This is a genomic window from Caulobacter ginsengisoli (genome assembly GCF_030814835.1).
Lineage (GTDB): Bacteria > Pseudomonadota > Alphaproteobacteria > Caulobacterales > Caulobacteraceae > Caulobacter > Caulobacter ginsengisoli.
The window spans coordinates 57,672-229,627 of record NZ_JAUSVS010000008.1 but is presented as its reverse complement, the minus strand read 5'-3'; the positions used below and the strand labels follow the sequence as shown (position 1 = coordinate 229,627).

Annotated in this window: 179 protein-coding genes, 2 tRNA genes and 1 riboswitch (1 of these 182 only partly in view); of the genes, 94 read left to right on the top strand and 87 right to left on the bottom strand. The window is 69.2% G+C overall.

Annotated elements, in window-relative coordinates; translation table 11 throughout:
* Window positions 1-109: 109 nt before the first annotated feature.
* Window positions 110-613, bottom strand: coding sequence for a pyridoxamine 5'-phosphate oxidase family protein (locus QO010_RS18600; RefSeq protein WP_307351652.1), 504 nt, complete (start codon window positions 611-613; stop codon window positions 110-112).
* 121 nt (window positions 614-734) lie between these two features.
* Between QO010_RS18600 and QO010_RS18595 the strand changes: the two genes are divergently transcribed.
* A complete protein-coding gene (locus QO010_RS18595) occupies window positions 735-1,151 on the top strand; it encodes a hypothetical protein (RefSeq protein ID WP_307351649.1) in 417 nt (138 codons plus the stop codon).
* Between the two features lie 14 nt (window positions 1,152-1,165).
* Here the strand turns inward: QO010_RS18595 and QO010_RS18590 are convergent, their stop codons facing one another.
* The 6 genes from QO010_RS18590 to QO010_RS18565 all read right to left on the bottom strand — a co-directional run bounded on the left by QO010_RS18590 (window position 1,166) and on the right by QO010_RS18565 (window position 7,329).
* Window positions 1,166-2,002, bottom strand: a complete 837-nt coding sequence (locus tag QO010_RS18590) for an SDR family NAD(P)-dependent oxidoreductase (RefSeq protein WP_307351648.1) — start codon at window positions 2,000-2,002, stop codon at window positions 1,166-1,168.
* A gap of 1 nt (window position 2,003) precedes the next feature.
* Window positions 2,004-3,140, bottom strand: a complete 1,137-nt coding sequence (locus QO010_RS18585; RefSeq protein ID WP_307351646.1) for an acyl-CoA dehydrogenase family protein — start codon at window positions 3,138-3,140, stop codon at window positions 2,004-2,006.
* Between the two features lies 1 nt (window position 3,141).
* Entirely contained in the window at window positions 3,142-3,768 is a 627-nt protein-coding gene (locus QO010_RS18580; protein ID WP_307351644.1) for a 2-hydroxychromene-2-carboxylate isomerase, read from the bottom strand.
* Window positions 3,765-4,976, bottom strand: a complete 1,212-nt coding sequence (locus tag QO010_RS18575; RefSeq protein ID WP_307351642.1) for an acyl-CoA dehydrogenase family protein — start codon at window positions 4,974-4,976, stop codon at window positions 3,765-3,767. The genes QO010_RS18580 and QO010_RS18575 overlap by 4 nt, the downstream gene beginning before the upstream one ends.
* 17 nt (window positions 4,977-4,993) lie before the next feature.
* On the bottom strand, window positions 4,994-6,202 hold the full coding sequence (locus tag QO010_RS18570) for an acyl-CoA dehydrogenase family protein (RefSeq protein ID WP_307351640.1): 1,209 nt from the start codon (window positions 6,200-6,202) through the stop codon (window positions 4,994-4,996).
* A gap of 92 nt (window positions 6,203-6,294) precedes the next feature.
* Window positions 6,295-7,329, bottom strand: coding sequence for a mechanosensitive ion channel family protein (locus QO010_RS18565; protein ID WP_307351638.1), 1,035 nt, complete (start codon window positions 7,327-7,329; stop codon window positions 6,295-6,297).
* A gap of 151 nt (window positions 7,330-7,480) precedes the next feature.
* Between QO010_RS18565 and QO010_RS18560 the strand changes: the two genes are divergently transcribed.
* Window positions 7,481-9,130: a phosphatidylglycerol lysyltransferase domain-containing protein gene (locus tag QO010_RS18560; RefSeq protein WP_307351637.1), complete on the top strand. Its 1,650-nt coding sequence runs from the start codon at window positions 7,481-7,483 to the stop codon at window positions 9,128-9,130.
* Between the two features lie 194 nt (window positions 9,131-9,324).
* On the opposite strand, the gene QO010_RS18555 is transcribed toward QO010_RS18560, so the two are convergent.
* Window positions 9,325-9,519, bottom strand: a complete 195-nt coding sequence (locus QO010_RS18555) for a hypothetical protein (RefSeq protein ID WP_307351635.1) — start codon at window positions 9,517-9,519, stop codon at window positions 9,325-9,327.
* Between the two features lie 226 nt (window positions 9,520-9,745).
* On the opposite strand from QO010_RS18555, the gene QO010_RS18550 reads away from it, so the two are divergent.
* From QO010_RS18550 to QO010_RS18535, 4 genes are all read left to right on the top strand, one after another.
* Window positions 9,746-12,772 (top strand): peptidoglycan-binding protein, encoded by a 3,027-nt coding sequence (locus tag QO010_RS18550; protein ID WP_307351633.1) that lies wholly within the window; start codon window positions 9,746-9,748, stop codon window positions 12,770-12,772.
* Between the two features lie 92 nt (window positions 12,773-12,864).
* Window positions 12,865-13,788: a sulfite exporter TauE/SafE family protein gene (locus QO010_RS18545; protein ID WP_307351631.1), complete on the top strand. Its 924-nt coding sequence runs from the start codon at window positions 12,865-12,867 to the stop codon at window positions 13,786-13,788.
* Entirely contained in the window at window positions 13,785-14,555 is a 771-nt protein-coding gene (locus QO010_RS18540) for a TIGR02186 family protein (protein WP_307351630.1), read from the top strand. The genes QO010_RS18545 and QO010_RS18540 overlap by 4 nt, the downstream gene beginning before the upstream one ends.
* A gap of 3 nt (window positions 14,556-14,558) precedes the next feature.
* Window positions 14,559-15,011 carry a DUF3429 domain-containing protein gene (locus QO010_RS18535; protein ID WP_307351629.1) on the top strand — a complete coding sequence of 151 codons (453 nt, stop codon included), beginning with the start codon at window positions 14,559-14,561 and terminating at the stop codon, window positions 15,009-15,011.
* A 217-nt stretch (window positions 15,012-15,228) separates the two neighbouring features.
* Here QO010_RS18535 and pdeM read toward each other — a convergent pair whose 3' ends face one another.
* Window positions 15,229-15,957, bottom strand: a complete 729-nt coding sequence (gene pdeM / locus QO010_RS18530) for a ligase-associated DNA damage response endonuclease PdeM (protein WP_307351627.1) — start codon at window positions 15,955-15,957, stop codon at window positions 15,229-15,231.
* Window positions 15,954-18,407, bottom strand: coding sequence for a ligase-associated DNA damage response DEXH box helicase (locus QO010_RS18525; protein WP_307351625.1), 2,454 nt, complete (start codon window positions 18,405-18,407; stop codon window positions 15,954-15,956). The genes pdeM and QO010_RS18525 overlap by 4 nt, the downstream gene beginning before the upstream one ends.
* 130 nt (window positions 18,408-18,537) lie before the next feature.
* Here QO010_RS18525 and QO010_RS18520 point away from each other — a divergent pair, with 130 nt between their 5' ends.
* From QO010_RS18520 to QO010_RS18510, 3 genes are all read left to right on the top strand, one after another.
* Window positions 18,538-19,005: a chemotaxis protein CheW gene (locus tag QO010_RS18520; protein WP_307351624.1), complete on the top strand. Its 468-nt coding sequence runs from the start codon at window positions 18,538-18,540 to the stop codon at window positions 19,003-19,005.
* A 226-nt stretch (window positions 19,006-19,231) separates the two neighbouring features.
* Window positions 19,232-20,758, top strand: coding sequence for a methyl-accepting chemotaxis protein (locus QO010_RS18515; protein WP_307351622.1), 1,527 nt, complete (start codon window positions 19,232-19,234; stop codon window positions 20,756-20,758).
* The gene (locus QO010_RS18510) at window positions 20,758-21,216 is read left to right on the top strand and encodes a chemotaxis protein CheW (RefSeq protein ID WP_307351621.1); all 459 of its coding nucleotides are present in this window, start codon (window positions 20,758-20,760) and stop codon (window positions 21,214-21,216) included. Before QO010_RS18515 ends, QO010_RS18510 begins: the two co-directional genes overlap by 1 nt.
* A 6-nt stretch (window positions 21,217-21,222) precedes the next feature.
* Here QO010_RS18510 and QO010_RS18505 read toward each other — a convergent pair whose 3' ends face one another.
* Window positions 21,223-21,999, bottom strand: a complete 777-nt coding sequence (locus QO010_RS18505; protein ID WP_307351619.1) for an SIMPL domain-containing protein — start codon at window positions 21,997-21,999, stop codon at window positions 21,223-21,225.
* Between the two features lie 116 nt (window positions 22,000-22,115).
* Between QO010_RS18505 and QO010_RS18500 the strand changes: the two genes are divergently transcribed.
* The 7 genes from QO010_RS18500 to QO010_RS18470 all read left to right on the top strand — a co-directional run bounded on the left by QO010_RS18500 (window position 22,116) and on the right by QO010_RS18470 (window position 28,693).
* On the top strand, window positions 22,116-22,397 hold the full coding sequence (locus QO010_RS18500) for a hypothetical protein (protein WP_307351617.1): 282 nt from the start codon (window positions 22,116-22,118) through the stop codon (window positions 22,395-22,397).
* 266 nt (window positions 22,398-22,663) lie between these two features.
* Window positions 22,664-24,073 carry a DUF6880 family protein gene (locus tag QO010_RS18495; protein WP_307351615.1) on the top strand — a complete coding sequence of 470 codons (1,410 nt, stop codon included), beginning with the start codon at window positions 22,664-22,666 and terminating at the stop codon, window positions 24,071-24,073.
* Window positions 24,074-24,116: 43 nt separating this feature from the next.
* Entirely contained in the window at window positions 24,117-26,927 is a 2,811-nt protein-coding gene (locus QO010_RS18490) for an ATP-dependent DNA helicase (protein WP_307351613.1), read from the top strand.
* 69 nt (window positions 26,928-26,996) lie between these two features.
* Window positions 26,997-27,227, top strand: coding sequence for a helix-turn-helix domain-containing protein (locus tag QO010_RS18485; protein WP_307351611.1), 231 nt, complete (start codon window positions 26,997-26,999; stop codon window positions 27,225-27,227).
* A 229-nt stretch (window positions 27,228-27,456) separates the two neighbouring features.
* The gene (locus QO010_RS18480; protein WP_307351608.1) at window positions 27,457-27,783 is read left to right on the top strand and encodes an ArsR/SmtB family transcription factor; all 327 of its coding nucleotides are present in this window, start codon (window positions 27,457-27,459) and stop codon (window positions 27,781-27,783) included.
* The gene (locus QO010_RS18475; RefSeq protein WP_307351607.1) at window positions 27,770-28,222 is read left to right on the top strand and encodes an SRPBCC domain-containing protein; all 453 of its coding nucleotides are present in this window, start codon (window positions 27,770-27,772) and stop codon (window positions 28,220-28,222) included. The genes QO010_RS18480 and QO010_RS18475 overlap by 14 nt, the downstream gene beginning before the upstream one ends.
* A gap of 27 nt (window positions 28,223-28,249) precedes the next feature.
* A complete protein-coding gene (locus QO010_RS18470) occupies window positions 28,250-28,693 on the top strand; it encodes an SRPBCC family protein (RefSeq protein ID WP_307351605.1) in 444 nt (147 codons plus the stop codon).
* Window positions 28,694-28,726: 33 nt separating this feature from the next.
* On the opposite strand, the gene QO010_RS18465 is transcribed toward QO010_RS18470, so the two are convergent.
* Window positions 28,727-29,932, bottom strand: a complete 1,206-nt coding sequence (locus QO010_RS18465; RefSeq protein ID WP_307351603.1) for an RtcB family protein — start codon at window positions 29,930-29,932, stop codon at window positions 28,727-28,729.
* 282 nt (window positions 29,933-30,214) lie between these two features.
* On the bottom strand, window positions 30,215-30,571 hold the full coding sequence (locus QO010_RS18460; RefSeq protein WP_307351601.1) for a hypothetical protein: 357 nt from the start codon (window positions 30,569-30,571) through the stop codon (window positions 30,215-30,217).
* An 83-nt stretch (window positions 30,572-30,654) separates the two neighbouring features.
* Between QO010_RS18460 and QO010_RS18455 the strand changes: the two genes are divergently transcribed.
* Window positions 30,655-31,230, top strand: coding sequence for a type II toxin-antitoxin system RatA family toxin (locus QO010_RS18455; RefSeq protein WP_307351599.1), 576 nt, complete (start codon window positions 30,655-30,657; stop codon window positions 31,228-31,230).
* A 46-nt stretch (window positions 31,231-31,276) separates the two neighbouring features.
* Here QO010_RS18455 and hisC read toward each other — a convergent pair whose 3' ends face one another.
* The 3 genes from hisC to QO010_RS18440 form a co-directional block, all read right to left on the bottom strand.
* A complete protein-coding gene (gene hisC, locus QO010_RS18450; protein WP_307351597.1) occupies window positions 31,277-32,386 on the bottom strand; it encodes a histidinol-phosphate transaminase in 1,110 nt (369 codons plus the stop codon).
* A gap of 48 nt (window positions 32,387-32,434) precedes the next feature.
* A complete protein-coding gene (locus QO010_RS18445; protein ID WP_307351595.1) occupies window positions 32,435-33,238 on the bottom strand; it encodes a chorismate mutase in 804 nt (267 codons plus the stop codon).
* An 86-nt stretch (window positions 33,239-33,324) separates the two neighbouring features.
* Window positions 33,325-34,278: a DUF2125 domain-containing protein gene (locus QO010_RS18440; protein WP_307351593.1), complete on the bottom strand. Its 954-nt coding sequence runs from the start codon at window positions 34,276-34,278 to the stop codon at window positions 33,325-33,327.
* 32 nt (window positions 34,279-34,310) lie between these two features.
* Between QO010_RS18440 and QO010_RS18435 the strand changes: the two genes are divergently transcribed.
* Window positions 34,311-34,859, top strand: a complete 549-nt coding sequence (locus tag QO010_RS18435; RefSeq protein ID WP_307351592.1) for a gamma-glutamylcyclotransferase — start codon at window positions 34,311-34,313, stop codon at window positions 34,857-34,859.
* Window positions 34,860-34,929: 70 nt separating this feature from the next.
* Entirely contained in the window at window positions 34,930-37,215 is a 2,286-nt protein-coding gene (locus QO010_RS18430) for an ATP-binding protein (protein WP_307351590.1), read from the top strand.
* 244 nt (window positions 37,216-37,459) lie between these two features.
* On the opposite strand, the gene QO010_RS18425 is transcribed toward QO010_RS18430, so the two are convergent.
* Together QO010_RS18425 and QO010_RS18420 are read right to left on the bottom strand one after the other, a co-directional pair.
* The gene (locus tag QO010_RS18425) at window positions 37,460-37,804 is read right to left on the bottom strand and encodes a GIY-YIG nuclease family protein (RefSeq protein WP_307351589.1); all 345 of its coding nucleotides are present in this window, start codon (window positions 37,802-37,804) and stop codon (window positions 37,460-37,462) included.
* Entirely contained in the window at window positions 37,804-38,355 is a 552-nt protein-coding gene (locus QO010_RS18420) for a DUF2239 family protein (protein ID WP_307351588.1), read from the bottom strand. The genes QO010_RS18425 and QO010_RS18420 overlap by 1 nt, the downstream gene beginning before the upstream one ends.
* Window positions 38,356-38,473: 118 nt before the next feature.
* Here QO010_RS18420 and QO010_RS18415 point away from each other — a divergent pair, with 118 nt between their 5' ends.
* Window positions 38,474-39,214, top strand: coding sequence for a dienelactone hydrolase family protein (locus tag QO010_RS18415; RefSeq protein WP_307351587.1), 741 nt, complete (start codon window positions 38,474-38,476; stop codon window positions 39,212-39,214).
* A gap of 169 nt (window positions 39,215-39,383) precedes the next feature.
* On the opposite strand, the gene QO010_RS18410 is transcribed toward QO010_RS18415, so the two are convergent.
* Together QO010_RS18410 and QO010_RS18405 are read right to left on the bottom strand one after the other, a co-directional pair.
* Window positions 39,384-40,076, bottom strand: a complete 693-nt coding sequence (locus QO010_RS18410) for a murein L,D-transpeptidase catalytic domain-containing protein (RefSeq protein WP_307351586.1) — start codon at window positions 40,074-40,076, stop codon at window positions 39,384-39,386.
* A 96-nt stretch (window positions 40,077-40,172) separates the two neighbouring features.
* On the bottom strand, window positions 40,173-40,880 hold the full coding sequence (locus QO010_RS18405; RefSeq protein ID WP_307351584.1) for a helix-turn-helix transcriptional regulator: 708 nt from the start codon (window positions 40,878-40,880) through the stop codon (window positions 40,173-40,175).
* A gap of 97 nt (window positions 40,881-40,977) precedes the next feature.
* On the opposite strand from QO010_RS18405, the gene QO010_RS18400 reads away from it, so the two are divergent.
* A complete protein-coding gene (locus QO010_RS18400) occupies window positions 40,978-41,715 on the top strand; it encodes a glutathione S-transferase family protein (RefSeq protein WP_307351582.1) in 738 nt (245 codons plus the stop codon).
* Window positions 41,716-41,778: 63 nt separating this feature from the next.
* Window positions 41,779-42,597, top strand: coding sequence for a hypothetical protein (locus tag QO010_RS18395; protein ID WP_307351580.1), 819 nt, complete (start codon window positions 41,779-41,781; stop codon window positions 42,595-42,597).
* Here the strand turns inward: QO010_RS18395 and QO010_RS18390 are convergent.
* From QO010_RS18390 to QO010_RS18380, 3 genes are read right to left on the bottom strand one after another with little or no spacing between them, the layout of a single operon-like run.
* Window positions 42,594-44,027: an efflux transporter outer membrane subunit gene (locus QO010_RS18390; protein ID WP_307351578.1), complete on the bottom strand. Its 1,434-nt coding sequence runs from the start codon at window positions 44,025-44,027 to the stop codon at window positions 42,594-42,596. The two genes, QO010_RS18395 and QO010_RS18390, sit on opposite strands and share 4 nt — an antisense overlap.
* Entirely contained in the window at window positions 44,011-45,537 is a 1,527-nt protein-coding gene (locus QO010_RS18385) for a DHA2 family efflux MFS transporter permease subunit (protein WP_307351575.1), read from the bottom strand. Before QO010_RS18385 ends, QO010_RS18390 begins: the two co-directional genes overlap by 17 nt.
* Entirely contained in the window at window positions 45,534-46,628 is a 1,095-nt protein-coding gene (locus tag QO010_RS18380) for an HlyD family secretion protein (RefSeq protein WP_307351573.1), read from the bottom strand. The genes QO010_RS18385 and QO010_RS18380 overlap by 4 nt, the downstream gene beginning before the upstream one ends.
* Window positions 46,629-46,752: 124 nt before the next feature.
* Here QO010_RS18380 and QO010_RS18375 point away from each other — a divergent pair, with 124 nt between their 5' ends.
* Genes QO010_RS18375 through QO010_RS18365 form a run of 3 tightly spaced genes read left to right on the top strand, consistent with a single transcriptional unit; the run spans window position 46,753 to window position 48,449 of the window.
* Window positions 46,753-47,709 carry a LysR family transcriptional regulator gene (locus QO010_RS18375; protein ID WP_307351572.1) on the top strand — a complete coding sequence of 319 codons (957 nt, stop codon included), beginning with the start codon at window positions 46,753-46,755 and terminating at the stop codon, window positions 47,707-47,709.
* A 42-nt stretch (window positions 47,710-47,751) separates the two neighbouring features.
* Window positions 47,752-48,117, top strand: a complete 366-nt coding sequence (locus QO010_RS18370) for a type II toxin-antitoxin system RelE/ParE family toxin (protein WP_307351571.1) — start codon at window positions 47,752-47,754, stop codon at window positions 48,115-48,117.
* Window positions 48,117-48,449: a helix-turn-helix domain-containing protein gene (locus QO010_RS18365; protein ID WP_307351569.1), complete on the top strand. Its 333-nt coding sequence runs from the start codon at window positions 48,117-48,119 to the stop codon at window positions 48,447-48,449. Before QO010_RS18370 ends, QO010_RS18365 begins: the two co-directional genes overlap by 1 nt.
* On the opposite strand, the gene QO010_RS18360 is transcribed toward QO010_RS18365, so the two are convergent.
* The 4 genes from QO010_RS18360 to QO010_RS18345 form a co-directional block, all read right to left on the bottom strand.
* Window positions 48,446-49,147, bottom strand: a complete 702-nt coding sequence (locus QO010_RS18360) for a lysophospholipid acyltransferase family protein (protein WP_307351567.1) — start codon at window positions 49,145-49,147, stop codon at window positions 48,446-48,448. The genes QO010_RS18365 and QO010_RS18360 overlap by 4 nt on opposite strands.
* On the bottom strand, window positions 49,144-49,782 hold the full coding sequence (locus QO010_RS18355) for a YdcF family protein (protein ID WP_307351565.1): 639 nt from the start codon (window positions 49,780-49,782) through the stop codon (window positions 49,144-49,146). The genes QO010_RS18360 and QO010_RS18355 overlap by 4 nt, the downstream gene beginning before the upstream one ends.
* Window positions 49,779-50,672 carry a cell division protein FtsX gene (locus tag QO010_RS18350; RefSeq protein WP_307351564.1) on the bottom strand — a complete coding sequence of 298 codons (894 nt, stop codon included), beginning with the start codon at window positions 50,670-50,672 and terminating at the stop codon, window positions 49,779-49,781. Before QO010_RS18350 ends, QO010_RS18355 begins: the two co-directional genes overlap by 4 nt.
* 232 nt (window positions 50,673-50,904) lie before the next feature.
* A complete protein-coding gene (locus QO010_RS18345) occupies window positions 50,905-51,642 on the bottom strand; it encodes a cell division ATP-binding protein FtsE (RefSeq protein ID WP_370873787.1) in 738 nt (245 codons plus the stop codon).
* Window positions 51,643-51,700: 58 nt separating this feature from the next.
* Between QO010_RS18345 and QO010_RS18340 the strand changes: the two genes are divergently transcribed.
* From QO010_RS18340 to QO010_RS18320, 5 genes are all read left to right on the top strand, one after another.
* Window positions 51,701-52,564: an MJ0042-type zinc finger domain-containing protein gene (locus tag QO010_RS18340; protein ID WP_370873786.1), complete on the top strand. Its 864-nt coding sequence runs from the start codon at window positions 51,701-51,703 to the stop codon at window positions 52,562-52,564.
* Complete coding sequence (locus QO010_RS18335) at window positions 52,565-53,098, top strand: phosphoribosyltransferase (RefSeq protein WP_307351559.1); 534 nt, start codon at window positions 52,565-52,567, stop codon at window positions 53,096-53,098.
* A 13-nt stretch (window positions 53,099-53,111) separates the two neighbouring features.
* Window positions 53,112-53,360, top strand: coding sequence for a hypothetical protein (locus QO010_RS18330; RefSeq protein WP_307351557.1), 249 nt, complete (start codon window positions 53,112-53,114; stop codon window positions 53,358-53,360).
* Between the two features lie 277 nt (window positions 53,361-53,637).
* Window positions 53,638-54,240: an SRPBCC family protein gene (locus QO010_RS18325; RefSeq protein WP_307351555.1), complete on the top strand. Its 603-nt coding sequence runs from the start codon at window positions 53,638-53,640 to the stop codon at window positions 54,238-54,240.
* A 171-nt stretch (window positions 54,241-54,411) separates the two neighbouring features.
* The gene (locus QO010_RS18320; RefSeq protein ID WP_307351553.1) at window positions 54,412-55,035 is read left to right on the top strand and encodes a TetR/AcrR family transcriptional regulator; all 624 of its coding nucleotides are present in this window, start codon (window positions 54,412-54,414) and stop codon (window positions 55,033-55,035) included.
* An 83-nt stretch (window positions 55,036-55,118) separates the two neighbouring features.
* Here QO010_RS18320 and QO010_RS18315 read toward each other — a convergent pair whose 3' ends face one another.
* The gene (locus QO010_RS18315) at window positions 55,119-55,403 is read right to left on the bottom strand and encodes a type II toxin-antitoxin system RelE/ParE family toxin (protein ID WP_307351551.1); all 285 of its coding nucleotides are present in this window, start codon (window positions 55,401-55,403) and stop codon (window positions 55,119-55,121) included.
* Window positions 55,400-55,582 carry a hypothetical protein gene (locus QO010_RS18310; protein WP_307351549.1) on the bottom strand — a complete coding sequence of 61 codons (183 nt, stop codon included), beginning with the start codon at window positions 55,580-55,582 and terminating at the stop codon, window positions 55,400-55,402. Before QO010_RS18310 ends, QO010_RS18315 begins: the two co-directional genes overlap by 4 nt.
* A 42-nt stretch (window positions 55,583-55,624) precedes the next feature.
* Between QO010_RS18310 and QO010_RS18305 the strand changes: the two genes are divergently transcribed.
* Both QO010_RS18305 and QO010_RS18300 read left to right on the top strand, forming a co-directional pair.
* The gene (locus QO010_RS18305) at window positions 55,625-56,449 is read left to right on the top strand and encodes an AraC family transcriptional regulator (RefSeq protein ID WP_307351548.1); all 825 of its coding nucleotides are present in this window, start codon (window positions 55,625-55,627) and stop codon (window positions 56,447-56,449) included.
* Between the two features lie 23 nt (window positions 56,450-56,472).
* Window positions 56,473-57,381, top strand: a complete 909-nt coding sequence (locus tag QO010_RS18300) for a CPBP family intramembrane glutamic endopeptidase (protein ID WP_307351546.1) — start codon at window positions 56,473-56,475, stop codon at window positions 57,379-57,381.
* On the opposite strand, the gene QO010_RS18295 is transcribed toward QO010_RS18300, so the two are convergent.
* The 4 genes from QO010_RS18295 to QO010_RS18280 form a co-directional block, all read right to left on the bottom strand.
* Window positions 57,373-57,666: a carboxypeptidase-like regulatory domain-containing protein gene (locus QO010_RS18295; protein WP_307351545.1), complete on the bottom strand. Its 294-nt coding sequence runs from the start codon at window positions 57,664-57,666 to the stop codon at window positions 57,373-57,375. The genes QO010_RS18300 and QO010_RS18295 overlap by 9 nt on opposite strands.
* Entirely contained in the window at window positions 57,666-59,030 is a 1,365-nt protein-coding gene (locus tag QO010_RS18290; RefSeq protein ID WP_307351543.1) for a flavin monoamine oxidase family protein, read from the bottom strand. The genes QO010_RS18295 and QO010_RS18290 overlap by 1 nt, the downstream gene beginning before the upstream one ends.
* Before the next feature lie 94 nt (window positions 59,031-59,124).
* Window positions 59,125-59,637 carry a GlcG/HbpS family heme-binding protein gene (locus tag QO010_RS18285; protein WP_307351541.1) on the bottom strand — a complete coding sequence of 171 codons (513 nt, stop codon included), beginning with the start codon at window positions 59,635-59,637 and terminating at the stop codon, window positions 59,125-59,127.
* Window positions 59,638-59,711: 74 nt separating this feature from the next.
* Window positions 59,712-59,975: an excalibur calcium-binding domain-containing protein gene (locus QO010_RS18280; protein WP_307351539.1), complete on the bottom strand. Its 264-nt coding sequence runs from the start codon at window positions 59,973-59,975 to the stop codon at window positions 59,712-59,714.
* 147 nt (window positions 59,976-60,122) lie between these two features.
* Here QO010_RS18280 and QO010_RS18275 point away from each other — a divergent pair, with 147 nt between their 5' ends.
* Window positions 60,123-60,977 (top strand): enoyl-CoA hydratase-related protein, encoded by an 855-nt coding sequence (locus QO010_RS18275; RefSeq protein WP_307351538.1) that lies wholly within the window; start codon window positions 60,123-60,125, stop codon window positions 60,975-60,977.
* On the opposite strand, the gene lysA is transcribed toward QO010_RS18275, so the two are convergent.
* From lysA to argH, 3 genes are read right to left on the bottom strand one after another with little or no spacing between them, the layout of a single operon-like run.
* Window positions 60,974-62,248, bottom strand: a complete 1,275-nt coding sequence (gene lysA, locus QO010_RS18270) for a diaminopimelate decarboxylase (protein WP_307351536.1) — start codon at window positions 62,246-62,248, stop codon at window positions 60,974-60,976. The genes QO010_RS18275 and lysA overlap by 4 nt on opposite strands.
* A 2-nt stretch (window positions 62,249-62,250) precedes the next feature.
* Window positions 62,251-62,499 (bottom strand): hypothetical protein, encoded by a 249-nt coding sequence (locus QO010_RS18265; RefSeq protein WP_307351534.1) that lies wholly within the window; start codon window positions 62,497-62,499, stop codon window positions 62,251-62,253.
* Entirely contained in the window at window positions 62,496-63,917 is a 1,422-nt protein-coding gene (gene argH / locus QO010_RS18260) for an argininosuccinate lyase (RefSeq protein ID WP_307351532.1), read from the bottom strand. The genes QO010_RS18265 and argH overlap by 4 nt, the downstream gene beginning before the upstream one ends.
* Here argH and QO010_RS18255 point away from each other — a divergent pair, their 5' ends adjacent.
* From QO010_RS18255 to QO010_RS18245, 3 genes are all read left to right on the top strand, one after another.
* Complete coding sequence (locus QO010_RS18255) at window positions 63,918-64,541, top strand: TlpA family protein disulfide reductase (RefSeq protein ID WP_307351530.1); 624 nt, start codon at window positions 63,918-63,920, stop codon at window positions 64,539-64,541.
* Between the two features lie 254 nt (window positions 64,542-64,795).
* The gene (locus QO010_RS18250; protein ID WP_307351529.1) at window positions 64,796-64,999 is read left to right on the top strand and encodes a cold-shock protein; all 204 of its coding nucleotides are present in this window, start codon (window positions 64,796-64,798) and stop codon (window positions 64,997-64,999) included.
* Between the two features lie 85 nt (window positions 65,000-65,084).
* Entirely contained in the window at window positions 65,085-65,801 is a 717-nt protein-coding gene (locus QO010_RS18245; RefSeq protein WP_307351528.1) for a GNAT family N-acetyltransferase, read from the top strand.
* On the opposite strand, the gene QO010_RS18240 is transcribed toward QO010_RS18245, so the two are convergent.
* Genes QO010_RS18240 through QO010_RS18230 form a run of 3 tightly spaced genes read right to left on the bottom strand, consistent with a single transcriptional unit; the run spans window position 65,783 to window position 68,183 of the window.
* Window positions 65,783-66,691, bottom strand: a complete 909-nt coding sequence (locus tag QO010_RS18240; protein WP_307351526.1) for a DMT family transporter — start codon at window positions 66,689-66,691, stop codon at window positions 65,783-65,785. The two genes, QO010_RS18245 and QO010_RS18240, sit on opposite strands and share 19 nt — an antisense overlap.
* A gap of 28 nt (window positions 66,692-66,719) precedes the next feature.
* Window positions 66,720-67,547, bottom strand: coding sequence for a tRNA glutamyl-Q(34) synthetase GluQRS (gene gluQRS, locus QO010_RS18235; RefSeq protein ID WP_307351657.1), 828 nt, complete (start codon window positions 67,545-67,547; stop codon window positions 66,720-66,722).
* A 6-nt stretch (window positions 67,548-67,553) separates the two neighbouring features.
* Window positions 67,554-68,183 carry a TetR/AcrR family transcriptional regulator gene (locus QO010_RS18230; protein ID WP_307351525.1) on the bottom strand — a complete coding sequence of 210 codons (630 nt, stop codon included), beginning with the start codon at window positions 68,181-68,183 and terminating at the stop codon, window positions 67,554-67,556.
* A gap of 470 nt (window positions 68,184-68,653) precedes the next feature.
* Here QO010_RS18230 and QO010_RS18225 point away from each other — a divergent pair, with 470 nt between their 5' ends.
* Both QO010_RS18225 and QO010_RS18220 read left to right on the top strand, forming a co-directional pair.
* A complete protein-coding gene (locus QO010_RS18225) occupies window positions 68,654-69,211 on the top strand; it encodes an HNH endonuclease (protein WP_307351523.1) in 558 nt (185 codons plus the stop codon).
* A gap of 65 nt (window positions 69,212-69,276) precedes the next feature.
* Window positions 69,277-69,621, top strand: coding sequence for a PilZ domain-containing protein (locus tag QO010_RS18220; protein ID WP_307351521.1), 345 nt, complete (start codon window positions 69,277-69,279; stop codon window positions 69,619-69,621).
* Between the two features lie 302 nt (window positions 69,622-69,923).
* Here QO010_RS18220 and QO010_RS18215 read toward each other — a convergent pair whose 3' ends face one another.
* The 4 genes from QO010_RS18215 to QO010_RS18200 form a co-directional block, all read right to left on the bottom strand.
* Window positions 69,924-70,484: a demethoxyubiquinone hydroxylase family protein gene (locus tag QO010_RS18215; protein ID WP_307351519.1), complete on the bottom strand. Its 561-nt coding sequence runs from the start codon at window positions 70,482-70,484 to the stop codon at window positions 69,924-69,926.
* Window positions 70,481-70,996, bottom strand: coding sequence for a disulfide bond formation protein B (locus QO010_RS18210; RefSeq protein ID WP_307351517.1), 516 nt, complete (start codon window positions 70,994-70,996; stop codon window positions 70,481-70,483). Before QO010_RS18210 ends, QO010_RS18215 begins: the two co-directional genes overlap by 4 nt.
* A gap of 13 nt (window positions 70,997-71,009) precedes the next feature.
* Entirely contained in the window at window positions 71,010-71,606 is a 597-nt protein-coding gene (locus QO010_RS18205) for a YqaA family protein (RefSeq protein ID WP_307351515.1), read from the bottom strand.
* A 64-nt stretch (window positions 71,607-71,670) separates the two neighbouring features.
* A complete protein-coding gene (locus QO010_RS18200) occupies window positions 71,671-73,278 on the bottom strand; it encodes a PAS domain-containing hybrid sensor histidine kinase/response regulator family protein (protein ID WP_307351513.1) in 1,608 nt (535 codons plus the stop codon).
* Window positions 73,279-73,407: 129 nt separating this feature from the next.
* Here QO010_RS18200 and QO010_RS18195 point away from each other — a divergent pair, with 129 nt between their 5' ends.
* Together QO010_RS18195 and QO010_RS18190 are read left to right on the top strand one after the other, a co-directional pair.
* Window positions 73,408-74,556, top strand: coding sequence for an aspartyl protease family protein (locus QO010_RS18195; protein ID WP_307351511.1), 1,149 nt, complete (start codon window positions 73,408-73,410; stop codon window positions 74,554-74,556).
* Between the two features lie 84 nt (window positions 74,557-74,640).
* Window positions 74,641-75,468: a thioesterase family protein gene (locus QO010_RS18190; RefSeq protein ID WP_307351509.1), complete on the top strand. Its 828-nt coding sequence runs from the start codon at window positions 74,641-74,643 to the stop codon at window positions 75,466-75,468.
* On the opposite strand, the gene QO010_RS18185 is transcribed toward QO010_RS18190, so the two are convergent.
* From QO010_RS18185 to QO010_RS18175, 3 genes are all read right to left on the bottom strand, one after another.
* On the bottom strand, window positions 75,465-76,391 hold the full coding sequence (locus QO010_RS18185; protein WP_307351508.1) for a lysylphosphatidylglycerol synthase transmembrane domain-containing protein: 927 nt from the start codon (window positions 76,389-76,391) through the stop codon (window positions 75,465-75,467). The genes QO010_RS18190 and QO010_RS18185 overlap by 4 nt on opposite strands.
* Window positions 76,392-76,512: 121 nt before the next feature.
* Complete coding sequence (locus QO010_RS18180) at window positions 76,513-77,019, bottom strand: DUF2846 domain-containing protein (RefSeq protein WP_307351505.1); 507 nt, start codon at window positions 77,017-77,019, stop codon at window positions 76,513-76,515.
* Between the two features lie 23 nt (window positions 77,020-77,042).
* Window positions 77,043-77,708 carry a hypothetical protein gene (locus QO010_RS18175; protein ID WP_307351504.1) on the bottom strand — a complete coding sequence of 222 codons (666 nt, stop codon included), beginning with the start codon at window positions 77,706-77,708 and terminating at the stop codon, window positions 77,043-77,045.
* Window positions 77,709-77,866: 158 nt separating this feature from the next.
* Between QO010_RS18175 and hppD the strand changes: the two genes are divergently transcribed.
* The 7 genes from hppD to QO010_RS18140 all read left to right on the top strand — a co-directional run bounded on the left by hppD (window position 77,867) and on the right by QO010_RS18140 (window position 88,822).
* On the top strand, window positions 77,867-78,967 hold the full coding sequence (gene hppD, locus QO010_RS18170; RefSeq protein WP_307351501.1) for a 4-hydroxyphenylpyruvate dioxygenase: 1,101 nt from the start codon (window positions 77,867-77,869) through the stop codon (window positions 78,965-78,967).
* Window positions 78,968-79,098: 131 nt separating this feature from the next.
* Window positions 79,099-84,765: an ELWxxDGT repeat protein gene (locus QO010_RS18165; protein WP_307351499.1), complete on the top strand. Its 5,667-nt coding sequence runs from the start codon at window positions 79,099-79,101 to the stop codon at window positions 84,763-84,765.
* Window positions 84,766-84,836: 71 nt separating this feature from the next.
* Complete coding sequence (locus QO010_RS18160; RefSeq protein WP_307351497.1) at window positions 84,837-85,910, top strand: isoaspartyl peptidase/L-asparaginase family protein; 1,074 nt, start codon at window positions 84,837-84,839, stop codon at window positions 85,908-85,910.
* A 2-nt stretch (window positions 85,911-85,912) separates the two neighbouring features.
* A complete protein-coding gene (locus QO010_RS18155) occupies window positions 85,913-87,046 on the top strand; it encodes a homogentisate 1,2-dioxygenase (protein ID WP_307351495.1) in 1,134 nt (377 codons plus the stop codon).
* On the top strand, window positions 87,043-87,315 hold the full coding sequence (locus tag QO010_RS18150) for a hypothetical protein (RefSeq protein WP_370873785.1): 273 nt from the start codon (window positions 87,043-87,045) through the stop codon (window positions 87,313-87,315). The genes QO010_RS18155 and QO010_RS18150 overlap by 4 nt, the downstream gene beginning before the upstream one ends.
* Entirely contained in the window at window positions 87,315-88,328 is a 1,014-nt protein-coding gene (locus QO010_RS18145) for a fumarylacetoacetate hydrolase family protein (RefSeq protein ID WP_307351493.1), read from the top strand. Before QO010_RS18150 ends, QO010_RS18145 begins: the two co-directional genes overlap by 1 nt.
* Before the next feature lie 14 nt (window positions 88,329-88,342).
* Complete coding sequence (locus QO010_RS18140) at window positions 88,343-88,822, top strand: MarR family winged helix-turn-helix transcriptional regulator (RefSeq protein ID WP_307351491.1); 480 nt, start codon at window positions 88,343-88,345, stop codon at window positions 88,820-88,822.
* Between the two features lie 18 nt (window positions 88,823-88,840).
* On the opposite strand, the gene QO010_RS18135 is transcribed toward QO010_RS18140, so the two are convergent.
* From QO010_RS18135 to QO010_RS18125, 3 genes are all read right to left on the bottom strand, one after another.
* Entirely contained in the window at window positions 88,841-89,167 is a 327-nt protein-coding gene (locus QO010_RS18135) for a nuclear transport factor 2 family protein (RefSeq protein ID WP_307351490.1), read from the bottom strand.
* 202 nt (window positions 89,168-89,369) lie between these two features.
* Window positions 89,370-89,843, bottom strand: coding sequence for a Cys-tRNA(Pro) deacylase (gene ybaK, locus QO010_RS18130; RefSeq protein WP_307351488.1), 474 nt, complete (start codon window positions 89,841-89,843; stop codon window positions 89,370-89,372).
* Between the two features lie 7 nt (window positions 89,844-89,850).
* Complete coding sequence (locus QO010_RS18125) at window positions 89,851-90,843, bottom strand: fatty acid desaturase (protein WP_307351486.1); 993 nt, start codon at window positions 90,841-90,843, stop codon at window positions 89,851-89,853.
* 251 nt (window positions 90,844-91,094) lie between these two features.
* Here QO010_RS18125 and QO010_RS18120 point away from each other — a divergent pair, with 251 nt between their 5' ends.
* Entirely contained in the window at window positions 91,095-91,823 is a 729-nt protein-coding gene (locus QO010_RS18120; RefSeq protein ID WP_307351484.1) for a DUF1223 domain-containing protein, read from the top strand.
* A gap of 101 nt (window positions 91,824-91,924) precedes the next feature.
* Here QO010_RS18120 and QO010_RS18115 read toward each other — a convergent pair whose 3' ends face one another.
* Window positions 91,925-92,371 carry a YdeI/OmpD-associated family protein gene (locus tag QO010_RS18115; RefSeq protein ID WP_307351482.1) on the bottom strand — a complete coding sequence of 149 codons (447 nt, stop codon included), beginning with the start codon at window positions 92,369-92,371 and terminating at the stop codon, window positions 91,925-91,927.
* A 109-nt stretch (window positions 92,372-92,480) separates the two neighbouring features.
* Here QO010_RS18115 and QO010_RS18110 point away from each other — a divergent pair, with 109 nt between their 5' ends.
* From QO010_RS18110 to hsdR, 5 genes are all read left to right on the top strand, one after another.
* Window positions 92,481-93,128 carry a CAP domain-containing protein gene (locus QO010_RS18110; protein ID WP_307351480.1) on the top strand — a complete coding sequence of 216 codons (648 nt, stop codon included), beginning with the start codon at window positions 92,481-92,483 and terminating at the stop codon, window positions 93,126-93,128.
* Between the two features lie 64 nt (window positions 93,129-93,192).
* Window positions 93,193-93,277, top strand: a tRNA-Leu gene (locus tag QO010_RS18105).
* A gap of 171 nt (window positions 93,278-93,448) precedes the next feature.
* Entirely contained in the window at window positions 93,449-95,167 is a 1,719-nt protein-coding gene (locus QO010_RS18100; RefSeq protein ID WP_307351479.1) for a class I SAM-dependent DNA methyltransferase, read from the top strand.
* A 2-nt stretch (window positions 95,168-95,169) separates the two neighbouring features.
* On the top strand, window positions 95,170-96,342 hold the full coding sequence (locus tag QO010_RS18095) for a restriction endonuclease subunit S (RefSeq protein ID WP_307351477.1): 1,173 nt from the start codon (window positions 95,170-95,172) through the stop codon (window positions 96,340-96,342).
* Window positions 96,339-98,654 (top strand): EcoAI/FtnUII family type I restriction enzme subunit R, encoded by a 2,316-nt coding sequence (hsdR, locus tag QO010_RS18090; RefSeq protein WP_307351476.1) that lies wholly within the window; start codon window positions 96,339-96,341, stop codon window positions 98,652-98,654. The genes QO010_RS18095 and hsdR overlap by 4 nt, the downstream gene beginning before the upstream one ends.
* Window positions 98,655-98,792: 138 nt before the next feature.
* Here the strand turns inward: hsdR and QO010_RS18085 are convergent, their stop codons facing one another.
* The 3 genes from QO010_RS18085 to QO010_RS18075 form a co-directional block, all read right to left on the bottom strand.
* Window positions 98,793-99,887, bottom strand: coding sequence for a response regulator (locus QO010_RS18085; protein WP_307351474.1), 1,095 nt, complete (start codon window positions 99,885-99,887; stop codon window positions 98,793-98,795).
* Between the two features lie 112 nt (window positions 99,888-99,999).
* Window positions 100,000-100,470 carry a GFA family protein gene (locus QO010_RS18080; protein WP_307351472.1) on the bottom strand — a complete coding sequence of 157 codons (471 nt, stop codon included), beginning with the start codon at window positions 100,468-100,470 and terminating at the stop codon, window positions 100,000-100,002.
* Window positions 100,471-100,479: 9 nt separating this feature from the next.
* Entirely contained in the window at window positions 100,480-101,058 is a 579-nt protein-coding gene (locus QO010_RS18075) for a DUF1579 domain-containing protein (protein WP_307351470.1), read from the bottom strand.
* 182 nt (window positions 101,059-101,240) lie between these two features.
* Here QO010_RS18075 and QO010_RS18070 point away from each other — a divergent pair, with 182 nt between their 5' ends.
* The 3 genes from QO010_RS18070 (at window position 101,241) to QO010_RS18060 (ending at window position 106,323) form a co-directional block, all read left to right on the top strand.
* Window positions 101,241-104,597, top strand: a complete 3,357-nt coding sequence (locus tag QO010_RS18070; protein ID WP_307351468.1) for a methyl-accepting chemotaxis protein — start codon at window positions 101,241-101,243, stop codon at window positions 104,595-104,597.
* Window positions 104,598-104,668: 71 nt separating this feature from the next.
* Complete coding sequence (locus tag QO010_RS18065) at window positions 104,669-105,583, top strand: oxygenase MpaB family protein (RefSeq protein ID WP_307351465.1); 915 nt, start codon at window positions 104,669-104,671, stop codon at window positions 105,581-105,583.
* Window positions 105,580-106,323 carry a helix-turn-helix transcriptional regulator gene (locus tag QO010_RS18060; protein ID WP_307351463.1) on the top strand — a complete coding sequence of 248 codons (744 nt, stop codon included), beginning with the start codon at window positions 105,580-105,582 and terminating at the stop codon, window positions 106,321-106,323. The genes QO010_RS18065 and QO010_RS18060 overlap by 4 nt, the downstream gene beginning before the upstream one ends.
* Here QO010_RS18060 and QO010_RS18055 read toward each other — a convergent pair.
* The gene (locus tag QO010_RS18055) at window positions 106,313-108,781 is read right to left on the bottom strand and encodes a TonB-dependent receptor (protein ID WP_307351460.1); all 2,469 of its coding nucleotides are present in this window, start codon (window positions 108,779-108,781) and stop codon (window positions 106,313-106,315) included. The two genes, QO010_RS18060 and QO010_RS18055, sit on opposite strands and share 11 nt — an antisense overlap.
* Before the next feature lie 106 nt (window positions 108,782-108,887).
* Window positions 108,888-109,292, bottom strand: coding sequence for a GFA family protein (locus tag QO010_RS18050; protein ID WP_307351459.1), 405 nt, complete (start codon window positions 109,290-109,292; stop codon window positions 108,888-108,890).
* An 88-nt stretch (window positions 109,293-109,380) separates the two neighbouring features.
* On the opposite strand from QO010_RS18050, the gene QO010_RS18045 reads away from it, so the two are divergent.
* Window positions 109,381-110,757, top strand: coding sequence for a cytochrome P450 (locus QO010_RS18045; RefSeq protein ID WP_307351456.1), 1,377 nt, complete (start codon window positions 109,381-109,383; stop codon window positions 110,755-110,757).
* Here the strand turns inward: QO010_RS18045 and tsaD are convergent.
* Genes tsaD through QO010_RS18020 form a run of 5 tightly spaced genes read right to left on the bottom strand, consistent with a single transcriptional unit; the run spans window position 110,744 to window position 114,627 of the window.
* Entirely contained in the window at window positions 110,744-111,739 is a 996-nt protein-coding gene (gene tsaD / locus QO010_RS18040; RefSeq protein ID WP_307351454.1) for a tRNA (adenosine(37)-N6)-threonylcarbamoyltransferase complex transferase subunit TsaD, read from the bottom strand. The genes QO010_RS18045 and tsaD overlap by 14 nt on opposite strands.
* Window positions 111,736-112,323, bottom strand: coding sequence for an L-threonylcarbamoyladenylate synthase (locus QO010_RS18035; RefSeq protein ID WP_307351451.1), 588 nt, complete (start codon window positions 112,321-112,323; stop codon window positions 111,736-111,738). The genes tsaD and QO010_RS18035 overlap by 4 nt, the downstream gene beginning before the upstream one ends.
* Complete coding sequence (gene tsaB, locus QO010_RS18030; protein ID WP_307351449.1) at window positions 112,316-112,981, bottom strand: tRNA (adenosine(37)-N6)-threonylcarbamoyltransferase complex dimerization subunit type 1 TsaB; 666 nt, start codon at window positions 112,979-112,981, stop codon at window positions 112,316-112,318. Before tsaB ends, QO010_RS18035 begins: the two co-directional genes overlap by 8 nt.
* The gene (gene tsaE / locus QO010_RS18025; protein WP_307351447.1) at window positions 112,978-113,451 is read right to left on the bottom strand and encodes a tRNA (adenosine(37)-N6)-threonylcarbamoyltransferase complex ATPase subunit type 1 TsaE; all 474 of its coding nucleotides are present in this window, start codon (window positions 113,449-113,451) and stop codon (window positions 112,978-112,980) included. The genes tsaB and tsaE overlap by 4 nt, the downstream gene beginning before the upstream one ends.
* A gap of 21 nt (window positions 113,452-113,472) precedes the next feature.
* The gene (locus tag QO010_RS18020; RefSeq protein ID WP_307351446.1) at window positions 113,473-114,627 is read right to left on the bottom strand and encodes a hypothetical protein; all 1,155 of its coding nucleotides are present in this window, start codon (window positions 114,625-114,627) and stop codon (window positions 113,473-113,475) included.
* 112 nt (window positions 114,628-114,739) lie between these two features.
* Between QO010_RS18020 and QO010_RS18015 the strand changes: the two genes are divergently transcribed.
* The 3 genes from QO010_RS18015 (at window position 114,740) to QO010_RS18005 (ending at window position 117,866) form a co-directional block, all read left to right on the top strand.
* A complete protein-coding gene (locus QO010_RS18015; protein ID WP_307351443.1) occupies window positions 114,740-116,566 on the top strand; it encodes a hypothetical protein in 1,827 nt (608 codons plus the stop codon).
* Window positions 116,563-117,405 carry a class I SAM-dependent methyltransferase gene (locus QO010_RS18010; RefSeq protein WP_307351441.1) on the top strand — a complete coding sequence of 281 codons (843 nt, stop codon included), beginning with the start codon at window positions 116,563-116,565 and terminating at the stop codon, window positions 117,403-117,405. The genes QO010_RS18015 and QO010_RS18010 overlap by 4 nt, the downstream gene beginning before the upstream one ends.
* 92 nt (window positions 117,406-117,497) lie before the next feature.
* Complete coding sequence (locus QO010_RS18005; RefSeq protein ID WP_307351440.1) at window positions 117,498-117,866, top strand: hypothetical protein; 369 nt, start codon at window positions 117,498-117,500, stop codon at window positions 117,864-117,866.
* Between the two features lie 11 nt (window positions 117,867-117,877).
* On the opposite strand, the gene QO010_RS18000 is transcribed toward QO010_RS18005, so the two are convergent.
* Genes QO010_RS18000 through QO010_RS17975 form a run of 6 tightly spaced genes read right to left on the bottom strand, consistent with a single transcriptional unit; the run spans window position 117,878 to window position 123,957 of the window.
* Window positions 117,878-118,762 carry an RDD family protein gene (locus tag QO010_RS18000; protein ID WP_307351439.1) on the bottom strand — a complete coding sequence of 295 codons (885 nt, stop codon included), beginning with the start codon at window positions 118,760-118,762 and terminating at the stop codon, window positions 117,878-117,880.
* Window positions 118,749-119,753 (bottom strand): stage II sporulation protein M, encoded by a 1,005-nt coding sequence (locus QO010_RS17995; protein ID WP_307351437.1) that lies wholly within the window; start codon window positions 119,751-119,753, stop codon window positions 118,749-118,751. Before QO010_RS17995 ends, QO010_RS18000 begins: the two co-directional genes overlap by 14 nt.
* Before the next feature lie 27 nt (window positions 119,754-119,780).
* Window positions 119,781-121,094 carry a DUF58 domain-containing protein gene (locus QO010_RS17990; RefSeq protein ID WP_307351435.1) on the bottom strand — a complete coding sequence of 438 codons (1,314 nt, stop codon included), beginning with the start codon at window positions 121,092-121,094 and terminating at the stop codon, window positions 119,781-119,783.
* 7 nt (window positions 121,095-121,101) lie between these two features.
* Window positions 121,102-122,058: an AAA family ATPase gene (locus tag QO010_RS17985; protein ID WP_307351434.1), complete on the bottom strand. Its 957-nt coding sequence runs from the start codon at window positions 122,056-122,058 to the stop codon at window positions 121,102-121,104.
* Window positions 122,045-123,298 (bottom strand): DUF4350 domain-containing protein, encoded by a 1,254-nt coding sequence (locus QO010_RS17980; RefSeq protein ID WP_307351432.1) that lies wholly within the window; start codon window positions 123,296-123,298, stop codon window positions 122,045-122,047. The genes QO010_RS17985 and QO010_RS17980 overlap by 14 nt, the downstream gene beginning before the upstream one ends.
* A complete protein-coding gene (locus tag QO010_RS17975; protein ID WP_307351430.1) occupies window positions 123,295-123,957 on the bottom strand; it encodes a DUF4129 domain-containing protein in 663 nt (220 codons plus the stop codon). Before QO010_RS17975 ends, QO010_RS17980 begins: the two co-directional genes overlap by 4 nt.
* 282 nt (window positions 123,958-124,239) lie before the next feature.
* On the opposite strand from QO010_RS17975, the gene QO010_RS17970 reads away from it, so the two are divergent.
* Window positions 124,240-124,905, top strand: coding sequence for a nucleotide-binding protein (locus QO010_RS17970; protein WP_307351429.1), 666 nt, complete (start codon window positions 124,240-124,242; stop codon window positions 124,903-124,905).
* A 3-nt stretch (window positions 124,906-124,908) separates the two neighbouring features.
* On the top strand, window positions 124,909-125,922 hold the full coding sequence (locus QO010_RS17965) for a hypothetical protein (protein ID WP_307351427.1): 1,014 nt from the start codon (window positions 124,909-124,911) through the stop codon (window positions 125,920-125,922).
* Here QO010_RS17965 and QO010_RS17960 read toward each other — a convergent pair.
* Entirely contained in the window at window positions 125,900-126,466 is a 567-nt protein-coding gene (locus QO010_RS17960) for a hypothetical protein (RefSeq protein WP_307351426.1), read from the bottom strand. The two genes, QO010_RS17965 and QO010_RS17960, sit on opposite strands and share 23 nt — an antisense overlap.
* A gap of 142 nt (window positions 126,467-126,608) precedes the next feature.
* Between QO010_RS17960 and tauD the strand changes: the two genes are divergently transcribed.
* The 3 genes from tauD (at window position 126,609) to QO010_RS17945 (ending at window position 129,793) form a co-directional block, all read left to right on the top strand.
* Window positions 126,609-127,466 carry a taurine dioxygenase gene (gene tauD, locus QO010_RS17955; protein ID WP_307351425.1) on the top strand — a complete coding sequence of 286 codons (858 nt, stop codon included), beginning with the start codon at window positions 126,609-126,611 and terminating at the stop codon, window positions 127,464-127,466.
* Window positions 127,467-127,542: 76 nt separating this feature from the next.
* Entirely contained in the window at window positions 127,543-128,844 is a 1,302-nt protein-coding gene (locus tag QO010_RS17950) for an MFS transporter (RefSeq protein WP_307351424.1), read from the top strand.
* Between the two features lie 70 nt (window positions 128,845-128,914).
* Window positions 128,915-129,793 (top strand): DsbA family protein, encoded by an 879-nt coding sequence (locus QO010_RS17945; protein ID WP_307351422.1) that lies wholly within the window; start codon window positions 128,915-128,917, stop codon window positions 129,791-129,793.
* A 7-nt stretch (window positions 129,794-129,800) separates the two neighbouring features.
* Here the strand turns inward: QO010_RS17945 and QO010_RS17940 are convergent, their stop codons facing one another.
* Genes QO010_RS17940 through cuyA form a run of 3 tightly spaced genes read right to left on the bottom strand, consistent with a single transcriptional unit; the run spans window position 129,801 to window position 133,273 of the window.
* Window positions 129,801-131,564, bottom strand: coding sequence for a hypothetical protein (locus QO010_RS17940; RefSeq protein WP_307351421.1), 1,764 nt, complete (start codon window positions 131,562-131,564; stop codon window positions 129,801-129,803).
* Window positions 131,565-131,615: 51 nt separating this feature from the next.
* Window positions 131,616-132,275 (bottom strand): cysteate racemase, encoded by a 660-nt coding sequence (cuyB, locus tag QO010_RS17935; protein ID WP_307351419.1) that lies wholly within the window; start codon window positions 132,273-132,275, stop codon window positions 131,616-131,618.
* Entirely contained in the window at window positions 132,272-133,273 is a 1,002-nt protein-coding gene (gene cuyA, locus QO010_RS17930; protein ID WP_307351417.1) for a D-cysteate sulfo-lyase, read from the bottom strand. The genes cuyB and cuyA overlap by 4 nt, the downstream gene beginning before the upstream one ends.
* 71 nt (window positions 133,274-133,344) lie before the next feature.
* Between cuyA and QO010_RS17925 the strand changes: the two genes are divergently transcribed.
* The 4 genes from QO010_RS17925 (at window position 133,345) to ypfJ (ending at window position 135,881) form a co-directional block, all read left to right on the top strand.
* The gene (locus tag QO010_RS17925) at window positions 133,345-133,908 is read left to right on the top strand and encodes a tetratricopeptide repeat protein (RefSeq protein WP_307351415.1); all 564 of its coding nucleotides are present in this window, start codon (window positions 133,345-133,347) and stop codon (window positions 133,906-133,908) included.
* A 76-nt stretch (window positions 133,909-133,984) separates the two neighbouring features.
* A complete protein-coding gene (locus QO010_RS17920) occupies window positions 133,985-134,542 on the top strand; it encodes a tetratricopeptide repeat protein (protein WP_307351414.1) in 558 nt (185 codons plus the stop codon).
* A gap of 6 nt (window positions 134,543-134,548) precedes the next feature.
* The gene (locus QO010_RS17915) at window positions 134,549-134,935 is read left to right on the top strand and encodes a hypothetical protein (RefSeq protein WP_307351412.1); all 387 of its coding nucleotides are present in this window, start codon (window positions 134,549-134,551) and stop codon (window positions 134,933-134,935) included.
* 85 nt (window positions 134,936-135,020) lie between these two features.
* Complete coding sequence (gene ypfJ / locus QO010_RS17910) at window positions 135,021-135,881, top strand: KPN_02809 family neutral zinc metallopeptidase (protein WP_307351411.1); 861 nt, start codon at window positions 135,021-135,023, stop codon at window positions 135,879-135,881.
* 6 nt (window positions 135,882-135,887) lie between these two features.
* On the opposite strand, the gene QO010_RS17905 is transcribed toward ypfJ, so the two are convergent.
* The 4 genes from QO010_RS17905 to QO010_RS17890 all read right to left on the bottom strand — a co-directional run bounded on the left by QO010_RS17905 (window position 135,888) and on the right by QO010_RS17890 (window position 139,139).
* Window positions 135,888-136,679 (bottom strand): hypothetical protein, encoded by a 792-nt coding sequence (locus QO010_RS17905; RefSeq protein WP_307351410.1) that lies wholly within the window; start codon window positions 136,677-136,679, stop codon window positions 135,888-135,890.
* Window positions 136,676-137,491: a hypothetical protein gene (locus QO010_RS17900; RefSeq protein ID WP_307351409.1), complete on the bottom strand. Its 816-nt coding sequence runs from the start codon at window positions 137,489-137,491 to the stop codon at window positions 136,676-136,678. The genes QO010_RS17905 and QO010_RS17900 overlap by 4 nt, the downstream gene beginning before the upstream one ends.
* Window positions 137,488-138,249, bottom strand: coding sequence for a hypothetical protein (locus QO010_RS17895; protein ID WP_307351407.1), 762 nt, complete (start codon window positions 138,247-138,249; stop codon window positions 137,488-137,490). Before QO010_RS17895 ends, QO010_RS17900 begins: the two co-directional genes overlap by 4 nt.
* Before the next feature lie 92 nt (window positions 138,250-138,341).
* Window positions 138,342-139,139, bottom strand: coding sequence for a hypothetical protein (locus QO010_RS17890; protein ID WP_307351406.1), 798 nt, complete (start codon window positions 139,137-139,139; stop codon window positions 138,342-138,344).
* An 88-nt stretch (window positions 139,140-139,227) separates the two neighbouring features.
* Window positions 139,228-139,335: riboswitch (TPP riboswitch) on the top strand.
* A gap of 54 nt (window positions 139,336-139,389) precedes the next feature.
* On the opposite strand from QO010_RS17890, the gene thiC reads away from it, so the two are divergent.
* From thiC to QO010_RS17875, 3 genes are read left to right on the top strand one after another with little or no spacing between them, the layout of a single operon-like run.
* The gene (gene thiC / locus QO010_RS17885) at window positions 139,390-141,222 is read left to right on the top strand and encodes a phosphomethylpyrimidine synthase ThiC (RefSeq protein ID WP_307351405.1); all 1,833 of its coding nucleotides are present in this window, start codon (window positions 139,390-139,392) and stop codon (window positions 141,220-141,222) included.
* Complete coding sequence (locus tag QO010_RS17880) at window positions 141,219-141,713, top strand: GNAT family N-acetyltransferase (protein WP_307351404.1); 495 nt, start codon at window positions 141,219-141,221, stop codon at window positions 141,711-141,713. Before thiC ends, QO010_RS17880 begins: the two co-directional genes overlap by 4 nt.
* On the top strand, window positions 141,710-142,096 hold the full coding sequence (locus tag QO010_RS17875; RefSeq protein WP_307351403.1) for a nuclear transport factor 2 family protein: 387 nt from the start codon (window positions 141,710-141,712) through the stop codon (window positions 142,094-142,096). The genes QO010_RS17880 and QO010_RS17875 overlap by 4 nt, the downstream gene beginning before the upstream one ends.
* Here the strand turns inward: QO010_RS17875 and QO010_RS17870 are convergent.
* Together QO010_RS17870 and QO010_RS17865 are read right to left on the bottom strand one after the other, a co-directional pair.
* Window positions 142,083-142,718: a flavin reductase family protein gene (locus QO010_RS17870; RefSeq protein ID WP_307351402.1), complete on the bottom strand. Its 636-nt coding sequence runs from the start codon at window positions 142,716-142,718 to the stop codon at window positions 142,083-142,085. The two genes, QO010_RS17875 and QO010_RS17870, sit on opposite strands and share 14 nt — an antisense overlap.
* On the bottom strand, window positions 142,708-143,568 hold the full coding sequence (locus QO010_RS17865; protein WP_307351401.1) for a tetratricopeptide repeat protein: 861 nt from the start codon (window positions 143,566-143,568) through the stop codon (window positions 142,708-142,710). Before QO010_RS17865 ends, QO010_RS17870 begins: the two co-directional genes overlap by 11 nt.
* Window positions 143,569-143,806: 238 nt before the next feature.
* Here QO010_RS17865 and QO010_RS17860 point away from each other — a divergent pair, with 238 nt between their 5' ends.
* Both QO010_RS17860 and infA read left to right on the top strand, forming a co-directional pair.
* Window positions 143,807-144,016, top strand: a complete 210-nt coding sequence (locus QO010_RS17860) for a cold-shock protein (RefSeq protein ID WP_307351400.1) — start codon at window positions 143,807-143,809, stop codon at window positions 144,014-144,016.
* A 93-nt stretch (window positions 144,017-144,109) separates the two neighbouring features.
* Window positions 144,110-144,388, top strand: a complete 279-nt coding sequence (gene infA, locus QO010_RS17855) for a translation initiation factor IF-1 (protein ID WP_442320011.1) — start codon at window positions 144,110-144,112, stop codon at window positions 144,386-144,388.
* A 21-nt stretch (window positions 144,389-144,409) separates the two neighbouring features.
* Here infA and QO010_RS17850 read toward each other — a convergent pair whose 3' ends face one another.
* A complete protein-coding gene (locus QO010_RS17850) occupies window positions 144,410-145,891 on the bottom strand; it encodes an amidase (RefSeq protein ID WP_307351399.1) in 1,482 nt (493 codons plus the stop codon).
* Window positions 145,892-145,994: 103 nt separating this feature from the next.
* On the opposite strand from QO010_RS17850, the gene QO010_RS17845 reads away from it, so the two are divergent.
* Window positions 145,995-146,726 carry a TlyA family RNA methyltransferase gene (locus tag QO010_RS17845; protein ID WP_307351398.1) on the top strand — a complete coding sequence of 244 codons (732 nt, stop codon included), beginning with the start codon at window positions 145,995-145,997 and terminating at the stop codon, window positions 146,724-146,726.
* A 68-nt stretch (window positions 146,727-146,794) separates the two neighbouring features.
* Here QO010_RS17845 and QO010_RS17840 read toward each other — a convergent pair whose 3' ends face one another.
* Window positions 146,795-147,397, bottom strand: coding sequence for a hypothetical protein (locus QO010_RS17840; RefSeq protein WP_307351397.1), 603 nt, complete (start codon window positions 147,395-147,397; stop codon window positions 146,795-146,797).
* A 68-nt stretch (window positions 147,398-147,465) separates the two neighbouring features.
* Window positions 147,466-147,888: a glycine zipper 2TM domain-containing protein gene (locus QO010_RS17835; protein ID WP_307351395.1), complete on the bottom strand. Its 423-nt coding sequence runs from the start codon at window positions 147,886-147,888 to the stop codon at window positions 147,466-147,468.
* 243 nt (window positions 147,889-148,131) lie between these two features.
* Here QO010_RS17835 and QO010_RS17830 point away from each other — a divergent pair, with 243 nt between their 5' ends.
* The 3 genes from QO010_RS17830 (at window position 148,132) to QO010_RS17820 (ending at window position 151,267) form a co-directional block, all read left to right on the top strand.
* Complete coding sequence (locus QO010_RS17830) at window positions 148,132-149,325, top strand: class I SAM-dependent RNA methyltransferase (RefSeq protein WP_307351654.1); 1,194 nt, start codon at window positions 148,132-148,134, stop codon at window positions 149,323-149,325.
* A gap of 293 nt (window positions 149,326-149,618) precedes the next feature.
* Window positions 149,619-149,966: a helix-turn-helix domain-containing protein gene (locus QO010_RS17825; RefSeq protein ID WP_307351393.1), complete on the top strand. Its 348-nt coding sequence runs from the start codon at window positions 149,619-149,621 to the stop codon at window positions 149,964-149,966.
* On the top strand, window positions 149,963-151,267 hold the full coding sequence (locus QO010_RS17820) for a type II toxin-antitoxin system HipA family toxin (protein WP_307351391.1): 1,305 nt from the start codon (window positions 149,963-149,965) through the stop codon (window positions 151,265-151,267). The genes QO010_RS17825 and QO010_RS17820 overlap by 4 nt, the downstream gene beginning before the upstream one ends.
* Before the next feature lie 8 nt (window positions 151,268-151,275).
* Here the strand turns inward: QO010_RS17820 and QO010_RS17815 are convergent, their stop codons facing one another.
* On the bottom strand, window positions 151,276-152,103 hold the full coding sequence (locus tag QO010_RS17815; RefSeq protein ID WP_307351389.1) for a DUF1206 domain-containing protein: 828 nt from the start codon (window positions 152,101-152,103) through the stop codon (window positions 151,276-151,278).
* Window positions 152,104-152,300: 197 nt separating this feature from the next.
* Here QO010_RS17815 and QO010_RS17810 point away from each other — a divergent pair, with 197 nt between their 5' ends.
* Both QO010_RS17810 and QO010_RS17805 read left to right on the top strand, forming a co-directional pair.
* Window positions 152,301-152,738 (top strand): DUF2214 family protein, encoded by a 438-nt coding sequence (locus tag QO010_RS17810; RefSeq protein ID WP_307351387.1) that lies wholly within the window; start codon window positions 152,301-152,303, stop codon window positions 152,736-152,738.
* 5 nt (window positions 152,739-152,743) lie between these two features.
* Window positions 152,744-153,154 (top strand): hypothetical protein, encoded by a 411-nt coding sequence (locus QO010_RS17805; RefSeq protein ID WP_307351385.1) that lies wholly within the window; start codon window positions 152,744-152,746, stop codon window positions 153,152-153,154.
* 15 nt (window positions 153,155-153,169) lie between these two features.
* Here the strand turns inward: QO010_RS17805 and QO010_RS17800 are convergent, their stop codons facing one another.
* Entirely contained in the window at window positions 153,170-154,309 is a 1,140-nt protein-coding gene (locus QO010_RS17800; protein WP_307351383.1) for a PA0069 family radical SAM protein, read from the bottom strand.
* A gap of 116 nt (window positions 154,310-154,425) precedes the next feature.
* Here QO010_RS17800 and QO010_RS17795 point away from each other — a divergent pair, with 116 nt between their 5' ends.
* The 4 genes from QO010_RS17795 to QO010_RS17780 all read left to right on the top strand — a co-directional run bounded on the left by QO010_RS17795 (window position 154,426) and on the right by QO010_RS17780 (window position 157,635).
* A complete protein-coding gene (locus tag QO010_RS17795) occupies window positions 154,426-155,079 on the top strand; it encodes a glutathione S-transferase family protein (RefSeq protein ID WP_307351382.1) in 654 nt (217 codons plus the stop codon).
* Window positions 155,080-155,083: 4 nt separating this feature from the next.
* Window positions 155,084-155,506 carry an SRPBCC family protein gene (locus QO010_RS17790; RefSeq protein WP_307351380.1) on the top strand — a complete coding sequence of 141 codons (423 nt, stop codon included), beginning with the start codon at window positions 155,084-155,086 and terminating at the stop codon, window positions 155,504-155,506.
* Between the two features lie 99 nt (window positions 155,507-155,605).
* Window positions 155,606-157,111, top strand: coding sequence for an MFS transporter (locus QO010_RS17785; protein WP_307351379.1), 1,506 nt, complete (start codon window positions 155,606-155,608; stop codon window positions 157,109-157,111).
* Between the two features lie 35 nt (window positions 157,112-157,146).
* The gene (locus QO010_RS17780; protein WP_307351377.1) at window positions 157,147-157,635 is read left to right on the top strand and encodes a glycosyltransferase; all 489 of its coding nucleotides are present in this window, start codon (window positions 157,147-157,149) and stop codon (window positions 157,633-157,635) included.
* On the opposite strand, the gene QO010_RS17775 is transcribed toward QO010_RS17780, so the two are convergent.
* The gene (locus QO010_RS17775; RefSeq protein WP_307351375.1) at window positions 157,632-159,275 is read right to left on the bottom strand and encodes a transglycosylase SLT domain-containing protein; all 1,644 of its coding nucleotides are present in this window, start codon (window positions 159,273-159,275) and stop codon (window positions 157,632-157,634) included. The two genes, QO010_RS17780 and QO010_RS17775, sit on opposite strands and share 4 nt — an antisense overlap.
* 109 nt (window positions 159,276-159,384) lie before the next feature.
* Entirely contained in the window at window positions 159,385-160,209 is an 825-nt protein-coding gene (locus QO010_RS17770) for a uracil-DNA glycosylase (RefSeq protein ID WP_307351373.1), read from the bottom strand.
* An 83-nt stretch (window positions 160,210-160,292) separates the two neighbouring features.
* Between QO010_RS17770 and QO010_RS17765 the strand changes: the two genes are divergently transcribed.
* Complete coding sequence (locus QO010_RS17765) at window positions 160,293-161,966, top strand: electron transfer flavoprotein-ubiquinone oxidoreductase (RefSeq protein ID WP_307351370.1); 1,674 nt, start codon at window positions 160,293-160,295, stop codon at window positions 161,964-161,966.
* Between the two features lie 70 nt (window positions 161,967-162,036).
* Here the strand turns inward: QO010_RS17765 and QO010_RS17760 are convergent, their stop codons facing one another.
* The gene (locus QO010_RS17760; protein ID WP_307351368.1) at window positions 162,037-162,666 is read right to left on the bottom strand and encodes a hypothetical protein; all 630 of its coding nucleotides are present in this window, start codon (window positions 162,664-162,666) and stop codon (window positions 162,037-162,039) included.
* Between the two features lie 307 nt (window positions 162,667-162,973).
* On the opposite strand from QO010_RS17760, the gene QO010_RS17755 reads away from it, so the two are divergent.
* Together QO010_RS17755 and QO010_RS17750 are read left to right on the top strand one after the other, a co-directional pair.
* On the top strand, window positions 162,974-163,972 hold the full coding sequence (locus QO010_RS17755) for an aspartyl protease family protein (RefSeq protein ID WP_307351366.1): 999 nt from the start codon (window positions 162,974-162,976) through the stop codon (window positions 163,970-163,972).
* A 134-nt stretch (window positions 163,973-164,106) separates the two neighbouring features.
* On the top strand, window positions 164,107-165,900 hold the full coding sequence (locus QO010_RS17750; RefSeq protein WP_307351365.1) for a long-chain-acyl-CoA synthetase: 1,794 nt from the start codon (window positions 164,107-164,109) through the stop codon (window positions 165,898-165,900).
* Window positions 165,901-165,946: 46 nt separating this feature from the next.
* On the opposite strand, the gene QO010_RS17745 is transcribed toward QO010_RS17750, so the two are convergent.
* Entirely contained in the window at window positions 165,947-166,867 is a 921-nt protein-coding gene (locus tag QO010_RS17745; RefSeq protein ID WP_307351364.1) for a glutathione S-transferase family protein, read from the bottom strand.
* Between the two features lie 145 nt (window positions 166,868-167,012).
* Here QO010_RS17745 and QO010_RS17740 point away from each other — a divergent pair, with 145 nt between their 5' ends.
* Both QO010_RS17740 and QO010_RS17735 read left to right on the top strand, forming a co-directional pair.
* Window positions 167,013-167,642 (top strand): hypothetical protein, encoded by a 630-nt coding sequence (locus QO010_RS17740; RefSeq protein WP_307351362.1) that lies wholly within the window; start codon window positions 167,013-167,015, stop codon window positions 167,640-167,642.
* Window positions 167,643-167,653: 11 nt separating this feature from the next.
* Window positions 167,654-167,953 carry a winged helix-turn-helix domain-containing protein gene (locus QO010_RS17735; RefSeq protein WP_307351360.1) on the top strand — a complete coding sequence of 100 codons (300 nt, stop codon included), beginning with the start codon at window positions 167,654-167,656 and terminating at the stop codon, window positions 167,951-167,953.
* A gap of 4 nt (window positions 167,954-167,957) precedes the next feature.
* On the opposite strand, the gene QO010_RS17730 is transcribed toward QO010_RS17735, so the two are convergent.
* The gene (locus QO010_RS17730) at window positions 167,958-168,329 is read right to left on the bottom strand and encodes a GFA family protein (RefSeq protein WP_307351359.1); all 372 of its coding nucleotides are present in this window, start codon (window positions 168,327-168,329) and stop codon (window positions 167,958-167,960) included.
* Between the two features lie 104 nt (window positions 168,330-168,433).
* On the opposite strand from QO010_RS17730, the gene QO010_RS17725 reads away from it, so the two are divergent.
* Window positions 168,434-168,901 carry a hypothetical protein gene (locus tag QO010_RS17725; RefSeq protein WP_307351357.1) on the top strand — a complete coding sequence of 156 codons (468 nt, stop codon included), beginning with the start codon at window positions 168,434-168,436 and terminating at the stop codon, window positions 168,899-168,901.
* A gap of 19 nt (window positions 168,902-168,920) precedes the next feature.
* Here QO010_RS17725 and QO010_RS17720 read toward each other — a convergent pair whose 3' ends face one another.
* Window positions 168,921-169,658, bottom strand: a complete 738-nt coding sequence (locus QO010_RS17720; RefSeq protein WP_307351355.1) for an SIMPL domain-containing protein — start codon at window positions 169,656-169,658, stop codon at window positions 168,921-168,923.
* A 107-nt stretch (window positions 169,659-169,765) separates the two neighbouring features.
* Between QO010_RS17720 and QO010_RS17715 the strand changes: the two genes are divergently transcribed.
* The 4 genes from QO010_RS17715 to QO010_RS17700 form a co-directional block, all read left to right on the top strand.
* Window positions 169,766-169,838: transfer RNA gene (locus QO010_RS17715), tRNA-Ile, on the top strand.
* 141 nt (window positions 169,839-169,979) lie between these two features.
* Window positions 169,980-170,219: a GIY-YIG nuclease family protein gene (locus QO010_RS17710; RefSeq protein ID WP_307351353.1), complete on the top strand. Its 240-nt coding sequence runs from the start codon at window positions 169,980-169,982 to the stop codon at window positions 170,217-170,219.
* 207 nt (window positions 170,220-170,426) lie between these two features.
* Window positions 170,427-171,947: a class I adenylate-forming enzyme family protein gene (locus tag QO010_RS17705; RefSeq protein WP_307351350.1), complete on the top strand. Its 1,521-nt coding sequence runs from the start codon at window positions 170,427-170,429 to the stop codon at window positions 171,945-171,947.
* On the top strand, window positions 171,944-171,956 hold the beginning of the coding sequence (locus tag QO010_RS17700) for an AMP-binding protein (RefSeq protein ID WP_307351348.1). The gene runs 1,790 nt beyond the window's last position; only the first 13 of its 1,803 coding nucleotides appear in the window; the start codon lies at window positions 171,944-171,946; the stop codon falls past the right edge of the window. The genes QO010_RS17705 and QO010_RS17700 overlap by 4 nt, the downstream gene beginning before the upstream one ends.

The window sequence follows — 171,956 nt, the reverse complement described above, 5'->3', positions numbered from 1 at the left end:
GGCATCCCCAGCCTCCTTCCGAAGGCCGGAAAACTGTCACGGATGTCCCCGAACGCTTGTCACGGATGTCTCCGGTCCAAACACATCGAGGAGGAAGGGAGAAGTAAGGCTAGCTCAAATTCAAATCCGTCCGGCCGCCCATGTCCGGCTGCTTGCCCGTGGCGCTGGCCTTGGCGAGTTCCCAGGCGTAGCGGATCGGGCCCTGTTCGGAGATCCACACCCGGGCGTCCTCGCAGGCAAATTTCAGCAGGCGGATGCCGGGATCGTCGCGGCCGTGGGGGAACCAGGCGGCGACCATCGGGCTCCAGTACCGGTCGAGACGCGTCTTGTCCTGCTCCAGGGTCAGAAAGCCGGAGATGCAGGCCTGCAGCTCGCGGTCCCGGGCCTGGACGACGAACATCGCCTGGCGCCCGTTGGCGGCGTCGCGGGCCAGGTCGGTGGTCGCCGAGGTGAAGAACCAGATCTCGCCGTTGTCGGGCTCGGCGAAGGCGGTCATCGGCTGGAAGTGCTGGGGCGGGCCTTCGACCAGGCCCAGCATGCCGAACCGCCCCTTGTCGATCTCGCGCCAGAGTCGGGTCTCGACGGCGGCGCGGTCATGGGTGTCGGTCGTCATACGCTTACTCCTTGTAGAACAAGGAGAACTACTCGCGCCGAGGGAGGTTCCTGGACCTGTAGCGCTCTTTGAGTTGGATTGGCCCGGATTTGTTTTCCATCGAATCGGAAGGAGGCCCGCCATGAACACACAGCCGCGACTTCCGCGCCTGTTGGTTGCTCTCACCCTGCTGAATCTCGCCATCCTTGGCGTAAGCGTCACGCGACAGGCGACCGCCGCTCCGGCGCCCGTCGCCGACGGCATACTCCGGGGTCGCGGCCTGCAGATCGTCGACAGCCAGGGACGGATCAGAGCCAGCATCGCCCTCTATCCGGCCGCCCGGCAGACGGACGGCTCCACCTATCCGGAAACCGTGCTGCTGCGGCTGATCACCTCGGAAGGCCGTCCTGTGGTCAAGCTGTCGTCCTCGGAAGACGGCGCCGGCCTGACCCTCTCGGCCGCCGAGGGCCGGGCCTACGCCCAGATCATGGCGCGCGGCGGCGCCCCCCAGCTTGTCCTGGTGGACGGCGGGGGACGGCAGAGCTCCAAGCGGCCCTAGCAGCAACGGGGCTTCTAGACCCCGTACCGGGCTCTGAACGCCGCCATGGCCGCCGTGGCCTCGGTGACGTAGGTCTCCAGCACCTCGGCCTCGTCCGGGCCGTTGGTGAAGATGAAGAACTGGTCGGCCTCGACCTGGTCGACGATGCGCTGGCCGGCGGTCTCGGCGGGCAGGCCATGGGCCATGGCGCGGGCGCGCTCGGGCGGGGCTTCGCGGGGGCCGCCGAAGGCCGGCTGGCGGTTGCGGAAGGCGTTCCAGATGTCGGTGGCGACCAGGCCCGGGCAGACGATGCCGGCGGAAACATTGGTCTCGGCGAAGTCGCGGCGCATGGCGAGGGAGTAGCCCATCACCGCGTGCTTGGAGCTGGTATAGGCCGCCGCGACGCCTCCACGGCCGGTCGGGGGCAGGCCCAGGCTGTGCTCGGAGCCGGTGTTGACGATCCGGCAAGGCAGGCCGCTTTCCAGCATGCGCGGGGCGAAGGTCTTCACCCCGTTGACCACCCCGAACAGGTTGACGGCCAGCACCCAGTCCCAGGTTCGCTTCTGCGTGCCGTGGACCGTGCCGCCCGCCCCGATGCCGGCGTTGTTGAACAGCAGCTGGACGGGCCCGCCCCAGCGATGCTCGGCCACATCGGCGGCGGCGGCCCATTGCGCTTCGTCGATGACGTCCAGATGCAGGCCGCTGGCGTTGAGACCCTCGGCGGTCAGCCGCTCGGCCGCCTCCATGGCCCGCTCCGACTCGATGTCGGCGATAACCACATTGGCCCCGCGCCGGGCCAGGGCCGAGGCGACGCCAAAGCCGATGCCCGAGGCGCCGCCGGTGATGAAGGCGTTGGCGCCCCGGATTTCCACCTCAGAAGCCCAGCAGCCTGGCGTAGCGGTCCTTGTGGAAGCTGGCCCCGCCGAACAGGGCCTCGGCGACCCGGGCCCGCTTCATGTAGAGGCCCGCGTCATGGGCGTCGGTCATGCCGATGCCGCCATGCATCTGGACCATCTCGTTGGAGACCAGATGGATCAGTTCGCTGGCCTTGCACTTGGCCAGTGAGCAGGCGGCCCGCACGTCGGAGGAGCCGGAATCGATAGCCTCCAGAGCGGCCTCGACGCAGGAGCGGGTGGTCTCCAGGTCGGTGAACATCTTGGCGGCGCGGTGCTGCAGGGCCTGGAAGGTCCCGATCACCTGGCCGAACTGCACCCGGGTCTTCAGGTAGTCGAGGGTGATCTCGAAGGCCTGGGTCGCCTGGCCCAGCATCTCGGCCGCCAGCCCGGCGCGGGCGCGGTCGAGCGTCTGGTCCAGCAGGCTCCAGCCGTTGTCCAGCTCGCCCAGCACCGCATGGGCGCCCAGGTGGACGTTGTCGAAGCTGATCTCGGCCGCGCCGCGGCTGTCGATCAGGGCCAGATGCTTGCGGGTGACCCCGGCCGCGTCGCCGGGAACCAGGAACAGGGTGATCCCGTGGGTCTCGCCCGGCTTGCCGGCGGTGCGGGCGGCGACGATCAGCAGGTCGGCGGCCTCGCCATCGATGACGAAGGTCTTCTTGCCGTTCAGCACATAGCCGCCGTCCGCGTCCTTGGCCTGCAGGGCGGTCCGCTCGGGCGCATGATGGGGTCCTTCATCGACGGCCAGGGTGGCGACGATCTCGCCGGCGGCGATCTTGGTCAGCCATTCCTGCTTCTGCGGCTCGGCCCCGCCCAGCATCAGGGCCGAGGCGGCGGCCAGGGCCGTGGAGACCAGCGGCGAGGCGGTGAGCGTGCGGCCGGTTTCCTCCAGCACCAGGCCCAGGCTGAGATAGCCGAAGGCCGAACCGCCGTACTCCTCGGGAACGATGACCCCGGCCCAGCCCATCTGGCCCATCTCACGCCAGACGGCGGGGTCGAAGCTGGCGCCCGAACCGCTGTCGCGCAGTTTGCGCAGGGCCGTGGTGGGCGAGGTATCCTGCGTCCAGCTCTTGGCCGCATCGCGCAGCATGGTCTGTTCTTCGGTCAGGACGGCCATGTCAGGCGAACTCCTCTAGGGTGGTGTGATTGACGGCCCAGGTCAGGGCCTGTTCCAGACGGTCGTTGCCCCAGAAGAGCTCGCCGTCGGCGGTGATGAAGCTGGGGGCGCCGAACACGCCCCGTTCGCGGGCCTGGGCCACGTGATCCTTGAGCCGGGCCTTGACCGCGTCCGACTGTGCGGCCGCCAGGGCCGCGTGCGGCGCGCCGCCGGCCTCGGCCACGAGTGGAGCCAGCACTTCTGGATCAGAAATGTCCTGGTCGGCGACGAAATTGGCCTCATAGACGGCGCGGCTGAAGCTGGGGGTCCAGCCCTCGTCCAGCCCGGCGATGGCCACCCGCGCGGCCAGCAGGCTGTTGCGCGGGAACTGGCTGGGGTGGTTGAGCGGCAGGCCCTCCTGGTCGCAGATCCGCGCCAGGTCGCGCCACATGTATTCGCCCTTCACGGGGACGACATTGAACGGGCTGTCGTTCAGCCCCTGCTGCTCATGGAAGAGGGGCCCCAGCAGGAAGGGCCGCCAGTGGATGACGACGCCGGCCTCTTCGGCCAGGCGGCTGATCCGCATGCAGGCGGGATAGCTGTAGGTCGAGGCGAACTCGTACCAGAACTCGATGGCGCCGGCGGTCATTGGTGATCCAAAAGGCCGAGGATGCGCTTGGCGATGATGTTGTTCTGGATCTCCGACGAGCCGCCGTAAATCGTCACGGCCTTGCCGCCCAGCCAGTTACGCACGGTGGTCAGCTCGTGCTTGGCGAAGGCCTCGCCCTCCCAGCCCAGGCCCTGGACGCCCAGGATCTCGATCATCAGTTCCGAGCGCTCCTGGGTGATCCTGGCCCCGACGTTCTTCATGATCGAGGTGGCGGCGCTGGGGCCCTGGTTCGACTTGGCCTCGGCGGCGGCGCGCCGCAGGGTCAGGCCGAAGGCGGCCTGGTCCATCAGGTGGCTGGCGATGCGGCTGCGCAGGTCCGGATCGGCGACGCGGCCCTGGTCGTCGACGCCGACATATTTCTTGGCCAGTTCATCGACCGATCCGCCGGCCCCGAACGTCCCGGCCGAGGGGCTGGAGGCTCCCCCGCCCATGCCGCCCGACAGGTTCTCGCGCTCGAACTGCAGCAGGCGCTTGCCGATGGTCCAGCCGCCGTTCAGCGGGCCGACCAGGTTTTCCTTGGGCACCTTCACGTCGGTGAAGAAGGTCTCGCAGAAGGGCGAGACGCCGTTGATCAGCCGGATCGGCCTGACCTCCACGCCCGGCGTCTTCATGTCGAAGATCACGAAGCTGATGCCTTCGTGCTTGCGCGAGAAGTCGGTGCGGACGAGGGCGAACATCCAATCGGCCAGGTGGCCGCCCGAGGTCCAGATCTTCGAGCCGTTGACCAGGAAGTGGTCGCCCTTGTCGTCGGCCCGCGTTTGCAGGCTGGCCAGGTCCGAACCCGCGCCCGGCTCGCTGTAGCCCTGGCACCAGCGGATCTCGCCCTTCACGATCGGGGGGATGTGGCGCTGCTTCTGCTCTTCCGTGCCGTACTCGAGCAGGGTGGGGCCGAACATCATCACCCCCATGCCGCCGATGGGGTTGCGGGCGCCGATGCGGGCCATTTCCTGCTGCAGGACGCGGGCCTGGGCGCGGTCCAGGCCGCCGCCGCCGTACTGGGCCGGCCAGGTGGGCGTGCCCCAGCCCTTGTCGCCCATGGCCTTGATCCAGGCCTTCAGGTCGGGGCTGGGCTCGGTCCCGACCATGGCCGCCGACTGGTCGGCATGGGCCAGGCTCCCCGGGAAGTTCGCCTCAAGCCACGCGCGCGCCTCGGCGCGGAAACCCTCGATGTCGCCGCCGTCCGCCATCTGCGGTCCTCCCGGTCCTACTGATGGTCCAGCAGGCCCAGGACCCGCTTGGCGACCACGTTGAGGTTGATCTCGCTGGTGCCGCCCTCGATGGAGTTGGCCTTGGCCCGCAGCATGGCGCGCGGAGCGCCCAGCTCGTCGCCCGAGAAGCCGGGGCCTTCCCAGCCCAGGCCCTGCAGGCCGAGCGCTTCCATCATCAGCTCGGTCCGCTCCTGGTTCATCTTGGCGGCCGCGTACTTGATGATCGAGGTGGCGGCGCTGGGGCCGGCATTGGCCTTGGCCTCCATCTCGGCGCGGCGGACGGTCAGCATGAAGGCCGCCGCGTCCATCTTGTGGGCGGCGATACGGCTGCGCAGGTCGCCATCGAGCAGGCGTCCGTCGTCGTCGACGCCAACATGCTCCTTGGCCACGTCGATCAGGTCGAACCCGCCGCCCGTGCCGCCAAAGCCGCTGGCCGAGATGTTCTGGCGTTCGTACTGCAGCAGGCGCTTGGCGATGTCCCAGCCGCCGTTCAGCTTGCCGACCAGCTGGTCCTTGGGGACCTTCACGTCGGTGAAGAAGGTCTCGCAGAAGGGCGAGGAGCCACTGATCAGCTTGATCGGCCGGGGCTCGACGCCCGGGCTGGTCATGTCGAACAGGATGAAGCTGATGCCCTCATGCTTCTTGGTGGTGTCGGTGCGGACCAGGCAGAAGATCCAGTCGGCGTGGTCGGCGTAGCTGGTCCAGACCTTCTGGCCGTTGATCAGGTAATGGTCGCCCTTGTCCTCGCACCGCGTCTGCAGGGAGGCCAGGTCCGAGCCCGAGCCCGGTTCGCTGTAGCCCTGGCACCAGCGGATCTCGCCGCGCACGATGGGCGGCAGGAAACGCTGCTTCTGCTCCTCGCTGGCGTATTCCAGCAGCACCGGCCCCAGCATCCAGATGCCGAAGCTCATCAGGGCCGGCCGGGCCTTGATGCGCCGCAGCTCCTGCTCCAGCACCTTGGCCTGTTCCTTGGTCAGGCCGCCGCCGCCGTACTGTTTGGGCCAGGTCGGGGCGGTCCAGCCCTTGGCGCCCATGCGGTCCAGCCAGAGCTTGACGTCGGGATTGGAATAGCTGGCGGTGCGACCACCCCAGGGCGCGTCGTCCTCGCCCATCGGCTCGTTCAGCGAGGAGGGATAGTTGGCCTCAAGCCAGGTCCGCGTCTCGGCGCGGAAGGCATCGAGTTCGGTGGCGCCGAAGTCGGCCATTTGCATCCTCCCAATCAGGCTTTGGCCCAGCTTAGCGCCCGTCCAAAGCCGAGCAAAGCCGGATCAAACGATTGTTCGAAGATTCGGTATCTTCAGGGCGTGGGCGGTGTCGTCGGATTGAGAATCTCGTCGTCCTCGCCGCGCGCCAGATCCTCGGCGGCGTCGTTGTGCGAGACTGCCGCCACGGCTTCCTCGCCGGCGCCGGGCTTCTTGCGGGTCTTGAGTCGCAGCGCATCCTTGGCGTTTTCGCCCTGCTCGCCGAAGACCTCCCGCAGGTGCAGGTCGCGCTGGGGCACGGGGATCTCGAAACCGCCGGCGCGCAGGGCGTCCTCGATGGCCCAGGTGTAGGCGGCGTTGGCGGCGTTGGGCCGCTTGACCGCCTCCAGGGTCGGCCAGACCACCAGTTCGAACTGCAGGGCGCTGTCGCCGAACCCCACCAGCCAGACCTGGGTGCGGCGCACCGGGGTGTCGTCCAGGGTGAAGGGGACGTCGTGGGCGGCCTTGAGCACCGCGTCGCGCACCGCCTCCTTGTTGACGCCATAGGCGACGCGGAAGGGCACATGCAGCCGGCGGGTGCCGTTCTGCAGGGTCCAGTTGATGACCGGCGACTCGATCAGCTTGCTGTTGGGGACCAGCACATCGAGGTCGTCGTTGTTGCGCAGCCGGGTGGCGCGGGGGCCGATCTCGGCGACGACGCCGCGTTCGCCGGTCTGCAGTTCCAGATAATCGCCGATGCGGACCAGGCGGTCGAACAACAGGACCAGGCCCGAGATCAGCTCCTTGACCACCCCCTGCAGGCCAAACCCCAGGCCCACGCCCAGCGCGCCGGCGAACAGGGCCAGGGAGGAAAGATCCAGGCCGATCGCCGAAAAGCCCATGATTAGCCCGACAATGATCAGGCCGTAGGTCGCCAGCTTCTCGACGATGTAGATGCTCGGCGCCGCCAGGGGAGAGCGTTCGCGCAATCGTTTGAACACCCGGCCGGCGATCCGCGCGGCCAGGAAGGCGGCGGCGACGATCACCAGGCCGAACAGCAGCCCGCCCAGCGTCACCGTCGACTTGCCGAGCGTCAGCAGCCGGACCCCGTCCAGGGCGTGCAGTCCGCGCGGCAGCAAGTCTTCAGGCATGGCCCCAGACTGACCCGCGTCGCGGGCCTGGGGCAAGGGCTGCGACCGGCTGGCCCCTCTTGCCCGCCGCGAAACAGGCTATAAGGCGTCTCAAGTCTAGGGGTGGTTCGGGAGCTTCATGGTCAGTCCGCGCGATTTCCGGCCGGCCGCCATGGCCTTGGCCCCTGTGCTGGCCGCTGGCGCGGCGGCCGGGGGCGGGCTGATGCTGCTGGCCTCGGGGGCGACCCCGACCGAGCCCACCCGCATCCGCGAACTCTTCCAGCTGCTGGAAGACCTCTATGCCCCGCCGATCCTGGTCGAGGTCAGTCACTTCGTTTCCTCGATCCTGGGCCTGATGCTGGTGCTGCTGGCCTTTGGCCTGCGCAGCCGGCTGGGCGCCGCCTGGATGGCCACGCTCGTCACCCTGATTGCCGCGGCCCTGCTGGCCCCGTTCAAGGGCTTCAACTGGGAAGAATCGGCGGTGCTGCTGGCCCTGGCGGCGCTGATCCTGCCGTTCCGCGAGGCCTTTCCGCGCCAGGCCCGGCTGTCGAAGATCGAGATCGCCCCGGGCTGGCTGATCTCGGCGCTGATGGCCGTGCTGGGGGCCGGACTGCTGGGCTGGTGGTCGTTCGCCAACCGCAGCTATGCCGACCAGACCTGGTGGCGGCTGATGGCCGACGCCGACGCCGAGCGCGCCATCCGCTCCTCAGCGGGGGCGGCCATCGTGCTGCTGGGCATCGGGGTCTGGCGCCTGTTCGCCACCCCGGCCACCCCGCCGGTGGCGGGCGAGGACGACCCGGATTTCGCCCGGGTGCGGGCCATCCTCGCCAAGGCCGAGGCGGCCGAGCCGGAATCCAACCTGGCCCTGCTGGGCGACAAGCGCTTCCTGTTCTCGGAGTCGGGCGAGAGCTTCCTGATGTTCGGCGTGCGGGGCCGCTCCTGGATCGCCATGGGCGGGCCGGTCGGGCGGCGGGACGAGCGGATGGCGCTGCTGTGGCGGTTCCGCGAACTGGCCGACGCCCATGCCGCCCGGCCCGGTCTCTACAGCATCGGAACCGACGACCTGCCCGAGGCGGTGGAGCTGGGCTTCGCCATCCAGAAGACCGGCGAGTCGGCCATGGTGCCGCTGGAGGGCTTCTCCCTGCAGGGCCGCCGCCGCGAGGTGCTGCGCCGCAACTGGCGCAAGGTCGGGGAGGGCGGGGCGACCTTCGAGGTGCTGCCCCCCGGCGCCGCGTCGATGGACGAACTGAAGCGAGTGTCGGACGCCTGGCTGGACCTGCATGCCGGCGGCGAGAAGGGCTTTTCCCTGGGCGGGTTCGAGCCGCGCTATGTCCAGGAGTTCCCGGTCGCCGTGGTGCGCCAGGACGGGGCGATCACCGCCTTCGCCACCCTGTGGACGACGCCCCTGCGCGACGCCTTCTCGATGGACCTGATGCGCTACTGCGGCTCCTCGCCCAAGAACGTCATGGACTTCCTGTTCGTCGAGCTGCTGCAGTGGGGCCGCGAGGCCGGCTACCGGTGCTTCGACTTCGGCATGGCGCCCTTGGCCGGGCTGGACGACAGGCCCTTGGCGCCCCTGTTCTCGCGGGTCGGGCGACTGCTCTTCGAGCGCGGCGAGGACATCTACAATTTCCGCGGCGTGCGGCGCTACAAGGACAAGTTCGACCCGGTCTGGCGGCCCCGCTACATCGCCGCGCCCCTGAAGTGGTCGATCCCCATCCTGCTGGCCGATGTCGGACTGCTGTCCTCGGGCGGCATGGCGGGGCTGACCCGGCGGGCCAAGCGCGAGGAACCGCCGGAGAAGCTGTCGGACGCGGCCTAGGGTCCGTACTCAAATTCCGCTCATCCCCGCGAAAGCGGGGACCCAGGCTTTTTGCTGTTGAGGGCGGTTCTGACGGGTCTGGGCGGCTGCAAGGCTGCAACGAAAAACACCTGGGTCCCCGCTTTCGCGGGGATGAGCGGATTAATAGCGATGCTAAGCTCTTGAATTGTCTCAAACTCAATTGAGCCTGGACCCTACCGCCCCGAAACCAGCGTCCCCAGGTGGATGATCAGCACCATCACCCCGGCCGCCGAGAGCACCATCAGCGGCCGCCAGGGCATCATCCGCGCGCCCTTCAACGGGTCGGGCGGCCGTGAGCCGCGCCAGCCGCAGAAGAGGGCCAGGGCCAGCAGGGCGGCGCCGATGGCCAGGGTGAGTTGAAGCGACATCGCTGCGCCTATGCCCGCGACGATTCGCCCATGCAAGCGTCAGGCGCCCGGCGAACAGGGTTAACAGCGCGTTAACCCCTTGAGGCGCAGGGACTTAACGGTTCCCAGACGCCCAGAAAATCCGTCCACAGGTTATCGCCGCTGACACCATATTTGGTGTTAACCCCGCGTTTACACACTATGGCTCGGTGGCTAGCGTCAACTTAGTGCCGGGAGAACGATTCGAATGACGGCGGGGGCCCCCTGGAGCGTCAAGGGAATAGACCCCAAAGCCCGGGAGATCGCCAAGGATCTTGCCCGGCGCTCCGGCATGACTCTGGGCGAATGGCTCAACCAGATGATCGTCGAGGGCGGCGAGGCCGGCGAGAGCGCCAACCAGGCGGTTGAAGGCCCCCATCCCTCCGAGTTCACCGGCGGCGATTTCGACCCGCCGAGCGAGCCCATCGTCGTCGCCACGCCCCGCGCCGACGCCCCGCCGCGCTTCGAGATTTCCAGCCACCCCGCCGACGAGGTCGGCCGCGTCGCCCAGGCCCTGACCGAGCTCACCGAGCGGATCGAGGCGGCCGAGCAGCGCTCGACCCTGGCCATCAGCGGCATCGACCAGTCGGTGCGCGGGGCGCTCTCGCGGCTCGACGGCGCCCAGCGCGAACAGACCGCCGTGGCCGCCCGCTTCGAAGGCCTGGCCGACGATATCGCCGCCGAGCAGGCCCGGCAGGCCGAGCGCCTGCTCCGGGTGGAGACCGAGTCTGCCGGACCGCGTTCGGCCGAAGCCGTGCGCGCCCTGGAAGGGGCGCTGGGCAAGGTGGCCGGCCATCTCTACGAGGGCGAGGCCCGCACCCGCGAGGCCATCGCCGCGGTCGAGGCCCGGGTCGCCGAGGCTGAAGCCGCGCTCGGTCAGGCCCCCGCCATCGACACCGCCGCCCTGGTCGAGGCGGTGGCCGGCCGCATCGACGAGCGGTTGGCGGCGGCCGAGACCCGCACCACCGAAGCCATCCGCGACCTGGGCGCCTCGTTCGTCAAGCTGGACAGCCGCCTGCGCTATGTCGAGGGCGGGGCCGGGCCCGGCGCGCGGCTGGAAGCCCTGGCCAGCGAGCTGACCCAGAAGATGGACGCCGCCCGCCAGGAGATGGCCGCCCAGCTGAAACAGTCGGCCGAGGGCCGCTTCGACCGCATGGAGCACCGGCTGACCGAGATGGCCGGCCATGTGCAGCTGGCCGAGCAGCGCTCGGCCCAGGCCATCGAGCGCATGGGCCGGGAAGTGGCCGGCATGGCCGATGTGTTGAGTCGCCGAGTGCAGAGCGTGGAACACCAGGGCGCGGACGCCATCAACAAGGTGGGCGGCGAGGTGGCCCGTATCGCCGCCACCGTCGAGCAGAGGCTGAACCGGGCCGACACCGTCCAGGCCCAGGCGCTGGAGAAGCTGGGCGGCGAGATCGCCCGGATCACCGAGCGGCTGGCCGAGCGCATCGCCAACTCCGAGCGCCGCGGCGCCCAGGCCATCGACGAGGTCGGCGAGCAGGTCGCCCGGGTCACCGAGCGGATCAGCCAGCGCCAGGAGCGCACCGCCACCGACCTGGCCGAACGCATCCGCCTCTCGGAAGAACGCACCGCCCGCCTGCTGGACGAGGCGCGCGAGAAGATCGACCTCAGCCTCAACGCCTCGCACAAGCGGCTGAGCGAGCAGGTCGCCCAGTCACCAACTCAAATGGCTCCGGCCGCCCCCGTCCTGGCCAGGCCGGCCGCGCCGCCGTCGCCTCCGCCGTCCTCGGGCGGCTATACCGACCCCTTCGCCGACGATCCCTTCCCCGTGCGGGGCGAGGCCATTCCGGAAGAGGCCTTCGCCTCGCCCGCCTTCCCCAGTTCGGCGCCAGCTCCCATGCCGGCCTCCATGGCGGCTTACGACGCCGGCGACTTCCCGGTCGACGAGCCCGAGAAGCCCGCCTTCTCGGACGAGGATTTCGAGGCCGCCGCCAGCTTCGGGACGCTGCATGAGGCCGGCGAGGCCGACGTCGCGCCCGAGGCCGAGCCGCTGTCGCCGGGCGGCGACTTCGAGCCAGCCGGCCGGCCGCTGTCCACCCGCGAGGTCATCGAGCAGGCCCGGGCCGCCGCCCGCGCCAACTTCCAGACCGAAGCCAAGCCCGCCAAGCCTAAAGGCGGCGGCCTGTTCGGCGGCGGCAAGCGCAAGTCCAAGAAGTCCAACCAGACCCTGAACCGCGTGCTCACCGGCGTGGCGGTGGTGGCGGTGCTCGCGGGCATGAGCGTGGCCCTGGTCGGCTTCACCAATTCCAACGCCTTTGGCCCGACCGGCAAATCGTCCCAGCGGGTGGCGGACGGGGCGAAGGGCAGCGTGCTGGACAGCATCAAGATCCTGACCGGCGAGGCGGACACCACACCCAAGCCCCGCGTCGCGGTGGCCATCGCCCCGACCCTGACTCCGCAGGCGGCGGCGCCGGCGGCCGGCGGCCAGGCCGATCTGCCGGCCCCGCCCGCCCCGCCGTCCGACCCAACCGCGCCGGACCTCTACAACCAGGCGGTCAAGAAGATCGAGGCCAAGGACGCCGCCGGCCTGGTTCCGCTGCGCAAGGCCGCGGCCATGGGCTACGCCCCGGCCCAGTTCTACCTGGCCAAGCTGTATGAGAACGGCGAGGTCGGCCTGAAGAAGGACCCGGCCGAGGCCCGGCGCTGGACCGAAAAGGCCGCCCAGGGCGGCGACAAGAAGGCCATGCACAACCTGGCCTATGACTATTTCGAAGGGCTGGGCGGGCCGCGCAACCTGACCACCGCCGCCGACTGGTTCCGCCGGGCCGCCGACCAGGGCGTCACCGACAGCCAGTACAACCTGGGCCAGCTCTATGAGCAGGGCTTCGGCGTGCCGCAGAACGGGGCCGAGGCCTACAAGTGGTACCTGATCGCCGCCAAGGGCGGGGACCCGGAATCCAAGGCCGCCGCCGACCGCATCAAGAAGACCCTGACCCCCGACCAGCGCGCCGTCGCCGAACGCTCGGCCCAGGGTTTCCGCACGGCCGGCGCCGCCCCGGCCCCCGCGCCCGTCATGGCCGCCGCGCCCGCCGGCGGGGTGATCACCGCCCAGAAGGCGCTGTCGCGCCTGGGCTACTATCGCGGTCCCCAGGACGGCGCCGCCTCGCCGGCCCTGAAGCTGGCGGTGCAGGCCTACCAGCGCGACCAGGGTTTGCCGGCCACCGGCGCCCTGGATGGCGCGATGGTCGACCGTCTGTCGGTCTACGCCCGCTGATTTTCGGCTGATCGGCTCTCCTGACCGGGGTCAGGGCTTGCTGTCGGCGCCGCTGAGTCCTTGGATGCTGGTGTAAGGAGTCGGCGCCCGTCGTGGATCTCTACCTCCCCATCGCCGAGGTTTCGGTCAACGCCCCGCTGCTGATCGCGCTGGGCGCCCTGGTGGGATTCATCTCCGGCCTGTTCGGCATCGGCGGCGGCTTCCTGATGACGCCGATCCTGGTCTTCCTGGGCATTCCCCCGGCCGTCGCCGTCGGCAGCCTGGCCAACCATGTCGCCGCCTCCTCGGTCTCCAGCGTCGCGGCCTACAGCCGGCGGCGGGCGGTCGACTTTCGCATGGGGGCGGTGCTGGCGGCCGGCGGAGCGATCGGCTCGGTGGTCGGGGTCGAGATCTTCCGCATCCTGCGATTGCTGGGCCAGGCGGACCTGGTGGTGTCGGTCTCCTACCTGCTGTTCCTGGGGGTGATCGGCGGGCTGATGCTGACCGAATCCCTGGGCGCCATCCTGCGCCAGCGCCGCGGCCAGCCCGCCCCGCCGCCGCGCGATCGCCGGCCGCTCTGGCTCTATGGCCTGCCGCTCAAGGTGCGGTTTCCCCGTTCGCGGCTCTATATCAGCGTCATTCCACCCCTGGCGCTCGGCATCTTCGTCGGCATTCTGTCGGCGGTGATGGGGGTGGGCGGCGGCTTCGTGCTGGTGCCGGCCATGGTCTATATCCTGCGCATGCCGGCCCAGATGGTGGTCGGCACCAGCCTGTTCCAGATCATCATCACCACCGCCATCACCGGCGTCCTGCAGGCCGGCCGCAACCAGAGCGTCGACATCGTCCTGGCCGCCCTGCTGCTGATCGGCGGAGTGATCGGGGCGCAGCTGGGGGCCCGGGCCTCGGCCCGGTTCAGGGCCGAGGAGCTGCGGGCGGTGCTGGCGCTGATCGTGCTGCTGGTCGGGCTGCAGATGGGGCTGGGCCTGATCGTGCGGCCAGACGATCCCTTCGTGCTGATGCAGGGGGCCGGCGGATGACCGACCTGCCGCCAGCCATTATTCAATCGCCGCCCGCCGCCGTCTCGGCGGTGCTGACGGAGACTGAGGTCAAGGTGAACTCCGGCTTCCGGGGCGCGACCATCAGCGTCTATGGCGCCGTCTTCGATCCCCAGGGCCGCCCCGCCGATGTGGTGGTGGTCATCGCCGGGCCCGAGCAGCCGCTGCGCATCGCCCGCAAGAGCCAGGTGGCGGGGATCTGGCTGAACAGCCGGCCGGTGGTGTTTCGCGGCGCGCCGGGCTTCTACCGCGTCGCCTCGAGCCGGCCGCTGGGCGAGGTGGCCCGGTTCGCCGACCTGCGGCGGCTGGGGCTGGGACTGGACCATCTGGCCATTTCCGCCCCCATGGAGCGGCGGATCGAGACCCGCTATGGCGTGCGCGACATGGTGGTGAACCAGCTGGGGGCCGACTATTTCGACTGGCGCAGCGCCGTCATCCGTCTCAAGCAGAAGGCTGGCCTCTACAGCGCCGATCCGGCCGGGGTGCGCTATGTCGACCGGGGTCTGTTCCAAGCCCAGGTGGTGCTGCCTGCCGACGCCCCGACCGGCCTCTACAAGACCCGGATCATCCTCTTCCAGGACGGCCGGCCGGTTTCCGTCCGTGACCGGACCTTGACCGTCGAGAAGGTCGGGGTCGAGCGGGCCCTCTATCTGCTCGCCCATCGCCATCCCTGGCTCTATGGTCTGGCGTCGATGGCCCTGGCCTTGGCGGCCGGCTGGGCCGCCTCGCGGGTGTTTCGCAGGAGCTAACCGATGACGCCAGGGGCGGCGCCCATCCCTCAGCCAATCCGAGCCTTCGGCCTGGCCACCATCGTACCCTTCATGGTCTCGGCCGGCCTCTACGACTTCGGCCCGCCCAGCGTCGGGCCTTGGGCGCTGCTGTGCCTGCTGTCCTGGTCGGCGGTGACCCTGGCCTTCCTGGGCGGGGTGCGCGGCGGACTGGAGGCGGCCCACCACACGCCGCGCTGGAGCGTGGTGCTGATGTCCTTCCTGCCGCCGATGGCCGGCTTCATGCTGCTGATCGGCGGGCGCTGGTTCGACCCGGTCTGGCAACTCAGCGGCTTCATCGTCGCCTTCATCCTGACCTGGCTGTGGGACACCCGCGACGTCGAAGGCCCCGCCTGGCGGCCCCGCTACCGCACCATCATCACCGCCGGCGCGGCCCTGGCGCTGGGCAGCGCGGTCGAGCAGGCGATGCATATGTAGAGTATGCCTCCTCTCCTCTCCGAGGAGAGGTCGACTCTGAGCGCGAAGGCGCGAAGAGCGGGTGAGGAGACAAGTCAGCGGCCACGTGTCGGGGGAAACACCCTGCGCCCGCGGAAAGCTGAACCGCCGCAAGGCTCCCCCTCCGTGGGACGCCGCCTTCGGCGTGTCCCTCGCTCCCCCTCGCAGGCGAGGGGGAGAGGCGTGAAACAGCTCGCCTTCAATCCCCCCGCAGCGAGTTCCACCCCACCGGATGCACCCGGTCCGTGCCCAGCGCCGCCGCGAGCGGTGGCGTTGCGAACAGGGCCCTGAACGCCCCATCCCGCACATTCAGCCCGCCCGCATAAGCCCCGAAGGCCGGCAGGACGATCCTCGACCCATCGGTGACGAAGCACCGCCGCCGAACGCTCCGCCCCCCACCGGCAATGCGGGCGGCGGGGTGGAGGTGGCCACTGGCCTCGCCGGGCTGGTCGCCGGGCTGGGGTTCGTGGCGCAGGGTGAGGGTGTCGACCGTCAGTTCGTCGGCCAGGTCGCCGGGCAGCAGGCGGGGGCCGTCGGCGTCGTGGTTGCCGACCACCCAGACCAGGGTCCGGCCTGTCGCCAGGGCGGCGATGCGGGCGGCGTAGCTGGGATGCAGGCGATCCTCGGCCTGGCCGTCGTGGAAGCTGTCGCCCAGGAAGACCAGGGTGCGCGGGGCCATGGCGGCGACCTCGGCCTCCAGCCGGCGCAGGGTCTCGCCGGTATCGTAGGGCGGCAGCAGCTGGCCGCGGGCCGCATAGGCGCTGCCCTTCTCGAAGTGCAGGTCGGCGACGACCAGCATCTGCGCCGCCTCGATCCACAGGGCGCCGGCCGGGCGCAGCAGCACCGTCGCGCCATTGACCGTCAGCCGCAGGCCGCCGCAGGGGCTCACGCCCAGGCCGCCCGACGCCTTCACCGCCGCGGCGCTCATGCCATGGCCTCGGCGATCAGGTCCTCGGAGGCGCCGCGCAGGATCATCTCGGCCGCGTCGCCCGCCACCCGCTCCTTGCCGATCTCCAGCATGATCGGCACGGCGAAGGGCGAGACATGCTCCAGCGGCGCATGGCGGATCTGGCCCTTGATCCGGGCCAGCAGATCGCCGACCCGGGCCACGTCGATCATGCCGCTGGCCGCGTCGGCCCGGGCGCAGCGCAGCATCAGATGGTCGGGCTGGTGGCGGCGCAGGACGTCGTAGATCAGGTCGGTGGAGAAGGTGACCTGGCGGCCGGACTTCTCCGAGCCCGGCATCCGCCGCTCGATCAGGCCGGAGATCAGCGCGCAGTTCTTGAAGGCTCGCTTCATCATGAAGCTCTCGTCCAGCCAGGCTTCCAGGTCGTCACCCAGCATGTCCTGGTCGAACAGCGCGGCGAAATCGAGTCCGTCCATGGGGTGCAGCGCCCAGATGCAGACGGCATAGTCATTGGCGGTAAATCCCAGCGGCCCGACCCCCATCCGGTCCAGCCGGCGGGTCAGCAGCATGGCCAGAGTCGTATGGGCGATGCGACCGTCAAATGGGTAGCAGACCAGGAAATGCCGCTGGCCGCGCGGGAAGGTCTCCAGCAGCATCTCGGTCGGGGCGGCGATCTGGCTGCGGTCGCGCTGGACCTCCAGCCATTCGCGCACGTCGCTGGGCAGCTTGGCCCAGGTCGTCTCGTCCGACATCATCCGCCGCACCCGCGCCGCCAGATAGGTGGAGAGGGCGAACTTGCTCCCGCCCCAGCTGGGCAGCTTGGGATCCTTGTCGGCGGCGGGCGAGACCAGCACGTCGGTCCCGGTCACCCCCACCAGCTTCCAGACCTGGCCGGCGAACAGGAAGGTGTCGCCGGGCTCCAGCATCTCCAGATAGCCCTCCTCGACCTCGCCGATCTTGCGGCCGGGCACACCGCGGCGGCCGGAAATCCGCACACTCAGCACGGCCGGGGAGACGATGGCCCCGACATTCATGCGGTGGCGCTGGGCGGTCTGGGCGTCGCGGACTTTCCAGAGACCTTCGCGGGTCTTCACGATCCGGCGGAAGCGGTCATAGACCTTCAGCGCATAGCCGCCGGTCGAGACGAAATCGATCACCGCCTCGAAGTCCTCCCAGCTCAGGTCCGCATAGGGCCCGGCCATGCGGATCTCGTCATAGAAGGCCAGGGGCTCGAAGGGCTCGGAGACCGCGCAGCCCATGACGTGCTGGGCCAGCACGTCCAGCGCGCCCGCCCGCCAGCGCTCGCCGTCCAGGCCGTTCTCTTCGACCGCCTCGCGCACGGCCTGGCATTCCAGCATCTCGAAGCGGTTGGCCGGGACCAGGATGGCGCGGCTGGGTTCGTCCAGCCGGTGGTTGGCCCGGCCGATGCGCTGGACCATGCGCGAGGAGCCCTTCGGCGCGGCCAGCTGCACCACCAGGTCGACATCGCCCCAGTCGATGCCGAGGTCGAGGGTGGAGGTGCAGACCACAGCCCGCAGCTCACCCCGCGCCATCGCCGCCTCGACCCGTCTGCGTTGCTCGGCCGAGAGGCTGCCGTGGTGCAGGGCGATGGGCAGGCTGTCGTCATTGATCTTCCACAGTTCCTGGAAGGCGAACTCGGCCTGAAACCGGGTGTTGACGAAGACCAGCGTGGTGCGGTGGCGCTTGATGACCTCGTAGACGTCCTCCATGGCGTGCTGGGCGGTGTGACCGGCCCAGGGGACGCGGCCCTCGGAGATCAGCAGGTCGACGATGGGCATGGGACCAGGCGGCCCCAGCACCAGGTCGACGTCGGCGGCCCTCGCGGTGGGGGCCATCCACCGGCGGATCAGGTCGGGATCGTCGACCGTGGCCGAGAGGCCGACCCGGCGCATCGTCGGCGCGAAGGTCTGCAGCCGGGCCAGGTCCAGCGACAGCAGATCGCCCCGCTTGGACGGCCAGATGGCGTGGACCTCGTCGAGGATCACGCAGCGCAGGTCCTCGAAATAGGTCCTGGCCCCCTCCCAGGCGCAGAACAGGGCCAGCTGCTCGGGGGTGGTCAGCAGCATGTCCGGCGGTCTGACGCGCTGGCGCTGCTTGCGGGCCATGCCGGTGTCGCCAGTGCGGCTTTCGGCGGTGATGCCCAGGCCCATCTCCTGGATGGGGCTCAAGAGGTTGCGCTCGACATCGACCGCCAGGGCCTTGAGGGGCGAGATGTAGAGGGTGTGGATGCCACGCGGCGTGTTGGGCGGCGGGCGTTCGGCCAACTCGATCAGGCTGGGCAGGAAGCCGGCCAGGGTCTTGCCGCCGCCGGTCGGGGCGATCAGCAGGGCGTCGGCGCCGGCCCGGGCCCGCTCGACCATGGCCAGCTGATGGGTGCGGGGCGCCCAGCCGCGGCTGGCGAACCAGGCGTCAAAACGCGGCGGAAGGGTCGAGGGCAGGGCGCCGTCCATCGTTTCCGCTATAGCATGTTCTCTTTATGTTTCGAGCCCGGGCGCCGCCGCTGTGTCCTCAATGCGATTTTAAGATGCGGCGCCTACAGATTGTCCGGCCGGAGCGCTCCGGCTGGCAAGGACAAGAAGTATGGCCGCTGAACCCGAACAGGCGCGGCGCCTGGTGGAGCTGATCTCGATGGAGATCGCCGGCCAGGAGTTCTGCATCGACATCCGGGCCGTCCGCGAGATCCGCGGCTGGACCCAGGCCTCGCCGATGCCCCAGGCGCCGGACTACTTCCTGGGGGTGATCAACCTGCGCGGCCTGGTGATGCCGGTCATCGACCTGCGCCGCCGGCTCGGACTGGGCCCCAGCGAAATCGGCGAGCGCAGCGTCGTGGTGGTGGTCATGCAGGACGACAAGGTGGCCGGCCTGCTGGTCGATGCGGTGCAGGAGACCTTTGTCGTCGAGGAGGCCCAGCTGCAGCCGCCGCCGGAAATGGGCGACCTGGGCGGCGGCCCGCGCTTCGTCGACGCCATCCTGCCGCTGGAGGGCCGGATGCTCAGCCGGCTGGTGGTCGGGGCGCTGCTGCCCGCCGAGACGGCCCAGGCCGCCTGACGGCGCCGGCCATGATTCCGTAGGTTGAATTCTGTCCGGAATTATACTTCGGCGGCGCCTCCAGTATTGATCCAATACAGCGACATTCTGTCCTAAACATCTTCCAGCTACCCAGACTGAGAGTATCGCGGCAGGCCGCTTAAGCCTTGGTTTACCAAGATGGCGCCTTTTCGTCGGGTATCGCCGATTTTTCAAAAACAACAATTCCATCCGGCAGAGGACAGCCATGTTTTCCAAAGGCAAGCAGGCCCGTGGCGTACAGGACCGGCAGACGCTTGAGCTCGAAGCCAAGGTCGCCGCCATTCTCCGGTCTCAGGCGGTGATCGAGTTCGAACTGGACGGCACCGTCATCACGGCCAACGAGAATTTCCTCAAGGCCCTGGGCTATTCGGCCGACGAGGTGATCGGCCGCAATCACAGCATGTTCGTCGACCCGGCTGAGGCCGCCGGGCCGGAATACCGGGCGTTCTGGCAGGAGCTGAACCGCGGCGAATTCGTTGCCCGCAAGTTCCGCCGGATCGGCAAGGGCGGCCGTGAGATCTGGATCCAGGCCTCCTACAACCCGTTGCTGGACCGCGCCGGCAAGCCGTTCAAGGTGATCAAGTTCGCCACCGACGTCACCCAGATCGAACAGGATCGCGTGCGCAGCGAGGCCGAACAGGCCCGCGTCGCCAAGGAGCAGGACCAGGTGGTCTCCAACCTGGCGGCCAATCTGCGCCAGCTGTCGGCCGGCGACCTGACCGCCCGGATCGACGCCGACTTCCAGGGCGCCTATCGCCAGATCAAGGACGACTTCAACCAGGCCGTGGAGTCCATGCGCGACACCATGGGCCGCATCGCCCTGGCGACCGACGGCCTGCGCGGCGGCTCGGACGAGATTTCCGAGGCCGCCAACGACCTTTCCAAGCGCACCGAGCAGCAGGCGGCCAGCCTGGAGGAAACCGCCGCGGCGCTGGACCAGATCACCGCCACCGTGCGGCGCAGCGCCGACGGCGCCAAGCAGGCCTCCGACGCCGCCGCCGACGCCAAGCAGGGGGCCGAAACCTCCGGCCAGGTCGTCCGCGACGCGGTCGCCGCCATGGGCGAGATCGAACAGAGCTCGGGCAAGATCAGCCAGATCATCGGGGTGATCGACGAGATCGCCTTCCAGACCAACCTGCTGGCCCTCAACGCCGGGGTCGAGGCGGCCCGGGCCGGCGATGCGGGGCGCGGCTTCGCGGTCGTCGCCCAGGAAGTCCGGGCCCTGGCCCAGCGCTCGGCCGACGCGGCCAAGGAGATCAAGGCGCTGATCTCGTCCAGCACCGACCAGGTCGGCCGTGGCGTGAAGCTGGTCGGCGAAACCGGCGAGGCCCTGGGCAAGATCGTCGCCAAGGTCACCGCCATCGACAGCCTGATCTCCGACATCGCCCGCTCCTCGCAGGAGCAGGCGACCGGGCTGGGCCAGGTCAACACCGCCGTCAACCAGATGGACCAGGTGACCCAGCAGAACGCCGCCATGGTCGAGGAGGCCACCGCCGCCGCCTCCAGCCTCAAGTCGGAGTCTCAGGAACTGGCGGCCCTGGTCGCCCGCTTCAAGGTCGGCCATGAGGCCCACCAGCCGGTTCAGCGCCAGGCCCAGCGCCCGGTGCTGGCCCAACCCGACCGGCATGTCCCCGCCCACAACCCGCTGGCCGAGGCCCGGGCCAAGCTGTCGGCCTTTGTCGAGGCGCCCAAGCGGGCCGTCGGCGCTTCCGAAGACTGGGAGGAATTTTGATGGCTGACGACACCCATCGCCAGATCGAGCTGATCTCGTTCGAGATCGCCGGCCAGGAATTCTGTATCGACATCAGTGCGGTGCGCGAGATCCGCGGCTGGACCCAGGCCATGCCCATGCCCCACACCCCGGACTATCTGCTGGGGGTGATCAACCTGCGCGGCCTGGTCATGCCGGTGGTCGACCTGGGCAACCGCCTGGGCCTGGGGGTCACCGAGGCCTCGAGCCGCCACGTCATCGTCGTCGTCCAGCACGGCTCGCGGACGGCCGGCCTGCTGGTCGACGCGGTGCAGGAGACCTTCGTCGTCGACGAGGCCAGCTTCCAGCCGCCGCCGGACCTGGGCGACATGGCCACCGGCCCGCGCTTCGTCGACGCCATCCTGCCGCTGGAAGGCCGCATGCTCAGCCGCCTGGTGGTCGGCTCGCTGCTACCCGCGCAGGAGCGGGAGGCGGCCTGACGGCGGCTATTTCAGCAACTCGTAGACGACAACATAGCTGGTCGAAACGGAAACCGGGGCCACCTTGAGGTCGACCGAGACGATCGGACGAACCGCCGGCGGCGGCGCCCGCATCAGAGTCGCCTGATCAAAAGCGCTGACCGCGATCGGGGAATCTCCCATCGTCGAGGGGACCTGGATACGCAGGATGCGGCCCAGCCGACCGCCGGCGCTGGCCGCGATGCGTTCGGCCTGCTTGCGGGCGTTGTCGAGCGCCGCCTTGGTGGCGCTGGCCCGGAGGGCGTCGAGATCCTGCACCTGTCCCCCGCCGGGCTCGACGTCGTCGGCGCCCAGCTGCGCCAGGAGGGAGGCGGCGTCGCCCAGGCGCTGGGCCGGCCAGACCTGGGCGTCCATGGCCAGTTCGGCGATATAGCTGGTGACCCGGCAGGGGCCGCCGGAGGTCTTGGGCGCGTCGCTGTAGTCGCTTTCGCTCTGGCAGTTCGGCGGCCGCACCTCATAGAAGGTCAGGTCGTTCGCCGAGATCGCCACCTCGTCGCTGCCAGCCAGGGCGGGCAGGGCGGCTTCGATGCGCTCGCGGATGGCGGTGACGGTCTTCAGAGCCTCGACCTTGCTGGCGGCTTCGCCGTGGATCTTGAAGGACAGCCCGGCGAACTCCGCGGGCGCCTCGGCCCGGCCCGAGGCGACGATGACGATGGATGGCGGATCGGTCGGCAGCGATTGCGCCAGCGCTGGCGCGGTCGACAGCGAGAGCGCGGCGAGCGCGGCGACAAACAGTCTGGTCATGGCGAAGTCCCCCGGGTTTGGCGGCGAGGCTGGCACGCCGGCCGGAACAGGGTCAACGCCGGCTTCACCACCTTCCTTAGCGGAGGCTTGAGACTGGGCGCCTGATCCTCTCCGCCATGAGCGATATGTGGTGGAGACGGCGTCCCGAGAGGGATGATCGTGACGAAATTGACGCCGCCGAGCTGATCGCCAGCTATTCGGCCTGGCTGGACGACCGCACCGCCCAGGCGCGGCGGCGGGGCTGCGACCTGGCCTTCTTCGACACCGCGATCCGGCCCACCAACGATCCGACCATGCCCTATGTCGGCTGGAGCCATGTCTTCCTGGAGCGGGGCGCCTCGCCGCCGCTGGGCGAGAGCTGGACCATCTACCGGCTGGGGCCGAAGGACGAAGACTAGGCCAAATCGGCATTCACCGATTTCTCAGGCCCGCACCCTTCACCTCAAATCCGTCATGGCCGGCCGAAGTGCCGGCCACCCATAGACCCGGTGCGTCAAGGCGCCCTCGGACAGGGCCGCCGCCAACCGTCAATTCCGGTGTCTATGGGTCGCCGGGACAAGCCCGGCGATGACGGTTGAAGGGTGGTTTGGGGCCCTCAGAGTCTGAGTATCGATTAGCCGAGCCGCCTAGCCGCGAGCCGCGACGCCCGCCACAATGGCCGGGCATGGCCCGCAAGCCCAACAAGACCACCGTCACCGCCGAGAACCTGACCGGCCTGGGCGCCGAGCGGCTGGCCGCGATCCTGATGGAGCTCGCCGCCGGCCGGGCCGACGTCAAGCGGCGGCTGAAGATGGAACTGACCGGCGAGGTCGGCTCCGAGGAACTGGCGAACGAGATCGTCAAGCGCTTGGCCGCCATCGGCAAGGCGCGGACCTGGATCCATTGGCGCAAGCGGCCGGCCTTCGTCCGCGAACTGGACATGCTGCGGGCGATGATCGTCGAGCGGCTGGTCCCGCTCGACGCCGCCCGGGCGCTGGAGCTGCTCTGGCGGTTCCGCGACCTGAAGCTGGGCCTCTATGGCCGCATGGGCGAGGCGGCCGAGAAGACCGACGAGATCTTCCGCCAGACCGACCAGGACCTGGCCCGGCTGGCCGGCGAGGCGCGGATGCTGCCAGCGGTGCTGGCGCATCAGGCCTTCGAGGCCCTGGCCTTCGACGATGATGCGGGCGGGCTGGTGGTCAGCCTCTATCCGGTCCTGGGCGCGGCGGGCGTGGCGGCCCTGCGCGAGCGGCTGGCGGCCGGCATCGCCGAGGGGCATGACAATTCGGCCAGTTTCCTCGGCGTGCTGCGCGAACTGGCCGACCTCGACGGCGATGTCGACGCCTGGATCGCCACCCTGACCCCGCGCGAGGCCCAGCATCCGGGCTTCGGCGCGGCGGCGGCCGAGCGGTTGCTGGCGGCGGGGCGAGGGGAGGCGGCATTGCAAGCGCTCGAGGCGTCCCGGCCGCCGGAGCGATCAATCTCGGCCGTCTGGCGCAAGGACGACCTGGACGAACGGGTGCGGGCCCGCTGGCTGGCGGTCTATCGCGACGCGCTGGAGGCGGTCGGCCGCACCGAGGAGGCCCAGGCCCTGCGCTGGGCGACCTTCGAGGGCAGCCTGTCGACCAGGGCGCTGAAGGACTACCTGGCCCGGCTGCCGGAGTTCGACGATGTCATCGCCGAGGATCGGGCCAAGGCCCATGCCGCCCGTTTCAAGTCCTTCCACCGCGCCCTGGCCTTCTTCCTGGCCTGGGGCGACCTGGCCGGCGCGGCCGCGCTGATCCTGGCCCGGCGGGGCGAGATCCAGGGCGAGGACTATGACCTGCTGATCCCGGCCGCCAGCCGGCTGGAGGGCCGTTATCCACTGGCGGCCACGGCCCTGCGGCGGGCGATGATCGTCGACGCCCTGGATCGCGCCCGCTCCGGCCGCTACGCCCAGACCGCCAGGCTGATGGTCGAGAGCGAGGCCATCGCCCCGTCGATCACCGACTGGGGTGGGCTGGAGCCGCACGAGGACTTCGCCCGGCACATCCTGATCCGCCACGCCCGCAAGCCGCGCTTCCTGGCCGAACTGAAGGCGGCGATGGGCGGATGAATGTTCCTGTTTTGTTTCACGTGAAACTCGCTAGGATGCCGTCGTGAACGCCCTGTCCACGACTCTCGATCTGGCCCCCGCCCTGGTGGTCCTGCCCGGCGCCCGCTGCGCCGTGGCCGATAGCGAGGGCGCGCGGATCGTCCGGCCGCCGGCGGCCCGTGATCTGGTCGATTATGGCCCGGTGCTGCTGGCCCACGCCTCGATGACCGCCCGGCGGCTCGACATGCAGGCCCCGTCGCGCTCGCCGCGGATTTTCGACGCCCTGGAACTCTACGCCTTCGTGCGGCCGGCCCGGTTCACCGCCCCCTCGGCGGCGGGCCTGGCCCTGGCGCTGGGCCTGGAGGAGCCGCGCGGGGCCAGCGCCCAGGCCCAGGCCCTGCGCGAGGCCTGCGCGAGGCTGCTGGCGGAACTGGCCGCCGCGCCCATGCCCAGCCGCGAGGAGGCGCTGGCCACCGCCGAGACCCTGGGCCGGGTCGGCTGGGCCTGGGCGCCGGCGGTGATCGGGGCGCTGCGGTCGGGGCCGCCGGTCGGGCAGTTTCGGGGCTCGGGCCTGGAGGTCTGGGGGCGGATCGGCGAATGGGAAGACCAGGCGCCGGCCGGCGAACCGGGGACCAAGCCGATCTCGCCGGAGGAGGCGCAGGCGCGGCTGGTCGAGCTGCTGCAGCGCTCGGGCCTGGACGAGGCGCGGCCGATGCAGGCTGTCTTCGCCGCCGAGACCGCCTGGGCCTTCCAGCCGCGCGAGAAGGAGGGTGAGCCGCGCATGATGCTGGCCGAGGCCGGCACCGGCATCGGCAAGACCCTGGGCTATCTGGCCCCCGCCTCCCTGTGGGCCGAGGCCAACGGCCCATCGGTCTGGGTCTCGACCTACACCCGGGCCCTGCAGCGGCAGATCGAGCGCGAGAGCGCCTCCATCTATCCCGATCCCAAGGTCCGGGCCCGCAAGGCGGTCGTGCGCAAGGGTCGCGAGAACTACCTCTGCCTGCTGAACTTCCAGGAGTCGGTGCAGGCCGCCCAGCTGGGCAATGGCGACCTGATCGGGCTGGGTCTGGCCGCCCGCTGGATCCGCGCCAGCCGCGACGGCGACATGACCGGCGGCGACTATCCGGCCTGGCTGCCGACCCTGTTCGCCCTAGCCCCGGCGGTGCAGGCCAGCCCCGGCAACCTGGTCGACCGGCGGGGCGAGTGCGTGCATGCCGGCTGCCTGCACTACCGGTCCTGCTTCGTGGAGAAGGCCATCCGGGCCAGCCGCAAGGCCGACCTGGTCATCGCCAACCACGCCCTGGTCCTCACCCAGGCCGCCTTCGACGGGGCCCGCAAGGCGCGCGGCTCCAAGGGCGACAGCGAGACCGCCAGCCTCAAGCGCATCGTCTTCGACGAAGGCCACCACCTGTTCGAGGCCGCCGACAGCGCCTTCGCCGCCGCCCTGTCGGGCGCGGAGGCGGCCGAGATGCGCCGCTGGATCCGCGGGCCCGAGGGCCGGGGCCGGCGGGGCAGGGGGCTGGAGGCGCGGCTGATGGACGTGCTGGGCGACCGCGAGGACGCCCGCCGCGCCCTGCTCGACGCCACCCGGGCGGCCGCCATCCTGCCGGGCGAAGGCTGGTCCGGCCGCATCGCCCCGCCCAATGGCGAGGTCAGCCCCAGCGGCCCGGTCGAGGCCTTCCTGGTCATGGTGCTGGAGCAGCTGCGCGCGCGGGCCAGCCAGTCGGACATCGGCATGGAATGCGCCGCCCGCCCGGCCCTCGACCTGGTCCGCGAAACCGCCGCCGAGGCTGCCCGCGCCCTGGCCTCGGTGGAAGCGCCGCTGCTGGCCCTGGCCCGCCATCTCGAGGATGTGCTGGACGATGAGGCCGAGGAGCTGAACACCTCCGAACGGGCCCGGATCGAAGGGGCCCTGCGCGGCCTGGACCGCCGCTGCCGCATGACCCTGCCGGCCTGGCGCTCGATGCTGAAGGCTATCGACGAGGACGCCGAGGACGACCCCGACTTCGTCGACTGGTTCGACGCCACCTTCCTCTATGGCCGGGTGGTCGACGCCGCCTGCCGCCGCCACTGGGTCGATCCGACCGAACCGCTGACCGCCGCCGTCATCGCCCCGGCCCATGGCGTGCTGGTGACCAGCGCCACCCTGGCCGACTCCACCCTGGACGATCCCTTCGCGCTCGCCGAAATGCGCACCGGCGCCGCCCGCCTGCCGGATCGGCCCCAGACCCTGCGGCTGGCCTCGCCCTTCGACTACGCGAAGAACAGCCGCTGCCTGGTGGTCAACGACGTCAGCCGCGACGACCCCCGCCAGGTCGCGGCCGCCATGCGCGAGCTGTTCCTGGCGGCCGGGGGCGGGGGGCTGGGCCTGTTCACCGCCATCCGCCGCCTGCGGGCGGTGCATGAGAAGATCGCCGCCCCGCTGGCCGACAAGGGCCTGGCCCTCTACGCCCAGCATGTCGATCCGCTGGAGGTCGGGGCCCTGGTCGACATCTTCCGGGCCGAGGAGGACGCCTGCCTGCTGGGCACCGACGCCGTCCGCGACGGGGTCGACGTGCCCGGCCGCTCGCTGCGGCTGCTGGTCTTCGACCGCATGCCCTGGCCACGCCCCGACATCCTGCACAAGGCCCGCCGCGCCCGCTTCGGCGGCAAGGGCTATGACGACGCCATCGCCCGGGCCCGGATCGCCCAGGCGTTCGGCCGGCTGATCCGCCGCGAGGAGGACAAGGGGGTGTTCGTCATGCTCGACGCCGCCGCGCCGACCCGGCTGTTCTCGGGCCTGCCGGAGGGGGTGGAGCTGCAGCGGGTCGGACTGGTCGAGGCTATCGAGACCGTGTCCGAATTCCTTCGAACGGACTCGGGTCAGACACCCTGACGTCGTAATTCGGCAATGTTGGGCGGGCATAGCTCGCGGCGTCGGGGGCGACGCCTGAAGGAGCCGAGGATGACCTTGCCAGCCACCCAAGACGCAGTCCCCGCCCGAGCCCTGGTCCAGCGAGTCCGTTGGCATGTCGGCCTGAGCCAGAAGGCGTTCGCGCTCGCGTTCGGGATCGATCCCGATCGGCTGCGCGACCTGGAAGGCGGGGACTCAGCGCCCGATCCGGTGTTGCAGGCCTATCTGCGGGTCATCGACCAGTCGCCGGACCTGGTGCGCAAGGCGTTGGACGCCGCGTAGAAAATCCTCACCCGGAGGGGGAGGGGGACCGCGCCGAAGGCGTGGTGGAGGGGGTTGAAGCTACAATCACGTCTGCCGGCAAGTTCGCGGCTTGTCGGCTGCGCCCTATCCTGACGCCTGGATGCAGCGTCAGACCCCCTCCACCATGCTTCGCATGGTCCCCCTCCCCCTCCGGGGGAGGATTCGTGGATGTTGACATGCAACCAAACAGTTGCCTATAACGCTCCCCATGGACATGGACCCCGTCTTCCGGGCGCTCGCCGATCCCAGCCGCCGGGCCTTGCTGGACCGTCTGCATACGGAGAATGGCCAGACGCTGGGCGAGCTCTGCGAGGGCCTGACCATGTCCAGGCAGGCGGTCAGCAAGCACCTGGTCCTGCTGGAGGAGGCCAACCTCGTCGCCGTCGTCTGGCGGGGGCGGGAGAAGCTGCACTACCTGAACCCGGTCCCGATCGCCGAGATCGCCGACCGCTGGATCGGCAAGTTCGAACGCGCCCGGGTCAAGGCCCTGGTCGATCTGAAGAGAGAATTGGAGTCCGATGATGAGAAAGCCTGACGCCGTCTTCGTCACCTTCATCGCCGCCACGCCACAGGCGGTCTGGGACCTGCTGACCGACAAGGCCAGGAGCCCGCAGTTCTTCTTCGGTTACGTGATGAGCGTGGGCGGCGCGGCCGGCGAGCCGTTCACCGTCACGCGGGCCGACGGCACGCCCGATGTCGCCGGCAAGGTGCTGGTCCATGAGCCCCCGCATCGCCTTCGGGTGAGCTGGGACATGGTGGCCATGCCCGACGTGCCCACCGCCGAGTTGGAGTTCCTGCTGGAGCCGGTGGACGACGTGGTCCGCCTGACCATCCGTCAGTTCGACGGCGGCCCGATCTCCGACTCTTTCGTCGAGGCCGGCCGCGAAGGCTGGTCGCTGATCCAGGCCAGCCTCAAGACCCTGCTGGAAACCGGCAGGCCGCTGCCGCCCATCAAACCCCGTCCTCCCCAATAAAAGTCCCCCGCAATAAGGAGCCTTCCCATGAGCGATCCCGCCTTCGTCTATGTCGTCTATATCCGCGCCACGCCCGCCCGTATCTGGGACGCCCTGACCGACCCCGACCAGACCGAGAAGTTCTGGTTCGGCGGCCGCTTCAAGACCGACGGGGCCCGCAAGGGCTCGGACCTGGAGCTGTGGAGCGAGCAGCGCGGCGTCGACTTCACCGGCCAGATCCTGGAAAGCGACCCGCCGAAAAAGCTGGTCTGGACCTTCCAGCACACCCGCGAGCCGGACAGCCTGGATGGCGCCACCACGGTCAGCTACGAGCTGGAGGTCATGGGAGACGACACCCGCCTGACCGTCACCCACGACGGTTTCCTGGACAACAGCAGCCTGCGCCGCGGCGTCTCCGGCGGCTGGCCGCGCATCCTCAGCAGCCTCAAGTCGATGCTGGAAACCGGCGCGCCGCTCACCCGGGCGGCCTAAGAAAAAGGGCGGCGGGATAGCCCGCCGCCCTTCCTAGCCCTTCACGCAGACGACCTGCCGCAGGGTGTGGACGATGTCGACCAGGTCGGCCTGGGCCGCCATGACCGCCTCGATGTCCTTGTAGGCCATCGGGGTTTCGTCGATCACACCGCTGTCCTTGCGGCATTCCACATGGGCGGTGGCCGCCACGTGGTCATCCAGGGTGAACCGCCGCTTGGCCTCGGCCCGGCTCATGGTCCGGCCCGCGCCGTGCGAGCAGCTGCAGAAGCTGTCGGCGTTGCCCTTCCCCCGCACGATGAACGACTTGGCGCCCATCGAGCCGGGAATGATGCCCAGATCCCCTTCGCCGGCCCGCACGGCGCCCTTGCGGGTCAGCCAGACGGTCTCGCCGAAGTGGGTCTCCTGCTCCACGTAGTTGTGGTGGCAGTTGACCGCCGTGCGTCCCAGCTGGAACGGCGGCAGGGCCTCGCGCATCGCGATCAGCACCCGGTCCATCATCACCCGGCGGTTGGCCGCCGCGTAGTCCTGGGCCCAGCCCACCGCCTCGACATAGTCGTCGAACATCGGCTCGCCGCTCAGGAAGAAGGCCAGGTCGCGGTCGGGCATGTGCCAGCCCAGCTCCCGCTTCATCAGCATCTCCCGGGCCTCGCTGATAAAGTAGGTCCCGATCAGGTTGCCGGTCCCGCGCGAGCCGGAGTGCAGCATCACCCAGACCCGGTCCGCCTCATCGAGACAGATCTCGATGAAGTGGTTCCCTCCACCCAGGGTGCCGAGCTGCTTGGCCAGCTTGTCGCCCCGGATCTTGGGGTGACGCGCCAGGATGCGCTCCAGCCGCTCGGCCAGGCCCGCCTTCAGGGTCGAGACGGCCGAGGCCGGGCTTTCCTTGAAGTCGCCGCCCGGGCCGTTGCCCACCGGCACCTTGCGCTCGATCTCCCGCCGCAGGGCGAACAGGCTGTCGGGCAGGTCATTGGCGGTCAGGCTGGTCTGCACGGCCATCATCCCGCAGCCGATGTCGACCCCCACCGCCGCCGGGATGATCGCCCCGCGGGTCGGGATCACCGAACCCACGGTCGCGCCCCGGCCGAAATGGACGTCGGGCATCACCGCCACGTGGCTGTGGATGAACGGCAGCGACGCGACATTGCGCAGCTGGTCCATCGCCTGGTGCTCGATCGGCACGCCGCGGGTCCAGGCCTTGATCGGCGAGGCCCCGCCTTCAATCAGTTCAAAGCCGCTCATGACGGCGCTCCTTCTCTCACCGCCCCTCCCGGCGTCACGGCGAAAGCGGTCCGCAAAAGCAAAACCCCTCCCGGCGCGGCCGGGAGGGGTTTTACGACTGCTCAAGTCACGTTCGACTTCAGACCCGTCCACCCTCCCACGCGGCATAGCCCTTGCTCTCGACCTGGCGGTCGAGCGCGGTGGGCATCGGCGCATATGTGTTGGGGCGGGGTTTCATCGATCTCGTCCTTGAGGCGCGGGGCATTACAGGGTTCGGCCAAGCCGCGCCAGCGCTTTTTGCAATCAGTCGGTGACGGTGTAGCGGACCCCGCCGCCGGGGCGGACCTGCATCCGTTGCCGGGCCTCGGCCCCCATGCTGCCCGCATCGACGTCCCAGCAGCCGGCCGAGACGGTGAAGGAATAGCTGCGGCCCGGCGGCAGGTTCACGCCGGACGGCAGGCGGTTGAGGCCATAGGTCGAGGCGTTGCAGTTGGAGATCAGCACGGCCACGACGACGGTGCGGCTGGAGCCGTTGGCGACGACGATGGTCCCGGTCGGTTCCCCCGGCCGGATCAGCTCGCCGCCGGTCAGAAGTTCGGCGCAGGCGGCGGCGGAAAGGACGAGGGCGGCGACGAGCGCGGCGCGGATCGGACGAAGCATGACGGCCTCCTGTTGATGTCCACGCAAGGTCCGACTGGACGTGGCCGCCCGCCACACTAGTTTGGGGGGTTATGAGACAGCTTTTGCCGATCGCCCTTCTGCTCCTGCTCGCCGCTCCGGCGGCGCAGGCTGCGGGTCCTCCCGCCTCGGCGGAGGGCCTGCTGGGCAAGGGGGGCGTGTGGGTGATCTCCAGTCCCGACCCCGACAAGGTCTCGGCCCGGGTCCAGGCGGCCATCGATATTCCGGTGTCGCCCGAGAAGGTCTGGCGGACGATGACCGACTGCAAAAACAGCTACAAGCTGATCACCAACCTCAAGAGCTGCAAGATCGTCCAGGGCGACATGGCCAAGGGCTGGGATGTGCGCGAGCACGTCACCAAGGGCGGGCTGGTCCCCAGCATGCGGATCGTCTTCCGCTCCGACTATACCGCCTACACCGTCATCCGCTTCAAGCTGGTCGAGGGAGACCTCAAGGTCGAGCAGGGCGAGTGGCGGCTGATCTCGCTCAGGAACGGGACGGCGACCCGGGTGGTCTACGATAACCGCCTGGCCCTGAACCTGCCGGTGCCGCAGGACCTGCTGGCCAACGGCCTGAAGAAGAGCACCCCCAAGGCGCTGACCAACCTGCGGGATTTGTGCGTGGCGCAGGCGAAGGGGTAGGCGGGGCTCAAAACTCCCTCCCCATAAAGGGAAGGGAGTTCAGTGCTCAGCGCCCCAAAAACGCCTCCAGCCCCTCGACCACCGCCCGGTTGTGCTCTTCCAGCCCGATGGTGATGCGCAGGTGGCCCGGCAGGCCGTAGTTGCCGACGCCCCGGGTCAGCAGGCCGCGCGAGGCCAGGAAGTTCTCGGCGTCCACCGCCGTGCGGCCGGGCTGGTCCGGGAAGCCGACCAGGACGAAGTTGGCCCCCGACGGCACGACCTCCAGGCCGAGGCCGCCGATCTGCTGGGTCAGCCAGGGGCGCCACTGTTCGACCAGGGCCAGGGAGCGGGCCTGGAAGTCCTCGTCGCCGAGCGCGGCGATGGCGGCGACCTGGGCGGGGATGTTGATGTTGAAGGGCAGGCGGATGCGGTCGATGGCCTCGGCCATTTCCTCGGGCATGTAGCCCCAGCCGACCCGCAGGGCGGCCAGGCCGTGCATCTTGGAGAAGGTGTGGGTGACCACGATGTTGTGGGCGCCCCTCGCCAGGCTGACGCCGTCCTCGAAATTGGGGTCGCTGTTGAACTCGGCATAGGCGCCGTCCAGCACCAGCACCACGCTGGGCGGCAGGCCCTCGTGCAGGCGGCGGATCTCGTCGATGGGCAGCCAGGTGCCGGTGGGGTTGGCCGGGTTGGCGATGAACACCACACGGGTGCGCTCGTCGACGCATTCCAGCAGGGCGTCGACATCGATACGGTAGTTCTTCTCGGGGGCGTAGCGGACCTCGGCCTGACAGGCCCTGGCGCCGATGGCGTAGGCGGCGAAGCCGTGCGCGCCCTGGACCATGTTGTCGCCGGGTTCCAGGAAGGTCTGGTTGATCAGCTGGAAGATCTCGTCCGAGCCGCAGCCGAACAGCAGCCGCTGGGGCTCCAGGTTGTAGCGTTCGGCGACGGCGGCCCGCAGGATGTTGGCCCGCCCCTCGGGATAGAGGTTCAGCTTGCTGGCGGCCTCGGCGTAAGCCGCCTGGGCCAGCGGCGAGCAGCCCAGGATGTTCTCATTGGCCGACAGCTTGATGGGGTTGTCGAAGCCCTCGGCCTTGGCCTTGCCGGGCTTGTAGGGGGCGATGTCCAGGATGCCGGGTTTGGGAACCGGGCGGGACGCGGCAAAGCGGTCGGACATCGGGCGGCCTTCTCCAAATCGGGAGCGCCGCCTCTAGCAGATGAAGGGCTAAAGGTCGAACGGCTCCGGCGCCGCGCCGATGACTCCGGACAGCGTCCCGGGTGCGCGGGCCAGGCGGGCATCGTCCGTTTGATAGAAACCGGCGAGGGCGAAGAGCTTCAGGCCGCCGCTCTCGGCCAGCGGCTCGCCAGCTACGCCGTCGCGGGACAGGGCCTCGACGATCTTGGCATTCGGCAGATTCGAGTCGGTGACCCACAGGGTCTGGTCGCGGCCGCTGGGTTCGACCTTGACCTCGGCGACGGCCATGGCCGAGGTAGGCCCCCAGGAACTGAGGCAGGGCAGGGTGGCGAAGACCCGCAAGCTCGGCTGGGCCAGCAGCCGGCCCCACCAGGCGTGACCGCCGCCCAAGGACAGCACGGCGACCCCGCCGGGGGTCTTGGCCGCGGCCAGGGCCTGTTCGGGCTTTTCGACGATGGCCATCGGGGGCGCTATGCCAAAGCGCAGGCGGGCCAGCTCGACGGCGCGGGTTTCCTGCTTGCCGCCCCAGACGGCAAGGTGGAACGGTCCTTGGCGGGAGAGGCTGTCGCCGATGATCTCGCGCCAGATGCGGACGATCAGGGCTGGGGTCGCCGACTCGCGCGGCTGGGCCAGCAGGTGGCGCAGGACCTGGGCCTCCCGGGCCGAGCGCAGGCCGAACTTGCCGTCGCCGCCCGCCGCCTTCTTGGCCGCGGCCACGGCCGCCGCCAGCCCGGCCCGTTCGTCGAGCAGCTTCAACAGCTCGGAATCGACGATGTCGATCCTGGCCCTGACGGCATCCAGAGAAGGCGCGCCCGTCGGCGTGTCGCGACCCATTTCATTCCTCAAAAGACTGCTTCCGCCTAAGGCCTTGCGGGATCGGGTGCAAGACTCTGCAAGGCGTGGAAGAAAATTGCCGCAACCTAGAACAGTTTCGGGGCGGGGCCGATGTGCAGGAAGCCGTTCAGGATCGCCTCGCCATTCGACAGGGTGAGCGTGCCGTTGATCTGGCCGGGGCTGCCGTCCACCGCCTTGAGGCTGGCGGGCAAGCTGCCCTTGAGGCGGCCGTCGGACTGCACCGACAGGCTGCCGCCGGTGGTCTTCAGCAGGGCCTGGCCGACCTGCAGCGAGGCGCTGTCGACCTGCAGCGCGCCGCCCGCCCGCGCCCAGGACCTCACGGCGCCGGTCCAGTCGCGGCCGTGCAGGGCGCTGGCCTTGGAGAAGACCAGGGTCCAGTCGATGGTTCCCTCGCCCTGGTCGGCGACGCGGCCGGCCAGGCCCTGCAGGTTCAGCCTCGCCCCCTCGGCGTGGAACAGGAAGGCGGCCTGGTCGCTGGGGCCGGCGCGCAGGGCGACATCCAGCTTGCGGGCGGCCGAGAGCAGGTAGGGCTTGGCGCCGGGGGCGGGGTCGAAGCGCAGGTTGGCGCCTTCGATGGTGATGCGCGGCGGATGGCCGTTGGGCTCGCTCAGGCTGGCGCGCAGGGCGTCGCCGGTGATCCGCACCACCCCGCCCTGGGGCCGGGTCAGGACCACGCCCTGGGAAGCCACCGCTACCCAATGGTCGAGGCGGTAGACATAGGCCTCGGTGTGCAGGCTGGGCGCGGCCAGCTTCCAGCCGGCGGTGTCGCCCAGGGTCAGGCCGGTGAATTCGACGTCCAGGCGGAAGGGGAAGCCGCCATAATGGACCGACTGCCAGCTGATCTCGTAGCCGTCGGCCCTCGCCTGTTTCACCGCCGCGTTCAGCTGGGTCTCGGCCTGGATCCGCAGCCACCACCAGCCGCCGCTCACCCCCACCACCAGGATCAGCATCAGCAGCCATGGAATGACCAAGCCCCGGCGGCGGGCTTTACGAGGGGGCGCTTGATCGGGCAGGGTCATGGCGAGAGGGCGTCTCAGAGTTCGGACAGTTGATGCAGGACGAACGCGCACAGGCGCGCTGGGTTTTCGGATACGGCTCGCTGATGTGGCGCCCGGGTTTCGCCTTTCTAGAACGGCGGGGCGCGCGGCTCCATGGCCGGCGGCGGGCCTTCTGCATCTATTCGGTCCATCATCGCGGCACCTATGAGCGACCGGGCCTGGTGCTGGGCCTGGCCCCCGGCGGTTCGGTGCGCGGTTTTGCCTATCGGGTCAGCGAGGCCGACTGGCCCGGCGTCTATGCCTATCTGCGCGAGCGCGAGCAGCCGACCGAGACCTATTTCGAGGCCTGGCGCGAGGTGCGGCTGGATGACGGAACAGCGGTACCGGCCCTGGTCTTCCTCTCCGACGCCGCCCATCCGCAATGGGCCGGGGCGCTGAGCCTCGAACAGCAGGCCGAACTGATCGCCGGCTCGGCGGGTCTGTCGGGCCGCAACATCGACTATCTGCGCGATCTGGTGGAGCATCTGCGGGCCGATGGCGTGCGCGACCATGGGATGGAGCGCTTGCTGGCTTTGGTTGAAGCCCGCGAACCTCGTATCTAGCTTCAAAACCGCTTTGCGACCGCGCCGCTTAGGCTAGAGTCACCTTGCCGACGCCCAACCAGGATCAGTGATGACGTCCCGGGATATTGCGAGTTCCAGCCCGGAGACGAAGCAGCCGCCCGCCCGGCGGCGGATCATTGGCTCGTTCGCCGCCCGGCTGAACCTGCTGGTGGCGGTCATGGTGGTGACCTCCGGCGTCGCGCTGGCCCTGCTCAGCGTCGATGCGGCGCGCAGCCACCGCGCCACCAACGAACGTCAACTGGCCGGCGTCGCCCGGGCCCTGTCGCTGGCCTCGGACGGCGAGGTCGCCAAGATGGAGGCGATGGCCCGCACCCTGGCCGCCTCGCCCTATCTGCAGCTGGGCGAGCTGCGGGCCTTCGAACTGCAGGCGCGCAAGGTGACCGGCGCGCCCATGGCCTGGATCGTCCTCGTCGACCCCAGCGGCAGACAGTTGGTCAACACCCTGGCGGCCCCCGGCGCGCCTCTGCCTGGCCGCGCCAAGCCGGATTTCGCGGCCCGCTGGACACGACTGCAGACCCAGGACCGGGTGATTTCCAATCTGGCTACGGGGCGGCTGCACAAGGGGCCGATCCTGGCCGTGGATGTGCTGGTCCGCCGGAACGGCAAGCCGGCCTACGACCTGGCGGTGATCACCACGCCCGCCGCCATGCAGGAAATCCTCGACCGCCAGGATCTGCCCAAGGGCTGGTATGGCGGACTGATCGATGGCGAGGCGCGGCTGATCGCCCGCAACATCGATCCGCTTCCGAATATCGGCCGCCTGGCCAGCCCCGACATGCGCGAGCGATTGAAGACGGCGCGCGAAGGCGTCTTCGAGGGCGTCTCGCTGGATGGCCGCAAGGTTTTGTCCGCCTTCCACACCTCCAGCGTGACCGGCTGGACCATGGGCGTGGCCATGCCCCGCTCGGAGGGGGCGGGCTATCTGGACCGGTCGTTGCGGCTGGCCCTGCTGGCGGTGGCGGGTCTGATGCTGGCGGGCGTGGTGACGGCGGTGCTGCTGGCCAGCGCGGCCAACCGGGCCATGGCCCAGCTGACCCAGGCGGCGCGGGGCGTGGGGGACGGCGGGCCGGTCGCCTTCCGACCTTCCGGCGTCAGCGAGATCGATGCGGTGGGAACCGCCCTGGCCGAGGCCTCGTCCCGGCTGACGGCGCGCGAGACCGAGCTGCGCGAGCTGAACGAGACCCTCGAGGCGCGGGTCCAGGAGGCGTCCGAGAAGCTGATCCAGGCCCAGAAGCTGGAAGCCATGGGCCGGCTGGTCGGCGGGGTGGCGCACGACTTCAACAATCTGCTGACCGCGGTGCTGGGCAATATCGACATGCTGCGGCGGCGGCTCACCGAGCCCAAGCTGATCCGCTACGCCGACCGGGCGCAGGAGGCGGCCGAGCGCGGCGCGCGGCTGACCGGCCAGCTGCTGGCCTTCGCCCGCAAGCAGCGCCTCAAGCCCCAGCCGGTGGACGTGGCCCAGGCGCTGGGCGCCATGTCGGACCTGCTGAGCGGCGCCTTGGGCGGCCAGGTCGCCCTGACCATGACCTTCCCCGAAGGTCTGTCCGCCGCCCAGGCCGATCCGACCCAACTGGAGCTGATCGTCCTGAACCTGGCCATCAACGCCCGCGACGCCATGGACAACGGCGGCCAGCTTCAGATCACCGCCGCCCGCCGCACGGTGACCCAGCATGGGGCCCCGGAATCTCCGCCGCCCGGCGATTTCGTGGTCATCTCGGTGACCGACACCGGCGCGGGCATGTCGCCGGACGTGCGGGCGCGGGCGTTCGAGCCCTTCTTCACCACCAAGGAGATCGGCCGGGGCTCGGGCCTGGGCCTTTCGCAGATCCTGGGTGTGGTGCAGCAGCTGGGCGGCGGGGTCGAGATCGAGACCGGCGCGGGCGGGACGCGGGTCGATGTCTTCCTGCCGGTGGCCGAGCATGGCGCGGCCGCGCCCAAGACGGCGCCGACGCCCGACGCCGCCCCGCTCAAGGGCCTGCGCCTGCTGCTGGTCGACGACGACGACCAGGTGCGGGTCGCCGCGGCCGGTCAGCTGGAGGAGCTGGGCCTGACCGTGCACTCGGCCGCCTCGGGCGAGGCGGCGCTGGCCTGGCTGGACGAGGGCGGCGGCATCGACCTGGCGCTGCTGGACTTCGCCATGCCGGGCCTCAACGGCGTGGAGACCGCCCGCCGCATCGCCGAGCGCCGCCCGAACGCCCCGATCACCCTGATGAGCGGCTTCGCCGAGGCCGAGACCCTGGCCAGCCTGTGGACCGGCCGGCTGGTCAGCAAGCCGTTCACGGTGGCTGAACTGATCCTGGCGTTGACGGCGGGGCTGAAGGTGGAGAGCTAGGGCGGTTCCAACTCCGCCCCCGTAGGGGGCGGACGGCCCGCCCGAGGCGCGCCTGCAGCGCGCCCGTGGCCGGCCCGGTGGGGGTGTTCGACCCAGAGCGGTGGTCAGGGCCGTGGGTCATCGGCCAAGACCGGGTGACTGGCAACGCGTCCGAGGCCAACCTCAGCCGATCAATGCCCCTGCCCGAAGACCCCCACCGGACCGCGCTCTGGCGCGGTCGTCCGCCCCCTACGGGGGCGGAGTTCTAACCCAGCGCCTTGGCCGCCCCCAGCTTCTCGCGCCAAGCGGCGTCCAAGCTCTTGAGCCGGTCGGCCAGGCCCATCGGCGACAGCTCTTCGTCCTCGACCGTTTCCAGCACCTCGAAACTGAAGGCCTCTTCGCCGTGGGTGTTCCAGGCCTCCTGCAAGGCCTTGGTGTAGCAGCCCTTCCACTTCAGCTGGGACCACAGGCTGGTCTGCTGGGCCTCCAGGTTGCGGCTGGCCGAGACCCAGACCTCGCCGGTGGGCTGGCAGCGGACGGCGAAGACGCCGGCGCTGACCTTGCGCTCCTTGAAGGCGCGGACGGCGTCGCGGCGGGATTGGTTGTCCATCAGGCGTCTCCGAAGGCTGGCCGGGCCAGGCGGCGGGCGTGGTGGGCCAGGTCCCTGGGCCAGCCGGCGATCTGGGTCTCGAACCGGGCGGCGTCGCCGGCGAACAGGGCGCGGCAGGCTTCCTCGAAGCCGGGCTGGTTGCCGGCCGCCAGGTTGATGAACCGATAGAGGCTGTCCCGCGCCTGGCGCTGGGCATCGCGGTGGTCGCGGCGCGCCTCGTCGATCAGCCGTCTGAGGGCGACCGAGGCGCCGCCGGGCTGGTCGGCCAGCCATTCCCAGTGCCGGGGCAGCAGGGTGACCTCGCGCGCCACCACGCCCAGCTTCGGCCGGCCGGGCCCGCGCCGGGGCGGTTCGGGCTCGGCCAGGCGCGCCAGCACGTCGGCCTCCTCGCCGCGCAGGTCGAACTCGATCGAGGCGGCGGAGCGGCCGTCGAGCACGAGGATGCGGCTGGCCTCGGGGCCCAGCCGCTTGACGGCCAGGGCGACCTCGGCGCGAGAGCCCTCGGCGATGAGGCGGCCGTCCTGGAAGGCGATGGTGTCCGGTAGGTTCATGGCGCGGGTTTTATCCGGGCAAAATAGGGTTGTCAATATTACCAGGGTAAAATTGTCGAGGTGCGCTGTCCGCCCTCCCGATGCTAGGAGCTAGGAAAACTCGGACGGGGAGCGCGCCATGATCGAACGCCAGCTGGACATCGCCACCAGGGACGGGGCGACCACCACCTTCATCGTCCATCCAGAGCGGGGCGGGCCGCATCCGGTCATCCTGTTCTTCATGGACGCCCCGGCCATCCGCGAGGAGCTGCGCGACATGGCCCGGCGGCTGGCCACGAGCGGCTATTATGTGATGCTGCCCAACCTCTACTACCGCTCCGGCGTCATGGAGCTGGGACCGCTGTCGCGCGACCCGGCCTCGCCCGAGCGCAAGCGGATGTTCGAGCTGATGGAGTCGCTTAGCATCGACGGGATCATGGACGACGCGGCCGGCCTGCTGGCCTTCGCCGCCGGGGACAAGGCCGCCGATACGAGCAGGGTCGGGACGGTCGGCTACTGCATGAGCGGCCAGTACGCGATCAACGCCGCCGCGCGGTTCCCGGACCAGGTGAAGGCGGCCGCCTCGATCTACGGCGTGCGCCTGGTCACCGAGGCGGCGAACAGCCCGCACAGGGTGGCGACGCCGTCAGGGGCGGAACTCTATTTCGCCTGCGCCGAGACCGACCACTGGGCCCCGCTGGAAATGGTCGAGACCCTGCGCCAGACGCTTGCGGCCGACGGCGCCAAGGCCGAGGTCGAGCTCTATCCCGGCGTCGAACACGGCTTCGCCTTCCCCCAACGCCCCGTCTACGACAAGCCGGCGGCCGAGCGGCACTGGGAGCGCCTGCTGGCGCTGTTTGGGCGGAATCTGGGCGGCTGATCATTCCTCGCCCCTTGGGCGAGGTGGCGGCGAAGCCGACGGAGTGGGCCGTGGAGCACACGGTCCGTCAGGATTGAGCACTGCCGGAGTGGGTGTGCTTGAAACCCCGTGTGCTCCCCAAGAGCCCACTCCACCACTTCGTGGTCCCCCTCGCCCAACGGGCGAGGAATTAAGCCGCCGCGAACAGCAACCGCCCGCCGTCCATGGCGGGGCGCAGGGCCATCAGGTCGGCGCGGCTGACGCTGAAGCAGCCATAGGAGCGGCCCAGCTTGCCCCACTGGATCAGGTAGTCGATCTCGCAATAGTCGGCCGAGTGGACGATGATCTCGCGGTCGCGGGCCTCGTTGTTGGTCGGCTCCAGGCCTTCCAGCAGCACGTTGGGGCCATGCTTCTCGCCCATGGCCGCGCCGGCGGTGACATAGGCGCCGACCGAGGAGGCATAGCTGTCGGGGGTGTTGGAGAACCGCCGGGCAAAGCCGGTGTGCTCGGGGTCCGAGCCCTTGCCGTGAGCGGTGCGGAAGGCGCGGACATCGCCGCTCTGCATGTCGACCTCGAACATCCGCTGGCGGCTGGAATGGGCCTGGAAGTCGACGACATAGATGCGGTCGCGGTTGGGAATGCGGTCCTTGTAGCGGTCGAGCGCGGCCAGGGCGGCCTTCAGCGCCTCGGGGCGAAGCTGGTGGGCCGGGTCGATGATGGTGGGCTGGATATCGACCAGCTGCGGCTGCGGCAGGTTTTCAGGCAGGGCTTTGGGCAGCACGACATTGCTCAGGCGCGGAACCTTCACCGCGGCATGCGCCGCCGTCAGGCCGGAGACGGCCACAACGCCGCCCAGGATCATTCCGCGTCTTGAAAGCTGCATACCAGATGTCTCTTTGAGGGACGCCCCCGCGCCAGCCCGCAAGAACCTTACCTCAGCGAGCCGGGATTTCCAGCGCGACCGATTGCAGCAAGCCGATCACGAGGTCTTGAGCGTCTTTTCGGGCATCCGGCCCAGCGTCCTGCGCCAGTTCGCCCGCAGGATGCCCGGCCGCTCCGGGAACCGCTCGTCGAGGAAGTCGGCGCCGGCCACGCGGTCGGTTCGGAAATGCCGGAAATCTTCGCGCAGCTCGCACCAGCCGGCCAGGATGCGGGTTGTCTCATGATAGGCGATGGCCACCGGCCAGATGGTGCGGGCGCTCTCGCGGCCCTGCTCGTCGCGATAGGCCAGGGTGATCTTGCGGCCCGAGCGGATCCAGGCCCGGACCAGGCCCATGTCGATCTGGTCGACCGTGTTGCGCCAGTTGGGCGGAGTGGCGGCGACCGGCTCCAGCACGTGGGGGCGAAGGCGTTCGGGGACGGCGACGGCGATCTTGGCGATCAGGTCCCGGGCCGCCTGGCTGAGGGCCGGATCGCCGCGGCTGGCCACCCATTGGGCGCCCAGCACGGCGGCCTCGATCTCGTCGGGGGTCAGCATCAGCGGCGGCAGGTCGAACCCGCCCTCCAGCACATAGCCGAACCCCGCCTCGCCGCGGATCGGCACCCGCTGACCGATCAGGGCGGCGATGTCGCGATAGACGGTGCGCTTGGAGGTCTCCAGCTCGACCGCCACGGCCTCGGCCGTCAGCGGCCCGCGCGCGCGGCGCAGGATCTGGATGATCTGGAACAGGCGGTCGGCCCGTCTCATAAGGGTCTTCTCATGGCTACAGGGTGACAGCAGCATGCTGACAGCATGGTGGCAACAGGGCGCGCCCAGTCTTGGGCCTCCAACGAGGAGAGCCCCGATGATCACCCTCTACGCCAGCAGCGAAAACTTCGGCCTGCCCGAGGTCAGCCCCTATGTCACCAAGACCGAGATCCAGCTGAAGATGGCCGGTCTTGCGTATCAGAAGGTCCCCGCCACCCCGGACACCTCGCCCAAGGGCCAGCTGCCCTGGATCGACGACGACGGCCAGGCGGTGGCCGACTCCACCTTCATCCGCGCCCATCTGGAGCGGAAATACGGCTTCGACCTCGACGCCCATCTGTCGCCCGTGCAGCGGGCCCAGGCCTGGGCCGTCGAGCGGATGCTGGAAAACCAGTTCGCCTGGACCTGGGTGCGCGACCGCTGGCTGGCGCCCGAGAATTTCGCCAAGGGCCCGGCCCATTTCTTCGACCACCTGCCGGAGGCCATCCGTGAACAGGTGCGCTCGGAAGTGCAGGCCAGGGTCGCGGCCAATATCCTGGCGGTCGGCGTCGGCCGGCATAGCGACGAGGAGGTGCTGTGGCTGGGGACCCGCACCCTGGACGCCCTGGACCTGCTGCTGGGCGACCGGGACTGGCTGTTCGGCGACCAGCCCAGCGGCGTCGACGCCACGGCCCTGGCCATGCTGATCGGGGTGATGACGCCCTATTTCGACTTCCCGCTGCGGCGGGCGGCGATGGGCTATCCGACCCTGGTGGCCTATGCGGCGCGGGGGATGGCCCGGTTCTATCCGGACTTCGCCTGGGGTGTTGAGATGCGCCAGGAGGAAGCGGCCTGACGGCTGGCTTGTCGATCGGCTCCGGGGCAAGCTGCCCAGATGAGTGACCCCCGGAGCCCACCGATGAAATTTGCCGCCGTCCTGTTGGCCCTGACCCTGCTGTCGGGGCCGGCGCTGGCCACTCCGGCCAAGATCACCATCCAGACCCGGCCCGACCAGGTGGGCGACCGTTACAGCTACACGGTCGAACATCTGAACCGGGACGCCGCCGGCCAGGAGACCGCTGAACGGCAGAACTTCTCCGTGGAGGTTCTGGAGATCAGGACCAACGGCCTGAAGATCATCACCACCCGCCAGGGCGGAGCCCTGACGCCCAATGAGCCAGGCGGCGTGGATGCGATGTGGGACCGGGCCTGGTTCGACATCCCGGTCGAAGCCGTCACCAGCCGGCAGGGGACGCCGATCCAGGTGCTCAATGCCGACAAGGCCGAGCCGCTGATCACCGCCAAGCTGCGCAAGTGGCTGGCCATGCCCGACAATGCGGTCTTCAACTCGGTACAGATGCGGTTCGAGACCGAGTCGCCGGTCCTGGTGGCGGCCCGCTGGGCGGCGCCGGACCTGGCCAGGATCGCCCTGTTGCAACATCGGGGCGCGGTGGCGCTAGGCAGCGAGACCGAGCCCGCCAGCGACGTTGGCGGCGGCGTCCGGCTGACCCGGACCACAACCTTCAGCGACTACGATCCGGCGACCTGCCAGGTACGGGTCGTGCATCAGTTGGACTATGTCAACGTCGACAGCGGTCGGCACAAGATCGTCCGCACCGAGAGTCTGCTGTCGACCAAAGACGGCTGGACGATCCGCTTCGAGGGCCTGGAGACCCTGCCCGACGGTTCGACCAAGACCGCCAGGATAGCCCGGGTCGGGCCGCCGCCGGGCTGCTAGGCGGCGGCCCGCCAGTCGGTGGCCGTGGCGGCGTAGAGCCGGACCAGGTCGTAGAGCTTCTGGCCGCGAGCCTCGGCCAGGTCCACCCGGGCCTCGCCGAGGCGACGGCGGGCGTCGACCACGTCGTAGAGCGTGCCGCCCCCCAGCTTCCAGGCCGTCTGCGCCGAACGGATCTCGCGCTCGCCGGCGTCGACCTGGCGGGTGAGGGCCACAATGTTGGCCTCGTCGTTGGCCAGCGCGCTCAGCACGTCGGAAACCTGGGTGAAGGCGGTCAGCACGGTCCGCTGGTAGCGGGCCATGGCGGCGCGGGCTTCCGCTTCAGCCGCGTCTTTGCGGGCCTTCAAGGTTCCGCCATTCAGCAAAGGCGCGGTCAGGCCGGCGCCGAGATTCCAGCCGCTGGCGTCATAGCCGAACAGGTCGCCGGGCTTGATGGCGCTCTGGGTCAGGCCGGCGCTGAGCTTGATGTCCGGATAGAGGGCGGCCGTCGCCACGCCGATGTCGGCGGTGGCGGCGTGCAGATCGGCCTCGGCGGCGCGGATGTCGGGGCGGACGCGGACCAGGCTGGAGGGCAGGGTGACCGGGACATCGGCCGGGACCGTGAAGCCGGCCATGTCGAAGTCCGGCGCGGTCCAGTCGGCCGGGGCCTTGCCCGACAGCAACGCCAGCTGGTGGCGGGCCTGGGCCAGCAGTTGGTTCAGCGGCGGCAGTTTGGCCTGGTCCTTGGCCAGCTGGCTTTCGGCCGGGGCGGCGGAGGCCCTGGCCGCGCCGCCGGCCCGCTCGGCCCTGGCGATGATGTCGATCAGGGCGCGGTCGTCGGCCACGGTCTGCTCGGCGGCGGCGATCTGGGCGCGCAGGGACGCGACCCGCACCGCCTGCAGGGCGACATTGCCGGTCAGGCTGAGATAGGCGGCGTCGGCGCGGCGGGCCTCGGCGTCGGCCCGGGCCCCGGCCGCCTCGTTGGCCCGCTTCTGGCCGCCGAACAGGTCGAGGTCGTAGCTGATGTTCGCCCCGACCGAGAACAGGTTGATGGTCGGGCTGGGAAAGCCCGAGAAGCCGAAGGCGGCGGTGTTGATCCGCTCGCGCTGGCCGTCGGCCTTGAGGTCCGCCTGCGGGGCGGCGGCGCCCGAGACGGCGCGGGCGTCGGCCCGGGCCCTGTCGAGATTGGCCTGGGCTTCGGCGATGCTGGGGCTGCCCGCCAGGGCCTGGCGGATGACCGTGTCGAGGTCGGACGAGCCCAGGGCCTGCCACCAGGGGCCAGCGACGCGGGTCTCGGGGCTGAGCCGCACGGACGCCGGCTGGGCATCGCCGGCCATGGCGTAGCCTCGGGTCGTGGGCGCGGCGGGGGTCTGGAAGTCGGGGCCGACGGTGGCGCAGGCGCTGAGCAGCGACGCAAGGGCGGCCCCGGCCAGGAGTCTATTCAACCTCGACATGGCGGGGTCCTCCATGGAGCTTGGGTTTGCGCATGAGCAGCAGCATGGGCATGCACAGGACGGTGACGATCAGCATCAGTTTGAAGTCGTCGATATAGGCGATCATCGTCGCCTGGCGGGTGATTTCGCCCTCCAGGCCCATCAGCCCGCCGGCGGTGTCGAGCCGGCCGGGCAGGGCGGCCTGGACCGCCGGGCTGGACGGGTCGATGTGCTCGCTGAGCCCCGCCCCCACCGTGCGGGTGTGGAAGACCACCAGGGCCTGCATGATCGAGATGCCGGCGCTGGCCCCCATGTTGCGGATCAGGGTGAAAACCGACGAGCCCTCGGCCCGCAGCTCCGGCGACAGGGTGGCGAAGGCCAGGGTGCTGAGCGGCACGAAGATCATGCCGATGCCCAGGCCCTGGATGAAGCCGGAGATGACCAGCGGCTCGGGGGTCATGGAGAGGTCGAAATGCATCATCTGCCAGAGGGCGACGCTGCTGATCGACAGGCCCGTCATCAGGATGAGGCGGGTGTCTACTCGCCCAACAAGTTGGCCGACCACGAACATGGCGATGAGTGAGCCGATGCCGCGCGGCATGCTGACGATGCCGGAGGTCAGCACCGGATAGCCGAGCAGGTTCTGCATCATCGGCGGCAGCAGGGCCATGGTCGAGAACAGCAGGATGCCGATGAAGAAGCCGAAGATGCTGGCGGTCAGGAAATTGCGGTCCCGGGCCAGCCGGCGGTCGAAGAAGGGGTGCTCGGCGGTCAGGGTGTGGGCGACGAAGATCCACAGCCCGGCCAGGGCGATCAGGGCCTCGGTCCAGATTTCCGGCGAGCTGAACCAGTCCTCGCCGGGGCCGCGGTCCAGGGTCATCTGGAAGCCGCCGATGAAGAGGACCAGGGCGCCGAAGCCCAGGAAGTCGAACTTGCGGGGCGGCTCGCCCCTGTCGCCCCGGATGAAGAACCACACGCCCAGCAGGGCCAGGATGCCGACCGGCAGGTTGATGAAGAACACCCAGCGCCAGTTCAGGGATTCGGTCAGCCAGCCGCCCAGCGCGGGGCCTAGCACGGGACCGAGGATGGCGCCGGCCCCCCAGATGGCCATGGCCTGGCCGTGCTGTTCGGGCGGGTTGATGTCGAGCAGCACCGCCTGGCTGAGCGGGATCAGGGCCGCGCCGAACACGCCCTGCAGCAGGCGGAACAGCACGATCTCGGGCAGGCTGGTGGCGATGCCGCACAGCATCGAGGTGATGGTGAAGCCGCTGATCGAGATCAGGAACAGCCGCTTGCGGCCCAGCCGCGCGGCCAGCCAGCCGGTCATCGGCGTCACCAGGGCGGCGGCGACGATATAGCTGGTCAGCACCCAGGTGATCTGGTCCGACGATGCCGAGACGCTGCCCTGGATGTGCGGCAGGGCGACGTTGGCGATGGTGGTGTCCAGCGAGTTCATCACCGTCGCCAGCATGATCGAGATGGTGATCGGCCAGCGGTTGGCCTTGTCCCGGGGATCGATGACCTGGTTCACTTGCCGCGCGGCCCAGAAGCACGAGAGTTTGGGCTGCGCACATCGACCGTGACCGAGGCGGAGAGACCCGCCCGGGTGGCGATGTCCGGCGGCGGCTGATCGAAGACGATGCGGACGGGCAGGCGCTGGGTGACCTTGACCCAGTTGCCGGTGGCGTTCTGGGCCGGCAGGGCGGAGAAGACCGCGCCGGTGCCGGGGCTGAAGCTGGCGACGCGGCCCTTGAGCCTGAGGCCCGGATCGGCGTCGAGCTTGATGGTCACCGGTTGGCCGACCCGCATCCTGGCCAGCTGGTTTTCCTTGAAGTTGGCCTCGACCCAGGGCTGGCCGGTGATCAGCCAGAACACCGTCTGAGCCGGATTGACGTAGCTGCCGACCGGCAGCTGGTCGACGCGGGTGACGACACCGTCGGTCAGGGCCACGACCTCGGTGTTGGAGACGGCGATGCGGGTGCGCTGCAGCCTGGCCAGGGCGGCCTGGACCTGCGGCTGGCTGCCGCGATCGCCGCCCAGGTTGGCCAGGGCGACATCGGCCTCGCGCTGGGCCGAGATCAGCGTGTAGGCGGCCTCGCGCACCTTGCGGTTGGCCGTGTCGAGGTCCTGGTCGGAGTTCACGCCGGCGGCCACCAGCGCCTTGACCCGGACGGCGTCCTTTTGGATGAAGTCCAGGTTGACCCTGGCGGCCGCGACCTTGGTCTGGGCCTGCAGATAGACGGCGCGCAGCGAGCCGACCGCCTGCTGGGCATTGGCGACGTCGGCGGCGGCCTGGGCCTCGGCGGCGCTGGCGTCGCGGCTGTCGATGCGGAACAGGACCTGGCCGGCCTTCACCCGCTCGTTCTCATGCACATAGACGGCGATGACCCGGCCGCCGATGCTTGCCGCTACCGGGGCCTTGGCGATCTGCACATAGGCGTTGTCGGTGCTGACGGCCTTGCCGCCGTTGGCGATGACGATCCAGACGACCAGCGCGATCAGCAGCGGCCCGCCTAGGATCAGCGGCCAGCGCCAGCGGCGCAGCCAGGCCTCGCGGCTGCCGTCGGCGGCGGTCTTCTCGGTGGACTCCGCGATGGCGGAATAGCCTTCGACGTCGCTCAAAGCGCCAATCCTTCTGGGCTTGCGGGTGTGATGCGGCCGAACGGGCCGGGGTCCCGGCCGTTCCGCAGGTTGCTAGATAGGGTGCGACCCTGCATGAGAAAAATGATAAGTCGTCACGTCTGAAATGAATGTCGCGCATATCACCAGCCTGGACCTCAACCTGCTGCGGGTGCTGGACGTGCTGCTCGAGGAGCGCAACGTCACCCGGGCCGGCCAGCGGCTGGGCCTGTCGCAATCGGCGGTCAGCCACGCCCTGAACCGCCTGCGCTACGCCCTGGGCGATGAGCTGCTGCTGCGCGGGGCGCACGGCATGACCCCCACCCCTCGGGCCCTGGAGCTGGGACCGCAGATCCATTCGGCCCTCAATCAGCTGGGCGCGGCCCTCTCGCCCTCCGACTTCGACCCCGCCACCACCCGCCGCCGCTTCGCCATCGCCACCGGCGCCTATGGCTGCGCGGTGCTGGTCCCCGGCCTGGTCGCCGCCCTGGCCCAGCAGGCGCCCGGCGCCGAACTGGCCATCACCGAGACCGGCGCGGACCTGCTGGAACAGCTCGACGCCCGCCGGGTCGACTTCCTGATCAGCGGCGTGCAGTTCGCCCCCGAGCGCTTCCTGACCGAGAACCTGCTCTCCGACGAGATGGTCTGGGTGGCGGGGCCGCTGGGGCCTCTGGCCGACGGGCCCTACACCCTGGAGCGGCTGGTCTCGGTGCCGCATGTGATGGTCGAGCGCCGCACGCCCTTCCCGATCACCGAGGCCACGGTCCTGGGCCTGCGTCCCAGCTACAAGGATCTGGGCGCCTTCGAGTCGGCCCTGGAACATGCCGGGCTGCGCCAGCGGGTCGGCATCACCGTGCCGGACATGTATTCGGCCCTGGCCGTGGTCGCCCGCACCGAGATGGCCGCCATGATCCCCCGCCGGATCGCCACCATGTCCTCGGCCGGCGGCCGGCTGCGCCTGATCGAGCCGCCCTATCCCTCACCGCAGGTGGACGCGACGCTGATGTTCCTGCGCGACCGGCTGTCGGAGCCGGCGGTGGACTGGATGCGCGAGCAGCTGCATGCGGTGGCGGCGGTCGTGTGAGGTCGGCTTGAGTTTCCATGGTGGTTCCACCATAATGCATAGGTGACGAAGACCTCAAAGCCTGTCGCCTGGGTCGGCTCAAGCTACGACGATCTGTGCGCCTTTCCCGATCCGGTGCAGGACGCCATGGGCTTTGCGCTCTACCTCGCGCAAACGGGCGGTAAGCACGCCAACGCCAAACCGCTGAAAGGGTTTGGCGGAGCCGGAGTGTTGGAAATCGTCGATGACCATGACGGGGACACCTATCGCGCCGTCTACACGGTCAAATTCGCCGACGCGGTCTACGTCCTGCACGCGTTCCAGAAGAAGTCCAAGACCGGGGTAAAGACGCCTCCGGCGGACATCGAGAAGATGAAGCGCAGGCTCAAGGCGGCCGAGGAAGACTACAAGACCAGAGGAGGTGCGTGATGACCGACGACAACGGGGTTCGCGAAAGCGCGGGCAATATTTTTGAGGACCTGAACTTTCCCGACGCCGAAGCTCATCTGCTCAAGGCGCAACTGGTCAGCCGGATGCAGGATACCATCAGCGACCGCAAGCTCAGCCAGAGCGAGGCGGGACGGATCACCGGCGTCTCTCAGCCGGATATCTCCCGGATGCTGAAGGGGCAGTTCCGCGATGTCTCGGTGGAACGCATCATGCGCATGCTGACCAGGCTGGGCTGTGACGTCGACATCACCGTCCAGCAACGCGGCCGCGAGCCCTTCGCCCCCATCCATCTTGAAGCCTTGCCGGCCTAGAGGCCCAACAGGGCGTCGGAGGCGGTGTCGATCCTCGACTGCAGCTCACGCATGAACTCGGCCCGCTTCAGGCCCGCCGGAATGGGCGGCAGGAACTCAAACACGATGGTCCCCGGCACGCGCAGGAACTTCTGCCAGTGGACGCCGGTGTTCACCGCCATCGGCAGGACCGGCATGTCCAGTTCGCGATAGAGGGCGGCGATGCCCGGCTTGTAGTCGCCGGGCTTGCCGGGCTGGCCGCGGGTGCCTTCCGGGAAGATGACCAGGCGGCGGTCGTCCTGCATGCGGTCCTTGGCGTCGGCCACCAGCTTGCGCAGGGCGGCCGAATGGCCCTTGCGGTCGATGACGATCATCCGGGCCTTGGTGGCGTACCAGCCGAAGAAGGGGATGACCATCAGCTCCTTGCGCATGACGTAGCAGTGGTCCTCCAGGAAGACGAAGCTGCCGAAGATGTCGAACATGCACTGGTGCTTGGCGGCGATCAGCACCGGGCCCTGGGGCAGGTGCTCCAGCCCCCGCACCTCGACCTTGATGCCGCAGATGACCCTCAGGCCCCAGGTGACGCAGCGGCCGTAGACGCTCATCGCCCGGGTCATGCCGCGCCGCGAGCCCAGCAGGCAGGGCAGCATCGCGAAGGCCGTCACCACCGACAGGCCATAGAAATAGATCAGGTAGGCCAGCGATCGGACTTGAATCAAGACTTGGCCGCCTGGGGCTTGGCGGGCGCGGACTTCGTGGCCGCCGGCCTGGGCTTGAACAGCCCCTTGACGCTCTCGCGGGTCAGGATCGCCAGGTATTTGCAGTATTCGATGGTCATCCGCCGGGCCTGGGTCCCGTCGGCCCACCAGCGGCTGGCGTCCAGGGTCTCGGTGGCGACCGGATAGGGGGTCAGCTTGACGCCCGGCAGGGCGGCGCGGACCTCCAGCATGGCCCGGGGCATGTGGTAGTCGGCGGTGACCACGATCAGGCTGTCATAGCCCTTGGACTTGGCCCAGTCGGCGATCTGCTCGGCGTTGCCGGCGGTGTCGGCGGCTGTGTAGTCCAGGTCCACGCAGCAGTCGTAGATGGGCTTCTGGGCCTTGGTCACCGACTTGATGTCGCCGCGCGTGGCCATCCGGTTGACGCCGCTGACCAGCAGCCGGCGGCCCTTGCCGTTCTCCAGCAGCTTGACGGCCGCTTCCAGCCGCAGGGTCGAGGCGCCGGTCAGGGCGACCACCGCGTCGGCCACCGGCGGTTCGGCGGCCGGGGTCGAACGCTCGACCCGCGCCCCGAAGGCCAGCAGGCCCACCGCCCAGATCAGCGCCACGATCACCAGCAGAGCCAGAGCTCTCATCCCAACTCCTTCAACATGCCCATGGCCGCCAGCCGGGCCGACACCGCCGCGGTCAGGGCGGCGATGATCGGCGCGGGCAGCACCACGGCCAGGTCCGTCCAGGCCACCGGCAGCACCGGCGTCAGTCCGTCCCCCCCGCCCGCCAGCCGGGCGAGGGCGGCGATGATGGCCGCCCCGGCCGCTCCGAACAAGCCCGCCAGGGCCGCGGTGCGGGCAAATCGCGCCTGGAAGAGCCGCGCCACGAAGCCGGACTCGGCGCCGGAGAGGTGCAGGACCTCGATCACATCGCGATGGGCGGCCAGGCCCGCGCGGGTGGCGAAGCCGATGACCGCCGCCGCCGCCGCCGCGATCAGCAGCCCCACCCCCAGCGCCGCCCAGCGGGCGATGCCGGCCGAGCGCTCTATATCGCCGATCCAGCGGGAGTGGTCGTCCACGGTGGCGTCGACCCCGGCGGCCTTCAGGGCGCTGTCGAGGGCGGCGGCCTTGGCCGGTTTCTTCGGGTCCAGTTCGACGGTGACCAGGCGGGGAATGGGCAGGTCGTCCAGCAGGGCTTCGCGGCCCAGCCAGGGCTCCAGCAGCGCCTCGGCCTTTTCCTTTTCCAGCGCCCGCGCTTCCGCCACCCCCGGAACGCCGGCCAGGGTCTCGGCCGCGCGGGCCGCCGCCGCGTCCGGACTCTCGGCGCCCCGGGCCCGCACCACGACGGTGGCGCTGTCGGACAGCTGGGACGTCCAGCCCCGCGCCCCACGGTCGGCGGCCATCGCCCCGATGGCGGTCAGGCAGGCCAGGAAACACAGCACCGCCACCACGAAGACCAGCGCCCCGTCGCGGGCGTCGCGCCTGGGGAGGAGGGGGCCTGGCTTCCAGCGGGCGGGATCGAAGAGGTCGGTCATGGGCGGGAACCGATCTGCCCGGCCGGTGACGCGCCCACAGAACCCTTCCTCCTCGATGGAGGAAGGGCAGGGTTGGTGGTGTGCGCTCGGAGCTTAAGCGAGAGGCGTGGGGTGGCGACCACGCCTCCCCGCGTTCTTCCGGAAGCGCTGTGCCACCACCACCATCCCCGCCCTTCCTCCATCGAGGAGGAAGGGAGGCCGTGGGAGGGGCGGAAAATCCGATGACTTAGGATCATCGCCCGCCACCCCGTCCGAAGGCGGTCAGCCGGCCGTTCTCCAGGTGAAACACCGGCTGCCCCGACCGCGCCACCAGGTCCTCGTCATGGCTGGCGATCAGCACCGTGGTGCCCAGGCGATTGAGCTCGACGAAGAGGCGCAGGATGCGCAGGGCCAGCGCATCGTCGACATTCCCCGTCGGCTCGTCGGCCAGCAGGATGTCGGGCCGGGCGACCACGGCCCGGGCGATGGCCAGCCGCTGCTTTTCGCCGCCGGAGAGGGTGGCGGGCAGGGCGTGCATGCGGCCCTTCAGCCCCACCCAGCCCAGCAGCTCGGCGATGTCGCCGCGGTAGCTCTCGGGCTTCTGGCCGGCGATACGCAGGGGCAGGGCGCAGTTGTCGAAGGCCGACAGGTGCTCGAGCAGCCGGAATTCCTGGAACACCACCCCGATGCGGCGGCGCAGAAAGGGCCGGTCGGCCGGGGCGACGGCGTCGACATCACGGCTGAACAGCTCGATCCGCCCCCGCGAGGGCCGTTCGGCCAGGTAGATCAGCTTGAGAAGACTGCTCTTGCCGGCCCCCGAGGCGCCGGTGACGAAATGGAAGCTGCCGGGCGACAGCTCGAAGCCGATGTCCTTCAATACCTCCGGCGCGCGGCCATAGCGCATGGCCACGCCCTCAAAGCGGAGGATGGGGCCGGCCATTGGATCCCCAAGCATTGTATTGGGGGGCGCGGCGTTGGGGTTTCTGGACATGGGAGCCGAAATCGGCGACCTCGGGTGAGAGGTTGCGGGAGCGTCCGATTCGCCGGCCATGATACTGACCTGTCCCGAGTGCGCTACCCGCTATTTCGTGGGTGACGACCAAGTAGGTCCCGGGGGCCGCACCGTCCGCTGCGCCTCGTGTGGCAACCGCTGGACAGCCATGGGCGACGTCGACCTGGAGCTGTTCGTCGACCCCGAGCAGGGGGCCTTCTCCAAGCCGCTGGATTCGCCGCCCGTCCTCGACACCCCGGTCAGCGAACTGCCGGGCGAGGAACTGCCCAAGGTGTTCCGCGCCAAGGCCCAGACCGAGCGCCGCGTGCGTGAAGCCACCGCCACCGGCGTCATCTGGGGCGGCATGGCGGTGTTCGTCTCGGCGACCCTGCTGTTGGCCCTGTTCCTGAAGACCGATGTGGCGCGCCTGTGGCCCCGCTCGGCCACCGCCTTCGCCACCGTCGGCCAGCCGGTCAACCGGGTCGGCCTGACCATCGAGAACGTCACCTTCGAGCCGATCCTGCAGGACGGCCACGCCGCCCTGGCCGTGCGCGGCCTGTTGCGCAACGTCACCGGCGAGAACGTGACCTCCCCGCCGCTGCAGGTCAGCCTGCTCAACAAGCAGGGCAGGCGGGTGATGGCCAAGATCGCCCTGATCAACAATCCCCGCATCCCGGCCGGCGAGACCCGGAGCTTCTCCATCGCCCTGCTGGACCCGCCGACCACCTCGGTCGAGCTGGACGTCACCTTCGTCACCGACGAGAAGGGCCTGAAACTGCCCAGCGCCGCCCAGGCCCCGACGGCGCCGACGGTGAAGACGCCGCTGAAGCTGCGCGGCCCGGCCGAGGCCGAGCCTGTCCCGATGGCCGACCCCGCCGTCGCCGATCCCCTTCCCCCTGCCGAGACGACAAAGGAACCCTAGATGAGCGACCAGCCCGCCCAACCCGCCGTGCTGATCGGCGAAGACGAGCTGGCCCAGCGAGTCAATGATCTCGCCAAGATCATCGCCCCCAGGATCGACGACGACACCGTGGTGGTCTGCCTCTTGACCGGCGGCCTTTGGTTCGCCGCCGACCTGACGAGGGCCCTGGCGCGGCTGGGCCGGATGGTCCGCTTCGACGCCCTGTGGCTGGCCAGCTACCACGACGCCCGCAAGAGCGCCGGCCGCTGCGAGGTGAGGGCCGACCTGCAACGGCCGCTGGTCAACCAGCGGGCCCTGGTGGTGGACGACGTCTTCGACACCGGGCTGTCGCTCAGCGAGGCCGTGCGGCTGGTGAAGGACGCGGGGGCCAGCGAGGTGATGTCGGCGGTGTTCGCGAGGAAGCCGTGGCCGACCCAGCGGGCGATTGAGCCGGACTTCGTGGCCTGGGAGGCGCCGGCGCGGTTCCTGGTCGGCTACGGCATGGACGTGGCGGGGTCGATGCGGGGGTTGCCGTATATTGGGGCGATGGATTGAGGGGCTGCAATTCGTGCCTGAGGACGCCGAGCGCCTGTTCAAGTTTGCCGAGGCCGAGGTGTGGCGGCGGGGCGATCGGTATTTCGTGCGCTACGACGCCGGCGGCCATTTGGCTGTGATGCGGGAAGACGAGGTCTCGAAAGCTGAGGCCGAGAAGGCCGCTCGCGGACGGGATGAACTGACTTCGCTGCTTTGGGCGATACAAGGGCGTCTGACCGCGAGCGGCGAAGACCCCTACAGATCGAACCTGCCTTCCGGCTAAGGCCTGCGCTAAAATTGGAGCTACCGGCGCAAAGCGGATACTTACGAGCCGAAGGAGCCCCAGACCTTTTCAGCCGGGATCATCCGGGCGCGAGCTTCGGATTGAGCCAGAACGCGGCGGATTTTGCGCGCCTTCTATCCCTGATAGCCGGGATCGACATTGTCCGCCTCGCCGGGGCGCGCCGTGCGAGGCGACTCGTCTCGCTCATGCCGACCTCTTGACCATCACGGGCCGCACAAGCTAACTAGGTTGGTCGATCAACCTAGTGAGGCCGCCAATGAGACCATCGTTCCTCCTCGTTGCGTTCGCCGCCGTGCTCGTCGCGGTTCCGGCGTTTGGTCAGAGCGAGCCGAGCCGCCTGGCCGGCACATTGCCCAGCAAGCGGGACACGGGGCACAGTATAGTGCTCGACGTCGATGTGGCCTGCGCGCCTGCGCGCGCCTATGCGCTATGGTCGACGACCGCGGGGGTGCGCAGCTTCTTCGCACCGGACGCGGAGATCGGTGGCGTGGGCGGACCCTATACGATCATCTTCTTCCCCCAGGACGATCCTCGCGGGCTCACGCACGGCACACTCGGCGCGCATGTGCTGCGCGCCGAGCCCGGCCGGTTCTATGCTTTCGAATGGGTCGTTTTCGCGGGCGACCGACTAAAGGGCGACAATGCGCCACCCTACGCGGACGAGACGTTGCGCAGGCCAGACCCACTGCCGACCTGGGTCGAGTTGAACTTCACGCCCAGCGGAAGCGGTACGCATGTCGCGTTCCGCCATTATGGTTTCACCGACGATGTGGCCAATCGCGCGTCGCAAGCCTGGTTCACCCGCGCATGGAGCGGGGTGCTTGAAGGAATGCGCGCAGTCTGCGGCGGCGGAGGTTGAGCAGGTTGGGCGGGATACATCGCCGCGAGCTGCTGATTGGGTTGGGCGCGGCCTATGCCACGCCACTGGCTGCCCGGGTGTCGCAGGAGGGGCCGCGCGATTGAAAGAAATTGCCCGGGCGCTTTGCGGGCGGTTGGTTGATCAACCTAGCGGTGGCTTGTAGGAAGGCGCATGTCCAATACGCAGTCGATGCCCACCACGACCAAAGCAAGGATCGTCTCGGAGGCGCGGCGCCTATTTGCGGAACAGGGATATGCCACCACGGGCCTGACCGCCATTCGCGCCGCCGCCGGGGTTCATGCCGGCAGCCTCTATCACGCCTTCCCCTCGAAGCAGGCTCTCCTGATCGCGGTGTTGGAAGACTATCTGGCTCAGATGGATGACCGTCTGGTCGGACCGGCCTGGGCAGGCGTCGACGATCCCATCGAGAGGATTTTCGCGTTGCTGGCGCGTTATCGCCAGTTTCTGATCGACACGGGTTTTATGTTCGGATGCCCGATCGGCTTCATCGCACTCGAAATTCACCAGCCTGATGACGACGTCCGCGCCCTGATATGGGAGAATTTCAACAATTGGATGAAGCGCGTTCGTGATTGCCTGGACCAGGTGGAGTTTGCCTCCCCAACCGATTTGGACAACGTGGCAACCCTGGTGCTCACCACGATGGAGGGCGCCGTGATGCTGGCTCGCACGGCCAGATCGATCGCCCCCTTCGACCAGTCTGTCACGGCGCTACGGGACTATATTTCGCGCCTCTCCGCCGAACCGGCCCCATCAAACTCAGGGCAATCCTGAAGAGACAGCTTCATGGGAGAAAAAGGGGTCAGGTCCTTTTTCCTCGGTGATCCTCGTGAAGAGGCTCTCAGCCCAGACGGGTCCTAGTCCGGCGGGTATTTCAAGCGCTGGTGCAGGATGGTGAGGATGTCCAGGTCGGTGTCCGAAACGATCCTATAGACGACAGTGTAGGGCAGGCCCGGTATCGCGAACTCCCGTGTGCCTGCGACACGACCCTCGCGGCCCAGCATCGGAAACCGCTCGAAAATCATGATCGACTGTCGGATGCGCGCGATCACCCTGTCAGCGGCGCGGTCGTTGTGCTTGGCGATATAGGTGTGGATGGCCCGCAGATCGCTGGCGGCTTCCGGCGTAAAGCGGATGCTCACGAGCCGAAGGAGTCCCAGACCTCTTCAGCTGGGATCATCTGAGTGCGATCTTCCGACTGGGCCAGGGCGCGGCGGATTTTACGGTCTTTCCACGCCTGATAATCAGGATCGGCGCTATCCGCCTCGCCGGGGCGGAGGTGATCTTCCAAGGGATCGGCTATGGTCTCTAGCTTCGCCATGCGAACAGAATAGCAAATCTTCCACTGAAAGGGGAGACCGCCGTGCCCGCCCGCACCGCAGACTGGCTGGTCCGAGCGCCCGGCGATATCGAGCGGATCGAGGCGCGGTTCTCGGGGGCGGCGTTCGCGCCGCATCGCCACGACACCTACGCCATCGGCGTCACCCTGGAGGGGGTGCAGGGGTTCGACTATCGCGGAGCGGCGCGGCAGTCGCTGCCGGGGCAGATGGTCGTGCTGCATCCCGACGAGCTGCATGATGGCCGCGCCGGCGGGGGTGAGGGGACGTTTCGGTATCGGACGGCCTATGTCTCTCCGGCCGTGATCCAGGACATCCTGGGCGGCTGCGGCCTGCCCTTCGTGGCCGGCGGCGTCTGCGGCGACCCGCGCCTGAGCGCGGCGGTGTGGGCGCTGCTCGGCGATCTTGAACGGCCGCTGGCCGGGCTGGAACTGCAGGACGCGCTCTACGACCTGGCCAGGGCGCTGCAGGCGGTTGCGGGCGGGGCCAGGCCGCTGGGGCCGCACAATCGCCAGGCCGCGGCCCGCAGCCGCGACTATATCGAGGCCAACCTGGAAAACAGCCTCTCGCTCGAGGACCTGGAGCGGGTGACCGGCCACGACCGCTGGCGGCTGTCGCGGGATTTCCGCGCCATGTTCGGGGCCAGCCCCTATCGCTATCTGATCCTGCGCCGGCTGGACAGGGCGCGGGACATGCTGCTGGCGGGCGTTTCCGGCGCCCAGGCGGCGCACGGCTGCGGCTTTTCCGATCAGAGCCATTTCTGCCGGCAGTTCAAGAAGGCCTTCGGGCTGACGCCGGAGGCCTGGCTGGGGGCGATGCGGCGGGCGCACGATCATTCTATACCGGCCTGACCCGGCCGCCCCATCGTCGGGGCATGAAACCGACCGCGATCTACGCGCCGGACCCGGCCCAGGGCTGGCTGCCCTGGGGGTTCCTGGCTCCTGTCCTCTGTCTGCTGTTCGTGGTGGTTACCGCATTGGGGCCGTCCCTGCCGCTGGAGCATTTCGGGCTGGCGGACCGGCGAGGCGATCCGGTCGGCCTGACGGGCCTCATCGCCTTCCTGCTGCTTCCCTTTGCCGCCCTGGGCCTGGTCGTCCTGGGCTGGGTGAAGGTCGTCGAGCGGCGGCCCCTGGCGACCATCGGCCTGACCAGGCCAGGCGGGACGGCCATATTCCTGCGCGGCCTGCTGATCGGGGCGGCGACGATAGCGGCCGTGGTCGCCGGGGTCTGGCTGGCGGGAGGCCTCCGGGCCGGCGGTCTGGGGGCCGGCAGTCTGGCTCCGGCGCTGGCCTCGCCCGCCGCCCTGGCCAATATCGTCCTGCTGCTCGCCTGTTTCGCCGTGCAGTCCAGCGTCGAGGAGATCGTGTTCCGCGGCTGGCTGCTGTCGGCCGTGGCCCGCAAGCTCAATGTGGCCTGGGCCATCGGCCTGACCACGCTGGTCTTCACCCTTCTGCACTACGGGCCGCATCAGCCCTGGCACGTCACCCTGACCTCGGCGCTATTTTCCGTCTTCGCCTGCTGCTGGGCGCTGAGAGCCGGCAACATCTGGGGCGTGATGGGCTGGCACGCGGGATGGAACTGGCTGCTGGCGGTTGGCTTCGAGTTGCCGGTCACCGGCCTCAGCACCGGGACGCCGGCGCTGCTGGTCAGGCTGATCCCCCAGGGCCCGGCCTGGCTGACCGGCGGCGCGGACGGTCCCGAGGGCAGCGTCGTCTGCAACCTGTTCTTCCTCGTCGGGATCGCCCTGTTGGCCTGGCGCAGGCCAAGGGTGGCTTCAGCCTGATCGCAGCGGCGTCAGCCTGAGCACGACCTGGGCCTGGGCCCCCGCCGTGACCTCCACCCCGTGATCGCCCCGCCTATAGCCGTCATGCCGGGCCTCGACCGTGTAGAAACCCGGCGCGGCATAGGCGAAGGCGAACTGCCCCTGGGCGTCGGCCGTGGCCGGCCACTCGCCGCCGCCTTCGCGGACCAGGATGGCCGCGCCGGCCACGGGGGCGCTGGTCTCGTCGTCGAGGACCTGGCCGGCCAGGCTGCCGGCTTGTGGATCGCCACTGTCGGTCAGAGCCATCAGCCGTTGTCCCGCATCGCCACTTCACAGGCCGCCCGCCTGCCCGAGCGCAGGGCGCCCTCGATATAGCCGGCCCATTCGGTGGAGGTTTCGGTGCCGGCCCAGTGGATGCGGCCGACCGGTTCGCGCAGGGCGCTGCCGAAGCGGGTCATGGCGCCCGGGCCCATGACGCCGATATAGCCCCAGGTGAAGGGCTCCTGCGACCAGTCGTTGTCGGCATAGCCGATGGGCGTGGCGGCGGCCTCGCCGAAGAACTTGACCAGTGAGGAAACCACCAGGGCCTGGCGGGCGTCCTGGTCGATGCCGCTGGCGGCCACGGCGTGCTCGCCGTCGAAGAAGCCGACCAGCATCCCCGGGTCGCCGTCCTGGGTGTCGTCCATGACGACGCCGACGGGGCCGTCCTCGTCGATGACCTGGCCCGAATAGCCCTGGTCGCGCCAGAAGGGGGTGTCGTAGGCCATCCACCACTTGATGGTGTTGCCCATCGCCATGCGCTGCTGCAGGCCGTCGCGCAGGGTAGGCAGGGGCGGGTCGAACTGGATGCGGCCAATGGGGCCGGGCGGGGCGGCGATGATCAGGAAGCGGCCGCGGAAGCCGCCTTTGGCCGTATGGACCAGCACGCCGTCGTCGTCCTGGACGACGCTGAGGGCGGCGGTTCCCAGCCGGATCCGGTCGCCCAACTCCCCGGCCAGCTTGCTGGCGATCAGGTGCATGCCGCCGACGTATTTGGTGTCGAGCACTCCGCCCTGCAGGCCCAGCAACTGGTCCAGCCCCTCGCTGCTGCGCAGGACATCCATGAACCACAGATAGGAGACTTCGGAAGCGTCGGCCGCCCAGGCCGAGCGGGGGACGGCCCGGGCCAGGGAGCGTCCCTCGGGGGTCTCGAGATTGGCCTCGATCCAGGTCTCGACCGTCTGGCGGTCCCATTCCGCCGCCTTGGGCGCGGCCCAGGGCGCGTCGGCCGGAACAGTGGCCATCTCCTCGTCCCAGCGGCTCTTGAGCAGGGCCACTTCCGTCAGCGCCTCGATCGGCCAGTCCGGCACGCCGAAGCTGGCGGTCGTCCGCTTGCCGGCCAGGCAGACGACGCTGTCGCCGTCCTGGTACTGCTTGTAGCCGGGCACCCCCAGCCGCTCGGCCTCGGCCAGCAGCTCGCTGTGGTGGGCCCCCGCCCACTGGCCGCCCAGGTCGACCGCCCGCCCGGCCACCTTGCCATGCTTCAGTCGGCCGCCGACCCGGTCCTTGGCCTCCAGCACGATGACCGTGCGGCCCGCCGCGATGAGTTCCTTGGCCGCCCGCAGGCCCGCCATGCCGGCGCCGATGACGATGACGTCGGCCTGGCCGACGGGTTCAACTGCACTGCCCATGATCGTGTTCCTCCCTGAAGGTGGGAGGACGATAGGTCGGCCGGGCCGGCGGGCGTGCTTCTATCGTCAGATGCAACCAAAAATAGCGCGGTCGCTACTTCAGGGCCGCCGCGCCGGCCCGGGCCACCTGGCCGTCCTGGGCCGCGACCCCGCCGCTGACCCCGATGGCGCCGGCGATCTTGCCGTCGATAATGATCAGCTCGCCGCCCTCGATGGCCAGGGCGCCGGTGAACACCGAATTGAGGTTGCCGCTCTTGACCGCGTCCTGGAATTCCTTGGTCGGGCGGCGGAACCGGGCGGCCGAGCGGGCCTTGCCCTCGGCCACGTCGCCCGAGCCGTACTGGGCCCCGTCCATCTTCAGGGTCAGCACCTCGGCCCCGTTGGGCTCGACGATGGTGATGACCATCGGCCAGCCGTTGGCCAGGGCCTCCGCCTCGGCGGCGGCGGCAACCTTCTTGGCCTGGGCCAGGGTCAGGGGCTGGCCATAGGGGGGATGCGGGATGGGGGTGGGAGCCGGTGGCGGGGCGGGCGGCGTCTGCCGCGCCCCGGCGGCCATGGGCCAGAAAGTGACGACCGCGACCGCGGCGAGGGCGAGTCTTTGAGTCATGAACGGCCTCCCGATGCTTGGCTTGGACACCGGTGTCATACAACGGGAGCCTGCCTGAGGCCAGGGAGCCCAGCCTACCAGCCGTGATAGGGTTCGCAGGCCAGCCCGTCGCCGTCGCCGTCCTGATCGGGGGAATAGGCGGGCGAGCTCCTCGGGATGTCATAGAAGCCGGCCTCATGCGCCACCCTGCAGTCAGGGAAGGGCTCGGTCAGGTCCATGACCGGGTTGTGCAGAACCTGGGTAAAGCTCGTCACCAGGTCGGGATGGGCCTTGAGCAGTCCGGCGAAAATCACGCCCAAACAGAGGATCCACCAGACGACCGTCAGCCGCGTCAGCACGCCCTGGAAGCTTCGGGTTTGTCGAGGGCGGGCGGGGGTGGAGGCGGACCTCATGGCGCCAGACTGCCATGACAGGCTTAAGGCTCGGTTCGCGCCTGACGCGAGGTCATGCTTGGCGGCGGGCCCGGCGGGAGTCACCCTGCCTCCATGACGACAGAAACCCTGCTGACCGACCTCGCCGACGGCGTGCTGACCGTCACCCTCAATCGCCCCGACCGGATGAACGCCTACACCGCCCAGATGGGGGTAGAGCTGGCCGAGGCCTTCCAGCAGGCCGACGAGGACGACGCCGTGCGGGTGGTGATCGTCACCGGCCATGGCCGGGCCTTCTGCGCCGGGGCCGATGTCTCGGACGGGGCTGACAGTTTCGGCGGCGGCGGGGCCAAGCTGTTCGGGACCCGGACGTCCGAGACCCGCCGGCTGAAAGGCGGCTTCACCGAGGCCATTTTCACCTGCCGCAAGCCCTCAATCGCGGCGATCAACGGCGGGGCGGTGGGGGTGGGGATCACCATGACCCTGCCGATGGATATCCGCATCGCCTCGAGCACCGCCAAGCTGGGCTTCGTCTTCGCCCGGCGCGGCCTGACGCCGGAGGCGGGGGCGGCCTGGTTCCTGCCCCGGCTGGTGGGGATCAGCCAGGCGCTGCGCTGGTGCTATTCGGGCAAGGTCTTCGATGCGGCCGAGGCGCTGCGGGGCGGGCTGGTCAGCGAGGTGACAGAGCCGCAGGACCTGCTGGCCCGGGCCCGGGAGATCGCCCGCGAGATCGTCGAGGAGACCTCGCCGGTCTCCATCGCCCTGACCCGCCAGCTGCTGTGGCGCTTCGCCGGCGAGAGCGACCCGCTGGCGGTGCTGGCGGTGGACGGACCGATCAACCTGACCCTGGGCTCGACGCCGGATGTGCGCGAGGGGGTGGCGGCGTTTCTGGAGAAGCGCAGGCCGAACTTCGCCAGCAAGGTCTCGACGGACATGCCGCCGCAGTATCCGTGGTGGGACCGTTCCTAGGCCAGCCAGGCCGGGACCTTGTCCCGCTCCAGCATCGCTTCGTAGCTGGGCCGCTCGCGGATCACCGCGAACCGGTCGCCGCTGACCAGCACCTCGGGGATCAGCGGGCGGGTGTTGTATTCGCTGGCCATGGCAGCGCCGTAGGCGCCGGCCGACATGAAGGCCACCAGGTCGCCGGCTTCCAGGTCCGGGAGCATCCGGTCGCGGGTGAAGGTGTCGCCGGTCTCGCAGATCGGGCCGACCACGTCGCAGAGCTGTTCGGGGCCGCCGCGCGGTCGGACCGGGCGGATGTCGTGATAGGCCTCGTACATGGCCGGGCGCAGCAGGTCGTTCATCGCCGCGTCGAGCACCACGAACCGGCGGCCCTCGGGGCGGTCGTGGCGGTGGATGACACTGGCCAGCAGGACGCCGGCGTTGGCGGTGAGGAGACGGCCGGGCTCGAAGGCGAACTGGATGTCCAGGCCCGTCATCACCCTGGCGGCCATGGCGGCGTAGTCGGTGGGGGAGGGCGGTTCGGGCATGTTGAAGTAGGGGACGCCCAGGCCGCCGCCCAGATCCAGGCGCTCGACCGTTAGGCCTTGCGCGCGGAGGCGCTCGACCAGGGCCCGCATCTTGGCAAAGGCGGCTTCCAGCGGGGCGAGGTCGGTGATCTGGCTGCCGATGTGGCAGGTCACGCCGACCGGGTTGAGGTGGGGTGACGCGGCGGCTTTGGCGTAGAGGCGTTCGGCCTCGGCCAGGGATACGCCGAACTTGGAGTCGGCCTTGCCGGTGGAGATCTTGCTGTGGCCGCCGGCCGAGACGTCCGGGTTGACCCGGATGGCGATGGTGGGCCGGGCGCCCTTGCCGGCGGCGATCTGGGCCAGCAGGTCCAGCTCGGGTTCGGACTCGATGTTGATCTCCGCCACGCCCGTGTCGATGGCGAAGGCCAGCTCCTGGGCGGTCTTGCCGACGCCGGAGAAGACGATGCGTTCCGGCGGCACGCCGGCGGCCAGGGCTCTGCGGATTTCGCCTTCCGAGACCGTGTCGGCCCCGGCGCCTTGGCGGGCCAGGACCCGCAGGACGGCGACATTGCTGTTGGCCTTGACCGCGTAGGCGATCAGCGGATCGCCCAGCACATTGTGGCCGCGCAGGGCCTGGCGCAGCACGGTGAAGTGCCGCTCCAGGGTGGCGGTGGAATAGACATAGACGGGGGTGCCTACCGCCGCGGCGATCGCCGACAGCGGCACGTCCTCGCAGTGCAGTTCGCCCTCGCGAACCTCGAAATGGTTCATCGTTAGCCGGGATTGGGATTGGAGCGGCCGAACGGATCCTGCGGGGCGTTGGGCAGGGGCGATTGCGGGATGGTGCCGGTGCTGGAGGCCGGGTCGGCCCGCTCGCCGGTGGAATTCGGCTTGGAGGGTTGATTGGCGTCGGGGGACGGCGCGCCGATCGGGCCGGGGCGTTCCAGGTCGCCGACCTTGCCGCAACCGGCGAGGGCCAACGAAGCGAAGAGGGCGAGAGCGGTCAGTTTGGCGGCAGTCATTGGAGAATCTCCTTCCAGCGCGCGATCTGACGGCGCACCTCGGTTGGGGCGGTCCCGCCATAGCTCGTCCGGCTGGCGGCCGAGGCGGCGGGGGTCAAGACCGAGTAAACGCTTTCAGTGATGCGCGGGTCCAGGGCCTGCATCTCGGCAAGCGAAAGTTCGGCCAGATCGACGCCCAGCTGCTCGGCCCGTTTGACGGCGGCGCCGGTCAGGTGGTGGGCGTCGCGGAACGGGATGTCGAGGGTGCGGACCAGCCAGTCGGCCAGGTCTGTGGCGGTGGCGAAGCCGGCCCCGGCGGCGGCGGCCATGCGGTCGGCCCGGGGCTCCAGGTCGCCGATCATGCCGGTCATGGCCAGCACGCCCAGCTCCAGAGAATCGAACGCCTCGAAGGTCGGGACTTTGTCTTCCTGCATGTCCTTGGAATAGGTCATCGGCAGGCCCTTCATGACCACCATCAGGCTGGTCAGGGCCCCCAGCACCCGGCCGGCCTTGGCCCGGGTCAGCTCGGCGGCGTCGGGGTTCTTCTTCTGCGGCATGATCGAAGAGCCAGTGGTGAAGGCGTCGGTCAGCCTGATGAAGCCGAACTGCGGGGTCATCCACAGCACGATCTCTTCGGCCAGCCGCGAGAGGTGAACGGCGCAGATGGCCGCCGCCGCCAGGGCCTCCAGCGCGAAGTCTCGGGCCGCGACGCTGTCGAGGCTATTGTGGGTCGGGCCATCGAAGCCCAGGGCCTGGGCCGTGGCCTGGCGGTCGATGGGGAAGGACGAGCCGGCCAGGGCGGCGGCGCCCAGCGGGCTCTCGTTCATCCGCTTGCGGGCGTCGCGGAAGCGGCCGGCGTCTCTGCCGAACATCTCGACATAGGCCATCAGGTGGTGGCCGAAGGTCACCGGCTGGGCCGACTGCAGATGGGTGAAGCCCGGCATCAGGGTGTCGGCATGCTGCTCGGCCCGGGCCAGCAGGGCCTTCTGGAGCGCCTCGATCTGGGCGGCGGTGCGGTCGCAGGCGTCGCGGACCCAGAGGCGGAAGTCCAGCGCCACCTGGTCGTTGCGCGAGCGGGCGGTGTGCAGCCGTCCGGCCGCCGGGCCGATCAGTTCGCGCAGGCGGGCTTCCACGTTCATGTGGATGTCCTCGAACTCGTCGCGATAGGGGAAGGAGCCGCCGGCCATCTCGGCCTCGATCAGCCCAAGACCGCGCTGGATTTCCCCTTCGTCGGCGCTAGAAATGATCCCGGTCGCGGCCAGCATGGCGGCATGGGCCCTGGACCCGGCAAGGTCCTGGGCGGCAAGCCGACGGTCGAAGCCAATCGAGACGTTGATCGCCTGCATCAGGTCGGCCGGCTTGGCCGAGAACCGACCGCCCCACATCGCCTGTCCCCCCGAAGCGGGTTTGGGGGGCGTTTTCGAGGATTGGTCAGTCATATGAGCGAGGTCCAGCCGGGCAGTGCGAAGCCCGACCTTCTCAAGTGGGCGATTATGGGCGTCGCCCTGATCGGCGTCGCGGCGGTTCTATATGTCATCGGCGGGGCGCTGTTCAAACCCGCTTCGTCATCGACCGACCTCAGCCAATTCAAGACCGGCGCCCTGGCCAAGCTGAACCCGACCACGGCGCCGGCCGGCCTGCCCGACAACGAGTTCGTCAATGACAAGGGCGAGCCCCTGTCCATGGCCGCCTTCAAGGGCAAGGTGACGGTGCTGAACTTCTGGGCCACCTGGTGCGCGCCCTGCAAACTGGAACTGCCCAGCCTGGGCCGCCTGCAGAGCGCCTATGCCCCCAGCCAGCTGACGGTGGTGGCGATCAGCATCGACAAGCCGAACCTGAAGCCGGCCATCCTGGAAGAACTGGCCAAGGCTCCGCCGCTGGCCTTCTACAACGACGAGACCGGCGCCATGCCCTTCCGGCTGAAGTCGGGGCCGGCGATGGGAGTGCCGACCACCATCATCTACGACAAGCATGGCCGCGAGCGGGCCCGACTCGAAGGCGGCGCCGACTGGTCGGGGCCGGACGCCCGCCGGCTGATCGACCATCTGCTCGCCGAGGATTGATAGCGGTAACCCCAGCCCGCAACCCTGGCGCTAGCCCCGCTCACGCGGTTTTCGGTTGACCACCCAGTTTGGGCGTGGGCACCCTCACCTCCGCAATCTGAAAGCTCGGGTCCGCTGACGTTTCCTACCCGCCGATCTCAACCCTCGGCGTACTAAAGAAGCCGCTATCCCAGACGCCTGCGATTGTTACCGGGACGCCCGCCTCACGGCGGTCGGCCCATCTGGAAGAAACGGCTGTCAGGGAGACGAGCAGCATGTCCAGCGGCACGGTCAAGTGGTTCAACACCACCAAGGGCTTCGGCTTTATCCAACCCGATGATGGCGGCAAGGACGTCTTCGTCCATATCAGCGCCGTCGAACGCGCCGGCCTGCGCGGCCTGAACGAAGGTCAGAAGGTCGCTTTCGAACTCAAGGAAGAGCGCGGCAAGACCGCCGCGGTCGACCTGAAGCCGCTCTAACGCTTCAGAGGTTCAAGATCGCGGGCGCCGGTTCTTAAAAGGGCCGGCGCCCGTTTTCGTTTGGGGGGCTGATTTGCTCGATATCGTGGCTTTGGAAGATGTGACCTCGCGGGCCTGGCCGGCCCGGGTGCGGGAACGGCTGGGCGGCTGGCGGCTGAACGCGGCGGGCGGGCGAACCGGGCGGGCCAACACCTGCTGGGCTCTGGAGGCGCCGGATCGCGATCCGGTGGAAGCCATCGCGGCGGTCGAGGCCTGGTACGCCGGGCAGGGACAGGCGCCGCGGTTCAAGACGACGGACGGGGCGACGCAGCCGGCCAACCTGCCTGAACTTCTGGCCGCCAGTGGATACCGGGTCGACAGCGAGACACTGGTGATGATCGGGCCGGTCGGCGGCGAGGGCGGGGCGGTCATCGCCACCCAGCCCGACGCGCCGTTCCAGGCCGTGCTGTTCGAGGCCCTCTACAAGGACCCGGCCGACGCCGAGGAGCGGCTGGAAACCGTGCGGCGGATCGCGCCGCCGGTGTTCTTCGCCCGGCTGGATGTCGATGGCGCCCCGGCGGCGGTCGGGGCCTGCGCGGTCGAGGGCGAGTGGGCCGGGCTGTCGTTGATGCGGACGGTGGCGCGGGCGCGACGCCAGGGGCTGGCGCGGCGGATCGTCGGCAGCCTGCTGGAACAGGCGCGACTGGCAGGGGCGACGAAGAGCTACCTGCAGGTCGAGGCGGAGAACGAACCGGCTGTCGCGCTCTATCAAGCCTGCGGGTTCGAGACCGTCTACCGCTACCGCTACTGGGCGCGCGCCTGACGCGCGGCGGCCCACTGGGCCAGCGCCACCCCGGCCAGGATGGCGGCGGCGCCCAGGCCCTGCAGCGGCGAGATGGTCTCGCCGAACAGGCGCCAGCCCAGGGCCGCGGCCACGGCCGGCTGGATCAGCACCACGACCGAGGCGGTGGCGGTCGGCAGGCGTCCGAGCGCCCAGGCTATGGCGCCCTGGCCGGTGCAATGGGCGACGGCCAGGCCGATACAGGCCCACCAGCCGGCGACCGAGGCCGGCCAGACCTGTTCGCGCAGGATCAGCATGACCAGGCCGAGCGCCAGGGCCGAAACGGCGCTGGACCAGAACATCACCGCCACCACGCCGCGCTGCTCGCGGGCCTTGCGGACGGTGATGAAGTAGCCGGCGTACCAGAGGGCGGTGATGGCCGAGAGCAGGTCGCCCAGCGGCGGATTGCTGCCCGGTGCATGGCCGCTGGTGCGGGCCTCGGCCAGCATCCAGGCCCCGCCCATCCCCAGGGCCAGGCCGGCCAGGAAGAGGCCGGCCGGCTTCTCGCGATAGATGAGCCAGCCGACGAAGGTCACCACGATGGGGGTCAGGTTGGCCAGCACCGTGGCGTTGGCCACCGAGGTGAAGCCGATACCGTAGTGCCAGAAGGCGAGATCCCCGGCGAAGAACAGCCCCGCCCCGATCAGCGCCCAGTCGGGCAGGGCGATCCCGGGCGTGGGCCGGTCGGACTTGCGCCACAGGAAGGGCAGCAGCATCGGCACGGCCAGCAGCATGCGCCAGAAGCCGGCGGCGGCCGGACCGGTCTCGGTCAGCCGGACCAGGACGGGCACGGTCCCGATGATGCAGGCGCCCGCCAGCACGGCGGCCACGGCCCAAATACGTGAAGAGTCTGGGCCGCGTGAGTTGGTCATGGCCGGGCTTTTGCCGTGCCCGGGCTGATCAGTCAAAGCCGAGTTCGGCGCGGAGCTGTTCGGCGGTGACGCCCTGGGCGCGCAGGTCCCGCAGGGTCTCGGCCTTGTCGCGCTTGGCGTAGCGGCGGCCGTCGGGGCCGGTCAGCAGCCGATGTTGGCGATAGGTCGGGGTCGGCAGGTCGAGCAGCGCCTGCAGCAGGCGTTGAATGTGGGTTGCCTCGGCCAGGTCCTCGCCCCGGATGACATGGTCGATGCCCTGCAGCGCGTCGTCGACCACCACGGCCAGGTGGTAGGCGACCCCGACATCCTTGCGGGCCAGGACCACGTCGCCGGCCAGGGCCGGGTTGGCGCGGACCTTTTTGCCATTGTCGTAGAAGCTGAGCCGGCCGAACCCGCCGACCCGCTCGGCGGCGGCGTCGAGGGACAGGCGCCAGGCGAAGGGGCGATCCTCCTCCAGCATCCGCTCCTCCTCGTTGGGATGCAGCGGGCCGCCCCGGAAGGCCTCGACCGGACCGTGGGGCGCGGCCAGCATCTCCTCGGCCACCTGTTTGCGGGTGCGGAAGCAGCGGTAGAGCAGGCCCTGGCCGCGCAGCTTTTCGAGGGCGGCCTCGTAGTCGGCCAGGTGCTCGGACTGCCGGCGGACCGGCTGTTCCCATTCCAGGCCCAGCCAGGCCAGGTCTTCGAAAATGGCCGACTCGTACTCGGGCCGGCATCGGGTCGCGTCGATATCCTCGATGCGCAGCACGAACCGGCCCTTGGCGGCCTGGGCGGCGCGAAACGCCGTCAGGGCTGAAAAGGCATGGCCCCGGTGCAGGAAGCCGGTGGGGGAGGGGGCGAAGCGGGTGGCGAACACCAGTTGCTTCTAAGGGGCATGGACCTTGGAGAACATGCCCAAATGCTGAAGGACGGCGCGCATGAAGGCCTCCTCGCCGCCCAGCTGTTCCTTCAGCGGGTCGAACTGCTTGAAGCTGAGCATCTCGGCCAGGCCGTGGGCGGCGCACCAGGCGGCGATGGTGGCCAGTTCCAGGTCGATCTCATTGACGGCCGGGCCGTTGGTTTCCTGGATGGTGGCGCGCACCTGGCAGTAGGCGGAATCGTCGTTCTTCTGCACGTGGTCGGGCAGCGAATCCTTGTCGCGCGAGACGTCGTACATGACGCGGTAGAGCGCCGGGTTCTGGCGGGCGAAGCGCACATAGGCCGCGCCGATGGCGGTCATCTTCTCCGACGGCGTGGCAGCGCTGGCCCGCACGGTGGTCATGGCGTTTTCCAGGTCTTCCCAGCCTTCGTGGGCGATGGCGTCGAGCAGTTCGCCCTTGTCCTTGAAGTGGTGATAGGGGGCGGCCGGGCTGACCTTGGCCTCGCGGGCGACGGCGCGCAGAGACAGGGCGCCGACCCCTTCGGCTTCGAGAATGCGGCGGGCGGCGTCCACCAGGGCGCGGCGCAGGTCCCCGTGGTGATAGGGGCGGGCTTCGGCGGTTGCAGCTTCTCTCATGACGCTCACTCTAAATCTCCATCCGAACGCTGTAAAGATTTATCTTGACACCGTTCAGATGGGTGCTATCTAAGCACTGTCCAGATCGGACAGCCCCTGCTCCCCCAGGGGTCAACAATGGGGGGCTCCGCACACGGGGCCCAAACTCAAGGATGTGTGTCATGACCAATACCAAGATCACCGCGTTCGAACGTTTCTTCGACCGCAGCGCCTCTGTCTTTGTGCTGCTTCTGGGCGCCGCCCTGGCCGGCGCGACGGTTCTCGTGGGCGCTTAAGCCGCCCCCGCTCAAACGTTTCGAAGATCGAATTGGGGCCGCGGACGACGCGGCCCTTTTTCATGTCTTGGAGCCGTCACCGTTCGGCGCCATGATTCAACAGGCGTCGGGGATGAATGGCGATTCCCGTGAGTACGCGGAAAGGATGGCCGGTCTTCAGTACCAGTTCGACCCAAAGTTTTGCGCGAGGCAGCCATGCTGCATAGCCGCGCCCCCTCGGGCTTTCCCGCCCTGGTGCTGAACGCCGACTTCCGGCCGCTCAGCTACTACCCCCTGTCACTCTGGCCCTGGCAGGAGGTCATCAAGGCCGTCTTCCTCGACCGGGTCGACGTGGTGGCCAACTATGATCAGACGGTCCACAGCCCCAGCTTCGAGATGCGCCTGCCCAGCGTGGTGGCCCTCAAGCAGTATGTGACCCAGGACCGGCCGCCGGCCTTTACCCGTTTCAACCTGTTCCTGCGCGACGATTTCGCCTGCCAGTACTGCGGCGCGGCGGGCGAGCTGACCTTCGACCATGTCATCCCCCGCTCGCGGGGCGGCCGCACGACCTGGGAGAATATCGTCACCGCCTGCGCCCCCTGCAACCTGGCCAAGGGCGGGCGCACCCCCCGCGAGGCGCAGATGCACCCGCACCACGCCCCGCGGCGGCCCAGCATGTACGAGCTGCAGGACCATGGCCGGCGTTTCCCGCCCAACTACCTGCACGACAGCTGGCTGGACTACCTCTACTGGGACATCGAACTGGAGGCCTAGAGGGGCGCCGGTCCGTCACCGTGGGTCTTAAAGGTTTGGCGATGGGCCTGCGCTAGGCTTGGCCCATGGTCGAGCCTGTGCAGAAATCCGGCGAACGACGGCGCGTCCCCCGCCAGCGGGCCCTGCTGTCCGCCAAGCTGGCGAGCGAGGACGCCGCCCAGACCCTGGACTGCGTGATCCGCAACATCAGCGCCGACGGGGCGCTGATCGAGACCAAGTCCCCGCATCTGGTCCCTCGCGAGCTGCATCTGGTGCAGATCAAGGACGGCACGGCCTGGGACGCCGAGATCATCTGGCGGCGGGGCAACCTGATCGGCCTGGCGCTCAAGGACCGGCACGACCTGAAGACCACCACCGAAAAACAGCTGCGGGCGCTGCGGGCCATCTGGTCCCACATGGTCGCGCACTAAGGCCAATCGACATTCACCGATTTGGGGCCAAATCCGCAGAGTCTTGTCTTGGCGCAAGCCTCGCCCCACCAAACCCCGTCATCCTAGGCCTTGTGCCTAGGATCCCGCCGTCCGCCGCACGTGCGGAAAGGCCGTGGAGCCGCGCCGTCTCAGCCTAACCCTTTGAATTTGCAACGAACGGAACGCGAGATCCTAGGCACAAGGCCTAGGATGACGGTGGTGGGGAAGGGTGTCTGCTGAGCCAAGACCGCAAAGTGCTGGCTTGGCGACATCGCTGAATGTCGATTGGCCCTAGGCCTGCGCTAAACCTTCTCGCTGATCTTGATCGCCGCCCGGCAGCCGGCCTGGATGACGGCGGTCAGCAGGCCGTGGGCGGGGGCCTGGCGGGCGCCCTCCTCGACGGCGAGGTCGCGGTGGGCCAGTTCCTCGTCGCGGAAGACCTTGAGTTCGGCGGCCAGGTCGGGGTCGCGGGTTTCGAGTTCGGCGATCTGGTCGGCATAGTGCTGTTCGATCACGGTCTCGACCGCCTCGGTGCAGGCGTGAGCAGCCTTGTCGCCCATGAGGGCCGTGCCGGCCCCCAGCGCGAAGCCGGCGATCCGCCAGATCGGGGCCATCAGGGTCGGGCGGACTTTGCGCTGGTTGAGCAGGGCGTCGAAGCGGGAGAGGTGGACCTGCTCCTGGGCCTCCATCTCGGCCAGGTGGCTGGCGATGCGGCCATGGCCGGCGGCGGCGCCCAGCACCGCCCGCTGGCCGCGATAGATGTGCACCGCCCCCAGCTCCCCGGCGTGATCGACCCGCAGAATCTCGGCCAGCCGCGCGGCGGTCGCGCCCCTGCCGGGTTTGGGCGGGACCGGCTTGGTCATGCGGCCTTCCGGGCGCGCAGGGCCGCCAGGACGCTGGCGACGATCAGACCCAGCGAGATCAGCGCGTTCCAGCCGGCCATGCTGAGGCCGGCGAACACCCAGGCGGCCTGGTCGCAGGCCGGCGCCTTGATGTTGTTCTTGCCGAGCATCTTGGTCAGGTCGTCCATGCTGACATGGCCGCCGCCGCTGGCGCAGGCGGCGGGGCCCGGCCAGAACTTCCACTCGGCCCCGGCGTGATAGACCGCCAGGTAGAGGCCATAGGCGAAGACGGCGGCCAGGATCAGGCTGAACAGCCAGGCGAACCGCTTGCCCGCCGGGATTCTTTCGACCACCAGGCCGGCGGCGGCCAGGAAGCCGGCGGTCCAGTAGACCTCCCGCTGCTTGAAACAGAGCGTGCAGGGCGACAGCCCGGCGAAGGTCTCGAAGCCGTGGGCGATGGCCAGCATGGCGGCGCTGACCAGCAGGGCGGTGAGCAGCCAGTTCTTCAGAATGATGTCGACGAGCCGCTTCATGCCCCAGACCCTATCAACAGGCGCCGCCACCGCCGCCCAGGAAGTGACTCGCAACCAAGCCGATGACAATGAGCAGAATAAGGCCGACGGCCACCATGCCCAGCCGCCGCTCGATCACCGGCATCATCGCCGGCCCGAATTTGCGCACCACCCAGGCGACCAGGAAGAAGCGCAGGCCGCGGGTGGCGATCGAGGCGGCGACGAAGACCGGGAAGCTGAACTGGGCCAGGCCAGAGGCGATGGTCACCAGCTTGTAGGGGATGGGGGTCAGGCCCTTGATCAGGATCACCCAGACGCCGAACTTCTGGTACCAGCACTGGAACTCGGCCAGCCCGCCGGCATGGCCGGTCAGCGACATCAGCCCCATCGCCACGTCCTGCAGATAGTAGCCGATGGCGTAGCCCAGCATGCCGCCCAACACCGAGGCGAACGTGCAGATGGCGGCATAGCGCCAGGCGAGCTCGCGGCGGGCCAGCACCATGGGGGCCAGCATCACGTCGGGCGGAATCGGAAAGAAGCTGCTCTCGGCGAAGGCGACAACGAACAGCGCGATCTGCGCATGGCGAGAGGCCGCCAGCCCCATCACCCAATCATAAAGCCGGCGAAGCATGGCGCCTTGCTAGCAGGGGCCAGAGCTTTTGTCGCGCGATTGTCCTGTTGATTTAGGCGCAGGCTCAGGCTGGGGCGAACAGTCCCGCGATCGCCCGTCCCAGGTCCGCCAGCTGGTACGGCTTGGCCAGGACCGGGAATTCACCGCCCATGCGCTCGGCCGCCCGGCTGTAGCCCGTGGCCAGCAGGATCGGCAGGTCCGGCCAGCGCTCGCGGATGGTGCGGGCCAGGCCCAGTCCGTCCATCGAACCGGCCATGACGATGTCGCTGAACACCAGGTCGGGCGCAGGGCCCCTGGCCAGGCGGGCCAGGGCGGCGTCGGCGTTGCCGACCAGTTCGGCGCGGTGGCCCAGCAGCTCCAGCAGTCCGGCCGCCACATCGGCGACCTCGGGATTGTCCTCGACCACCAGCACCGTCAGGCTGGAGGTTACCTCGCCCGTCTGCCGCGGCGCCTCGTCCCCGGGCGCGAGCCCGCTGCGCGGCAGGAACAGGGTGATGCGGGCGCCCTTGCCCAGTTCGCTGTCGATGGTCGCCCAGCCGCCGGCCTGGCGGGCGAAGCCATAGACCTGTGACAGGCCCAGGCCCGTGCCCTTGTTGATGTCCTTGGTGGTGAAGAAGGGTTCGAACACCCGCTCCAGAATGTCGGCGGGAATGCCGACGCCGGTGTCGGTCATCGTCAGAGCCACATAGTCGCCGGCAATCTCGGTGTTCCCGTCGGCGACGACCGTGTGGTTGCGGGCGGTCAGGCTCAGCCGGCCGCCCTGGGGCATGGCGTCCCGCGCGTTGACGGCCATGTTGAGCAGGGCCAGGTCCAGTTCGCCGGGATCGAGCTCCACCGGCCAGAGATCATCGCCCAGGTCGATGTCCAGCTCGACCGAGGGGCCCAGGCTGGCGCCCAGCAGTTCGATGAGGGATTCGGCGCGGGCGGTCAGCGAGACGGCCATGGGCCGCAGCCGCTGGCGGCGGGCAAAGGCCAGCAGATGCCGGGTCAGGTCCTGGCCCCGGCGGGCCGCCAGATCGATGGCGTCCAGGGCCTGGGCGACCTTGGAATCCTCGCCGACCCGTTTGCGCAACAGCTGCACCTGGCCGGCGACCACCATCAGAAGATTGTTGAAGTCATGCGCCACGCCGCCGGTCAGCTGGCCCATGGCCTCCATGCGGGTGGCCTGGGAGAGGCGATCATTGGCGCGCTGCAGTTCGAGCTGGGCGTTGCGCCGCTCGGTGATGTCGCGGGTGATCTTGGCGAAGCCGACCAGCACCCCGTCTTCGTCGCGGATGGCGTCGATGACGACATTGGCGAAGAAGGGCGCGCCGTCCTTGCGCACCCGCCAGGCCTCGGCCTCGTAGCGGCCCTGCTCGGCGGCGGTGCGCAGGGCCAGGTCCGGAACGCCGTTGGCCCGATCGGGCTCGGTGTAGAAGGTCGAGATGTGGCGGCCGATGATCTCCTCGGCCTTGTAGCCCTTGATGTGCTCGGCGCCGGCGTTCCAGCTGGCCACCAGGCCTTGCGGCGTGAGCATGAAGATGGCGTAGTCGACCACTCCGGCCACCAGCATGCGGAACTGGTCATCGCTTGCGACCAGAGTCTTGAGGGTCCGGGCGTCTTCGGTGACCTCGCCGAGCAGGTCGCCGCCCGCGGGGTCGCAAATCTGCAGGGTGGCCGCCTCGGTCACCATGCCTCGCTCTCGCTCTTCCCGCGCATCCAACCTCCCCCAGGCACGCAACCTGACGCAATCCAACGTCTGCGCCGTAGTCGGGTTCCCGACCGCCCTTTTTTCGCCCGCAACGCCGGCAAGTTGGAGGTCATGACACTCGACCGCCGCCTGTTCCTTGGTTCCGCCCTGGCCCTCGGCCTGCCCTTCAGCCGCGCCGCCCTGGCTCAGAGCGGCACCCAGGGCGGGCCCATCGTCGCGCCCATCCGGCTGGATGACCGGCGAATAACCATCGAGGCGCGGTTGAACGGCAAGGGGCCGTTCAGTTTCGTCATCGACACCGGCGCCCAGCTCAATGCCGTGCGGCAGGGCGTGGCCGACCAGGTCGGCCTGCGCAAGGCGCGGGATGTCAGGCTGAACGGCGGCCTGAGCTTCCCGCTCTATTCGGTCGACGAACTGCTGCTGGGCGGGGTGGTCCGCCAGGCGGACGCCGCCATGGCCGGCCTGCCGGGGGCAAGGCTCAGCGGCGATGGCCTGCTGGCGGCCGGCCTGCTGACGACCTTCGACAGCGAACTGGACCTGGACCGGGGTCAATGGCGGGTCTGGCCGAGCGGATCGCCAGACCGGACCGGGTTCACCAGGCTGGACTCCAGCCTGCGGGAGCCGGACCTGCCCTATCTGTCGCGGCGGATCTTCGCCGAAATCACCTTCAACGGCGCCGGCCTCAAGCCGCTGCTGGACACCGGCTCGCCCAACATGCTGACGCTCGATCACACGGTCGGCCGGCGGCTGGGTCTGTGGAGCGACACCCAGCCCTATGTTCCGGTGCGAACGTCCGGGATCGGCGGGGACGCCCAGTCGCTGGCCCGGCTGGTGCGGGGCAAGGCCATCCAGGTCGGACCGGCCGGCTACGAAGCACCCCTGATCGTCGTGCGGCCCCCCGATGCGCAGGGGCCCGACGCCATCCTGGGCCTGCCGCTGCTGCGCACGCTGGACCTCTCCGTCGATCGCGCCGAGCGGGCCGTCTGGGTCCGCCGCAACAGCCAGGCGCCGAAGGTCCGGACCTATGGCGGTTCCGGTCTCTGGCTGGAGGCCCAGGGCGGCGGCGTGACCGTGGCCGAGGTCGGGACCGGCAGCCCGGCGGCCAAGGCCGGGGTGCGGGTCGGGGACGTGGTGGAGGGGCTGGATTTCCGCACGGCGATCGCCCGGCTCAACGCCCCGTTCGGCGAGACGCTGGCCCTGAGCCTGCGGCGCGGGGGGCAGGCGATTCCGGTCAGCTTCGTGCTGGCGGATTATCTCTAGCCACACGCATTTCGATTAGAAACCCATTGCGAGCCCCGCCCGGGTCCGGCTAGGGCAGGGGGAAGTCGTGATTGGGGACAGGGCGTGAAGGCGTTTTCGGAAGTGCTGGCGGAACTCGCCGCCGGCGGGACGGTCAGTGTCGGCGATGACTGGACCCAGGGCCGGACCCTGTTCGGCGGGCTCTCGGCGGCGCTGGCCGCGGCTGACGGGACGCGGGCGGCGGGCGAGGGGCAGCAGACGCCGCCGCCGCTGCGCTCGGCGCAGTTCGCCTTCATCGGGCCCGCCGCCGGACCGGTCACCGTCAGCTCCACGGTGCTGCGCCGGGGCCGCTCGGCGGTGTTCGTGCAGAGCGACCTGATGACCGAGCAGGGCCTGGCCCTGCGCGGCATCCTGACCTTCGGCTCGGCCCGGCCCTCGGCCATGGCCCATCAGGACCATCCGCCACCGCCGGCCCGGCCCATCGCCGGCTGCCCGTCGCTGCACGGACCCGGCGGCGGGCCGGGCTTCGCGGCGCATTTCGATGTCCGGCCGGCCGACGGCGAGATCTGGTTCGGGCGCAACCCCGACGGAACCGTCGAGCGCAAAGCCGGCAAGCCCGACCTGATCCTCTGGGCCCGCCACCGCGATCCGGCCGCGGGCCTGGACCCCATCGCCCTGCTGGCCCTGGGCGACATCCCCCCGCCCGCCGCCATGCGGCTGATGGCGGCCCCGGCTCCGATCAGCACCATGACCTGGATGGTCGATTTCCTGACCCCGCCGACGCCCGCCCCGGCGGAGGACGACGGCTGGCGGCTGCTGCGCAGCACAGCCGAGGTGGTCACGCAAGGCTATTGCAGCCAGTCGATGAGCCTGTGGGACAGCGCGGGCCGGCCGCTGATGGCGGGGCGGCAGAACGTGGCGGTGTTCGGCTAATCGTCGCGTCGTTTGAGACCCGGCATCATCCCCGCCTGCGCCAGGATCGCCGCCGAAATCAACAGCGGCCCCAGATAGTAGATGATCCGGTTGCCGACGAAGGCCGCCGCCAGGACGTCGCGGGGCAGGGCGGGGAGCAGGGTCAGGATGGCGCTCTCGAAGACGCCCGCCCCGGCCGGCACGCTGGAGGCGACGCCGGTGACGGTGGCGGCGGCATAGGCGGCCGAGAAGGCGGGGAAGCTGACCAGGCCCGGCGGGATCAGCACCCAGATCACCGCCGCCACGGCGACGTTGTCGACCAGGCCAATGGCCAACTGGGCCAGGGCCACGCGGACCGAGGGCAGGCGGTATTCACGGCCCAGCAGCCGCAGCGGCGCGCGCACGCCCGCGCAGGCCAGCACATAGACGAAGGGCGCCAGGGCCAGGGCCAGGCCCAGCGAGCGGGTGAGCAGGGGGCTGAGCCGCAGGGCCGCGCCGCCCAGGTCGGGGGCGGTGAGCAGCGACAGCCCGACCAGTTCGGTGATGCCGATCGAGTAGCCGACGATGCAGAAGACGGTGGTCTCGGCGACCTGGGCCAGGTCCGCGCCGTGACGGGCATAGAGGCGGTAGCGCACCGCTCCGGCGACCAGCACGGCCGTGCCGGTGACGTGGGCGATGCCGTTGGCGCAGAACGAGCCCAGCAGCACGGCCAGGAACGGGACCTTGGCCCCCGCCCAGCGCAGGCCCAGCCACTCCATCACCGCCAGCAGGCCGAAACTGACGAGGGTCATGAGCCCCGCGAAGGCGAGCCGGCCCCAGCCCCAGTGGTCGATGTCATCGAGGATCCGGGCCGGATCGGTGTGGCGGAACTCACGCCACATCACCCAGCCGGCCAGGGCCAGAAGCAGGATCGGCAACAGGCGAACCGCCCATCGTCTGGCCACGGCCATCAAATTCGCACGCTCCCGCCCCGATTCCGGTTCGGCCCATCCTAGCGGCAGATCGGCACAGCGTCAGGCGGAACCGGAGACCCCTGCGCAGGGATCTCCGGTTCCGCGAAGCGGCCTACTTCTTGGGGGCTTTGACCTTGATCGGCTTGGCCAGCTTCAGCTTGGGCAGGGCGGTGAAACTGGACTGGTCGGACGGCGACAGGTTGGGGCGGTAGAGAACCACACCCATGGCCATCGCGCCGCGCACGAAATAGGTCTCGCCGGCTTCGACTTCCATCGTCAGGTCGTCGGCCGCCTCGGAGTGCACCACGAAGGTGTGCTTGCCCGGGGCGATCTGCAGGATGAAGTAGCTGTTGTTCGACAGCTGGCCCAGCTCGGCCTCACCTTCGCGGACCTTGAAAGACACCGCGCCGCCGAAATAGTTGGACGGCCGGTAGAAGACGATCTGGGCCATGCCTTCGGCCGGAGCGCCGACCCGGGGATCGCCGGTCGGCGCGGGCGCCGGAGCGTCGGCGGCGGGGGCCGCGGCGGGCGCGTCAGCCGTGGATTGCGCCCCAGCCAGGCCGGGGGCCAGCATGGCCGCGCCCAGGATCATCAGGCCCGCGATGGCGGGCTTGCTCATTTTGGAAAACATCAAAAGTCTCTTCAGTTGGAGGAGGTGGGAGTAGAGGCGGGCGCCGCGGCCGCCGGCGTTTCGGCGGGCGGGGCAGGCGCGACGGCCGCCGTATCCAGCGTGTAGTCCTGGTTCAGCTTGGCGGTGGCGACGAGGCCCGGTTGATAGATCACGTCACCGCCCTGGATCAGCAGGCCGAGGGGGCCAACCGCCATATTGAGGAGCATCGCGCCGCCCAGGTTGTCCTTGCCGACGCCGCCGAGCTTGAAGCCGCGCAGAAGAATGCGGCTACCCTGGTAGTCGAGATAGCGGACCGCCAGCAGCAGTTCGCCGGGCCGGCCGCCGAACCCGGCCTTGGAGGCGTCGACCACCTCGCCGACGCCGGGCGTGCCGGCCGGGATCAGCACCCGGTCGCCGACCTTGAGCGGGAAATAAAGCTGGAAGGCAAACTGGTCCCCCTGCTTGGCGGTCTTGGAACTGATGATCTGGGTAAAGACGATGGTGATCACCGTCCCCGCCGGAGCGGTCACCGGACCGGCCGCTTCCGGCGCGGGCGGTGTTGGCGCGGGCGCGGCTTCCGGGGCCGGAGCGACGGCCGCCGCCGCCGGCTCGGCTGGCGGCGGCGGCGAGGCGTCCTGAGCGAACGCGGAGCATGCGGCAGCCGCCCAAAGCGACAGGCCGAGGCCAAGAATTTTCATGATTGGAAGCCCCCTTACTGGCCGCAACCTAGGCAGATCGATATCGGTTTGGCAAGGCGAGGCCCCCGGCGGTTGAGTTGCATCCGGACAGCGGGCCTTCACCCAACTGGTTGCATCTGATACTAGATGCCGCCCCATTCGCGCCGGAGCCGCCCCCCATGACCGCCAGCATGAACGCCCCCGCCCCAACCGACCTGTTCGACAACCCCCTCGGCACCGACGGCTTCGAGTTCGTCGAGTTCACCTCGCCCGAGCCGGAGAAGCTCAGGACGATGTGGGAGCTGATGGGCTTCACCGCGGTCGGCCGGCACCGCTCCAAGAACGTGCTGCATTTCCGCCAGGGCGACATCAACTTCATCCTGAACATGGAGCCGGTCGGGCAGTCCGCCGATTTCCGGGGCGCGCATGGCCCCTCGGCCAACGCCATGGCCTTCCGGGTTCGCGACGCGGGCAGGGCCTACAGGCTGGCCCTCGAGCGCGGCGCGACGCCGGCCCAGGCGGGCAAGATCGGCCCGATGGAGCTGAACATCCCGGCCATCGAGGGCATCGGCGGCACCAACCTCTATCTGGTCGACCGCTACGGCGCCCACAGCATCTATGACGTCGATTTCGAGCCCATTCCCGGCGCTGCCGAGGCGGCGGAAAAGAACGCCGTCGGCCTGACCTATCTGGACCACCTGACCCACAACGTCTTCCGCGGCAACATGGCCAAGTGGGCGGACTTCTACGAGAAGGTCTTCAACTTCCGCCAGATCCGCTACTTCGATATCGAGGGCAAGGTCACCGGCCTGTTCTCCAAGGCCATGACCAGTCCGGACGGCAAGATCCGCATCCCGCTCAACGAGAGCCAGGACGAGCAGAGCCAGATCGAGGAGTTCCTGCGCGACTACAAGGGCGAGGGCATACAGCACCTGGCCTTCGGAACCGACGACATCTTCGCGACGGTCGAGACCCTGCGCGAGCGCGGCGTCAAGTTCCAGGACACCCCCGACAGCTATTACGAACTGCTCGATGGCCGGGTGCCGGGCCATGGCGAGAACACCCAGCGCCTGCAGGCCGACAAGATCCTGCTGGACGGCGCCCCGACCGAGGGCCAGGGCCTGCTGCTGCAGATCTTCACCGAAAACCTGATCGGCCCGATCTTCTTCGAGATCATCCAGCGCAAGGGCAACGAGGGCTTCGGCGAGGGGAATTTCAAGGCGCTGTTCGAGTCGATCGAACTGGACCAGATCCGCCGCGGGGTGGTGAAGGAGGGCTGAGCTCCTCCGCCTACAGATTTCATCGTTATTTCATAGTGCATGGCTGGCGGGCTAACGCCGACCGTGCATAATCCCTGCCTGTCTGGACGCCGGAGTTGGCGAGTTCCCGGACTGGGTGGGGGGATTTCCAAGTGACCGATGTGGTGTTTGCCGCCGACGACGGCGTGCATGGGCGTGAACTGTGGATCACCGACGGGACCGAAGTCGGGACGCGGCTGGTCAAGGACATCAATACGCTGGACCCGAACGTCGGTTACGGGATCGGCTCCAATCCTTCCGGCCTTGTCACGCTGCCGAACGGCAAGGTGATATTTTTCGCCACGGCCGGCGGCGATATCATTGAGCGCGGGCTGTGGGTGACCGACGGCACTGAGGCCGGCACCTACAAAATCGCCGGGGGGATGGCGATCTTCAACGACGCCAATACCGAACCGCAGGACCTGAAGCTGGTCGGCGACAAGGTCTACTACACCGTCGACTCCCTCAACGGCCGGCGGCTGTATGTCACGGACGGGACCGCCGAGGGCTCGCACGAGGTCGGCCTGCTGAACCCGTACCGGAGCAACATCAGCTCGAGCGCCGGCGAACTGATCGCGGTCGGCAACCTGCTCTATTTCAAGTCCGACTATCCCGGCTCGAATGGCCTATGGGTCACCGACGGCACGGTCGCCGGCACGGTGAGGCTGACCGACGCGGCGCCCTCGGCGGGTTCGACCGCGTTCAATGGCGGCACGTCGGGGGCGATCCTACAGGATGGCTCTAAGGTCTACTTCCTGGCCAATACGGCCGCGGCGGGCACTGAGCTGTGGGTGACCGACGGCACGACGGCCGGCACTCACATGGTCAAGGACCTCAACGCCGGTAGTAGCAGCGGCGCCACCGGCTTCATCGCCATCCTGAACGGCCGGTTGGTGTTCCGCGGCAACGACGGCGCCAACGGCACCGAGTTCTGGAGCACCGACGGCACGGCGGCCGGCACGGTGAGGCTGATGGACCCGGTCGCGGGCAGCGGCTCGAGCACCTATTCCACCTCCAGGCAGATCGGCGACAAGCTGTTCATCGGCGTCAACTCGACGGGCGAAGGCCGTGAGCCCTGGGTGACCGACGGCACCGTCGCCGGCACCTTCATGCTGAAGGACGTCATGCCGGGGGCCGTCGGCTCGACCGCCGCCAACTTCCGCAGCGCGGGGGGCAAGATCGTCTTCAGCGCCAATGACGGGGTCCACGGCACGGAACTTTGGGTCACGGACGGGACTGCCGCCGGCACTCAGCTGCTAACCGACATCGCCCCCGGCGCGGACAATTCCAGCCCGATCACCTTCGCCGCGTTCGGCGATCGCCAGTTGTTCGCGGTCTATACCCCGACCTCCGGCGCCGAGCTGTGGATCACCGACGGCACGGCCGCCGGGACCACGCGGCTGGTGGATTTCAACCCGAGCGGCCCGGATGGCGGCTTCGCTCCTGTTCTGGCCATGGGTGGCAAGTATTTCTTCATCGGATACGCCCCCCAGAGCGGATCGGAACTCTGGGTGACTGACGGCACGGCGGCGGGCACCAGGCTGCTGAAGGATATCGCCCCCGGCGCCCTGTACGATTCGAGTCCCGACCACTTCTTCGTGGTCGGCAACCATCTGGTCTTCACCGCCTTCAACACCGCCGACGGGACCGAGGTCTGGACGACCGACGGCACGCCGGAGGGCACGGTGCAACTGACCGACATCGAAGCCGACGGCATCATTCCGGATTTCTCCAACTTCCGCCTCGTCGACGGCGTGCTGTTCTTCACCGCCGACGATCATGGCCCGCAGGGCGCGGAGCTGTGGCGCAGCGACGGCACCGTGGCCGGAACCCACCTAGTCACCAACCTGAACACCAACCCGGTTCTGTCGCCGTCGATCGTCTCGACCGACTTCCCGGTCGCCACTCCGATCAACGGCGGCTTCCTGGTCCAGCTGGGGACAGAGAGGACAGGCTCGGAGCTGTGGTTCAGCGATGGCACCCGGGCCGGCACCTTTGCGCTGGCGGACATCAATCCGGGGCAGGCCGAGTCTTCGCCGACCAACTTCACCATCGCGGGCGGCAAGGTGTTCTTCTGGGCGACCAGCGACCTTGGCCGCGAACCCTGGGTCAGCGACGGCACCGTCGCCGGCACCCACATGATCTATGATCTGAACTTCGGCCCGGACGATTCCTACTTCACCGGCGGCTTCACCGTGTTCGGATCGAAGGTCGTCTTCGTGGCCAACACGCCCGGCCGTGGGGCCGAACTCTGGATCAGCGACGGCACGGAACTGGGCACCCTGCGTCTGAGCGACGTCGTAGCCAGCGGCGGCCACTCCATCCCGCGCAACATGACGGTCATGGGCGACAAGCTGGTCTTCGAAGCCAATGCCGCCGGGGGTGTCATGGAAGTCTGGGTCACCGACGGGACCCGGGCGGGCACGGTCAAGCTGGCCGACTGCGGCGACCCCCTGCCGTCCAACAATCCCCTCTACACCAACACCTACAGCGGCTTCACCGATCTGGGCGGCGGCAAGTATCTCTTCGCCGGCAAGGACGCCAATGGCGGGCGCGAGCCGTGGATCACCGACGGCACGGCGGCCGGCACCCATGCGCTGGCCGATATCAATCCCACGGGAAGTTCGGCGTTCGCCTACATCACCAAGGTTGGCGTCAAGGTTTATTTCGCCGCGCAGGATAGCGCCGGCGACATGGAGCTGTGGGTGACCGACGGCACGGGCGCCGGCACGGTGCGGGTGGCCGACATCAACCCGGGCCTCTCCGGCTCCAACCCCACGCCCCTGTCCCTGCAGGCGGGCTTTACGGTCATGACCGACGGCCGGATCCTCTTCACGGCCACGACCTCCGAGGGCAGTGGCCTGTGGATCAGCGACGGCACGGCCGCGGGCACCCTTCGTTTGGCCACGGTCGCCAGCGCCCAGACCTCGCCGATCCAATACTATCCTGAGGCCGCCACGGTGCAGGTCGGCGGCAAGGTGTTTTTCCTGGGCTCCGGCAGTAACGGGGCCGAGCCCTGGGTCACCGACGGCACCGCCGCCGGCACCTTCAAACTGGCCAACATGGGCGTCAGCATCTACGGGCCGACTGGTGACCACCTCCAGCCCTGGGTGGTCTTCAACGGCAAGGTGCTGTTCTCGGCCGGCGGCGGACTGAACACCAACCAGGGCCTGTGGGTGAGCGACGGCACCGTGGCCGGGACCGTCCTGTTGTCGGGCCATGTTCCCGGGCTGCCCAATGGCGCGGTGTCGTCCCTGACCATCGTCGGCGGCCGGGTGGTGTTCAGCGCCACCGATACTCAGGGCTCTTATAAGCTCTGGGCGACCGACGGCACGGTGGCCGGCACCGAGCCGTTGAGCGCCAGCGCCTCCTGGGCCGGCAGCTTCACCCTCTTCAACGGCCTGGCCTTCTTCGCGGCCCAGGTCGACTTCACCGACCGTGAGGTCTGGGTCACTGACGGCACGGTCGGAGGCACCCACAAGTTGCTCGACATCGCGCCCGGCTCCGCCGGAAGCGATCCGGCCGGCTTCCAGATCATCGGGGGCAAGCTCTATTTCCTGGCCAGCGACGAGGTGAACGGCCAGGAGGTCTGGACGACCGACGGCACGGCGGCCGGCACGATCCGGGTGACGGACACCTGGGTCCCGGGCGGCAGCGCCAGCCCTGGCCCCGTCGCACCGGTTTACGCCTCTCCCCCGCCCCCGCCCCCGCCGCCGCCGCCGCCGCCACCGCCGACCTTCGACCACACCCTGGTCGGCACCGCCGGCGGCAACACGCTGAATGGCGATGGCGGCAAGGACCTGATCCAGGGCCTGGCCGGCAACGACACCCTGAACGGCCTGGGCGGCAATGACCGCCTCGAGGGCGGTGACGGTTCCGACAAGCTGAACGGCGGCGATGGCGACGACATCCTGGTCGGCGGGGCTGGCACCGACACTTTCACGGGCGGCGCCGGGGCGGATCGTTTCGTGTTCGGGCCTGGCGACGGGGCCAACACCATCACCGACTTCCAGGTCGGCCAGGACGTCATCGACCTCGCGGCCTATGGCGGCACGGTCAGCGTCCGGCAGCTGTCGGCCGGGGCGCGGGTGACCTTCGCCGACGGAGCCTATGTGACCCTGACCGGCGTGCAGGCCTCGGCCCTGACCAACGCCAGCTTCGTGGGCGGGACCATCGCGGCCTCGCCTCCGCCTTCGCCACCACCGTCTCCGCCGCCCCCGCCGCCGCCGACGCCTGGCTTCGACCAGACCCTGGTCGGCACGGTGGCCGGGAACACCATCAACGGCGCCGACGCCTCCAAGGACCTGATCCAGGGCCTGGCCGGCAACGACACCCTTGGCGGCCTGGGCGGCAATGACCGTCTCGAAGGCGGCGACGGCTCCGACAAGCTCCACGGCGGCGACGGCGACGATGTCCTGGTTGGCGGGGCCGGCACCGACACCTTCACCGGCGGCGCGGGCGCGGACGTCTTCGTGTTCGCCACGGGTGATGGGGCCAACACCGTCACCGACTTCACGGTCGGCCAGGACAAGCTCGATGTCAGCGCCTATGGCGGTTACAGCTCGATCGTCCAGCTGGCGTCAGGCGCCAAGGTGATCTTCGCCGACGGAGCCTATGTGACCCTGACCGGGGTGCAGGCCTCCAGCCTGACGGCGGACAGCTTCATCGGCTCGTCCTCTCCGCCGCCCAGTCCGCCGCCGCCTCCGCCACCCAGCCCACCGCCGCCTCCGCCACCCCCACCTGGCTTCGATCATCAGCTGATCGGCACGGCGGGCGGCAATACGCTGAACGGCTTCAATGACTCCAAGGACCTGATCCAGGGCCTGGGCGGCAACGACACGCTGAACGGCCTAACAGGCAATGACCGTCTCGAAGGCGGTGACGGCGGCGATCACCTCGATGGCGGCGACGGCGATGACGTTATCGTCGGCGGCGGCGGAACCGACACCATGACCGGCGGGACCGGACAGGACCTCTTCGTGTTCGAGGCCGGCAGCGGCGGCAACTTCATCACCGATTTCGTCGTTGGTGAGGACATGCTCGACGTCACCGCCATCGGCGGCTACGGCTCGATCGTGCAGACGGCGGCCGGGGCCAAGGTCTTCCTCGATACCGGCAGCTATGTGGTGCTGAACGGCGTGCAGGCCTCCAGCCTGACCAGCGCCAGCTTCGTGAACGGCGGACCGGGCCCGGGTCTGCAGATCGGCGGGGCCGGCCCGGACAGCCTGCTCGGCACACCGGGCAACGATACCCTGCGCGGGGCCGGTGGCGACGACACGCTGCGGGGCGGCGACGGCGGTGATAGCCTGCGGGGCGGTGACGCCAACGACGTGCTGTTCGGCGGCAACGGCGAGGACTCGCTGATCGGTGACGACGGCAACCTCGGCGATCACGGCAACGATGTGCTGGACGGCGGCCTGGGCCCGGACCATCTGGACGGCAATGTCGGGGCGGACATCTACGTCTTCCGCCTGGGCGACGGTGTCGACGATATGGTCTTCCGCGATGTCGGCGCCGACGAGATCTGGCTGATCGGCTACAGCGGTTACACGACGACGGCGACCTCGGCCCACAGCTTCCGCATCACGCCGACCGATGGGACCGGCGACTCGATCGACGTCAACTTCAATTTCGACATCGATCCCGCGGCGGTGCTGGCCTCCATCCACCTGATGCCGGCCGGCACGCCGACGCCGGCGCCGCTGGTTACCCCGCCGCCGCCCATGCCCATGGACCCGCCAAAGGCCGAGCATGCCGAAGCCGACGGCTGGCTGCTCTAACCCTTCACGGAGTTAGTTTCAGCCGTTACGATCATCGCCGCTCCCGCCCCGCTGGCGGGCGAGGAGAGGCGATGATCCGACACTTGCGCACCCTGGCGATCCTCGCCGCCCTGGCCGTGATCCCGGCCGCCGCGCCCGCCGCGCCGCCCGGCGGTCACTGGGCCATCGTCATCCATGGCGGGGCCGGGGTGATCGAGCGGGTCGGCATGGATCCGGCGACGGAAGCGGCCTATCGCGCCGCCCTGGCCCGTGACCTGGAGGTCGGCTCGAAGATTCTGCGCGAGGGCGGCAACGCCACCGATGCGGTCGAGGCGGTGATCCGCGAGCTTGAGGACGACCCGCTGTTCAACGCCGGCCGGGGCGCTGTGTTCACCGCCGAGGGCGAGAACAGCCTGGACGCCGCCTTCATGGACGGCGCGACCCTCAAGGCCGGAGCCGTGGCCGGGGTGACCCGCACGCGCCACCCCATCAGCCTGGCCCGCAGCGTCATGACCAACTCGCGCTTCGTGCTGCTCAGCGGCAAGGGCGCCGACACCTTCGCCCAGGGGACCGGCCTGGAGATGGTCGAGCCGTCCTTCTTCTTCACCGAGCGGCGCTGGAAGCAGCTGGAGGCCGAGCTGAAGGCGCAGGGCCTGCCCATTCCGCCCCGGCCCAGGGGGGCGCCGCCGCCCCCTCCTAGCTCAGATCGGCCGAGCGCGGCGCTGTGGCCGGCCGACGACCATCGTTTCGGCACCGTGGGCGTGGTGGCGGCCGATGCGCGGGGCAATGTCGCGGCCGGCACCTCGACGGGCGGCATGACCGCCAAGCGCTGGGGCCGGATCGGCGACAGTCCCATTCTCGGGGCCGGCACCTATGCCGACAACAGCTATGGCTGCGCGGTCTCGGCGACCGGCACGGGGGAGTATTTCATCCGCCTGGCCATCGCCCATGACGTCTGCGCCCGCACCCATTTCCAGCGCCAGCCGTTGGAGAAGGCGGCCCAGGCGGTGATCGCCCGGCTGGGGGCGTTCGGCGGCGACGGCGGGCTGATCGCGGTCAGCCCCAAGGGCGACATGGTCTGGGCGTTCAACACGCCCGGCATGTACCGGGCGGCGGCCAGCTGGAAGGTCGCGCCGGTGGTGAAGATCTACAGGGACGAGAAGTAGCGATGGCCAAGGGTAACTGGATTCCGGTGCGGGGCGCGCAAGGCGAGCACAGCCGCCAAGCCCATGCCGATCTGCCCGACGGGACCTATGAGCGCGAGGTCAGCAAGGAGGGCTTCTTCGGTCCCGCCGCCTTCCTCTATCACCGCCGCCCGCCGACCGGCTGGGTCAGCTTCGAAGGTCCGCTGCGGCCCCGGGCCTTCGACCTCAATGGCTTGAACCAGCCGGCCGACAGCCCCTGGGACGCGCCGGTGGTGCTGCACAACGGGGCGACCGAGATCCGCTTCTGGAAGCTGGCCGGCCCGATGACCGCCCTGGCCCGCAACGCCGACGGCGACCAGCTCTTGTTCGTCCACACCGGCCAGGGCGACCTGTTCTGCGATTATGGCCGCATCGCCTTCAAGGCCGGCGACTACCTCTACCTGCCGCGCGGGACGATGTGGCGGCTGGCCCCCGACGGGCCCGCCGCCATCCTGACCATCCAGGCCACCAACGGCCACTACACCCTGCCGGACCGCGGCCTGCTGGGCCCGCACGCCCAGTTCGATCCGGCCATGCTGGATACGCCGGTGATGGACGAGGCCTTCCGCGATCACCAGGCGCAGGAGGGCATGTTCCCCGTCCGTATCAAGAAGCGCGGCGCCGTGTCGGTGGCGACCTACCCCTACAACCCGCTGGACGCCGTCGGCTGGCATGGCGAGCTGGCGCCGGTGCGCCTGAACGTCTCGGCGATCCGGCCGGTGGTCAGCCATCGCTACCACCTGCCGCCCAGCGCCCACACGACGTTCGTGGCCGACCGCTTCGTGGTCTGCACCTTCACGCCCCGGCCCTTCGAGACCGATCCGGGCGCGATCAAGGTGCCGTTCTTCCACAACAACGACGATTTCGACGAGGTCCTGTTCTACCACGCCGGCGACTTCTTCAGCCGCGATAACATCGACGCCGGGATGATGACCTTCCACCCCAGCGGCTTCACCCACGGCCCCCACCCCAAGGCCCTGAAGAACATGCTGGTGCAGACCAAGGAGGCCACCGACGAGATCGCGGTGATGATCGACACCCGCGATCCGCTGGAGGTCGGCGACGGAGCGGCGGCGGTCGAGAACACCGCCTATGTCGACAGCTGGAAGACGCCGTGATCGACCCCGATCTGGTCGAAATGGCCGAGGATGAGCTGAAGCGCGCCGTGACCCTGTCCTGGCGCGAACTGCGCAAGGTCACCCCCTGGGGCGACAGCTACGAGGGCTTCAGCCCGACGGGGCGGGCCGTGATGGTCGAACGAAGTTATTTGTGGGCGGACGCGGAAGGGGGCGACATCCTCTGCGAAATCGTCGTCTATGGCGGGGACAGCCGATACGACCAGGGCGCGCGCATAAGCGCCGTCATCGAGAAAAAAGGAAACGCCTAGTGAAGCTCGCCTCCCTGAAGTCCGGCCGCGACGGCCGCCTGGTTGTGGTCTCCAACGATCTGGCCTGGTGCACCGACGCGGCGCCGGTGGCGGCGACCCTGCAGGCGGCCCTGGACAATTGGGACGAGCTGGGTCCGGCCCTGCAGGCCCTGGCCGACAGCCTGGAACACGGCGGCATGCCGCGCGAGCGCTTCCATGAGCATGACGCCATGAGCCCCCTGCCGCGCGCCTATCAGTGGGCCGACGGCAGCGCCTACGTGAACCACGTCGCCCTGGTGCGGAAGGCCCGGGCCGCCGACATGCCCGAGAGCTTCTGGACCGACCCCCTGATGTACCAGGGCGGCTCGGACGGCTTCCTGGGACCGCGCGACCCGATCCCCCTGGCCGACGAGGCCTGGGGCTGCGACCTGGAGGCCGAGGTGGCGGTGATCGTCGGCGATGTGCCGCAGGGCGCAAGCCGCGAAGTGGGCCTGGCGGCGGTGCGGCTGGTCATGCTCGTCAACGACGTTTCCCTCCGCAACCTGATCCCGGGCGAACTGGCCAAGAGTTTCGGCTTCTTCCAGTCCAAGCCGGCCAGCGCCTTCTCGCCGGTGGCGGTGACGCCCGACGCCCTGGGCGCCGCCTGGAAGGACGGCAAGCTGCACGGCGCCATGGAGGTCGAACTGAACGGCAAGGAGTTCGGCCGGGCCGATGCTGGCGTCGACATGACCTTCGACTTCGGAATCCTGATCGCCCACGCCGCCAAGACCCGCGCCCTGTCGGCGGGAACCATCATCGGCTCGGGCACGGTCTCGAACCGCGACGCCGGCGGCGGTCCAGGCAAACCCGTCGATCAGGGCGGTCTGGGCTATAGTTGCATAGCCGAGGTGCGCACGGTGGAGACGCTGCTCGCCGGAGAGGCGAAAACCCCCTTCCTGCGCCATGGCGACACGGTCCGCATTGAGATGCGCGACGCCAGGCGGCACTCGATCTTCGGGGCCATCGAACAGACGGTCGCCGTCACCGGAAAATGAAGGGGCCAAAGTCCATGGGATCGAACGTCGCCAAGCTGCCCCCGGTGGCCGATGCGGCGCTCGCCCTGGACGACTATCTGCCCTACCGCCTGTCGGTCGCCTCCAACGCCGTCTCCAGGCTGATCGCCCGGGCCTATGAGGACCGCTTCGGCCTCTCCATCCCGCAATGGCGGCTGATGGCGGTGCTGGCCGAGGGGGCGCTGACCCAGCAGGCTATCGTCGCCAGGACCGCCATGGACAAGGTGACCGTCTCCAGAGCCGCCCAGGGCCTGGTCACCCGCCACCTGATCGCCCGGGCCGCCCACGAGGCCGACGGCCGCAGCCACCGCCTGGCCCTGACCGACACCGGCCTGCGCCTGCACGCCGAGATCGCTCCCCTGGCCCTGGCCTATGAGGCGGCGCTGCTGGCGGGCCTGGCTCCGGCCGAGGTGGCGATGATGAAGCGGCTGCTGGGCCGGCTGGAAGCGGCGGCGGCGCGGCTTTCGGGCGAGTAGCTCGCCGCCGGCCCAGGTCTAGCCTGTCGCCGCCGTCGGCACAGCCGCCGTGTCGAAATAGTCGAAGAACCTGACGATCTTACCGTCCCGAAATTCCAGGACGTCCGCTTTCTGGACCCGAAACACTGGCTGATCCCGATCCTTGGGCCGCCATTCGCTGTCGATGAGGGCCACGATCCGGTCGCCCTGGGCGATGTATTCCGTCACCTCGAAGGAGACCATCGTGTAGGTCTGATCGAGGTTGGCGTAGTATTCCTCGACTTCGCGCTTGCCGTGCCGCGCCCGGGTGAACTCGACGCCCGGCGCGCCCCGCCCCATCGAGTCCATTTCGACCGCATCGTCCATCGCGGCCAGCTAGGCCTGGGTGCTTTGGCCCCCACTCCGGCTCCACTGGTCATAGAGGCTACGCAGGGTGGTCAGGTTGTCGCTCAGTGGGTCCTCCCCAAAATCCTCGTTTAGCGCTCCTGTGATCAATTCTAGCACAGGTTGAGGGCCTGGGGAGTCGCTCCAGAATGGCGATGCAATGGAGATGCCCGGCTTATCCCGGTCAGGCCGCGACTTCGGTTGCGGTCGCCTCGGCGGCCGTCATCAGGTCGGCCGGACTCATCCGCACCTGCAGGCCCCGCTGGCCGCCATTGAGATAGACGTAAGGCTCGGCCGCCGCGCTGGCCTCCAGCACGGTCGAGACGCGCTTCCTCTGGCCGAACGGGCTGATGCCGCCGACCTTGTAGCCGGTCATCCGCTCGGCGTCGGCGGGCTTCATCATCGTGGCGGACTTGCCCCCGGCGGCGGCCGCAAGCTTCTTCATCGACACCTCCCGGTCCGAGGGCAGGATCACGCAGACCGGCCTGCCGTCGACCAGGGTCATCAGGGTCTTGAGCACCCGCGAGGGCGACTCGCCCAAAGCTGCGGCGGCGGCCAGGCCGATGCTGTCGGCGTCCGGATCGTAGTCGTAGGTGTGGACCGTGAAGGCGACGCCGGCCCGGGTCAGGGCCAGGGTGGCGGGCGTGGTCTTCGACACCGTAGCGTCAGGCCGCGAGGGCCCGCTGGCGGCGGTACTGGCGGAACGAGATCATCCGCTTGCCGGCCTCATCCCACAGGGACAGGGCCACGCAGCGCAGGCTCTGGGTGAGGCTCAGGCGGCTGACATTGCGCAGCTGGGGCAGGTCCCGCATGACCGCCGTGAGGCGATAGAAGGGAATGCGCGGGGCGACGTGATGGACGTGGTGGATGCCGATATTGGCGGTCATCCAGCGCAGCACCACGGGCAGGTCGTAATACGAGCTGCCATGCAGGGCGGCGGTGGTGTGGTCCCAGTCCTCGCGGCGCGACCAGTGGGCGTCCTCGAACTGGTGCTGCACATAGAACAGCCAGACGCCAATGGTGGCGGCGATGACCAGGGTCGGCAGCTGCACCAGCAAGAGGGCCGGCCAGCCGGCCAGCAGGGCCACGGCGACCATGAAGGCGACGATGGCCAGGTTGGCGCCCATGGCGCTGACCCAGGGCCGCCAGCCTTGCTTCATCAGGCCGAACGGCAGGCGCTGCTGCAGCACGAAGGTGAAGGCCGGGCCGATGCCGAACAGCACCAGCGGGTGGCGATACAGGCGATAGCCGAACCGCTTGATCAGCGGCAGGGCGCGATATTCCTCGACGGTCAGGGTGACAATGTCGCCCAGGCCCCGGCGGTCCAGGTCGCCGGAGGTGGCGTGGTGGGCGGCGTGGGTCTGGCGCCAGCAGTCGTAGGGGGTCAGGGTCAGCACCCCGATGACCCGGCCGGTCCAGTCATTGGCGGCGGCGTTGTCGAAGAAGCTGTGATGGCCGCAGTCGTGCTGGACCATGAACAGCCGCACCAGGAAACAGGCGGCCGGGATGCTGAGCAGCAGGGCCAGCCACCACAGGCCGAACGCTGAGGCGATCCAGGCAACGGTCCACAGGGCGGCCAGGGGCGCGGCGCTGAGCAGCAACTCCAGGATCGAGCGGCCATGGTGTGGACGGGAATAGGAAGCCAGAGCTTTGCGCAACGGACGCGGCTCAAGGGTATGGTCAGTCAAGGGCTTTCCGCCTTGTCATTGTTATGTCCCCCTCGGCGATCGTAGCCGCCCGAGCGGGATGGGCGGGTGAGTCGCCCCGGTAGACTAGAGCCCACAGTGATGAAGGTTTTGTCAGCCGGCCGACAGATAGGCTCCTATTGCGCCTGAATGAGGGCGGAAGCCATGTAACCTGTGACCCCAGGGATCGAATTCTCGACTGAGACGGCGGAACGGAGCAGGCGATGAACGGCAGGATTCTCTGGCCCCTGGGCCTGGCCGCCCTGCTGGGCGTCGCGCTCGCCGCCATGGCCCCGGCCGCCGCGCCGCCGTCGCCCGTGAAGGCCGACGCCGCCCATCCGGTGGTGGTCGAGCTGTTCCAGAGCCAGGGCTGCTCGTCCTGCCCGCCCGCCAACGCCAACCTGAACGCCATAGCCGGCCGTCCGGATGTGCTGGCCCTCAGTTTTTCGATCACCTACTGGGATTATCTGGGCTGGAAGGACACCTTCGCCCAGAAGGCCTTCACCGACCGCCAGAAGACCTACGCCGCCGGCCCGCTGGGCTCGCAGGTGGCGACGCCGGAAATGGTGGTCAACGGCCGCTTCGACCTGGTGGGCCAGGACCAGGCCGAGGTCGAGGCGTCCCTGCGCCGGGCCGGCGCGCCGGGCGGTCCGGCGGTCAGGGTCGAGCCGGGCCGGGTCAGCATCGCCGCCGGCCCCGCGCCGGGCCGCGCCGCCGACGTCTGGCTGGTCCGCTACGACCCCCGCGTCCAGAACGTGCCGATCGCGCGGGGCGAAAACGAAGGCCGCACCCTGCCGCATCGGAACATCGTGCGGCAGCTGGTCCGGCTGGGCGGCTGGAACGGCGCGGCGGCCAGTTTCATCCTCACCCCGCCCAGGGACCCGGCCTGGCGCACGGCCGTGCTGGTCCAGGCGCCCGGCGGCGGTCCGATCCTGGGGGCCGGGCGGCGCTAGGGTTTCGTATTTAACACCGCTCATCCCGGCATTCGCGGGGATGAGAGGATGAAAGAAGCGCTAAGCTTCTGAATTGTCTCAATCTCTATTGAGTCCGGCCCTTAGGCCTTCGGCGCGAGGATCTTCTCGACCGCCTTGTCGATGCGGCGCTGGCGGGTCTCGGGGCTCCTGGCCTCCTCGATGGCCCGCACATGCTCCTTGCGGTGGCTGTAGGCCAGGGCGGCGAACCTCTCGCTGGCCCCGGCCTGCTCCAGCGCCGCGGCGAAGTCGGCCGGGACCTCCACGGTGCGCGGCGCGGTGTCGAGGGCGATGCCGACCTCCAGCGTCTCGCCGCCGGCCACGCCGGCCCGCTCGCGATGCTCGGCGGCCACCCCGACCATCACATCGCCGCCCATCACCGCCAGGGTGCTGCGATAGCTGTAGCCCTTGATGGTCACCACCACCGGCGCCCGCCGGCCGCCGCCGAGGGCCTCGACCACCGCGTCCGGCACGACGATGCCGGTGACGTTCTTGCGTTCGCCCTGGAGGAGGGTGGTGGTGAAGTTCATCGGCGGGCTCCAGCAATCTGGCGGAGACCGAAACCTGCGGATCACGGGGACGCGGGTCAATGCCGCCGCACGCCTTTGTCGGCGCCAGGCTCCGCGGCAGGAGACTCTCATGACCGACGTCACCCGCCGGGCCTGGTCAGGCTCGGTTCAGGGATTTCCGCTATCGTGCGCTCTGACCATGCGCGCCGCTCAAGCCTGTCTCCTCCTGCTGGCCTTCCTGTCCCTGGCCGCCGCGCCCGGCGACTACGCCCGCATTGAGGACGGCATCGCCTCAAGGCTGAACAACTATCGGGCCGACAACGGTCTGCCGCGTCTCAAGCGTTCGCCGCTGTTGGACAGGGTGGCCCGGGCCCATGCCGCCGATCTCGCCGAGCATCATCCCGACCGGGGGACCGACCGGCGCGGCCAGCCCTGCAACCTGCACAGCTGGTCGGCCGCCGGGCCGTGGCGGGCGGTCTGCTACACCGCCGATCACGTCTATGCCGAGCGGATGTGGAGCAAGCCGGCCGAGATCACCGATGGCGCCTATCCGGGGCCGGGCTACGAGATCGCCATGGGCTCGACCGGCCCGGTTACCGCCGAACTGGCCCTGAACGGCTGGAAGGCCAGCCCGGGCCACCGGGCCGTTATCCTGGAGGAGGGGGTCTGGGGCAAGCCGCCGTGGAAGGTGTTCGGGGTGGGGGTGAGCGAAGGCTACGCCGTGGTCTGGTTCGGCCGGGAGCCCGACCCGCCGCCGGCCAAGCCCCGCCGCCGTTGACGCCGCCGCCGTTGACGTCGCTTGGCGCATCGCTAGATTGCCCCGCCTTCAGGCCACGTCCTGAGCCCCTGTGGTGAAATTGGTAGACGCGCCGGACTCAAAATCCGGTTCCGCAAGGAGTGTCGGTTCGAGTCCGACCGGGGGCACCACCCTGCTTCGCCCTGACGGGCTTCGCAGGGCAAGCCCTGTAGAGGCACGAGACAGGCGCCTTCACGCCCGCATTCGTCCTTGGCGGATCCGCGTCCACGGGCGGACTTGGCGTAGGCTCGCGGACCCGATTAAGTGCGCCACACTTGGGGAGACTATCTGTGCCACCAGCCTTGCGTGATGAATTTTTGGCCGCTCTCCGCGAGCTGGGTGGGGCAGCCGGAAACGGGCGACTGCTCGACAGGCTGACCTGGGACGAAGAGACCTACGCCCAGGTGCGGGACGCTCTTGTTTCCGAAGGCGAAATATCTCGCGGGAGAGGTCGAGGCGGATCAGTCGCCCTCGCGTCACTTGAGCCGGGAGAGCCGACTGCGGCTCCCAAGGAGGTCCGGGCGCCACGCGTCGCGCGCGAGGCCAGGGGCCAAGGGCGCAAGTCCGGTGGGTTCGATCAGACCTTCAACGCCATCGACAAGGTGCTGCGCAACGAGGCGGGGCAGACGACCGAGCTCGATTACACCGAGCAAACCTCGTGGATGTTGTTCCTGAAATACCTCGACGATCTGGAGAAGCAGCGACAGGTCGAAGCTGAACTGAAAGGCGAAACCTACGCGCCGATCATCGACGACGAACACCGCTGGGGTGTCTGGGCGGCGCCGAAGACCACGGGTGGCGGGTTCGATCATGATCGAGCGCTGACCGGCGACGACCTGGTCGCCTATGTGAACACCCAACTGTGGCCCTACCTGAGAGCTTTCCGCGCCCGCGCCGCCGGGCCGGACACCATCGAGTACAAGATCGGCGAGGTGTTCGCCGAGATCCAGCCGAAGTTCCAGTCGGGCTATTCGCTGCGCGACGCGCTGGAACTGATCGACGGGCTGAGCTTCGGCTCGCAAGCCGAGAAGCACGAGCTGTCGTCGCTGTACGAGGACAAGATCAAGCGGATGGGCAATGCCGGGCGCAACGGCGGGGAATATTACACCCCCCGGCCGCTGATCCGGGCGATGATCCAGGTGGTCAAGCCGCGGATCGGCGAACGCATCTACGACGGCGCCTGCGGCTCGGCCGGCTTCCTGTGCGAGGCCTATCAGGCGATGCTGCCGCTGGCGCAAAGCACGGCGGACCGCGAGACGCTGCAGCGGCGGACCTTCTACGGCAAGGAGAAGAAGAGCCTCGCCTACGTCATCGCCATCATGAACATGATCCTGCATGGGATCGACACGCCCAACATCCTGCACACCAACACCCTCTCCGAGAACGTCCTGGATATTCAGGAGAAGAACCGGTTCGACGTGGTGCTGGCCAATCCGCCGTTCGGCGGCGGCGAGCGGCCGGAGGTGCAGCAGAACTTCCCCATCCGCTCGGGCGAGACGGCCTACCTGTTCCTGCAGCATTTCATGCGGTCGCTACGCGCCGGCGGGCGCGGGGCGGTTGTGATCAAGAACACCTTCCTGTCGAACACCGACCAGGCGGCGACGGCGCTGCGCAAGGAACTGCTGGAGACCTGCGACCTGCACACGGTGCTGGATATGCCCGGCGGGACGTTCCAGGGCGCGGGGGTCAAGACCGTGGTGCTGTTCTTCGAGAAGGGGCGGAAGACGCAGCGGACCTGGTTCTACCAGCTCGATCCGGGGCGCAATCTAGGGAAGACGAATGCGCTGAATGACGCGGACTTGGTCGACTTCATCGAGCGGCAGACGTCATTTGCGGATGGAGCAACGAGCTGGAAAATCGAGATTACCGGCCTTGACCCAACGACCTGGGACCTTTCGGTTCGTAACCCGAATGCGCCAGCGCTTCCTGTATCGAGATCGCCGCTGGAAATCCTCGACGAGATCGCCACTCTCGATGCCAAGAGCGGACAAATACTGGAGAGGGTGAGGGCTTTACTGTGACCTTGCCCTACCCCATCGAACGCCTTGGCTCGCTTTGCGAGTTCGATCCTTCGAAGTCAGAAGTTCGCGGGCGCTTAGAGGAGGATCCGTTAGTCTCGTTCGTGCCCATGAACGAGCTAGGGATTGGGCTTCGGATGGTAGCAGGCAAGGAAACCAAGCCGCTCTCATCGGTCTACAAGGGCTACACATATTTTGCTGATGGCGACGTCCTTCTTGCAAAAATCACACCCTGTTTCGAGAACGGAAAGCTGGGAATCGCAGGAGGACTTGAAAATGCAATCGGCTTCGGGTCGAGCGAGTTTATGGTCCTGCGGCCTGGTCCGCGTCTCTTGGCCGCCTATCTAGCTTATTTTCTTGGGCAGGATGAGTTCCGGACTGCGGGCCAAGCATCAATGACGGGCGCGGTCGGGCATAGACGCGTACCAAAGGAGTGGGTTGAAAGCCATACGCTTCCGGTGCCTCCTCTCGCGGAACAGCGACGCATTGTCACTATTCTGGATAAGGCGTTCGAAGAGATCGCCTCTGCGGTGACGAATACCTCGGATTGCTTGGCGCACGCCGAAGATCTTTTCCGCGGCGCTCGCGAATCTCTGTTCACTAATCGGGACAAATCGTGGAAAAATCAGCCGTTCGCCAATACCTGCGAGAATTTGGACGGGCGGCGTCGCCCTGTGACCAAGCGTGATCGGGTTCCAGGAAACGTGCCATACTATGGCGCGTCCGGTGTAGTTGATCATGTTCAGCATCATCTCTTCGATGAAGATCTGCTGCTCGTTTCCGAGGATGGTGCGAACCTTTTAGCGAGGACATATCCAATAGCGTTCTCTATCTCCGGGCCCTCCTGGGTGAACAATCACGCTCATGCGCTTCGCTTTGCAGACAAGCGGACGCAAGTATTCGTCGAACACTATCTCAACTCGATCGACCTGCAGCCGCATGTCACTGGCATGGCCCAACCGAAGCTGAACCAAGGTGCGCTGAACAAGATCAATGTGCCCCTTCCATCTCTTGAGCGACAAGCTGAGATAGTAGAGTTAATAGAACGAATTTACCTCGAGACCCAAGCTTTGACGGGCACATTGAGTGGCAAACTCGCCGCCCTTACTGAACTCAAGCAATCCCTCCTCGCCCGCGCCTTCTCCGGCGAACTGACCCGCGAGACTGTCGCCGCATGAACGAGTCCGAGACCCGCGCCGAACTGATCGATCCCGCCCTGAAGGCGGCCGGTTGGGGCGTGGTCGAGGGCAGCAAGGTCAATCGCGAGGTCATCTGTCCGGGGCGCATCCTCGGCGCCGGGCAGCGGGGTGAGGCGACGACAGCGGACTACGTGCTGAGCTATCGCGGCCGCAAGCTGGCGGCGGTGGAGGCCAAGGCCGCCGGCAAGGGCGTTACCGCCGGGTTGGGCCAGGCCAAGATTTACGCGGGAAAGCTCAACGCCCGCTGGGCTTTCTCGACCGATGGGACGGGCCAGTACCAGGTCGATATGGAGACGGGGAAGGAGGGACCGGTCGCGGACTGGCCCACGCCCGATGCGCTATGGACCGCGACCTTCGCCGAGGAGAACGCTTGGCGCGACCGATTCGCCGCCGTGCCGTTCGAGGATAAGGGCGGGACGCAGCCGGCGCGCTACTATCAGGTCAACGCCGTGCAGGCCGTGCTGGACGCCGTGGCGGCGGGCGACAGGCGGGTGTTGCTGACGCTGGCCACCGGGACCGGCAAGACCTTCATTGCCTTCCAGTTAGCGTGGAAGCTGTTCCACGCGCGGTGGAGCCTGACCGGCGAGCCGACGCGCCGGCCGCGTATCCTGTTCCTGGCCGACCGCAACATCCTGGCGGACCAAGCCTACAACGCCTTCTCGGCCTTTCCCGACGATGCGCTGGTGCGGATCAAGCCGGACGCGATCCGCAAGAAGGGCCGGGTCCCCAAGAACGGCAGCGTCTTCTTCACGATCTTCCAGACCTTCACCAGCGGCAAGACCGATGCGCTGGGGCGGGAGGAAGCCTATTTCGGCGACTATCCGCCCGACTTCTTCGACTTCATCATCATCGACGAATGCCACCGGGGCGGGGCCAACGCCGAGGGCGAATGGCGGGCGATCCTCGACTACTTCGAGCCGGCGGTGCAGTTGGGCCTGACGGCCACGCCGCTGCGGCGCGACGAGAACCGGGACACCTACGCCTATTTCGGCAAGCCGGTTTACACCTACTCGCTGCGCGAGGGGATTGAGGACGGGTTCCTGACGCCGTTCAAGGTGCGCCAGCACAAGACGACGCTGGACGACTACGTCTACACGCCCGATGACACCGTGGTGTCTGGCGAGGTGCGCGAGCAGCACCGCTACACCCCCGGTCAGTTCAACCGCACCATCGAGATCGAGGCGCGGGAGAAATACCGTGTCGACGTGTTCATGAGGGAGATCGATCAACGCCAGAAGACCCTGGTGTTTTGCGCCGGCCAACCCCACGCCGCCGCCGTTCGCAACCTGATCAATCAAACCAAAAGCAGCACCGATCCCCACTATTGCGAGCGGGTCGGGGCCGACGACGGCGCCATCGGCGAGCATTGGCTGCGGCAGTTCCAGGACAACGAGAAAACTATCCCCACCATCCTTACGACCTCGACCAAACTCTCAACCGGAGTGGATGCGCGGAACGTCCGCAACATCGTGTTGCTGCGTCCGGTGAACAGCATGATCGAGTTCAAACAGATCATCGGGCGCGGAACCCGGCTGTTCGACGGCAAGGAGTATTTCACCATTCACGATTTCGAGGGGGCCTATCAGCACTTCCTCGATCCGGAGTGGGACGGGGAGCCGATGGACCCCGTACCGGCCGGGCCGAAGGGGCTGGTCGCGGAGCCGCATCCAGGCGCGTCCCCCAAAGACCCGAAGGAGCCGGGCGAGCGGCCGGAAAAGGTCGTGATCAAGCTTGCGGACGGTAAGGCGCGGACGATCCAGCACATCAGCGCGACCAGTTTCTGGGGACCGGACGGGCGACCGCTGTCGGCCGCCGAGTTCCTCCAGAGCCTGTTCGGCAAGACGCCCGAGTTGTTCCGGGACGAGGACGATCTGCGTCGGCTGTGGGGCGCGCCGGAGACGCGCAAGGCGCTATTGGCGGCGCTGGCCGAAGCGGGTTTCGGGATCGAGCCGCTGACGGAGATGGCGCGGATCATTGACGCGCCGGACAGCGACATTTTTGACGTTCTCGCCTATGTCGCTTTTGCGTTGCCGCCGGTCAGCCGCGCCGAGAGGGTCGAGACGCGCAAAACCGACGTGCTGGAAGGGTATGACGCTGCGCTGCAGGCCTTTCTGGATTTCGTCCTTGGCCAATATGTGAAGCAGGGGGTTGGGGAGCTAGATCAGGACAAGCTGCCGCGACTGCTTGAACTCCGCTACGATAGCGTCAGTGAGGGGGCCGCTGCACTGGGGGGCGTTCCCAAGGTTCGGGATGCATTTGTGGACGCCCAACGGGTTCTATTCGCTCCGTAACTCCGAGGGTCACTATGGGGGTTACTCGCTTTCGCTTGTCCCAAAGAGTTGAATAAATCCAAAGAATTACCCCATCCATGCGAGTCCGACGGCGCGCGCTCTGCTTCGCCCTGACGGGCTTCGCAGGCCGCCTCGAGGCTAGGCCGCGACCTGGCTCGGGGGCTTGGGCGCCAGGGCGTTTTCGATCGCCTGGAACAGGGTTTCGGCGTGGATGGGCTTGGCGATGCAGTCGTCCATGCCGGCCGCCAGATAGTCGCTGACCTGCTGGCTCATCACGTTGGCGGTCACCGCCAGGATGGGGGTCGCGGGGCGGTTCTGGGCCGCCTCGAAGGCGCGGATGGCCCGGGTGGCCTCGACGCCGTTCATCCGGGGCATCTGGATGTCCATCAGCACCACGTCGAAATTGCCCAGCTTGAAGGCTTCCAGGGCCTCGGCGCCGTCCTCGGTCATGACCAGGTCCAGGTCGAGCGGCTCGAGCACGGCGGCCAGGATCAGGCGATTGGTGGCGTTGTCCTCGGCGGCCAGAACCCGCAGGGGTCGCGACCCGGCGTCGGCGGCCGGCGCCTCGGCCAGGTCGCTCAGGACTGGGACGATCTCGCCGGGCTCGATCCCGGGGGCGTCGGGGACGCTCGTCGGCGGCGGCTGGCGCTCCATGGCCGGGGCTCGCCGGTCGGTGATCCTGGACATCACCACCGCCAGTCCGCCCTCCGGCGTGGGGCTGACGGACAAGGCGAATTCGCTGAGGAGTCGGCCCTGGCGGGCGGCCTCGGCGATGATCTCGGGGAAGGTCAGCCCGACGACCGGCTGCAGGCCACAGGTCTGCAGCATGGCGGCGTAGGGCTGGTTCCAGAAATACAGCTTCTCCTGGCTGTCGAAGAAGGCGATCCCCGAGGGCGCCGCGTCGAGCGCGGTCTTCAGATCGGCCATGGCGGCCCGGGAGCCTTGAGGGTCGAGGGTGAGCAGGGCCGCGCCCGAGAGCAGGGTCAGCGCCACCAGGGCGGCGGCCCGCGCCGCCAGAACGGGCTGGCCGATGACCACGCAGATGGTCCAGGCGACCGCGGCCAGGGTCAGGCCGCCCAGGCCGATGCGCAGCAGCCAGGTCCGGTTGGCCATGATCAGGGCGCGGCGCCGGGGCCCGACCGCCATCCAGGCCGAAATCAGGCCGCCGGCCGCGAGCAGATTGAGGAACCCATAGTCGTCGCCTTGGGCGATCGAGGTCAGGACGGTGAGCATTCGGGTCTCCGCGAAACGCCGGATGACCCAACCGCAACGGGGTTTGCAAACCGCTAAACCGAGGGTGAACGCGACGCTACGCCACACCAATCGGTAGCGACCTCGGCGCGCCTCAGACCAGCCCGCCGGTTCTGCGTTTGCGGGGCCGCTCCCAGACCACGCCGGGATAGCCCTTGAGCGGGACCAAGGGCTGGCCCTCGTAGGCCCAGTCCGGCGTCTGGTCGATGGCGATGTGATAGCGGGGTTCGCGGCCGGTTCCCTCGTGGAACAGGGCCCGGGCGATATTGATCATCTTCTTCGAACGGGCCCGCTGGTAGAACAGCGGGGCGCCGCACTGGCCGCAGAAGCTGCGGACGGCGCGGGTTTCGGGCTCTTCCCAGCGGCGGACGCCCTCTTCGCCCTCGGTCAGGCGGAAGCGGCTCAGCCAGCTGCCGACATAGGTGGCGCAGAAGGCGCCGTGGGCCCGGCGGCTGGCGGCGGAATGATCGTGCCAGGCCCAGACGGCGGGGACGGTGATCTCGAACTTCACCTGGCCGCAGGGACAGGCCCCCCTGGCGATGAGACGCTGCTTGGCTTCCTTCATGGGCTGAGGCTAGGCGCGGGTGAACTCCATCGTCCAGTTGGTTTCCCAGGTCGCGCCGCCATCGGGGCTGAAGGCCTGTTCCCAGTGGGCGGAATTGGCGGTGATCCTCGACCACTGGAACCGAACCTTGATCGGCTTGCCGTTGAAGGTGTCGTCGCCGTCGAAGGTCCCGACGCCGTCCTTGAACCCGCCATAGACCGGCGGCTCGATGCGGTCGGCATAGCGTTCGTCCAGCCACCAGATGGCCCAGAGGCCGGTCTTTGTGTTGAAGGCCCGAATGCCGACGGCGCGATAGGCGCCGCTGGGGATGTCCAGCCAGTTGTCGTCGACGGTGCCCAGGCCATCGAGGGTCAGCCAGAGCTTGCTGGTCCCATCGAAGTCCTCCCACTCGGTGCTCCCGGCCAGTCGGGCCTTGAGGCGGTGGTGGCGCACCTTCCAGCTGCCGACCAGCCAGTCGAAGTCGTGGCGGTGGCGGTCGAGATCGACGCCCGACACGGGCTGGGGGGCCGCGGCCTGAGCCGTCGTGGCGAATGCCGCGGCGGCGAGAGTGACGGCGATGGCGTCGCGGCGGGTCGGGGTGTCGGTCATGGCGGCCTCCTGGAGATGAGGCGGCTCTTCTACGAGCCAATGACTGTCAGTGAGTGTTAGCTATTTTGAGGTGACAGCGGATTCCCGTCCGAGTTGACGATTTCTCTTCGGGTACGCCATCATTCCGCGAACAAGGGGGAAGCGTCCCGCATGTCGGGCGCTCTGCAAGTCGGGGGAACGTCATGGCCGCACCGCGCCTCGCCGATCAGCTCGAGTTCATCGCCAGCGCGCCCGATCCGCGCCAGGAGAGTTACTATTTCGAGCACAAGATCAACAAGATCAGCGCCAACGCCCCGGCCGATCACCGCGTCACCGGGGTGACGGTGACTCTGGAGGCCGGCCACCGCAACAAGGTCTACGACGCCCTGCACAAGGACCCGGGGAGCAACAAGGCCGACCCCGCCGTCCCCTATCCCGACACCCGAACGGTGCTGATCCTGTGCGACGTGCTGGAGATCAAGAGCCCGCTGCGCATCCCTCAGGCCGATGTCACCATCCATGCCCGCCAGATCGTCTTCTGGCCGAACGGGGCGATCGACACCTCGCCGCTGGACTGGCGGGTGGGCAAGGCCGCCGACGCCTCGGTCAACGGCAAGGCGGGCGGCGACGGGGCGCCTGGCCGCAGCGCCGGCAAGATCACCATCTTCGGCGGCGACGCGCTAATGACCACGGACGGCCAAAGCCTGAAGCCGCTCGACGGCAAGAAGCGGCTGACCGCAAACGGCGGCCATGGCCAGGGCGCGGGCCTGGGCAAGAACGGCGACCACGGCAGTTCCGTCTACGGTTTTTCAAGCTACGAGTGGCCCCACCGCGACAGCTTCCTGGGCACCACCAAGTTCAAGCCGAAGTTCGATCCGCCGGCCTACTACATGAAGGCGGACGTGCGGGTGCTGGAGGGCATCACCGCCACCACCCGCTACGAGGGGGCCGACAAGGCGCCGACCTCGGGCAAGGACGCCCTGCCGCCGGGGGCGCCCGGCTCGGGTGGCGATGCGGGCCTGCTGACCACCAACCACGCCGGCTTGATGAACAGCTTCCAGAGCGCCGCCGGGTCGGAAGGGGCTCGGGCCGTCGATGTGGCGGGCGGGCGGGCCGGCACGCCCACCCGCTCGGCCCGCTATGAGCTGATCTGCTATTACGATGCGCTCGGCAACGATAACGGCCGGGTGGAGACCAAGGTCAAGACCCAGACCACCACCACGGCGGGGGCCGACTACAAGGCCAAGGGCTCTTCGGGCGGCGGCGGCAAGCGGCCCAACCCGGCCCCCTACCAGCAGGTCATGAGCTGGCTGCATCCCGATCTGCTGCGCCTGATGCTGATGGTGATGCGCGAGGTCTTCCTGGCGGGAGACCAGGCCCGGGCCGGCGCATTGCTCGAAGCCTATGAGGCCACCCTGGTCATCGGCCCGCCGACCGCCTCGACCCTGTCCGGCTGGAACAACGACAACGCCCCCGAATGGCACGCCGCGACCGCCGAGGTGGCTTCGATGCGCCAGCGGCTGGCGAGCAAGCTCGACTATTTCGGCAACCCGGCCGGCTATGCGCCGCTGCTCTCCCTGACCAGCGCGATGCGGGCCTACGACCTGGAAGCCGACGCCGCCCTCAAGACGCTGCTGCTGTCGCGCTGGATCGAGAGCAAGGCCCAGACCCAGACCAACATCACCGCCGCCGCCGACCAGGCCATCGAGACCCTCAACGCCAATTCCGAGAAGGTCGTGGCGCAGATGGCCAAGGCCCAGGAGAGCATGAAGCGGCTGGACACCGCGCTGCAGGAGGTCGCGGATGACCTCGAGAAGGCCCAGACCAACCTGCTCGGGCTCAACACCAAGCTGATGAACGAGGCGGCCAGCAACGCCTCCAAGAAGGCCCATATCAAGGCGGCGGTGAACATGGGGGCGGCCCTGCTGCAGGTCATTCCCTATGGCCAGCCGGTGTTGGGCCACATCGGCGACTTCGCCTCGACCATGGCCGATTACGAGGACAAGGATCCGGTCGCCTCGGTCAAGAAGGCCGGCGACTCGATCACCGGCTCCATCAAGGCGGCCAAGGACGCCAAGTCGGCGGCCGAGAAGGCCATGAAGGAGGCGGTCAAGGAGGCCAAGAAGGAGGGCAAGACCGCCGAGGAGATCGAGGAGATCCGCAACAAGAAACCGACCGCCTGGGCCACCGCCGCCAAGGGCGTGGGGCCGGCCATCACCCTGGTCACCAAGGCCATCACCTCGCTGCACGTGCCGCAGTCGGCCATCGACGCGGAACTGGAAAAGCTGAAGGCCAAGAGCGACGAGTGGGCCAAGATCGCCGACGAGATCAAGGCGCTGGCGATCAAGAAGGGCAAGGTCTTCGACGAGCTGATGACCACCCTGCAGCAGATCGCCGACGGCTACGCCAAGGCCTCGACCAACGCCACGGCCGTCAACACCCTGACCGCCGCCCGCGGCCAGGCCATCGCCGCGGTCAACCCGGCCGCCCTGCAGTTCATGGCCGAGCTGGGCCAGCGGGCCCGCATCGCCCTGACCACCCAGCTCTACTACCTGGTGCGGGCCTATGAGACGACGGCGTTCAAACCGGCGAGCGTCACCTGGGCGATCACCGAGGTGTTCGCGCGGATCGAAAAGCTGCTCAACACCAACAAGGACAAGGACGTCCAGACGGTGCTGGCCGAGGCCACGGTGCTGGCCCCGCTCTTCCAGGCCAACCTGGACGGCATCCGCGCCGACCTGCTCAAGGACGGGGTCATCCAGTCCGAGAACCTGCCGCTGGAACTTTCCATCGGTCCCAATCAGGCCCAGGCCCTGGCTGAGCTCAACCGGACCGGCCGGATCGACATCGACCCGGTGCGTCGCGGCCTGGTGCTGCCGCGCCACCAGCGGGCCTTCCTCCAGAAGATCACCCTGGACAGGCTTGAGTTCGCCGATCCCGTCCCCGGCTCGGGCAACGCCATTCTGACCCTGACCGTCGCCAATGAGGGGATCGTGCGGGTCGACGAGCATCTCTATGGCGTGCGGCGCGACGCGGACCGCATCTGGAGCTGGAGCTACGGTTTCGACGGCAAGAAGGTGACGCCCAGCCTGCCCAGCCTCTTGGCCCTGGATATCCTCAACGCACTGCTCAAATCCACCGACGCCACCATCAAGCAGAAGCTGGCCCTGCCGCCGGCCTGGTCGGACCTGGCGCTGGATATCACCTTCAGCGACCTGCCCAGCGGCGCGCCGACCCCGCAGATCAAGAACCTGGTGCTGGGCGTCGGCGTCGACTGGCTGCCGGCCAAGAGCACCCAGGTGGTGCTGGACGTCCGGGCCCAGGACCCCTCGGTCGAGATCACCCTGAACCGCGCCGACCAGGGCCAGCGCAAGGACGGGACCGGCGACTTCCACCGCATCTACGGCAGGAACAGCAGCGTCGAGCTGACCGCCAAGCCCAGCAAGGGCTGGACCTTCAAGGGCTGGGAGGTCGGCGGCCGGGCGGTCGACGGGCCGGTGTTGAAGCTGGACCTGAAGAGCGACACCCAGGTGGCGGCGCTGGGGGCGCCGACGGGCTGATTTGGCGGGCTGATCGACCTATCACTAGCGATAGGTTGCCTTAGCGGGCCGCCTCGACACATTGTCGGGACATGAAGACCGCGACGCTGCCTAAGCCCCTCCAGTCCCGCCTCGACGCGGCCGCCAGCGGCTATGCGTCGGGCAAGGGCATGCCGACCGTCGACTTCACCGCCCCGGCGGGGGAGGCGGCCCTGGCGGCGCCGGACTCGGTGTCCTGGCGGGTCTTCAAGAACCCCATCGCCCTCTATATCGGCGGCATCACCGCCGTGCTGCTGGAACTGGCCGAGCCGCGGGTGCGCTCGGGGGTCTGGGATCACACCAGCTTCCGCACCGATCCCCTGCCGCGCATGCAGCGCACGGGGCTGGCGGCGATGATGACCGTCTATGGACCCCGGAGCGCGGCCGAGAAGATGATCGCCGGCGTCGGGCGCATGCACGCCAGGGTGAAGGGCCAGACCCCGGCCGGCGTCGCCTACGGAGCCAGCGATCCGGAACTGCTGGACTGGGTGCAGGCCACCGCCTCCTTCGGCTTCATGAACGCCTACCACCGCTTCGTGCGGCCGCTGAGCCAGGCCGAGCGGGACCGCTTCTATGCCGAGGCCGCCCCGGCGGCGAAGCTCTACGGCGCCACCGGCGCCCCGGGCTCGGAGGCCGAGCTGGAGGCGCAGTTTGAAGCGATGCGGCCCAAGCTGGAGCGGTCGGAAATCGTCTTCGAATTCCTCGACATCATGAAACGCACAGCCGCGTTGCCGGGGCCGCTGCGCCTCATGCAGCCGGTGCTGATGCGGGCGGCGATCGACATCCTGCCGGGCTGGACAAGGGACATCCTGGGGCTGGATGCCTCCTATGGCCTGAAGCCCTGGCAGACGTGGCTGGTCGCGATGGCCGGCAAGGCGTCGGACCGCCTGGTCATCAAGGCCGCCCCGCCCGCCCAGGCCTGCGTCCGCATGGGCCTGCCGCCGGAGTATCTCTACCGCCACCCATGAACACGCCCAGCGCCAAGGACCTCGCCTTTGTCGCCGACCAGGCCAGAGCCACGGTCCGCCAGGGGGAGGCGATAGGGCTGGGTTACGTGGCGGCAAGCCATGACATCGGCGACGTCCACCCCATGCTGGGGCCTGACGGCCGGCCGCTGGCCGAGACCACTTTCCGCTGGATCGATCCGAAGCTGAAATACTGGACCGAGCGAGCCTTCGCCCTGCGCGCCCAGTTCATCCACGCGGTCCGCTGCTGCGCCGAGCCCTTCTGGTTCGCCGAGGGTCGCTTCGGAAGCTGGCGGCCGATGTCGGCCCTGGAAGCCCTGGACGGGGCCAGCATCAGCGGCGAGTACGGCGTCGCCGGCGCCATCATAGCGCCCACCTACCTGACCGGCGGGGTGATCGGGGCGGTGGTCTGGGCGACCCCCGATCCAGCCGTGCCGGTGCGCGCCATCTTCGAGCGGGAAGCGCCGCGGCTGCACGCCCAGGCCATGCGGTTGCTCGGGGCCTATAACGACGCCGTGGGCGAGGCCCAGCCGGCCGTCCGCCTGACCCGGCGCGAGATCCAGTGCCTGAAGTGGGCGGCGGCCGGCAAGACCGACTCCGAGGTCGGCCAGATCATGCATATCGCCGTGCCTACCGTCCGCTTCCATATCCGCAACGCCGCTACCAAGCTCAAGGCTACCGGCCGCGCGCAGGCTACCCATCGCGCGGCCCTGCTGGGCTATGTGGGCGGGCTCAATACTTGAATGTGAGCGACATCCCGTAGGTCTTGGGCTGGGCCGGGAAGCGCACCACCAGGTTGGCGTTGCTGGCTACCGAGTTCCAATAATACTCGTCGGTGAGGTTGCGGCCCCAGACCGACAGTTCCCAACGGTCGTCCAGCGAATGGACCCCGAAACTGGCGCTGAGCAGGCCATAGGATTTGAGGGCAAAGCGCGGGTCTTCGCCCAGATCCGCGTGGGACCTGGTCTGGTAGCGGCCGTTGACCGCCGCCTGGACGCCCAGATTGTCGGTGATCGGCCGCGACCAGATCAGGGTGGCGCTGCCCTGGAACTTGGGGCTGTAGGGGAAGGACGCGCCGGTGAAGTCCTGGGCCGCCCCCGCGCCGTTGATGCCGATATATTGCTCCAGCTCGGTATGCAGCCAGGTCGCCGAGACGATGGCCGTCAGGTCGCTGTTGACCCTCCAGGTGACATCCGTGTCGAGGCCATAAGCCTTGGCGTTGGGGATGTTCGAGAGTCGCGCCAGGGCCGTGTAGATCGGGTCGGCGAAATAGACGCTGAGCTGCTTGTCCTCGTAGTCGTAGTAGAAGAGAGCCGCGTTCAGTTGCACCCGCCGCTCGAAGAGGGCGGTCTTGATCCCGCCCTCATAGGCCAGCAGCAGTTCCTGGCGGGCCGGGGCGTCCTGGGTGGAGATGTTGGCGGCGTTGATGGGCGTATCGCCCGCCTTGGCCCCGCGCGAGATCGAGGCGTAGAGCAGGGTCCCCTCGGCCGGGGTCCAGTCCAGGCCCAGGCGCCAGGCGATGTTGTCCTCGTCCAGGGTCGAGCTGACCTTGCCGAAGCTGGCGGTGGCCGGGTTGAAGGTCACGCACTGGCCCTGGGTGATCGGCGCCACCAGGCCGTAGACTCCGAAGAACAGCGCCCGGTTGGTGACGTTGACGTTGGGCAGCATGTTGGAATTGAAGTCGCGCGAGCAGCCCTCGAAATCCTGCTTGTCCTGGGTGTAGCGCAGGCCGGTGGTCAGTTTCAGACTGTCGGTCAGCTTCCAGTCGGCATTGGCGTAGAGGCTCCAGGTGGTGGTCTCCAAGAGGCCGATGTCTTCGTAGGTGCGGAAGGCCTGGCTGGCCTGCAGCGGGGTGTAGCCGCCGGTGTTGAACGGGCTGCCCAGCAGGGTGGCCGTGTAGAAGCGGATGAAGCCGACATTGGCGTTGTCGCCCAGCAGGGTGCGGTTGCCGTCGGTGATCTCGTCGCGGCCGTAATAGCCGCCGACCAGCCAGTGGCCGCGATCGCTGTCGCCCTCCAGCCGCAGCTCTTCGGACACCGACTTGATCTCGCCCTCGGCCCGCTGGATCAGGATGTCATAGGGCGCGCCGCTCCAGTCGAAGGTGGCGTCGCGGGTCAGGCGGTTATAGCCGGTCAGCGAGACCAGCCGCATATTGTCGCCGACGTCCCAGGTCATTTTCAGACGGCCGGCATAGAAGTCGTCGTTCTCCTTCAGCGGCTGATGGATGCCCAGCCCCGTGCCGATATCGGCGGTGCGCAGCGAGGCCGGGGCCCAGTCGGCCTGGGCGGCGTCGGTCGGCATGTGGGTGGAGACATAGCTCGCCAGGCCCGGTGCGTTGAACAGGGCGACGGGCGAAGGGCCGCCCGGCGTGGTATTGGGGGTGAAGCCGATGGCCTGGGCGGCCAGGGTGTCGGAGTTGTTGCGCCACCCCGACAGCGACAGCTCGACATCGAAGCCATCGGCGGGCTGTAGGGCCAGCGTGCCGCGCGCGCCCCAGCGGTGGATCTCGCCCAGCCGCTCGCCGCGGGTGTTGCTGACCTGCCAGCCCTCATCGCTGTCGTCGCTGCGGAAGGCGAGGCGCCCCTGCGCCTTGTCGCCCAGCGGGCCGCTGATGAAGCCGTCGAAATTGCGAGTCCTGTAGTTTCCCAGCTCCCCGGTGACGCCCGCGGCGAAGGTCTCGGTTGGCTTGCGGGTGACGAAATCGATCAGGCCGGCGGTGGTGTTGCGGCCATAGAGGGTGCCTTGCGGCCCTTTGAGCACCTCGACCCGCTCCAGGTCGTAGAGCGGCCCGGTGTTCATGAACGGATAGGCGTAGGCGACCTCGTCGACATAGGTCCCCACCGTGGAGGTGGCCGACAGGTTGATGGTGTTGAAGCCGATTCCGCGCAGGGTGTAGATCGGCACCCCCTGATAGCCCTGGCTGACGCTGAAGCTGGGGGCCACGGTCGACAGGTCCTTGGCGTCGGTGACCCGCAGGGTCTCCAGGTCATCGCCCTTGAAGGCCTGGATGCCCATGCCGACGCTGTTGGCGGTTTCCTCACGGCGCTGGGCGGTGACGATGATGGTGTCCACGGTCGGCGCCGCATCGGCCGGCGGCGGGGTCGCAACAGGTGTTTGGGCCAGAGCCTCCCCGCCCGTCAGCAGCGCGCCGGCGCAGACGCCCAGCGCCAGAAAAGCTCGTAAAGACTGTGAGTTACGCATCCTGTGGTCCTCCCTCGGGACCCTCTTGACGGGGCCCACACCATGGAGGCGAAGGATGAGGCCGGCAGGGATGCCGACAAGCTGACACTAGTGACAGGGTGGCCCGTCAGAGGTGGCCGGTCACCGCCGGCTCGGCCTGCCAGTTGTCGTGGCGGCCGTCCATGTAGGTCACCGGCGCCTGGGCCAGTTCCTGGGGACTGATGTCGTCCAGGCAGGCGACGAAGATGGCGACATAGTCCCCGCCGATCGCCTCGACATAGCCGCGTCCGAACGAGCGGATCCCGCAGACGCGGCAGAACAGGTGGTGGCCGGCCATCGAGCCGAACTGGTAGTCGGCCAGCGCCGCCTCGTCGCTGAGCAGGCGGAAGGCGGCCGGCTTGACCAGGGCCTCCCAGGCCCGGCCCTTGGCGCAGATCGAGCAGTTGCACCGGCTGGTTCCCGCCGCGAGATCAAGATCGACCTCCCAGCGCACCGCCTGGCAATGGCAGCTTCCATGATAGGTTTTCAGCATTGGAACCGCTCCCGCGACGGGCTAACAGGGACAAACTGAACCCACTCTGCTGACAGCATCATGTCAGCAGAAGCGCAAAGGCGCCGCCATGGACGCCCCCAACCGGCCGATCATCCCGCCCGCCCCGCCGGTGCACGCCAGGGACCTGCCGGTCTGGAAGCTGGTGCGGGGCATGACCAGCAATATCGCCGGGGTCTGGGCCGAGCGGCATTTCGATGAGCTGACCACGCGCGGCCGGGTGCTGGGCCAGGACAGCATCCTGCTGGGCGATCCGGCCGACGCCCGGGCGGTGCTGGCCGACCGCAGCGGGACCTATGCGCGGCCCGCCGCCTTCATCCGCCCGATCCGGCCGCTGGGCGGGGCGGGGGTGCTGCTGGCCGAGGGCGAGGAGTGGAAGCGCCAGCGGCGGATGCTGGCCCCGCTGTTCAGCCCCACCCGGGTCGGCGACCTGATCCCGCATTTCGCCGCCGCGGCCGACAACCTGGTGAGCCGGTTAGCCGGGCAGGGACGGGCCAACCTGTCGGCGGAGTTTCATCGCACGGCGCTGGACGCGGTGATGCGGGCGCTGTTCTCGATGCAGGTCGACGACGACCGCAGCGGCATGGCGGCCATGGTGCGCGACTACATCGCCGGGCCCGGCCGCCCGACCGTGTTCGACGGCATGGCGCGGCATGAGCATGACTTCACCCCCTGGGTGGGCGGCCGCCGGCGGCGGTTCCAGAAGGCCTGGTTCGCCCAGGTCGACGCCCTGGTCGCCGAGCGGCGGGCCGCCGGCCAGCCCGGTCATGGCGATCTGCTCGACCTGCTGCTGGCCGCCCGCGACCCCGAGACCGGCGAGGGGCTGGACAACGCCGAGATCCGCGATCAGTGCGCCACCATGCTGGTGGCCGGCTTCGAGACCACCTCGCGGCTGCTGTTCTGGACGGTCTATCTGCTCGGCCTCGACCCGATCGAGCAGGCCCGCATCCGCGCCGAGGTCATCGCCCACCCGCCCGAGCGCGTGAACAGCCTGGAGGACCTGGCCGCCTGGCCCCGGCTGCGCCAGACCCTGTTCGAGGCCCTGCGGCTCTATCCGCCGGTCGCCGTGCTGATCCGCGAGATCAAGCGGCCGGTGACCATCGCCGGCCATGAGATGAAGCCGGGCGTGCTGGCCTGGATCAGCCCCTGGGTCATGCACCGCCACCGCAAGTTCTGGGACAACCCCACGGCCTTCATGCCCGACCGCTTCGCCGGCAAGCCGCAGGCCTATCTGACCGAGGAAGCCTTCCTGCCGTTCGCGGCCGGCCCGCGCATCTGTATCGGCGCAAGCTTTTCCATCGCCGAAGCCTCGGTGCTGTTGGCCCGGCTGCTGACGAAGTTCGAGCTTTCGCTGGAGAGCGAGGTTCCGGTGATTCCGGTCTCGACCGTGACCACGGCGCCGGACCATGAGCCGTGGTTTGTGCTGACCCCGGTCAGTACTGCGTAATCGGCAACCGCACCTGCGGCACGGCCGGCGGATACAGCCCGGCGCGCAGGTAGTCCCAGGCGGCCAGGGCGATCATCGCGGCGTTGTCGGTCGACCAGCGCAGGGGCGGCAGGCAGAGCTCCACCCCAAGGCCCTCGCACATCGCCGCCATCCGGGCCCGCAGCGGCGGGCTGGCCGAGACGCCGCCGACCACCACCAGGGCCGTCGAGGGATGCTCGGTCAGGGCCAGGCGGCACTTGGCCTCCAGAACGTCCAGGCAGGCGGCGACGAAGGAGGCGGCGACATCCTCGAGCCGGGCGTCGGGATGCTTTTCCATGTGGCGGGCGACCGACGACTTGAGGCCCGAGAAGGAGAATTCCAGGCCTTCGTTGATCATCGGCCGAGGGAACTTGAACAGCGGCTGCCCCTGGGCGGCCAGGCGGTCCATGGCCGGGCCGGCGGGGAAGGGCAGGCCCAGCATCCGGCCGACCTTGTCGAAGGCCTCGCCGACCGAGTCGTCGCGGGTCGTGCCCAGCATGGCGATCTCGCCGGGGCCGGTCATCCGGGCCAGGATGCTGTGGCCGCCCGAGACCAGAAGGATGATGGCCGGATACTTCACCCGCGCCTGCTCCAGGTCGGCGCTGCGCAGGTGGCCACGCAGATGGTTGACCCCGATCACCGGCACGTTCCAGCCGACGCCCAGGCCGGCGGCGGTGTTGAGGCCGACCAGCAGCGAGCCAATCAGGCCGGGGCCCCGTGTCACCCCGATGGCGGCGAGGTCGGCGGGCGTGGCGCCGGCGTCGGCCATCACCTTCTCGATGGTCGGGATCACCGAGACCACATGGGCGCGGCTGGCGAACTCGGGATAGACGCCGCCAAAGGCGTTGTGCACCTCCTCCTGCGCGGCGATCACCGAGGCCAGCACCTCGCCGCTTTCCGTGACCAGGGCGGCGGCGGTGTCGTCGCAGGAGGATTCGATGCCCAGGATCAGCCGGCCGCTCATGCCAGATACTCCGCGATGGTCTCGGCGGGGATGGCGCCCAGCCGCTCGACGGTCGGCGGGTCGGTGCGGCAGTTGACCAGGGTCGAGGGCGTGGTGTGCAGCACGCCCCCATCGATGGCCAGGTCCGGCTTGCCGGCCAGCTGGGCCAGCACCTCGTCGAGGGTTTCGGCGCTCCCGGCCCCATGGGCGTTGGCGCTGGTGACCAGCAGGGGGCCGGTCAGCCGCAGGATCGAGAGCAGCCGCGCGTCGTCGGGAATGCGGACGGCCACCTCCTCGCGCCCGGCCAGCCAGCGGGGGCGGGGGCCTTCGACAAAGCCCAGGACCAGGGTCAGGCCGCCGGGCACCAGGGGCGAGGCCAGCAGGTGGGCGGCGCGGGGATTGATCGCCAGGCCCAGGTCGATCAGGGCGGCGGGATCGGCGACCATGATCGGCAGATTGACCGCGTGCGGCCGGGCCTTGAGCGCGAAGATGCGCTCGACCGCTTCCGGGTGGAGCGGCGAGGCGGCCAGGCCGTAGACGGTGTCGGTGGGCACGACCACCACGCCGCCATTGGTCAGGCAGGCCGCGATCTGGGCTTCAGTCATGGAACACCCCCCCATGGAATACTGGCGAGGTTTCGTTGAGGGGCTCGACCGGCTGGCCGGGCGCGCCGACGCGGTCGGGATGCAGCCGGACGAGGGCGAGCAGGCTGGCGGGATCGGGCGCCTCGATGCCGGTGTCGGTGCGCTCGACGTCGGGCAGGAACTCACCCAGCCGGCCCCGCAGCCGGCCGGCTACCGCCAGGGCGGGAGCCTCGCCGGCGGCCTGGCGCATGATCTCGCCGAGCGGGCCGAACCGCATGCCGACCACCTGGCCCGCGCGGATCAGCCCGGCATAGCCGTCGCCGCCGGCCGCCGGCAGGGCGACGAGCAAGGGCCGGTCGAGCGGACCGGCTTCGTGGGCGACGATCTCGAAATAGTTGAAGGCGGCGATGGGCAGGCTCAGGGCGAAGGCCAGGGCGTTGGCGAAGGTCACCCCGCCCCGCACCGAGCCCAGGCCGCCAGGGCCGATGTCGACGACCAGCCGGGAGAGGTCGGTCGGCGCGGCGCCCGCCTGGTCGAGCGCCCGGCGGACGGCCCAGGCCAGGTCGCGCTCGGGGCCCTTCTCGCAGTCGGCCAGCGAGTTGTAGAGGACCGCGTCATCGCGCCCCACCGCCACGGCGAACCGGCCGGACGAGGTTTCCAGCGCCAGGGTCAGGCTCATGCGAACCTGGCCTTCAGAGCGTCGATCACCGGCGCCCAGCGGGGCGTCTCGGCGCTGAAGGTCAGGCGGCGCGGGTCGTCGGCGCCGTCGATCAGTTCGAAACGAATGGTCAGGGCCTGGGGAAAATCGCTGGCGATCCGGTCGCCCCATTCGATCAGCGAGACGCCCTCCTCGATCAGCTCTTCGAGGCCGAGGTCGCGGAACTCGGGCGGACCGGACAGGCGATAGGCGTCGATGTGCAGCACCGAGGCCAGGGCGGTGCGGTAGACATTGACGATGCTGAAGGTCGGGCTGGTGACCGGGTCGGCGCCGTCCAGGGCCGCGACGGCGGCCTTGACGAAATGGGTCTTGCCGGCGGCCAGGGCGCCTTCCAGCAGGACGACGTCGCCACGCGACAGCTCAGCGGCCAGCGCCCGGGCGAGGGCGTCGGTCTGGTCGGGGCTGTTGGACAGGACGGCGAAGGCGGTCATGGGGCGCCGTCATATGCCGCCTTACCCCTGTGGCGCCAACTTCAAATTGCCGAGAGGCCGGGTCAGGACCAGCGTGGTGACCAGCGTGGTGGCCACAAGAGCCGCGCCCACGGCCAGGGCCAGACGCGGATCGCCGTCCCCCCCAACGCCATTTACGACCGCTCCGGCGATCAGCGGTCCGAGCGCCGAGCCGGTCAGCTGCGCGGCGGCGCTGGCGGCGGCGGCTCTGCGGCTGGGGTCGGCCTGGATCAGGAAGGAGAACAGCCAGGTCCCCAGCGCCATGCCGCTGAACGAGGCGAGCGCGAAGGCGGCGACGAACAGGGCGGGCGGCGGCTGCAGGGCCAGGATGGCGTAGGCGGTCAGGGTGGCGAGGGCCGCGCCGGCGAACACCTGGCCGGGCTTGAGGCGGCCGGCGCTCAACACGGCGAAAAGGGCGCCGAGCACCTGGGCGCAAAGCGCAGCGCTGACCGTCAGGCCGGAAAGGGCCGGATCGCCGGCCAGGCGGCTCATATGCAGCCACACCCCGGTTCCGGCGGCGACATAGGCGAAGAGGGCGGCCAGGCCGATCAAGCCGCGCGGGGCGGGCAGGCCGGCCGGGGCGGGGCGGGGCAGGGGCGGGAGGCTGGCCGGCAGGCTGGCGCAGAGCAGCAGGGCGATGGCCGACATCGCGGCCGGCGCCGTCAGGGCGATGGCGAGGCCAAAGCGCGGGAGCAGCAGGGCGCCGGTCAGGCCGACCAGGACCAGCTGGCCCAGGGACTGGCTCATGAAGAAGGCGGCGGCCCAGGGCTCGGGCCTGGCGCGCCGGGCCAGGAAGCCGATGGTGATCCAGATCAGCAGGCCGTCGGCCAGGCCAGCCAGGCCGCGCAGGGCCAGGATTTGCGGGCCGTGAGCGCCGATGACGGCGAGGCCAAGCCCGGCGCTGATGACGGCCGCGACGGCGGCTGTGCGGCGCAGGCGGGTCGGGGGCAGGAAACAGGCGGCCAGGGCGATGGCCAGGCCCATGCCGAACAGATCGGCCAGCACGGCGGGATGGACCAGGTCCTGGCTCAGCCGCCCGGCCTTGACCAGCGCATCCAGCAGCAGGGGCTGGACGCCGATGCCGATCATCGCCGCCGCCCCGACGCCGATCGCGGCGACGGCGCCCTCTGGCCGGTCGGGTTGAGCGGGCTCGGTCATGGGCGGAACAGTGCCGGGCGCCGGATAAGGATCGGTTACCCTATTCTCTGACAGGGCTTGAGGCCCGCGCCGCGCCCGCTAGGTTGGCTGCCTTGCTGTTGTGGAGTCCCGCATGATCACCGACCGTCGCGCCTTGCTCATGGGCGCCGGGGCCGCGCTGTTGGCGAGCCAAGCGTGGGGCGCGGCGGCGCTGGGCGACCTGACCCTGGGCTACTGGTCGCCTGAGCAGGTCCGGGCGGTGCTGGACCAGACGCGCACGGTGCGGTTGGCCCCCGATCTTTCCGACCTGACCCCGGGCGAACGCATTGCGGTCGGAAAGCTGGTCGAGGCCGGCAAGGTCGTGCAGGACATCTATGAACGCCAGCAGACCCCCGACGCGCCCGGCGCCAAGGCCGACCTGATCGCCCTGGACCGCAAGCAGGGCCATCCGCAGCGGACCCAGGACCTGCTGACCCTCTACCGCCTCAACCGCGGTCCGATCGCCTCGACCCTGGACAACAAGCGCCTGCCCTTCCTGCCGGTGCGGCCGCTGGCCCCTGGCAAGGGCGTCTGGCCCTGGGGGATCGGCAAGGCCGAGGTCGAGGCCTTCCTGACCGCCCATCCAGGCGAGCGCGAAGAGATCCTCAGTCCCCTGACCGTGGTGCGGCGGGCCAACACCGCCTCGGTCACCGCCGACCAGGCCGCCCTGGCCCGCCATCCGGCCCTGGCGGTGCTGCATGCCGGTTTCGCCAGGCGGCTGAAGGCGCTGAGGGACAAGCCCGACCCGAACCGGCTCTACGCCGTCCCTTACGCCGTCGCCTTTGCCGACGAGCTGGGCCGGGTCTACGACCTGCTGAACGCCGCCGCCGATGCGGTGGCCGGCGATGACGCCGAGTTCGCCGGCTACCTGCGCAACCGGGCCCGCGACTTCCTCAGCAACGACTACGAGTCCGGCGACGCCAGCTGGGTCTCGGGCCGCTTCCGGGCCCTCAACGCCCAGATGGGCGCCTACGAGACCTATGACGACGAACTCTACGGGGTGAAGGCCTTCTTCTCGTTCAGCGTCCTGAAGATGCGGCGCGAGGCCTCGGCGGAACTCCGCAAGGCGGTCAGCGCCCTGCAGGGGCTGGAGGACAGCCTGCCCTATGAGGCCCACAAGACCGTCCGCCAGGACATCCCGGTCGGCCTCTATGACGTCATCGCCGATTTCGGCCAGGCGCGGGGCGGCAACACCGCCTCCATCCTGCCCAACGACAGCCTGATGGCCCGCCGCTACGGCCGCACCATCCTGATGCGGGCCAACATCATCGAGGCGCCGATCCTGTTCGAGATGAGCGACCAGGGCTGGAAGGCCGCCGTCGCCGACAGGCACGCCGGCGACTACACCGCCGAGGGCAGCCTCTACCGCACCCTCTGGCACGAGATCGGCCATTATCTGGGGGTCGACCGCACCATCGACGGCCGCGACCTGGACCAGGCCCTGCAGGACGACGCCGACCTTCTGGAAGAGATGAAGGCCGACCTGGTCTCGCTCTTCGTGGCCCAGGCCCTGAACAAGAGCGGCTATTACAGCGACGCCCAGCTGCGGGGCGTCTACGCCAGCGGCATCCGGCGGGTGCTGCAGATCAACCGGCCGCGCCGAGACCAGCCGTACAACACCATGGAGTTGATGCAGTTCAACATCTTCATGGCCAAGGGGCTGATCAGCTTCGACCAGACGACGGGCCGGATCGCCATCGACTATGGCCGCTATCACGCGGTGGTCGGCGACCTGTTGAAGCAGCTGCTGAACATCCAGCGTCAGGGCGACAAGATGGCCGCCGACGCCTTCATCGCCGCCAACACCGCCTGGACCGATGAGGTCCATGGCCGGATCGGCAAGGCCATGGCCGCCCAGTCCAGCTTCCGTTTCGCCCTCTTCGCCTATCAGGCCCTCGACGGCCAGGAGCCCCCGCGATGAGCGATGCCGGCAACACCGACCAGATCGCCTACTGGAACGCCAAGACCGGCGACACCTGGGCCGAGCTGCAGGACCAGCTCGACCGGCAACTGGCCCCGCTGGGGGCGCGGGCGCAGGCGGTCCTGGGACCGAAGGCTGGAGAACGCATCCTGGATATCGGCTGCGGCTGCGGCGACACCACCCTGTCCCTGGCCAGGGCCGTGGGGCCGACGGGCGAGGCGGTGGGTCTCGACATCTCCCGGCCGATGCTGGAAGTGGCGCGGCGGCGAGCGAGCGACAGCGGCCTCAACGCCCGCTTCCTGGAAGCCGACGCCCAGACCGCGGCCCTGGAGGGCGGTTTCGACGGCCTCTATTCGCGGTTCGGGGTGATGTTCTTCGCCGACCCGGTGGCGGCGTTCCGCAACCTGCTGGGCGCGCTGAAGCCCGGCGGCCGGCTGGCCTTCGTCTGCTGGCGGCCTTTCAACGAGGTCGAGTATCTGCGCCTGCCGCTGCAGGTGGCCCTGGCCATCCTTCCCGAGCCGCCGCCGCCGCCGGATCCGACCGCGCCGGGGCCGTTCGCGTTCGGCGACGCCGATCGCACGCGGGGCATCCTGGAACAGGCGGGGTTCGCCGATATCGACATCCAGCCCTTCGACACCCTGATCGGCAGCGGCGGACTGGAGGAGACGGTGGCGCTGTCGCAGCGGGTCGGGCCATTGGGCAATCTGCTGCGCGAGTCGCCCGACCTGGCGCCGGCCGTCATCGCCGCCCTGCGCGAGGCGCTTTCGGCCCATGATGGACCGGACGGGGTGAGGCTGAATGGGGCGGTTTGGATCGTCACGGCCCGCAAACGGGGTTGAATCTCGCTTCTCACGCGATTGTCAGAGCGGTGTCGTAGAACATTGTTCCCCACATGCTACGGTCATCTTCCGTTAATACCCGGGAGACGGCGATGCAGACCCTCGACATTCAAGCTCTCGATCGGGAGATGGTGATCGTGGTGTGCGGCGATCAGGCCGTTTCAGCCACCATGGTCCAGCGTCTCAGCGAAGCCGGCTTCGGCGTCATCGGCCCGGCCACCTCGGCCCGCATGGCCCTGGCCCTGGCCGCCCAGGCTCCAGCCCACATGGCGGTGGTCACCGCCGACCTGTCGGACGGCCGCCCCGGACGGGATCTCGCCCGCGACCTGATGAGCAACTGGGGCGTCCGCTCCATGGTGCTGGAAGCCGGCGCCGACGCCCCTTCCGAATGGACCGTGGCGGCGACAGATGCGGCGCGGCTCAGCCGCGCGCTCGTGCAGGCCGACCCCAAGCTGGCCTAAGCCCCAGCCACTTAGGCCTTGTCGAACTTGTCCTTGCGCCGGTGCCCGAACAGCAGCCGGTTCTCCAGCCGTCCGCGCAGGGCGACATAGTAGGCGCTGAGGAAGTCGCGGTCGCGCTCGCCCATGGCCGGCGTCCAGTCGATCTTGCGGCGGATGCGCTCGGCCACCGCCTTGAGGGTGGCCCGGTCGTTGGCCCGCAGCACCTGTTCCAGCACCTGCAGTTCCTTGACCCCGTAGGCGGCCAGCTGGGCCGGGGTGAAGTCGAAGCCCTTCAGCTGTTCGGCGCCGTCGTCGGAGAGGTCGGCCAGCAGCCGGCGCTTGGGCGCCTGCACCACCCAGGTCCCGGCGATCAGGTCGCCGGCCCGCAGCCGGTCGCGGTTGAACAGCGGGAACAGCAGGAAGATCCCCGTCCAGATGACGCCCGCCAGAATGATGCCGCCGTCGACCCGGGGCATGTAGGGCGCGAAGACCGACATCAGCAGGACCATGACCGGCAGGAAGAATTCCAGCTCCCGCATGGCGTTGCGGGCAAAGATCATCTCGGCCCGCAGCCGGCCGCCATTGCGGGCCGCGACCCGGATGCCCAGGATCCGCTTGCCGGGCGTGGCGGCGCGGGCGGTCATCTCGAAGCCGGTGAAATAGAAGCTGCGCAGGACGAACAGGCCCAGTGTGTAGACGATGCCCAGCACCTCGCCGGAGTCCTTGCCGGCGACCGAATAGGCATAGTGGATGGCGATGTCGGCGACGATCCAGACGATGATCATGAACAGCAGGTCGAGCACGAAGGCCCCGATCCGCTGGCCGCCGTCCGCGAGCCGCACCCGCAGATCGACCCCTTCGGGCGTGATCAGCTCGCGCTGACCGGGCGGCGCCTGGCCAAGGTCAATCGTGGACACTGGTCGGCCTCCAGCGGCGCGGCAGGTAGTAGAAGACCAGCCACAGGGTCAGCATGCCGCCGGCGATGGCGAAGCGGATCCAGTCGATAAGGATCAGCTGGCGGCCCAGCCCCTCCAGCACCCCGGCGCAGAACAGCATGACCAGCACCCCGCCCATGACGGTCCCCGCCGTGCGGCCGGCCTCCGCCGCCGCGTCGATCCGGCTCTTCTCGCCCGGGAAGATCAGCCGCCAGCCGATCCTGAAACCCGCCGCCCCGGCCAGGATGATGGCGAAGAGTTCGGTGGTGCCATGGATCAGCAGCCAGCCGGCCGCCTGCGGGCCCAGCTCCCTGGAGGCGAACAGCGCCAGGAACGCCCCGAACTGCAGGCCGGTCGTGGCCAGCAGGGCCGCGGTCGGCAGGCAGAAGGCAAAGCCCAGGGCGAAGCAGAAGATGGCCACCTGGGCGTTGTGGGTGAACAGGAAGCTGGCGAAGCCCGAGAGGCCCTTGTTGTCGCCGTCGTGATAGAGGGTCGAGCGCAGGAACTCGGTGGTGGCGGTCGGATCTCGCCCCTGGGACATGCCGCCCATGAACGGGTCGAACCAGTCCATGTCGGCGCTGACCATCATGTAGGCGGCGACCGCGCTGACGGCGAAGATGGCCAAGGCGACCAGGGTCTCGCGCCACAGCGACTGCACCGCCCGGGGCCAGTCGCGGGTGAAGAAGTTGGCGATCCGCTCGCCCAGCCGGGTGCGGGTGCCGTAGACGAAGAAATAGGCCCGGGTACAGAGGCTCTCCAGATAGTCGGTCAGGCCGACGTCGAGCGAGGTGGCCCTGGCCACCGACAGGGCCGACAGGGCGCCGCGATAGAGCACCGGCACGGCCAGCAGCTCTTCGTCGGTCAAGCCCCGGGCGCCCTGGCCCTCGGCCTTCTTCAGCAGGAATTCCAACCGTCGCCAGTCCCATTCCCGCTCGGCCCGGAAGCGGCGGCTCTTGAGCTGCAGTTCAGCCATGGAGACTTCTCAAGACAGGAGGGGTCCTCACAACAGATCCTTCCGTTTGACGTCCAGATAGGCGGACAGCAGGGCCGGGCCGATACGTTCGGCCGGGGCGTCGACGATGCGTACGCCCATGCGGCGCAGGCGGGTGATGACGGTTTCGCGCTCGCGCAGCAGGGCCTCGGCGGTGACCGCGCGGCTGACATCGTCGGCGGTGTGGGGTTCCAGCGCGGCCAGGCTCTCGAGTTCCTCGTCCCGCAGCACCACGAACAGCACCAGGTGGCGGCGGATCAGCCGGCCGATGTTCTCGATCATCAGCTCGGCGCTGGTGGAGTCGGTGAAGTCGGTGAAGACGACGATCAGCGAGCGCCGCTCCAGCTCGCCGCCCAGGGTGGTCAGGGCCAGGGTGTAGTTGCTCTCGTCGCCGGAGTATTCGATGCGCGAGGCCAGCCGCTGCAGCAGGCCGAAGCTGTTCACCCCCGCCGTCACCTTGGTCGACAGCCTGGGCCGGGCGTCGAAGGCGAACAGGCCGACCCGGTCGCCGATCCGCAGGCAGACATAGGCCAGCAGCAGGGCGGCGTTGATGGCCCGGTCGATCCGGGGCAGTCCCGCGAGCGGGTCGCTCATCGCCCGGCCGCAGTCCAGGGCCAGGATGATGTGGTGGTTGCGCTCGGTGCGGTATTCCTTGGTCAGCAGCCGGCCATGGCGGGCCGACTGCTTCCAGTCGACGGCGCGGCGGTCCATGCCGGAGACGTGGTCCTTCAGGGCGTGGAACTCGGTGCCGCCCCCGGTCTCGAGCTGGATCTTGGCCCCGAACAGGGCGTCGCGGGAGAAGAGGCGCATGGCCTCCTCCTTGACCGCCGGGATGTTGGGCGTGATCGGGATCGGGGCGTCGAGCGGCTGGGTGGTCTGCTTCCAGACCAGCCCCAGCGGCCCGCGCCAGCGCAGCCACAGCGCGGTGAGGCGGCCATCGCCCCGCCGGCGGGGGACCAGCCGGAATTCGGCGGCGAAGGCGCGGTTTTCCGGCCGCACCGTCCCGCGCGGCGGCTCCGCCGCGATGCGCGGATCGGCCTCCAGGATCACCTCGACCTCGCGGGGAACCGGGCCCCGTTTGAACCGGACCTGGAAGCGCGCCAGCCCCTCGCCGCCGGCGGCCAGCACCCGGGGGATGGTGGTCTCGACCTCCAGGGCCGAACTCCAGCCCGCCAGCATCCAGTCCAGCAGCACCCCGACCCCTACCAGCAGGCACCAGGCCGGCGCGGCCAGCCACAGCCGGCTCATGGCCAGGCCGAACCCCAGGGCGACGGGGGCGCCCAGGGCGGTCAGCAGGATGGCGCGGCGGGTGGGATAGATCATGTGAGGGTCAGCGCGGCGCCTCGACCTGTTCGATCAGGGCGGCGACGGCCTGGTCGACCTTGCGGCCCTCGATCTCGGCGGCCGGCGAAAGGATGACCCGGTGGCGCAGGGCCGGCAGGGCCAGGGCCTTGATGTCGTCGGGGATGACATAGTCGCGGCCGTGCAGGCAGGCCCGCGCCCGGCCAGCGGCGGCCAGCATGGCGGCGGCCCGGGGGCTGGCCCCGTTCTCGAAGTCGGCGTTCTCGCGCGTGGCCCGGACCAGGGACACCACATAGTTGATGATCTCGTCAGTCAGCCGCACCGCCGAGACCGCTGCGGCGGCCTCCGCCAGCTTGTCGGGGGTGGCGACGACGGCGACGCCCAGGGCCGCCGGGTCGGGCTGGCCGGTGCGCGAGCCGTGGCTGGCGACGATGCGGCGCTCTTCCTCGACGGTGGGATAGGCCACGGTCTGCTTGAACAGGAAGCGGTCCAGCTGGGCCTCGGGCAGGGGATAGGTGCCCTGCTGCTCGATGGGGTTCTGGGTCGCCACCACCATGAAGTGGTCGCCCAGGCTGTGGGGCACGCCATCCAGGGTGACGGCGCGTTCCTGCATGGCTTCCAGCAGGGCGGCCTGGGTCTTGGGCGGGGTGCGGTTGATCTCGTCGGCCAGCAGCAGGTCGCAGAAGATCGGCCCCCGGGTCAGGGTGAAGCTGCTGGTCTGGAAGTTGAACAGATTGGACCCCAGGATGTCGCCCGGCATCAGGTCCGGGGTGAACTGGATGCGGCCGAAATCCACCCCCAGGGTTCTGGCGAAGCACTGGGCCAGGAAGGTCTTGGCGGTGCCGGGTGGGCCTTCCAGGAGCACGTGGCCCCGGGCGAACAGGGCGATGAGCATCAGCTCGACCGTGTCGCCCTGGCCGACGACGGCCTTGGCCATCTCGTGGCGGATCCGCGTGGCGAGGTCGCCCACTTCAGTGACGTTCACGCGTCATCTCCCTTTTCCAGTCGTAGAGTTTGCGGGCGACCGTCATCAGGTCGCCCGGATTGCCGGCCCGACGGGCTTCGTCGAGCAATGGGGTGATGCCGGCGGGTTGGCCCGCCTGGGCGCTCAGCCGATCCAGCAGGGTGTTGAGCTCGGGGTCGGAAAGATCGCGCGGCGCCCCAACGGCCTTGGCGACGGCGGCGCGGCAGAGCAGGGCGTAGCGCTCGGCCATCCGGTGCTGGCGGCCGGCCATGCGGATCAGGCCGGCGGTGTTGTCGACCAGGGCCTGCTTGCCCAGGGCCAGGGCCCGTTGATTGGCCAGCGGCGGTCCGAACCGGGCCAGGGCGTGCAGCCCCATCAACAGGGCCGCCACCAGGGCGCAGAAGGTCGCCCCGACGAACGGCGGCTCGAAGGCCAGGCGCAGCAGGTTGTGGCCGCGCTTGTAGCCCTGGATGGTGACATCGAAGATCACCGGCCCCTCGTTGGCCCGCAGGATGTTCAGAATGGCCATTGCCGACTGCGCCGTGCCGGGGCTGCGCAGGCCCTGGGTGTTGAACAGGTCCGGATCGGTCAGCACATAGGTCTGGCTGTGATCCTTGCGCGCCAGCACGATGGCGCCGGTCTCGTCGAGCAGGATGGGCCGCCACTGCGGGCCGGCCAGGGTCTGGAGATTGTCGATCCGGCCGGGAATCCAGAAGGCCGGCTGGCCGGGTATGTCGGCCCGCCGCAGGGCCGGCCGGGCCGGCGCCTTGCGCTGGCTGACGACGCTGCCCTTGCCCAGCTGTGACAGCACCGAGCGCGGCAGCCGTTCGGGTTCGACCGGGCCGTACTTCTTGACCCAGCCGCGATGGCTGAAATCGGGTATGGCCCGCCATTTGGGCAGGACGATCAGCCGGGGTCCCGCGAACTGGACCTCGGCGAGGGCCTTGCCGTCGGTGCGCTCGTCGGGGGTCAGCACCAGCAGGCCGTCCTCGGCGTCCTTGGGCAGGGGGGCGCGGCTGATCAGCACCGGTATGCCCAGGCTCTTGGTCAGTGCGACCAGGCCGCCATAGCCGTCGGCCGAGCGGGACAGGGCGTGGGGTCCGGCCTCGTCCTGGCCGCGCAGCTCCGGCTCGAAGGCGGTGAGCAGCAGCAGCACCGCCGTGGCGGCCAGGCCGACCAGCACGATCCACAGCATGGTGCGGCCGCGGAACGGCCCGGTTTGGGTTTTCTCAGCCTTGCGGGCCTTGGGCGCGCGGCTCATCGCCAGGCCTCGGGGAAGACGAAGGCCTCGTAGGCGTCGCGGCACTGGCGCCAGCCGGCCGCGTCGACCGCATGGCCGCCGAACAGGCTGCGCTCGACGACCTGGGCGATCGTCATGAAGGCCGGCCGGGCCGCCTCAGGCAATTCCGGCAGGGCGGCGATGTCGCGGCTGGTCAGGGCCGGCTTGACCAGGCCCGGCCGCTTGCCGTGGATGTCCTCGACCCCCCGCAGCAGCAGCAGGTGGGCGGCTTCGTCATAGCGGCCCTTGGCGGCCAGGGCGTCGGCGTCTTCCAGCAGCACCAGGGCCTTGGCCTGGTCGGGGCGGAATTCAGCCTGGATCTGGGCCTTCACGGCCTTGCGCCGGCCGGTCCAGCCCCAGCGGGCCGCCAGGCCCTCGCCGACCAGCACCCAGAGCAGCAGCAGGACAACCACCGCCAGGCCGATCCAGAAGGCCCAGCCCAGAAGTTTTCCCAGGGGTTCGAGGAAGCTGAGATCCAAGCCATTGCCTTTCGGCTCCGGCGGCCGGTCCATCTGGAAGGGCGGGAAGTCGAACTGCAGGCTCTTGTCGTGCAGCAACCGCTCATGAGCCCGGGCGACCGCCTCGGCTGAAGCGCCGCCGGTTCCGTTCGCCCCACTGGTTACGCTGTCTGCCCTGCCCACCGACGGGTGATAGCATGCCGCCCGGCAGAATCCGAAACCGCTTTCGCCCTGCCGGCCTGCGGCCTCTCGTCCGGTATTTCGCGTACAATTCCGACACATCGGCGCCCCCATTCCGACGCGAGGCGGGAGAAAACTCCGTTCCGCCGCTTGGCCGACGCCCCAAAGTCGGATAGCGGCTGGCTTGGCCGAACCGGGTTCGTTAAGCTTCCGTTCGGCGGACGGTTCTTGGGGGAGGGCGTCAATGCGATCGAATTGTAGCCCGCGAGGGCGGCGAGCCTGGGTATGACCATGCGCACCCTGGCCGTGATGTCGCTGAAGGGCGGGTCGGGCAAGACGACCCTGTCGCTGAACCTGGCTGGCGCCGCCCAGCGGGACGGCGGTCCCATCGTCCTGGCCGACGCCGATCCGCAGCATTCCCTGAGCGAGGCCCTGGCCTCCCGCGCGCCCAGCGCCCCCTACAGCTGTGTTCCCACGGCCCTGTCCAAGCTCTTCCAGTTCAAGCAGGAGTGCCAGCGGCAGGGCGCGCGGATGCTGATCATCGACACCCCGCCGGTCCTTTCGGCCGACCTCTCCCAGGCGGTCAACTTCTCGGACCTCTGCGTGGTGGTGGCCCGGCCGACCATCCTGGACCTCAACGCGGCGGTGAAGTCGGTGCGCATGGTCAGCCGGCTGAACGGCCGGGTGGCGCTGCTGCTCAACCAGGTCCCGCACGCCCGGCAAGGTATCGAGACGCCCCTCGTCCGCAACGCCATCGGGGCGCTGCATGCGGCCGGCATCCCGACCTCGGATGTGATCATCCGCTCGCGGGCCGCCTATCAATACGCCGCCTCGCGCGGTTGCTCGGTCCTCGAAGCTGGCGGCGACCCGGCCGCCGAGGACGAGATGCTCAGCCTCTGGCGCCATCTGCAGGAGCGTATGCAGGAACAGCCGGCCCTCGGGGTGGGTTAGCCGATGGAAGCGGGCTGGCGGGCTGTCGCCATCCTCTACAACGCCCTGATGACCGGCCTGGTGCTCAGCCTGGTCAGCCGGCAATCGCTCCTGGGGGGCGAGGCGGTGGCCGCCGACTTCGTGTTCCGCCACTTCCGCCGCCAGCACCTGGAGAAATTCCTGCCCGGCCTGGAAAAGCTGGGCCTGGCGGACCAGCCGCCGGCCATCGCCGCGGCCCTCTACCATTTCCATTCCAACGCCCTGGGCGGAGTGAAGACCGAATACTTCGCCGAGAGCCCGACCAAGGCCTGGGTGCGCTATCCGCCGCCGCGCTGGATCTGGCGGGGCGCGGCGGTCTGCGGCGTGCCCACGAGCGTCAACGCCGCCATGCTGCACGGCTGGCACGGCCACAACGGCGTCTCGCTGAACGAGCCCCGGCTGGGCTTCGTCTGCACCGGCCAGATCACCGAGGGCGATCCGGGGCTGGAGGGCTACTACCACCTGGCCGACGCGCCGCTCGCCGAAAACCAGCGCGTCCGCTTCGTCCCCGATGAGCGGATGCCGCGCTTCGACCTGGCGACCCAGCCAACCCTGCCGACCGCCGAGTGGCCGCCCGAGCGCCTAGCCCGCACCCACCGGGCCTATGCGGTGGAATACCTGCGCAGCCTGACCCCGACGCTGCAGGACCTGCTGGGGCCGGCCGAGGGCATGGCCGAGCTGGCGCGGACGGCGCGGCTGATCGGGTTGCAGTACCAGGAGGAGGTGGCGGGCCTGCTGCCCGGGCTGGGGCCGCTGGACCTGATCGCGGCCCTGCTGGAGGCCCACGGCGAGGCCGTCGAGCGCGATGGCGACAGCCTGATCCAGACCGGCTGGAAGACCATGGCCGGCGTAAACCTGCCCGACGAGGCCCCCGCCTTCGACGCCTGGACAGCGTTGTTCGGCGGCATGGTTTCGGCGGCGGATCGGTTCAGCAAGCTTGAGGTGAAACGATCCGGCCCGACCGCCCGCTGGCGGATCAACTCGGCAGACCCGCGCTGAGCGACAGTACGTCCAGCCTGCGCCGCCGGGGCCGGCTCTTGACCGTCCACAGCAGGAAGACCGGGATCGCGGCCGCCAGCAGCACCAGCTTGATCCAGATCAGCGGGCCCAGCGGCGTGGGCAGGGCGATCAGCACCAGGGCCAGCAGGGCCAGCATGGCCAGGGCGAGCAGCAGCTGGACGCCATAAACCAGCGGCGTGGCCCCGACCGAGGCCCTGGCCTTGGGGGCCTCGCGGGCCACCGCCGCGATACAGGCATGGGCGAAAGGGGTGAAGCTGGCGCGGCGGTCCTCGAAGTCTCCGACTCCGCGGTAGTGACCGTTGTCGATGGTCAGCGACCGGCCGCCGCTGGCGCTGAGGGCCAGCAGGTAGCGCCAGCGTTTCCAGCGGGTCGGGGCGTAGGCCGTGCGCACCGCCGTGACCTCGCGCCAGGGCAGGCGGGCGACCGCGCCGTCCGGGCGGCGGCAGGTGAGAGCCTCCGGCTCGACAGTCCAGACCTGTTCGCCGGCGTCCAGGATCGAGCGCCGCTGCGCGTAACTGACCATGCTCGTCCCCTTGACGCTGGCCCAGTCGACACCGTGCGCCCGCCCCGCCGGGCCGACATCATCGGGAAGGGGGGCCGGATGCGGCTTGTCCCGGGACCCTGATTGAAGGATCGTGCGGGCCGCTGTCTGCAGGAGAACCCGCATGGTCCGGTCCAACGTCCTGGGCGTCGAGCCCCTGACCCCCAACATCGGCGCCGTCATGCGCGGGGTGAACCTGGCCGAGCCGGCCAGCGACGACCTGATCGGCGACATCCGCGCCGCCCTGCTCAAGCACCAGGTGGTGTTCTTCGAGGACCAGGACCTGACCCCCGACCAGCAGAGCGACTTCGCCCGGCGGTTCGGTGACCTGCACATCCATCCGCTGTATGAGCGCGACGGCAAGAACCCCGAGATCATGATCATCGACAACCATGTCGATAACCCCACCGACAACAACTTCTGGCATACCGACGTCACCTTCATCGACACCCCGCCGATGGGCTCGATCCTGCATGCCCGGCAGCTGCCGCCGGTGGGCGGCGACACCATGTGGGCCTCGATGACGGCCGCCTACCGGGCCCTCTCCAAGCCGATGCAGAAGTTCCTGGAGGGCCTGGAGGCGGTTCACGACTTTGCCTACGCCTTCACCCCGCAAGGCATCGCCGGCTCGCAGGCCGGGGCCGAGGCCTATGAGAAGGGCCGGCTGGCCAATCCGCCGGTCATCCACCCGGTCATCCGCACCCATCCCGAGACGGGCGAGCCCTGCATCTTCGTCAATTCGGTGTTCACCAGCCGCATCAAGGGGCTGCGCCGCGAGGAGAGCCGCGCCCTGATGGCCTTCCTCAACGCCCACATCCAGCAGCCCGAGTTCGTGGTCCGCTGGCGCTGGACGCCGGGGGCGGTGGCCTTCTGGGACAACCGCGCCACCCAGCACCGGGCGGTCGACGACTTCCTGCCCCACCGGCGGATCATGCACCGGGCGACGGTGCTGGGCGACAAGCCGTATTTCAAGGCAGCCTGACGCCGGATCGCCGGCCGAGATTGCCAAACGCCGATATTCCGGGCCTCCTAGCCTGAACGAGGCGGGAGTTCGGGGTATGTCGCAGTCGTCGTCCGAACGCGCCCCGCCGACCTGGCGCCAGGTCGCCGCGGTGGTGGCCGGCAACGGGCTGGAATTCTACGACTTCCTGACCTTCAGCTTCTTCGCCGTACAGATCGGCCAGACCTTCTTTCCGTCCAAGGATCCGACCATCAGCCTGCTGGCCTCGCTGGCGACCTTCGGGGCGGGGTTCCTGACCCGGCCGATCGGGGCTTTCTTCATCGGCCGGTTCGCCGACCGGGCCGGGCGGCGGCCGGCGATGCTGCTGTCGTTCAGCCTGATGGGGTTTGCCATCACCGGCATCGCGCTCACCCCCAGCTACCACAGCATCGGCATCGCCGCCCCGATCCTGGCGGTAATCTTCCGCCTGCTGCAGGGGTTCGCCCTGGGCGGCGAGGTCGGGCCCAGCACCGCCTATCTGCTGGAAGCCGCCCCGCCGCATCGGCGCGGCTTCTACGCCTCGCTGCAGTATATGGGACAGGACACCGCCGTGCTCTGCGCCGGGCTGATGGGCGTCTTGCTCTCCAGCATCCTGTCGGCGGGCGACCTGCGCGACTTCGGCTGGCGGATCGCCCTGCTGGTCGGGACGGTGATCGTGCCGTTCGCCCTGATCCTGCGCCGGGGTATCGCCGAGACGCTGGTCCCGGCCGCGCCGGCGGACGACGCCGGGCCAAAGCCAAGGACGCCCATTCCCTGGCGGGTGGTGATCCTGGGCTTCGCCATGCTGGCCGCCGGCACCACCGCCAACTACGTGCTCGACTACATGACCACCTATGCCAGCACGACCCTGCACATGGCCACCAGGCTGGCGTTCGGGGCGACGGTGGCGGTCGGCCTGGCGGGCCTGACCTGCGACATGCTGGGCGGGGTGCTGTCGGACCGCTATGGCCGGCGGCCGGTGATGCTGACCTTCTGGATCGCCCTGCTGATCGCCGTGGGCCCCTGTTTCTGGATGATCGCCCACTTCCGCAACCTGGCGGCCCTGATGACCGCCACCGCCATCCTGTCGGGCCTGCTCAACCTGTCGACCTCGGCGATGCTGACCTCGGTCACCGAGTCGTTGCCGATGCAGGTCCGGTCGGGAACGCTGGCCATCGTCTACGCCCTGGCCATCTCGGTGTTCGGCGGCTCGGCCCAGTTCAATGTGGCGGCCCTGACCCACCTGCTGCAGTCGGAACTGACGCCGGCCTTCTACATGGGCGGCGGGGTGCTGATCGGCCTGGTCGCCATGCTGATGATGCGCGAGAGCGCGCCGGTAAAGCTGGGGCCGGCCCTGGCGACCTCCGCCGCGGCGCCCTGAGCCTGGCGCCGGCGCCTTGCCAACCGGGCGCCGGCGCGAGACCCTCCGCCAGGCCCGCTGGAGAAGTCCCATGCCCAAGGTCGAGGTCGTCGAATACACCGACGCCGTCTGCTCCACCGCCTGGGGGGCCGAGCCGTTGCTGCGGCGGCTGGACTGGCGCCATGGCCACCACCTGACCTGGCGCAAGGTGATGGGCGGCCTGGTCGGCAACGCCGCCACGGGCAAGGACGGCTGGGACCGCGTCTCGGCCGCCGAGCCGATGAGCGCCTACTGGAAGCGGGTCTGGAAACTGACCGGCATGCCCTATCCCCACCCCATGCGGCTGATGCTGCAATCGACCGACCCGCTGGGCGCGGCGGTCAAGGCCGCCGAGCTTCAGGGCCAGGACGTCGCCCACCGCGTCCTGCGCCGCTTCCGCGAGCAGATCTTCCTGTTCGGCATCGGCCCCCAGACCCCCGACGAATTCGAGGCCGCCACGCAGGGCGTCCCAGGCCTCGACCAGGCCCGCTGGCGCACCGACCAGCAACGCCCCGACGTCGCCGCCGCCTACCAGGCCGACTGGCGGGAAACCCGCGAACCCAACGACTACGTCCGCCACCTCAAGCACGACAGCCCGATGAATGGGGAACTGAAGCATTCCGAGGGGCATGACCGGTACGCGCTGCCGACCCTGATCTTCAAGGGGCCGGGCGGGGAGCACACCGTGGCGGGGTGGGTTCCTTACGAAGAGTACGAGGCGGGGCTGGAAGCGGCGATGCCGGGCGCGACGGCGGACCCGCGGCCGGACCCCACGCCGCAGGAGGCGTTCGCGCGGTGGGGCGTGCTGACCGAGCAAGAGCTGGCGTTCCTGTGCGGGCAAGGGGCGGAGGCGCCGGCGGGTGCGGCGACCTATGACTGGGGCGACGGACTGGCCTACTTCAACGGCGCGGAAGCCCAGGGACGGCTTTGACCCGTCCCTATCGCTTTTTCTTCGGTTTCTCCGTCTCGGGCCGCACATAGATCGGCGCCAGCGCGTCGTACGCCGCCCGCGCATCGATCACCCGCCACTCCGCGCCCTTGAACCGCTCCGGCAGGTTGGCCTTGTCGACAAAAACCACCGACAGTTCGGTGCTGAACCCCGTCGGATCGCTGCGCACCACCGAGCCGTAATAGGTCGAGTTGAGCGTGTGTTCGACATCGGCCCTGGCCAGGATGATCAGCCCGCTCTTGCCGGCCTGCAGGGCCAGGTCGGCGGCGCGGAGGAGGGCCATTTCCTCGGCGACGGCGGGGTTGGTCTGCATGCTGCGGAACTTCACCGTCGCGACGTCCGGGCCATATTCGCTGGTCAGGGCCGGGGCGACCTTGACGTCGGTGAAGCCGGACTCGTCGCCCGTCCAGATGCCGCTGCCGGCCTTCTTGTAGTTGGGGAGGTGCTCGGCGGTTTCGGCGGTGGGCAGGGTCTCGAACAGGGAGGCCACGCCGCCGCGCCGGGATTTGATCACGGCCGGGATCGGTGGGGTCGGGGGCGGGGTGGCGGCGGCGACCACCTGCAGGGTTTCAGGCAGGGTCTTTGGGTCGGCCTTGAGGCGGACGGCCAGGGCGGTCATGAACTCGCGGCCGATGACGTTGCGGGGCGGCGGCTCCTTGACCAGCGTGTCGACCACGGCGCCCGCCCCACCCTCGTCGATCTTCACCCGCCGCTCGACCAGCGAGGTCCAGCTGTTCAGCTGCGCGGCGCCGCGCACGGCCAGGGCGTCCTGTTGCCTGACCTTGCTGGCCGCCGCCGCGATCTGCGACTTCTTGGGCTTCTTCTCGGCCAGCAGCGGCGGGTCGCGGACCAGGGCGGCCTCGAACCGCGCGCGGACGGCGGCGAGGGCGGCCCGGGCCTCGGCCCCGCGCCCCTGGGTCGCCAGGGCGTAGGCATAGCTTCCGCCGCGGTCGATCCAGAACAGGTTGGTGTTGAGGATGTCGACGGTGTCGTATTCCAGCACCGTGCCGCCATAGGCAAAACGCTGGCGGGTCTTGGGCGCGGCCAACTGGCCGTAGAGGGGGATGGCCTCGGCCCAGCGGCCCTCGCCGATCATCCGCTTGTAGAGCCCGTCGATGGAGCTGGGCTGCAGCCGGGCGGTGGCCCGATCCAGGATTTCCAGCAGCTTGGGATCGCCGTCCTCGCCGATGGCGATCAGGGCCGAGAACGGCGCCTGGCGGCTGTAGGGCCGCTGGCTGAGCAGGCGCATGGCCAGGGCTTCCGACCCGGCCTGGTCGCCATTCAGCCCCTGGGCGTAGGCGCGCACCAGGCCCAGGCTGATCCCCTGGCTGCGGGCGAAGAAGGGATCGGCGCGGTCGGCGATGGCGGCGTCGGCCAGGTCCAGGTCGGCCAGGGCGCCCTTGGCGTCGCCCTTTTCCAGCCGGTGCAGGGCGCGGGCCTGCAGCAGGTTGACCTTGCGCCGCCAATAGGCGGGCAGCAGGTGCTCGTCGGCCAGGGCCGCGTCGCAGGCGGCGATCCCGGCTGTCCCGCGGTTGGTGTCGGCCTTGGCCGTGGTGCCATAGCCGGGCGGATTGAAGATGCCCCAGATGTTGGCGTAGCTGGTCATGCCGTCGCCGCCGGACGCGGGCATGCCATAGCCGTCGCACTGGCTGAAGATGGTGCTGGCCGTCTGGGTCAGCACGTTGTTGGCCAGCGCCGGCGAGGCGGTGACGGCGATCAGGCCCAGCGACAGGCCGATGATGGTTTTCTTCACTGGTAAGCCCCCTGCAACTGAAGGGAGCCTAGCGCGAGGTCGCGGCCGCGATCAATCGCAACAGGCGGTCACACAGGCTTCGGCCAGGGCCTGAGTGGCGTCGATCAGCGGTGCGGAGGCGGTCTTCAGCACCAGGGGCAGTTCCGTGCAGGCAGCGATCACCGCCCCCGCGCCGGCGGCGATCAGATCCTCGGCGAGGGCGGCCATGCTGTCGGAGACCCCAGGGCCCAGGTCGCCGGCCTTGATCCGGTAGAGGTTTTCCATGAACCGGCGCCCGCCCGCCTCGCCCAGCCGCAGGGGCGTCAGACCCATGACCTCCAGTTGGGCGGCGTAGAGGTCCACGGCCGCCCCGGTGCCGATCAGGCCGATGCGCCGGGCGCCTGTCGCGGCGGCGGCGGCGCAGGCGACCTCGATCAGATCGATCAGCTTAAGACCCGAGGCCGCCTCGATCGCCGCCGCATGGGCGTGGGCGGTGTTGCAGGGCATGGCCAGGACCTCAGCGCCGGCGTCCCGCAGGCCCGCCGCCATGCGGGCCAGCTCGGCCTCGGCGGCGTGGGCGTCGACATTGCGGTCGGGGACCTGTGGGTTGAGGTCGACCAGGGTGTGGATGTGGTCCTGGTCGCGGCCGGCCGGCGTGGCGGCCTGCAGCTTGGCCAGGAAGTCGACGGTGGCGGCGGGACCCATGCCGCCCAGGACGCCCAGCGTTTTCATACCAGGGCCGGCTCCAGCTCGCTGTGATAGCCGAACAGGCCCTGGGCCCCGCCAGTGTGCAGGAAGACTACCGTCTCGCCCCTGAACTGACCCTGCTTGGCGAGGGCGATCAGGCCCTTCATCGCCTTGCCGCTGTAGACCGGATCGAGCAGCAGGCCCTCGGTGCGGGCGGTCAGGGTCAGGGCGTCGATCACCGCCTGGTCGATCAAGCCATAGCCGGCGCCGACGAAGGAGCAGTCGGCGACGACCATCTCGCGCTCGATCCTGCCGGGCTGGCCCAGCAGGTCGGCGGTCTGGCAGGCCAGCTTGAAGACATTCTCCTCCTGTTTGGCCTTGGGCGCGCGGACGCCGATGCCCAGGATCGGGATGTCGGCGCCGGTCAGGGCCATGCCGGCGACCAGGCCCGCTTGCGTGCCGGCGCTGCCGGTGGCGGTGACCAGGCGGTCGATCCGCAAGCCCTGCGCGTCGGCCTGGACGACCAGTTCGCGGGCGCAGTCGGCATAGCCCAGGGCGCCCACCGGGTTGGAGCCGCCGCCGGGGATGATGTAGGGCGTCCCGCCGGCCTGCCGCACGGCCCCGGCCGTCTCCTCCATGGCCGCGTTCATGTCGGTGTCGGCGGCGACGAAGCGGGGACTGGCGCCCAGCAGGCGATCGAGCAGCACATTGCCCGAGCCCAGATAGTCGGCGGCTTTCGAGCCGGTGCGCTCTTCCAGGATGACCTCGCATCTGAGGCCGAAGCGGGCGGCGGCGGCCACGGTCTGGCGGACATGGTTGGACTGCACAGCGCCCTGGGTGATCAGGGTGTCGGCGCCCTGGTCCAGGGCCTCGCCGAGCAGGAATTCGAGCTTGCGGGTCTTGTTGCCGCCGCCGGCCAGGCCCGTGCAGTCGTCGCGCTTGACCCACAGATCGACGCTCAGCGCCGCGCCCAGCCGGGGCAGGGGTTCGAGCGGCGTGGGCAGATGGGCAAAGCGGGCGCGCGGGAAACGGGCGAGATGCATAACGATGGTCCTTGAAGTGGCGCTCGATTGGGGCCTAGTCTCGAATCCAACGGATCGCCGGGGAGGGCGCCATGATCTCCAAATCGCTTCTGGCCGCAACAGCGGGTCTGACTTTGTCTCTGGTCCTGGCCTCGTCGGCCGGCGCGGCGGACTCGGTCGTCGGCGGCAACCTGGCCAAGTCCTGCGCCCAGTCGGTGTTCGACGGCGCCCGCGACGACGCGGCGCTGCAGCTCTGCACCCAGGCCATCGCCACCGATCTGCTGTCCAATCGCGACCTGGCCCGCACCTATATCAATCGCGGCGTGCTGCAGCTGCGGCGCAAGGCCTATGATCGGGCCTTGGCCGATTTCGACCGCGCGGCGACCCTGGCCCCCGACATGGGCGAGGCCTTCGTCAACCAAGGCGCGGCGCTGATCGCCCAGCGCCGCTACGACCTGGCGGTCAACGCCATCGACCGCGGCCTGGCGCTGGGGGCCTCCTCGCCGGAGCGCGCCTATTACAACCGCGCCCTGGCCAATCTGCATCTGGACAATCTCCAGGCGGCCTATGGCGACCTGATCAAGGCCTCGCAGCTGGCCCCCGACTGGGACGTCCCGCGCCGGGAACTGGCCAAGTTTCCCACCGACTGGGCCTGAGTATCACTAGTCGGCAAGGGCCTTGGTTCGTGCTACCCTGAGGTTGCGCCATGACCGCACGCCTCGGAGGGACCCCATGACCCCGAAATCAGTGCTTATCCTCGCCGCCGCTTTCACCCTCGCCGCGCCCCTGACCGGCAACGCCTCCTCCTTCGTGCTGGGCGGGGGCCTCGCCAGAGTCTGCTCGCAGGCCGCTATAGGCGGCCTCTCCGACGAAAAGTCGCTGGAGACCTGCAGCCTGGCCATCCAGACCGAGCTGATGGCTGGGCGGGACCTGGCGGGCACCTATGTCAACCGCGGGGTCATCGAGCTGCGCCGCAAGGCCTATGACAAGGCCCGGGCCGACTTCGACCGCGCCGTGAAGATCGCCCCCGACATGGGCGAGGCCTTCGTCAACCGCGGCGCCGCCTACATCGCCCAGCGCCAGTACGCGATGGGCCTGGCCGAGATCGACAAGGGGCTGAAGCTGGGCTCCGACGAGCCGGAGAAGGCCTATTACAACCGCGCCCTGGCCAACGAGGGCCTGGACGACATGAAGTCGGCCTATTTCGACTATCTCAAGGCCTCGGAACTCAAGCCCGACTGGGACGCTCCGAAGAAGGAACTGACCCGCTTCACGGTCAGCCAGCCCTGAGGTCTCGTGCGTAAGGTTCTGTATCCGCTGGTGTTCGTGGCGGCAGCTCTAACAGGGGCCGCCGCCGCCCAGACCACGCCCGGCTTCGACCAGCTGCAGCGCGACGCGGCCTGGCAGGACATGGAGCTGGCCCGCCAGCAGGCGCTCGCCGCCCAGCGCGACGCCTTCGCCGCCCAGCAGCGCTATCAGGCCCAGCAGACCATCCAGGCCCTGAAACAGACCTCGCCCTACGCCAGCCCGCCGGTTCCCGGTCTCAAGCCCCCACCGCTCGACGCCCAGCTGGCGGCCGACGCCGAGCGCATCCGCATCCTGCAGGACCAGCAGCTGGCGGCCAGCAATGCCCGCATCCTGGCCATCCGCCCGGCCATCGACGGCCCGCCGCCGAAGAAATAGCGCTTCTCGCCTGACGCGAAGCCGTGCAGCCAAATCCAAACTTCGGCGCTAAGGTCTGCGGCAGGGGACTTCAGGGAGCGGACCGATGCGCTGGGAAGGCGGACGGCGGGAAGGCAATATCGAGGATCGCCGCGGCATGGGCGGGGGCGCCCGGGCCGCCGGCGGCATCGGGCTTGGTGGGCTGGTGGTGCTGCTGATCGGGGTCTTCGTCTTCCATATCGATCCCAACGACATGCTCAGCATGCTGACCAGCGACGGCAATGCGCCGATCTCGGGCCAGGCGGGCGTGCGGGGATCGCCCAACGACAAGGCCGCCCAGTTCGTCGACGTGGTCGAGACCTCGAACACCGACGTCTGGTCCGACATCTTCGCCCGCTCGGGCCGCACCTATCAGCCGCCCAGCGGTGTGGTGCTCTATGACCGCGCCACCGATACGGCCTGTGGCCTGGGCCAGGCGGCCATGGGGCCGTTCTATTGCCCCAATGACCGCAAGGTCTATCTGGACCTGGCCTTCTGGAACGAGCTGGAAACCCGGTTCGGCGCCAAGGGCGATTTCGCCCGGGCCTATGTCATCGCCCACGAGATCGGCCACGGGGTGCAGAACCAACTGGGGGCCATGGCCGAGGTCAAGCGGCTGGGCGCGCGCGGGGCCGAGAGCGGCTCGGTGCGGCTGGAGCTGCAGGCCGACTGCTATGCCGGGGTCTGGGCGGCCCGGGCCGGCCAGGTCTCCAACGGCGCCATCGGCATCGACGGCCGCGACATCGCCGACGGCATGGCCGCCGCCTCGGCGGTCGGCGACGACACCCTGCAGGCCAAGACCCAGGGCGAGGTCGTCCCCGACAGCTTCACCCACGGCACCAGCGAGCAGCGGATGCGCTGGTTCCAGAAGGGCTTCCAGAACGGCGACCCGGCCGACTGCGACACCTTCCGGGCGGCGGTGCTGTAGGGCTTGTCAGTCGAAGGTCGCGGCGACATCGCCGTCGGCCGCCAGACCCTTGGCGAGGCGGAGGTCGATGTGGACGGCTGTCCCGGCCAGCTGCCAGAACAGCACCGCCAGCGCCGTTGCCATGTAGGCAACCACCACCCTGAGCAGCATGCCGTCCGGCGCGACCAGGGTGACGATGACGCCCAGAATGATCAGGAAGAACAGGGATACCAGCACGCCCGCCACGTAGAAGCCGCCGATCAGCAGGCGCGATCCGCTGGTCAGGGCGGCCGTCCTGCCCAGAACGGCGGCCAGCGAGCCGCCTCCGGTCAGGGCCCCGGCGATGGCGGGCGCCCAGAAGATCAAGACCACCAGGCCGGTGGCGAAGCGGGCCAGGCCGAACAGGCTGGCCATGCCCTGCAACCCCGGCAGCAGCGGTCCGAAGCTATTGGCCAGGAAGATCGGCGCATGGCCGATAGCGACCAGCGTCGCGGCGGCCAGGAAGGCGGTGGGCAGGCGTCCGGTGGGGATGGGTGCCGGCTCGCCCTCGGCGGCGGCGCGCAGCATGGCCCTGGCGGCGGCGACCCCGCCGCAGGCCATCACCGCGATGGTGGCCACGACGGCCAGGGGACCGTCCCGGAGCGGCTCGTCACGGCCGATGAAACTGAGCCACTGCTTGAACGCCTCCAGTCCGTAGAGGATGGCCATATAGGCGACCAGCAGGAGCAGTATCGTCACCGGTCGACGCACTACGGCCCGCACCATCAGGGCGACGACATGGCCGATGTCCAGGCCGCGCTGGGCGGGTTTAGAGCTCAATCAAAGGTCTCCAGCAGCTCGTCGTTCAGGCCGTCATGGGCTTCACGGCGGTCGAGATAGAAGGCCGCCGAGGCCAGCCACCAGAACAGGAACTGCACATTGCTCAGCAGCGTCGTGAGCAGATGGGAGATGAGGGGCGCTTTGGGGACATTCATGGCCAGCAGGACCAGGCCGGGTGCGGAGGCGAGCACGACGAGCAGGGATGTCGCCAACAGCCCCAGGATGACCGTCCAGCGGCCGCGGCGAGACAGCGCGAAGGCGCGCTTGAAGCTGTCGCCGAAGCCGTGCCGTTCGACCAGGGCGACGGCCCCGGCTGACAGGCTGAAGGCCAGGATCAGCATCGTCGCCAGCATGCCGGCCAGGCCCACGGCCATGAACAGCAACCCAATCTCGCTGACGCCGAGCGCCGGGAACAGATCCGGGTTCAGCGCCGCCGCCACCTGGAACACCAGCTGCGGAAGGCTGGCCAGGAGCACGATCGTCAGCACGGCCGGCAGCGCCCGCAGGCCGACCCACCGACTGGCGGACACGCGAACGCCGCCAGCCTGCAGCGCCGCGCCGACGGCGAGCGCGAACACGACCGCCCGCGAGATAAGAATGACCAGATACCAGGCCAGGACCTGAGGATTGGCGCGGCCCGCCATCAGGCTTCTGGGCAGTGACTCATCGACGAGCTTCACCGGCAGGTTGGGCAGCATCAGCGCGGCCAGCAGCAGCAGGACAGTCAAAGGTCGGCGACGGACAACCCCACCTGTCCGGCGCAGCAGGCGGCCCAGCTGGACGCCGGGCGCGCGGGTTCTCTGATTGCTCATTGGCTTACGCCTGATGGCGCGTTCGGGAACGGGTCCCGTAGGCGGCGCATTTCCAGATAGAGGACCGTCTCGAACACGAGCGCCAGCACCATCGGTATGTCGTAGAGCAGATAGGACAGGGCGGTCTCGGCCGGCAGAGGCCGTACATAGGCGAGCTGGACCAGCCCATGGATGGTCTTCCAGATCATTTCCGTCGCCAGGGCGATGCCGCTGCAAAGCCCGGCCACGATCAGGCGGCGTCCCCGGATGAGAGTGGCGCTGCGCGCCAGGGCCTGGCGGAAGCCCAGGCCCTCCTCGATGACGACAGAGGCGGCGACCCCGAACCAGGCGGTAAACAGGATGACCGCCAGCCGCAGGATCAGGTCGGTGAACAGCCAGGCGTTGGCCGGCGGCATCAGGTAGGCCAGCGGGCGGCCCCAGTTCTGGACATCGAACATCAGCTGGATCAGCAGGAGCGGCCAGAAGGTTCGGGTCAGCATGGCCATAGCGCCGCTCAGGTTGACCGCCCGGCCGCGATGGTCGCAGAGCGTCAGCCAGACCACCAGCCCGACCGTGATCGTCCCAATGCCGGCCCAGAGTACGAGCCGCAGTGCCCAGACCAGCCACATCAGCCAGGCCTGTCCCGCGTCGCCGACAAGGTCGTGCAGGGGCCACAGGATGGGATGCAGAATCTGCGAGAGGGGGTCCTGAAGACGGAGCAGCAGCAGGTCGATCTGCGACCCCAGGACGGCCGGCGCCACGCCGCCGAACAGGAGCATCAGGACGAGGGCCCGCCGCCGGCGCCAAAGCGTCTCCCCCGTCGCGGCCAGGACACGGAGGATTTCAAAGCGGGGCGGAGCTGGGTCCTGGCTCAATCGAACACCTCGCCGATGGCGCTGGCTGGCGGCTGGCCGAGGTTGCGGCGCTGTTTGAGATAGACGACGCACAGGGCGGTCACCCACAGGGCGTCGATCACGCCCTGGGTCGCCAGGACCAGATCCTGGCTGAAGGGCAGAATGCCCGAACGATCGAGCAGCCGGGCCAGCGGATATGGCAGGCCCAGCATCAACCACCAGACCAGCGCCAGGATCGCCAGATGCCAGCCTGCCTCGCGCGACAGCCCGCGCGCCCGTCGGAAGGCCCGCAAGATGCCGCCCCGCTCCTGCAGCAGAACCGGAATGGCCAAGCCCAGCAGCGCCGCGAAAATCAGCTCGAAGATCTGGCTGACAAGAATCGCCACCGTCAGATCGTTGACGGTGCGCGCGGAAATCTCGGGCGTCAGGGACATCAGGACAGCGGCCGCCAGCCTGGGCAGGTTGATGACGGCCGTGATCGCCAGCATCGCCGGCCAACGCAGGAGCGCCTTTCGGACCAGGACGCCGGGGTTCGCGGCGTCCGCCTGCAGGTCATTGAGGACCAGGGCGGCGATGGCGCTCAAGGCGGCGGCCAGGCTTCCGCTGTAGATCGCGAATTTCAGCCAGTCGTAGGCCGGTGAGATGAAGAGGCCTGAGAGGCCTGTAGACTCCCACACGGGGCGGGTCAGAATCGCCGGCAGCTCATGGCAGCCCAGGGCCAGCAATAGCAGCAACAGCCCCTTGCGCCGCACCACCCCGGCCGTGGCGATCACCACATCGCCGAACGTTACCCGCTTCAATCCGGTGCCGTTCATGACCACCCCCCAAATCGCAGCTTAGCGAACCCCGCCATTCCCGCCAGCCCGCGTCTTGACCCAGCCGGACACAGGCCTAGTCTGCCGACTCTGTTCTCCGGGGTGGCCCGCCCAAGGGCCTGAGACACCGCTGACGCGGGAACCCGCCGAACCTGATCCGGGTCATTCCGGCGTAGGGAGGGAACGCGGGGGATTGGCCCCCGTCATCCGCTTATGCGTCGACCGGGTCTCCGTCCTTGGGAGCCTCGCCATGAACGTCCATACCCCAATCGCCAATGCCATCCCCACCGGAGAGCGTCCCGGTTCGCGCAAGGTCTACGCGAACGGGGTGCTGTATCCAGACATCCGCGTGCCGTTCCGCGAGGTGGCCGTTCACCCGACCGCCAATGAGCCGCCGGTGACCATCTATGACCCCTCCGGCCCCTACACCGACCCGACGGCGACCATCGATATCGAGAAGGGCCTGGCCCGGCCGCGCGAGGCCTGGGTGCTGGCCCGGGGCGATGTCGAGACGGTGGCCAACCCCCGCCAGGTCAAGCCCGAGGACAACGGCTTCGCGCGCGGCAAGCACCTGGCCCCGCAGTTCCCCGACAACGGCCGGCCGGTCTATCGCGCCAAGGGCGGGGCGGCGGTGACCCAGCTGGAATACGCCCGCAAGGGGCTGATCACGCCGGAGATGGAGTATGTCGCCATCCGCGAGAACCTGCGCCGCGAGGCGGTGGGCGCGCGCGACGGCGAGAGCTTCGGGGCCGAGATCCCCGATTTCGTCACTCCCGAGTTCGTGCGGTCCGAGGTGGCCCGCGGCCGGGCGATCATCCCGGCCAACATCAACCACGGCGAACTGGAGCCGATGGCCATCGGCCGCAACTTCCTGATCAAGATCAACGCCAACATCGGCAACAGCGCGGTGCTGTCCAGCGTCGCCGACGAGGTCGACAAGATGGTCTGGTCGATCCGCTGGGGCGGCGACACGGTCATGGACCTGTCGACCGGGCGCAACATCCACAACATCCGCGACTGGATCGTCCGCAACAGCCCCGTGCCGATCGGCACCGTGCCCATCTACCAGGCCCTGGAGAAGGTCGGGGGCGTGGCCGAGGACCTGACCTGGGAGGTGTTCCGCGACACCCTGATCGAGCAGGCCGAGCAGGGCGTCGACTATTTCACCATCCATGCCGGGGTGCGGCTGCCCTATATCCCGCTGACCGCCAGGCGGGTGACCGGCATCGTCAGCCGGGGCGGCTCGATCATGGCCAAGTGGTGCCTGGCCCATCACCGCGAGAACTTCCTCTACGACCATTTCGAGGATATCTGCGAGATCATGCGGGCCTATGACGTCTCGTTCAGCCTGGGCGACGGCCTGCGCCCCGGCTCGATCGCCGACGCCAATGACGCGGCCCAGTTCGCCGAACTGGACACCCTGGGCGAGCTGACCCAGGTGGCCTGGAAGCACGGCGTGCAGGTGATGATCGAGGGCCCCGGCCACGTGCCGATGCACAAGATCAAGGCCAATATGGATAAGCAGCTGGCCGTCTGCGGCGAGGCGCCCTTCTACACACTCGGGCCGCTGACCACCGACATCGCTCCCGGCTACGACCACATCACCAGCGCCATCGGGGCGGCGATGATCGGCTGGTTCGGCACCGCCATGCTCTGCTACGTCACGCCCAAGGAGCACCTGGGCCTGCCCGACCGCGAGGACGTCAAGCAGGGCGTCATCGCCTACAAGATCGCCGCCCATGCCGGGGACCTGGCCAAGGGCCATCCCGGCGCCCAGGCCTGGGACGACGCCCTGAGCCGAGCCCGCTTCGAGTTCCGCTGGGAAGACCAGTTCAACCTGGGCCTCGACCCGGAAACGGCGCGCGAATACCACGACGAGACCCTGCCCAAGGAGGCCCACAAGACCGCCCATTTCTGCTCGATGTGCGGTCCGAAGTTCTGCTCCATGCAGATCACCCGCGAGGTCCGCGAGTTCGCCGCCGGCATGGCGCCCAACGAGATCCAGGCGGGGATGGACGCCATGAGCCAGAAGTTCCGTGAGGTTGGCGGGGAGATCGACGTGGCGGTAAAACCCCAGACATGAGTTTCACCATCCGCCGCCTGGGCCCCGACGAGGGCCCGTTGTTCCGCCAGTTGCGCCTCACGACCCTGCGTCTCGACGAGATCAACTTCGTCGCCACCCTGGCCGAGGAGGAGGCCAAGCCGGCGTCCGCCTTCGACGAGGCTGTGCGCGATGGCGCTGTCTTCGTGGCCGAGGCAAATGGCGTGGTGCTGGGCCTGGTCGGCCTGATGCCCAAGACCAACGCCAAGGAGCGCCACAAGGGGCTGATCTACAGCGTCTTCGTCATGCCAGAGGGGCGCGGCAAGGGCGTGGGCCGGGCTCTGATGACCACCGTGCTCGACCATGCCCGGAGCGTCGTCGAGAGCGTCTTCCTGGTCGCGGTGGCGGACAACAGGGCGGCCGTTTCCCTCTATGAATCGGTCGGGTTCGAGTCCTACGGTCTGGAGCCGCGGTCGCTGCTGGTCGACGGCGCCTATTCCGATGACCTGCTGATGTGGAAGCGCCTGAAATGACCGACCCGATCCGCCTCTGGCACGACTACATCGACAGCCGCGACCCGCAGAAGCTCGACGCCCTGCTGGACGAGGGCGCGGTGTTCGAGAGCCCCGTCGTTCACACCCCGCAGGTCGGTAAGGCGATCACCGCCAAATATCTGCTCAGCGCCCTGCAGGTGCTGAACAACCCCAGCTTCGAATACCTAGGCGAATGGCGGGCCGAGAATTCGGCGGTGCTGGAGTTCGCCTGCGTGATCGACGGTATCCGCATCAACGGGGTCGACATGATCTGGTGGAACGCCGCCGGCAGGATCACCCGGTTCAAGGTGATGGTGCGGCCGCTCAAGGCCATCAACCTGCTGCACCAGCTTATGGGCGCGATGCTGGCTAAGGCTTCCTGAGGAAGTCCGGCCGGATCATCTCGAACATGCTCTCGGGCGTGATCAGCGCATAGCCGCCCGCGCCGCCGGCTCTGAGGATCGGGCGGGCGGCGGCGGTGTCGTAGACGCCGTCTTTCAAGAGCGCCTTGGCGATGTGGATCATCACCACCTCGCCCAGGATCAGCCAGGTCTTCACGGGCGTTCCGTCGGCGCCCGTCAGCTGGATAAGCTGGCTCAGCTTGCACTCGAAGCTGACCGGGCTCTCGGCCACCCGCGGCGCGGCGACCAGGTCGCCCGCCAGGGGCGTCAGGCCGGCCAGGGCGAACTCGTCGACCTCGGGGGGCAGGGTCTCGGAGCTGGCGTTCATGGGGTGAGCCAGGTCGTGGGTGGCCAGATTCCAGCAGAATTCGCCGGTATCCTGGACGTTCTGGACGGTGTCCTTCCAGCCGATGGTGGCGAAGCCGACGATGGGGGGGCGGTAGTTGAAGGCGTTGAAGAAGCTGTAGGGGGCGAGATTGAGCGTCCCGTCGGCGGCGCGGGTCGAAATCCAGCCGATCGGGCGGGGCCCGACGATGGCGTTGAACGGGTCGTGGGCCAGGCCATGGCCCTGACCGGGCCGGTAGGAATGGACCTCAGTTGCCATCGTCGGCGGGCGGCGGGGTCTGGCCCGGGGTCGGCTTGTCGCCCGTGTACATCACCGGCCCGGCGCCGGGGACCGGCGGCATGCCGGCCCGCCGCTGGCGGATGAATTCCAGCTCGCTGAGCGCGGTGCGGTTGCCCGGCGCCAGCTTGAGGGACTCGTTATAGGCCGTCTCCGCCTCGTCCATCCGGCCCAGTTCGATCAGCACATAGCCGCGGTTGCGCAGCAGCTGGGCGTGGAACACGTCATCGATGAACGGCTGGGCCAGGGCCAGGTCGTTGGCGGCCAGGGCCTCGGGGAAGCGGCGCAGGACGATCAGGGCGGCGTTCTGCTCGCCGGTCAGCATGGCGTTGCCCGGCTGCAGGGCCAGGCCCTTGGCCAGCGGCTCCAGCGCATCCTCCGCATGGCGGGTCTCGTTGGCGTACCAGCCCAGGATGTAGGCGGCGTAGATATAGGTGTTGAACCGCTGCTCGACGGTCGTCTGACCCTCGCCGCCGCCGCCGGTCAGGGCGCTGACCAGGCCCAGGGCCAGGTTGTCGGAGCGGACGATGATCAGGCCGCCCTCCCGCTTCTCGACCAGGGGATAGACGGCGGGCGCGCGGGCCAGCACGGCCCGGATCTGCGGCAGCTTGCGCTTGAGGCCAGGTCCCCGCTCTTCGATCAGGGTCTTCAGCGCCGACTGCACGATCTTGGCGTCGGCGGCCTCCTGGGCGTCCAGGGCGGCGAAGTCGGCCGCCCCCGCAATGGCGGCCGGATCGCCCTTGGCCCGAGCCAGGGCGGCGCCCGGCGAGGCCAGGACCAGGCCGGCCGCGACGGTCAGGGCGATCGACACCCAGCGCGATTTTCCACTCATTGTGGGCATATGAGCCTCCCCCTGCTTGGGTGGAGACTGACACGTCAAACGGCCCTCAACAACGGTCGCTGCTACTGGACAGATTGCGTTCAAGCCCTTACCTAGCTTGCCATCGAATTCTGACGCGCAACGCTCTGCAAGTTTCCGCCCCGTCTGCGCGCGGATCTACAAGACGCCTTTCAGACCTCGATACCCGCCCGGAGCCGTTCCGGCGGGACACCTAAACGGAGAGGCTGAAATGGCTACCGGCACTGTCAAATGGTTCAACACCACCAAGGGTTATGGCTTCATCCAACCGGATGACGGCGGCAAGGACGTCTTCGTGCACGTTTCCGCCGTCGAGCGCGCGGGCCTCGGCTCGCTCGCCGAAGGTCAGAAGGTCGGCTACGAACTCGAGCGCGATCGTCGCTCGGGCAAGGAATCCGCGGGCCAACTGCGCCACGCCTAAAGAGACCTTGGTGGCCGTCACGGACCACCGTATTATGGTGCGCGCGTCGCAGCCCTATGGCTGCGGCGCGCGTTGCCTTTCCTGGAGATAAGTTTGGCCAAAGAAGAATTCATCGAGTTCGAAGGCCTGATCACCGAGCTGCTCCCTGAGGGGCGCTTCCGGGTCAAGCTGGACAACGACCATATGGTCCTGGCCTACACGGCCGGCCGTATGAAGCGGAACAAGATCCGCGCCCTGGTCGGTGACCGGGTGACGGTCGAGATGACGCCCTATGACCTCGACAGGGGTCGCATCACCTTCCGCCACAAGACCGAGGGCGCGCGCCCCTATGCCGGCCCGATGCGGGGCGGCCAGCAGTTCAAGCGCCGCTAGTCTCCCGTCCGGGCTCTGGGCCTAGACGGAGATCGGCGGCTTCCTGTGAGCCCAGGGCTGCGCCGCCTCGAGCGCGTAGGCCAGTTCGAACAGGGTCCGCTCCTGGCCGCGCCGGGCGATGAAGTGCACGCCGACCGGCAGGCCGTCCGCCGTCCAGTGCAGGGGCACGCTCATCGCCGGGGCGCCGGCGACGTTTTCCAGCGGCGTGTAGCCCACATAGTGGGTCAGGCGCGCCGACAGCTCCTCGAACTTCACATCCCCTGACACATAGCCCAGCGGAACCGGCGGCTTGGCCAGCACCGGCGAGACGACGACGTCGTACTGGCTGATCCATTTGTCGAAGTCGGCGACCACCTGGGTCAGCCGGCCGATGGCGGCCTCGACCGTGCCCGGCGGCGCCTTGGCGACCATCTGGGCCATGGCCAGCGAGAAGGGCTCCATCAGGGTTTCGTCGGCGGGCCTTCCGGCCGCCTTCGAGACGGCGGCGGCGTCCGCCGCCGCGCCGGCCGCCCACAGGGTGAGGAAGTCCTGGGTAAAGGCGCCGGTCACCGGCCAGGCCGCCGCCTTGACCCCATGGCCCATCGCCTTGAGCAGCTTGGCGGTGTCGTAGAAGGCGGCCGCCACCGCCTCGTCCGGATCCTCGCCGCCGACGGTCTTCAGGATCATACCGACCTTCAGCCTGCGCTTGGACGGGCCCAGCACCGGGCCGATGGGGGCGAGAGGCCCGCTGGGGTTTTCGGTGGCCGCGAACAGCAGGGCCGAGTCGCGGACCGTGCGGGTCTCGGCGTGCTGGACGCTGATGTCGGTCACGTCGAACTCGGTCTTGGCCCCGATCATCCGCCCGCGCGAGGGCTTGAGCCCAAACAGGCCGCAGCACGAAGCCGGAATGCGGATTGAGCCGCCGCCGTCGCTGGCGTGGGCGATGGGGATGACGCCGGAGGCCACGGCCGCCGCCGCCCCGCCCGAGGAACCGCCGCTCGAGCGGCCGGGATTCCAGGGATTGTGGGTCGGCCCAAAGGCCAGGGGTTCGGTGGTCGGCAGGTAGCCGAACTCCGGCGAGGCCGACTTGCCGATGACGATGAAACCCGCCCGCTCATAGGCCTCGACCAGCGGCTCGGACTTGGCGGCCGGCGCGGCGTTGTAGCCCGAGCGCGAACCGCTGCGGGTGGGCAGGCCGGCATAGTCGTGCAGGTCCTTGATCAGGAAGGGCACGCCCGCGAACGGCCCGGTCTGACCGCCCTTCTTCGCCGCGTCGAGCGCCCGGTCGAAGCAGGAATTGACGATGAAGTTGAGTTTTGGCTGCAGCGCCTCGGCGTTGCGGATGGCGGTCTCGACGGCCTCGACGGCGCTGATCTTGCCGGAGCGGATCTGGGCGGCCAGGTCGGTGGCGTCGCCGATCCACGGCCCGGCGGCCGGCGTGGCATTAGGCTTGGCCAGGGCGGGCGTCGCGGCGGCCAGGGCGGCGCCGCTGGCCATCACGGCGCGGCGGGTGATGTCGGTCATGTCGGTTTGCCTCCCCCAGAGGGACGTCTTGCTGCGTCTCCTACGCAGCCAAGGTTGGACCGGATCATTTCGGCTGGCAACGCCAAGGCGCTATAGCGGGGGCATGGAGCGCAAACGCATCGACGTCCTGCTGGTGGAACGCGGCCTGTTCGACAGCCGCGCCAAGGCCCGCGAGGCGATCGCCGCCGGGCTGGTGATGGCGGCGGGGCGGCGGGTGGGCAAGCCATCCGAGGCGGTGGCGTCCGACGCCGTGTTGGAGGCGACGGCGGCCCATCCCTGGGTCGGGCGCGGGGCGCTGAAGCTGGCCCACGCCCTGGCGCTCTGGCCGGTTGCGGTCGAGGGCCGCACGGTGCTGGATGTCGGCGCCTCGACCGGCGGGTTCAGCGAGGTGTGCCTGAGCCGGGGCGCGGCCAGGGTCTATGCGGTGGACGTCGGCCGGGGCCAGCTGCATGAGCGGGTGCGGGCCGATCCGCGGGTCGTCGACCTTTCCGGCGTCGACGCCCGCGCCCTGGACACAGCGCTGATCGACACCGCGCCGGACCTGATCGTCACGGATGTCAGCTTCATCGGCCTGGCCAAGACCCTGCCGGCCGCCCTGGCCCTGGCGGGGCCTGGCGCGGACCTGGTCGCCCTGGTCAAGCCGCAGTTCGAGGTGGGGCCCGAGCGGGTGGGGAAGGGCGGCCTGGTCAAGGACCCGGCGGCGCGGCTGGCGGCGCTGGAGGCGGTCGGCGGCTGGCTGGAGACCCAGGGCTGGCGGGTGCTGCAAACCGCCGACAGCCCTATCGCCGGCGGGGACGGCAATCTGGAATATCTGCTCTGGGCCCGCCGGGCGTGACGGCAAACGAAAAAGGCCGCCCGCTGGGGACGGGCGGCCTCTCGGTCAGCTAAAGCCGGCAGGTGGCGTCAGTCGACCACGACATAGCGGCCGTCCGAGCCGCGGCAGACGCGCACGAAGCGCTTCTGGACGCTGCCGTCGGGCAGGTAGATGGGGCTTTCGGCCAGGGTGCAGTCCTCGCCGACCGGGCCCCGGGCCACAGGCTGGGGCGCCGGATAGGGCTCGTCGCCATAGCCGTCATAGCGCGGGTCGTAGGCCGGGGCGTAGCCACCGTCGCGGTCGTTATAGCTCTGGACCGGCGGCGCGCCGTAAACGCCTTGCTGCGGATAGCCTTGCGGCGCGCAGGCGGCGGTCTTGGCGCCGACATTGCCGCCGATCACCGCGCCGAGCAGTCCGCCCAGCACCGCGCCCTCGGTCTTGGCGCCGCGGCTGGCGATGCCGTTGCCGGCCAGGGCGCCGATGCCGGCCCCCAGCAGAGCCCCGCCCGTCCCACGCTGCCGGCGATCACGCAGGCAGGGGTCGTAATAGGTCCCGCCGGCATAGCCGCCCGAATAGGCGGGGGCCGGCGCGGGGCCACCCGAGTAGGTTTGGGCATAGGCCGTCACGGGAACGGCCGCCGCGAGGGCGACGGCCGAGCTGAGGGCCAGGGCGAGGGTGGTGCGGATACGCATGGACTACTCCCGTCAGTGGTTGACGGCCGGGCCCGACGCCCGGCCGCCTTGTTCACTTCCGGCGGGGTTTAGGCCCGGCCGGAGGGCCGCCAGACGCCATCGCGCCCGCGGCAAACTTCGAAACCATGGTTACGGCCGCCGTAGTATTCGGTCACCCAGCGGCAGTTGGCCCGGCGGGTGGCGGACAGCCGGCGCGGATAGCTGGCGCAGCTGACCTTGTGACGGCCGATGGAATTGCCGGCGACCGCGCCGACCGTGCCGCCCAGCAGGGCGCCTTCGGTCTTGTTGCCGCGGCCGGCGACGGCCGAACCCAGCACGCCGCCGATGATGGCGCCGGTCACCAGGCCTTGCTTGCCCTTGGTGTCCTTCTTGGCCGCGCAGGGGCTGCCGGTGCCATAGGACCGCGACGACTGCGCCGAGGCGATGTCCGGCACGGAGAACAGCGAAACCGCCATGGCGGCGCTGGTGGCGAGAGCGATAAGGGTCTTCATGCGACCAACTCCTTGACTTGACCGCAGGGCCTAGACCCTGTCGGTGGTGATAAGATGGCGGGTCCAACCTGAACGGGGTTTGAACGGCTCCGACATCTCGAGGAAATCCGGGAACAGCGCCCCGAGCTATGCGCCGCATTTAATGGGTCGGAGCCGTTTGGGTTCCTTCGTTAAGTCAGGAGGCCGACTTTGAACGGCGAGGTTGTGGTCGAGATCGACCGGGTCGGCGCACAGGGGGACGGCATGGCGCCGGGCCCCATTTTCGCGCCGCTGACCTTGCCTGGGGAACAGGTCCGTGTGCGGGGCGAAGGCGACCGCGCCACACTGCAGGAAGTGCTCCGCGCCTCGCCCGACCGGGTCGAGCCGCCCTGTCCGCATTTCGGCGCCTGCGGCGGTTGCGCCCTGCAGCACTGGGCCGCCGAGCCCTACCTGGCCTGGAAGTCCGACCAGATCGTCCAGGCCCTGGCCCGCGAACGGATCGAGACTGAGATGCTGCCGGTTTTCGCCGCCCCGCCGGGCTCGCGCCGCCGCTGGGCGCTGCACGCCCGGCCGGGCAGAGGCCTGCACGGACCGGCCAGGCTGGGATTCAAGGGCCGCCGCTCCTGGGGCCTGGTCGAAATCGCCGTCTGCCCGGTGTCCGACCCGCGTCTGGTGGCGGCGCTGCCGGCCCTGGCGCGCCTGGCCGCCCCGTTCCTGGAGCACCCCAAGTCGGCGCCCACCCTGCACATCACCTGGACCCGGACCGGCCTGGACGTCGAGGTCAGCGGGGTCGAACGCAAGAGCGGCGGCCTCTCGGCCGACGCCCGGATGCGGGCCGCCGAGGCCGCCCAGGCCGCCGACATGGCCCGGGTCACCCTGGGCGGCGAGATGGTCTATCTGGCCCGCCAGCCGACCGTGCGCCTGGGTCCGGCCCTGGTCGCCCTGCCGCCGGGCGCCTTCCTGCAGGCCGTTCCCCAGGCCGAAGCCGCCATGGCCGATTTCGCCGCCCAGGCCGTGGCCGGCGCCCACCGCATCGCCGACCTCTATTGCGGGGTGGGGACCTTCACCTTCCGCCTGGCCGCCGTCGCCCCGGTCCTGGCCGCCGACTCCGCCGAGGGGGCCATCGCCGCCCTGAAGGCCGGCATCGCCACGGCGCCGGGCCTCAAAGCCATCACCGCCGAGGCCCGCGACCTGGTCCGCCGCCCGGTGCTGTCCCGTGAGCTGGCCAAGATCGACGCGGTGGTCTTCGACCCGCCCCGGGCCGGCGCGCTGGAGCAGACCCGGGAGATCGCCGCGTCGAAGGCTTCGAAGGTGGTGGGCGTGTCGTGCAACCCGGCGACTTTCGCCCGGGATGCGCGGATCCTGACGGATGCGGGATTCGTGCTCGAGCGGGTGCTGCCGGTCGACCAGTTTTTGTGGAGCCCGCATGTCGAGCTGGTGGGGGTGTTTGGGCGGTAGGGGTTTAAGGGTTTGAATTTCCTAACCTTCGCCGATGGGCGCGCCCTTGCCGCCGCTGTGGCTCCCAGAGCCAACCACAGGGCGGGTAGGCGGGGCGCTGTGCGCGACAGCGGGCCCTCCGCCGGCGCCCGCGTCGAGCTCATTAAACCCAGCAATATCTGCCAAATTTGTCTATTTATACGCGTAAATAGCTGATACAAGTAAATAATGTCTGGTTATCGTCAATTTATAACAAGCCAAATCTGACATCTATACTGTTTCGACGACGAGTAACCGGACAAAGGTGTCTCTTTATGAAATTCGAATCCAATCTGACCGACCAGGCGGTGCTGGCCGAGCTGGGCGAGCGGCTGACGCGGGCGCGGCTGGATCGCAATGTCACCCAGGCGCAGCTGGCCCGTTCGGCCGGGGTCTCCGAGCGCACCCTGGCGCGGATCGAGGCGGGCGAGTCCAGCCAAGCGGCCAATCTGGTCCGGGTGCTGCGGGCTCTGGGCCGCATCGAATCGCTGGAAGCCATGCTGCCCGCCGCCCTCCCCAGTCCGATCGCCCTGGTCGAGCGCCGAGGCCGCGAGCGGCGGCGGGCCAGCGGCGCGCCGGCGACGGTCAAGCCTGCCGCCTGGCGCTGGGCCGATGAGGGATGAGCACCGAAGCGGAGGTGCGGCTGTGGGGATCGCGGATCGGGGCGGTGTCGCTGGCCGCCGGGGCGCGCCACGCCGCCTTCCAGTACGCGCCGGAATTCCTTGAGAGCGGCATCCAGCTGTCGCCGCTGGCCATGCCGCTGGGCGTGCGGGTCCGGCGCTTCCCCGAACTGCCGATGGCCAGCTTCCATGGCCTGCCCGGCCTGCTGGCCGACAGCCTGCCCGACCGCTATGGGACCACCCTGGTCAACGCCTGGTTGGCCAGCCAGGGCCGGACGGCGGGCGGCTTTAACGCCGTCGAGCGGCTTCGCTATGCCGGGGCGCGGGGCATGGGGGCGCTGGAGTTCGGCCCGGCGCTGGGCCAGCGACCCCGCCAGGCCACCCCGATCCGGGTCGACGTCCTGGTCGAACAGGCCTCGCGGGTGCTGACCCAGAGGCGACAGCCGGGGGCCGGGGAGGGCGCGGACGCCGCCGGGCTGGGCGAGCTGCTGAAGGTCGGCGACTGCGCCGGCGGCGCGCGGGCCAAGGCGGTGGTCGCCTGGAACCCGGCCACCCAGGCCCTGCGGTCGGGTCAGGTCGCCGCCGGGGAGGGTTTCGAATACTGGCTGCTGAAACTCGACGGGGTCGAGGGCAATCGCGACAAGGCGCTGGCCGATCCGCGGGGCTATGGCGCGGTGGAATACGCCTATGCCCGCATGGCGCGCGCGGCCGGCATCGACATGCCGCCCTGCCGCCTGCTGGAGGAGGGCGGGCGGCGGCACTTCATGGTCAGGCGCTTCGACCGGCTGGAGGGCGGCGGCAAGCTGCACATGCAGTCTCTGGCCGCCCTGGCCCATCTGGATTTCAACGATCCGGGCGCCCACAGCTATGAGCAGACCCTGCAGATCATGCGCCGGCTGGGCCTGGGGATGGAGGCGCTGGAGGAGCAGTACCGGCGCATGGTGTTCAATGTGCTGGCCCGTAACCAGGGCGATCACGTCAAGAACATCGCCTTCCTGATGGACCGCTCCGGCGCCTGGCGCCTGTCGCCGGCCTTCGACATGGCCTGGAGCCACAACCCCGCCGGGCTGTGGACCTCGCACCACCAGATGTCGATGAACGGCAAGTGCGCCGACTTCGAGGCGGCCGACTTCATCGAAACCGCCCGCACCGCGTCGCTGAACCGGGCCACGGCGGCGCGGATCGTGCGCGAGGTGGCCGACGCGGTGGCCGACTGGCCGCGGTTCGCCGACGAGGCCATGGTGGCGGCGGAATGGCGGGCGGCGATCGACGGAACCCTGCGGGTGCGGGTAGTGGCCGGGTGAGGCGGCGATCAAGCGGAAATTTGCGGCTCTGGTCCCGCTGATTTTTCCGACCGCGAAGGCCGGTTGACCATGTTCAACTCGCGAAACCCCGACTTGATCAGCCCGAAAAAGCCGAAGGCGATCAGGCCCAGGGCGACGAAGGCCAGGATGGCGTGGCCAAACGGCAGGGCCTTCATCTGCTCGAGCGCCCCGCCCAGGCCGTCGGCGGCGGTCGCGTCGGCGCGCCAGCCGGCCAGGGTCACGGCCACGCCCGCCACCAGCAGCGCCACGCCCCGGCAGAAATAGCCCCAGCGGGCCAGGACCTCGGCGCAGTCGGCCAACTGCTTGCGGCAGTTCAGGCTGCGGGAAAAGTCGCTGACCCCGGACCGGACCGCATTGCCGAACCCGCCGCCGACCATGATCAGGCCCAGCATGACCACCGCCGGCCGGCCCCAGGACTGCGCCAGCACCTGGGTCAGCCAGGCCTGGGTCCGGGCCTGGTCGTCGAACTGGTGGAGGTCCTGCATGGCGTCGATCAGCCCGAAGACCGAGAGGCCCAGCGCCGCATAGATCAGCCCGCTGACCGCCTTGCCGGCGCGTTCGATCAGGGCGCCCCGGCCATTGCCCAGCCTGTCGATGTCGGCAAACACCTGTAGGCCGCGCCAGACGGCGAAGGCGTAGAGGCCCAGGCCGGCGATCCACAGCAGGGCCAGGCCCGGCGGCCACTCGCCCCAGGCCTCCAGCGCCGCCAGGGCGCCCACGGCATGCGGCGAGACGCGGAACGCGGCCAGCAGCGCCACCGCGCCAATGCTCAGATAAACCGACGCGCGCGCCGCATAGCCGACGCGGGCGGTCATGGCGATCAGAATCGGCCAGGGCCGGGGCGCGGACCACGGCGTCGTATCGGTAGGGTAGGGGACGTCCGTGGGCATGGCGCTGTAACCATCGAGACGGCCTTTAAGTTCAAATGCTTGGGCGAACGCGGATTTATGGTTTGGGACCGACCTCCGATCGGTCCAATCTGCGGGCGGCGAAATCCTTGGAGTCACCGCCCATGCTCGACCTTGGCCTGGCGATAGCCCACCACCTGGCGATCTTTGCGCTGTTCGGTGTCCTGGTCAGTGAACTGGTCCTGGTGCGCCGGGGACTGGACGCGGCGGCCGTGCGGCGGGTCGCGGCGATCGACCTTTGGTACGGCATCCTGGCCGGACTGATCCTGGTCGTCGGCTTTGCCCGGGCGACGATGGCGGCCAAGGGCTGGCTCTATTATTCGCACAATGAATTCTTCTGGGCGAAGATCGCCACGTTCGTCGTGATCGGCCTGCTCTCGGCGCCCCCGACCGTCGCCTATCTGCGCTGGCGCAAGGCGGGGGTGGCGCCCAGCGACAGCGAGGTCGCCGGGGTGCGGCGGTTGCTGTGGATCCAGGTGCTGCTGTTCGCCCTGCTGCCGGCGTTCGCGGCGGCGATGGCGCGGGGGCTGGGTGGGTTTTGAGGCGGATGACCAGGTTGGGACTCCTGGGCGTCATCCTGCTGGCGGCCTGCGCCACCACCGCGCCCCGGCTGTTGCCGATGACCTTGGCCAGCGACGAGGGCTGGTCGGGGCGGATCACCGACATCGGCCTGACGGTCGAAGGGGCCAGCCGGCCCGTCAGCGTCGCCAGGGCCGAGCATCTGAGCCACGGCGGCGGCGCCCTGCTGCTCAACTCGCGCACCGACCAGGGCGAGTATATTTCGCTATGGGTGCAACTCGACCGCTGCGAGGCCGGCGGCCGCGTCTATCCCTATTCGCTGTCAGCCTGCGTCGCCGACCTGGTCGACCCCAAGGAATGCCGCGTGCGGCTGAAAGGCTGCGCCGTCCCGGTCGATCCGCGCTTCCGTTCGCAACACGCCGGTTCGACGGGTCGGTAGGTCCGCCAGCCTGCTTCATTGCGGCCCCAGACTTCCAAACCCCACCGTCGGCAACGGCGCGGCCGCCTCGCTCGCCAGACCGCCGAACAGGTCCAGCTGCGCCCCCAGCCGCCCGGGCACCCGGAACAACCCGGTCTCCAGGCGGGGCATCGGCGTATCCAGGCCCAGCCGCTTCTTGGCCACCGCGAACCGCTTTGACAGCAACTCGGCGATGGGGCCGTCGCCGCGCATGCGCTTGCCCCATTCGGCGTCGTAGTCCTTGCCGCCGCGCATCTGGCGGACCAGGGACATCACCTTGCGGGCCCGGTCGGGGTGGTCGGTCTCCAGCCACTCCTTGAAGAGGTCCTTGATCTCCCGAGGCAGCCTCAGCACCACATAGCCGGCCGAGCGGGCGCCGGCCTGGGCCGACCGTTCCAGGATGGCCTCCAGCTCGTGATCGTTGAGGCCGGGGATCATCGGGGCGGCCATGACCGCGACCGGCACGCCCGCCTGGCTTAGCGCCTTGACCGCCTGGACCCGGCGTTCGGGCGTGGCGGCCCGGGGCTCCATGCTGCGGGCCAGGGCGCGGTCCAGGGTGGTGATCGAGACGGCGACCCGGACCAGGCCACGCTCGGCCATCGGGGCCAGCAGGTCCAGGTCGCGCAGGATCAGGGCCGACTTGGTGATGATCGAGAAGGGGTGGTTGAAGCGGCTGAGCACCTCGATCACCTCGCGGGTGACCTTCAGCCGCCGCTCCTGCGGCTGGTAGGGATCGGTATTGCCGCCGATATGGATGACCGCCGGCGCGTAGCGGGGCGCGGCCAGCTCCTTTTCAAGCAGCCTGGCGGCGCCGGGCTTGAAGAACAACTTTGATTCAAAATCGAGGCCCGGCGAGAGGCCCATATAGGCGTGGGCCGGGCGGGCGTAGCAGTAGATGCAACCGTGCTCGCACCCCCGGTAGGGATTAATCGAACGGGAAAAGCCGACGTCGGGGCTGTCGTTCTTGGAGATGATGGTCTTGGCCTTTTCAGGCGTGACCGTGGTCTGCAGCTGGACGGGCTCGGCGTCATCGTCGGTCCAGCCGTCGTCGAAGCCCTCGTTGACGTGGGATTCAAAGCGGCCGCTGGCGTTGCTGCGCGCGCCGCGGCCGCGGGCGGGAACGGGATTGGAGGCCATGGCCCAGTATCGCCCATCATATGAACAAAACAAGAACATTCGCCTACATCACGGGCTTGACGAAAGCGTCAGCAATGGCTTACGGTTAGCGCAGGCTAACGCAATGGAGATCAGCCGTGAGCGAATTCATCCTGCACAGCATTCCCGGCAGCCCATTCGGGCGCGCCGTCCTGGCCACCCTGGCCGAAAAGGGGGCCGCCTGCCGGTTCAACCTGGTCCCGCCCGGCGGCATGAAGGCGGCCGAGCACCTGGCCCGCCATCCCTTCGGCCGCATTCCCGTGCTCGAGCACGACGGCTTCCTGCTCTACGAGACCCAGGCCATCCTGCGCTATCTCGACCGGGTGCTGCCGGGGCCCGCCCTGACGCCGGCCGATCCCAAGGCGGCGGCGCGCATGGATCAGATGATGAATGTCAGCGACTGGTATCTCTTCCAGGGCGTCAACAATGTCATCGGCTTCCAGCGGGTGATCGGGCCGCGCCTGATGGGGCTGACCCCCGACGAGGCCGCCATCGCCGAGGCCATGCCCAGGGCCCAGGCGGTGTTCGCCGAGCTGTCGCGGGCGCTGGGCGACCAGGCCTTCTTCGCCGGCGAGACGCTCTCCCTGGCCGATCTGCTGATCGCGCCGCAGGTCGATTTCTTCCAGGAAATGCCCGAATGGGGCCCGCTGACCGAGGGGCGGCCCAACCTGGCGGCCTGGCTGGCGCGGATGAACGCCCGGCCCAGCATGGGCGCGACCACCTGGGAGCGGGTGGCGGCTCTGGCCGCCTGAGGCCATGCCGGACATCCTGCACCGCCTGACGGTCCCGGCCCCGCGCGCCTGGGTCCACAGCGCCCTGACCACCGGCGCGGATGTCCGGCAATGGTGGACCCGGGACGCCGATCTCGACGCCGGCGGCGGCGAGGTCCGCTTCTTCGCCGGCAGCCGGGTCACCCGGCTGGGGGTCGAGGCGCTGGAGCCGCCGGGCCGGCTGGTCTGGCGGGTGCTGGACTCCAACCTGCCCGGCTGGCGGGGGACCTGGATCGAGTTCGACCTGGAGGACGCGGGAGAGGCCAGCGTCATCGCCTTCTCCCACCGCGGCTGGGCGGCGGCGGACGAGGCCTATGCCCGGACCACCACGGGCTGGGCGCAGTATCTGTTCAGCCTGCAGCGCTATCTGGAGACCGGGACCGGCGCGCCGCACGGAGGGCTGGACTGACCTGAGGTCAAGGGCGTCAGTTTGCTCTGGCGTCCGCCCCGCAGCCTTCTATGGATAGGCGATGGGGCCAGCCAACGAGCGTCCCGGGGGAACCCATCTTTGACTATTGAAATCGTCGATACCCCGCTTAACCCCCTCGCTCCGCCACCAACCGACCCCAGCGCCAACCACACCGCCCGTGGCCGCAAGCTGGGCCTGGGCATGCTCACCGTCTATGGCTCCGGGGCGCTGGTGCAAGACACCGCCGTCTTCGCCCTCAGCTATCTGCTGCTGTTCTACCTGACGGTGGTCTGCGGCATGTCCGGCTCGCTGGCGGGCCTGGCGCTTGGCGTTGCCCTGGTGGTGGATTCCTTTGTCGATCCCCTGGTCGGTTCGCTCTCCGACAACAGCCGCTCAAGGCACGGCCGGCGCCACCCCTGGATGATCGCCAGCGCCGTGCCGCTGGTGGTGGGCTTTGGCCTGCTGTTCTCGATACCGGTGGGGCTGGGAGGCTGGGCCCTCTTCGCCTACGCCCTGACCCTGATCCTGGTGGTCCGGTTTTGCATCTCGGCCTTCCAGGTGCCCTATATCGCTCTTGGGGCCGAGCTTTCGGACGACTATCGCGAGCGCTCGACGATCGTCGCAGCCCGGGTGCTGTTCACCGTCCTGGGAACCTTCGCCGCCGCCTTCCTGGCCTATGGCGTCTTCATGAAGGGGATCGGCGGACAGACCCATCGCGAGGCCTATCCGCCCTTTGCCTGGAGTTGCGGCGCGGTGATCCTGGCCGGAGCGGCTCTGAGCAGCTTCGGCACCCTCAGCGCCCGCGGTCGCCTGCACGCCGCCGCACCGGGCCAGACCACCAGCCTGGCCAGCTTCCTGGCCGAAGTGGCCGAGGTGTTCCGCAACCCCTCGTTCCGGGTGTTGTTCATCGGCTGCCTGGTGCTGTTCATCTCAATGGGCACGGCCGCCGCCCTGACCCTGCACGCCAACACCTACTTCTGGAAGCTGCCGACCTCGGCCATCCTGCTCGTCACCCTGGTGGGGCTGGTCGGCATCTTCCTGGGTGTGTTCCTGGCGGCGGGCCTGACCCAGGTCGTGGAGAAGCGGGTCGTGGCGCTGACCGGCGTCTTCCTGGTCGGCCTCTGCCAGTTGGCGCCGGCGGCGCTGCAGGTCAGCGGACTATTGCCGCCCGGATCGGCGGTGCTGCTGTTGTCGATCTTCGCCGCCGTGTCCGGCGTCGGGATCAGCATGGCGCTGATCGGCTTCCAGTCGATGATGGCCGACGCCGCCGACGAGCATGAGCACATGTTCGGGGCCCGGCGCGAGGGTCTGTTCTTCGCCGGCATCAGCCTGGCGGCCAAGGCTTCGACAGGGCTGGGCGCCATGCTCGGCGGCCTGATCCTGGACGTCATCGGCTTCCCGCACGGCCTCGACGCCGCCGGCAAGGCCCTGGTGGTCGCCGTGCCGGCCGAGACGATCCGCAATCTGGGCCTGGCCTATGGGCCGGGCGCCTCGGTGATCACCGGCGTGGCGGTGGTGATCCTGCTGGGCTACCGGCGGACCCGTAAGGACCACGAACTGATCCGCGAGGCTTTGGAGCAGCGCCGGGCCGGAGCCACCGGATAGCTTGACCCCCAAGGCCGGGGCGGCTTGATGGGCCGATGATCTCGGTAGTGGTGACGACCTTCAACGATGCGCGGGCGCTGGCCGCCACCCTGACCCCGCTGGTGACGGCGGCCGTCGATGGCTTGGTGCGCGAGGTGGTGGTGGCCGATGGCGGCTCGACCGACGCCACGCTGGAGCTGGCCGACGACGCCGGCGCGCGCATCGTCAGGACGACCCTGGCCCGGCGGGTGGCCGAGGGCTGTGCGGCGACCAAGGGCGACTGGCTGCTGATCCTGCCGGCGGGACGGCGGCTCTCGCCGGGTTGGGAGGAGGCGGTGGCCGCCCACCTGTCGGCGCGGCCGCTGAAGGCCGGCTGGTTTCGCGGCGGCGGCCTGCTGGGCATGCTGGGCGGCGAAGGGGCGGCGCTGCATGGCCTGGGACTGCTGGTTCCCCGGGAGCTTCTGAAGGCTGGCGGAAGCTTCGCGACCGGGCCGCTGCGGCTGGGCTCCGGCCAACTGACCCGGCTGCCGGTGAAGCTGATCTAGCGGTCGATGCGGATGTCGATGAGCTTCTCGCCCCGGGCCGCGGCGTCCAGGGTGGCGGTCGATTCGCCGAACTTGCGGCGGTAGGCCCAGTAGCCGGCCACGACCTTCTCGACATAGTCGCGGGTCTGCAGGGCGGGCAGGCTCTCGATCAGCAGCAGGCTGTCGGTGTCGGAGCCGAACTTCTTGAGCGTATTGAGCACCGTGCCGGCCCCGGCGTTGTAGGCCGCCACCGCCCGCAGCACGTCATAGCCGGCCGGACCGCCGCCCAGGCCCCGCTCCATCAGCCAGGTGAAATAGTCCTGGCCGATCCTGAGGTTGGTGGGCCCGTCGAACAGCGGCAGGATGTTGGTCAGCAGGTTGTCGTCGCCGGCCGCCCGCGCCGCCGAGGCCGGCAGCAGCTGCATCATGCCCACCGCCCCGGCGTTGGAAACGGCGAAGGGGTTGAAGCCGCTCTCCTTGCGGACCAGCGCATAGACCAGCGCCTTGTTGAGTGTGAACCCGCCGTCCGGCCAGAGCTCCGGCGCGGCGTACTCCTCCGGGCCCGACTTGCGCGGCTTGCGGCCGGCGCCCGGAGTTGCCGGGGTCGGCCTGGGCCGGTCGGCGTCGGAGGTGATCGGGGCGTTGAGGGCCAGGATCAGGGCCCGCCACTCGCGGCGGGCCTTGTCGGTGTCGGCGAGCGCCAGGCCGATGCGCAGCTCCTGCCCAGCGTCGACGGGCCGGCCGACCTGCATCAGCGCGGCGGCGCGGCGGGCCCTGGGGCTGGACTTGATGAGGCCAAGGCCGGGCGCGGGGACCGGTTCGGGCGCGCAGGTTGCCGAGGCGCGGATCAGCAGCGGGTTGAACCGGCTGGGCGTGGCGAAGCTCAGCTTTTCGCCCCAGAGGGCGAGCTTGCGCTCCGAAATCATGCCGTAGAAGGTCCAGGGCGTGCGGGCGGCGGCGCGCAGGGACTCGATCACGTCGCCTGGGTCGGCGTTGCCGGAGGCCAGGGACCGGGCGGTCCAGAAATGGGCCCCCGAGCGCAGCCACTCGTCATTGCCTTCGTCGCCAGCCACGCGCCGGAAGGCCGTGGCCGCCTCTTCGAAGCGCTGCAGGCGGTAGCAGGCGAGGCCGACGATCCAGTCCTCGCCACAAGCGCTGGCCAGGGTCAGGGCCCTGGGCACATCGCCGGAATAGTAGGCGTCGCGAGCCCGGAACGAGCGGTCGGCGCTGGTGGTCCCAGCCCCGGCCGCCGTGGCGGCGCTCTCGACCCGCTGCCAGCCGGCGGCGGCGGTCAGGAAGGGCGGGGTCCTGGGCTGGTCGCCATTGGTCCGGCGGCGGCGCACGGCCAGGGCGTAGACCCGCTCGGCGCCGGCCTGGTCGGAATAGTCCTCCAGCCACTCGGCCAGGTCGTCATAGCTGGCGCGGTAGGCGCTGGGATGCATCAGCTTGGCCAGCATGACCTGGCCGACCAGCAGGCGGTCCTTGACCTTGCTCAGGGCGTTCTCGGCGGACTCGAAATCGCCCTGCTCGGCGGCGGCGAAGGCGGCGCGGTAGATCTTCTCGTCCCAGGGCGTCAGCACTTCCGGCCCGGCCGCGAAGGCGGGCGTGGCGGCCAGGAAAGCGGCGCCAGTCAGGAACAATGTGCGCCTGTTGAGCGCCATGGATGGGCCCTCTCCCCGACGAAGCGTCGTTTGATAGTCCCAACCGGCCGATGGGGGAAGCCGGTTCTCTCTCTGGGATAACCGGAAAGGCCAACTGCAAGAGGGGCGCCTAGCGCTCCGGCCGGTCCAGTCGCTCGGTGAGCAGAAGCAGGTCGGCCCAGGCCTTCTTCTTGGCGGCGCTCTGGCGCAGCAGGAAGGCCGGGTGAAGCGTGGGCAGGGCGGGGAGGGGCTGCAGAGCGCTCTCGCCCTCGCCAAAATTCTCCGGCGTCCATTCGAACCAGCGGCCGCGCAGGGAGAGGATGCCCTCCTCGCGCTTCAGCACCGACTTGGCCGAGGCCCCGCCGGCCAGCATCAGCATGCGGGGGTTCACCAGTTCGATGGCCCGCTGCAGGAAGGGCGCGCAGACCGCCTGTTCGGTCGGGGTCGGGGTGCGGTTGCCGGGCGGGCGCCAGAAGACGGTGTTGGTGATGAAGACCCGGCCCGTCAGGCCGGCGGCGGCCAGCATGCGGTCCAGCAGCTTGCCGGCCCGGCCGACGAAGGGCGCGCCCTGCTGGTCTTCGTCCGCCCCCGGGCCTTCGCCGATGATCACGAGGGCCGCGTCCGGGACGCCCCGGAAGAACACGGACTGTTTGGCGCCTTCGAACTTCAGCGGACAGCCGTCGAAGGCGGCGATGGCGGCGGCCAGCGCCTCCAGGTCCTCGGCGGCCGCGGCGGCGGCCCGGGCCTCGGTCAGCGCCGCGCCGATGTCGGGGGCCCGGGCGGCCGTGGCGCTGGAACGCAGGGGCGTGGGCGGCGGGGCCGGCGTCTTGGCTTTCAGCCGGGCTGCGCCCTCCGCCAGGCGGTCGATCGGGGCCTCGGCATAGCTCGCATCCACCCCGGCCTCGGCCCAGAAGGCGAGCAGGCTCTCGACGTTGGAGGAGAGGGCAGAGGACATCGCCTCTTCATACCCCGTCCGCTTTGTTCTTGACCACCCGCGCGTCACCTTCGAATAACGGGCAGGCAACTGGGGTTGAGACCATGTCCGAAGACGTCGAACGCGAAGCCATGGAATACGACGTCGTCATCGTCGGGGGCGGGCCCTCGGGCCTGGCGGCGGCGATCCGGCTCAAGCAGCTGGCGGCGGCGGCCGGGACCGAGGTCACCGTGGCGGTGCTGGAAAAGGGCTCCGAGGTCGGGGCCCATATCCTGTCGGGCGCGGTGATCGATCCCAAGGCGCTGAACGAGCTGATCCCCGACTGGAAGGACAAGGGCGCGCCCATCACCACCCCGGTGAAGAAGGACCGCTTCCTGATGCTGGGGCCGCAGGGCCAGATCGAGCTGCCGGTCTTCGCCATGCCGGCCCTGATGCACAACCACGGCAACTACATTGCTTCGCTGGCCAATGTCTGCCGCTGGCTGGCGACCCAGGCCGAGGAGCTGGGGGTGGAGATCTATCCGGGCTTCGCGGCCTCGGACCTGGTCTACAACGCGGACGGCTCGGTGAAGGGCGTCGTCGTCGGCGTGGTCGGCATCGCCAAGGACGGCCACCACAAGGACGACTACCAGGCCGGCATGGAGCTGCACGGCAAATACGTCTTCATCGGCGAGGGCGTGCGCGGTTCGCTGGCCAAGGTGCTGCAGTCAAAATTCAACCTCTGCGACGACGCCGAACCGCAGAAGTTCGGCATCGGGCTGAAGGAGATCTGGCAGGTCCCCGACGAGAACTTCCAGAAGGGCCTGGTCGAGCACAGCTTCGGCTGGCCGCTGAAGAACGACACCGGCGGCGGCAGCTTCTGCTACCACTTCGACGACAACTATGTGGCCGTCGGCTACGTCGTGCACCTCAACTACAAGAACCCCTGGATCTCGCCCTTCGACGAATTCCAGCGCTTCAAGCACCACCCCTCGATCGCCCAGCACCTCAAGGGCGGCCGGCGCATCGCCTACGGGGCCCGCGCCATCACCGAGGGCGGCTGGCAGTCGATCCCCAAGCTGACCTTCCCGGGCGGGGCGCTGATCGGCTGCTCGGCCGGGTTCGTGAACGTGCCCCGCATCAAGGGCAGCCACAACGCCATGAAGAGCGGCATGCTGGCCGCCGAGGCCGCCTATGAGGCCATCCAGGCCGGGCGGGCCGGCGACGAGCTGACCGCCTATCCCGAGGCCTTCAAGACGTCCTGGGTGGCCAAGGAACTGCGCATCGTGCGCAACGCCAAGCCGCTGCTCTCGCGGTTCGGCACCTTCCTGGGCGGCGTGTTCGGCATGATCGAGATGCATATCACCTCGATCACCGGCGGCTTCTCGTTCCTGGGCACGCTCAAGCACGGCAAGGCCGACTATGCCTATACGGGCCTGGCCAAGGACTATGCCGAGATCAAGTATCCCAAGCCCGACGGCGTGCTGAGCTTCGACAAGCTGTCCAGCGTCTTCCTGTCGGCCACCAACCACGAGGAGGACCAGCCGGCCCATCTCAAGCTCAAGGACCCCTCGGTTCCGATCCAGGTCAACCTGCCCAAGTATGGCGAGCCGGCCCGGCTCTACTGCCCGGCGGGGGTCTATGAGGTGCTGTATGACGAGGCGGGCCAGAACCCCCGCTTCCAGATCAACGCCCAGAACTGCGTCCACTGCAAAACCTGCGACATCAAGGACCCGTCGCAGAACATCAACTGGACGACGCCCGAAGGCGGCGGCGGGCCCAACTATCCGAACATGTAGCGCTGGACTGAGCGCGCACGGAAAAGGGCGGCCTCGTGAGAGACCGCCCTTCTTCGTTTTCAGTTGGCCGTTACTGCGGCGCGGTGGGTTCCGGCGCCGGGGTCGGCAGCGGCGGCGGCAGCACAATCGGCGCCGGGGTCGAGGGTGCGCTGGCGGTCGGCGGGTTCACCGGGGTCGGCTCAGGCGTAGTCACGGTCGGAGCCGAAGTCCGCGGACGGGGCGCCGGACGCGTAGCCGGGCGGGCGGGCGCCGCGCGGACCGTGGCAGTCGGGCGGGCCGGAGCGGCGGCGACAGGAGCGGGGGGCGGGGTCACGGCGACCGGAGCGGCCGGAGCGGGGATCGCGGCGGCGGGCGCCGGGGTCGGGGCGGGCGTCGTGGTGGTTGTGGTCACCGCGGCCGGGGCGGGCGCCGTCAAGGCTTCGTCCGTGCGCGGCTTGCCCATGAACAGCACCGCCGCGCCGGCCAGCAGGCCGACGCCGACCATGATCGGCAGGGCGATGGAGGCCTTGCTGCGCTTGGGCGGACGGCTGAGGCGCGCATAGAGATCGCCGTGCTCGTCGATGCCGGGATTGACCGCGCTGGCCGCCCGCGTTTCGGGCGTCGACTGCAGGGTGCGACGTTGGGTCCGGTCCGGCATGGCCGGGGCGCGGCTTTCCGGATTGTTGAACAGCGCGCGCGCTGCTTGTCTATCGAAAGACATGAGAGCCTCTCCAGTAAGTTGATGATCGCCTTCACAACGGCTGCTCGCCTGTTCGGTTCCCGACAGAGCAGTTCAGAACACGCCAATCACTCTCCAGACGGGCGATGCATGGAGTTCATGACTGCTCTGCATTGGTCTTGAGGTGGCGGGTTGTAGCAAAGTCGAGCCGAAATAATTTTGCAGCGCGCCGAAATCTTGCCGCATTTAGGTCAAGGAATCGGCGCGACGGGGCTCGCCGCGCGGGCGGGGCGGGTGTAACTTTCGCCGCAAGGGTTCCGGGAAGGACCGAAAGGCCAGCAGGCTCATCATGGGGCGAGACGCGCTGAATAGACGAAACCTGGCGGCGCTGCTGACCGGCGCCCTGTTCGGCGCGCCCTTGCTGGCCCCCCTGACGGCCAGGGCCCAGGGAGATACGCCCAATCCGACCACCGCGCCGCTGTTCGATCCCAGCGTCGGGGTCGGGGCGGGAAACGATCTCTATTCCCGCCTGACCGCGCCGGTCACGCTCAACGAGCAGGGACCCTACGACTTCGTCATCGACACCGGGGCCAACCATTCGGTGCTGTCGAGCGAGATCGCCGAGGCGCTGAACCTGCGGCCCGGCCGACCGATCCAGATGAATACCGTCGTCGGCATCGAGACCGTGCCAACGGTCATCGTCGACCGGGTCAATCTGGGCGGCCGGCTGACCAAGAAGGTCGCCATGGCCGTGCTGCCCCAGGCCGCCATCGGGGGGGCCGGGCTGATGGGGGTCGACCAGCTTGCTGGGCGCAGATTGACCATGGACTTCAAATCGCGGCGGTTGCTGATCCAGGGCTCCGGCTCGCAGCCCAGCGACAGCGGCGCCATCGCCGTCCAGGCCCGCTTCCGCGACGGCCGGCTGACCCTGCTGAACGCCCAGGCCTCGTCGCTGGACATCACCGTCTTCCTGGATTCCGGGTCGGAGATCACGGTCGGCAACACCGCCCTGCGCCGGAAACTGGGCGCCCGGCTGCGGCCGCTCGATCCCAGCCGCTTCCCCGACGTCCCGGTGATCGCCGCCACCGGAGCCGAGATCAACGGCTCGCTGGGCGTGCTGCCCATGCTGAAGATCGGCGGCCTGACCGTCTTCAACATGCCCATGGTCTTCGCCGATCTGCACACCTTCAGCCTTTGGGGCGCGGCCGACATCCCGGCCCTGCTGGTCGGGGTCGACCTGCTGCGCGAATTCGCCTCGGTCGACCTCGATTTCGGCAGCGGCCAGGTGCTGTTCCACCTGCCCGGCTGGCAGAACGCCCCGACCGGCACCCTGATCAGGGGAATCTGAGGCGCCCAAATTCACCCCTCAGGTGAGTTTTTTTGGTCACGTTCACGCCCTCGCAAGACCCCGGTGGCAGGCTCGCCTTGACCCGTGGTCGGCGGGCGCCGCATTGCTGAGCGGCGGATACGAGGGGCCTTTTCATGAAGTGGCAGGCGCGGCTCGCGCGGGATTGGCGGTTCTTCAAGGGCCTCAGCCGGACCCTGAAATGGGTCAAGTCCATCGCGCCCGATTCGCCCAACCTGATCTGCGACGACCTGGAAAAGGCCGTCGACGAGCATCGCGACCGTCCGGCCATCACCTTCGAGGGCCGCACCGTCACCTATGGCGAGATGGACCAGATCGCCAACCGCTACGCCAACTGGGCCAAGGGCCAGGGCATCACCCGCGGCCAGACGGTGGCGCTGTTCATGCCCAACCGCCTGGAATATCTGCCGATCTGGTACGGGCTCTCCAAGGTCGGCATCTGCACGGCCCTGATCAACAACCAGCTGACCGGCCAGGCCCTGACCCACTGCCTGAACATCTCCGGCGCCCTGCATTGCCTGGTCGACGCCGAGACCTCGCCGGCTTTCGAGGCCATCCGGGGCAACCTCGAAAAACACATGCAGCAGTGGACGCTGGGCCCCGTCCAGGGCGATCGGCGCGACCTGACCACGGCGCTGAAGAGCTGCAGCCAGCTGCGCCCCGATCGCCAGACGGCGCGGGGCGATATCGTCGCCAGGGACACCGCCCTCTACATCTTCACCAGCGGCACCACCGGCATGCCCAAGGCCGCCCGCATCAACCACATGCGGGCCCAGCTCTATATGCGCGGGTTCGCCGGCTCGACCGGGGCGGTGAAGACCGACCGCATCTATGTGACCCTGCCGCTCTATCACGCCACCGGAGGCCTCTGCGCCATGGGCGCGGCCCTGCTGACCGGCGGCTCGGTGGTGCTGCGCAAGAAGTTCTCGGCCACCCACTTCTGGACCGACATCTCGACCGAGGGCTGCACTATGTTCGTCTATATCGGCGAGCTGTGCCGCTACCTGATCAACCAGCCGGAACATCCGCTGGAGCGGTCGCACAAGCTGCGGCTGGCCTTCGGCAACGGCCTGCGGGGCGATGTCTGGGAGGAGATGGTCAAGCGCTTCAACATTCCCGACGTGCTGGAATTCTACGGCGCCACCGAAGGCAATGTGTCGATGTTCAACTTCGACGCCAAGCCCGGCGCCATCGGCCGCGTGCCCAAATGGCTGAAGAAGAAGTTCAATGTCCGCCTGGTGCAGTACGACGTCGAGGCCGAGGCGCCGGTGCGCGGCCCGGACGGCTTCTGCATCGAAAGCGGACCGGGCCAGGTCGGCGAGTGCCTGGGCAAGATCAGCGAGGACGCCCGCTCCAATTTTAGCGGCTATGCCGACAAGGCGGCCAGCGAGAAGAAGATCCTGCGCGACGTCTTCGAGAAGGGCGACGCCTGGTTCCGCACCGGCGACCTGATGCGGATCGACGCCGACGGCTACATCTATTTCGTCGACCGCATCGGCGACACCTTCCGCTGGAAGGGCGAGAACGTCTCGACCAGCGAGGTTTCCGAGCAGCTGGCCCAGGTTCCGGGCGTGCTGGAGGCCAACGTCTACGGCGTCGCCGTGACCGGCCAGGACGGCCGCGCCGGCATGGCGGCCCTGGCGGTGGGCGAGGACTTCGATCTGGCGAAACTCTCGGCCGAGATCGAGGGCCATATGCCGGCCTACGCCCAGCCGGTCTTCCTACGGCTACAGCGCGAGATCGCCACCACCGGCACCTTCAAATACCGCAAGGTCGACCTGGTGGCGGACGGCTTCGATCCGACCCGGGTCAAGGACCCGATCTATTTCCGCAACCCGACCAAGAAGGCCTACGTCAAGCTGACCAAGGCCAGCTACACGAAGCTGATCGAGGGCGGGTTCCGGCTGTAGGGCTGGAAGAACCCTTCCTCCATCGAGGAGGAAGGGAGAAACAAGGTTATCCCGGAACCACGAAGAACCCCGCCCGCGGGAAGTGGACATTGACCTGGCCGACCGCCGGGTCCTCACGGGCGATGGTGATGCTGCGGGGCGTCGCCGCCACCAGGGTCCCCGCCACCGGATCGCGGCCGTAGTCGTCGGCCATCACCACCACCTTGGCGCCTGGCTCGAGGCCAAGCGGGTCATTGGCGTCATGCTTGAGAGGCGGGGCGGGATCGCTGCCGCGCGCCACGGCCAGCGCTTCGGTCGAGCTCATCGTAACCTTCTTGCCGTGGCCGATGCCCGCCACGGCTTTGCGCCAGTCGGCCAGGCGCGGCATGCCGGGCGTCAGGGTCTCGACCTTGCCGGGGAGGGCGTTGCCCAGGAACCAGACGTTCATATAGGCGGCGATGTCGGCCAACCCGGGTTTGTCGCCCTGCAGCCAGCCCGTGCCGGTCTGGGCCAGCTGGTCCTCGATCCAGGCGGCCTCGCCCCGCCATTGCTGCTCCAGCGGTTTGGAGGCGGCCTTCATGGCGGCGGTGTCGAACGGCCGGCCGGACATCGCCTCGCGGTCCTTGATGAAGGCCTCCGGCACCTTGTCGCCCAGCACCCCGAAGATGATCGGCACGGTCGCGCCGAAGAACAGCCGGTCGGCCCACAGGTTCACGGCCCAGTCCAGCCCGCCGCGCACCGCCCGGGGCTCGGGCCAGCGGGCCTCGATCTCGGCCAGGATGACCTGGGTGTCGCAATAGATGTCGGCCCCGATCTGCATCGAAGGCGTGCGCCGGTAGCCGCCGGTCAGCGGCACATAGTCGGGCTTGGGCAGCATCGAGGGGATGTCCACCGACCGCCAGGTCAGGCCCTTGAGCCCGAACAGCAGCCGCACCTTCTCGGAGAAGGGCGAGGCGTCGAAGTGGTGCAGAATCGGTTCGCTGGTCATGCTGGCGGTCTCCCTGGGGAGAGAAACTAGCGCGCCTTCCGGACAGTCAACCTCAGAAAAAGTACTTTACAATGCAAAGTGAGTGGCGCATACGACGACCCACGAGACCCCGAATCGAAGAACGGGGGACTCAAGGGACAGGGCCATGACCGACAACCAGATACAGAACCTCAAGGACGACATCGCCTTCATGAAGGCCCTGGCGCAGGAAGGTCAGCAGACCCCGCTGCTGGGTGGGGCCATCCTGGTCGCCGCCGGACTGACCTTCGGCCTGGCCTCGGTCGCCCACTGGGCGCTGATGACGGGCCAGCTGAGCCTGGGCACGCGCTGGGCGCCGCTGATCATCTGGGGCGGGGCGCTGGCGGTGTTCTTCGTGGCCCTGACCGTCCTGCGGCGGCGCATTGGCGGCAAGCCGGGCGCCGGTTCGCCGGGCAATCGGGCGTTCGGCATGGCCTGGGCCTCGGTCGGCTGGACCATTTTCGCGCTCTCGGGCGCCATCGCGGTCATCGCCTACAAGACCCACAGCCCCATCATCACCGCGATCTTCCCCTCACTGATCCTGGCGCTCTACGGCGGCGGCTGGTCGGTGGCGGCGGCGATGGCCCGCAAGACCTGGCTGTGGCTGACCGCCATCGGCTCCTATGTCGCCGCGGTGGTCGTCGCCTGGTTCTGCACCAGCCCGGTGATCTTCCTGGTCTATGCGGCGGCCCTGATGCTGCTGGCCGTGCTGCCCGGCTTCATGCTGATGCGGCAGGAACCTTCGGACACCATCTAAGGGTCAGGCGTATGGACAGCTTCGACATCGACAATATCGACGAAGTGATCCACGGCCGCGTGCGGCTGGGCATCATGGCCTACCTGGCCAGCGCCGGTACCGCCGACTTCAACACTCTCAAAGCCAAGCTCCAGGCCACCGACGGCAATCTCTCGGCCCACCTGCGCAAGCTGGAGGACGCCGGCTATGTTGGGGTGGAAAAGAGCTTCGTCGACCGCAAGCCCCTGACCCGGATCAGCATCACCCCCGCCGGCCGCAAAGCCTTTTCGGCCTATCTCGACGCCATCAGCAAACTGGTCGAGGGCCGCTGAAGCCTCACCACAGGTGTTTGCCGTCGATGACCATCACCGGCCAGTCGGCGGCCTCGAAATCGTCGAGCAGGCGGGCGTTGACGGCGATGCGGCGGCTCTTGCCGTCCCAGGAGCCGTCCTGCTGGAAGTCGGGGCTGTCGGCATAGAGGTCGCAGCCGCAGGCGCTGCAGAAGTGGTTGTGCACCTGGCGGGTGTTCCAGCGGTAGACCGCGTCGCTGTCGGCCAGGAGGACCTTGAACTGCTCAGGCCGATAGTAGGCGTAGAGGTGGCCGCGCTTGGAGCAGAACGAGCAGGTGCAGCGGGTCAGCTTCTCCGGCAGTTCGCCATCGATCTCGAAACTGTTGCGGCCGCAATGGCAGCGTCCGGTCAGGGCCATGGTCCGTCTCCCGTTCGGGAGGGGAATGGCCGGCCGGGCCCCAGGTTCCGGCGCTTGTGACGCAAGCCGGACAGGGCCACTCTGGGGTTTCCGGAGGACATCCCATGCGCGCTACCATTCCCTGCCTCGCCGCCCTGCTGCTGCTCACCGCCTGCGAAAAGCCCGCCCCGGGCGGCGTCGACATCGACGCGCTCAACAATGCGGTGGCCTCGGCGGTCGGGGATCCGGCCACCTGCGTGATCCTGGCCGAGAAGGACACTGGCAAGGTGGTCTATCGCCTGGGCGAGCCCCGCATCTGCCGGCGCGAGTTCACCGACTGCCGCACTCCGCCGACAGTGATCAGCGCCGACGTCCTGATCGCCCTGGCGGCCAAGGGCGACGAGCGCGCCGAGAGCTGCGACATCCAGGGGGGCGCCAGCCGGGTCGGCTGGGCGTCAGGGCCGGTGACGGCGGGCGAGGGGGCCAAGCACGGGCCGCTGGTCTATGCCGTCAACATGGAGGGGGTGAACGCCCTGCCGGGCCGCGAGATCAAGGCCCGGCTGGAGCCCGCCCTGGCGAAGGCGGGGCTCTAGCCGGACCTGTCTCAGTGGCTCAGCGCACCAGTTCGAAGGTGGCGTTGATGTCGATCCGCACCTTCAGTTCGCCGGCCTGGACCGGCGTGGATTCGGCCGAGGCCTTGTCGCGGGCGAAGGCCATCATCGGCATCGGCGGCTGGGGCGCATAGCCGCCGCCTTCGCTGAGCGTGACCAGCCGGGCGACCTTGTAGCCCATCGCCGAAGCGTAGAGGTTGGCCTTCATCTGCAGCGCCTTGACCGCTTCAAACCGGGCGTCGTTCTCGGCCTTGTCGCTGTCTTCCAAGCCAAAACTGACCCCGCCGACCGTATTGGCGCCGGCATTGACCGAGGCGTCGACCGCCTGGCCCAGCCGGGTCAGGTCATGGACCACGATGGTGACCTGGTTGGTCACCTGGTAGCCGGTCAGCCGGGGCGGCAGGTTCTCCTGGTAGACATACTGCGGCGAGACATTGAGGCCCGAGGTCTGAATGTCCTTGTCGGCGATGCCGCCGCGCTTCAGGGCGGCGATCACCTGGTTCATCTTCACCGCGTTGGCGCGCAGCGCCTCGGCGGCGGTGGGGGCGTCGACCTGGACGCCCAGGCTGATCGTGGCCATGTCGGGCGCGGCGTGGGTCTCGCCATAGGCTGAGAGGCTGAGCGTGGTGGCCTGGAATATCGTGGCCGCTTCGGTGGGCGCGGTTTGGGCCAGGGCGGCGCCGGACGCGCCGGCGACGATCAGAACGCTGAGGGCGGCGGCGCGGAACAGGGACTTCATCTTCTTCTCCCGCGAGGTCCGTGAGTGGCCTCGTCGCCGACCTTAGAACGTCTTCAACCTGAACCGCAGCTTTAAGCGCCGTTGTGGCCGTGCTAACCGGCGGCCATAGGCCCGTAGCTCAATGGTTAGAGCTGACCGCTCATAACGGTCTGGTTGGGGGTTCGAGTCCCTCCGGGCCTACTCGCCTTCGCGCTTCGCGCTACGGCGCAGCAAGCTCCCCGTAGAATAGCGCGAGGCGACCGCGCCGTAGCCGGAGGCGTAGGCGGGCCACCGTCAGATGTGATTAGCTTTCGCTCCGTCGAGAGAGCCGAGGGGAAGCTAGTGAAATACGTCTATATCCTGCGAAGCCTGGGCGACGATCTGCACCACTACGTCGGCGTCACGGCCGATCTCCGCGCACGCCTCGAGAAGCACAACAAGGGCGAGGTCTTCCACACGGCGAAGTACCGTCCTTGGGAGCTCAAGACCTACATCGCCTTCAGCGACGAGGCGCAGGCCTTTCAATTCGAAAAATATCTCAAGACCGCCTCGGGGCGCGCCTTCGCCAAGAAGCGACTGTGACGCGCTCGGCGCCCTAAGATCCGCTTAGGAACCTGGGCGCGGCGCCGATCCGCCGGAGGATCGCCGGCATGCGGGGAAGTCTGCTCCTTCCACGATCTTTCCGTCCGCGCGCGATTGACCGTAGTCGCCCAGACGGCCGACCCGGTGGGGTGGTATCCCCTGAATGCGGGATTGACCCAGCGCGCGCCGCCGAACGAATGAAAACCCATGAAGTGCACCCCCGGGAAGGCGTTTGACCTGGCCTTGCCAGATGGCGTCCGCGTCAGTGATCTGACCGGATCCCAGACACTGGACCATGCCGCGCTCGCCCCGCTGGTTACCGCCGTCGCCGCTCGGCTCGGGGAGCTGGGCGTGGGGCCGGGGGTGGTCATCCTCTACCAGGGACCGCAACAGGCGGCGGCGCTGGTCCTGTTCTGGGCGAGCATGATCGTCGGCGGCGTCTTCGTCCCGGTCGACGAAGGGTGGCCGGCGTTTCAACTGGCGCACGCCGCCGGCCGGCTGGCGCCCGGACTGGTCGTGACCACCTCCGCCGCCGCGGCCGCGGTCTTTCCGGATGCGGCCAGCCTGCACCTCGACGGCGGGACGGACTTCGGCGGTCTCTCGGCGCTCGCCGACTGGGCGGCGGGGACCGAGGGGACGGGGGCGACGGCCATCGTTCCGGCCACGGCCGCCGGGGCCTGTCTCTACACCTCCGGCTCGTCAGGAACGCCCAAGGCCGTCGTGTTGAGCCGCGCCGCCCTGATCCAGAGCGCCCGGTCGACCATCGACGCTTTTGGCTGGGAGCCGGGTGAGCGCCTGGTCAACCTGCCGGACCCGCACACCATGAGCGGTCTGCGGAACGCCTTTCTGGCGGCGCCGCTGGGCGGCGTCGAATGGGTCCCACTGCCCGGCCCCGACCGGGGCGACCTGTTCAGCCTGATCGAGAAGTTGGCTCTGGCCCGCTGCCAGCGCCTGGTGATCGGGCCTCTGTTGTTGCGGCAGCTGGCCCTGCTTGGCGCGCGGGTTCCGGCGGCGATGTTCGACGGTCTCAAGGCCATCTATTGCACCGGCGCGCCCCTCGATGCGACCAGCGCGGCGCGGATGCACGCCCGGTGGGGCGTGCCGGTGATCAACTACTACGGCCTTACCGAGACGGCGGGCCTGTGCCTCAGCCAGCGGTTGAGCGGCTGGCGGCCAGGCGACGTGGGGCTGGGCCATCCCGTCGACTGCCAGGCCCGGCTGGTCGGCGCTGATGGCGTGATCTCATCCACCGACGTTGAGGGCGAGCTGCAGATTCGCAGCGCCCGCCTGATGAGCGGCTATCTGGGCGACGCCCAGGCCAGCGCCGAGCGGTTCGACGGCGACTGGCTGCGCACGGGCGATCTGGCCCGGCGGCGCGCCGATGGCAGCTACGAGTTGGTCGGCCGCATCGGCCATTTCATCAACACCCTGGCGACTGAGCGTATTCAACCCGAGGAGATCGAGCAGGTGCTGGAGCGTCACGACGAGGTGGTCGAGGCGGCGGTGTTTGGCCGCCCCGAGCCGGGGGGCGGCGAGCGGATCATCGCCCTGGTCGTTCCGGCTCCAGTCGCCGACGCCGCCAGAGACCTGACCCCGATGCTGGCCGAATTCGCGGCCGAACATCTGGGGCTGGGCCGACGCCCGTCCCTCATCCTGCTGGTCGAGAGCCTGCCCCGCCAGAACAACGGCAAGCTCCTGCGCCACCGGTTGCCGGAGTTGGCTCAGTGAGCAGTCCCG

What these genes read in the sequence shown, in the direction of transcription:
- QO010_RS17860 (WP_307351400.1), top strand. Translation starts at nt 143,807, where the DNA reads ATGGCTACCGGCACTGTCAAATGGTTCAACACCACCAAGGGTTATGGC.
- QO010_RS18065 (WP_307351465.1), top strand. Translation starts at nt 104,669, where the DNA reads ATGAAGACCGCGACGCTGCCTAAGCCCCTCCAGTCCCGCCTCGACGCG.
- QO010_RS18575 (WP_307351642.1), bottom strand. Translation starts at nt 4,976, where the DNA reads ATGGCGGACGGCGGCGACATCGAGGGTTTCCGCGCCGAGGCGCGCGCG.
- QO010_RS17755 (WP_307351366.1), top strand. Translation starts at nt 162,974, where the DNA reads ATGGGGCGAGACGCGCTGAATAGACGAAACCTGGCGGCGCTGCTGACC.
- cuyB (WP_307351419.1), bottom strand. Translation starts at nt 132,275, where the DNA reads ATGAAAACGCTGGGCGTCCTGGGCGGCATGGGTCCCGCCGCCACCGTC.
- QO010_RS18200 (WP_307351513.1), bottom strand. Translation starts at nt 73,278, where the DNA reads ATGGTGACCGAGGCGGCCACCCTGCAGATTTGCGACCCCGCGGGCGGC.
- lysA (WP_307351536.1), bottom strand. Translation starts at nt 62,248, where the DNA reads ATGAACCATTTCGAGGTTCGCGAGGGCGAACTGCACTGCGAGGACGTG.
- QO010_RS18420 (WP_307351588.1), bottom strand. Translation starts at nt 38,355, where the DNA reads ATGAACCTACCGGACACCATCGCCTTCCAGGACGGCCGCCTCATCGCC.
- ypfJ (WP_307351411.1), top strand. Translation starts at nt 135,021, where the DNA reads ATGCGCTGGGAAGGCGGACGGCGGGAAGGCAATATCGAGGATCGCCGC.
- QO010_RS17875 (WP_307351403.1), top strand. Translation starts at nt 141,710, where the DNA reads ATGACCGACCCGATCCGCCTCTGGCACGACTACATCGACAGCCGCGAC.
- QO010_RS18475 (WP_307351607.1), top strand. Translation starts at nt 27,770, where the DNA reads ATGAGAAAGCCTGACGCCGTCTTCGTCACCTTCATCGCCGCCACGCCA.
- hppD (WP_307351501.1), top strand. Translation starts at nt 77,867, where the DNA reads ATGACCGCCAGCATGAACGCCCCCGCCCCAACCGACCTGTTCGACAAC.
- QO010_RS18425 (WP_307351589.1), bottom strand. Translation starts at nt 37,804, where the DNA reads ATGGACAACCAATCCCGCCGCGACGCCGTCCGCGCCTTCAAGGAGCGC.
- QO010_RS17995 (WP_307351437.1), bottom strand. Translation starts at nt 119,753, where the DNA reads ATGGCTGAACTGCAGCTCAAGAGCCGCCGCTTCCGGGCCGAGCGGGAA.
- cuyA (WP_307351417.1), bottom strand. Translation starts at nt 133,273, where the DNA reads ATGCATCTCGCCCGTTTCCCGCGCGCCCGCTTTGCCCATCTGCCCACG.
- QO010_RS18535 (WP_307351629.1), top strand. Translation starts at nt 14,559, where the DNA reads ATGACGCCAGGGGCGGCGCCCATCCCTCAGCCAATCCGAGCCTTCGGC.
- tsaB (WP_307351449.1), bottom strand. Translation starts at nt 112,981, where the DNA reads ATGAGCCTGACCCTGGCGCTGGAAACCTCGTCCGGCCGGTTCGCCGTG.
- QO010_RS18175 (WP_307351504.1), bottom strand. Translation starts at nt 77,708, where the DNA reads ATGAAAATTCTTGGCCTCGGCCTGTCGCTTTGGGCGGCTGCCGCATGC.
- QO010_RS17815 (WP_307351389.1), bottom strand. Translation starts at nt 152,103, where the DNA reads ATGACCGCCCGCGTCGGCTATGCGGCGCGCGCGTCGGTTTATCTGAGC.
- QO010_RS18515 (WP_307351622.1), top strand. Translation starts at nt 19,232, where the DNA reads ATGTTTTCCAAAGGCAAGCAGGCCCGTGGCGTACAGGACCGGCAGACG.
- QO010_RS17720 (WP_307351355.1), bottom strand. Translation starts at nt 169,658, where the DNA reads ATGAAGTCCCTGTTCCGCGCCGCCGCCCTCAGCGTTCTGATCGTCGCC.
- QO010_RS17990 (WP_307351435.1), bottom strand. Translation starts at nt 121,094, where the DNA reads ATGATCTATCCCACCCGCCGCGCCATCCTGCTGACCGCCCTGGGCGCC.
- QO010_RS18525 (WP_307351625.1), bottom strand. Translation starts at nt 18,407, where the DNA reads ATGGACGGCGCCCTGCCCTCGACCCTTCCGCCGCGTTTTGACGCCTGG.
- thiC (WP_307351405.1), top strand. Translation starts at nt 139,390, where the DNA reads ATGAACGTCCATACCCCAATCGCCAATGCCATCCCCACCGGAGAGCGT.
- QO010_RS18510 (WP_307351621.1), top strand. Translation starts at nt 20,758, where the DNA reads ATGGCTGACGACACCCATCGCCAGATCGAGCTGATCTCGTTCGAGATC.
- QO010_RS18205 (WP_307351515.1), bottom strand. Translation starts at nt 71,606, where the DNA reads ATGCTTCGCCGGCTTTATGATTGGGTGATGGGGCTGGCGGCCTCTCGC.
- QO010_RS18210 (WP_307351517.1), bottom strand. Translation starts at nt 70,996, where the DNA reads ATGAAGCGGCTCGTCGACATCATTCTGAAGAACTGGCTGCTCACCGCC.
- QO010_RS18240 (WP_307351526.1), bottom strand. Translation starts at nt 66,691, where the DNA reads ATGACCAACTCACGCGGCCCAGACTCTTCACGTATTTGGGCCGTGGCC.
- QO010_RS17800 (WP_307351383.1), bottom strand. Translation starts at nt 154,309, where the DNA reads ATGGCCTCCAATCCCGTTCCCGCCCGCGGCCGCGGCGCGCGCAGCAAC.
- QO010_RS18160 (WP_307351497.1), top strand. Translation starts at nt 84,837, where the DNA reads ATGATCCGACACTTGCGCACCCTGGCGATCCTCGCCGCCCTGGCCGTG.
- tsaD (WP_307351454.1), bottom strand. Translation starts at nt 111,739, where the DNA reads ATGAGCGGCCGGCTGATCCTGGGCATCGAATCCTCCTGCGACGACACC.
- QO010_RS18395 (WP_307351580.1), top strand. Translation starts at nt 41,779, where the DNA reads ATGAAATTTGCCGCCGTCCTGTTGGCCCTGACCCTGCTGTCGGGGCCG.
- QO010_RS18085 (WP_307351474.1), bottom strand. Translation starts at nt 99,887, where the DNA reads ATGCTCACCGTCCTGACCTCGATCGCCCAAGGCGACGACTATGGGTTC.
- QO010_RS18390 (WP_307351578.1), bottom strand. Translation starts at nt 44,027, where the DNA reads ATGTCGAGGTTGAATAGACTCCTGGCCGGGGCCGCCCTTGCGTCGCTG.
- QO010_RS17920 (WP_307351414.1), top strand. Translation starts at nt 133,985, where the DNA reads ATGACCCCGAAATCAGTGCTTATCCTCGCCGCCGCTTTCACCCTCGCC.
- QO010_RS17835 (WP_307351395.1), bottom strand. Translation starts at nt 147,888, where the DNA reads ATGAAGACCCTTATCGCTCTCGCCACCAGCGCCGCCATGGCGGTTTCG.
- QO010_RS17745 (WP_307351364.1), bottom strand. Translation starts at nt 166,867, where the DNA reads ATGACCAGCGAACCGATTCTGCACCACTTCGACGCCTCGCCCTTCTCC.
- QO010_RS18550 (WP_307351633.1), top strand. Translation starts at nt 9,746, where the DNA reads ATGACGGCGGGGGCCCCCTGGAGCGTCAAGGGAATAGACCCCAAAGCC.
- QO010_RS18135 (WP_307351490.1), bottom strand. Translation starts at nt 89,167, where the DNA reads ATGGACGATGCGGTCGAAATGGACTCGATGGGGCGGGGCGCGCCGGGC.
- QO010_RS18110 (WP_307351480.1), top strand. Translation starts at nt 92,481, where the DNA reads ATGACCGACGTCACCCGCCGGGCCTGGTCAGGCTCGGTTCAGGGATTT.
- QO010_RS18015 (WP_307351443.1), top strand. Translation starts at nt 114,740, where the DNA reads ATGATCACCGACCGTCGCGCCTTGCTCATGGGCGCCGGGGCCGCGCTG.
- QO010_RS18465 (WP_307351603.1), bottom strand. Translation starts at nt 29,932, where the DNA reads ATGAGCGGCTTTGAACTGATTGAAGGCGGGGCCTCGCCGATCAAGGCC.
- QO010_RS17880 (WP_307351404.1), top strand. Translation starts at nt 141,219, where the DNA reads ATGAGTTTCACCATCCGCCGCCTGGGCCCCGACGAGGGCCCGTTGTTC.
- QO010_RS18560 (WP_307351637.1), top strand. Translation starts at nt 7,481, where the DNA reads ATGGCCTTGGCCCCTGTGCTGGCCGCTGGCGCGGCGGCCGGGGGCGGG.
- QO010_RS17750 (WP_307351365.1), top strand. Translation starts at nt 164,107, where the DNA reads ATGAAGTGGCAGGCGCGGCTCGCGCGGGATTGGCGGTTCTTCAAGGGC.
- tsaE (WP_307351447.1), bottom strand. Translation starts at nt 113,451, where the DNA reads ATGACCGCCTTCGCCGTCCTGTCCAACAGCCCCGACCAGACCGACGCC.
- QO010_RS18470 (WP_307351605.1), top strand. Translation starts at nt 28,250, where the DNA reads ATGAGCGATCCCGCCTTCGTCTATGTCGTCTATATCCGCGCCACGCCC.
- QO010_RS18215 (WP_307351519.1), bottom strand. Translation starts at nt 70,484, where the DNA reads ATGACCAAGCCGGTCCCGCCCAAACCCGGCAGGGGCGCGACCGCCGCG.
- hisC (WP_307351597.1), bottom strand. Translation starts at nt 32,386, where the DNA reads ATGTCCGACCGCTTTGCCGCGTCCCGCCCGGTTCCCAAACCCGGCATC.
- QO010_RS17725 (WP_307351357.1), top strand. Translation starts at nt 168,434, where the DNA reads ATGCGCGCTACCATTCCCTGCCTCGCCGCCCTGCTGCTGCTCACCGCC.
- QO010_RS17735 (WP_307351360.1), top strand. Translation starts at nt 167,654, where the DNA reads ATGGACAGCTTCGACATCGACAATATCGACGAAGTGATCCACGGCCGC.
- QO010_RS18520 (WP_307351624.1), top strand. Translation starts at nt 18,538, where the DNA reads ATGGCCGCTGAACCCGAACAGGCGCGGCGCCTGGTGGAGCTGATCTCG.
- QO010_RS18230 (WP_307351525.1), bottom strand. Translation starts at nt 68,183, where the DNA reads ATGAGAGAAGCTGCAACCGCCGAAGCCCGCCCCTATCACCACGGGGAC.
- QO010_RS18410 (WP_307351586.1), bottom strand. Translation starts at nt 40,076, where the DNA reads ATGCAGCTTTCAAGACGCGGAATGATCCTGGGCGGCGTTGTGGCCGTC.
- QO010_RS17840 (WP_307351397.1), bottom strand. Translation starts at nt 147,397, where the DNA reads ATGCGTATCCGCACCACCCTCGCCCTGGCCCTCAGCTCGGCCGTCGCC.
- QO010_RS18250 (WP_307351529.1), top strand. Translation starts at nt 64,796, where the DNA reads ATGTCCAGCGGCACGGTCAAGTGGTTCAACACCACCAAGGGCTTCGGC.
- QO010_RS18580 (WP_307351644.1), bottom strand. Translation starts at nt 3,768, where the DNA reads ATGACCGCCGGCGCCATCGAGTTCTGGTACGAGTTCGCCTCGACCTAC.
- QO010_RS17845 (WP_307351398.1), top strand. Translation starts at nt 145,995, where the DNA reads ATGGAGCGCAAACGCATCGACGTCCTGCTGGTGGAACGCGGCCTGTTC.
- QO010_RS17830 (WP_307351654.1), top strand. Translation starts at nt 148,132, where the DNA reads ATGGCGCCGGGCCCCATTTTCGCGCCGCTGACCTTGCCTGGGGAACAG.
- QO010_RS17780 (WP_307351377.1), top strand. Translation starts at nt 157,147, where the DNA reads ATGATCTCGGTAGTGGTGACGACCTTCAACGATGCGCGGGCGCTGGCC.
- QO010_RS18080 (WP_307351472.1), bottom strand. Translation starts at nt 100,470, where the DNA reads ATGAAGGAAGCCAAGCAGCGTCTCATCGCCAGGGGGGCCTGTCCCTGC.
- QO010_RS17895 (WP_307351407.1), bottom strand. Translation starts at nt 138,249, where the DNA reads ATGCTCCTGTTCGGCGGCGTGGCGCCGGCCGTCCTGGGGTCGCAGATC.
- QO010_RS18055 (WP_307351460.1), bottom strand. Translation starts at nt 108,781, where the DNA reads ATGCGTAACTCACAGTCTTTACGAGCTTTTCTGGCGCTGGGCGTCTGC.
- QO010_RS18600 (WP_307351652.1), bottom strand. Translation starts at nt 613, where the DNA reads ATGACGACCGACACCCATGACCGCGCCGCCGTCGAGACCCGACTCTGG.
- QO010_RS18460 (WP_307351601.1), bottom strand. Translation starts at nt 30,571, where the DNA reads ATGCTTCGTCCGATCCGCGCCGCGCTCGTCGCCGCCCTCGTCCTTTCC.
- QO010_RS17825 (WP_307351393.1), top strand. Translation starts at nt 149,619, where the DNA reads ATGAAATTCGAATCCAATCTGACCGACCAGGCGGTGCTGGCCGAGCTG.
- QO010_RS18275 (WP_307351538.1), top strand. Translation starts at nt 60,123, where the DNA reads ATGACGACAGAAACCCTGCTGACCGACCTCGCCGACGGCGTGCTGACC.
- QO010_RS17730 (WP_307351359.1), bottom strand. Translation starts at nt 168,329, where the DNA reads ATGGCCCTGACCGGACGCTGCCATTGCGGCCGCAACAGTTTCGAGATC.
- QO010_RS18115 (WP_307351482.1), bottom strand. Translation starts at nt 92,371, where the DNA reads ATGAACTTCACCACCACCCTCCTCCAGGGCGAACGCAAGAACGTCACC.
- pdeM (WP_307351627.1), bottom strand. Translation starts at nt 15,957, where the DNA reads ATGAGCGCCGCGGCGGTGAAGGCGTCGGGCGGCCTGGGCGTGAGCCCC.
- QO010_RS18045 (WP_307351456.1), top strand. Translation starts at nt 109,381, where the DNA reads ATGGACGCCCCCAACCGGCCGATCATCCCGCCCGCCCCGCCGGTGCAC.
- QO010_RS18265 (WP_307351534.1), bottom strand. Translation starts at nt 62,499, where the DNA reads ATGACTGCCGCCAAACTGACCGCTCTCGCCCTCTTCGCTTCGTTGGCC.
- QO010_RS18300 (WP_307351546.1), top strand. Translation starts at nt 56,473, where the DNA reads ATGAAACCGACCGCGATCTACGCGCCGGACCCGGCCCAGGGCTGGCTG.
- QO010_RS18010 (WP_307351441.1), top strand. Translation starts at nt 116,563, where the DNA reads ATGAGCGATGCCGGCAACACCGACCAGATCGCCTACTGGAACGCCAAG.
- QO010_RS18405 (WP_307351584.1), bottom strand. Translation starts at nt 40,880, where the DNA reads ATGAGACGGGCCGACCGCCTGTTCCAGATCATCCAGATCCTGCGCCGC.
- QO010_RS18480 (WP_307351608.1), top strand. Translation starts at nt 27,457, where the DNA reads ATGGACATGGACCCCGTCTTCCGGGCGCTCGCCGATCCCAGCCGCCGG.
- QO010_RS17965 (WP_307351427.1), top strand. Translation starts at nt 124,909, where the DNA reads ATGGAAGCGGGCTGGCGGGCTGTCGCCATCCTCTACAACGCCCTGATG.
- QO010_RS17740 (WP_307351362.1), top strand. Translation starts at nt 167,013, where the DNA reads ATGACCGACAACCAGATACAGAACCTCAAGGACGACATCGCCTTCATG.
- QO010_RS18345 (WP_370873787.1), bottom strand. Translation starts at nt 51,642, where the DNA reads ATGTCCAGAAACCCCAACGCCGCGCCCCCCAATACAATGCTTGGGGAT.
- QO010_RS17945 (WP_307351422.1), top strand. Translation starts at nt 128,915, where the DNA reads ATGCCCAAGGTCGAGGTCGTCGAATACACCGACGCCGTCTGCTCCACC.
- QO010_RS17865 (WP_307351401.1), bottom strand. Translation starts at nt 143,568, where the DNA reads ATGAGTGGAAAATCGCGCTGGGTGTCGATCGCCCTGACCGTCGCGGCC.
- QO010_RS18555 (WP_307351635.1), bottom strand. Translation starts at nt 9,519, where the DNA reads ATGTCGCTTCAACTCACCCTGGCCATCGGCGCCGCCCTGCTGGCCCTG.
- QO010_RS17950 (WP_307351424.1), top strand. Translation starts at nt 127,543, where the DNA reads ATGTCGCAGTCGTCGTCCGAACGCGCCCCGCCGACCTGGCGCCAGGTC.
- QO010_RS17790 (WP_307351380.1), top strand. Translation starts at nt 155,084, where the DNA reads ATGCCGGACATCCTGCACCGCCTGACGGTCCCGGCCCCGCGCGCCTGG.
- QO010_RS18285 (WP_307351541.1), bottom strand. Translation starts at nt 59,637, where the DNA reads ATGACTCAAAGACTCGCCCTCGCCGCGGTCGCGGTCGTCACTTTCTGG.
- QO010_RS18340 (WP_370873786.1), top strand. Translation starts at nt 51,701, where the DNA reads ATGATACTGACCTGTCCCGAGTGCGCTACCCGCTATTTCGTGGGTGAC.
- QO010_RS18400 (WP_307351582.1), top strand. Translation starts at nt 40,978, where the DNA reads ATGATCACCCTCTACGCCAGCAGCGAAAACTTCGGCCTGCCCGAGGTC.
- QO010_RS18310 (WP_307351549.1), bottom strand. Translation starts at nt 55,582, where the DNA reads ATGGCGAAGCTAGAGACCATAGCCGATCCCTTGGAAGATCACCTCCGC.
- tauD (WP_307351425.1), top strand. Translation starts at nt 126,609, where the DNA reads ATGGTCCGGTCCAACGTCCTGGGCGTCGAGCCCCTGACCCCCAACATC.
- QO010_RS18355 (WP_307351565.1), bottom strand. Translation starts at nt 49,782, where the DNA reads ATGAGAGCTCTGGCTCTGCTGGTGATCGTGGCGCTGATCTGGGCGGTG.
- QO010_RS17970 (WP_307351429.1), top strand. Translation starts at nt 124,240, where the DNA reads ATGACCATGCGCACCCTGGCCGTGATGTCGCTGAAGGGCGGGTCGGGC.
- QO010_RS18505 (WP_307351619.1), bottom strand. Translation starts at nt 21,999, where the DNA reads ATGACCAGACTGTTTGTCGCCGCGCTCGCCGCGCTCTCGCTGTCGACC.
- QO010_RS18500 (WP_307351617.1), top strand. Translation starts at nt 22,116, where the DNA reads ATGAGCGATATGTGGTGGAGACGGCGTCCCGAGAGGGATGATCGTGAC.
- QO010_RS17760 (WP_307351368.1), bottom strand. Translation starts at nt 162,666, where the DNA reads ATGTCTTTCGATAGACAAGCAGCGCGCGCGCTGTTCAACAATCCGGAA.
- QO010_RS18335 (WP_307351559.1), top strand. Translation starts at nt 52,565, where the DNA reads ATGAGCGACCAGCCCGCCCAACCCGCCGTGCTGATCGGCGAAGACGAG.
- QO010_RS18290 (WP_307351543.1), bottom strand. Translation starts at nt 59,030, where the DNA reads ATGGGCAGTGCAGTTGAACCCGTCGGCCAGGCCGACGTCATCGTCATC.
- QO010_RS17820 (WP_307351391.1), top strand. Translation starts at nt 149,963, where the DNA reads ATGAGCACCGAAGCGGAGGTGCGGCTGTGGGGATCGCGGATCGGGGCG.
- QO010_RS18255 (WP_307351530.1), top strand. Translation starts at nt 63,918, where the DNA reads ATGAGCGAGGTCCAGCCGGGCAGTGCGAAGCCCGACCTTCTCAAGTGG.
- QO010_RS18445 (WP_307351595.1), bottom strand. Translation starts at nt 33,238, where the DNA reads ATGGGTCGCGACACGCCGACGGGCGCGCCTTCTCTGGATGCCGTCAGG.
- QO010_RS17960 (WP_307351426.1), bottom strand. Translation starts at nt 126,466, where the DNA reads ATGGTCAGTTACGCGCAGCGGCGCTCGATCCTGGACGCCGGCGAACAG.
- QO010_RS17980 (WP_307351432.1), bottom strand. Translation starts at nt 123,298, where the DNA reads ATGAGCCGCGCGCCCAAGGCCCGCAAGGCTGAGAAAACCCAAACCGGG.
- QO010_RS18075 (WP_307351470.1), bottom strand. Translation starts at nt 101,058, where the DNA reads ATGACCGACACCCCGACCCGCCGCGACGCCATCGCCGTCACTCTCGCC.
- QO010_RS18060 (WP_307351463.1), top strand. Translation starts at nt 105,580, where the DNA reads ATGAACACGCCCAGCGCCAAGGACCTCGCCTTTGTCGCCGACCAGGCC.
- QO010_RS18595 (WP_307351649.1), top strand. Translation starts at nt 735, where the DNA reads ATGAACACACAGCCGCGACTTCCGCGCCTGTTGGTTGCTCTCACCCTG.
- QO010_RS18140 (WP_307351491.1), top strand. Translation starts at nt 88,343, where the DNA reads ATGGGATCGAACGTCGCCAAGCTGCCCCCGGTGGCCGATGCGGCGCTC.
- QO010_RS18180 (WP_307351505.1), bottom strand. Translation starts at nt 77,019, where the DNA reads ATGAGCAAGCCCGCCATCGCGGGCCTGATGATCCTGGGCGCGGCCATG.
- QO010_RS18070 (WP_307351468.1), top strand. Translation starts at nt 101,241, where the DNA reads ATGGCCGCACCGCGCCTCGCCGATCAGCTCGAGTTCATCGCCAGCGCG.
- QO010_RS18020 (WP_307351446.1), bottom strand. Translation starts at nt 114,627, where the DNA reads ATGACCGAGCCCGCTCAACCCGACCGGCCAGAGGGCGCCGTCGCCGCG.
- QO010_RS18220 (WP_307351521.1), top strand. Translation starts at nt 69,277, where the DNA reads ATGGTCGAGCCTGTGCAGAAATCCGGCGAACGACGGCGCGTCCCCCGC.
- QO010_RS17850 (WP_307351399.1), bottom strand. Translation starts at nt 145,891, where the DNA reads ATGACCGACATCACCCGCCGCGCCGTGATGGCCAGCGGCGCCGCCCTG.
- QO010_RS17765 (WP_307351370.1), top strand. Translation starts at nt 160,293, where the DNA reads ATGTCCGAAGACGTCGAACGCGAAGCCATGGAATACGACGTCGTCATC.
- QO010_RS18415 (WP_307351587.1), top strand. Translation starts at nt 38,474, where the DNA reads ATGATCGAACGCCAGCTGGACATCGCCACCAGGGACGGGGCGACCACC.
- QO010_RS18195 (WP_307351511.1), top strand. Translation starts at nt 73,408, where the DNA reads ATGACACTCGACCGCCGCCTGTTCCTTGGTTCCGCCCTGGCCCTCGGC.
- QO010_RS18540 (WP_307351630.1), top strand. Translation starts at nt 13,785, where the DNA reads ATGACCGACCTGCCGCCAGCCATTATTCAATCGCCGCCCGCCGCCGTC.
- QO010_RS18225 (WP_307351523.1), top strand. Translation starts at nt 68,654, where the DNA reads ATGCTGCATAGCCGCGCCCCCTCGGGCTTTCCCGCCCTGGTGCTGAAC.
- QO010_RS18375 (WP_307351572.1), top strand. Translation starts at nt 46,753, where the DNA reads ATGAATGTCGCGCATATCACCAGCCTGGACCTCAACCTGCTGCGGGTG.
- QO010_RS18035 (WP_307351451.1), bottom strand. Translation starts at nt 112,323, where the DNA reads ATGACTGAAGCCCAGATCGCGGCCTGCCTGACCAATGGCGGCGTGGTG.
- QO010_RS18430 (WP_307351590.1), top strand. Translation starts at nt 34,930, where the DNA reads ATGACGTCCCGGGATATTGCGAGTTCCAGCCCGGAGACGAAGCAGCCG.
- QO010_RS18440 (WP_307351593.1), bottom strand. Translation starts at nt 34,278, where the DNA reads ATGACCCTGCCCGATCAAGCGCCCCCTCGTAAAGCCCGCCGCCGGGGC.
- QO010_RS18155 (WP_307351495.1), top strand. Translation starts at nt 85,913, where the DNA reads ATGGCCAAGGGTAACTGGATTCCGGTGCGGGGCGCGCAAGGCGAGCAC.
- QO010_RS18585 (WP_307351646.1), bottom strand. Translation starts at nt 3,140, where the DNA reads ATGGCCGTCCTGACCGAAGAACAGACCATGCTGCGCGATGCGGCCAAG.
- QO010_RS18485 (WP_307351611.1), top strand. Translation starts at nt 26,997, where the DNA reads ATGACCTTGCCAGCCACCCAAGACGCAGTCCCCGCCCGAGCCCTGGTC.
- QO010_RS17705 (WP_307351350.1), top strand. Translation starts at nt 170,427, where the DNA reads ATGAAGTGCACCCCCGGGAAGGCGTTTGACCTGGCCTTGCCAGATGGC.
- QO010_RS17810 (WP_307351387.1), top strand. Translation starts at nt 152,301, where the DNA reads ATGCTCGACCTTGGCCTGGCGATAGCCCACCACCTGGCGATCTTTGCG.
- QO010_RS18050 (WP_307351459.1), bottom strand. Translation starts at nt 109,292, where the DNA reads ATGCTGAAAACCTATCATGGAAGCTGCCATTGCCAGGCGGTGCGCTGG.
- QO010_RS18565 (WP_307351638.1), bottom strand. Translation starts at nt 7,329, where the DNA reads ATGCCTGAAGACTTGCTGCCGCGCGGACTGCACGCCCTGGACGGGGTC.
- QO010_RS17805 (WP_307351385.1), top strand. Translation starts at nt 152,744, where the DNA reads ATGACCAGGTTGGGACTCCTGGGCGTCATCCTGCTGGCGGCCTGCGCC.
- QO010_RS17925 (WP_307351415.1), top strand. Translation starts at nt 133,345, where the DNA reads ATGATCTCCAAATCGCTTCTGGCCGCAACAGCGGGTCTGACTTTGTCT.
- QO010_RS17775 (WP_307351375.1), bottom strand. Translation starts at nt 159,275, where the DNA reads ATGGCGCTCAACAGGCGCACATTGTTCCTGACTGGCGCCGCTTTCCTG.
- QO010_RS18495 (WP_307351615.1), top strand. Translation starts at nt 22,664, where the DNA reads ATGGCCCGCAAGCCCAACAAGACCACCGTCACCGCCGAGAACCTGACC.
- QO010_RS17900 (WP_307351409.1), bottom strand. Translation starts at nt 137,491, where the DNA reads ATGAGCAATCAGAGAACCCGCGCGCCCGGCGTCCAGCTGGGCCGCCTG.
- QO010_RS18325 (WP_307351555.1), top strand. Translation starts at nt 53,638, where the DNA reads ATGAGACCATCGTTCCTCCTCGTTGCGTTCGCCGCCGTGCTCGTCGCG.
- QO010_RS17870 (WP_307351402.1), bottom strand. Translation starts at nt 142,718, where the DNA reads ATGGCAACTGAGGTCCATTCCTACCGGCCCGGTCAGGGCCATGGCCTG.
- QO010_RS18365 (WP_307351569.1), top strand. Translation starts at nt 48,117, where the DNA reads ATGACCGACGACAACGGGGTTCGCGAAAGCGCGGGCAATATTTTTGAG.
- QO010_RS18005 (WP_307351440.1), top strand. Translation starts at nt 117,498, where the DNA reads ATGCAGACCCTCGACATTCAAGCTCTCGATCGGGAGATGGTGATCGTG.
- QO010_RS17770 (WP_307351373.1), bottom strand. Translation starts at nt 160,209, where the DNA reads ATGTCCTCTGCCCTCTCCTCCAACGTCGAGAGCCTGCTCGCCTTCTGG.
- QO010_RS18120 (WP_307351484.1), top strand. Translation starts at nt 91,095, where the DNA reads ATGAACGGCAGGATTCTCTGGCCCCTGGGCCTGGCCGCCCTGCTGGGC.
- QO010_RS18435 (WP_307351592.1), top strand. Translation starts at nt 34,311, where the DNA reads ATGCAGGACGAACGCGCACAGGCGCGCTGGGTTTTCGGATACGGCTCG.
- QO010_RS18295 (WP_307351545.1), bottom strand. Translation starts at nt 57,666, where the DNA reads ATGGCTCTGACCGACAGTGGCGATCCACAAGCCGGCAGCCTGGCCGGC.
- QO010_RS18320 (WP_307351553.1), top strand. Translation starts at nt 54,412, where the DNA reads ATGTCCAATACGCAGTCGATGCCCACCACGACCAAAGCAAGGATCGTC.
- argH (WP_307351532.1), bottom strand. Translation starts at nt 63,917, where the DNA reads ATGACTGACCAATCCTCGAAAACGCCCCCCAAACCCGCTTCGGGGGGA.
- QO010_RS18570 (WP_307351640.1), bottom strand. Translation starts at nt 6,202, where the DNA reads ATGGCCGACTTCGGCGCCACCGAACTCGATGCCTTCCGCGCCGAGACG.
- hsdR (WP_307351476.1), top strand. Translation starts at nt 96,339, where the DNA reads ATGAACGAGTCCGAGACCCGCGCCGAACTGATCGATCCCGCCCTGAAG.
- QO010_RS17890 (WP_307351406.1), bottom strand. Translation starts at nt 139,139, where the DNA reads ATGAACGGCACCGGATTGAAGCGGGTAACGTTCGGCGATGTGGTGATC.
- QO010_RS18350 (WP_307351564.1), bottom strand. Translation starts at nt 50,672, where the DNA reads ATGACCGACCTCTTCGATCCCGCCCGCTGGAAGCCAGGCCCCCTCCTC.